Source organism: Roseibium sp. (genome assembly GCF_965276855.1).
In the GTDB taxonomy this organism is placed as follows: domain Bacteria; phylum Pseudomonadota; class Alphaproteobacteria; order Rhizobiales; family Stappiaceae; genus Roseibium.
Genome location: NZ_OZ255700.1, coordinates 2,216,569 through 2,447,254, shown reverse-complemented (window position 1 = coordinate 2,447,254; position 230,686 = coordinate 2,216,569). Strand labels below are relative to the sequence as shown.

The 230,686-nt window shown below is 55.5% G+C and carries 203 protein-coding genes, 1 tRNA gene, 1 other RNA gene and 1 pseudogene (1 of these 206 cut by a window edge); 129 read left to right on the top strand and 77 right to left on the bottom strand.

The annotated features are described in order from the left end of the window. The 6 genes from ACQY4Z_RS11180 to ACQY4Z_RS11155 all read left to right on the top strand — a co-directional run. Positions 1-613 carry the 3' portion of an extracellular solute-binding protein gene (locus ACQY4Z_RS11180; protein ID WP_306147964.1) on the top strand. The gene continues 488 nt to the left of window position 1, outside the view, so only the last 613 of its 1,101 coding nucleotides appear in the window; its start codon lies beyond the left edge, outside the window; it ends in the stop codon at positions 611-613. Positions 614-685: 72 nt separating this feature from the next. After that, complete coding sequence (locus ACQY4Z_RS11175; protein ID WP_428529237.1) at positions 686-2,323, top strand: ABC transporter permease; 1,638 nt, start codon at positions 686-688, stop codon at positions 2,321-2,323. A gap of 5 nt (positions 2,324-2,328) precedes the next feature. Then, the gene (locus tag ACQY4Z_RS11170; protein WP_209172030.1) at positions 2,329-3,183 is read left to right on the top strand and encodes an ABC transporter permease; all 855 of its coding nucleotides are present in this window, start codon (positions 2,329-2,331) and stop codon (positions 3,181-3,183) included. 256 nt (positions 3,184-3,439) lie between these two features. Beyond that, complete coding sequence (locus tag ACQY4Z_RS11165) at positions 3,440-4,669, top strand: M24 family metallopeptidase (RefSeq protein ID WP_428529234.1); 1,230 nt, start codon at positions 3,440-3,442, stop codon at positions 4,667-4,669. 155 nt (positions 4,670-4,824) lie between these two features. Then, positions 4,825-5,457, top strand: coding sequence for a glutathione S-transferase family protein (locus ACQY4Z_RS11160; protein ID WP_428529232.1), 633 nt, complete (start codon positions 4,825-4,827; stop codon positions 5,455-5,457). 165 nt (positions 5,458-5,622) lie between these two features. Continuing rightward, positions 5,623-6,465 carry a fumarylacetoacetate hydrolase family protein gene (locus ACQY4Z_RS11155; RefSeq protein WP_428529230.1) on the top strand — a complete coding sequence of 281 codons (843 nt, stop codon included), beginning with the start codon at positions 5,623-5,625 and terminating at the stop codon, positions 6,463-6,465. A 652-nt stretch (positions 6,466-7,117) separates the two neighbouring features. Here ACQY4Z_RS11155 and ACQY4Z_RS11150 read toward each other — a convergent pair. Next, positions 7,118-8,473, bottom strand: a complete 1,356-nt coding sequence (locus ACQY4Z_RS11150; protein WP_428529228.1) for an oligosaccharide flippase family protein — start codon at positions 8,471-8,473, stop codon at positions 7,118-7,120. 303 nt (positions 8,474-8,776) lie between these two features. On the opposite strand from ACQY4Z_RS11150, the gene ACQY4Z_RS11145 reads away from it, so the two are divergent. After that, positions 8,777-9,601: an ATP-grasp fold amidoligase family protein gene (locus ACQY4Z_RS11145; RefSeq protein WP_428529226.1), complete on the top strand. Its 825-nt coding sequence runs from the start codon at positions 8,777-8,779 to the stop codon at positions 9,599-9,601. A gap of 124 nt (positions 9,602-9,725) precedes the next feature. Here ACQY4Z_RS11145 and ACQY4Z_RS11140 read toward each other — a convergent pair whose 3' ends face one another. Then, on the bottom strand, positions 9,726-11,069 hold the full coding sequence (locus ACQY4Z_RS11140) for a hypothetical protein (RefSeq protein WP_428529224.1): 1,344 nt from the start codon (positions 11,067-11,069) through the stop codon (positions 9,726-9,728). A gap of 199 nt (positions 11,070-11,268) precedes the next feature. Between ACQY4Z_RS11140 and ACQY4Z_RS11135 the strand changes: the two genes are divergently transcribed. Both ACQY4Z_RS11135 and ACQY4Z_RS11130 read left to right on the top strand, forming a co-directional pair. Beyond that, on the top strand, positions 11,269-12,342 hold the full coding sequence (locus ACQY4Z_RS11135) for a glycosyltransferase family 4 protein (RefSeq protein ID WP_428529222.1): 1,074 nt from the start codon (positions 11,269-11,271) through the stop codon (positions 12,340-12,342). Between the two features lie 79 nt (positions 12,343-12,421). Then, positions 12,422-13,684: a glycosyltransferase gene (locus ACQY4Z_RS11130; RefSeq protein ID WP_428529220.1), complete on the top strand. Its 1,263-nt coding sequence runs from the start codon at positions 12,422-12,424 to the stop codon at positions 13,682-13,684. Positions 13,685-13,829: 145 nt separating this feature from the next. On the opposite strand, the gene ACQY4Z_RS11125 is transcribed toward ACQY4Z_RS11130, so the two are convergent. The 6 genes and pseudogenes from ACQY4Z_RS11125 to ACQY4Z_RS11100 all read right to left on the bottom strand — a co-directional run bounded on the left by ACQY4Z_RS11125 (position 13,830) and on the right by ACQY4Z_RS11100 (position 23,092). Next, positions 13,830-14,879 (bottom strand): acyltransferase family protein, encoded by a 1,050-nt coding sequence (locus ACQY4Z_RS11125; RefSeq protein ID WP_428529218.1) that lies wholly within the window; start codon positions 14,877-14,879, stop codon positions 13,830-13,832. Positions 14,880-15,140: 261 nt separating this feature from the next. Further along, a complete protein-coding gene (locus tag ACQY4Z_RS11120; protein WP_428529216.1) occupies positions 15,141-17,372 on the bottom strand; it encodes an ATP-grasp fold amidoligase family protein in 2,232 nt (743 codons plus the stop codon). Between the two features lie 23 nt (positions 17,373-17,395). Continuing rightward, a complete protein-coding gene (locus tag ACQY4Z_RS11115) occupies positions 17,396-19,564 on the bottom strand; it encodes a GumC family protein (RefSeq protein WP_428529214.1) in 2,169 nt (722 codons plus the stop codon). Positions 19,565-19,774: 210 nt separating this feature from the next. Beyond that, complete coding sequence (locus ACQY4Z_RS11110; protein ID WP_428529212.1) at positions 19,775-20,914, bottom strand: glycosyltransferase; 1,140 nt, start codon at positions 20,912-20,914, stop codon at positions 19,775-19,777. 1,031 nt (positions 20,915-21,945) lie between these two features. Beyond that, positions 21,946-22,457 (bottom strand): annotated as a pseudogene (locus ACQY4Z_RS11105) (integrase core domain-containing protein). Positions 22,458-22,738: 281 nt separating this feature from the next. Then, complete coding sequence (locus ACQY4Z_RS11100) at positions 22,739-23,092, bottom strand: hypothetical protein (protein ID WP_428529210.1); 354 nt, start codon at positions 23,090-23,092, stop codon at positions 22,739-22,741. Here ACQY4Z_RS11100 and ACQY4Z_RS11095 point away from each other — a divergent pair. From ACQY4Z_RS11095 to ACQY4Z_RS11025, 15 genes are read left to right on the top strand one after another with little or no spacing between them, the layout of a single operon-like run. After that, the gene (locus tag ACQY4Z_RS11095; protein WP_428529208.1) at positions 23,091-24,092 is read left to right on the top strand and encodes a Gfo/Idh/MocA family protein; all 1,002 of its coding nucleotides are present in this window, start codon (positions 23,091-23,093) and stop codon (positions 24,090-24,092) included. The two genes, ACQY4Z_RS11100 and ACQY4Z_RS11095, sit on opposite strands and share 2 nt — an antisense overlap. Before the next feature lie 3 nt (positions 24,093-24,095). After that, complete coding sequence (locus tag ACQY4Z_RS11090; RefSeq protein WP_428529206.1) at positions 24,096-25,670, top strand: acyl CoA:acetate/3-ketoacid CoA transferase; 1,575 nt, start codon at positions 24,096-24,098, stop codon at positions 25,668-25,670. Further along, positions 25,667-26,434: an enoyl-CoA hydratase/isomerase family protein gene (locus tag ACQY4Z_RS11085; protein ID WP_428529204.1), complete on the top strand. Its 768-nt coding sequence runs from the start codon at positions 25,667-25,669 to the stop codon at positions 26,432-26,434. The genes ACQY4Z_RS11090 and ACQY4Z_RS11085 overlap by 4 nt, the downstream gene beginning before the upstream one ends. Before the next feature lie 2 nt (positions 26,435-26,436). Continuing rightward, complete coding sequence (locus tag ACQY4Z_RS11080) at positions 26,437-27,969, top strand: aldehyde dehydrogenase family protein (RefSeq protein ID WP_428529202.1); 1,533 nt, start codon at positions 26,437-26,439, stop codon at positions 27,967-27,969. A 42-nt stretch (positions 27,970-28,011) separates the two neighbouring features. Further along, positions 28,012-29,259, top strand: coding sequence for an ABC transporter substrate-binding protein (locus tag ACQY4Z_RS11075; protein ID WP_428529200.1), 1,248 nt, complete (start codon positions 28,012-28,014; stop codon positions 29,257-29,259). 55 nt (positions 29,260-29,314) lie between these two features. Then, entirely contained in the window at positions 29,315-30,220 is a 906-nt protein-coding gene (locus ACQY4Z_RS11070) for a carbohydrate ABC transporter permease (RefSeq protein WP_306147360.1), read from the top strand. Next, positions 30,220-31,092 (top strand): carbohydrate ABC transporter permease, encoded by an 873-nt coding sequence (locus ACQY4Z_RS11065; protein ID WP_428529527.1) that lies wholly within the window; start codon positions 30,220-30,222, stop codon positions 31,090-31,092. Before ACQY4Z_RS11070 ends, ACQY4Z_RS11065 begins: the two co-directional genes overlap by 1 nt. Positions 31,093-31,096: 4 nt before the next feature. After that, positions 31,097-32,206: an ABC transporter ATP-binding protein gene (locus ACQY4Z_RS11060; protein ID WP_428529198.1), complete on the top strand. Its 1,110-nt coding sequence runs from the start codon at positions 31,097-31,099 to the stop codon at positions 32,204-32,206. A gap of 3 nt (positions 32,207-32,209) precedes the next feature. Then, positions 32,210-33,694 (top strand): GMC oxidoreductase, encoded by a 1,485-nt coding sequence (locus ACQY4Z_RS11055; protein WP_428529196.1) that lies wholly within the window; start codon positions 32,210-32,212, stop codon positions 33,692-33,694. After that, the gene (locus ACQY4Z_RS11050; RefSeq protein WP_428529194.1) at positions 33,691-34,452 is read left to right on the top strand and encodes a 3-ketoacyl-ACP reductase; all 762 of its coding nucleotides are present in this window, start codon (positions 33,691-33,693) and stop codon (positions 34,450-34,452) included. The genes ACQY4Z_RS11055 and ACQY4Z_RS11050 overlap by 4 nt, the downstream gene beginning before the upstream one ends. Positions 34,453-34,461: 9 nt before the next feature. Beyond that, complete coding sequence (locus ACQY4Z_RS11045; RefSeq protein ID WP_428529192.1) at positions 34,462-36,054, top strand: GMC family oxidoreductase; 1,593 nt, start codon at positions 34,462-34,464, stop codon at positions 36,052-36,054. Further along, positions 36,051-36,365 (top strand): Dabb family protein, encoded by a 315-nt coding sequence (locus tag ACQY4Z_RS11040; RefSeq protein WP_428529190.1) that lies wholly within the window; start codon positions 36,051-36,053, stop codon positions 36,363-36,365. The genes ACQY4Z_RS11045 and ACQY4Z_RS11040 overlap by 4 nt, the downstream gene beginning before the upstream one ends. Positions 36,366-36,394: 29 nt before the next feature. Continuing rightward, the gene (locus ACQY4Z_RS11035; protein WP_428529188.1) at positions 36,395-37,558 is read left to right on the top strand and encodes a dihydrodipicolinate synthase family protein; all 1,164 of its coding nucleotides are present in this window, start codon (positions 36,395-36,397) and stop codon (positions 37,556-37,558) included. A 16-nt stretch (positions 37,559-37,574) separates the two neighbouring features. Then, the gene (locus ACQY4Z_RS11030) at positions 37,575-38,588 is read left to right on the top strand and encodes a LacI family DNA-binding transcriptional regulator (RefSeq protein WP_428529186.1); all 1,014 of its coding nucleotides are present in this window, start codon (positions 37,575-37,577) and stop codon (positions 38,586-38,588) included. A 44-nt stretch (positions 38,589-38,632) separates the two neighbouring features. Beyond that, positions 38,633-39,211 (top strand): HAD family hydrolase, encoded by a 579-nt coding sequence (locus tag ACQY4Z_RS11025; RefSeq protein WP_428529184.1) that lies wholly within the window; start codon positions 38,633-38,635, stop codon positions 39,209-39,211. A 693-nt stretch (positions 39,212-39,904) separates the two neighbouring features. On the opposite strand, the gene ACQY4Z_RS11020 is transcribed toward ACQY4Z_RS11025, so the two are convergent. The 8 genes from ACQY4Z_RS11020 to ACQY4Z_RS10985 all read right to left on the bottom strand — a co-directional run bounded on the left by ACQY4Z_RS11020 (position 39,905) and on the right by ACQY4Z_RS10985 (position 49,249). After that, entirely contained in the window at positions 39,905-40,897 is a 993-nt protein-coding gene (locus ACQY4Z_RS11020; protein WP_428529182.1) for a hypothetical protein, read from the bottom strand. Beyond that, complete coding sequence (locus ACQY4Z_RS11015) at positions 40,894-43,365, bottom strand: hypothetical protein (RefSeq protein WP_428529181.1); 2,472 nt, start codon at positions 43,363-43,365, stop codon at positions 40,894-40,896. The genes ACQY4Z_RS11020 and ACQY4Z_RS11015 overlap by 4 nt, the downstream gene beginning before the upstream one ends. A gap of 291 nt (positions 43,366-43,656) precedes the next feature. Further along, positions 43,657-44,637 (bottom strand): restriction endonuclease, encoded by a 981-nt coding sequence (locus ACQY4Z_RS11010; RefSeq protein WP_428529180.1) that lies wholly within the window; start codon positions 44,635-44,637, stop codon positions 43,657-43,659. Positions 44,638-44,646: 9 nt separating this feature from the next. After that, positions 44,647-45,846 (bottom strand): restriction endonuclease, encoded by a 1,200-nt coding sequence (locus tag ACQY4Z_RS11005; protein ID WP_428529179.1) that lies wholly within the window; start codon positions 45,844-45,846, stop codon positions 44,647-44,649. 132 nt (positions 45,847-45,978) lie between these two features. Continuing rightward, positions 45,979-47,565 carry a hypothetical protein gene (locus ACQY4Z_RS11000; protein WP_428529177.1) on the bottom strand — a complete coding sequence of 529 codons (1,587 nt, stop codon included), beginning with the start codon at positions 47,563-47,565 and terminating at the stop codon, positions 45,979-45,981. A 26-nt stretch (positions 47,566-47,591) separates the two neighbouring features. Then, positions 47,592-48,041, bottom strand: coding sequence for a DpnI domain-containing protein (locus tag ACQY4Z_RS10995; protein WP_428529175.1), 450 nt, complete (start codon positions 48,039-48,041; stop codon positions 47,592-47,594). Between the two features lie 17 nt (positions 48,042-48,058). After that, a complete protein-coding gene (locus tag ACQY4Z_RS10990) occupies positions 48,059-48,955 on the bottom strand; it encodes a site-specific integrase (protein ID WP_428529174.1) in 897 nt (298 codons plus the stop codon). A 217-nt stretch (positions 48,956-49,172) separates the two neighbouring features. Beyond that, positions 49,173-49,249, bottom strand: a tRNA-Arg gene (locus tag ACQY4Z_RS10985). A gap of 216 nt (positions 49,250-49,465) precedes the next feature. Here ACQY4Z_RS10985 and ACQY4Z_RS10980 point away from each other — a divergent pair. Then, a complete protein-coding gene (locus tag ACQY4Z_RS10980) occupies positions 49,466-51,019 on the top strand; it encodes a cryptochrome/photolyase family protein (RefSeq protein ID WP_428529172.1) in 1,554 nt (517 codons plus the stop codon). 360 nt (positions 51,020-51,379) lie between these two features. Here the strand turns inward: ACQY4Z_RS10980 and ACQY4Z_RS10975 are convergent, their stop codons facing one another. Continuing rightward, entirely contained in the window at positions 51,380-51,796 is a 417-nt protein-coding gene (locus tag ACQY4Z_RS10975; RefSeq protein WP_428529170.1) for a septal ring lytic transglycosylase RlpA family protein, read from the bottom strand. Between the two features lie 325 nt (positions 51,797-52,121). Here ACQY4Z_RS10975 and ACQY4Z_RS10970 point away from each other — a divergent pair, with 325 nt between their 5' ends. After that, positions 52,122-54,194: an EAL domain-containing protein gene (locus ACQY4Z_RS10970; protein WP_428529168.1), complete on the top strand. Its 2,073-nt coding sequence runs from the start codon at positions 52,122-52,124 to the stop codon at positions 54,192-54,194. Positions 54,195-54,258: 64 nt separating this feature from the next. Here ACQY4Z_RS10970 and gyrB read toward each other — a convergent pair whose 3' ends face one another. From gyrB to mutM, 8 genes are all read right to left on the bottom strand, one after another. After that, positions 54,259-56,712: a DNA topoisomerase (ATP-hydrolyzing) subunit B gene (gyrB, locus tag ACQY4Z_RS10965; RefSeq protein WP_428529166.1), complete on the bottom strand. Its 2,454-nt coding sequence runs from the start codon at positions 56,710-56,712 to the stop codon at positions 54,259-54,261. 122 nt (positions 56,713-56,834) lie between these two features. Next, positions 56,835-57,992 carry a DNA replication/repair protein RecF gene (gene recF / locus ACQY4Z_RS10960; protein WP_428529164.1) on the bottom strand — a complete coding sequence of 386 codons (1,158 nt, stop codon included), beginning with the start codon at positions 57,990-57,992 and terminating at the stop codon, positions 56,835-56,837. A gap of 21 nt (positions 57,993-58,013) precedes the next feature. Then, positions 58,014-59,132 carry a DNA polymerase III subunit beta gene (gene dnaN, locus ACQY4Z_RS10955; RefSeq protein ID WP_133949345.1) on the bottom strand — a complete coding sequence of 373 codons (1,119 nt, stop codon included), beginning with the start codon at positions 59,130-59,132 and terminating at the stop codon, positions 58,014-58,016. A gap of 170 nt (positions 59,133-59,302) precedes the next feature. Then, entirely contained in the window at positions 59,303-60,781 is a 1,479-nt protein-coding gene (dnaA, locus tag ACQY4Z_RS10950; protein ID WP_428529161.1) for a chromosomal replication initiator protein DnaA, read from the bottom strand. 156 nt (positions 60,782-60,937) lie between these two features. Further along, on the bottom strand, positions 60,938-61,366 hold the full coding sequence (locus ACQY4Z_RS10945) for a rhodanese-like domain-containing protein (protein WP_428529525.1): 429 nt from the start codon (positions 61,364-61,366) through the stop codon (positions 60,938-60,940). A gap of 657 nt (positions 61,367-62,023) precedes the next feature. Then, entirely contained in the window at positions 62,024-62,290 is a 267-nt protein-coding gene (gene rpsT, locus ACQY4Z_RS10940; protein WP_040451298.1) for a 30S ribosomal protein S20, read from the bottom strand. 176 nt (positions 62,291-62,466) lie between these two features. Next, positions 62,467-63,240, bottom strand: coding sequence for an enoyl-CoA hydratase (locus ACQY4Z_RS10935; RefSeq protein ID WP_008193734.1), 774 nt, complete (start codon positions 63,238-63,240; stop codon positions 62,467-62,469). A gap of 100 nt (positions 63,241-63,340) precedes the next feature. Further along, the gene (gene mutM, locus ACQY4Z_RS10930) at positions 63,341-64,234 is read right to left on the bottom strand and encodes a bifunctional DNA-formamidopyrimidine glycosylase/DNA-(apurinic or apyrimidinic site) lyase (protein WP_428529158.1); all 894 of its coding nucleotides are present in this window, start codon (positions 64,232-64,234) and stop codon (positions 63,341-63,343) included. Positions 64,235-64,419: 185 nt separating this feature from the next. On the opposite strand from mutM, the gene ubiE reads away from it, so the two are divergent. From ubiE to ACQY4Z_RS10915, 3 genes are all read left to right on the top strand, one after another. Beyond that, positions 64,420-65,169, top strand: a complete 750-nt coding sequence (gene ubiE / locus ACQY4Z_RS10925; protein WP_428529523.1) for a bifunctional demethylmenaquinone methyltransferase/2-methoxy-6-polyprenyl-1,4-benzoquinol methylase UbiE — start codon at positions 64,420-64,422, stop codon at positions 65,167-65,169. Between the two features lie 3 nt (positions 65,170-65,172). Beyond that, a complete protein-coding gene (gene ubiB, locus ACQY4Z_RS10920; protein WP_428529156.1) occupies positions 65,173-66,756 on the top strand; it encodes a 2-polyprenylphenol 6-hydroxylase in 1,584 nt (527 codons plus the stop codon). Positions 66,757-66,856: 100 nt separating this feature from the next. Continuing rightward, complete coding sequence (locus ACQY4Z_RS10915) at positions 66,857-67,933, top strand: alcohol dehydrogenase family protein (RefSeq protein WP_428529154.1); 1,077 nt, start codon at positions 66,857-66,859, stop codon at positions 67,931-67,933. Positions 67,934-67,987: 54 nt separating this feature from the next. On the opposite strand, the gene ACQY4Z_RS10910 is transcribed toward ACQY4Z_RS10915, so the two are convergent. After that, positions 67,988-68,605 carry a GntR family transcriptional regulator gene (locus tag ACQY4Z_RS10910; RefSeq protein WP_428529152.1) on the bottom strand — a complete coding sequence of 206 codons (618 nt, stop codon included), beginning with the start codon at positions 68,603-68,605 and terminating at the stop codon, positions 67,988-67,990. A 96-nt stretch (positions 68,606-68,701) separates the two neighbouring features. Between ACQY4Z_RS10910 and ACQY4Z_RS10905 the strand changes: the two genes are divergently transcribed. Further along, entirely contained in the window at positions 68,702-69,172 is a 471-nt protein-coding gene (locus ACQY4Z_RS10905; RefSeq protein WP_428529150.1) for an OsmC family protein, read from the top strand. 3 nt (positions 69,173-69,175) lie between these two features. On the opposite strand, the gene ACQY4Z_RS10900 is transcribed toward ACQY4Z_RS10905, so the two are convergent. From ACQY4Z_RS10900 to ACQY4Z_RS10890, 3 genes are read right to left on the bottom strand one after another with little or no spacing between them, the layout of a single operon-like run. Continuing rightward, a complete protein-coding gene (locus ACQY4Z_RS10900) occupies positions 69,176-69,799 on the bottom strand; it encodes an alpha-ketoglutarate-dependent dioxygenase AlkB family protein (protein WP_428529148.1) in 624 nt (207 codons plus the stop codon). Between the two features lie 23 nt (positions 69,800-69,822). Next, the gene (locus ACQY4Z_RS10895) at positions 69,823-70,635 is read right to left on the bottom strand and encodes a glycine-rich domain-containing protein (RefSeq protein WP_428529146.1); all 813 of its coding nucleotides are present in this window, start codon (positions 70,633-70,635) and stop codon (positions 69,823-69,825) included. Between the two features lie 11 nt (positions 70,636-70,646). Next, positions 70,647-70,868 (bottom strand): hypothetical protein, encoded by a 222-nt coding sequence (locus ACQY4Z_RS10890; protein WP_428529144.1) that lies wholly within the window; start codon positions 70,866-70,868, stop codon positions 70,647-70,649. Between the two features lie 356 nt (positions 70,869-71,224). Here ACQY4Z_RS10890 and dnaK point away from each other — a divergent pair, with 356 nt between their 5' ends. From dnaK to pnp, 30 genes are all read left to right on the top strand, one after another. After that, on the top strand, positions 71,225-73,147 hold the full coding sequence (dnaK, locus tag ACQY4Z_RS10885; RefSeq protein WP_428529142.1) for a molecular chaperone DnaK: 1,923 nt from the start codon (positions 71,225-71,227) through the stop codon (positions 73,145-73,147). Between the two features lie 158 nt (positions 73,148-73,305). Then, complete coding sequence (gene dnaJ, locus ACQY4Z_RS10880; protein ID WP_428529140.1) at positions 73,306-74,436, top strand: molecular chaperone DnaJ; 1,131 nt, start codon at positions 73,306-73,308, stop codon at positions 74,434-74,436. Between the two features lie 76 nt (positions 74,437-74,512). Then, on the top strand, positions 74,513-75,172 hold the full coding sequence (locus ACQY4Z_RS10875; RefSeq protein WP_428529138.1) for a class I SAM-dependent methyltransferase: 660 nt from the start codon (positions 74,513-74,515) through the stop codon (positions 75,170-75,172). A 50-nt stretch (positions 75,173-75,222) separates the two neighbouring features. After that, positions 75,223-75,798 (top strand): NADPH-dependent FMN reductase, encoded by a 576-nt coding sequence (locus tag ACQY4Z_RS10870; RefSeq protein ID WP_428529136.1) that lies wholly within the window; start codon positions 75,223-75,225, stop codon positions 75,796-75,798. A gap of 98 nt (positions 75,799-75,896) precedes the next feature. Beyond that, positions 75,897-76,457: an ATP-dependent protease subunit HslV gene (gene hslV, locus ACQY4Z_RS10865; RefSeq protein WP_055672334.1), complete on the top strand. Its 561-nt coding sequence runs from the start codon at positions 75,897-75,899 to the stop codon at positions 76,455-76,457. Between the two features lie 167 nt (positions 76,458-76,624). Further along, on the top strand, positions 76,625-77,734 hold the full coding sequence (locus ACQY4Z_RS10860) for a hypothetical protein (RefSeq protein ID WP_428529134.1): 1,110 nt from the start codon (positions 76,625-76,627) through the stop codon (positions 77,732-77,734). Between the two features lie 41 nt (positions 77,735-77,775). Next, positions 77,776-79,080: an ATP-dependent protease ATPase subunit HslU gene (hslU, locus tag ACQY4Z_RS10855; RefSeq protein WP_428529132.1), complete on the top strand. Its 1,305-nt coding sequence runs from the start codon at positions 77,776-77,778 to the stop codon at positions 79,078-79,080. 69 nt (positions 79,081-79,149) lie between these two features. After that, a complete protein-coding gene (locus tag ACQY4Z_RS10850; RefSeq protein WP_428529521.1) occupies positions 79,150-79,644 on the top strand; it encodes a universal stress protein in 495 nt (164 codons plus the stop codon). A 161-nt stretch (positions 79,645-79,805) separates the two neighbouring features. Next, a complete protein-coding gene (locus ACQY4Z_RS10845; RefSeq protein ID WP_008194306.1) occupies positions 79,806-80,363 on the top strand; it encodes a NifU family protein in 558 nt (185 codons plus the stop codon). A 152-nt stretch (positions 80,364-80,515) separates the two neighbouring features. Next, positions 80,516-81,193, top strand: a complete 678-nt coding sequence (gene tsaB / locus ACQY4Z_RS10840; RefSeq protein WP_428529130.1) for a tRNA (adenosine(37)-N6)-threonylcarbamoyltransferase complex dimerization subunit type 1 TsaB — start codon at positions 80,516-80,518, stop codon at positions 81,191-81,193. After that, positions 81,190-81,678: a ribosomal protein S18-alanine N-acetyltransferase gene (rimI, locus tag ACQY4Z_RS10835; RefSeq protein WP_428529128.1), complete on the top strand. Its 489-nt coding sequence runs from the start codon at positions 81,190-81,192 to the stop codon at positions 81,676-81,678. The genes tsaB and rimI overlap by 4 nt, the downstream gene beginning before the upstream one ends. A gap of 43 nt (positions 81,679-81,721) precedes the next feature. Then, positions 81,722-82,171: a Fur family transcriptional regulator gene (locus tag ACQY4Z_RS10830; protein WP_428529519.1), complete on the top strand. Its 450-nt coding sequence runs from the start codon at positions 81,722-81,724 to the stop codon at positions 82,169-82,171. Further along, positions 82,164-83,030 (top strand): lysophospholipid acyltransferase family protein, encoded by an 867-nt coding sequence (locus tag ACQY4Z_RS10825; protein WP_428529126.1) that lies wholly within the window; start codon positions 82,164-82,166, stop codon positions 83,028-83,030. Before ACQY4Z_RS10830 ends, ACQY4Z_RS10825 begins: the two co-directional genes overlap by 8 nt. Positions 83,031-83,155: 125 nt before the next feature. Beyond that, entirely contained in the window at positions 83,156-84,616 is a 1,461-nt protein-coding gene (gene miaB / locus ACQY4Z_RS10820; RefSeq protein WP_428529124.1) for a tRNA (N6-isopentenyl adenosine(37)-C2)-methylthiotransferase MiaB, read from the top strand. Between the two features lie 74 nt (positions 84,617-84,690). After that, complete coding sequence (locus ACQY4Z_RS10815; protein ID WP_428529517.1) at positions 84,691-85,749, top strand: PhoH family protein; 1,059 nt, start codon at positions 84,691-84,693, stop codon at positions 85,747-85,749. 10 nt (positions 85,750-85,759) lie between these two features. Next, a complete protein-coding gene (ybeY, locus tag ACQY4Z_RS10810) occupies positions 85,760-86,281 on the top strand; it encodes an rRNA maturation RNase YbeY (RefSeq protein ID WP_428529122.1) in 522 nt (173 codons plus the stop codon). A gap of 48 nt (positions 86,282-86,329) precedes the next feature. After that, positions 86,330-87,511, top strand: coding sequence for a hemolysin family protein (locus ACQY4Z_RS10805; RefSeq protein ID WP_428529120.1), 1,182 nt, complete (start codon positions 86,330-86,332; stop codon positions 87,509-87,511). 257 nt (positions 87,512-87,768) lie between these two features. After that, on the top strand, positions 87,769-89,259 hold the full coding sequence (lnt, locus tag ACQY4Z_RS10800) for an apolipoprotein N-acyltransferase (protein WP_428529515.1): 1,491 nt from the start codon (positions 87,769-87,771) through the stop codon (positions 89,257-89,259). A 193-nt stretch (positions 89,260-89,452) separates the two neighbouring features. Then, on the top strand, positions 89,453-89,857 hold the full coding sequence (locus tag ACQY4Z_RS10795) for a helix-turn-helix domain-containing protein (protein ID WP_094073420.1): 405 nt from the start codon (positions 89,453-89,455) through the stop codon (positions 89,855-89,857). A 111-nt stretch (positions 89,858-89,968) separates the two neighbouring features. Then, positions 89,969-91,141: a methionine adenosyltransferase gene (gene metK / locus ACQY4Z_RS10790; RefSeq protein WP_428529118.1), complete on the top strand. Its 1,173-nt coding sequence runs from the start codon at positions 89,969-89,971 to the stop codon at positions 91,139-91,141. A 73-nt stretch (positions 91,142-91,214) separates the two neighbouring features. Beyond that, positions 91,215-91,901, top strand: coding sequence for a tRNA (guanine(46)-N(7))-methyltransferase TrmB (gene trmB / locus ACQY4Z_RS10785; RefSeq protein WP_428529116.1), 687 nt, complete (start codon positions 91,215-91,217; stop codon positions 91,899-91,901). A 298-nt stretch (positions 91,902-92,199) separates the two neighbouring features. Then, positions 92,200-92,796, top strand: coding sequence for a ribosome maturation factor RimP (gene rimP, locus ACQY4Z_RS10780; RefSeq protein WP_428529114.1), 597 nt, complete (start codon positions 92,200-92,202; stop codon positions 92,794-92,796). Between the two features lie 65 nt (positions 92,797-92,861). Further along, positions 92,862-94,514, top strand: a complete 1,653-nt coding sequence (nusA, locus tag ACQY4Z_RS10775) for a transcription termination factor NusA (RefSeq protein WP_428529112.1) — start codon at positions 92,862-92,864, stop codon at positions 94,512-94,514. A gap of 147 nt (positions 94,515-94,661) precedes the next feature. Then, on the top strand, positions 94,662-95,297 hold the full coding sequence (locus ACQY4Z_RS10770; protein WP_428529110.1) for an RNA-binding protein: 636 nt from the start codon (positions 94,662-94,664) through the stop codon (positions 95,295-95,297). 29 nt (positions 95,298-95,326) lie between these two features. Next, the gene (gene infB, locus ACQY4Z_RS10765) at positions 95,327-98,086 is read left to right on the top strand and encodes a translation initiation factor IF-2 (protein ID WP_428529108.1); all 2,760 of its coding nucleotides are present in this window, start codon (positions 95,327-95,329) and stop codon (positions 98,084-98,086) included. 98 nt (positions 98,087-98,184) lie between these two features. Beyond that, complete coding sequence (gene rbfA, locus ACQY4Z_RS10760) at positions 98,185-98,595, top strand: 30S ribosome-binding factor RbfA (protein WP_428529106.1); 411 nt, start codon at positions 98,185-98,187, stop codon at positions 98,593-98,595. Between the two features lie 85 nt (positions 98,596-98,680). Continuing rightward, positions 98,681-99,625 (top strand): tRNA pseudouridine(55) synthase TruB, encoded by a 945-nt coding sequence (truB, locus tag ACQY4Z_RS10755; RefSeq protein WP_428529104.1) that lies wholly within the window; start codon positions 98,681-98,683, stop codon positions 99,623-99,625. 88 nt (positions 99,626-99,713) lie between these two features. Continuing rightward, positions 99,714-101,108, top strand: a complete 1,395-nt coding sequence (locus tag ACQY4Z_RS10750; protein WP_428529102.1) for a flavin monoamine oxidase family protein — start codon at positions 99,714-99,716, stop codon at positions 101,106-101,108. Between the two features lie 258 nt (positions 101,109-101,366). Beyond that, complete coding sequence (gene rpsO, locus ACQY4Z_RS10745; RefSeq protein WP_420412523.1) at positions 101,367-101,636, top strand: 30S ribosomal protein S15; 270 nt, start codon at positions 101,367-101,369, stop codon at positions 101,634-101,636. A 313-nt stretch (positions 101,637-101,949) separates the two neighbouring features. Then, positions 101,950-104,073: a polyribonucleotide nucleotidyltransferase gene (pnp, locus tag ACQY4Z_RS10740; protein WP_428529099.1), complete on the top strand. Its 2,124-nt coding sequence runs from the start codon at positions 101,950-101,952 to the stop codon at positions 104,071-104,073. 94 nt (positions 104,074-104,167) lie between these two features. Here the strand turns inward: pnp and ACQY4Z_RS10735 are convergent, their stop codons facing one another. Further along, positions 104,168-106,921, bottom strand: a complete 2,754-nt coding sequence (locus ACQY4Z_RS10735; protein WP_428529097.1) for an EAL domain-containing protein — start codon at positions 106,919-106,921, stop codon at positions 104,168-104,170. Then, the gene (locus ACQY4Z_RS10730) at positions 106,918-107,976 is read right to left on the bottom strand and encodes a substrate-binding domain-containing protein (protein WP_428529095.1); all 1,059 of its coding nucleotides are present in this window, start codon (positions 107,974-107,976) and stop codon (positions 106,918-106,920) included. Before ACQY4Z_RS10730 ends, ACQY4Z_RS10735 begins: the two co-directional genes overlap by 4 nt. Positions 107,977-108,411: 435 nt before the next feature. On the opposite strand from ACQY4Z_RS10730, the gene dapB reads away from it, so the two are divergent. Beyond that, the gene (gene dapB / locus ACQY4Z_RS10725; RefSeq protein WP_428529093.1) at positions 108,412-109,224 is read left to right on the top strand and encodes a 4-hydroxy-tetrahydrodipicolinate reductase; all 813 of its coding nucleotides are present in this window, start codon (positions 108,412-108,414) and stop codon (positions 109,222-109,224) included. Positions 109,225-109,257: 33 nt separating this feature from the next. Continuing rightward, a complete protein-coding gene (locus ACQY4Z_RS10720) occupies positions 109,258-109,878 on the top strand; it encodes a 2,3-bisphosphoglycerate-dependent phosphoglycerate mutase (protein WP_428529091.1) in 621 nt (206 codons plus the stop codon). A gap of 49 nt (positions 109,879-109,927) precedes the next feature. Here ACQY4Z_RS10720 and ACQY4Z_RS10715 read toward each other — a convergent pair whose 3' ends face one another. The 3 genes from ACQY4Z_RS10715 to ACQY4Z_RS10705 are packed head-to-tail and all read right to left on the bottom strand — an operon-like array spanning position 109,928 to position 112,620. Continuing rightward, entirely contained in the window at positions 109,928-110,929 is a 1,002-nt protein-coding gene (locus tag ACQY4Z_RS10715; protein WP_428529089.1) for an adenosine kinase, read from the bottom strand. Positions 110,930-110,967: 38 nt separating this feature from the next. Beyond that, a complete protein-coding gene (locus tag ACQY4Z_RS10710; protein WP_209172097.1) occupies positions 110,968-111,858 on the bottom strand; it encodes a prephenate dehydratase in 891 nt (296 codons plus the stop codon). A gap of 27 nt (positions 111,859-111,885) precedes the next feature. Next, positions 111,886-112,620: a 3-deoxy-manno-octulosonate cytidylyltransferase gene (locus tag ACQY4Z_RS10705; RefSeq protein WP_428529087.1), complete on the bottom strand. Its 735-nt coding sequence runs from the start codon at positions 112,618-112,620 to the stop codon at positions 111,886-111,888. Positions 112,621-112,820: 200 nt separating this feature from the next. On the opposite strand from ACQY4Z_RS10705, the gene ACQY4Z_RS10700 reads away from it, so the two are divergent. The 8 genes from ACQY4Z_RS10700 to ACQY4Z_RS10665 all read left to right on the top strand — a co-directional run bounded on the left by ACQY4Z_RS10700 (position 112,821) and on the right by ACQY4Z_RS10665 (position 123,625). Next, positions 112,821-113,372 carry a c-type cytochrome gene (locus ACQY4Z_RS10700; protein WP_428529085.1) on the top strand — a complete coding sequence of 184 codons (552 nt, stop codon included), beginning with the start codon at positions 112,821-112,823 and terminating at the stop codon, positions 113,370-113,372. Positions 113,373-113,618: 246 nt separating this feature from the next. Continuing rightward, positions 113,619-114,959 carry a diguanylate cyclase domain-containing protein gene (locus ACQY4Z_RS10695; RefSeq protein WP_428529083.1) on the top strand — a complete coding sequence of 447 codons (1,341 nt, stop codon included), beginning with the start codon at positions 113,619-113,621 and terminating at the stop codon, positions 114,957-114,959. Positions 114,960-115,061: 102 nt separating this feature from the next. After that, a complete protein-coding gene (locus ACQY4Z_RS10690; protein WP_428529081.1) occupies positions 115,062-116,942 on the top strand; it encodes an extracellular solute-binding protein in 1,881 nt (626 codons plus the stop codon). Next, positions 116,939-118,831, top strand: a complete 1,893-nt coding sequence (locus ACQY4Z_RS10685; RefSeq protein ID WP_428529079.1) for an extracellular solute-binding protein — start codon at positions 116,939-116,941, stop codon at positions 118,829-118,831. Before ACQY4Z_RS10690 ends, ACQY4Z_RS10685 begins: the two co-directional genes overlap by 4 nt. 64 nt (positions 118,832-118,895) lie before the next feature. Continuing rightward, positions 118,896-120,017: a microcin C ABC transporter permease YejB gene (locus tag ACQY4Z_RS10680; protein WP_209172103.1), complete on the top strand. Its 1,122-nt coding sequence runs from the start codon at positions 118,896-118,898 to the stop codon at positions 120,015-120,017. A 94-nt stretch (positions 120,018-120,111) separates the two neighbouring features. After that, positions 120,112-121,206, top strand: coding sequence for an ABC transporter permease (locus ACQY4Z_RS10675; protein WP_428529513.1), 1,095 nt, complete (start codon positions 120,112-120,114; stop codon positions 121,204-121,206). Positions 121,207-121,216: 10 nt separating this feature from the next. Further along, entirely contained in the window at positions 121,217-122,848 is a 1,632-nt protein-coding gene (locus tag ACQY4Z_RS10670) for an ABC transporter ATP-binding protein (RefSeq protein WP_428529077.1), read from the top strand. 27 nt (positions 122,849-122,875) lie between these two features. Next, positions 122,876-123,625 (top strand): VOC family protein, encoded by a 750-nt coding sequence (locus tag ACQY4Z_RS10665; RefSeq protein WP_428529075.1) that lies wholly within the window; start codon positions 122,876-122,878, stop codon positions 123,623-123,625. 29 nt (positions 123,626-123,654) lie between these two features. Here the strand turns inward: ACQY4Z_RS10665 and ACQY4Z_RS10660 are convergent, their stop codons facing one another. From ACQY4Z_RS10660 to ACQY4Z_RS10640, 5 genes are all read right to left on the bottom strand, one after another. Further along, complete coding sequence (locus ACQY4Z_RS10660; RefSeq protein WP_428529073.1) at positions 123,655-124,281, bottom strand: hypothetical protein; 627 nt, start codon at positions 124,279-124,281, stop codon at positions 123,655-123,657. Between the two features lie 79 nt (positions 124,282-124,360). Then, complete coding sequence (locus ACQY4Z_RS10655) at positions 124,361-125,575, bottom strand: lytic murein transglycosylase (protein ID WP_428529071.1); 1,215 nt, start codon at positions 125,573-125,575, stop codon at positions 124,361-124,363. 64 nt (positions 125,576-125,639) lie between these two features. Continuing rightward, positions 125,640-126,218, bottom strand: a complete 579-nt coding sequence (locus ACQY4Z_RS10650; RefSeq protein ID WP_428529069.1) for a histidine phosphatase family protein — start codon at positions 126,216-126,218, stop codon at positions 125,640-125,642. After that, positions 126,215-127,162 (bottom strand): NAD(+) diphosphatase, encoded by a 948-nt coding sequence (nudC, locus tag ACQY4Z_RS10645; protein ID WP_428529068.1) that lies wholly within the window; start codon positions 127,160-127,162, stop codon positions 126,215-126,217. Before nudC ends, ACQY4Z_RS10650 begins: the two co-directional genes overlap by 4 nt. A 42-nt stretch (positions 127,163-127,204) precedes the next feature. Continuing rightward, a complete protein-coding gene (locus ACQY4Z_RS10640) occupies positions 127,205-127,630 on the bottom strand; it encodes an HIT domain-containing protein (protein WP_428529066.1) in 426 nt (141 codons plus the stop codon). A 288-nt stretch (positions 127,631-127,918) separates the two neighbouring features. Here ACQY4Z_RS10640 and ffs point away from each other — a divergent pair. The 5 genes from ffs (at position 127,919) to ACQY4Z_RS10615 (ending at position 131,831) form a co-directional block, all read left to right on the top strand. Further along, an RNA gene (ffs, locus tag ACQY4Z_RS10635) (signal recognition particle sRNA small type) lies at positions 127,919-128,016 on the top strand. A 151-nt stretch (positions 128,017-128,167) separates the two neighbouring features. After that, the gene (locus tag ACQY4Z_RS10630; protein ID WP_428529064.1) at positions 128,168-130,105 is read left to right on the top strand and encodes a DNA polymerase III subunit gamma/tau; all 1,938 of its coding nucleotides are present in this window, start codon (positions 128,168-128,170) and stop codon (positions 130,103-130,105) included. A 114-nt stretch (positions 130,106-130,219) separates the two neighbouring features. Then, on the top strand, positions 130,220-130,540 hold the full coding sequence (locus tag ACQY4Z_RS10625) for a YbaB/EbfC family nucleoid-associated protein (protein WP_133949239.1): 321 nt from the start codon (positions 130,220-130,222) through the stop codon (positions 130,538-130,540). A gap of 193 nt (positions 130,541-130,733) precedes the next feature. Further along, a complete protein-coding gene (gene recR, locus ACQY4Z_RS10620) occupies positions 130,734-131,342 on the top strand; it encodes a recombination mediator RecR (RefSeq protein ID WP_055672427.1) in 609 nt (202 codons plus the stop codon). Between the two features lie 21 nt (positions 131,343-131,363). Next, positions 131,364-131,831, top strand: a complete 468-nt coding sequence (locus ACQY4Z_RS10615; RefSeq protein ID WP_428529062.1) for a hypothetical protein — start codon at positions 131,364-131,366, stop codon at positions 131,829-131,831. Positions 131,832-131,840: 9 nt separating this feature from the next. On the opposite strand, the gene ACQY4Z_RS10610 is transcribed toward ACQY4Z_RS10615, so the two are convergent. Next, positions 131,841-132,587 (bottom strand): class I SAM-dependent methyltransferase, encoded by a 747-nt coding sequence (locus tag ACQY4Z_RS10610; protein ID WP_428529060.1) that lies wholly within the window; start codon positions 132,585-132,587, stop codon positions 131,841-131,843. Between the two features lie 105 nt (positions 132,588-132,692). On the opposite strand from ACQY4Z_RS10610, the gene ACQY4Z_RS10605 reads away from it, so the two are divergent. The 9 genes from ACQY4Z_RS10605 to ACQY4Z_RS10565 all read left to right on the top strand — a co-directional run bounded on the left by ACQY4Z_RS10605 (position 132,693) and on the right by ACQY4Z_RS10565 (position 140,539). Further along, positions 132,693-133,307: a GNAT family N-acetyltransferase gene (locus tag ACQY4Z_RS10605; protein ID WP_428529058.1), complete on the top strand. Its 615-nt coding sequence runs from the start codon at positions 132,693-132,695 to the stop codon at positions 133,305-133,307. 79 nt (positions 133,308-133,386) lie between these two features. Next, the gene (locus ACQY4Z_RS10600) at positions 133,387-134,055 is read left to right on the top strand and encodes a sulfate transporter family protein (protein ID WP_428529056.1); all 669 of its coding nucleotides are present in this window, start codon (positions 133,387-133,389) and stop codon (positions 134,053-134,055) included. 28 nt (positions 134,056-134,083) lie between these two features. After that, positions 134,084-135,001: a glutaminase gene (locus ACQY4Z_RS10595; RefSeq protein ID WP_428529054.1), complete on the top strand. Its 918-nt coding sequence runs from the start codon at positions 134,084-134,086 to the stop codon at positions 134,999-135,001. A 304-nt stretch (positions 135,002-135,305) separates the two neighbouring features. Then, positions 135,306-135,704, top strand: coding sequence for a succinate dehydrogenase, cytochrome b556 subunit (sdhC, locus tag ACQY4Z_RS10590; RefSeq protein ID WP_428529052.1), 399 nt, complete (start codon positions 135,306-135,308; stop codon positions 135,702-135,704). Between the two features lie 10 nt (positions 135,705-135,714). Beyond that, a complete protein-coding gene (sdhD, locus tag ACQY4Z_RS10585; RefSeq protein WP_008195546.1) occupies positions 135,715-136,098 on the top strand; it encodes a succinate dehydrogenase, hydrophobic membrane anchor protein in 384 nt (127 codons plus the stop codon). A 5-nt stretch (positions 136,099-136,103) separates the two neighbouring features. Further along, the gene (gene sdhA / locus ACQY4Z_RS10580) at positions 136,104-137,930 is read left to right on the top strand and encodes a succinate dehydrogenase flavoprotein subunit (protein WP_209178870.1); all 1,827 of its coding nucleotides are present in this window, start codon (positions 136,104-136,106) and stop codon (positions 137,928-137,930) included. 20 nt (positions 137,931-137,950) lie between these two features. Next, positions 137,951-138,841, top strand: coding sequence for an FkbM family methyltransferase (locus tag ACQY4Z_RS10575; protein ID WP_428529049.1), 891 nt, complete (start codon positions 137,951-137,953; stop codon positions 138,839-138,841). Further along, positions 138,838-139,683 (top strand): FkbM family methyltransferase, encoded by an 846-nt coding sequence (locus ACQY4Z_RS10570; protein WP_428529047.1) that lies wholly within the window; start codon positions 138,838-138,840, stop codon positions 139,681-139,683. The genes ACQY4Z_RS10575 and ACQY4Z_RS10570 overlap by 4 nt, the downstream gene beginning before the upstream one ends. A 73-nt stretch (positions 139,684-139,756) precedes the next feature. Further along, positions 139,757-140,539, top strand: coding sequence for a succinate dehydrogenase iron-sulfur subunit (locus tag ACQY4Z_RS10565; protein ID WP_133949223.1), 783 nt, complete (start codon positions 139,757-139,759; stop codon positions 140,537-140,539). A gap of 181 nt (positions 140,540-140,720) precedes the next feature. Here the strand turns inward: ACQY4Z_RS10565 and ACQY4Z_RS10560 are convergent, their stop codons facing one another. Continuing rightward, a complete protein-coding gene (locus ACQY4Z_RS10560) occupies positions 140,721-141,704 on the bottom strand; it encodes a hypothetical protein (protein ID WP_428529045.1) in 984 nt (327 codons plus the stop codon). A 702-nt stretch (positions 141,705-142,406) separates the two neighbouring features. Between ACQY4Z_RS10560 and ACQY4Z_RS10555 the strand changes: the two genes are divergently transcribed. Further along, on the top strand, positions 142,407-142,919 hold the full coding sequence (locus ACQY4Z_RS10555; RefSeq protein ID WP_008193018.1) for an Hcp family type VI secretion system effector: 513 nt from the start codon (positions 142,407-142,409) through the stop codon (positions 142,917-142,919). 148 nt (positions 142,920-143,067) lie between these two features. Here the strand turns inward: ACQY4Z_RS10555 and ACQY4Z_RS10550 are convergent, their stop codons facing one another. From ACQY4Z_RS10550 to ACQY4Z_RS10525, 6 genes are all read right to left on the bottom strand, one after another. Further along, positions 143,068-143,304 (bottom strand): hypothetical protein, encoded by a 237-nt coding sequence (locus ACQY4Z_RS10550; protein WP_428529043.1) that lies wholly within the window; start codon positions 143,302-143,304, stop codon positions 143,068-143,070. A gap of 79 nt (positions 143,305-143,383) precedes the next feature. Next, positions 143,384-144,691, bottom strand: coding sequence for an ATP-binding protein (locus ACQY4Z_RS10545; protein ID WP_428529041.1), 1,308 nt, complete (start codon positions 144,689-144,691; stop codon positions 143,384-143,386). Beyond that, positions 144,675-145,358, bottom strand: coding sequence for a response regulator transcription factor (locus ACQY4Z_RS10540; protein ID WP_306148045.1), 684 nt, complete (start codon positions 145,356-145,358; stop codon positions 144,675-144,677). The genes ACQY4Z_RS10545 and ACQY4Z_RS10540 overlap by 17 nt, the downstream gene beginning before the upstream one ends. Positions 145,359-145,446: 88 nt before the next feature. Next, positions 145,447-145,788 carry a PepSY domain-containing protein gene (locus ACQY4Z_RS10535; protein WP_422019663.1) on the bottom strand — a complete coding sequence of 114 codons (342 nt, stop codon included), beginning with the start codon at positions 145,786-145,788 and terminating at the stop codon, positions 145,447-145,449. 142 nt (positions 145,789-145,930) lie between these two features. Continuing rightward, complete coding sequence (locus ACQY4Z_RS10530; protein WP_428529038.1) at positions 145,931-146,908, bottom strand: DUF808 domain-containing protein; 978 nt, start codon at positions 146,906-146,908, stop codon at positions 145,931-145,933. A 96-nt stretch (positions 146,909-147,004) separates the two neighbouring features. Continuing rightward, complete coding sequence (locus tag ACQY4Z_RS10525) at positions 147,005-148,129, bottom strand: flavin monoamine oxidase family protein (RefSeq protein WP_428529036.1); 1,125 nt, start codon at positions 148,127-148,129, stop codon at positions 147,005-147,007. A 264-nt stretch (positions 148,130-148,393) separates the two neighbouring features. Between ACQY4Z_RS10525 and ACQY4Z_RS10520 the strand changes: the two genes are divergently transcribed. Then, positions 148,394-148,594, top strand: coding sequence for a hypothetical protein (locus ACQY4Z_RS10520; protein WP_428529034.1), 201 nt, complete (start codon positions 148,394-148,396; stop codon positions 148,592-148,594). Positions 148,595-148,688: 94 nt separating this feature from the next. Here ACQY4Z_RS10520 and ACQY4Z_RS10515 read toward each other — a convergent pair whose 3' ends face one another. The 5 genes from ACQY4Z_RS10515 to ACQY4Z_RS10495 all read right to left on the bottom strand — a co-directional run bounded on the left by ACQY4Z_RS10515 (position 148,689) and on the right by ACQY4Z_RS10495 (position 154,537). Next, the gene (locus ACQY4Z_RS10515) at positions 148,689-149,201 is read right to left on the bottom strand and encodes a hypothetical protein (RefSeq protein WP_428529032.1); all 513 of its coding nucleotides are present in this window, start codon (positions 149,199-149,201) and stop codon (positions 148,689-148,691) included. 239 nt (positions 149,202-149,440) lie between these two features. Beyond that, positions 149,441-150,931, bottom strand: coding sequence for an APC family permease (locus tag ACQY4Z_RS10510; RefSeq protein ID WP_428529030.1), 1,491 nt, complete (start codon positions 150,929-150,931; stop codon positions 149,441-149,443). 4 nt (positions 150,932-150,935) lie between these two features. Further along, positions 150,936-152,318 (bottom strand): glutamate decarboxylase, encoded by a 1,383-nt coding sequence (locus ACQY4Z_RS10505; RefSeq protein ID WP_428529510.1) that lies wholly within the window; start codon positions 152,316-152,318, stop codon positions 150,936-150,938. A 243-nt stretch (positions 152,319-152,561) separates the two neighbouring features. Continuing rightward, the gene (locus tag ACQY4Z_RS10500) at positions 152,562-153,347 is read right to left on the bottom strand and encodes a methyltransferase domain-containing protein (RefSeq protein WP_428529028.1); all 786 of its coding nucleotides are present in this window, start codon (positions 153,345-153,347) and stop codon (positions 152,562-152,564) included. Next, positions 153,344-154,537 (bottom strand): S-adenosylhomocysteine hydrolase, encoded by a 1,194-nt coding sequence (locus ACQY4Z_RS10495; protein ID WP_428529026.1) that lies wholly within the window; start codon positions 154,535-154,537, stop codon positions 153,344-153,346. Before ACQY4Z_RS10495 ends, ACQY4Z_RS10500 begins: the two co-directional genes overlap by 4 nt. Before the next feature lie 530 nt (positions 154,538-155,067). On the opposite strand from ACQY4Z_RS10495, the gene creD reads away from it, so the two are divergent. Together creD and msrA are read left to right on the top strand one after the other, a co-directional pair. Next, entirely contained in the window at positions 155,068-156,486 is a 1,419-nt protein-coding gene (gene creD, locus ACQY4Z_RS10490) for a cell envelope integrity protein CreD (RefSeq protein WP_428529024.1), read from the top strand. Between the two features lie 178 nt (positions 156,487-156,664). After that, positions 156,665-157,309, top strand: coding sequence for a peptide-methionine (S)-S-oxide reductase MsrA (gene msrA, locus ACQY4Z_RS10485; protein ID WP_428529022.1), 645 nt, complete (start codon positions 156,665-156,667; stop codon positions 157,307-157,309). Positions 157,310-157,343: 34 nt separating this feature from the next. Here the strand turns inward: msrA and recQ are convergent, their stop codons facing one another. From recQ to ACQY4Z_RS10470, 3 genes are all read right to left on the bottom strand, one after another. Then, a complete protein-coding gene (gene recQ / locus ACQY4Z_RS10480; RefSeq protein ID WP_428529020.1) occupies positions 157,344-159,233 on the bottom strand; it encodes a DNA helicase RecQ in 1,890 nt (629 codons plus the stop codon). A gap of 98 nt (positions 159,234-159,331) precedes the next feature. Then, complete coding sequence (locus tag ACQY4Z_RS10475; protein ID WP_133949191.1) at positions 159,332-160,231, bottom strand: 1-acyl-sn-glycerol-3-phosphate acyltransferase; 900 nt, start codon at positions 160,229-160,231, stop codon at positions 159,332-159,334. Positions 160,232-160,347: 116 nt separating this feature from the next. Then, entirely contained in the window at positions 160,348-160,725 is a 378-nt protein-coding gene (locus tag ACQY4Z_RS10470; RefSeq protein WP_428529018.1) for an MAPEG family protein, read from the bottom strand. A 126-nt stretch (positions 160,726-160,851) separates the two neighbouring features. On the opposite strand from ACQY4Z_RS10470, the gene ACQY4Z_RS10465 reads away from it, so the two are divergent. The 12 genes from ACQY4Z_RS10465 (at position 160,852) to lpdA (ending at position 175,056) form a co-directional block, all read left to right on the top strand. Then, positions 160,852-161,226, top strand: coding sequence for a carboxymuconolactone decarboxylase family protein (locus ACQY4Z_RS10465; RefSeq protein WP_428529016.1), 375 nt, complete (start codon positions 160,852-160,854; stop codon positions 161,224-161,226). 133 nt (positions 161,227-161,359) lie between these two features. Beyond that, positions 161,360-161,815 (top strand): low molecular weight phosphatase family protein, encoded by a 456-nt coding sequence (locus ACQY4Z_RS10460; protein WP_428529014.1) that lies wholly within the window; start codon positions 161,360-161,362, stop codon positions 161,813-161,815. 99 nt (positions 161,816-161,914) lie between these two features. Further along, positions 161,915-162,448: a protease inhibitor Inh/omp19 family protein gene (locus ACQY4Z_RS10455; RefSeq protein WP_008196881.1), complete on the top strand. Its 534-nt coding sequence runs from the start codon at positions 161,915-161,917 to the stop codon at positions 162,446-162,448. Between the two features lie 112 nt (positions 162,449-162,560). Then, positions 162,561-163,307, top strand: a complete 747-nt coding sequence (locus ACQY4Z_RS10450; protein WP_428529012.1) for a DUF7662 domain-containing protein — start codon at positions 162,561-162,563, stop codon at positions 163,305-163,307. Positions 163,308-163,619: 312 nt separating this feature from the next. Continuing rightward, positions 163,620-164,777, top strand: a complete 1,158-nt coding sequence (gene zapE, locus ACQY4Z_RS10445; protein ID WP_428529508.1) for a cell division protein ZapE — start codon at positions 163,620-163,622, stop codon at positions 164,775-164,777. 173 nt (positions 164,778-164,950) lie between these two features. After that, positions 164,951-165,913: a malate dehydrogenase gene (gene mdh / locus ACQY4Z_RS10440; RefSeq protein ID WP_428529010.1), complete on the top strand. Its 963-nt coding sequence runs from the start codon at positions 164,951-164,953 to the stop codon at positions 165,911-165,913. A gap of 71 nt (positions 165,914-165,984) precedes the next feature. Next, positions 165,985-167,184 (top strand): ADP-forming succinate--CoA ligase subunit beta, encoded by a 1,200-nt coding sequence (gene sucC / locus ACQY4Z_RS10435; RefSeq protein WP_428529008.1) that lies wholly within the window; start codon positions 165,985-165,987, stop codon positions 167,182-167,184. Next, positions 167,185-168,093, top strand: coding sequence for a succinate--CoA ligase subunit alpha (sucD, locus tag ACQY4Z_RS10430; protein WP_209172144.1), 909 nt, complete (start codon positions 167,185-167,187; stop codon positions 168,091-168,093). A gap of 220 nt (positions 168,094-168,313) precedes the next feature. Then, a complete protein-coding gene (locus ACQY4Z_RS10425; protein ID WP_428529006.1) occupies positions 168,314-171,301 on the top strand; it encodes a 2-oxoglutarate dehydrogenase E1 component in 2,988 nt (995 codons plus the stop codon). Positions 171,302-171,364: 63 nt separating this feature from the next. Then, positions 171,365-172,891, top strand: coding sequence for a 2-oxoglutarate dehydrogenase complex dihydrolipoyllysine-residue succinyltransferase (odhB, locus tag ACQY4Z_RS10420; protein ID WP_428529004.1), 1,527 nt, complete (start codon positions 171,365-171,367; stop codon positions 172,889-172,891). A gap of 40 nt (positions 172,892-172,931) precedes the next feature. Next, on the top strand, positions 172,932-173,546 hold the full coding sequence (locus ACQY4Z_RS10415) for a LysE family translocator (protein WP_008188814.1): 615 nt from the start codon (positions 172,932-172,934) through the stop codon (positions 173,544-173,546). A 106-nt stretch (positions 173,547-173,652) separates the two neighbouring features. After that, positions 173,653-175,056 carry a dihydrolipoyl dehydrogenase gene (gene lpdA / locus ACQY4Z_RS10410; protein ID WP_428529002.1) on the top strand — a complete coding sequence of 468 codons (1,404 nt, stop codon included), beginning with the start codon at positions 173,653-173,655 and terminating at the stop codon, positions 175,054-175,056. Positions 175,057-175,131: 75 nt separating this feature from the next. Here lpdA and ACQY4Z_RS10405 read toward each other — a convergent pair whose 3' ends face one another. Then, on the bottom strand, positions 175,132-175,701 hold the full coding sequence (locus ACQY4Z_RS10405) for an NADPH-dependent FMN reductase (RefSeq protein ID WP_428529000.1): 570 nt from the start codon (positions 175,699-175,701) through the stop codon (positions 175,132-175,134). Between the two features lie 119 nt (positions 175,702-175,820). On the opposite strand from ACQY4Z_RS10405, the gene ACQY4Z_RS10400 reads away from it, so the two are divergent. After that, complete coding sequence (locus tag ACQY4Z_RS10400; protein ID WP_428528998.1) at positions 175,821-176,702, top strand: LysR family transcriptional regulator; 882 nt, start codon at positions 175,821-175,823, stop codon at positions 176,700-176,702. Between the two features lie 77 nt (positions 176,703-176,779). Next, complete coding sequence (locus tag ACQY4Z_RS10395) at positions 176,780-177,733, top strand: tyrosine recombinase XerC (RefSeq protein ID WP_428528996.1); 954 nt, start codon at positions 176,780-176,782, stop codon at positions 177,731-177,733. A gap of 7 nt (positions 177,734-177,740) precedes the next feature. Here the strand turns inward: ACQY4Z_RS10395 and ACQY4Z_RS10390 are convergent, their stop codons facing one another. After that, positions 177,741-178,247 (bottom strand): GNAT family N-acetyltransferase, encoded by a 507-nt coding sequence (locus ACQY4Z_RS10390; RefSeq protein WP_428528994.1) that lies wholly within the window; start codon positions 178,245-178,247, stop codon positions 177,741-177,743. On the opposite strand from ACQY4Z_RS10390, the gene ACQY4Z_RS10385 reads away from it, so the two are divergent. Both ACQY4Z_RS10385 and ACQY4Z_RS10380 read left to right on the top strand, forming a co-directional pair. Continuing rightward, the gene (locus ACQY4Z_RS10385) at positions 178,246-178,824 is read left to right on the top strand and encodes a hypothetical protein (RefSeq protein WP_428528992.1); all 579 of its coding nucleotides are present in this window, start codon (positions 178,246-178,248) and stop codon (positions 178,822-178,824) included. The two genes, ACQY4Z_RS10390 and ACQY4Z_RS10385, sit on opposite strands and share 2 nt — an antisense overlap. A 114-nt stretch (positions 178,825-178,938) precedes the next feature. Then, complete coding sequence (locus ACQY4Z_RS10380) at positions 178,939-179,172, top strand: hypothetical protein (protein WP_306148074.1); 234 nt, start codon at positions 178,939-178,941, stop codon at positions 179,170-179,172. Between the two features lie 57 nt (positions 179,173-179,229). Here ACQY4Z_RS10380 and ACQY4Z_RS10375 read toward each other — a convergent pair whose 3' ends face one another. Next, positions 179,230-179,898 (bottom strand): cation transporter, encoded by a 669-nt coding sequence (locus tag ACQY4Z_RS10375; RefSeq protein WP_428528990.1) that lies wholly within the window; start codon positions 179,896-179,898, stop codon positions 179,230-179,232. A gap of 74 nt (positions 179,899-179,972) precedes the next feature. On the opposite strand from ACQY4Z_RS10375, the gene ACQY4Z_RS10370 reads away from it, so the two are divergent. After that, a complete protein-coding gene (locus ACQY4Z_RS10370; RefSeq protein WP_428528988.1) occupies positions 179,973-180,395 on the top strand; it encodes a MerR family transcriptional regulator in 423 nt (140 codons plus the stop codon). A gap of 11 nt (positions 180,396-180,406) precedes the next feature. Here ACQY4Z_RS10370 and ACQY4Z_RS10365 read toward each other — a convergent pair whose 3' ends face one another. From ACQY4Z_RS10365 to ACQY4Z_RS10340, 6 genes are all read right to left on the bottom strand, one after another. After that, positions 180,407-181,297, bottom strand: coding sequence for a DUF5996 family protein (locus tag ACQY4Z_RS10365; RefSeq protein WP_428528986.1), 891 nt, complete (start codon positions 181,295-181,297; stop codon positions 180,407-180,409). A gap of 100 nt (positions 181,298-181,397) precedes the next feature. Further along, positions 181,398-182,042: an NADPH-dependent FMN reductase gene (locus ACQY4Z_RS10360; RefSeq protein WP_428528984.1), complete on the bottom strand. Its 645-nt coding sequence runs from the start codon at positions 182,040-182,042 to the stop codon at positions 181,398-181,400. 87 nt (positions 182,043-182,129) lie between these two features. Next, positions 182,130-183,014 carry a haloalkane dehalogenase gene (locus ACQY4Z_RS10355; RefSeq protein WP_428528982.1) on the bottom strand — a complete coding sequence of 295 codons (885 nt, stop codon included), beginning with the start codon at positions 183,012-183,014 and terminating at the stop codon, positions 182,130-182,132. 8 nt (positions 183,015-183,022) lie between these two features. Beyond that, a complete protein-coding gene (locus ACQY4Z_RS10350) occupies positions 183,023-183,514 on the bottom strand; it encodes a winged helix-turn-helix transcriptional regulator (RefSeq protein ID WP_428528980.1) in 492 nt (163 codons plus the stop codon). Next, positions 183,511-184,293: an enoyl-CoA hydratase/isomerase family protein gene (locus ACQY4Z_RS10345; protein WP_428528978.1), complete on the bottom strand. Its 783-nt coding sequence runs from the start codon at positions 184,291-184,293 to the stop codon at positions 183,511-183,513. Before ACQY4Z_RS10345 ends, ACQY4Z_RS10350 begins: the two co-directional genes overlap by 4 nt. 17 nt (positions 184,294-184,310) lie before the next feature. Continuing rightward, positions 184,311-185,306: an NAD(P)H-dependent flavin oxidoreductase gene (locus tag ACQY4Z_RS10340; protein WP_428528976.1), complete on the bottom strand. Its 996-nt coding sequence runs from the start codon at positions 185,304-185,306 to the stop codon at positions 184,311-184,313. A gap of 234 nt (positions 185,307-185,540) precedes the next feature. Between ACQY4Z_RS10340 and ACQY4Z_RS10335 the strand changes: the two genes are divergently transcribed. Beyond that, complete coding sequence (locus tag ACQY4Z_RS10335; RefSeq protein WP_428528974.1) at positions 185,541-186,689, top strand: pyridoxal phosphate-dependent decarboxylase family protein; 1,149 nt, start codon at positions 185,541-185,543, stop codon at positions 186,687-186,689. A gap of 77 nt (positions 186,690-186,766) precedes the next feature. Here ACQY4Z_RS10335 and ACQY4Z_RS10330 read toward each other — a convergent pair whose 3' ends face one another. Both ACQY4Z_RS10330 and fsa read right to left on the bottom strand, forming a co-directional pair. Continuing rightward, positions 186,767-188,620 (bottom strand): dihydroxy-acid dehydratase, encoded by a 1,854-nt coding sequence (locus ACQY4Z_RS10330; protein WP_428528972.1) that lies wholly within the window; start codon positions 188,618-188,620, stop codon positions 186,767-186,769. Positions 188,621-188,934: 314 nt separating this feature from the next. Then, positions 188,935-189,588: a fructose-6-phosphate aldolase gene (gene fsa, locus ACQY4Z_RS10325; protein ID WP_428528970.1), complete on the bottom strand. Its 654-nt coding sequence runs from the start codon at positions 189,586-189,588 to the stop codon at positions 188,935-188,937. A 272-nt stretch (positions 189,589-189,860) separates the two neighbouring features. Between fsa and ACQY4Z_RS10320 the strand changes: the two genes are divergently transcribed. The 6 genes from ACQY4Z_RS10320 to ACQY4Z_RS10295 all read left to right on the top strand — a co-directional run bounded on the left by ACQY4Z_RS10320 (position 189,861) and on the right by ACQY4Z_RS10295 (position 197,421). Continuing rightward, on the top strand, positions 189,861-192,056 hold the full coding sequence (locus tag ACQY4Z_RS10320; RefSeq protein ID WP_428528968.1) for a primosomal protein N': 2,196 nt from the start codon (positions 189,861-189,863) through the stop codon (positions 192,054-192,056). Positions 192,057-192,452: 396 nt separating this feature from the next. Beyond that, on the top strand, positions 192,453-193,013 hold the full coding sequence (locus tag ACQY4Z_RS10315) for a F0F1 ATP synthase subunit delta (protein ID WP_428528966.1): 561 nt from the start codon (positions 192,453-192,455) through the stop codon (positions 193,011-193,013). Further along, a complete protein-coding gene (atpA, locus tag ACQY4Z_RS10310; protein WP_133949140.1) occupies positions 193,013-194,542 on the top strand; it encodes a F0F1 ATP synthase subunit alpha in 1,530 nt (509 codons plus the stop codon). The genes ACQY4Z_RS10315 and atpA overlap by 1 nt, the downstream gene beginning before the upstream one ends. A gap of 33 nt (positions 194,543-194,575) precedes the next feature. After that, positions 194,576-195,460 carry a F0F1 ATP synthase subunit gamma gene (locus ACQY4Z_RS10305; RefSeq protein WP_209172164.1) on the top strand — a complete coding sequence of 295 codons (885 nt, stop codon included), beginning with the start codon at positions 194,576-194,578 and terminating at the stop codon, positions 195,458-195,460. A gap of 25 nt (positions 195,461-195,485) precedes the next feature. After that, positions 195,486-196,910 (top strand): F0F1 ATP synthase subunit beta, encoded by a 1,425-nt coding sequence (gene atpD / locus ACQY4Z_RS10300; protein WP_428528963.1) that lies wholly within the window; start codon positions 195,486-195,488, stop codon positions 196,908-196,910. A gap of 103 nt (positions 196,911-197,013) precedes the next feature. Further along, complete coding sequence (locus ACQY4Z_RS10295; RefSeq protein WP_428528961.1) at positions 197,014-197,421, top strand: F0F1 ATP synthase subunit epsilon; 408 nt, start codon at positions 197,014-197,016, stop codon at positions 197,419-197,421. Positions 197,422-197,517: 96 nt separating this feature from the next. Here the strand turns inward: ACQY4Z_RS10295 and ACQY4Z_RS10290 are convergent, their stop codons facing one another. From ACQY4Z_RS10290 to ACQY4Z_RS10260, 7 genes are all read right to left on the bottom strand, one after another. After that, positions 197,518-200,139 carry a PAS-domain containing protein gene (locus tag ACQY4Z_RS10290; protein ID WP_428528959.1) on the bottom strand — a complete coding sequence of 874 codons (2,622 nt, stop codon included), beginning with the start codon at positions 200,137-200,139 and terminating at the stop codon, positions 197,518-197,520. 329 nt (positions 200,140-200,468) lie between these two features. Then, on the bottom strand, positions 200,469-200,675 hold the full coding sequence (locus tag ACQY4Z_RS10285) for a hypothetical protein (protein WP_133949130.1): 207 nt from the start codon (positions 200,673-200,675) through the stop codon (positions 200,469-200,471). 289 nt (positions 200,676-200,964) lie between these two features. Further along, positions 200,965-202,584 carry an NTP transferase domain-containing protein gene (locus ACQY4Z_RS10280; RefSeq protein WP_428528957.1) on the bottom strand — a complete coding sequence of 540 codons (1,620 nt, stop codon included), beginning with the start codon at positions 202,582-202,584 and terminating at the stop codon, positions 200,965-200,967. A 13-nt stretch (positions 202,585-202,597) separates the two neighbouring features. After that, positions 202,598-203,293, bottom strand: a complete 696-nt coding sequence (locus ACQY4Z_RS10275; protein WP_428528955.1) for an XdhC family protein — start codon at positions 203,291-203,293, stop codon at positions 202,598-202,600. Position 203,294: 1 nt separating this feature from the next. Continuing rightward, entirely contained in the window at positions 203,295-203,924 is a 630-nt protein-coding gene (locus ACQY4Z_RS10270) for a LysE family translocator (protein ID WP_428528953.1), read from the bottom strand. Between the two features lie 13 nt (positions 203,925-203,937). Next, entirely contained in the window at positions 203,938-204,273 is a 336-nt protein-coding gene (locus tag ACQY4Z_RS10265; RefSeq protein ID WP_428528951.1) for an XdhC family protein, read from the bottom strand. A 128-nt stretch (positions 204,274-204,401) separates the two neighbouring features. Continuing rightward, positions 204,402-206,012, bottom strand: coding sequence for a phosphoenolpyruvate carboxykinase (locus tag ACQY4Z_RS10260; RefSeq protein ID WP_428528949.1), 1,611 nt, complete (start codon positions 206,010-206,012; stop codon positions 204,402-204,404). Positions 206,013-206,115: 103 nt separating this feature from the next. Here ACQY4Z_RS10260 and ACQY4Z_RS10255 point away from each other — a divergent pair, with 103 nt between their 5' ends. From ACQY4Z_RS10255 to ACQY4Z_RS10175, 17 genes are all read left to right on the top strand, one after another. Then, a complete protein-coding gene (locus tag ACQY4Z_RS10255; protein ID WP_428528947.1) occupies positions 206,116-206,286 on the top strand; it encodes a hypothetical protein in 171 nt (56 codons plus the stop codon). Between the two features lie 466 nt (positions 206,287-206,752). After that, positions 206,753-207,451: a response regulator transcription factor gene (locus ACQY4Z_RS10250; protein ID WP_133949114.1), complete on the top strand. Its 699-nt coding sequence runs from the start codon at positions 206,753-206,755 to the stop codon at positions 207,449-207,451. A gap of 32 nt (positions 207,452-207,483) precedes the next feature. Continuing rightward, positions 207,484-209,307 carry a stimulus-sensing domain-containing protein gene (locus tag ACQY4Z_RS10245; RefSeq protein ID WP_428528945.1) on the top strand — a complete coding sequence of 608 codons (1,824 nt, stop codon included), beginning with the start codon at positions 207,484-207,486 and terminating at the stop codon, positions 209,305-209,307. Then, positions 209,304-209,771 carry an HPr kinase/phosphorylase gene (locus tag ACQY4Z_RS10240; RefSeq protein ID WP_428528943.1) on the top strand — a complete coding sequence of 156 codons (468 nt, stop codon included), beginning with the start codon at positions 209,304-209,306 and terminating at the stop codon, positions 209,769-209,771. The genes ACQY4Z_RS10245 and ACQY4Z_RS10240 overlap by 4 nt, the downstream gene beginning before the upstream one ends. 120 nt (positions 209,772-209,891) lie before the next feature. Next, positions 209,892-210,296, top strand: a complete 405-nt coding sequence (locus ACQY4Z_RS10235; protein WP_008193884.1) for a PTS sugar transporter subunit IIA — start codon at positions 209,892-209,894, stop codon at positions 210,294-210,296. A 21-nt stretch (positions 210,297-210,317) separates the two neighbouring features. Then, positions 210,318-210,587 carry an HPr family phosphocarrier protein gene (locus ACQY4Z_RS10230; protein ID WP_209178923.1) on the top strand — a complete coding sequence of 90 codons (270 nt, stop codon included), beginning with the start codon at positions 210,318-210,320 and terminating at the stop codon, positions 210,585-210,587. Between the two features lie 70 nt (positions 210,588-210,657). Further along, positions 210,658-211,932: a class I SAM-dependent methyltransferase gene (locus ACQY4Z_RS10225; RefSeq protein ID WP_428528940.1), complete on the top strand. Its 1,275-nt coding sequence runs from the start codon at positions 210,658-210,660 to the stop codon at positions 211,930-211,932. A 265-nt stretch (positions 211,933-212,197) separates the two neighbouring features. After that, complete coding sequence (gene ahcY / locus ACQY4Z_RS10220; protein WP_133949107.1) at positions 212,198-213,586, top strand: adenosylhomocysteinase; 1,389 nt, start codon at positions 212,198-212,200, stop codon at positions 213,584-213,586. Positions 213,587-213,836: 250 nt separating this feature from the next. Beyond that, entirely contained in the window at positions 213,837-216,350 is a 2,514-nt protein-coding gene (locus ACQY4Z_RS10215; RefSeq protein ID WP_428528938.1) for a PAS-domain containing protein, read from the top strand. Between the two features lie 13 nt (positions 216,351-216,363). Further along, positions 216,364-217,890 (top strand): tRNA (adenosine(37)-N6)-threonylcarbamoyltransferase complex ATPase subunit type 1 TsaE, encoded by a 1,527-nt coding sequence (gene tsaE, locus ACQY4Z_RS10210; protein WP_428528936.1) that lies wholly within the window; start codon positions 216,364-216,366, stop codon positions 217,888-217,890. Positions 217,891-217,929: 39 nt separating this feature from the next. Further along, entirely contained in the window at positions 217,930-218,670 is a 741-nt protein-coding gene (locus ACQY4Z_RS10205; RefSeq protein ID WP_428528934.1) for a nucleotidyltransferase family protein, read from the top strand. A gap of 3 nt (positions 218,671-218,673) precedes the next feature. Continuing rightward, positions 218,674-221,814, top strand: coding sequence for a double-strand break repair protein AddB (addB, locus tag ACQY4Z_RS10200; protein ID WP_428528932.1), 3,141 nt, complete (start codon positions 218,674-218,676; stop codon positions 221,812-221,814). After that, positions 221,811-225,326: a double-strand break repair helicase AddA gene (gene addA, locus ACQY4Z_RS10195; protein WP_428528930.1), complete on the top strand. Its 3,516-nt coding sequence runs from the start codon at positions 221,811-221,813 to the stop codon at positions 225,324-225,326. Before addB ends, addA begins: the two co-directional genes overlap by 4 nt. An 85-nt stretch (positions 225,327-225,411) precedes the next feature. After that, complete coding sequence (gene trxA, locus ACQY4Z_RS10190) at positions 225,412-225,732, top strand: thioredoxin (protein WP_008194002.1); 321 nt, start codon at positions 225,412-225,414, stop codon at positions 225,730-225,732. 151 nt (positions 225,733-225,883) lie between these two features. After that, positions 225,884-226,519 (top strand): nucleotide exchange factor GrpE, encoded by a 636-nt coding sequence (gene grpE, locus ACQY4Z_RS10185; protein ID WP_428528928.1) that lies wholly within the window; start codon positions 225,884-225,886, stop codon positions 226,517-226,519. A gap of 75 nt (positions 226,520-226,594) precedes the next feature. Further along, complete coding sequence (locus ACQY4Z_RS10180; protein ID WP_428528926.1) at positions 226,595-227,206, top strand: trimeric intracellular cation channel family protein; 612 nt, start codon at positions 226,595-226,597, stop codon at positions 227,204-227,206. An 89-nt stretch (positions 227,207-227,295) separates the two neighbouring features. Continuing rightward, the gene (locus ACQY4Z_RS10175) at positions 227,296-227,670 is read left to right on the top strand and encodes a VOC family protein (RefSeq protein ID WP_428528924.1); all 375 of its coding nucleotides are present in this window, start codon (positions 227,296-227,298) and stop codon (positions 227,668-227,670) included. Positions 227,671-227,961: 291 nt separating this feature from the next. On the opposite strand, the gene ACQY4Z_RS10170 is transcribed toward ACQY4Z_RS10175, so the two are convergent. The 4 genes from ACQY4Z_RS10170 to sppA form a co-directional block, all read right to left on the bottom strand. Continuing rightward, positions 227,962-228,870, bottom strand: a complete 909-nt coding sequence (locus ACQY4Z_RS10170) for an ornithine cyclodeaminase (RefSeq protein ID WP_428528922.1) — start codon at positions 228,868-228,870, stop codon at positions 227,962-227,964. Positions 228,871-228,880: 10 nt separating this feature from the next. Further along, positions 228,881-229,246 (bottom strand): DUF1049 domain-containing protein, encoded by a 366-nt coding sequence (locus ACQY4Z_RS10165; protein WP_409685707.1) that lies wholly within the window; start codon positions 229,244-229,246, stop codon positions 228,881-228,883. Between the two features lie 62 nt (positions 229,247-229,308). Next, positions 229,309-229,608 carry an integration host factor subunit beta gene (locus tag ACQY4Z_RS10160; protein WP_008191762.1) on the bottom strand — a complete coding sequence of 100 codons (300 nt, stop codon included), beginning with the start codon at positions 229,606-229,608 and terminating at the stop codon, positions 229,309-229,311. A gap of 15 nt (positions 229,609-229,623) precedes the next feature. Then, complete coding sequence (gene sppA, locus ACQY4Z_RS10155; protein ID WP_428528919.1) at positions 229,624-230,610, bottom strand: signal peptide peptidase SppA; 987 nt, start codon at positions 230,608-230,610, stop codon at positions 229,624-229,626. Between the last annotated feature and the right edge of the window lie 76 nt (positions 230,611-230,686).

Below are 230,686 nucleotides of genomic sequence, written 5' to 3'. Positions count from 1 at the left end.
AGCTTTCCCGGGCAAGCGGTCGCTCGAAAAGCGCCCGATCAACAACATGGAGTGGGCACTCCTGTGTGACGGTGTTGCCAAGGAAGACGTCTATGACGTTCTGGAGACAGAAGAAGGTCAGGACCGTGCATTCGCCAAGCTTGATTCCATCAAGGACAACGTTGTCTGGTGGTCTGCTGGTGCGGAAACCCCGCAGCTTCTGGCTGACAGCGAAGTCGTCATCGGTTCTACCTACAACGGCCGTCTCTTTGCTCTGATCGAAGAGCAGAAGCAGCCGGTGAAAATGCTCTGGGACGCTCAGGTGTTCGACCTTGACGGTTGGATCATCCCGACCGGTCTGTCTGAAGAGCGCCTGGCGCGTGTCAAGGACTTCGTCAAGTTCGCGACCGATACGCAGCGTCTCGCCGACCAGGCAAAATACATCTCCTACGGCCCGGCACGTAAGTCGTCCGCACCGCTGGTTGGTCAGCACGCATCGCTGGGTATCGACATGGCTCCGCACATGCCGACCGATCCGGAAAACGCCAAAAACACCTTCCTCTATAACTATGAGTGGTGGGCGGATTACCGCGATGACCTGGACGCAAAGTTCCAGGCCTGGCTCGCACAATAATTGGCCTTTTGAGGCCTGCGGACGGGGTACGCCCCGTCCGTTCTTCTTTTCTTTTCACGGAAGTCAGTTTGCATGAGCGATACCACCTCTGACCAGGTGTTGACGACGCAAGACGGAAAACCGTTAAAAGCCGCGCTTGCGCGCGCGCTTCGGCGGGAAAAGCTGCGGTCATTTCTATTGATCGCGCCCCTCTTGATCTTTGTCCTGATCACCTTCGTCGCGCCGATCATCGATATGTTGTTCCGGTCTGTCGAAAACGAGATCGTTTCCGAGACACTGCCGCGGACAGTGGTCGCGCTGGAGGAGTGGGATGAGGCATCGGGACAAGCACCCGGCGAAGACGTCTACAATGCGCTCCTGTACGATCTGATTATTGCCGTAGAAAACAAGCGTCATACGCAGCTTGGAACCCGCCTCAACTATGAACAGACGGGTCTTTCGTCCATGTTCAGGCGGACTGGACGGCGGGTCGACGATTTCGGAGAAGTTTACGCCGATCAGCTGATCGACCTGAATGCAGCCTGGAAAGAGCCAGTGACTTGGGCGACCATGTTTGGAACGCCTGAGTGGATTTCGGCGCAAGAAACCTGGGCAGCAAATCCATCTGGCCCGGAACCGGCTTTTGTGGTGTCGGATGCTGCCCGCAATGCCTTGCCGGTAACGGCCGATCTGTACGGCGCATTCGCCCGCTTCATCCAGACGGAAGACAGCGACAGCCCGATGGAGGAAGATCCCTGGGTCCCTGTCTATAAGGCGCTGTATCAGGACCTGATCGCAAACCCGGACGCCGCATCTGCGTTTTCCGGAGAAACGGCGACACTCGTTGGCCAAGCCGCAGCTGCCGCGCCAAACTTTGAAACAGTCAGCATCAAAGAGTTGTTTATCGACGCAGATGATGACTGGGGCAGTGCTGAAAATTGGGCCGTCATCAAGACATTTGCCCCCAAATTTACATCCGGCTATTTCCTGTCTGCGGCTGATGCGCAGTTGACACCAACCGGTGTTGAGTTGAAGCCGGAAGATGAACGGATTTACCTCTATCTGTTCTATCGCACGTTGCTGCTTTCGATCATGATTACGGTGTCGTGCCTGCTATTGGGGTATCCGATCGCGTTCTTGCTGGCAGCCTTGCCACTCAGGTACTCCAACCTGCTTCTAATTCTGGTCTTGTTGCCGTTCTGGACATCGCTTCTCGTTCGGACGTCCGCCTGGAAAGTGCTTCTACAGCAGCAAGGGGTGATCAACGATTTCCTTGTCTGGATAGGGATAATAGGAGACGCAAACAGATTGGTGATGATCAACAACCAGACGGGCACAATCATCGCCATGACGCATATCCTGCTGCCCTTTATGATCCTGCCGCTTTATTCGGTGATGAAGACGATTTCGCCATCCTATGTGCGCGCGGCCAAGAGCCTTGGTGCGAATGACTGGACTGCTTTCTGGCGGGTCTATTTCCCGCAATCGATCCCAGGCATCGGAGCTGGCGCGATTCTCGTGTTCATTCTGTCGATCGGTTACTACATCACGCCAGAATTGGTCGGCGGCACATCCGGTATCTTCATCTCCAACCGGATTGCGTTCCACATTTCCAGTTCGTTAAACTGGGGTCTTGCCGCAGCACTCGGCACTTTGCTGCTCGTCGCGGTGCTGCTCCTCTTTATGGTCTATGATCGTATCGTAGGCATCGACAACGTGAAGCTGGGGTGACGAATATGAGCGCTTTACCTCCATACGCCTCCCCGCTTCAAAGGACTTGGCATTACAGCTTCCGGGTCATCTGCGGATTGATTTTCTTCTTCCTGATCTTTCCGATCATGGTGATCGTGCCGTTAAGCTTCAACGCACAGGACTTTTTCACGTTCACACCAGAGATGCTGGCTCTTGATCCGGCCGGGTATTCGTTGAAGCACTACCACGACTTCTTCACCAACCCGGACTGGCAGCAGGCCCTGCGCAACTCGGTGATGATTGCTCCGGCCGCAACAATCCTTGCAACGTTCCTGGGGACGCTTGCAGCGATCGGTCTGTCTCAAAGTCATGTACCGTACAAGTCGGCAATTATGGCGGTCCTTATCTCGCCGATGATCGTGCCGTTGATCATCTCGGCTGCAGGCATGTACTTCTTCTATTCCCGGATTGGTCTGCAAGGCACCTATTGGGGGGTCGTTCTGGCACACGCGGCTCTTGGCACCCCGTTTGTGATCATCACGGTGACGGCAACGCTGGTCGGGTTCGATAAAAGCCTCGTCCGCGCAGCTGCGAGCATGGGAGCAGATCCGGTTACGACCTTCTTCAAGGTTCAGATGCCGCTCATCATTCCAGGTGTCGTGTCTGGAGCCTTGTTTGCGTTCATCACGTCCTTTGATGAAGTGGTGGTGGTCTTGTTTCTCGGATCTGCCAGCCAGCAGACTTTGCCCTGGCAAATGTTCACCGGTTTGCGCGAACAGATCTCACCAACGATTTTGGCGGTCGCTTCCCTCATGGTGGCGATTTCAATTGCGCTACTGACAGTTCTGGAACTGTTGCGGCGCCGGTCGGAACGCTTGAGAGGCCTAACGCCGGGATAAGAGACCTTGCGCCATCTGTCCGGATTTGCGCAGAACGTGACGGTTTTGAACATGACATGCGCACGCTTGCGCAGTAGGAAATAACCGAGCTGTTTCTAAAAGACCGGTGGCGGAACGCCAGTCACCGGGTGGACGGAAAACCGTCCCGGCAGCAAGACAATTTGGGTTTGGGCCTGGCGGGCCGGCTTCTTTTCAGAAGCCGGCCCGTTTTCTTTTTTCAAGGGCTCTTTTTGGTGGTGACGCACAGGAGGACGCTATGAGCGACGACATGATCCGGATTTACGAAATGAACAATGGCGAAAAGGCATTTTCGCCTTTCTCACCGCAGGAGATGGACCGCAGGCAGGCTCAGCTCAGGACCTTGATGGCAGACCGGGGGATCGACGCCTGTCTGTTCACCTCGTATCACAACATCTGTTACTACTCGGGCTTCCTGTATTGCTACTTCGGCCGGAAATACGGGTTCCTGGTTACTCAGGACAAGGCAACCACGATTGCAGCCGGGATCGACGGTGGCCAGCCATGGCGCCGGACCCATGGTGACACCGTGATTTACACAGACTGGCGCCGGGACAATTATTTCTACGCCATCCAGTCGTTGCTTGGCTTGCCCAATGCCTCTGTGAAGCGTGTTGGCATCGAGTTCGATCACGTGTCTCTGGACCTGATGAAGCAGCTGGAAGCGGCCTTGCCCGGGATCGAGCTGGTGGACATTGCAGCGGACGCGATGACCCAACGGACGATCAAGAGCGCGGAAGAGCATGTCTTGATCCGGGAGGGGGCCCGCATCTGCGACGTCGGCGGAGCGGCGCTCGTTGATGCCGTTCAAGCGGGCGTTACCGAGCACGAGGTCGCGATCGCATCCACCAATGCCATGATCCGCGAAATCGCAAAATCCTTCCCGTTTGTCGAGCTGATGGATACGTGGACATGGTTCCAGTCCGGTATCAACACGGACGGCGCACATAACCCCGTGACCAACAAGGTGGTGGAGGCCGGCGACATCTTGAGCCTGAACTGCTTCCCGATGATTTTTGGCTACTACACGGCGTTGGAGCGCACGCTGTTCTGCGAGCATGCTTCCGATGACCATTTGAAGTTTTGGGAAGTGAACTGTCACGTCCACCGTGAAGGCCTGAAGCTCATCAAGCCGGGTGCGCGCTGCCGTGACATCGCGGCGGAGCTGAATGACATCTACCGCAGCCACGACCTTCTGAAGTATCGCAGTTTTGGATATGGCCACTCATTTGGGGTGTTGAGCCACTACTATGGCCGTGAGGCTTCGGTTGAATTGCGGGAAGACGTCGATACCGTCCTGGAACCCGGAATGGTTGTCTCCATGGAGCCAATGATCATGATTCCGGAAGGCGAAACGGGTGCGGGTGGATATCGTGAGCATGACATCCTGATCGTGACGGAAGATGGTGCGGAGAACATCACCGGCTTCCCGTTTGGTCCGGAGCACAACATCATCCCGAAACGATAGTTGCGGTAGCCGCTGGGACAACGTGGGTTCCGGCGGCGGCCATGCAGGACGAATTGTGCTGCAATTCGAATTTTGAAGCCATTGGCTCAACGCGCATGACCGGGCATTATCCAGCCGCAACAAAAAGCGACATCCAGTTTGGGAGACAGTTGAAAATGATCAAGATTCATGGCCGCAAGACATCGGCCAACGTGCAGCCCGTGATCTGGTGTCTGGACGAGCTGGGTGTCGACTACGAACGCCTTGATGTCGGGGGACCGTTCGGTGGCACGGATACTCCAGAGTTCCTGGGGATGAATCCGCTCGGTCTTGTTCCGGTTCTGGAAGAAGATGGTCAGGCAATCTCGGAAGCCGTGACCATCCTTCGCTATCTGATGCGCCGCTTTGGCGGGCATCCAAGCGACCCGATGGCGGCCGCACAGATCGAAAAATGGGCGGACATGTCCCGTCAGCACATCTATGTGCCGTTGATCCCAACGATTTTCATCCAGAAGGTCCGGGTGACTGCAGAAGATCGCAACGGGGCTGCTGTTGCTCAGGCAGAAGCTGCCCTGAAGCAGTCGATGAGCATTTTCGAGGCTAATATCAAAGGCCCGTATTTTGGTGGTGATGCACTCAATCTCGTCGATTACCAGGTGGGCGGTCTTCTGTACCGGTATTATGAGCTGGATTTCGATCGCGCGGATCTGCCGAAGCTTCGGGCCTATTATGACCGGCTGTGCGAGCGGAAAGCCTATCAGGACAACATCATGATCGATTTTTCTGCAATGAAAGTTCCAGGCGCCTGAGCGGTCCGGAATGCGAAAGTCTACGAAGGCTTCAGGGAAACCTGGAGCCTTTTTTGTATATCGAATGAAGACCCTTTTCGGCACTATGGCACTTTCCGGGCCGGCGTGAACATGCAATCACTTGGGCAATACCAAACAGGCTGTTGCGGGACGGGAGATTCAGCAATGAAGTTGTTGCGGCATGGGGCACCAGGTGCCGAAAAACCGGGACTTTTGGACAAGGACGGCAAAATCCGCGATCTGACGGGCATTGTACCAGATATCGCGGGTGCGGTTTTGTCAGATGCCGGTCTGTCGGCCCTCCGCGGCATTGACGTAGAGAAGCTTCCGGAAATCACACCCGGAACGCGTCTCGGTCCCTGTGTTGCCGGAACAGGCAAGTTCATCTGCATCGGTCTGAATTATGCAGACCATGCGGAGGAAGCCGGCATGGATGTGCCGCCCGAACCGATTATTTTCATGAAGGCAACAAGTGCGATTTGTGGTCCGAATGATCCGACACTATTGCCGCGCGGCAGCGAAAAGACGGACTGGGAAGCTGAACTGGCTGTCGTGATCGGAAAGACCGCGAAATACGTCAATGACGCAGATGCTATGGATTATGTTGCCGGGTATGCGGTGGCCAACGACATATCGGAGCGCAGCTATCAGATTGAGCGGGCAGGCCAGTGGACCAAAGGCAAGTCCTGCGACAATTTTGGCCCGGTTGGCCCGTGGCTGATCACGCGGGACGAGGTCGCTGACCCGCAAGACCTGGACATGTGGCTGACAGTGAATGGCGAAAAAGTTCAGGACGGCTCGACCCGGACGATGGTCTATTCCGTCGCTTACCTGGTTTCCTATCTCAGCCGGTTCATGACGCTGCATCCGGGCGACATCATCTCTACCGGGACCCCTCCAGGTGTCGGCATGGGCATGAAGCCGCCGCGCTATCTGAAAGCCGGGGATGTCGTGGAGCTCGGCATTGAGGGCCTCGGCTCCCAGCGACAGGAAGTTGTGGCGGAGTAGGCAGCGCTAAATCAAATTTTCCAACCCATCAGCTCTATATCGTTCAATTTGAATTCTGTCTTTTACTTGTGAGTCAAACGCGTTTATTTTACATGTTACCTATAACTCCACTAGGCTTGGGTAGAGGGCACATAATATTATTTCGGGAAAATATTCGAGCTAACATTTTACGGTGATTTGGAAACCCGCAGACTTTAATAAGGGTATGGAAAGATTTGAATTAACAGAGAAAGCCGTGAAATCTTCATATTAACGTATGGTATGGAGCTGGTTGATTCCCTTCCATTAATCCGCTGAAAGTCGATTGCTAAGGAAAATAGAGTATCAAGCGACCAACAGTGGTGACACAAGTAGATAGTCATTCTTTTAATTTCTGATTTTCTGAAAATGAACAAAAACACGTGTGAAATATTTGTGAGGATAGTAAAAATCAAATAATATATAAGAAATTGATGGAAAAACTTGATCCGATAAGTGGTGGTGTGTACTCTATCTCACGTAAACGTAATTGGATTGAAAAACTTATTAGGTGATGGCGTCTTGATGGGAGTAACGGGATTCAGTCAATCTGCTGGGTCGAGCCAAATCAGCCCCTCCTCGTCAAATTGGTACGATCATTGGTAATTAATGTGCAGAATAGAGTTCATGATAATCATGAGGGGCCCAAGAATACACCGAGAACCTGGCTTAAAGACTGTCGCAGATTCATTGGTGCTCGGCGGATGATAATTGTCCGAATGTGTCGTCTTTCTCGAGAAGAAACGATGTTGAGCATCCTTACGACCAACAAATAAATCACAGCGCCGCCAAAGATAGCCAGCACGAGCCCCCCGTTACTCGGGAAGTTTTCCGTGATGACCCACGCGTACAAAATAGTAGGTATCGGTGCAGCTAAAGTCTTCGCGAAAGTGGTCCATGGAATCGATGGACCGCCGACCTTGACAACAATTGCTGCAGAAGCGAGAAAAACCAACACTTCCAGTGCAGCCCTGACTCCCGCTGCAGCTAGTACCCCCCCTGAAGGAACTGCTAACAACAGGATTAAAAGGCTTGAGAACATAGTCACAATCGACAACCATAGCAGTGCCCTACCGTGACCACAGCCTGCCAGATATGCCCATGGAATGACCGACAAAGCTGCCGGCCCCGCTCCGAGCATTAAAATAATACTCGATCCAACAGCCGGTTCAAAGTTATCTCCAAAAACTAAGGGCATGAGAACGGGTGATATTGCGGCACCGCCGAATGAGATCGGCAAGGCAAACAAAGCCATGTAGCTGAACGCCGCTCTATATAAAACAGATCGTTTCTGACTTCCCATACCAGAGAAACCGACAACTAAAACCGGGGAAGCCTGAAACGCTAGTTGGCAGACCAATCCCATAAACATGCTGGCAATTGCGAAATACCCAGTTTCAGAAAATGTCCAGAAAATACCCAAGATCACCAACTCGACCCGAGACAATGCGAGGGCTTCTATACTGTCTGAGATCCAAAGCTGATGGGCATAGCTTTTTTCTCGCCGCGTCAGTTTAGAAAATCTTGCAGACCAGTCTACGTAAGAGAAAAGGGCGAGGATCGCTGGAAGGTTACGAGCGACCATGCCGACCAAGGCACCTACAGCACCAAACATAAGGCAGCCCATCATGACTATAGGTAGGCATAACAGTGACCCGGTTACTGTAACCATCGAGGCTTTTTTGAAGTGCTCCCGGGCACGTGCGGCTGCCAACATTATTGATGTTAAGTGATTTGAGATGAGTAGGAGCGCAGCGAGTGACCAGATTTCGACTGAAAACTCGACTAAGTTCTTGAAAGTGATTGCAAGCACGCCTGCAACTACAATCACTATGGCGATTCCTAACAGGCTTCGCCGTAACGCAGCCGCAACAAGTTTTTTTGACTGATCCGTCATCAACGCGCCAGAAAATTTCAGCACAACCTGCGGCATACCACGATCACCAACGGTTGCTAGTGAAAGCGCTAACCACATGATTAAGGCAATCATCCCTGCTCCGTCAGGACCCAAAGTGCGAGCAGTAAAGGTGGTAACAAGAAGACTTGCAATCAAAGAAACTGTCGTGGCGAATAAACTAAACGCAGTTGCCGAAACCAGTTGTTTCAGTTCATTACTCCCTTGCTGTACGGTTGCTTCTATGCTCTGTTGTAAGGGTTAAAACACATTCAATTTGATTTTGGCGATCTTCGGTCGGTACCTATGGGTTCTAAAACCTCTTTTGTCATTCCGCATCATAAACGTCGAACCCTGTTTGGTTATTTGCAACGTACCTTGTGGCACCTGGCTCGAGGAATGTCTGACAAAGCTTGCGTTTCTTTGCAGTATTATTCAACTTTTGGACGTTGGCCAGATTTCGAAAAGCCAAACCGCTTTTCAGAAAAGGTACAGGTGCGTAAGTTGTATGACCGGAATCCGTTGTATCCGATTTTGTCGGATAAGGCGGCGGTCAAAGATTACATAATGGAAAAACAAGGACCAAGTTACATAATTCCGACATATTGGCTGGGAAAAAATCTTCAGGAAGTTCACTGGGAGCGCATTCCACTTCCCGCTGTCGTCAAACCAACACATGCAAGCGCCAAGGGGCGTTTTATTTTTGGTGAAGAAGATATTGAGCACCTTCTCGACAATGATCCGTCTGAATCGTGGATTGGACTAAATCATTTTGATGTAGGTCGAGAATGGGCATATAGCCAAATCGAAGGTCAAATAATTATCGAAAAAATGCTCTTGATCGACCAAGAAATCCCCTGGGACTACCGTTTCTATGTGTTCGATGGGAAGGTGAAGTTGGTCGAAATTGACATGCGTTTGGATGGGCTGGCCTATCATTGCTATTATTCGCCTGATTGGAATCGCCTATCAGTAAGTAGTGAAGATGAGCAATCAAGAGCTTATCCTTATGATGTACCTAGGCCAGCGCGGTATGAGGAGATGTGCCAATTAGCGGAAAGTCTCGTCGAGGAGATCGACTTCGCACGTGTTGATCTCTATACAAATGATGAGTGGATCCATGTTGGAGAAATTACCCTATATCCGGCTGCCGGCTACGAGGTGTTCGACCCAGGTGACTTCGATGTACAGCTCGGCAGTTTTTGGAACCAGCGGCTATACTGACATAGCTCAAAATTGTTCAGAAATTTACATTCGCGTTTGCTTCACACTCCATCAAACATGGTTAATGGCGTAAAATCCGTCGACATCTCGGGTGTAACTAAAACGGGCCCTCAAATGTGGTCAATCAGCGCATCAAAGACGAATACCCGCCTCGACCCGACGCCTTTTCAGCATCTTTGCGCGCCTGAACTACGGGCATGGTAAACATTGTACTGAACATATAGCCAAAGAAAACTAGGCACGTGGACAAACCGTAACTTTGGATAGTGATCGCATATACGTTGAACAACACAATCAACGTCAGGCGTATAGGGTCGTTACAAACGCGAATAGAGGCAAACAGCATGATGATAATCAAGATCGCTGGATAGCCAAGCATAACGAACGTCGTTAGATAAAAATTGTCCAAGGCACCGCGAAACTCCTCAAGCGCCGTGTAATCCATCGGGTAAGCAAAACATCCCACACCACAGCCGATAAACAGACCGGCCGGAAAGTTATCTTTCAAATAAATGAAAGGTTGTAGCCAAGTATTGTTAATCCTATCGAGCATGCTCGCAAATTGGGTGGGTACATCCATCGGTTCGACGCCAGCAAAAAGAAAAATGAGCATTGCAGGCACCAAAAGGGTCAAAAAAGACAGACGTGCCATGAGCTTCTGCAAATCAATTCGGCGTTTTTTATCCCGGAACAATGAAAAGAGGATATATAGGGCCAAATATATGCCAAGTACGCCGAGGGCAGTTTTGCTAGTGGATATGGTGACGGCGTACCACGCAAGAGACGCAAACATAATATTGCTCACGATGCTTAAATATGGAGATATTAGAGCGAAAAGGAAAACAGTCACGAATGCGGCGGCTGTGCTGTCATTAGAAAACCCGCTGGGCCGGATCTCTCCACCTGTCCACCAAGTGCGCGACAGGTCCTTTTCTATGCCGAAGGCAGTTACCGTTTCTGTCAGCCAAGGATAGGCGACATGTGGTGCCAGTATAAGCCCGGTGCACGACAGTATGAATAGCGAGGTCAACACGAGGCGTACACGCGAATTTTCAGTGAAGGAATTCTGGAGAAAGCAAAAGCCGACAAAAATCGGCATAAACATCTTTGTCGATGAAAAAAAGCTTTGAAGGTTATCGTTCATGAAAACGACGCTCACGCCCACAGAAAACAAGAACGAAACAACTACAAAAAGGCCTAGAAAGTTTCTTCTAAGAATTTGGAGCCAAATAAAGATGAAAAAAGCCAGGATTGCCAAGCCATCAGGTGTAAATGCTAATACGCCTAATCCCGATTTGGAGAGATAAAATCTGATTGGGCCCGAAAAACCGTCGCGAACTATGAATGCAATAAAAGCAATTGTGCTGAACACATGCGCATAATCCACATGCTGAAAGTTAGTTATAGGGCCGTGTTTTAAGTTTTGGCTAGACTGAAAACCACAGTCACGCATGGTTGTTACGCTCACATATGGACATCATGCTGGTTTAGTTAGAATGATATTAAGATAACATTGATATGATTGTGTTAATTTTTAAGAGTACCTATACATATGTCAAAATTCTACTGGGGATGAATATTTTGACAAATTCAATATAGACTGTTGCGCCCTTCGCTCTCGTCATCCAAAACAACCTCAGTTATTTTGTGAAGAAACATCTGGTTTCATGCTGAATTTCATTAACGGACGTTTTCTGAGCCAAAACACCAGCGGCGTACAGCGATTTGCTCGCCAAATAATAAGCGCTTTGGACGAATATCTGCGGACTGTTCCTGATCCCGATGAGTGGGTGTTATTGGTGCCCCGCTCTGCCACTCCTGAGTTGCCGTTGTCAACTATCCGGTCGGAAACCGTTGGACAGCTTGCCGGTCATTTTTGGGAGCAAACAGAGTTGCTCTGGGCATCGCGCAGCGGAAAACTTGTCAACCTGTGCAATAGTGGTCCGATACTTCATCCGAAAAGCCTAACTGTAATCCACGATGCAATGGTTTTTCGGACACCGGAGAATTATTCCAAAATGTATCGCAGCACTCATAGAACGCTTCAGTATTTCCTCAAAAAACGCAGCCAAATTGCAACTGTTTCTCATTTTTCGGCGCGCGAATTGTCATCGGTTTTGGGCCTGAATGATGTGCCAGTCCTTTACAATGGCTGTGACCATCTCAACCGAGAAGAGCCTGAGATACATATACTATCTAAGCATGGATTGCACACCGGTTCCTATCTGCTGTTCATAGGTTCGCCGTCTCCGAACAAAAACCTCTCTAACGCGATTGAAGCTATACAAATGTTGGGTGATAAAGCCCTAACTCTTGTCATCGTTGGCTCCTCAAGAGGCGATGTTTTTCAGGCCCTAACTCCCGTCAGACGGATCGCTGACCCAGCGCAGGTCGTATTCACAGGCCGCTTGTCTGATGCTGAGATCGTGGCCCTGTTACAAAACGCCAGAGCACTTCTTTTCCCAAGCCTTTATGAAGGCTTTGGGATCCCCCCATTGGAGGCTATGACGGTAGGGTGTCCAGTTCTGGCGTCGGATATTGAGCCAGTCCGAGAGGTGTGCGCGGACGCTGCGGCCTACTTTGATCCAAAAGACCCCACATCCATCACAAGAACGATCAAACGCCATATTTACTCACCTGAAAGGCTTGATAAGCTTAGTTATGTTGGGCGACTTCGTGCCAATCGATTTTCATGGTCTGCTAGTGCAGAAAAGTTGTGTGATCTGGTCTTAAAGCTGTAGCGTTTCATTTGTCGAACCTGCGATATATCCAAGTAAATATCTTTAGGTTCGGATTTGTCGGACTTGTAAAGGATCTCTTTTGAAAATTTGCATCGCATCGCAAACATTCGCACCACAATACGAAGGCGGCGCAGAAATATCTGCTCGCATGGGTGCTATGGCGCTCGGAACTTCTCACGAGGTATGCCTGTTGGCCCTGGGCTCCCAGAAAGATCCTTCGGCAACTCCGGGTGAGTCACGGACAAATGATGGGTTACGCTTGGTGCGCATAGCTTGGAGTAATTTCTATTTGCCAACAGCGCGTAAGCCATCCGTATCTGCTCTTGGTCGCGGTGCCTGGCATATGCGCGCGGCTACCGGTTGTGTTGACAAAGAGCAGTTGGCCAACTTCTTGAAGCGAGAAGAGTTTGACATTTTGTATGTCCAAAATGCGATTTACTTTCTGCCAGATTTGCTGGCGATTGCCCAAGATCTTGACCTACCTGTATGCTTGCATCTGCGCGATTATGCGATGCTGTGCCCTAGGACGAGCATGTTTCGCGACGGGGCAAATTGCACACGGCCATGCCAGAGCTGTTCGTTGCTCACTTATCGCGCGCGCCGAAGTGTTGGCGATGGACGAAATTTGACCGCAATTGCGATAAGCGATTTTGTTCGCCAACGCTATCTCAAACACGGCTTGCTTCAGAACGCAAAATGGCACGTGCTTCACAACACCAATACCAGTCAAAAAAAATTTTTTAAATCCCTTGAAAAGCGGTGCGGGTCCGAATCGCAACGCTTTACTTTCGGATATTTGGGGGGGCTGGTAAAGGAAAAGGGTGTCGAAGATCTAATCAATGCATTTCGGGCGATTTATAAGAAAAAAGAGGCTAGACTGGTGATCGCCGGGCGCGGCGCACAAAAGTATGAAACGTATCTCCGCTCCCTAGTAGGCGACGCTCCTATAGAGTTCTTGGGCTACGTTAACCCGGATATAGTTTATGGCTCTGCCGATGTAATTGTTGTGCCATCGCGCTGGCATGAGCCGCAATCGCGTGTTGCAATTGAAAGTGCTGTGTACGGCATACCAGTTATTGCCGCCAAAACTGGGGGCTTGCCAGAGGTTGTTTCAGAAAACCATACAGGATGGTGTTACGATCCCAATCAACCCGGAAAGCTTGAAGAACTCATGGCGCGGGCTTTAACATTTGGTCAAACGGAGTGGTGGAGTCAACGAGACATTAATTTCAGCGGCATAAAAGGCTATAGGGGCACTGCTGAAGAAACAGAGTACTATGCAAATCTGGAAAAAATTCTAGTTTCCTCCCATGAAACGTTTCGACATCGGTCCTCGACTTGACAATAGATTTTCTACCCCAACTGCCGCCATTTTGATACGCAAAACGGCGTGTCTAATGCGCATTACCTAACGACATTCTTCTTTATCGGCAATCTTAGAGCAATAGGCCTCTGCGGAGTGAAGAGCCGGCTGCGCTAGAATATTTCTAATTTTTGCCTGTAAGCGGAATTGTCGAAGTAGCTCTTGCTTGCTTCAGATAGGTACCGTTAAGGTAAGCCCATTTAGGCCGCTTGAATAGGAACCAGCCCACATTTGTTTTACGGATCATCCAGAACAGAACCATTGGTGCTGATACAGCAACAATATTGACAATCAAAGATATTGTACCGGTATCCAACATGCCAAATCGCAACAAGATTTCCCGGGTCACGGCCATAGGGAAGAAGAACGAGAGATAGATTACGATGGAATTCTCTCCAAAAACGCGCAGATAGTCTAGTGTGCCAACTTTAACGATCAACGCACTGGTTAGTATGATAGCTCCAGCTCCGGCTGCCCCAAGAGCCAAGGACAAAAATGGCAATGTTGACAAGCCGTTGAAAACCAAAATCGCATTGACAAGCCCCCACGTAACGAGCAATCCAATGCTCAAAAATACGCGTTCGCGAGCCCAATCCGCCAAAGCAAATATGTGTGGAGCAAAGACAAAGCCAGCATAGAAATAGACGAAGCGCGATGCAAACGAATCGATCAGAAGCCAGCCAGTGTGTATGGGCGCGATCTGTAGAAGTGCGGCCGCGCCCAAGACAAGTTGCCAAGGGATCTTCCAATCATGTGCAAGCTTGCTGACTACAAAGAAGATCGGAAGCATGTATATGAACCACAGCATCGAAAATGGATCGACAAAGCTCATCAAGTAGAATTCGACAGTACCCATAAAGCCCATTTCATTGGTAAAGCTGGGCATCTTGATGATGAATTGTATGGATAGCCATAGAACGTAGAAATAGGCGAAATGCACAACTTTTCGGTCGATATAGAGTTTCCAGTCTCGATCAATCACACTTGCTAAGAACAGTCCTGAGATCAGAAAGAAGTCCGGCATTCGGAAGGGAGCACAAAACTCAATTATCGCGTGCATCCAGCCGAAGTCGCCGCGGTTCGCTTCAACCCCAGTGACTGAATGCAGCATTACAACTAAAACGATACAGATACCCTTAGCGGTATCGACCCAATCCACACGTTTATTATTCAAGTTCTAGGCCTTTTCTTAAAGAGCGCCTACGTCTTAGCAGAGATCGCTCGATTTTGATGCAATATATTCGCCGCAATTTTTAAAGATGTTAAAATATGGTTAAGTCGCGACACAATTTCGTGAATGCTCGTTTTTAGAATAAACAAAGATCTAATGTTTTGATCTTTTTGATAAGACAAGCTCAACGAACTTTTCGGAGTGGCCTAGCGTGCCTCACTTAAGAGCATTAATGAGCTCAAAATCTTGAGGGTAATATTGCATTCAGAACGTATTGAACGGCTTCCAGTGTGACCCTAGCCAATGATCGGCTGAACGGGGCCGAAACACTCCGAAGCCGGAGCCGGGGCAAAAGGTCATTTCGCCAAATCTTGGCCCATCAGGTAGATCGTATAAATCTACGCGAACAAATTCAAAACCCATCGAGAGTTTTTTGGCGGCCGTAATCATTTCAATGAGATGCTGTGGCGGTGGAAGAAATACTTCTTCTTTTGCAAAACGGAATTTAAAGTCCAACTTTTCCCACTTTGTATCAAAAAAGGAACGCCTATTTTCCTCACACCGTCCGACAACAGCTTCGATACATACTATTTTCTGGTGAAAGCAGAAGAACTTGTAATCGATGGGGACGGAAAGCTCGTCGTTTGAACTTTGGACCCCCAAAAAAGGTTCAATCATCAATTCCGGTTCAATGTGATTGTACCACTCTTCCGAAAGCCGTCTCTCCCATCGTTCACCCAGCCAAGTAGGACATGAATGCTTTGCGCGTTCGAAATCATCCGGCCCAAAAACGAAAATATTCCGATTTGAAGCATTGTTTAGCTTTATAACAAAAGGATAAGGCAATTCAGGGCATCGGTCCAAGTCCGTTCCGTGCCATAAAGTCGGAGTTACCCAATCCGGCCCCAGAACTTTGCTCGCATGCCCTTTAGCTTTGATTTTGTCGCTTAATACAACAAACCTTGGGTCGTGGTCCGTTTCTCGCCAGCTGAGTTTACGGGCAATCAGTTTCTCATTAAAAGTTGTGGGCCGGTTCAAATTCGCAAAACGGCGATGGAATTTAAAATACTGTATGTGAGTTGCCAATCTTGGGGGGGCCGTGGAAACTATCTGCTTATAGATATATTTAATTGGTGAAAAGAACTCGTTTGCCGCGTGATGAAATGTGTTTGCCGGAGAAAAATCCAGTTGGTGAAATCTTTTTGTTTTTGAAACTTCAGTATACAGAACGTAACACGAATACAATGCCAGCAGACCCGAAGAGATCACGCCAGCAAGGCCGGCGCCTGTCATCCCGAAGTTTGACGTGAATACCACCAAGGCCAAAACCGTGACCGCTAATCCTGCTAGCTTTATCAGGGCATTTTGTTTGTCCTTTCGGAGACTGTTTAAGCCGAGGTAGGTGAGACTGGCATGCGACCGAACGATTGCAGCAATAATCAAAAGTGCAAATACGAATTGATGATCCTTTACCTCTCGAATTTCCATCGCATTAATCAAAACCAGTCCTGCTCCAAAAACGGCAAATCCGAGTCCCAAACCGACGATAGTAAGTTTTGCGTATTGTTTCGACATCACGTCTCGCCATTTTCCTAGCGAACCACTCTGATAGGACTTAAAGAGAGATGGCGCAGCGATTTGCACAACAGCGGTGGAAATCAGTGTGTGCAGGGCCGTCGCCAACGAAAGATAAAATGTGTAGACACCTGTAGCCGACAATCCGAGGAAAAACAAAACCACATAGCGATCACCGTAAACCGACGCTGCGGTACATATCTCGCTGACAAATATCAGCCAACATTTCCTCAGCCGTAGCCCCGCCCATCTGAACTTGAAAGGGGCCAGCGCTATGTCGCGTAAGGGCCACTCTTTCAGGAAAAACAAAAGCAAAATAAATGTTGCGGGATAGGCACAGAGCCAAGCTATCAAAACTACTTCTATTGTTCGCAAAGCGGGAAATAGTAAACCAAGGCCGATTGCAAAGGGTACCCACCCAGCCGAACGTATAAAGAATAGTGCGTTTGCTTGTAATACCATGCCGCGACCGACGAGCGGCACCTGAATGTCGGCTGAAACGGTCTCCAGCCAGATAATTAGGACGACCAATCCGATAAGTGGTGGAACGGGCACAAATTCGCCGACCATCAACGCTGCCACTACAGCCGATGCCACTGCCAGACAGATCACACTCAAAGCTAGACGTGTTTTTATCAAGACACCAGCAGAAAGGCGCGACAGGCTCGCCACATCTCTGATAACGAAATAGTTTAAGCCAAAGCCTAGCAAAGCAGGGGCTGCGGTAACGAGAGCCTGGACTAATCCGTAGGTACCTGTTGCTTCCAATCCAATCTGCTTAATGATGTAAACTGAAAGCAAAAAACGCAGCACAAGACTCGAAGAACGCATCAAGACATTCGAGGCCGCGGCAAGGTCAGACACTTCGAGACTTTGCTGAGCATTTCTTAATTTGCCGAGAAATGTGCTGGGTTGTTCCATGTACTGAAACCGGTATACGTGATTTATTCGCTCATCTTAAGAGTGTGAATGAAGGGCAATCCAAGCTCATCAAGAGACGACCTCGCTGATGCGATTTCTTTTTTTCCCTCACCAGTAGCAATCATTATCGTTGGTGGCTTCATGGCAGTGAGTTCATATGTCAATACGGCCCTATTAGCTTGACCAATCACTATGAGAATCAAATCAAAATCGACGATACTATCAGACAAGAAGCGAAGCAGCCCAGAATTGTGATCGATATACCGCCGACCAAGCGTTGGCTCACTTGTTCCAATAGGCATGAAAAAAATGTCCTCAAAGCCGAGAACTTCAATCAGAGCTTGGTCATCAATTTTTTGTCCATCAACGAGGTTGGTGAATCCCGGACGATCAAGCAAATCAAACGTGACGCTCAAAGCGGCTTTTTCAAAATCTGCATCTATCAACAAGACACTGCGTCCACGGCTTGTTGCCTCATTGGCTAATTCCATTAACTTGTCTGGAAGTTCGGTTCGTCCGCTTGCTGCTGTCACAATGATGATGGAGCCCTGTTCCGAAAACCAATCTACATGGCGGACAAGGTGATCATAGTGATCAAGGTCGATTTCCGGAGGGGGGCGTGTTGCGCCCGTCGCACGACCTGAATTCAGACGTTCTTGGAGCCTGATACGAGCAGGCGTATTTTGGTTGCTTGTTGGGCTACGAATTAGCTGATCCGGAGACGCGTCGAATGGCGCGCTAGACTGCCCAAACAAGGGTTCACGTGTCGACGCCGGTGGGTTAGGAGGCGCTTCAATTCCAGTGTAATCCTCGGGCCACTGGAGGATTCGTGTTAGAAACCTAGGGGTTAGTGCCGGTCCGAGCAAAAGAAAAACCCCCAAGATGGTGCCGCTGGAAAAGGCGCCTGCCAAAGCTATCAACGAACGTTTAGGCCCCGATTTCTTGAGAGGCGCCTGAGCTCTCGTAAGTATTATAGGATTCTCGTAGGCCGCGACCTCCTGTTCGGAAAGTTGCCGTGTCCGAAGAAGAAATGATTCGTATACTACAGCGTCACTTTCGTATTTACGTTCAAGTTCGCGTAGGCGTACCATCTTCTTTTCTTCATCATTTAAAGTTGATTTCAGTCTTTGCGCCGATTCTTGCAGGATGAGAAGTTGTTTTTTGAGTTTGTTGACTTTGCTACGATTGGCATCGATGAAATTGAGAACTTGGCTATCAAGCTGTTGGGCTAGTGCATTTGTGCGGGTTCGTGCTTCGCGCAATGTTGGATGTCGTTCACTGAAAGATGCAGCTAGAACGTTTTGCTCCTCAATACTTTCCAAATAGCGTGTCCGGAGCACAACGATCGATGGGCTGAGAACATCATCGGGGAGCGAGCGAAGAAAAGTGGGGTTAGACCTTGCGCGTTCCAACTCGATCTGCTGGGCTTCACTATCCGCAATCAGTGCCGACAGATTACCAATCTCAGTATTGGTCTCGCTGATTTGTTGCAAAATGTCTGTCTGACCTTCGACCGTTGTAATGTTATTTGCAGCCTTAAAGTTCTGGATCGCCCGATCTCCCTCTTCGACGATCTGTTTCAGTTGGTCCAACTGCAGCGCAAGTTCCCCGCTTGTCTTTCGCATAATCCCCGCGTTCATCTCGGTGCGAACCTGAAGATAGGACGCAGAAATTTTGTTCGATAGGGAGGCAGAACGATCAGGCGACTTGGATTCAATGGTCACATTAACAATGAAACTGTCCCGTGTCCTACTCACTGTCAAAGCCTTGAGGAGTAGATCGTATGCAAGTTTCGTGCGGCGTTCGCGGTCATCAAGCCACGGTGTCCCCCCGCCAAACTCAGGATCGTCGAAGAGTTTCTCCGCTTCAATAACTGGGGACAAGACTTTCCATGATGTAATAATATGAAGCTGGTTCTCAACACGTTCATCTACGGCTTGCCCAGTCTGGTTGGCCAAATCAGATTCCAACACCCGCGATCCTTCCGGATCGGTTAAGATTTGCGTAGTGGCTGAGTAATAGTTTGGTATTAGTTGTGCAACTAAATACGCCAGAATTGCAAAAACGAAACTCGATGTTAGTAATACTTTAAAATTGCATGCGACAAGATCAATTAGGTATTTTGCGTCAAATAGATTCGAGAATTTGTTATTATATGGCTCTCTTTGGTCAATAATATTTTGCGTATGCATGATATAGTGTCCAAGGAATTCGACATTCCGAAATTCTTAGCTGAGTAACTTAGATATACAAGATTAACCTAGTGTCTAAATTTTAACATAAGGTAATCTTGGCCCGTTAATTCATGTATTTGATTGTATGTCATGGTTCATGAATCCTGGCGCAAACAGGTCCAGGTCAAACACCGTTGTTGTGCTACTGAAGGTTCGACGGCAGTATTGCTAGGAAGCCTTTTCGTTTGACAAACACTCAGTAAAAATGTCCTTGATTTTCTGACTAACCACCTTGTTCGTCATATGATTACGGATATGGCGATAGGCGCGCTCCCGCAATTCTTCTCGCAAGGCCAGATCGTCAAGAAGGCGTTCTATCTGGGCTACCAAGCTGGGCACACTGCCCGGTTTCGCAAGTAAGGCCGTCTGCTCATGTATTGCAACATCTGTTACGCCCGTCGGCAAATCGCTCGATACAACCGGCGTTTTACAAATCATCGCCTCAAGCTGGGAGATGCCAAAAGCTTCTGTAATTTCAGTTGAAGGAAATACAAAAATGTCTATACAAGAAAGTACTTTAAGCTTGTCTTCATGAGTGACACTGCCGATCAGGTGAATTCGCGCATCTAGACCTTCCGCCGAAATTAGGGTTCGGATTTCTTCTCGCATTGCTCCGTCACCTGCAATTACCGCATGTAGATCCGGAATTTGCTTCACCGCTTTGATAAGCGGAACAATGCCCTTGTACCGCGCAAGTCGACCTATAAAGCCTACCACCTGCGCCTCTCCACAAATCTCTTTTCTCCAAAGTTTGCCAGCCATACGCACGCCGTCGTCAATCTTGTAATTGTCTGGGTCAATGCTCAACGGTACGATTGAAACGTTCTGTACTTTAGGCAAATCCTTTGAAATATGTAGATTTTTCTTTGAAGTTACGATCGTTCTGTCCGCCTTGCGTAGAAGCGAGTGGATGAAAGGCATGGACAACCATCTCAAAAATTTCCGACCATGAATATCCATATGATGCGTAACGATCAAAGGTGGCGTTTTGGTGAAAGTGAAGCGCCATACTAGTTGAGCACTGGCTAGGGGGTTAGGGGAATGAAAGTGGATAATGTCGTACTGGTTCAAATCAATCCCCGAGAAAAGAGACAGGCAGATCGGTTGACCCTTGAGGTTGAAAAGTACAGGCTTTCGGATGATCCGGACGTTATTTATTGTTTCTTCTGAGCTATTTTTATTGTGTGCATATGCTAAGACAGTTACCGAGTGCTCCGCAGCCAGTGTTTCGCATACATTTTTGGTATTTTCTTCAATCCCGCCTTTAAACGGGAAGTAATATTTCCCAATTACTAAAATATTTGCCACAACTTAGTCCGGATCTATAGTGTGAATAAGCGAAATCGACAAGCAGACACTGAAGTGTCATGTTAAAAATTGCTCATCGGATCACCAGTAGCACAAACATTTTTGTTGTAAAGAAACTATTGATAGCGAAGTCTGAAACCTTCGAGCTTTTACTGGAAGCAAAGTATCAGTGACAAAGCTTATTACAAACCCAAGTTTAGCGCAATGAACGTGCCTGCTGCGAAGTTGAAATATATGCTCGCCGAATCGATGCCGCCTCAAGCAATTTACAACAAGTCTACTGACGCCTGACGTGGAGTGCCGTGCATTGCGTGATATTGTGAACGGACTTCGACTGAACGGTTGCCGTGCGTGCCGTTTTACGGCTTTTGAGCGCTGAGCGTTCCAACACCGAAAATACGTTTAGGGTGACGAGCGCTTGCAGCAAAGCCTGTGGGAGTTGGCGAACGAACTCTTATGGTTTGGCGCTCGCCGCCTCGACATCCTGCTGGTCAAGAAGGGATCTGAAGTGAATCAAAAGAAGCTCTTCCAGATCTATCCGAAAGCAAGTTTTGCAATAAGGAGGAGACGACCGCTTAAGCGAATTTCTGCACTCGTCGGCAAATTCGGGTTTACGAGAGAGCCGCTCGCAGCGGACCCAAGACGGCGTTTCTGATGCTCCGCCGGACGGCCAGCGATTCCGCGTCTTGCGAATTGTTGCCAAGTTTCTTGCAACGATTGTTGACCGGGCATTGTCTGGCGTGGCGATGACGGCGAATCTTGCATTGATATCAAGCAGCGCGGTAAGTTTGATATGATTGTCTCTGACAATGTAACGGTAATGACCTCACATGCCGAATTGGCCTGGTGTCAGGACGCCGGTATTGAATGGCACCACATCGTACCGGGATTACCCGTGCAGACCGTTATATTAAAAAACATCAACGAGCGCTATCGGGGCGAGTATTTTAATGTAAATCTTTTTCCCAACCTGTATGATCTGAGACCCGATACTCTTTCATTTCTGCGTGGAATCTAGTAGTTTTCTTGCCTTATACAATCCGTGATTGCAATGTTATTTTCAACGCGAATTTATAGGGCATTAGATTGGCCAAAGATGTATGGAGTCTGTTTCGGTTGTAGTCGTTATTCCATGCTTTGGTATTTGATCTGGCCTCGGCGAACACCGAAAACAGCGTTTCATTTAGGCATTCATCCTGAAACTACCGTTGAAACTTTCGACGAAGCCGTTCTGCATCGGCTTGACGGGTTGGATATAATGCCAGTCGACACCGGTCGCCTGACACCATTTGAGAACGGCCATGCTGGTCAGTTCGGTTCCGTTATAAGACATCTCAGTACTGGGCTTGCCACGTAGACGAATGAGAGCATCGAGTTTACCTGCGACCCGCAAGCAAGAGAACGACGTATCAGCCGCCAGCGCTGGGCACTCGCGGCTGTAATCGTCAACCACATCCAGAACTCGAAAGCGGCGGCCGTCCGTGAAAGCAACCGACACGAAATCCAGGCTCCACCGCTTGTCTGGTCTGATTGGCAACACCATCGCCATTTGGTGCCTAATGCCCGCTTCCGGCCACCACGTTTGTTGACTTAAAGTTACTCTTCCCGATACAAGCGTCTTAGCTTCTGCTGGTTCATTCTGTTGCCGTGGCGTTCCAGCATCAGGTGAATACCCATGTAGCCAAGGTGCTGGCGCGCTCCTTAATCGCTTCGCGCAGATCGGCGTCATCAGGTCGAAGACTTCGATACCGAACACTTGACCGGTCAATTGCCAAGACTGTAACACCCGACGCTGGCTCACGCCGCGCGCTCCGCACGGATGAGTTACTGCTTCCCGTTTTTTGAAGCAACATCCTTCAGCATGGCGTTGTCGAGCATTTTCTCAGCCAAAAGCTTCTTGAGTCTCGCGTTCTCGGCTTCAAACACCTTAAGCTTGTGAGCATCCGATACATCCATGCCGCCAAACTTGGCCTTATACTTGTCGAAGGTGGCTGCAAAAATCGGCCCTCTCCAGATTGAAACGGTGTCTACACTGAGCTGGAGGAGATCCGTGATCTCAGGTCGCTCATCACGCCCGGGGTTGCCTCTGCGAAAGATAGCTTGACAAATTGGAACGTTCCAGTTTTGATAGCATAAAATTGGAACGTTCCAAATAATCGTCTCTTGGGAGGAATTCATGCGGTGGGGACTGATAGGCGCGAGCCGTATTGCGTCCAGTTTTGTCATCGATGCCATCCGCGTTCAGGACGGGGCGGACATTCAGTCTGTCCTCAGTTCAGATGTTGAGCGGGGCAAAGCGTTTGCCGGTGAGCATCAGATCCCGGACAGCTACACAGACCTGGACGTTCTGCTTTCCGATGACAGCGTTGATGCGGTTTACATTTCAACGACCAATGAAAAACATCACGCGCAGGCTCTGGCCGCGATTGCAGCGGGCAAACACGTGCTCTGTGAAAAACCGCTTGCAATGACGCTTGCCGAGGCCGTCGTGATGGTAAAGGCGGCCGCAGAAAAAGGTGTGACGTTTGCGACCAATCACCATTTGCGCAATGCAGGGTCTCACCTTGCGATCCGGGACCTCATTGTTTCAGGCCGGATCGGCAAAGTCTTGAGTTCAAGGGTGTTCCACGCTGTGCACTTGCCGGAGCATTTGCGCGGGTGGCGGATCAATGACGCGTCCGCCGGCGGTGGTGTCATACCGGATATCACGGTCCACGATGCGGACACGGTCCGCTTTCATCTCTCCGAAGATCCGGTGGATGTCGTTGCGAAATCCGGAACGTCTGGCATGGGCGAAGGTGTTGAGGACAGCGTGATGTCGGTCTGGTCCATGCCTTCAGGCGCCATGGTTCAGACACACGAGAGTTTTACGCACGGGTTCGCCGGGACAGGAATTGAATTTCACGGGACCGAAGGGTCGATCTTCGCCCGCAACGTCATGACCCAGCAGCCGATCGGTTCGATCAGGTTGGTAACAGCGGACGGTGAGGCCGAAGTCCCGTTCGAGACGCACAATCTTTATCACCGTGCCCTCGGTCTTTTTGTTGCTGCTGCGGCGGGCAATGGAAAGCCGTCTGCAGATGGTGTTGATGGGGTGAAATCCCTAGCTGTTGCGCTTGCGGTTCGCACAGCGGCGCAAACGGGTGAAACGACCCCTGTCGATTACGGAGGGTTCTAAGCGATGACCTCCAAACTCGTTTCCATGGACGAAGCTGCCGGCCGCATTCAGGACAGTGCAATCATAACGGTTTCCTCGTCTTCGGGTCTTGGTTGTCCTGACAAGATCCTGGAAGCCATTGGGGAGCGCTTCGAAAAGGAAGGTCACCCGCGGAACCTGACCACGATCCACCCGATTGCGGCAGGCGATATGTACGGTATCAAGGGAATTGATCACATCGCAAAGGATGGTCTGCTCTCCACCATCATCGCCGGATCCTATCCCTCCGGTCCATCTTCCCTGCCCATGCCGGACATATGGCAGATGCTCGTCGACAACCGGGTCGCTGCCTACAATGTCCCGTCCGGGATCCTGTTTGACATGCACCGCGACGTGGCAGCACGCCGTCCGGGTGTCATGACAAAAGTAGGCCTGGACACCTTTGTCGATCCGATCCGGCAAGGTTGTGCCATGAACGATGTTGCAGCCGGCAAGCCGATCGTCTCCCGGATCGAACTCGGCGGTGAAACGTGGCTGCACTTCCCAAACATCATTCCAGACGTTGCGATTATTCGGGCAACGACGGCCGATGAACGCGGCAACCTGACATATGAACATGAAGGTGCGTATCTTGGAGGCCTGGAGCAGGCAATTGCGGTGCGCAACCATGGCGGTTTGGTGATCGCACAGGTCAAGCGGATCACCGCGTCCGGTTCTCTGCGCCCGCATGACGTTCGAGTGCCCGGTCATTTGGTTGATCTGATCGTTGTCGATCCAGATCAGCGACAAACCACGGAAACCGACTACGACCCGGCGATTTCCGGAGAAATCATGCGCCCCTGGTCGAGTTTTTCCCTGGCTGAACACGGGATCGAAAAAGTCGTGGCCCGGCGCGCGGCCATGGAACTGAGCAAAGGCCAGACCGCCAATCTCGGTTTCGGCGTATCTGCGATGGTACCCCGTGTCTTGCTGGAAGCTGGGCAGGAACAGGCCGTCACATGGGCGATTGAGCAAGGCGCCACAGGCGGAATGCCGCTCACCGGGTTTGCGTTTGGCTGCGCTTCAAACGCGGATGCTTATATGCCGTCGCCACAGCAGTTCACCTATTTCCAGGGCGGCGGATTTGACGTCTCGTTCCTGTCTTTTCTAGAGATCGATCCGGACGGCAATGTCAACGTCTCCAAGCTCGGCAAAAAGCCTTACCTGACAGCTGGATGCGGTGGCTTCGTGGATATCACGGCCAATGCAAGAAAGATCGTGTTTTCCGGTTTGTTTGAGGCCGGGGCGGACCTCGAGCTGACCGATGATGCGCTGACCGTCAGGGCGCCCGGCAAGTTCACCAAGATGGTGGATGAAGTTGAGCATGTTACCTTTTCCGGCCGCCGCGCCCGCGAGCTCGGTCAGGACGTCCTCTATGTGACAGAACGTTGTGTGATCCAGCTAACGGACAGCGGGCTGATGGCAACAGAAGTCATGCCCGGCATCGATGCCCAGCGAGATATCGTCGATGCGTCCAAGGGGCGGGTTCGTCTCGCGAACACGCTGACGGAAATGCCGAAGACGCTTCTTCGCCAGGAAGCCATGGAGCTGCATCTGTGAGCGGGTTGCATCTCATAAGGCACGGCACGATCGCCGAGTTGCGCCTGGACAATCCGGCAAAGCTCAATGCCTTTACGGTTGAAATGCTCGAAGCTGTTGAGCCTGCTTGCGCGGAAATAGAGCGGGACCCGGCACTCCGCGCGCTTGTGATCACGGCGGAAGATAGCAAGGCCTTTTGTGCCGGCGCGGACATCATGGCCTGGTCGCAACTTGAACCTTGGGAATTTGCCCGCAACTGGGTGCGCTATGGCCACCGGATTTTTGACCGGGTTGCCGGCCTTTCCAAGCCGACGATTGCGGCCCTGAATGGTCACGCCTTTGGTGGTGGCCTTGAGTTTGCCGCGACGGCTGACATCCGGGTCATAGCGCCACGTGCGACGCTGGCGCTGCCGGAAGCTGCTGTTGGGATTGTTCCCGGATGGTCCGGGACACAACGGATGATCCGGCTCCTTGGGGAGCCTCTTGTAAAGGAAATGGCCCTATTCGGCCGCCGAATTTCGGCTGAACGTGCCTATGCCGCCGGATTTGCTGCCGAGATTTCTGAAGATCCAAAACAGAAAGCCTTCGAAATTGCCGAGGCCTTGTCGGCCAAATCACCGTGCTCCATCGAAGTTGCCAAATACATGATCCATGCGGCGGTCGGTGAAGACCGCGACGCCATGATTGAAGCTCTGGGTGCTGGCATGATGGGCCCGACAGCTGACCGCACAGAGGGCGTGACGGCCTTTCGCGAAAAACGCAAACCAAATTTTCCTGGAATTTGACCATGAGTGAATTGAACGTTGTCGCCATCTCAGAAGCGAAGCTGCCGCTAGATCCCTTTGTTGCGCGGCATCTCATCGCGGGTTCATGGCGGGATAGTTGCAGCGGTGAAACATTTGAGCGGACCTCTCCATCCCATGGAGCACTGGTAACACGAGCCGCCAAGGGCAATGCTCAAGACGTGGATGCAGCACTCCAAGCTGCGCGCGCTGCGTTCGATGACAACGCTTGGCGGAGCACAAGTGGCAAGGACCGCGCAACTCTGCTTCTCAAGGTGGCGGATCTGATCGATCGCGACCGCGAGAAAATTGCATTGCTTGAAACGTTGGAATCCGGAAAGCCGATCAGCCAGGCCCGGGCAGAGATTGAAGGCGCTGCAGACATCTGGCGTTATGCAGCATCTCTCGCACGAAACATTCATGGCGAAAGCCACAACTCTCTGGGCGATGACTTTCTTGGTCTGGTCCTGAAAGAGCCGATCGGGGTGGTGTCGATCATTACACCCTGGAATTTCCCCTTTCTCATTGTGTCTCAAAAACTCCCGTTTGCTCTTGCAGCGGGATGCACGGTCGTCATCAAGCCCTCAGAAATGACGCCTGCGACAACTGTTGTTCTTGGCGAACTGCTGATCGAGGCTGGTTGCCCGGCCGGAGTTGTCAACATTGTGCTCGGTTATGGGGATCCTGTCGGGATCGCAATGACGACTGACAAACGGGTCGACATGGTCACGTTTACGGGATCCACAGCAGTTGGAAAAGGGATCGTGAAAGCAGCTTCGGGAACCTTGAAGAAGGTATCCCTTGAGCTTGGCGGGAAAAATCCGCAAGTCATCTTCCCGGACGCAGACCTTGATAGCGCGGTCGATGCGGTTGCATTCGGGGTTTATTTCAATGCCGGAGAATGCTGCAATTCCGGCTCCAGAATTATTGTGCACGAAGACATCGTCGAAGAGTTCATCGCGCGGACAGTTTCCCTGTCGAAAGATGTGCCTTTCGGTGATCCGTTGGACCCGTCAACCAAGGTCGGGGCGATCATCACCCCCGATCACCAACAAAAAATCGACGCGTATGTTCAGCAAGCTGGTCAGGACGGAGCGGACATCCGTCTGGGCGGCGGCCCGCTTCAGGTGCCCGGATTGAGCGGCCAGTTCTACAAACCCACGGTCATTTCCAACGTAAAGGCCGAAATGCCGATCGCGCGGGAAGAAGTTTTCGGCCCGGTTCTTTCGGTTCTCACATTTAAAACGCTGGATGAAGCCATCGCATTGGTCAATGATGCAGACTATGGCCTGTCTGCAGGTGTTTGGAGTGAAAATGTCCACACCTGTCTTGAGTTCGCGCGCAAGGCGCAGGCCGGTACTGTTTGGACAAACACGTGGATGGACGGGTTTGCCGAACTGCCCTTCGGCGGTGTCAAGGAAAGCGGACAAGGCCGCGAATTGGGGAAGTATGGAGTGGAGGAATTCCTGGAGGCAAAAACCGTGACGATGCGGATCGGCCGCACGCGGGCGCCTTGGGTTGAAACACGAACCAAATAGGTTCGGGTCTGGAAGGGTTTTACGCACTTAGGGAGGAAATCTATGCGTAAGTTCACAACTATGATGACAGCTGCGGCGGCCCTGCTTGCTGCCGGAACAGCGGTCAAAGCTGAAGATGTTGAAGTCCTGCACTGGTGGACATCTGGCGGCGAGGCAGCAGCGCTGAATGTCCTGAAGGAAGACCTCGAAGGCCAGGGCATCGGCTGGCAGGACATGCCGGTTGCTGGCGGCGGCGGGACGCAGGCGATGACCGTCCTGCGCGCGCGGGTTACCTCCGGAAACCCGCCGACTGCCGTGCAAATGCTCGGCTTCGACATTCTTGACTGGGCAAACGAGGGGGCACTCGCCGATCTCAACATTCAAGCCGGCCTGGAAGGCTGGGATGATGTTGTGCCGGAAGCCCTTCAGGCCTTCGCCAAGCATGATGGCAAGTGGGTCTCTGCCCCGGTCAATGTCCACTCAACGAACTGGGTCTGGGCAAACAAGGCTGTTCTCGATGAGCTTGGCATTGCTGTGCCGACCACATGGGACGAATTCGTAGCTGCACTTGAAAAAGTCAAAGCTGCTGGAAAAACGCCGATCGCCCATGGTGGCCAGGCATGGCAGGACGCCACAGTCTTTGATGCCGTTGCCATGTCGACTGGCGGCCCTGATTTCTACAAAGCTGCTTTCATCGATCTTGATGAGGAGGCACTCGGCTCCGACACGATGAAGGAAGCCTTTGACCGCATGGCTGTGATCCGCTCGCATGTGGATGACAATTTCTCCGGCCGTGACTGGAACCTTGCAACAGCGATGGTCATCAATGGCGACGCCGCCTTTCAGATGATGGGCGACTGGGCAAAGGGTGAATTCCTGAACGCCGGCAAGACACCGGATGAGGATTTCCTCTGCTTCCGGTTCCCTGGCACCCAGGACCAAGTGACCTTTAACGCGGATCAGTTCGCTATGTTCGCCCAAGGTCCGGAAGTTGGCAAGGAACAGGCGGCGCTTGCAACGGCGATCCTGTCTCCAGCATTCCAGTCCGCCTTCAACGTGGTCAAAGGGTCTGTGCCGGCTCGCACAGACGTATCTGATGAAGCGTTTGATGCATGCGGCAAGAAGGGTATGGCGGATCTGAAGAAGGCTGCTGGAAGTGGCAATCTTTATGGCTCCATGGCGCATGGCCATGCAAACCCGGCTTCGATCAAGAACGCGATGTACGACGTCATCACCGCGCATTTCAACGGCGAGTATGACAGCGCCACTGCGGTCGATGAGCTGGTGACGGCAGTTCAGATCAACAAGTAAACCCCAAAAGAGAACGGCGGCTGCCGCCGTTCTCCCAACCCACCGGGGATAAACCATGTCCATCTCGGAAACGGCGAGCCCGCGCGGTTCTGTTGTTGACAGACTGCGTGACGCCTTACCTAAACTCGTGCTCAGTCCGACGGTCGCCATCGTTGCGATCTTCGTCTACGGCTTCATTTTTTTCACGCTCTACCTGTCTTTTACAGATAGCCGCATTTTGCCTTCCTTCGGCTGGGTCGGCTGGCAAAACTACGAAAACCTGTTCAAGATCCGGGCCTGGGACATTGCCGTTTCCAATCTGGTGGTGTTCGGCGTCTTATACATCGCCATTTGCTGTGCGCTTGGGCTGCTTTTGGCGATCTTGCTGGATCAGCGGATCCGCGCGGAAGGCTTTATCCGGACCATTTATCTGTATCCGATGGCGCTGAGCTTCATCGTGACCGGGGTTGCCTGGAAGTGGTTCCTCGATCCTGGCATTGGTGTAGAAGCCGTTGTGCGTGGATGGGGCTGGGAAACCTTTACATTCAACTGGATCAAAGACCGGGAAATGGCGATCTATACGATTGTTATCGCAGCGGTCTGGCAGACGTCCGGTTTTGTCATGGCTATGTTCCTGGCCGGGCTGCGCGGTATTGACAGCGAAATGATGAAAGCGGCCCAGATCGATGGAGCGTCGACCTTCGCGCTTTACCGGCGGATTGTCATCCCGCAATTGCGCCCGGCGTTCATGTCCGCCTTCGTGGTGCTCGCCCATATGGCAATCAAGTCCTATGACCTTGTAATCGCCCTGACTGGCGGGGGACCGGGCACGGCCACCGAATTGCCCGCGACCTTCATGTATTCCTACACGTTTTCCCGGAACCAGATGGGCATCGGTGCGGCTTCGGCTGTGATCATGCTCATGACCATTGCGGCAATCATCGTGCCGTATCTCTGGTCGGAATTGAGGGAGAAGAAATGATGTCTGCGACGACAAAATCATCATCCCTCACAGCTGGCCGCATCATCCTGTATGCCCTGCTGGCGGTATTCTGCATCTACTACCTGTTGCCACTCTATGTAATGGTGGTGAACTCGTTGAAACCCCTGTCCGAAATCACGGCAGGTGGCATGATGGCGTTGCCAAGTGACTGGACAATCGCTCCGTGGGCCAGTGCCTGGTCGAGCGCCCAGGTTGGCGTCGAAGCCACCGGTCTGCGTCCCTACTTCATCAACTCGATCATCATGGTTGTGCCGGCTGTTGCCCTTTCGACTCTGGTCGGAGCGCTGAACGGGTACGTGCTGACGAAATGGACGTTCCCCGGAGCAACCATTCTCTTCGGTCTGCTTTTGTTCGGATGTTTCATTCCCTTCCAGATGGTGCTCATTCCGATGGCCCGGATGCTGGGCCTGATGGGGCTAGCAGGCTCTTTGCCGGGCCTGATCTTCGTCCACTTCGTCTACGGCATCGGGTTTTCGACCCTTTACTTCCGCAACTACTACGCAGCTTTCCCGACCGAGTTGGTCCGAGCTGCACAGATCGATGGCGCGGGATTCTTCCGGATTTTCTGGCGCATTTTGCTGCCGTCTTCTGGTCCGATCGCGGTTGTCTGCATCATCTGGCAATTCACCAACATCTGGAACGACTTCCTGTTCGGCGCCTCCTTCTCGGACTTCAACAGTCAGCCCATGACGGTGGCGCTCAACAACCTGGTGCAATCGTCCACCGGGGTGAAGGAATACAACGTCCACTTTGCAGGCGCGATCATGGCCGCACTGCCAACGTTGCTCGTTTACATCGTCGCTGGCCGCTATTTCGTCCGCGGCCTGATGGCTGGCTCAGTAAAAGGATAAGACCATGGGCTTTCTAGACATCAATCAGGCGACCAAATCCTATGGCGCCCTTCAGGTTCTGCACGAAACCAACATTTCCATCGAGGAAGGCGAGTTTCTTGTTCTAGTCGGTCCATCCGGGTGCGGAAAATCCACCTTGCTGAACATGATCGCGGGTTTGGAAGACATCACGTCTGGCGAGATTGCCATTCGGAACCGCAGCATGAACGGGGTGAAACCGGCGGACCGGAACATCGCAATGGTGTTCCAGTCTTACGCGCTCTATCCGAACATGACGGTCAAAGGGAACATTTCCTTCGGCATGGAGATGCATGGCATCGAAAAGTCTGAACGGGAGAAGCGGATCGCGCAGGTGGCAGAGCTTTTGCAGATCAGTCACCTGCTCGACCGGAAGCCCGGTCAGCTTTCCGGCGGTCAGCGCCAGCGTGTTGCCATGGGCCGGGCGCTTGTGCGCGAGCCAGATGTCTTCCTATTTGACGAGCCGCTGTCCAACCTGGATGCCAAGTTGCGCGTCGACATGCGCACGGAAATCAAGAAGCTGCACCAAAAGCTTGGCACAACGATCGTCTATGTGACCCACGACCAGATCGAGGCGCTCACATTGTCGACCAGAATTGCCGTGATGTTCGGCGGTTATGTCCAGCAACTCGGGACACCAAAGGAAATCTATGACAACCCGGCAAACATGTTTGTTGCCGGTTTCATGGGGTCTCCATCCATGAACCTTTTCCCGGCCAAGGTTGTCACTGTCGAGGGCCGGCCGGCGGCGGAAATTGCCCTGGCCAACGGACAAACCGCGGCTGTTCCTTTTGCAAACGACAAGCTGGCGGGAAGTGTCGGCCGGGATATCGTCCTCGGCATCCGGCCAGAAGCCATTACCGACAAAGATGGCGCGGACCGGAATTCAAAGGCTGTTCATACTGTGGAAGCTCCGGTCGAAGTCACGGAACCAGCTGGTTCGGACACTTTTGTCGTGACCCAGATTGGCGGCAAGGACGTGACCGGTCGTTTCCGTGCGGATGTCTCCGTCAATGCGGGTGACGTGTTTCCGTTTGCCTTCAACATGGAAAAGGCGGTCGCATTCGACCCGCAGACAGAAGATCGGATTGCCTGAGCAATGAGCGCTTCACCGGACATTGTGATTGTCGGCAGCGGTATGGGTGGCGCGAGCCTTGCCGCCGGCCTTGCGCCGTCCGGTGCGCGGATCACGATCCTGGAGCGCGGGCATCAAATTCCGGACACGGCACCTGCAAGAGACCCTTGGCGCATCTACACCAACAGTGCTTTCCGGTCGGACGAAACCTGGCTCGACGGCGATGGAACGGAATTCGAACCGGGCAACTACTACAATATTGGTGGCAATTCAAAGCTCTACGGTGCGGTGCTGATCCGCTATCGCGCCGAGGATTTTGACGCCATGGAGCATGAGGACGGTGTTTCGCCAGCCTGGCCGATCCGGTACGCCGATCTGGCACCCTGGTACGAGAAGGCGGAGAGGCTCTACAAGGTTCGCGGGGATGTGTCGTCTGATGCAAGCGAACCGGCGCATGAGGGCGCATATCCGTTCCCGCCTGTTCCAGATGAGCCAGCCATAAAGGTCGCCCGGCAGCGCCTTGAGAATGCCGGTGTCCATCCGTTTTCCCTGCCGTTGGGCGTCGACATTGACCGCTGGTTAGAGGCGGGACAGACCGGATGGGATGGTTATCCGGATCAGCGCTGCGGCAAGATGGACGCCGAAACCTGCGGACTTTCCGAGGCCTTGGCGTATGACAATGTCGATCTGGTTTCCGGTGCCGAGGTTATGCATCTCATGACCGATGCAAAAACCAAAAGGATAAAGTCGCTCACCTATCGCAAGGACGGTGAGGAGACCACGTTAAGGCCCAAAATGGTGGCGGTATGCGCTGGCGCTGTCCAAACGGCGGCGTTGCTGCTGCGTTCCAACGTAGCCAACGGTTCTGACTACGTTGGCCGCTGTTTCATGAACCACAATGCCACAGCGGTTATCGCGATCGATCCTACCTTCCGGAACGATTCCGTCTACCAGAAAACCTTCGGGATCAACGACTGGTATCTGTCGGATGGAAACGGCGGCAAGCCGCTCGGCAATGTGCAGCTCTTGGGCCGGGTCACGCCAGATATTCTGAAAATCCAAGTACCGCAATTGCCGAAATTTGCCGCCAGCTGGATTTCCCGTCACGCGCTCGATCTTTACCTGATTTCAGAAGACCTTCCCGATCCGGATAGCCGCGTCGTGCTCAAAGATGGACAAATTCAGCTGTGCTGGCGGCGTTCCAACATGGCGGCCCACACGAAGCTGGTCAGCAAGACCAAAGAGACATTGCGCAAGGCAGGCTTTCCGGTGGTGTTGTCCAGGCTGTTTGATGGGCGGGTTCCGTCACACCAATGTGGAACCGTGCGTATGGGAAGTGATCCCAAGACGTCCGTTCTCGATCCGGATTGCCGGTCCTGGGACCATCCGAACCTGTTTGTGACCGATGCCGCCGCGCTGCCAACTTCAGCAGCTGTCAATCCAGCTCTGACCGTCGCCGCACTTGCCCTTCGAACGGCTGACACGATCCGCAAGGAGCTGGCGGCATGACCAAAGTTGCACTGGTTACAGGTGGGCAGCGCGGGATTGGGCTTGGCATCTCCAAGGCCCTTGCGCAATCTGGTTACAAGGTCGCCATCGTTGCTCAGGTGGGGTTGGATGACGCTGAAGTCCAAGTCGCCCTGTCAGCTCTTGGTGACAGCGCCGACTACTATTCCCACGACCTTCAGGATATCCAGGGTCACGCATCGGTCCTCGATCGGATCGAAAAGGATCTCGGCCCGGTCACCACTTTGGTCTCCAATGCCGGGGTGCCTGCCAAGATCCGCGGCGACATGCTAGAGTTGAGCTCCGACAGCTACGATTTCGTCATGGGGGTCAATCTGCGCGGTGCGTTTTTCCTGGCGCAGGACGTGGCACGGCGCATGATATCGCGCCCTGATGAGGGCACTTACCGTTCCATGATCTTCGTGACCTCGGTGAGCGCAACAATGGTGTCGGTCGAACGCGCCGAGTACTGCCTGTCCAAGGCCGGGGCCGCGATGATGGCGCAGTTGTTTGCGGTCCGGCTGGCACCCCATGGCATCGGGGTCTTCGACATCCGGCCGGGCATCATAGAAACGCCAATGACCTCCGGCGTGAAAGACAAATACACCGCCCGAATCGAGGGCGGGCTGGTCCCCGCTGCCCGCTGGGGCCAACCCTCCGACATCGCCGAAACCGTATTGCCGCTGGTCGAGGGGCAGATGGCTTTTGCGACCGGCTCAACACTTGCCGTCGATGGCGGCCTGTCAATTTCCCGTCTTTGAGAGACTGATATGAACCAGGGCTTTGATTTCATCATCATTGGAGGCGGCAGTGCGGGTTCCGTCGTTGCGGCCCGCTTGACCGAGAATCCGGATATACAGGTTCTGCTTCTGGAGGCGGGCGGGCGTGACTGGCACCCGTTCTACCATCTGCCGGCCGGCTTTGCGAAAATGACCAAGGGGATCGGCTCCTGGGGCTGGCACACGGTGCCGCAAAGACACATGCAGAACCGTGTTTTCCGCTATACCCAGGCCAAGGTCATCGGTGGCGGATCGGCCATTAACGCGCAGATTTACACACGTGGTAATGCGCTTGACTATGATGAATGGCGGCAGCTCGGCTGCGAGGGCTGGGGTTATGAAGATGTCCTTCCCTACTTTAGGAAAGCCGAAGATAACGACACGTATGACAACAGGTATCACGGTCAGGGTGGTCCGCTCGGCGTGTCCAAACCCTGCGCCCCGCTGCCGATTTGTGAAGCCTACTTTGAAGCAGCTGCGGCGCTTGGAATCCCAAAGAATGAAGATGTCACAGGCGAAAAGCAGGATGGCGTTGCCTATTACCAACTGACCCAGCGCAATGCCCGCCGGTCGTCCGCCGCGATGGCCTATCTGGCACCGAACAGGAGCCGGCCGAACCTGCATGTCAGAACCGGTGCCAATGTTCGCCGGATCATTGTCGAGAACGGCAGGGCCGTCGGTCTGGAACTGGTTGATGGCGAACAGCTCACGGCGACTTCCGAAGTCATTCTTTCCTCCGGTGCCATCGGATCGCCGCGGCTATTGCAATTGTCCGGGATCGGCCCGGGGGACGATCTCAAGGCCCTTGGTATTGATGTGAAGCTGGATCAGCCGAATGTCGGGACCAACCTGCAGGACCATCTCGATCTCTATTGCATCAGTGAAGTCAGCGGGCCGCACACCTACGACCGGTTTGCAAAGCCGCATCTATCGGTTCTGGCCGGTCTGCAATACCTTTTGACGAAGCGCGGGCCGGTCTCGTCCAGCCTCTTTGAAACCGGGGGCTTCTGGTATGCCGATCCCGAAGCGAGGTCGCCCGATCTGCAGTTTCATCTGGGGCTCGGCACGGGGATTGAATCTGGTGTCGCGGCCATGCCAGACGGCGGGGTGACGCTGAACTCCTGCTATCTCCGGCCGCGGTCGCGCGGATCGGTTCGGTTGAAAAGCGCCGATCCTGCGGCCGAACCGCTCATCGACCCGAACTATCTTGAGGATCCGCGTGATCGTGAGATGTCGATCCGCGGTCTGAAGCTTACCCAGGAAATCATGGCCCAGGCGCCACTCAAGCCGTTCATCAAGGCGCAGCGGCTGCCCGGACCGGATCTGAAAACAGATGACGAGTACTTCCAGTTCATTTGCGAACATTCCAAGACGTCGCATCACCCGGCGGGAACCTGCCGGATGGGTGTCGATGATGGTGCTGTCGTAGATCCGCGGCTCCGCTTCAACGGGATCGACGGCCTGCGTGTCGTCGATGCGTCCATCATGCCGAATGTCATTTCGTCCAATACCAATGCCGCGGCCATCATGATCGGTGAAAAAGCCTCCGACATGATCCGCGAAGACCACGGGGCTTCCTCATGATCCGCCATATCGTCCTGATCAAATTCCAACCCGGGGTCTCCGAGGAGACAATCACGGCTTTCTTCCAGGAGCTGCGGGAGATCGAAGCCCAGGTGCCGGGCATCCTCGACATCAAGTCGGGGCGCAGCGAAAGCCCTGAAAAGATCGAACGCGGCTACATGCACGGCTTCGTGGTCGACTTTCAAGATTGGGATGCCCTTCAGAGTTATCAGAACCACCCGGACCACAAGGCGCTCGGGGCAAAGCTCGTCGCGAACGCCGTTGGCGGTCTCGACGGCATCCTTGTGCTCGACATTCCCGTGTCCGCCTGAGTGCTCGGCGCTACCGTCTGGAGACCGTCATGCTGACCCTGCCAACTTACAACAACACCCTTGAGCCCTACGTGCTCACCGGCGAACCCTTGGTGCCACGCGCCCCGAGTGTTCCCCTGACACGAACAGCATTTGCCGCGGCTCATGTTGTTTCCGATCCGCTGGCTGAGCGTGATCCCTGGGACGGTGCGCCAGCGGTTGATTGGGAAAACACGCTTCAGTTCCGTCACTGGCTTTGGGACCAGGGTCTTGGTCTCGCCGAAGCCATGGATACCGCCCAGCGGGGCATGGGAGTGGATTGGCCGACGGCCAGTGAGCTGATCGAGCGGACTATGGTGGAAGCCAAGGCGCATCCCCTAAAGCCACGTGTGGCGTGTGGGGCCGGAACGGATCAGAAGGACTTAGATGACTTAAAGACCGCGTCCGACATCATCGCTGCCTATTCTGAGCAGATGGAGGCCATCGAGGCGGCTGGCGGCCAGGTGATCCTGATGGCCTCTAAGGCGTTTCCGGCCATGGGTGCCCAGGCGGCAGACTATGAAATGGTATATGGCACCTTGCTGGAGCAAGCGGCCGAGCCGGTTGTCCTGCACTGGCTGGGCGACATGTTCGATCCGGCTCTCAAGGGTTATTGGGGATCAACGGATGTCGAGGTGGCGTCCGATGCTGTGCTTCGGATCATCAACGGCCATCAGGACAAGGTCGACGGCATCAAGATCTCGCTTTTGGACAAGGCGCATGAGGAGCGGTTCCGCGCACGTCTTCCGGACGGCGTCCGGCTCTATACCGGAGATGATTTCAATTATGCGGATCTGATTGAAGGCGACGGCACGCGGTATTCTCATGCGCTGTTGGGGGCCTTCGCGGCGATCGCACCGGCTGCCAGCCAGGCGCTCGAGGCGCTTGCGAAAGATGACCATGAAACCTATCACGGTCTTTTTGCGCCAACCGTTCCGCTCAGTCGGGAGATCTTCAAAGCACCGACGCGGTTCTACAAGGCGGGTGTTGCCTTCCTTGCCTGGCTGAATGATGCGCAGAGCCACTTCATCATGCCCGGCGGGTTTCAGTCCTCTCGGGAAATCATTCATTACGCCGAAGTTTTCCGGCTTGCAGATCAAGCCCGGGTATTGTCAAAGCCAGATGTTGCGGTCGAGCGGATGAAGCTTCTCCTGAAGTTGCATGGCATAGGATGACCAGGGCCGGGAGAGAATGAAGAAAAGACCAACCATACTGGATGTCGCCAAGCAGGCGCGGGTGTCCAAGTCGACCGTGTCGCTGGTGCTTCAAAACTCCCAATCGGTCAAGGCAGCCACGCGCGACGAAGTCAACAAGGCCATCCAGGAACTGGGATACGTCTATAACCGGTCCGCCGCCGGGCTTCGAGGGGCGCCGTCCGGCTTGATCGGCCTGATCATCAACGACTTGCGAAATCCGTTCTTTACCGAGTTTGCGGCCAGCGCTCAGATGGAATTTGCCCGGAAAGGATATTCAACGGTGATTGCGAACACCGATGAGGATCCGGAAATTCAGGCGCAGGTGATAGATTCGATGATTGAACATGGGGTCTCGGCGTTTGTCATTTCCCCCACGTACGAGGAAGACTCTTGTGCGTTCGACCGGATCCAGCGTGCCGGCATCCCGACCATGCAGGTCTTGCGACAAATTGATCTGCGAACCGATTTGTTTCCCTTCGCATCGCACGACTACACAGCTGGCGGCGTCTTGGCCACAGAGCATCTCCTGAACTTGGGCTCTGAAAGGATTGCATTTGTCGGCGGTATCAAGGACCGGCCGATTACGATGGAGCGAATGAGCGGTTACTATCAGGTCATGGTCTCCCGCGGATTGCCTGTCACGGCCTTTTACGAAAGACCCTCCAGGACCTATGGCCGGGAGATTGCACGGCGCATTGCCGCCGACCACTCACGAATTGATGCGGTGATCTGCTTCAGTGACCTGGTCGCGCTCGGTATGTTGTCGGGGTTTGCGGAAGCGGGTGTCCGTGTGGGCGAAGACGTTCGCTTGATAGGCTTTGATGATATTGAGGAAAGTTCCTTATCCTTTCCCCGCTTGAGTTCTGTCCGCTGCGATACCCAGGCGTTTGGCACAAAGGCGGCGGAAGCCATGCTTTCTTGGGTAGTCGAGGGCAAGCGGCCGCCGGATACCCAGCGCTTTGGTGTTGAGTTGATAACACGCCAGTCGAGCCTGGGGCTAAACGCTTGATGTCACCTACAGACCCAAAGAGACTCTCTGACAAGGCGCCTTTTTTGCAGGACCTGATAGCGGGTGCCGAAGCACTGATATTCGATTTCGACGGCACCTTGGTCGCGAGCCCGGAGCTTTATGCCGCAGGTTGGCGGCAGGCCTTTTCAAAAGCCGGATATTCCTTGGAGCCGGGCTGGTATCATCGGCGCGCCGGGCTGTCAGAGCAGGTACTGCTGGATGAATTCTCGCAGCAATTCGGGGCGGCTTTTAATCGCCGCCAAGTGACCGACGACATGCGGCAGGGCGTGATTGACCGGCTTCATATGTTGCGGGAAATCAGTCAGGTGGCCGCCATCGCACGGCAGAATGCCGGCGCAAAACCAATGGCCGTGGCCTCCAGCGGACCGCAGGCAATCGTTGTTCCGTCCCTGAGAACGGTGAACTTGCTATCCTGTTTTGATGCGATCGTCACGATAGAAGACGTCGCGCAGGCGAAACCGGCACCAGACCTTTTTTTGAAAGCAGCGTACGTTTTGGGAGTGGAGCCCGAAAACTGTCTTGTTTTTGAAGACAGTCCTCAGGGCATTCTCGCTGCCGAGAACGCCGGAATGCGGTGTCTTGATATCAGCCAGTTGGTATGATTGTTGTCAGAAAATGCTGAGCTGCTCTGCTCCTCAAAAACGCACTGTTTCAAACAGGAGTTTTCCGCGTCAGGCTCCCGGTTGGTTTAAATAGCGAGCCCGGTGTGGCGTTATGATATTCGGGCAAGCTATTCGGTCTTAGCTTAAACAAATGGACGACCAAATCGTCATACTTACAAAAAGTCTATGTACACAGTCACGCAGCATAGACCGATGAACAAGTTTTTCCGGAGCGCTTATAGATACACCCGCGCGGCACACCTACGGTCAGCGCATTTATCAAAAACGTATCAGCTTAAATTTGGCGCACCCGAGAGGATTCGAACCTCTGGCCTCTGCCTTCGGAGGGCAGCGCTCTATCCAAAACGCCTTATCAGGCTAGATACAAAAAACTGAATGAATTCAGCTGCTTTTAGCAGTCTATGATTTTTTGCATCGCTTCGCAACGGGGTTAAAACAGCAGAAAAAGTGTGACCGTTGTGACCATAGTGTGACCAGAACAGAGATGATCGCTGGAATGGACAGCCAACAGCCGTGCTTGAATCACAGAGTTTCTTCTGTTCATTTATAGAAGGGCGGGGGATGATGCATACCGGGGGTACGGGTGACTGTGTATGACCCCTACACATTTTTTCTGCTAAGACACTGTCCATTCCACAAATTAAAATTAGGAAACTGGTTCGCTCAATTTATCTAACACCTCAAGCAGTAGTCGATGATCTCATTGAAGCTTACCTCTTCGGCCGACAGTTTGGCTTCAAGACTGTTTAAACAGGTGATGCTGGGTTGCCCGTTGGCTGCAGCAATTGAAATAGAATAATCGGGGTGGATTGACGCACCAATTCTGGTGAGCTCACGACCAGCTTGATCTAAAATATCATCTCTCAGAATGAGTTGGTTTCGCCTGAAGCGGATTAGTCTGTGACAATCAAAGAAATCTGATCTCTCAGGTGATCCGCGATCTCGACCGTTCCATCCCGTATCTCTCGTAGCTCGGAACAAAGCCTTCTCTCTTTGCTGTTCCCAAACACTCATATCGAAAAGCATCGCCCCATCTGCGTGAGCGGAACTTACTTGAGATTGAAGTGTTGCTGTTGACAGATCGTGCTTATCAAGAGCAGCGAGGATTCTGTTTTGCGCTGAAAGCATACGCTCTATTGGTTTCGGAAGAACGAAGCGCATCACCCGGCTTTGGTCGATTATTCGGATTTCTCTGCTTCCGGTTGCCCCATTTGGATTCGAAGGATTTTCAATGTCCTTTGGCACCCACTGCAAGAGCGCTCCGAAGGCAGTTATCATTCCTGTTGACGGGAAAAAGACAAGGCGTATTGGAGACCCTTCGCCGTCGTCTTGTACAAAACAGTAAGACGTTCCAAATCGGATCAGGGTTCTAGCAACCGTTTCTACCAGGTCGCGTATTTTGTCATCCAGTTTATGTGCGGTATGTCGGTCGCTTGTGCTGTTCAACAGTCGCTCTGTCAGAGCTGAATCGTTTGATTTGACCTCGAAACATTTGTTGTTTGAACTTTGCCTCAAATTGAATAGCTGAGAGAAATCTTCGTCAAACATCCTGCGATAAAAGCCCGGCTGCTCTCGTTTTTTTCCAACTACTAGCCTGTCGAGTATGCTTGGTTGCGTTTCCCATCTGGTTTGATGGAGTTCCGGACCTCTTCTAATCACCTTCATGTCGAAGTCTCGCCTTCACTCAACCGGCGGACAAGATCCGTGATCTGGAAATCAATCTCAAAGTCAATCGGTCCGATTTGTGGAACAACCCATTTTGCAAAAAACAAATGCGATGCATCACAGGATGATTTGAGGAATTCTCTTACTATTTTGTCGGGGTGCGGAATACCTGTTCCCATGCTTAGGCGGTCTCCATAGCCATCCTGCCTAGCGCGCTGCTCGAAGGAGATCCTCCATGAGGTTCTGATCAGTGCTCGTGGTGCAGCACCAGCCCTGAAACTAAAGGGATTGGAAAGGTGTAGTAATCCGATAAGGTATTTTTCTTTTTCAGAACTGAGCTGTAAGTGGCTTTCAAATTGACTAAGTGCGCTTTCCGTCAGATTCTCGTTTTTGTGGTACGCACCGTAAAGGATGGCAAAACCCAGAACAGATGCTAAGTCATTGATAACTCCAGATATAAGCTGAAGGCGGTACTCATCGTTCACGTTTAGCGAAGGATCAGAAAACTTCGTCGCTGTTGCCAAGGACGCCAGCTTAATAAACATTGGAAGTACATTGTCCAATTTGCTCTGCTTGTTTTGCTCAAGGGCCTTGATACAGGCATCAGAGAGCTCGAAGTAGATCTGTCCAAAGTGGTCCGGGATTTGGTCATCGTGTTTCGATTTAAAGACGTGTTCGACAACGCTTTGGCTACCGAGCATGGAGATCGCTTCTTCACGCGCTAAGGCGAGTTGCTCTAACATAACCTCGATGTTTATTTTCGGCAGCTGGTACGGTGGTTCCGGGTAGGATTGGTAATCATTGTATCGGTTCAAGAGATCAGAGATATCCTCGAACCAACGCTGCAATTTCCAAAGACTATGCAAATTTGCAAGAATGACCTGTGTCGCGGCCAGCGGTAGTCTCATTTTGGTCAACTTGCTTGCAAATTCTGGTACGTCATCCGCACAAAAGTTGACTATCTGTGGCAGCACTTGATCATAGTGGAGAAGTAGCTTTCTAACTGCCAATTGTTGCACGTATTTCGGCTTGGATAATCGCCTTCCCTCTATCTCTTCTTCAAAGCGAATTTGTTTGGCAATGAATGCGAATTCCATCTGAATAAATGGAGGTAATTGTTGAAGTGATTTTTCGCTCCAATCATCCGTTGTGAAAAAAAGAGCCAACTGTTTTTCGAAAGTTAGCATTTGTTTTAGTGTCTCCAGACATAAGTAGCTGCCCTGGGCAGTCCACGTGTCTGATACATATAAGACGCTGTTAGACGTCGTTTCATCGGCAGCGATTTTTGACAGAAATGACTTATCGATGATCTCTTTCTGTTTGTTCAGTTCATCTATGCCAACGCTAAACTGGAAACACTCTGCATACGTTGGTATCCTGTTGGAAAAACGGCCTAATAGTTTATTTGCAAGTTCAAAATTGCCGATTTCAAAAGCAAGTTCGATGTGCCCCATCAGCTGATCGGTCATGTGGCTTTCAAACCACTGGTGATCAGGTTTCTCACTCCTAAGAATCTGTTGACTGCTCGACTCAAGGGCAATCGTGGTCAACGTGTCATCGCTGAAGAGCCATTCCTTATATGAGTGTCGTTTTGGAAACCAATAGCTATCCTGACTAATGTTGTTCTTCCGCTGCAGGTAATGGACTAGCAAGCCGGTATAGTCGTTAGTCAATGCAGTCAGATTGTGTTCCAACCCCTCTCTGTTCTCTCGAACGCGCTTGTCAATGTAAGTGAGTTGTTCAAGAGCCTGCCGTGCTCCTTGCGAGTGGTGATACGATATTGAAGCAGATCTTTTTTGATCAATTGCGCCTCCAATATGACGGGCTATCTTTGGTATCAGCTCGCTTCGAACTAGGTGATTTAAATCGAAAAAATTGAACAGTCTTTGGCCCAACGGGAACAAAGCTAATGCGCTTACCAGTGTAAGAGTTGTGCCCACAGAATATACAAACATACCGGGTTCATAGCCGGAAAACGGCAGAGCAGTTGCTGCTAAGCAAAACATAGCAGACTGTACAATTACTCTAGAATAGACACTTCCAACTTGTTCGTTGGTGAGCATATGGATTATATCCCTGCGAAGCTTTGTGTAGCCTGCGCTTAGAATGATGCCGATCGTAGCGAAGTAGATTGAGAAAATTGCTGTCAGCAACTGCGCATACAATCTGAGTTGCTCAACAAAATATTTTTTGTCGCCAGAGCTAAGTGGCGGAAGCCATTGGTATTTTGACTTGATGTAGGTTTCTGCGGAGGTCAGTGCCCATATCGAAATCGCTACCCAAACCAAGCTTTTTGCGCTTACCCATGCAAACGATCCTAAAATCTGCGCTTTAGCTCGCACTTTGTTTGAAGCGGTGTTCCTCTGATATACAAAGCGCTCGAGAAAAAATTTCAAGCGGGCTATCTTCGAGCGGAGTTTCCAAAACCAAGGCTTCGAAACAATCCAGACTGTCACAATATCTTTCAATGAATGCACCCTAAAACGAAGGAATTGGTTAGCTATACGTCGATTCTCGCGTCGATTGCGATGACTTAGAAAACAATTTAAAATAAACAACAACCTAGGAGGCTTTTAGAACAGCTCACATTGCCAACGGTTGGGGTCTCAATTGGGGTGCAACAAGCGGGATTAAAATGCCCTATCGTTCTTCGCTAGCAACAAAGCAGAGATGGGCGAAGACCCTTGGTCTGTGAACATTCAGTGTTGAGCTCGAGATGATCTGAAGAGGGGCTGGCGAACAAGACAACATACTTGGTGTTATGGTCGGGCTAAGAAAGAAGGCCAAGTTTGTGGCTCCTGATTGTATACTAGTCGTACGACTTCCCTTTCGCGGCCCACCCTTAGAGCTTTTTGTAGATTCGATACGCTGCTCACGATCGCGTCACTTCGGATCGTGTGTCGCCAGTTTATTGAATCACCTTTTCGGAGCTGCCAATTCAACAGGTGTGTGAGAGCCGTATGGCCAAAGACAATTTCTTCATCATCCGCTACGACAAAATGTATTTCAATGTGCGTCTCACTGTGAGTTTGCTGCTCTGAGAGGTCCCAAGTGGTAAAGAGAGCAGAGACTTCAGGTTCTAGTTCGTCTACCGGCTGCCCTCCTGTTTTCATAAAACCGACTTCTTCAATGAAAAGCTGCCACTCGCTTATTTTACACCCATCTTTAGACTGTCCTTCGGATATTAGTTTTTGTTTTTTGCAACGAAACCGAATCCCGGCTCCCGGTTCCAACGCGTACGCCACATCACCTGCGAGTATGCCGAGAAGGTTTTCTTTAATTGCATCCTGAAAGTTAATGTTAAAGTTGGATTTTGCCTTGCATAGGTGCCGAGCTTCGAAAAGAACCCAAACGCTCTGATACTTCCAGGCAAAGAGTAGCGGCAATTTGAGTAGTTGTGCGTATGCATATAAACGTCTGAGGTAGTCTGGTTTGAACGAGAGTTGTGGCTTCGCTTTCGACTTAACTTCGATTAGTACAGGGCTCGCGTGCTCAAACTGGACCAGTAGGTCGGGCACTTGAAAATGGTCACGAGAACTCCTTGGAGCTTGGTGCTGATCAAGTTTGTGCACTAGGTGGGTTTTGCCCAGCCAGCTACAGATGGCGGTAAACTCGTCTTCCAGTGGTAACCCTTTATCGAGCCGTCTGACCTTATTTGCGATCTCTTCTGGATCCTCATCCCAACCAAGTTCAGAAAGAACCTCCTGGATTAACCTGTCACTGTCGTCAATTTGTGTCATAGGAGGCTCCTAGAAATCGTGACGAAGTAGCTCCTGCAGAGAAGCGATAGTGTTGAAACCATGCTTTTTCAGGACCTCTACGATGTCCTTGCCAACCAAAAAAATGATTGGGTGCTGGTCGGAACGAACTTCCTGATAGGCCTGCTTTGCAATGACTGAGGTCGTGACCAGAACGCCAAACTCACGGTGCCGAATTCGCGAGATCAATCGAGCCACGTCCTTCACTCCTACGGTTGTTGGAGTTTCTCCGTTGATCGGTGGTCTGTAACACTTCGCCTCAAGTGCAAACTCTGCATAGACTGGATCGCTCGCAAGCCCCAGCTGGTATCTGCCAATAGCATCTCGCCCCCCATCGCTTGATTGCTGAGTTATCTGATCGATCAAAACCCGCTGGTCATGCATCTGGAAGACCCTCGCGGCAAAGAACTCGAATAGCCTCGGAGACTTTCGGAAATGCTCGTAGATCGTTGCCAGAATATCCTGGCCATTTTTGTCTGCTGGAGTCTGATCCGCCGTGGATCGGATGTTGGTGGTCGTTGGAGATAGGAGCGGTTTCGTCTTTCCGTAATTGGACCACTGCTGCCAGGCTAATGGGACGTCACCCATTTGGCTTTGCGCCGGAGATGCTAGCCGGTCGATCCATCTACGAGAAATGGTTGCACAGTCCAGTACCGTAAATGTGGCTTGGTAATTCTGAAAGCGCTCTCCACCTGAGGTTCTCCAGACAGCGACCAGATCAGAGTTGGCTGTTAAACCAGGGTAACCAGGAACAGCTAGGCCTTTGAACTGAACAGACCTGCTGCTCCTCTGTGTTGGGAATTTCTGAAAAACGAAGAATGGAGGGGTGGATTGTCGTTCACCACTGTTGCCGTGCAGATTAGCAAAGACCCGTCTGAGAAGCTGGTTGCCACCACGTGTCGTATCATGAAGTTCGTGGCCTGGCGTTTTGTTGTCGCCAAAGTATGAGAATTTTCCTGTGCTTGGATCGAGAATGTCCGGCCAATCTGCATCCGCACCGCTGGTATAAAGAACGACGTATTTCTCTTCGCCTCTCTTTCCAGCAGCCCGAAACCCGCCTTGGTTTCCTACGCCTGGAAGAAGCCTCGAAATAGGGTCGTCTGAAACGTTTCCCTTTGCCTGGCCTTCATAAACGGCATCAACGATGAGATCTGAGGCAGCTAGCTCGTCAAAAGGGATAATTCGGACCATGATGCGCCTCTAAATTATTCTTTATCAAATCAATTATTTAACGCCTCTGAGGGCTGGTTTTCCTGTGAATTGCGTGTTGCCTGTCAAGGTTGAAGAAGGGCTCTCGGTGGCCATTTATTTGATTCCTAGGCCCTATCCAGCGAACCATTCTCGGGTGTGACCCCATTCTTCGCCTTTGTAATTGAGGAAATCAGTACGCCTTTGGATAAACGCCCGGTATTCCGGCTGATGGATCAGATTGCTGTAAACGTCCGAAACATCCGATGCCCCGAACGTATGGTTTACCCAGTCCTCATAGGAAGTGATCTCGTAGTGCCAAATCGGGTCTGTCTTTGTGGTGATGGATCGCCCAATTCGGTTTGTGCAGGCTTCGGACATAACGTTTGCCAGTAGGTTTTCGTTGCCAGACCTCACGATAAAGCTGTCATGAACCGGTAGGGCAAGTTGTCCATGTTCCATCATCCCAAGCATAACAGTCTCGGCAATATCTGAATCAATCCGTTGAATTTCGATACCAATTCCTGAGTTGAAGTGTCTAGCGATTGGGTCATGTTTGGCCCTTAGGGCCTCCTTGAGATCAGCGAAGGTCATTCCCGGTGGAAGCTCGTCTTGCCTCGGAGCCCGCATGCGGTTGTTCTGCGCGTTGATTACCTGCAGGAAAGTCTTTTTCAATAGGTCCCGATACTCAGACGGAACACCTTCGATCTCATAAGAATCCTCCGGTGCATCTAAGCCTTCCATGGCATAAAGGATTGCTGGTTGCATGCTCGAGTAGTCAACTTCTGAGACTGGGTGCCAATTGATCGTTATGTACTTGCGGTAGTCACTTTTTATTTGTTGCCACCACCCTCCATAGAATCGGCCACCATTCTGAAAAGACCCATTGTTGAAGACACGGTACAGGGTTCTTTGTTTTGCTAGATTATAAACGGAACTGAGGCTGGATCTCTCACCAGGTAGATTTTCTTCAGCACGATTGGTGAGTGCCTGAGATAGCTCATTGTCAGGGATGCTAAGGTCAATCCAATGATCCGTAAGGTAGGAGTTTATCGTAACCAAATTGGCTGTCATCTGAGCAAGGTCAGGATGATCCGGAGTAGAGACTAGGTTTCGATTTTCATCCCTCATTCTGATGATAGGCACAGGGGTATTCTTGAATAGATTTAGAAACCCTATTGAATTGATATTGTTGAATAAATTAGTGTTCCCAGTAGTACCCGGAGAAAGACATTCACCGATTGTATCTTCCCTGGTTTCTGGTGTGGAGAGAGCCAGCAGTAAGCTTTTCTGAGCGCGACATCGGGTGACATATCCTCCGGCTGAACCTTCACCGGAGTGATTATAATTTCCCCCACGAAACTCAATGAACCCATTGTCATTCAAAAAATCAAAACATCTCCTAAGAGCTCTCGATCCAACTTTATTCGGATTGTAAGGGGAGACAGAATAAGAACTATTCCTTCGACTAAGGAGGCAATAGGCATCAGGATTCAATCTGTGAACCATTATGAGATTTGATAGGATAAAGGAAAAAGCATTCGAATGATTTCTGATATTTGTCACATTAGCCGTGAGGTTCGCTTCTGTCAGAACTCTCAGTACTAAGCCTTCAATCAAAGGGGAGAAAGCTTCTGAGAGCTGTAGGGATAAATCTGCCCACATGCCAAAGTGTATGTCATTGGCAGTCTCTGCCGTTATCGACTGATTTGCATTAGTCATTGAAATTCCAAGATTATTTATAAGTGTTAAAACAAATTGACGAAGCGATCAGATATTCCGCTGAGATTTATATAGTAGCCTTGCCAGCCTGCTCTTCGAGCTTTGGGACCGAGTGGTTTTCGTGGAACAAACATATCACGGGTTTGTAGATCTGACGGTAGATAGAATGCATTCACCCTTGTTCTGGTTTTATTGGTTTGAACAACGAAAAGAGGGAAAAAGATTCCTGCTTCCATCCGTTCACTTTGTGGTCCCCATGCTGCACCGAGGATTGTCTTTGGCAGGATATGCGGTGTTTCCGTAGTTCGTGATTTCACCTGTGCCAGATAGCCACAAAAGTCACATATGATGTCTGCACATTTGAAGTTTGGAGGAAGTCTTTTTAGTGTTTTGTTTCGTTTGCATGAGGGGCAATCAATTGCGAGCCGAATTTGTTCCTCGCCAAAGGTCCCCAGCTTTTGTTTGTCCGTGGCCACGCTTAACCCTAGCTTTGCTAAATGCTTTTTGGAAATTTCATCTGAATGGAATCAATTCTTGCGTGAGCATATCGCATAAGCATTTTCGTGTCCCTGTGACCCGAGATTGAAGCCACCTCAGGCACCGTCAGCCTCATCTCGAAAAATCTTGAGATTGCCTCATGTCTAAGGTCATGGAAGTGAAGGTCTTCGATGTCCGTTGGCTTCAGCATCCGTTCCCAAGCCATCCGAAGAGCATTTGCCGTGATAGGAAAGACCTTCGTTGTCTTTTTGTTGCTGACTGAAGGGCTGACTTGTCTCCAAATGTCCTGCAACAGCGCAACAGCTGTGGGTGTCAGGGGGATGGTGCGTGAATAGCCATTCTTTGACTCTAGGATGGTTACTGAGCGCCGTTTGAGGTCCACTTGATCCCAGTGTAGCCCAAGAATCTCACCCCGCCTCATGGCCGTTTCTATGGCGAATATGACGATCCATTCAATGTACGGGCTTTGTCGTGTTCTGGCTGCTTCTAGGAGCTTTTCCCGTTCTCCATCTCGAAGGCGGCGCTCTCGTCTATTGTCCCGTGCCTTCAGCCTCAAGCCTTCAACCGGGTTCTCCTTGATCGGTATGCCCCACTCGGTTCTGGCTACATTGAACATGTGACAAATCGGATTGAGCTGACGTTTCAATGTCGCACTGGAAATAGTTTTCAGCCTTCGGTTCCTATATCCAGCAAAGTCAGTCACCGTTAAGCTGCACAGGGTTTTCTGACAGATCGGATCTCTGAGAAAGGCATCCAGGACAATCGTTTCGTCTCGTGATCCTTTCTTGCCGGGAGTGATCTCCGTTTTGTATCGAACAACCAAATCTGCCAACAGATGTTTTTGTTTGGTTTGTGTTGGCAGTAAGTCGCCTCGATCTGCTTGGACCTCCATCAACCTTGACCATTCCTGAGCGTCCCTCAGTTGGTGGAATGTCTTTGAAATAGGTCTGTGACCCTTCCTCCGAATTTGAACCTGATACTTACCTCTGTGCTTCCGAATTGTGGACATGATGAAACCCGCTGTGACCATAGTGTGACCAGCAGCTTGTCCAATCGGAATTTTGTATCTGGGGTCGAGCTAATTTGACAATTAAATCAGCTACTTAAGATGGCGCACCCGAGAGGATTCGAACCTCTGGCCTCTGCCTTCGGAGGGCAGCGCTCTATCCAGCTGAGCTACGGGTGCTTGTCAGGCGCGCGTTTACCGCGCGGCGGATAGAAGGTCCTGATACAAGAGACCGCGAAAAGAGGCAACGGCTTTTTGATAAAAAGCAACAGCTTCATCCCGTGCTCCAAGCCCAAAGCTGTCAGCGTCCCTTTGCGCAGAAAAGCCTGCCCAAGGTGATAGGCTCAAGCGTTTGCTGCGTATGGTAGGGACCATCAACGAGCGACGTGAGACCACATGAGCGCCAAGGCATGCCGCAATCTTATCTTGATCCTCGGAGATCAGCTTTCCGCCGACATCTCAAGTCTGCGTCAGGCGAACCCGGAGGCGGACGTCATTCTCATGGCAGAGGTGATGGCCGAGGCCACTTATGTGCCGCATCACAAGAAGAAAATCGTTTTTCTGTTTTCCGCCATGCGCCACTTCGCGCAGGAGCTGCGGGATGCCGGTTGGACTGTCGAATACGTACAGTTGGATGACACGGACAATTCCGGGTCCTTTGAAGGAGAGGTGCGGCGGGCAGTCAGACGGCTTGCGCCGGAACGTGTCGTGGTCACAGAACCCGGGGAATGGCGCGTTCTTAAGAATATGAGGCAGTGGCAAGACGTTCTGGGGCTGCCGGTTGAGATCAATACAGATAGCCGGTTTTTCTGCGATGCCAGTACCTTTCGCGGCTGGGCGGACGGTCGCAAGCAGCTGCGCATGGAGAATTTCTATCGCGAGATGCGCAAGTCAACCGGGCTGCTGATGGATGGGGACAAACCCGTCGGAGGCAAGTGGAATTATGATGCGGAAAACAGAAAACCCGCCAAGCAAGAACTCTTCATGCCGGCGCCTCTGCGGTTTGAGCCGGATGCGATAACCCAAGAGGTCTTAGATCTGGTCGAATATCGGTTTGAGAACCACAACGGCCATCTGGAACCTTTCTGGTTTGCAGTTACCCGCGCACAGGCCGAAGAGGCGTTTGAACATTTTCTAAAGGTAGCCCTTGAGAACTTTGGGACTTACCAGGACGCCATGTTACTGGGCGAAAAGTTTCTGTATCACGCAGTCATCTCGGCCTACCTGAATGCCGGACTTCTCAGCCCGAAAACTGTCTGCGGGAAAGTCCAGGAGGCGTATTATGCTGGCAAATGCCCTTTGAATGCAGCTGAAGGCTTCATTCGCCAAATCCTTGGGTGGCGTGAGTATGTTCGCGGTATCTATTGGCTGAAGATGCCGGGCTATGCGCGCGAAAACGCGTTGAAAGGAAAGCGTCCATTACCAGCATTTTATTGGACAGGAGAAACGTCCATGAAATGTGTTCAAGAGGCGGTCGGGCAGACCCTGGAAGAAGCATATGCCCATCATATTCAAAGGCTGATGGTGACTGGCAATTTCGCGCTTCTGGCAGGTGTTGATCCAGTCGAGGTCCACGAATGGTATCTGGCCGTTTACGCAGACGCATATGAGTGGGTCGAACTGCCAAACACGCTCGGCATGAGCCAGTTTGCAGACGGCGGATTGCTCGCCTCAAAGCCCTATATTTCCAGCGGCAATTACATAAACAAGATGTCGAATTATTGCGAAACCTGCGACTACAATGTGCGGAAAAAGACCGGGGAAGGGGCGTGTCCGTTCAACGCGCTTTACTGGGACTTCCTTGATCGGCACGCAGACGAGCTGGGAACCAACCCGCGGCTTGTCCAGCCTTATGCGACCTGGCGGCGGATGTCGGATGAGACGAAGCAGGAATACTTGGGCAGTGCGAAGGCTTTTCTTGAAAAGCTTGATGCTGGCGAAATTGTGTAATCAGTAAAAATAGCATGGTGAATATTTATTAATCACCTTTGTGTCGTGCAGGGAGTATTTGACGCCTATCTTCCGGGACCAAAAAAAACGCGCAGCCATTAAAGACTGCGCGAAAAAAGTTACTGTGCACGTGGCCCCATCGACCACGGGCGCAACTCTAGCGGCATACTGGGGTATTGTCATTACCGTAAAATATTTTATTTTTTGATTTACCGAGATGCGACTGATCGTTATTCATTCTTGATTGTGATGGATGGCGCGTGAATATCTAAAATAGATATTTATTTTAGAGACTTATGGCTTGCGAAAAACGTGAATGGAACGTCATTAGAATGGCCAGTCTGCGTCTTATTCGCGTTTCTATTGGCAGTTATTCGGAGTGTTTTTTCCAGCTAAAGGTGTAGCGCTGGTCACTTTCACGTTTGCAATCCCCTGTTGTACGAAACCGAGCTTTTGAGCGGCCGCCTGCGTCACGTCGATGATCCGGCTTTTTACAAAAGGGCCCCGGTCGTTGATGCGAACCACAACCGATTTGCCGTTTTTCAGATTGGTGACCGTTGCGAGCGTGCCGAAAGGCAGGCTTGGATGCGCAGCTGCCAGCTTGTTTGGGTCCGCCTGCTCTCCGTTGGCGGTGGTTCCCCGCAGATTGTACCAAGAGGCCTTGCCGCATTGAACAAACGCTTCCTCTGCCTTTGCCGGAGCAGCCCAAGCGATACTGCTGAGGACTAGCGTTGCAAAAACGGAATTCCGCACTTTGAGCGAGGTTGGTTTTGGCATGAACTGATCCCGTACTATCAACAGGCGGATCTGTGCCGCCGCGTTTCGACATGAGCGGCCCTCTTAACGCTAAGGCATGATGAAACTGTGGCAAATACTACATCGGCACTCAATTGAGTAAAATTTTAATAAAAATATATATCAAAATAGTAAAATCAAATTAACTATATTAATACGAAGTCCTGTGGGTAACGAAAGTGCGAGAAAATCCCCCGGATACTTATGCTAGGTAAGGCTATCGAATCTGACGCCTTAGTATTTCAGTTTCCGCGTCCTCAGTTGTTTGTTTGAGAGGGATGATCTGGTGCAGATCAGACAAGGATTAATGCGTGCTTCGAACATGGAGGTCACGGCCTCAGAGAAGCTCGACGAGACGACGCTTTACGCTGATCTACTGGAAGTGATGCCGGTCCCTGCCGCTTATGTCGGCTTGGATGGTCATATAATTCTACAAAATAGCCAGTTGCTGGACCTTTGCGAGACCGCGGCAGATCCAGGTCCTTATCAGTATTTAACTGATATGATGACAACTGATGGATGGGGCCGGGTTCAAGTCGCGCTGTCCACCTCTTTGAGTGGAGTGCCGATCCAGTCCAACGGCACACTGGAATTTCGCTGCGGAACCGTGCTCTGCCGCAAGATCCTCTGCACATCTTTCGTCTCTTTCGTAAACAACCAACCGGCAGTGCTCATTCAATTCGAGCAGGACATCGCGGATGAGCGTGAAAAGCCAGACAATCTGAAAGCTGTGAAGGCTTCATTGGCGGGTTTGGAGGCGCAGGGTTCTCTCCCCAATGGCGTTGCATTGAAGCATTTCCCAGACGAGGTGCTGATCTTTGATGCCGTGGATCCAGCTGAGGTGCGTGCTGCGCGGATACTGGAGACAATTGGTGGCAGCTATAACGCAGAAGACCTTGCCGCTCAGCTGAGCGAGTGTTCGGTTGACGTCGTTCAGACGCTCTACATTCCGCAAAACGGGCCCATGCCGGGTACCGATGCGGACAGAAAGATGTGCGAAATCAGGCTGGTTCCTCTGCCAGCCGATGTCGGCGGTGATGATGCCGGCATGATGGCAATCATTCGCAGGAATGTGGATTGCCCCCATGAAATCGCTGAGAACCGCAGGCTGGCCTATCAGGATCCGCTTACAAGTCTGGCAAACCGGCGGGCGTTTACAAGGGCGCTGGATACCGAGCTACAACGACTGGCGCGTGATGAAAGCAGCGGCTTGGCTGTGTTCTACATCGATCTTGATGAATTTAAGAAGGTCAACGATCTCGGCGGGCATGACGCCGGTGACGATATGCTGCAAAGGGTTGCGTCAAGTCTGGCTCTAACCCTGGGCGAGTTCGGCACGGCTGCCCGAATTGGTGGAGACGAATTCGCCGGCATGCTCCCTGCGGTCAATAAAGAGGCCGCGATGGCCGTTGCCGGGGAAATACTGGACGCTTTTGCAAGGATCCGGCTTGAGGTGTCTGATCGGGTTTTCACAATCGGTGGATCGGTCGGCGTAGCGTATGCAGCGGATTGGTTTGCGGTTGAAGGTTGTGATGGTGCCGCGCTTCTTGGATTGGCGGACCGGGCGTGTCTGCGCGGCAAGCGTTTCGGGGGGCATTCGGTCCAGGTACACACGGTGCGGCCGCAAGACTGGCCTTCGGTTGGACAAGGCGTCGGCGTTTTGCCGGAGCCAGGCAGTTTTCAGGCCGGCGAACTGGCACTCTATTCCATGCCGATTATCTGCTTGAGCCGGAACAAGAAGTGCGGCGCCGAGATATTATTGCGTCTTCAGGGTGATCGGTCGCAAGGCTTGTCATCAAAGGCCTGGATCAGCGCGGCGGAACGGTCGGGCTTTATTGCCCAGGTCGACAGTTGGACCTTGGACAAGGTTTTGGACGCAGCAGAGCGCTCCGTAAACCGCACCACGCTGACGATGAATGTGTCGGCTGATTCAGCACGGGATGCGGGGTTCCGGGACAGCTTGTATCAACGGCTTTCGGTCAACCCGCTGCTCGCCTCCCGCCTGTGCCTTGAGATCGCGGAGAAGGATTTTCTGCGCGAACCGGCGGATATCTCCTACTTCATCAAGTTTGTATCCGATCTGGGGTGTCAGACCGCGATTGATGATTTTGCCGGTCACTGGCCGGTGCTGTCCCGGTTAACGGGATTGCGGGTCGACTGGGTCAAACTGGCGGCAGGGGTCGCGCAAGAGGCGCTGGACGATTCGGCAAAAGCGGGCCTGCTAAAGGCTTTGGTCGGTGCGGCCCGGGAACTCGGGCTGAAGACAATTGCAAAGCACGTCGAGACCAAAGCTGAAGCAGACTTGCTGCGCATGTTGGATATCGAAGCGGCTCAGGGTTTTTACTTTGGCCGTCCGGAGCTGTGGCCGGAAGCCGGTTAACGATTGCGATGAGAATACGTAAAAAAAGCGGCCTGGGCCGCTTTTTTGATGTCCGAAGTGTAGATCAGATGTCCAGGTTGGCAACGGCCAGCGCGTTGTCCTGGATGAACTCCCTGCGCGGGTCGACCTCATCGCCCATCAGCTTGGTGAAGATATCGTCAGCATCGTCTGCCTCACGCACCTTGACCTGCAGGAGCGAACGTACATTCGGGTCCAGCGTTGTTTCCCAGAGCTGATCCGGGTTCATCTCTCCAAGACCCTTGTACCGCTGCAGAGAAATGCCTTTTTGCCCGAAGGCAAAAACGTGCTGCAGGAGCGCGCGGGGCCCCCGGATCTCTGTCGGAACATCCTTGCGCTGCAAGACTGCGGCCTTGCCATACACCTCGTTGAGATGGTCGGCATGGGCTGCAAGCCGGCGGGCATCCGCCGAGCCCAGCAAAGCTGCATCAATCGTCGCAACTTCCTGAACGCCCCGGACGGTGCGGGTGAACACCAGGCTGCCATCGTCGCGGGCTTCTCCGGTCCAGCCGCGCTCAAACTCATCGGCAAGGATGTCCATCCGACGGGCGATGTAGGCTGCAGCTTCTTCAGCCTTGCCTTGATCTTCCAGAATTTCGGTGTTGAGAGCGCCCGCAATAGCGGCCTGTTCGACCACATCACGGTTGTAGCGTGAGTGCAGGCCATCAAAGATGTCAGAGATGGCCCGTGCGGTCTCAACGACCTGCCGCAAATCCTGACCAGTGCGAACCTCGCCGTTTGCAAGCTTCAACGAGGTGTCGTCCGATCCTTGCGCAATCAGATAGTTCTCGAGCGCTTCCTGGTCTTTCAGATATTGCTCCGACTGGCCGCGTTTCACCTTATAGAGCGGCGGCTGGGCAATGTAGACATAGCCGTTCTCGATCAGCTCCGGCATCTGACGGAAGAAGAAGGTCAACAGCAGGGTCCGGATGTGCGCGCCGTCCACGTCAGCATCGGTCATGATGATGATCTTGTGATAGCGCAGCTTCTCGATATTGAATTCTTCCTTGCCGATCCCGGTGCCAAGAGCGGTGATCAATGTGCCGATCTCGTTGGACGAGAGCATCTTGTCGAAGCGGGCCCGCTCCACGTTCAAGATTTTTCCGCGCAAAGGCAAAACCGCCTGATTTTCCCGGTGCCGACCCTGTTTGGCCGAGCCGCCCGCGGAATCACCCTCCACCAGGAAGAGCTCAGCCTTGGACGCGTCGCGTTCCTGGCAGTCTGCAAGTTTCCCGGGCAAAGACGCGACATCCAGTGCGCCCTTGCGCCGTGTGAGTTCACGGGCTTTTCGCGCAGCTTCACGGGCAGACGCTGCTTCAACTACCTTGGAGACAATGGTCTTCGCGGGTGCCGGATTTTCTTCCAGCCATTCGCTCAAGGTTTGGGAGATCAGGTTTTCAACGACCGGCCGGACTTCAGATGAAACCAGCTTGTCTTTGGTCTGCGACGAGAACTTCGGATCCGGGACCTTGACCGAAAGGACGCAGGTCAGGCCCTCGCGGCAGTCATCACCGGACAGCGAGACCTTTTCCTTTTTCATCAGGCCGGTCGCTTCGGCGTAGCCGGTGACCTGACGGGTCAAAGCGCCGCGGAAGCCTGCCAAGTGTGTACCGCCATCCCGCTGCGGGATGTTGTTGGTGAAACACAAAACCTGTTCGTGGTAGCTGTCGTTCCACCACATGGCGGCCTCGACCGTGATGCCGTCCTTTTCCGCCCGCACCGCGATCGGTGTTTCGATGAGCGGATGTTTGGCCCTGTCCAGGTAGCGCACAAAGGCTTCCAGGCCGCCTTCGTAAAACAGTTCTTCAACCACATCTTCCACGCCGCGCTTGTCGGTGAGGATAATGCGGGCACCGGAGTTCAAAAAAGCGAGTTCCCGGAGGCGGTGCTCCAAAGTTGCAAAATCAAACTCTGTTTTGGTGAAAGTCTCTGGGGACGGCAGAAAGGTGACTTCCGTGCCTTTTTTTCCATTGGCTGGTCCGACAACTTCAAGCGGGCCCACGGCATCGCCATGGGCAAATGTCATGAAGTGTTCCTGGTCATTCCGCCAGATGCGCAGATCCAGTTTTGTGGACAGCGCGTTCACCACGGAGACGCCCACGCCATGCAAGCCACCGGAGACCTTGTAGGAATTCTGGTCGAACTTACCGCCGGCGTGCAGCTGGGTCATGATGACCTCGGCCGCTGATACGCCCTCTTCAGGGTGAAGGTCGGTCGGAATGCCGCGGCCGTTGTCAGAAACCGTTACCGACCCATCCGGGTTCAATGTCACGGTGACGTGGTCTGCATGTCCTGCCAGGGCTTCATCGATCGCGTTGTCGACAACCTCGTAGACCATGTGGTGCAGGCCGGAACCGTCGTCGGTGTCGCCGATATACATGCCGGGGCGTTTGCGGACCGCGTCCAGACCCTTCAGAACCTTGATGGAATCGGCGCCATACTCGGCACCATTTTCTGCTTCGGGAGTGGCGCCAGGCTCGGGCGTAGACATATCGCTCATGCGAATCATTCACCAATCGGTTTTTGTTTCTTGGCCACGTTATACGGTGTTCCAACCGGCGTTCAACTGCACGCTGGCTGCAGGCCCGTTCAGGGCGGGAATATAGTGGAAAACCATAAGATTCAGGCGGATTTATGGGCTTCGGTTCCGCGGATTAGGCGGGCTTCGTTGTTGCCCACTTCAAACACTTCGGAATGAACCGGCAAAGCATCGAAGAGGGAGGCATCGGTGCCGGTCATGAACACCTGGCCGCCAAGTGCATCAAGGCGTTCAAAAAGTGCTGCGCGGCGGTCCGGATCAAGATGGGCTGCCACTTCATCGAGCAGCAAAACCGGCGTCATTCCGGACACCTTTGCCGTGAGTTCAGCGTGCGCCAAAACAAGCCCAATCAGGAGTGCTTTTTGTTCTCCGGTAGAGGACTGGGCTGCCGGCATGTCCTTGGCGGCATGGCGGACTTTCAGGTCACTCAAATGCGGTCCGGTCAGAGTGCGCCCGGCCGCGCGGTCCCTATGGCGTCCCTGTTCGAGAAGGTACCGGTAATGATCTTCCTGATCAGAAGCGGTCATACCGATCGTCTCGGCTTCGAACGTGCCCTCAAGGGAGAGACTTGCTTGCGGAAAGGTCGTGTTTTCGATGGGTTGCCCGTCAATCATCTGCTTGAGCAGCCCAACGGTTTCCTGACGGGCGAAGGAGACGGCCGTTCCGAGGCTTGCGACTTGAAGTTCGAGGGCGCTCAGGTAAGCGTCCGACCCACCCTGGTCCAGCAGCTTGTTGCGCTGCCGCAGGGCGTTTTCAAAGTCGCTCACACGGCGTCCATGGGCGGGGTCGATCGCAAGGGTGAGGCGGTCGAGAAACCGGCGCCGGTCGGATCCAGGACCTGTAAACAGTCCATCCATTGACGGAACCAGCCAAAGAACCCGCATGTAGTCGAGCAGGCTCTCCGAGGAGCGCATGTCCTGACCATCGATCCGCACCTTGCGCCCGGGAATGCCAGAAGTTGCGCCGGTCCCAAGACTTGTCTCCATATCATCAAGGTGGATCTTGGCAGAGACACTCCAGGTCCCATCGCCGCCAACGCGGGCAATATCCGTCAAAGCCGCCCGGCGCAATCCTCGCCCGGCCGTCAGAAAGGAAATTGCTTCCAGGATATTTGTTTTGCCAGCGCCATTTGCGCCGACAAAGGCCACCATGCCAGCCGACAAGCCGATGCCCATGGTGGCATAATTTCGGAAGCCGGTCAGGGTTAGACGGGTCAGCCGTGCCGACCGGGGTGCAGTCATGACCGGTTTCCGTTGGCGCGATTAGACCCGCATCGGCATCAGAACAAACAAACAGTCGTCGACTGTATTGTCCTGAATGAGGGTCGGGGATCCGGAATCTGCCAGACGGAACAGGGCTGTGTCGCTGCTGAGCTGGTTTGCAATGTCGAGCAGGTAGCGAGAGTTAAAGCCGATTTCCAACGGATCTGAGTCGTACTCCACGGCCAGCTCTTCCGTTGCGCTGCCAGAATCCGGGTTGTTGACGGTTAAAACCATACGTCCATCGCCAAGTGCCAACTTCACAGCACGTCCGCGCTCGGATGAGATTGTTGAGACGCGATCAACCGCTTCTTTGAATTCATCGCGGTCAACGCGCATTTCCTTGTCATTCCCTTGCGGGATCACACGGCCATAATCCGGGAAGGTGCCGTCGATGAGTTTCGATGTCAGAACAACCGTATCTGTTGTGATGCGGATCTTGGTGTCCGACAACTCAATTTGTACGTCCGCTTCCGGATTTTCCAAGAGCTTCTGGATTTCGCCGACTGTCTTGCGCGGCACAATAATGCCTGGCATGCCGGAGGAGCCGGAGGGTGCGGCGACCTCTGCCTGCGCCAGACGGTGGCCGTCGGTGGCAACAGCTCGGAATTGCTGGCCGTTGGCAGCGTCGACAGTGTGCAGATAGATCCCGTTCAGATAGTACCGGGTTTCCTCGGTGGAAATCGCAAACTGCGTGGTATCGATCAGTTTGCGGATGTCCGACGCGCTCAATGTGAAGCCGTGGCTGAAATCACCAGCGGTCAGATCCGGGAAATCGGTTTCCGGCAGCATCTGCAGGGTGAATTTCGAACGGCCGGCGCGGATTTCCAGTGTGGTGTCGTCTCCGGTTGTTTCCAGAACAACCTGGGACCCTTCCGGCAGTTTTCTGACAATGTCATAGAACATGTGCGCAGGAACTGTCGTGGCACCTGGCATTTCGATCATGGCCGGCACGGTTTCGACAATTTCAAGGTCCAGGTCAGTGGCCTTCAGGTTCAAGGCCCCACCATCGGCGCGCAGCAAAACGTTGGACAGGATCGGGATAGTATTCCGGCGTTCGACCACCCGGTGCACATGGGTCAAGGACTTGAGGAGGTCGGTCCGCTCGAGGGTCGCTTTCATACGCTGCATCCGTACTCGTGAAACACCAGACAGAACGTCCGGTCGACTGAATTCTTATGGGCTCCGGTGAGGGAGCGGGGGAAAGACACTGCCCTCAACCGGCTCCAAAAGCAAGGGGGCGCTCGCTTGGAACGCCCCCCTTTTTTGGCTGAAAAGACAGTCTATTCGTCTTAGGCGTCCAGCATGCGCTTCAGGAGTTCAATCTCCTGCGCGAGCGCATAGTCGGCACGGGCCATTTCTTCAATCTTGCGTACCGCGTGCAAAACTGTCGTGTGATCCCGATTTCCAAAACGACGGCCGATTTCCGGCAGCGAGCGCGGTGTCATGACCTTTGCCAGGTACATCGCGATCTGACGCGGGCGTACGATGGTACGCGTGCGGCGCGCCGACAGCAAATCTGCCTTGGTCACATTGTAGTGCTTGGAGACCACGCGCTGAATGTCTTCGATCTTTACCCGGCGCGGTTCGCTGGAGCGAACCAGGTCGCGCAAGGTCATCTCCGCCATTTCTTGCGTGATCGGCTGGTTGGTCAGCTGATTGTGCGCGATCAGACGGTTCAATGCGCCTTCAAGATCACGGCCAGATGAGGCGACATGCCGCGCAATGTAGTCGAGCACGGAGTCCGGCACATCAAATTGCGGGTAGGATTTGTGGGCCGCTTCAACGCGGGAAACCAGGATGTTCCGGCGCAGAGCGAAATCCGGTTCCTGGATGCCAACAACGAGGCCGCCGGACAGTCGTGACCGGACGCGGTCGTCCAGCGTGTCGAGATCAGATGGAGCCCGATCCGCAGCAACAATCACCTGACGAGCGCCGTCGATCAAGGCGTTGAGTGTGTGGCAGAATTCCTGCTGAACCTGCTTGCCATGAAGGAACTGCATGTCATCGATCAGGAGGAGATCAATGGTGCGCAGGTTGTCTTTAAAGGCAAGGGCGGACTGCGATTTCAGCGCTGCGACGAACTTGTACATGAAGTGCTCTGCCGTTAGGTAGAGCACTTTACGTCCGCTGTTGCGCACTTTCGCTGCAACGGCCTGCATCAGATGGGTTTTGCCCAGTCCCACGGACGCATGCAGGTAGAGCGGGTTGAACGTTACCGCTCCGCCAGCCGCGACTTGACGAGCAGCGGCCAGAGCAAGGTTGTTGGAATCGCCCTCAACGAACGTCTCGAAAGTATATTTCGGATCAAGCGCTGCGCCCTGCAATACATCACGGGCGCTGTCAGATGCGCTGTCACCCCGGCCAACGGCGGCTGTTGCCGCTTGCGCGCGGGTCACATGCGTCGCATCGCCAATGGTTTCCGAGCGTGTGTCGATGGCTGCGTTCTGCACACCAGCTGCCCCTGCCGGCAGGCTCGGCTGAACAGCCGTCACCTGACGTGGCCGAATGGCGCCACGAACAGTCAATTCGATCCGATGGACGTTGTCGCATTCGCGCTGCCAAAGCCCCATCAGACGTTCATTGTAGTTATTTTGGATCCACTGCTTGAGGAACCGGGTTGGAACGGACAACCGCACAGTGCCGTCCTGATGTTCCTCCAGATCAACCCGGGCGAACCAGCTGGTGAACACGTCGTCCCCCAGTTCCGCACGGAGTTGCTTTTTGACCCGCGTCCATTGTTCGGAGCCGCCTGCCTCCTGAACCTGCATGTTATCTGCCTCCTGTACTGGGAAGAACAGTCCGCCACAGCCGTTCTTCGTTCTAACGCCTTGCCGCTTTAGCAGCTTATGTGCCCCGTTTTTGGGGCGATTTTATTACAATCCGGGCACAGCCCGGTTATCTCCCCTGATCGCCAGGGGAATTTCTTAACCCTGTACCCAAGGCAATCCGGCGGCCTTCCAACCAGATTGCGTCCCGCGGTGGGCATGTGCATCAAGCCCGCCTTCGAAACCTTCAGATACATTGTAGCAATTTGTGTAGCCGGCTTGGGTCATTGCCTGGGCAGCCGCTTGACTGCGCGCGCCGGAGCGGCACAGAAAATAGATTGGCGTCTCCGGGTCAAGTTCTTTTTTGCTCAGGCGGTCAGAAAGGTCCTGAACGAACTCCAAATTAGGGCCGCTGGGTGGGAAGCTCTGCCATTCGACAAAAACCGTTTCCTTGCCCAATGCGCGCAGGTCCGGCACACCAACAAACGTCCACTCAGCTTGCGTGCGCACATCGACAAGGACAGCTTTCGGATCCTCGGATAGAGCCGTGAATGCTGCTTGAACGTCGATATTTCCCGCATACCCCATTTCGCTAAACACAATGTCCCCTTTCAAAGGCCATTTGGCCATTGAATTATAGTTTAATCAGTAGAATGAGAGCTAAATTAGGTTCAGAGCGTACCTAAAAATGACGTGTACTGAATACAGTAATGTATTCATTTTCAGCCCGACTGGGTAAGTGCTTAGCGATGTGGAATTTTGACTTTTTCATTGTTAGATCCAAGCACTGTTTTTCGTGTCGCGCCGGTCTTTTCTCTGCCAGCACTGAGACAATATACAGCCAGCCCTTTTGGTTCAACAGCCGTTGCGAAGGAATATCGGTTCCGGCCCCGTGTGAACCCAAAATGCAACATTGGGGGTGATCTGTGGGTGAGGCTGCAAACGCTTTTCACTGCAATAACTTTTTGCCATTTTCGCCCCCAGATAAGGCGGGTTTGGACTTTTTTAAAAAAAATTTCGGAACTGATACCTTGACTCGTATCGAATCCGGTTTGAACTGGTTTTGAATAGCCTACATATCTCTAAGACACTGAAAAATATTGGTATTCGTTGCTATAGAGAAGTTAAGCATTTTTTACAATCTCTCCGAGTGCCAAGGCTGATTTTGGCAATCCACAAAATTGCGCGGCTAAAAAAACCCGGCGCGATGGCCGGGTTTTTTTCATTGTCCAATTTTGGACGAATTTATGCGCTCAGAGCCTTGATCCGAGCATTAAGGCGGGAAACCTTCCGCGACGCCGTATTGGCGTGCATGGTGCCTTTGGAGGCAGCGCGCATGATTTCCGGCTGTGCTGCTTTGAAGGCATCGTTTGCGGCAGCCTGGTCGCCAGAAGCGATTGCTTCTTCAACCTTGCGCAGATAGGTGCGCACCCGGCTCCGACGAGCTTTGTTCGTGGCCGTCCGGCGGGCAATCTTGCGGGCCGCCTTCTTGGCCGATGGTGTGTTGGCCATGGGCTCAATCCTGATCGGTATATTGGGACTTTTGTCCGGTGACGATCGGGACTTGAGCGCATGAGCGATAGAACCCGATCAAAAAACAACGGCGGCAGAAATCCGCCACCGATTGGGCGCTGCTTATAATCCTGACTTGGGCCGCCGTCAACGGCTTTGTCGCTGGTGAACCAAGATTATTTGTTGTTGAACTGCGGCGAGCGTTTCTCAGTGAAGGCCGACATACCTTCTTTCTGGTCTTCCAGGGCAAACATGGCTTGAAAAACACGGCGTTCGAAGCGAACCCCTTCGGACAGAGTTGTTTCATAAGACCGGTCGACACTCTCTTTTGCCATCATAACTACCGGCAACGAGAAGTCTGCGATCTTTTCTGCGGCTTTCAAAGCTTCTTCTAGGAGGTCATTGGCTGGCACAATGCGGCTGACAAGGCCGCTGCGCTCGGCTTCTTCCGCATCCATCATCCGCCCGGTCAGCACCATATCCATGGCTTTAGACTTACCGACAAACCGGGTAAGACGCTGGGTGCCGCCTGCGCCCGGGATAACGCCTAGGGTGATTTCCGGCTGGCCAAACTTTGCTGTGTCAGCCGCGATGATGAAATCGCAGAGCATAGCAAGCTCGCAGCCCCCGCCGAGGGCGTAGCCAGCAACTGCGGCGATGATTGGCTTGCGGTTCTGTGACACCCGGTCAAACGGGGTGATCAGGTCGGTCTGATAAGCGGTCGAGAAGGTGTGCGGCTGCATTTCCTTGATATCGGCGCCAGCTGCAAATGCCTTCTCCGATCCCGTGATCACCACACAGCCGATTTTCTCATCTGCGTCGTATGTATCCAGCGCGGAGCCGAGCTCTGCGATCAACTCTGAATTGAGTGCATTCAGTGCTTTTGGCCGATCGAGAGTGATCAACCCAACCTTGCCGCGTTTTTCAACCCGGATGTTCTTGTATCCCATCGTGTCTGCTCCCCGTGGCAGGATATCTCGATTGCGTGCGCCATGGGTAGCCGACCGGGCCTGTGTCTGGCAAGGCATCGCTGCCGTTTCAGATGGAGTTCTATCTTTGGCAAATAGGGCAATAGAATGTTGACCTGTTCGACTGGACGATACGGCGAACAGTCCCGGTGCAGTTGGGTGTCCGGCAATGCGCACCCTCTTGGTCATAGACGGCAAAAGAGTGCTGGAAGTATCCGAGCGTGCCGTCCGCTTGTGTGTGGTCCCGCAAAGAAGACCCTCCAGCTAAGATGGCATCTTCAAGCGTTTGGCGGATGTTTTGGGCAAGGATGCCTGCTTTCTTCGTCGGCATGCCTGCCTTTGTTACCAGCGTGCTCGCCATTCGTTTGGGACTGAGCCCGCTACGCCAGAGCGCCTCACATACATATATGTTCCCAAGGCCGGCGATCAGCTTCTGGTTCAGGAGCGCGGCCTTCAACGGGGATTTACGGCCTGCAAAAAGACGCGCCAGGACCTCACCGCTCAGTGCATTCCCGAGTGGCTCCAGCCCAAGTTCCCGAAAATATGGATGCGCGGACAGGTCTGTGCGTGGAACAAGGCCCATGAAGCCAAAGCGGCGCGGGTCATTGTAGATGATGCGCGCGCTGCCGTCGTTCGGAAGGCTTAAATGGAAGACAACATGGTCATGTTTCGGATCCTTGTTCCGCTCGTGCGCAAACGCCCCGGGTGTTGACTGATCAATGTCGTTTTCGATGCGGAATGACCCCGACATGCCCAAATGCATGATCAAGACATCACCGCTATCCGTGTCCGCCAGCAGATACTTGGACCTTCGGGACAGGGCTGTGACAGTCCGGCCGGTCAGTCTCTCCACGAAATCGTCGGGAAATGGAAACCGCAAGTCCGGCCGGTTCTGATCGACCTTGGTCAGGAGTGCTCCTTCGAATGTCGGCGCCAATCCACGTTTGACCGTTTCCACTTCGGGCAATTCAGGCATTTATTCTCTGGTCTCCGGTAAGGCAGCGCGATATAGGCCTGCGGCATATGGTGTTTTCGTGGCCGGCAAACATAGCGCTCTGAAGGCGCTTGTACTATGGTCCGGCCAAATTTTGGAAATGAATGACGCTTGGAGCCGCGCAGATGACGCAACAGGCTAATAGCCAGACCCGCACACCGGAAGATATGCCGACCAGTTTCGGCTTTACAAAGGTCGGCGCGGGGCAAAAGCAGGCCCTTGTAGACGACGTCTTCCACAAGGTCGCATCCCGCTATGACCTGATGAATGATCTGATGTCCGGCGGTCTGCACCGGGTTTGGAAGGACGCCATGGTCTCCTATCTGGCCCCGCCAAAGTCCAGTGCATCCGGCTGGCGTCTTCTGGACGTCGCGGGTGGCACAGGTGACATCTCGACCCGGGTGGTTGAGAAGTCTCACCGGTCTGCGAAGGCCGTTGTCTGCGACATCAACAATTCCATGCTCAATGTTGGCCGTGACCGGGCCGAAAAAGCAGGTCTCTCCGATCTGATCACGTTCTCGCAGGGCAACGCTGAAGACCTGCCCTTCCCGGACAAAAGTTTCGATGCCTATACGATCGCTTTCGGTATCCGGAATGTGCCGGACATTCCCAAGGCACTGCGTGAAGCGCATCGGGTCTTGAAGCGTGGTGGCCGCTTCATGTGTCTTGAGTTCTCGGAGGTCGACGTTCCCGGACTGGATAAGGTCTACGACGCGTTTTCCTTCAATGCGATCCCGGCCATGGGAAAATGGGTGACCGGCGACGGTGAACCGTATCAGTATTTGGTGGAATCGATCCGAAAGTTTCCGAGCCAGGAACGCTTTGCCGAAATGATCCGTGAGGCCGGTTTTGCGCGGGTCACATATCGCAACTATTCCGGCGGGATCGCCGCATTGCATTCTGGTTGGAAACTCTGATCCATGGCATTTGCGGTGATGCCTTTCTTCCGCCTTGTGCGGGCTGGTTACGTCATGGCACGCGAAGGCGTGTTCGGTCTTGCGCATTTGCCCGACCTGCCGGCGGGGCCTCGGCTTGCGATCGGTATGGCGCGGCTGCTGGAGCGCCGGGCGGTCAAAGACAAAAGTGCAGAACTGCGTCTTTCAGATGCAATGAACCGTCTCGGCCCATCCTATGTGAAACTTGGTCAGTTTCTGGCAACACGCGAAGATGTTGTTGGCAAAGAGGCAGCAAAGGATCTCGCGGCGCTTCAGGACCAGCTGGCCCCGTTTGATCACAAGGAAGCGCGGGCAGCGGTCGCCGAACAACTGGACCAGCCGATTGAAGATGTCTTCGTGGAGTTTGGCGAGGCAGTCGCTGCAGCCTCGATCGCACAAGTCCATCCCGCGATCGTTCGCGATAAAGACGGTACCGAGCGCAAGGTTGCGGTGAAGGTTCTCCGGCCCGGTGTGCAACGCCGGTTCCAGCGTGATCTTGAAAGCTACTATCTGGTCGCCCGGTTGGTTGAGCGCTTTCATGCGCCGTCCCGCAGGCTCCGGCCGGTTGCTGTTGTTGACACTCTTGCGCAATCCGTCGCGATGGAAATGGATTTCCGCCTGGAGGCCGCGGGCCTCTCGGAAATGGCGGAGAACACCGTGCAGGATCCAGGGTTCCGCGTGCCGCAAGTCGATTGGATCCGGACTGCCAAGGGCGTCCTAACGATGGAATGGATCGACGGCCGCAAGATGTCGGACGTTGAAGGTCTCACAGAAGATGGGCAGGATCTGGAAGCACTCGGTGCAGCAGTCATCCAAAGTTTCCTGCGCCACACACTGCGGGACGGCTACTTTCATGCAGACATGCACCAGGGCAACCTATTCGTTGAGCCGGATGGCACCTTGGTCGCGGTCGATTTCGGAATTACGGGACGCTTGAGCAAGCGCGAGCGGAGGTTTTTGGCCGAAATCCTGTTTGGGTTCATTACACGTAACTACAAGCGGGTCGCGGAAGTCCACTTTGAAGCAGGCTACGTGCCCGCTGATCAGGATGTCGATCTGTTTGCGCAGGCCATACGGGCGATTGGCGAGCCGATCCATGGTCACGATGCGAGTGAAATCTCTATGGCCCGGTTGCTGACGCAACTGTTTGAAGTGACCGAACTGTTCGAGATGCGCACACAGACACAATTGATCATGTTGCAGAAGACCATGGTCGTTGTGGAAGGGGTTGCCCGTTCTCTCAACCCGCGGCTCGATATGTGGCGGACCGCGGAGCCGGTGGTTGGCACCTGGATTAAGGAGCATCTTGGACCTGTTGGCAAGGTGCGGGATGCGGGGGATGCGCTGTCGGCGCTGGCCCGGATCGCAACGGATATGCCGCTGTTTGCCGACCGGATTGGCCGCATGTCGGAAGAAATTGAAAAGATGACGACACAAGGCCTGCGGTTCAGCGAAGAAACAGCCGAATCCATCGGAAAAGCCGAAGCCCGGCATACGCGGTCTGGCCGCATCGCTCTGTGGGTGATCGCACTTGCGCTGAGCGCGATTGCTGTTGACGCTCTCATTTAAATTCGGTGCGTGTTCATGAGATGAAACACCCGTATTGTTGACGAGGTAGAAAGATCATTCTACCCATGCAGTGTTGTTTTGTTATCTGCATGGAGATCCGATGCCCGATTTACCGAACCGCATGAGTGGCATGGTGCTCACTGCCCATGGGGGGCTTGAGTGTTTGCAATGGCGGGAGGATCTTGTCGTGCCGGTCCCGGAGCCGGGACAGGTCTTGATCAGGGTCAGGGCGGCGGCCGTTAACAACACGGACATCAACACCCGGATCGGCTGGTATTCAAAGAGCGTCCGAGGCGATACTGCTGCGACCGCGTCGGAGGGATCTAGCGGGGCTACGAATACAGATGGTGGCTGGTCGGGAGCGCTGAACTTTCCTTTGGTGCAAGGCGCGGATTGCTGTGGGCAGGTCGTTGCCGTTGGTGAAGGCGTGGATACTGGTCGCATTGGAGAGCGTGTCTTAGTTCGGCCAATGCAGGTGCCCAAGAAACCTGAGCATGCGCATCTCCCGCTGGTGACCTTCGGCTCTGAATTCGACGGTGGGTTTGCTGACTATGCCGTTGCGAATTCTGAAGACGCGCTGGCAGTCTCCTCAAAGCTCAGCGATATGGAACTGGCGTCCTTTCCCTGCGCGTATTCAACAGCGGAAGGAATGATTCAAAAGAGTTCCCTCGGTGCGGAGCGTGTCCTCATTACCGGAGCTTCGGGCGGAGTTGGTTCGGCTGCAATTCAGCTGGCCAAGCGCCGGGGCGCCCATGTCACGGCCGTCACGACCCCGGAAAAGTCCGAAGCCTTGAAAGAGATGGGGGCGGACGAAACCCTTGGCCGCGAGGATGCATTGCCTGAGGGGGCATATGACGTTGTCCTTGACCTTGTTGGAGGGCCGAACTTTCCGAATTTGCTTCAGTGTCTGAGAAATGGTGGCCGGTATGCAGTTGCTGGGGCTATCGCAGGTCCGATTGTTGAGTTGGACTTGCGGACGCTCTATCTCAAAGACTTGGCATTTTTTGGCTGCACCAGACAGGATCCGAAAGTGTTTGAAGACCTGATTGGATATATTGAGCGCGGTGAAATCCGGCCCATGATCTCAAAAACGTTTCCGCTGAAAGACATGGTCGCGGCTCAAGAAGCGTTTTTGTCTAAGAGATATGCTGGAAAGATCGGACTTCTGGTCAGTTGATACTTGTTTCTTGGGCTCCGGCTCACGTCACCCTGTGATACTAAAACCGGTTTGTCACGGTATGGCGCCCAGTAATGTCCTGCCCGCAGCTTCGATGTGAAGCTTCAAAACACGGGTGGCTTTGTCTCGATCTCGCATATGGCACGCGTCCACAATGCCTTGGTGGTCTTTAAGCCATTGAGCGGTCTGGTCTGGCAGGATGCCATATCCTGAAATATGGATGCGGCAGGTTTGGCGAAGCTGGTCGATCATTCCGATCTGGCGGGCTTTTCCGGAAGGCAAATAAAGTGCCTTGTGAAAGGCCCAGTCTCCATCTGACCAGTTTGCGGTTTCGGCATCGATGGATGAATGACGGAAAGCTGCGGAAATCCGCTCCAGGTCTGTGTCCCTGATCTGATCAATCGCTTCCGCAAGACAATTGCATTCCAGAAGAATTCTGATGTCATAGATTTCCCGGATTTCGTCACGTGTCAGCGAGATCACACGGGCTCTGCGGTTTGGGACAAGATCGATCAGGCCGCGGGCGGCCAGAAGCTGAAGGGCGTCCCGGATGGGAATACGGCTCACCTTGAACCGCTTAGCAATCTCCCCTTGTTTCAACTCCGCGCCGGGCTTGAAACGCCCTGCGATGATATCTGCATGCAAGCTGTCAGCGATGTGTTCTGCGGACATCGTTCCCCCGAAAAAGGCCGTCTGATGACTGAGTAAGGCACTTGACAAAGCCGTGCAATTTCAAAATGTATAAATGTATACATTTTGTGAGGACGCATGACCAAAACCCATGAATATGTCTCCAACATCGTTTGGACGGGAAATCGCGGGCAGGGCACACAAACCTACAAAGGCTATGATCGAACCTGGGAAATCCGAACATCCGGAAAGCCGCCTGTGCAATGTTCGAATGATCCGGTCTTGGGAGGCGATCCGTCTCTGCACAACCCTGAAGATCTTTTGCTTTCCGCCCTCTCCAGTTGCCACATGTTGTGGTATCTGCATCTGGCCAGCAATGCAGGGATTGCTGTCATGGGTTATGAAGATACGCCGCTTGCCGTGGGCGAAACCGAGAGGGGCGGCGCTGGGAGTTTCTTGAGCGCGACGCTAAGGCCGAAAATTACAGTACTGGAGGGCACAGATCTGACGGCCGCGGATGCCATCCACGGTGAGATCCATAAAGTGTGCTTCATTGCGCGCTCGGTGAATTTTCCGGTGCGTTTTGAGGCGAGTTACAAAACAGATTGAGACCTATGGCGCGGTTACCCGCCGGAGGGTCAGGTTGATCCGACCGCCGTTTTTCAAGAGTTTGGACGTGCCGCCGAGGATTCGGTCAATGCCGTGAAAGGCGAGGCGTGCATCTCCGCCAAGCACCACCACATCACCGGAACTCAGCCGAAAGGATTTGGTCGGATCCTTGCGGTTGGTCCCGCCGACGCGGAATGTCGCGGTGTCCCCAAGCGACACAGAGACAACAGGTGCATCAAACATGGCTTCGTCCCTGTCTTGATGCAGGCCCATCCGGGCGCTGGGTTCATAGAAGTTGATGAGACAGGCTTCCGGTTCGGGAGCGTCGGGAGCCACCACTTTCCAGAGTTCTAACAGATGCGCCGGAATGGCAGGCCACATTTGTCCGGACACTGGATGATTTGGCTGATAGCGGTAGCCGTTAATGTCGGACACCCAGCCAAGCGGACCGCAATTGCTCATTTTAACGGAAAACGGCTTGCCGGTTTTCGGCATGACGGGCAGAAAGAGCGGCGCTGTGGCAACGACCTCCCGAACGTCGGCAAGAAGAGCTTCCTGTGCCGTTTTGCCAAAATATTCCGGCAGATATTTGAGGCCGGTCAGGCCGTTGATAGCGATGGTCTGCATGGGTGTAGATATAGATCAAAACCTCAGTCACCGCATCCGCCGCACCCAGAAGCACCGCCACCACCGCCATCAGACCCGCAACCACCAGAACCGCAGCCGGATTCTTTGGTCGATTTCTTCAGCAATGCAATCAGGACCAGCGCCACTGCAACAATCCCGAAAAAAAACCAGAGCGTATGCTGTGTAACCCAGTGCCACACCATGTTGCGAAGCTGTTCCAACAAGGTGTCGCCCACCGGTGTGCCGTGTGCGAGGGCCAAACCGGTGCCTGCGAAAAGCGCAAACAGCACCGCAGCGCCCCCCTGAAGAGATGCAGGAACACGTCGCAAACGGTGGCCAGCGGTTTTGACTGTCGAAAGCCAGTCCGGTTTACGGAGAACCCAGAAATCCTGTTTATTGATCCGAAGAAAATGCAGTGCCTTGCCAAATCGGACATGTGCAGGTGGCCAGATGTCGGGCGGCGGTTCCCCAAATTCCTGGCGATAGAGAGCGAGCGTCTCCTCATAGGCCCTACGAAATGTTAGAGCCTGGTCCGCACCGCCTTTGGTCGGGATGTGATGCAGCGCTGCTCCCAGGGCTTCTTTGAAGGGGCCCCAATAATGACGCGTGTAGGTCAGATGAAGGTGCCAAGCCTGATCGACTTCATCGCTGGGCGTGACCATCCCGGCCTTCATCTGACTGAGATAGGCAAACCGCTGATATTCAAAAATAACACGCGCTGCGAAACTTCTGGTCCATCCATTGTCCCGGGCCAGACGGTGGGAAAACGGGAACGTTGCCTCAACATCATCCGGGTGGCATTTCGATATCCGTTGCCAGAGGTCGGGATTGCGCATAGTGCTGTTTCCTAATCGGCTCCTCCAGATCCGCCGGAGCTATCAGACGAACCCGCGTTTTCATTGTGGGTGACCTCGAATAATCGAGTGCCCGGTAGTCTTGTGCCCTTGGTATTGCCTCGATAATTCCGTGTATTTTTAGATTTTCCCGGTGAGAGCAGCTTCAGCATAAAAATACCAAATGCCGCGAACATACTGATGACAATGATTAAGCGAACAATTTCGTCGTCCATTTTTCTTTCTCTAAAAACAGCAATGAATATGAATACCGATTGCCTTTGGGATTATTTGGTTTGAACTCATTGAGTGCGGGATAGCAAGACATGTCGAAAAACCTATTTATCTTCGGGATCTGCTAAGCCCGGTAACCTTCTGGGAAGAAATATCGCCGACATATCCCAAAGCCTGCAAAAGCCTGTGAAAAGGTCTCTTGCAGGCAAAGTTTCATCCACCTATATAGCGGTCAAGCGTCGCGCCAAATCCTGGGCAGTTGCCCCGGCGCGGCATCCGGGAAGATCCCGGAAACCCAAAGAGGAGCCGGTTTGACGCCTTTAAGGGTCTCATCGGTTTGCTAGAAAGAGAGGCAAAAATGGCAAAGGTCATTGGTATCGACCTCGGCACGACGAACTCGTGCGTCGCTGTCATGGACGGCAAAGATTCCAAAGTTATTGAAAACGCAGAAGGCGCCCGCACCACCCCATCCATGGTGGCGTTCTCGGACGACGGTGAGCGTCTTGTTGGCCAGCCGGCAAAACGTCAGGCGGTCACAAACCCGACAAACACCCTTTTCGCAGTCAAGCGCCTGATTGGCCGCCGGTTCGATGATCCGACCGTCGCGAAGGATCAGAAGCTGGTTCCCTTCGACATCGTCAAGGCCGACAACGGCGATGCGTGGGTAGAAGCCAACGGCGAGAAGTACTCCCCGTCCCAGGTTTCTGCATTCATTCTGCAGAAAATGAAGGAAACCGCTGAGAGCTATCTCGGTGAGAAGGTCGAGCAGGCGGTCATCACCGTTCCGGCCTACTTCAACGACGCTCAGCGTCAGGCAACCAAGGATGCCGGCAAGATTGCCGGTCTTGAAGTCCTGCGGATCATCAACGAGCCGACAGCTGCCGCACTGGCCTACGGTCTCGACAAGAACGATGGCAAGACCATAGCGGTTTATGACCTTGGTGGCGGTACGTTCGACGTGTCCATCCTGGAAATCGGCGACGGCGTCTTCGAAGTGAAGTCCACCAACGGCGACACCTTCCTCGGTGGTGAAGACTTCGACATGGTTCTTGTCGATTATCTGGCTGCCGAGTTTAAAAAAGAACAGGGCATTGACCTGAAGAACGACAAGCTGGCTCTGCAGCGTCTGAAAGAAGCTGCCGAAAAAGCGAAGATCGAACTATCGTCCTCGTCTCAGACCGAAATCAACCTGCCGTTCATCACTGCAGATGCGTCCGGTCCGAAGCACCTGACCTTGAAGTTGACCCGTGCGAAATTCGAAGCGCTGGTTGAAGATCTCGTCAAGCGCACCGTCAAGCCGATGGAAGCCGCATTGAAAGATGCAGGCCTGGCCGCTGGTGAAATCGACGAAGTTGTTCTGGTCGGCGGCATGACCCGTATGCCGAAGGTGCAGGAAACCGTTCACAAGTTCTTCGGCAAAGAGCCGCACAAGGGTGTGAACCCGGACGAAGTGGTCGCCATGGGTGCTGCCATCCAGGCCGGCGTTCTGCAGGGCGACGTCAAAGACGTTCTTCTGCTCGACGTTACTCCGCTGTCTCTTGGTATTGAAACCCTTGGCGGTGTCTTCACACGTCTGATCGATCGCAACACGACGATCCCGACGAAGAAGAGCCAAGTGTTCTCAACCGCCGAGGACAATCAGACGGCTGTGACCATCCGCGTCTTCCAGGGCGAGCGTGAAATGGCCGCGGACAACAAGGTCCTTGGTCAGTTCGACCTGGTCGGATTGCCGCCGGCACCGCGTGGCGTTCCGCAGATCGAAGTGACCTTCGACATTGATGCGAACGGCATCGTCAACGTATCCGCGAAAGATAAGGGTACGGGCAAAGAGCAGCAGATCCGCATTCAGGCATCTGGTGGTTTGTCCGACTCTGACATCGATCAGATGGTCAAGGACGCGGAAGCGCATGCGGACGAAGACAAGAAGCGCAAAGAGCTTGTCGAAGCCAAGAACCAGGGCGAGTCGCTCGTTCATTCGACTGAGAAGTCCTTGGCCGACTATGGCGACAAGGTTTCCGAAGAAGACAAGTCCGCGATCGAAAGCGCTCTTGGCGATCTGAAGTCCGCGCTTGAAGGCGAAGACCTTGAAGACATCAAGGCCAAGACACAGGCTCTGGCCGAGGCGTCCATGAAGCTTGGCGAAGCCATGTATCAGCAAGCCCAGGCCGATGCCGAGGCGAATGCTGAAGGCGGTGACGCTGATGCCGAGAAGGCTGACGATGATGTCGTTGATGCGGATTTTGAAGAAGTCAAAGACGACGACGACAAGAAGTCTGCATAACTTAAAACCTGTGCAGCCAGCCGTTTATCGGCTGGCTGCTTTATTTCCGGCGCCGGTTGCGCAGTTGCCTGACTTAAGGCACATGCGCCCTGCGCCTTTGCCGTGATGGCGCTGAGTGATAATGGCAGCCACCGGCAGGACAAGACCGAGAGATCTTGATGTCGAAACGTGATTTCTATGAAGTTCTGGGAGTTGCACGTGATGCGGACGAAAAGGCGCTCAAAAGCGCTTACCGCAAGATGGCGATGCAGTTCCACCCAGACCGCAATCCAGGGGATGCGGAAGCTGAAGCGAAATTCAAGGAAGTCAATGAGGCCTACGACACGCTGAAAGACGGCCAGAAACGCGCAGCTTACGACCGGTTCGGCCATGCAGCCTTTGAAAACGGCGGGTTTGGCGGTGGTGGCGGTGCCGGCGCCCATGACTTCTCTTCGACAATGTCGGACATCTTCGAAGAATTCTTCGGAATGGGCGGTGGTGGCCGGAGATCCGGTGGCCGCGAGCGCGGCGCAGACCTGCGCTACAATCTGGATGTTACTCTCGAAGATGCGTTTACCGGCAAGACCGTCGAGATCGAAGTCCCAACAAGCATCACCTGTGACATCTGTTCAGGCTCTGGCGCGAAACCGGGCACAAGTCCGACGACCTGCCGGACTTGCGGCGGCGCGGGCCGTGTGCGGGCTGCGCAGGGCTTCTTCACGTTGGAGCGCACATGTCCGAGCTGTCAGGGCAAAGGACAGGTGATTTCTGATCCGTGTACTGGGTGTGGCGGCTCGGGCCGCAAAACTCAGGAACGGACCCTTTCCGTCAATATTCCGGCCGGGATCGAAGACGGCACAAGGATCCGTCTTGCGGGTGAAGGCGAAGCCGGTGTGCGCGGTGGCCCATCCGGCGATCTTTATATTTTCTTGTCCATCCGTCCGCATGACCTGTTCCAGCGCGACGGGGCAGACCTTTATTGCCGCGTTCCGATTTCCATGTCCACGGCAACCCTCGGCGGTCAATTCGATGTGCCAACGGTCGACGGTTCAACGAGCCGTGTGAAAGTGCCGGAAGGAACACAGACCGGAAAACAGTTCCGCCTTCGAGGCAAGGGCATGCCGGTCATGCGGTCCAGCCAGCACGGTGATATGTACATTCAGGTCACCGTTGAAACACCGACCAATTTGACCAAACGCCAGCGGGAACTTCTCGCGGAGTTTGAGAAGGAATCCTCGGGCGAAAACCACCCGGCATCGGCTGGCTTTTTCTCCAAGGTCAAGGATTTTATCGACAATTTAAGCACATAGCCGCCGCGCCCCGCTTCTGGTAACGCTGACCGAACACGCCTATATGTAAATTCCATGACAGGTGTGAGGGTGGATTTTGAAGCGGATCGGGATCAAGCGGGAAGCCATTCGGGGCAAACTTGAAAAAGCGGATGCGGTCCGCATGAAAGTTATGGATGAGGTCAAGTTCATCCGCTCCTGGGCGCAAAACCCGCTTCGCACGGGGGCTGTTGCGCCCTCCGGACCCGAACTTGCTTCGAAAATGGTCTCTTTCTTGATCCCGCGGCCGCATTCAAAAATCGTTGAGCTCGGCCCGGGAACAGGTGTGGTGACAAAAGCACTCTTCGACGCTGGGTTTTCGAACCGCGATATGAACCTCATTGAATACAGCACGGACTTTTGTGAACACCTTGGCGGACGGTATCCAGGCTTGCCCGTCCTGCAAGGTGACGCTTATGCCTTGAGGCAAACCCTTTCCAAACCGGGTGGCTTTTTGCACGAAGCGGCAGAAGCCAATCATGTTCTCGACGGTATCGTGTCGTCTTTGCCGCTGCTCAACAGGCCGGACGTTCACCGCCGAGCGTTCGTTGAAGAAGCCCTTCAGCTTTTGAAGCCCGGTGCGCCGCTGATTCAGTTTTCCTACGGTCTGGCAGCCCCTGTGAAGCCACTCACACGGAGTGTTTCGGTCTACAGTTCGGAATGGATCTGGAAGAACTTGCCTCCGGCCCGCGTTTGGGTTTACCGGAAGGCGAACTGACCGTAGCTTAAAGCTTCCCTAGCAGATTGAATGTCTTTGGAGAGGGCTTCATGCGAAACCCAAAAATTCTCGTATTGTCCGGTTCCGCACGCGCTGGATCCTACAACAGCCAGCTTGCGGCTCTTGCTGCCAAGAAGCTGGCGATTCTGGACGCGAAAGTGACGCGTATCTCGCTGAAAGACTATCCATTGCCCATCTATGACGGGGATCTTGAAGAGGTGGATGGTGTTCCGGAGAACGCGGAAACACTAAAGAAGCTGTTTGCGGAGCATGACGGCGTTTTTATCGCTTGCCCAGAGTATAATGCAGGTATTACGCCGCTACTAAAAAACGCGCTCGATTGGATCAGCCGGGTCAAAGGGCCAGGAGATGCCTATCGCGGCAAGGTCTTCGCTGTGGGCGCGGCATCACCTGGCGGCTTTGGGGGCATGCGTGGCCTGATCGGCATGCGAACGATCCTCGAGGTCGGGCTGGGCGCAATGGTCTTGCCGCAGATGGTTTCCGTCGCAAAGGCAAGCGCGTCCTTCAATGAGCGCGGGGATCTCACCGATGAGCGGGCATCCGCCAATCTCGACAAGATGGTCGATGCACTTTTGCGCGCGACCCGGATAGAGCTATCTCACTGAAATAGGCGAGTGAAAGCAGTCTCCTCGCTCTGGTCGCTTTTCAAACTGTGGCGGGATGCTTACATACAGCGCCGCACCAAAGACGTTATGAGGATTAGATGAGCGAATCGCGTGAGCCGGCCGTTTGGCACGGCACCACCATCATGATGGTCCGCAAGGGCGGCAAAGTGGTTATCGCGGGCGATGGTCAGGTATCGCTGGGACAAACTGTTATCAAGCACACGGCCCGCAAGGTCCGCCCGCTTGCGAAAGGTGAGGTGATTGCCGGATTTGCAGGGGCAACGGCCGATGCCTTCACCTTGTTTGAGCGTTTGGAATCCAAACTTGAACAGTATCCGGGCCAGTTGATGCGGGCCTGTGTCGAACTGGCCAAGGATTGGCGGACAGACCGGTATCTGCGCAAGCTGGAAGCCATGATGCTGGTTGCAGACAAGAACACATCCCTTGTGCTGACCGGGACAGGCGACGTCTTGGAGCCGGAAGGCGGGATCATGGGAATCGGCTCTGGTGGCAACTATGCGCTTGCAGCTGGACGTGCCTTGGCTGACACAGATTTCGACGCGGAGACGATCGCTCGCAAGGCGATGGCCGTGGCCGCTGAAATCTGCGTCTACACCAACGAGAGCATCACGGTCGAAGTCCTCGAAACCGCCGAATAAGCAGGTCTTCCAGGCTCCCCGAACGATCCAGATCAATGCAAGGCACAAGCAATCAGGCGAAATCGAAAAACTGATTGCTGTGCTTCCGCATTGCTTGCACGACCGGCGGGCGGAAGCTTGGGAAATTCGGATTGATAGACTTCTTTGCATGCCGGACGGAGGATCTCTTGAGCGAGGCGAGCCAAAAATTGAACAACAAAGAGAGCCCGCTGGATTCAGCGCGGTTGGCGGCCGCCGTCTCCGAGGGCATTTTGACTGAGGACCAGGCTGAGCGGCTCACCGATTTCTGGACCCGCCGCGGCGTTACCAGTCCATTGGCTGAAACATTGCCGCACGCGGACATCGAAGAAGTGCGGTTCGTGCGCGGCTTCCATGACATTTTTATCAGTCTTGGGATCGGGATACTGATGGTCGGGCTGGTGTATGGTTTGCAGAATCTGTTGCCGGCTTGGGCAATCTCCGCAGTTGGCGCTGTGTCCATTTGGGGGCTGGCGGAAGTTTTCTCCCGCCGAATGCGATTGGCTCTGCCGTCTTTCCTGCTCAGCCTTGCATTCACCCCCTTTTTCTTCATGGCCTGTTTCGGGCTGGTCGTTGATCAGGACCTGACGGGTTTGAGTCTCGGTGGCTGGCGGCAAAACTATGAAACTTGGCTGGTAATCCCCACCTCGTTGGTCGCCCTAGCAGGCGCGGTGCTGTTTTACCTCCGCTTCAAGGTTCCGGTTGGGATTGCAGGGATCACCGGCGGATGCCTGTTCATCGTGGCCGTACTTGTCGAGATGGCGGCCCCCGGGCTGATCGACCGGTATCACGTTGGTTTCTTCCTGGCTCTCGGGCTCGTTACATTTGCCTTGGCGATGAGCTTTGATATCAAGGATCCAGCCCGCGTCACGCTGAATTCCGACAAGGCCTTTTGGCTTCATCTGATGGCCGCACCGTTTATCGTGCATTCGATCCTTGCCCTGGTCTCCAGCTACTCCGGCCAAGGTTCGGTCGGTTACTCGATTGCTGTCATTGCGCTCTTCATGATCCTCGCAATCGTGGCGCTGGTTGTTGACCGGCGGGCCCTTCTGGTCTCCGCAATGAGCTATCTTGGGTTTGCAATCGGGTATCTCATCCTGGAAGCTAATGTTTCGGAAGACGCCGCCTTTGCCGTAACCCTGTTGTTGCTGGGTGGTTTTATTCTGCTTATTGGCTCCGGCTGGAGCCTGTTGCGGCGCGTGCTTTTGGCGCCCTTTTCAGGTCAGCCCTTGCTGCGTTACCTTCCTGCGACCACATAACCGGCAATGACCATCTACTTCTGTGCGAGTGAAACCCCTGAATGACTGATTTTTCTCCGCGTGAAATTGTATCTGAACTCGATCGCTACATCGTTGGCCAGAAGGACGCCAAACGGGCGGTGGCAATTGCCCTGCGCAACCGCTGGCGCCGGCAGCAGCTTGAGGGTCAGATGCGCGAAGAGGTTCTGCCAAAGAACATTCTCATGATCGGCCCGACCGGTGTCGGCAAAACAGAGATCTCCCGGCGTTTGGCGAAACTGGCACGGGCTCCCTTTACCAAGGTTGAGGCCACCAAGTTCACCGAAGTTGGCTACGTGGGCCGGGACGTTGAGCAGATCGTCCGTGACCTTGTGGAAGCCGGTATCTCGCTTGTGCGCGAGGAAAAACGGGAATCCGTGAAAGCCAAGGCCCATGTGTTGGCGGAGGAGCGCGTACTGGACGCGCTTGTTGGTTCAAATGCCAGCCCGGCCACCCGGGAGAGCTTTCGCACCAAGCTCCGTGACGGTGAAATGGACGACAAGGAAATTGAGGTTGAAGTGCCGGCACAGGCACAAATGCCAAGCTTTGATTTGCCGGGCATGCCGGGGGCGAGCGTCGGTGTAATGAACGTCTCGGATCTGCTCGGCAAGGCGTTTGGCGGCCAAACGAAAACGAAGCGGACAAGTGTGCGCGATTCTCATCAGCTTTTGGTGAATGCGGAATCCGACAAGCTTCTGGATGAAGACAAGATCGTCGAGGAAGCCATCTCGCTTGTAGAGAATTCGGGCATCGTTTTTCTCGATGAGATCGACAAGATCTGCGCTCGGGAGGGCCGCGCCGGTGGGGATGTCTCCCGCGAGGGTGTTCAGCGCGATCTCCTGCCGCTCATCGAAGGCACGGTCGTGTCGACCAAACACGGCCCGGTGCGCACCGACCACATTCTGTTCATTGCGTCTGGCGCGTTCCATGTTGCAAAGCCCTCGGATCTTTTGCCGGAATTGCAGGGCCGCCTGCCGATCCGGGTTGAGTTGCGGGCACTGACCAAGGAAGATTTCCGGGCGATCCTGACCGAGCCTGAAGCGAGCTTGATCAAGCAATATGTTGCCCTGATGAAAACCGAGGGACTGACACTGTCCTTTGCCGAGGATTCCATTGAGGAAATCGCTTCAGTTGCGGTGGATCTGAACGGATCGGTTGAGAATATCGGGGCCCGGCGTTTGCAGACCGTCATGGAACGAATTCTGGATGAAATCTCCTTCACCGCACCGGACCGGTCGGGAGAAGAGGTCGAAATCACGGCAGAGTTCGTTCGCGAGAACATTGGCGATCTGGCGAAGAACGTCGATCTGTCCAAGTTTATTCTGTAATTCGGTCTGGCAGCGCGCGTGGCGAATTCGCCGCTTGCGGCTTGCCGGGACCAGTGGCAGCATGCGGTCATGGTAGCAATTCGAAAAAGTAACGAAGAAGGTCACCGCCGGAAATTTCTGGTGGTGGTCGATGACACCCCGGAATGTGATCGCGCAATTGTCTATGCAGCCAAGCGGGCGGCGCGCACCAGTGGTGTGGTCACATTGCTGTTCATCATCGCACGCGGAGACTTCCAGCATTGGCTGGGTGTCGAGGACATAATGCGTGCCGAAGCGCACCAGGAGGCAGAAGCCACCCTGGCAAAGGCTGCACAACGGGTGCGCTCGGTCGCCCGTACGGAACCGGAAACGGTTGTCCGTGAAGGCACTATGAGTGAGGAAATCCTCGAACTGATTGAAGCCGACGCCGACATTGCCATCTTGGTTTTGGCGGCGAGCACAAATGCGGATGGTCCCGGACCATTGGTTTCCTCGATTGCTGGAAAGTCCGCTGGAACCTTTCCAATCCCGGTGACGATTGTTCCGGGCAATCTGGATGATGATTCCATCGCGGCTCTGGCTTGATCCCCAGCGGCGAAAACCTATCTAGTTTTTAACAGTTCCAAACTGACGCAGGATCGGCTAGAAGATCCTATCGGTGTTTTGCGATGATGGAGAGGCCGCAAGCACGTTTGCCAAATTGGGCGCACAGGTGACACAGCGCGGACAGCGCAAGGACGGAAAACATGTTCATTCAAACCGAAGCCACACCGAATCCGGCAACCCTCAAGTTTCTTCCAGGCCGGGTTGTCCTGCCGGAAGGAACGTATGATTTCCGGTCCAAAGCCGATGCCGGCGCATCTCCGCTTGCGGAGAAGCTATTTGATGTGCCGGGCGTTGCAGCCGTTTTCTTTGGCCATGATTTTGTGACCGTAACCAAGGATGATACGGACTGGCAGCACATGAAGCCGGCAATTCTCGGGGTTATCATGGAGCAGTTTATGTCCGGCCAGCCGGTCATGAATGCTGGTGAAAGCGAAGACATCGAAGAAGGCGAGTTCTTTGAGGAAGGCGATCAGGAAACTGTCGCGACCATCAAAGAGCTGCTCGAAACCCGGGTGCGTCCTGCTGTCGCACAGGACGGCGGCGACATCACATTCAAGGGCTTCAAGGAAGGGATCGTCTACCTTTCCATGCGCGGTGCCTGTGCTGGATGCCCGTCTTCGACCGCAACGCTTCAGCACGGCATTCAGAATCTTTTGCGCCACTTTGTGCCGGAAGTTGAGGAAGTGCGTCCAATCTGAAGCGAATTTCCGCATTGTTTTATTGGCCCGGCCTGCTTGCCGGGCCTTTTTATTCCCGCTGGTATTTCTCTGTGGGTTTCAAGCCCCCCATTGGACCTAGATCCAAAGCCCGGCTCGACTCTGCGAAGCAGCCGGGGTAGTGGCAAGTTATCATGCGTGTTCTGGCAATCGATACAGCACTGGCCAATTGCGCTGCCGCCGTTCTTGACGATGGCACCTCCTCAGCATGTTTCGAAACCTGCGGCGAGGAAATCGGCCGCGGCCATGCGGAAAAGCTCATGGACATGATCGGAACAGTGATGGCTGAGAGCTCGACGGCCTTTTCCGATCTCGACCGCGTTGCCGTCACAGTCGGACCGGGAAGTTTCACCGGTCTTCGGGTCGGGTTGGCTGTTGCCCGCGGCTTCGGCCTGGTTCTGGAAAAGCCGGTCGTCGGTGTCACCACTTTGGCGGCGATCGCACGGTCCTGTGCGCCTGGCGACAACGGACCTCCGATCCTTGTGGCCCTCACCGGAAAAGGCGACGAAGTTTATTGTCAGCTCTTTTCTCACGATGGCGAACCACTTGACTTTGCCGGTGTCCAAACCCTGTCAGATCTTGCAAGGACACTGCCTGAGGACATAAGATTTGCCGGTTCGGCGGCAGACCGTGTTGACGATGCAGTGGGAGCGGAAAACACCCGTGTGGTTTCCAGGTGCGGGTATCCAGGAATACGGGCCGTCGCCGAGCTTGGTCTCATTACGGATCCGCGAGGGGCGTCTCCCTCCCCATTGTATTTGCGGCCGCCGGATGCGACGCCGCAGACGAAGGGAAGGATTGAACGGCAATGAGTTTTTGGTGGTTCTGGAGCCAGCCGCCGGTCGTTGAAGAGGCGCTGGACGAAGATCTGCTGAAGGTCGCCGAAATCCACGCAGCTTCATTCAAACATGCCTGGGACGTGGAAGAGCTTGCCCGTATGAAAGCGCAATCCGGAACGTCCATTCTGGTCGCGCGGCGGGCCAGCCCTTACGGAACGCAAGGGCCACTTGGCTTCTTGATCCTCAGAATAGTCGCGGATGAAGCGGAAGTCATCACGATCGCTGTACATCCGCGCCAGCGTGGTCGCGGCATTGGAAAGAAGCTGATGGAGGCCGGATTGTTCCGCCTCTATGGTGAGCGGTGCAAGAGCTTGTTTCTGGAAGTGGACTCGGCAAACGAAGCCGCCATTTTGCTCTACCGCTCCCTTGGATTCCGGGAAGTTGGCCAACGAAAAGGATACTACAGCGACAGTGGAGGAGACGGGACAGCGCTTGTCATGCGCGTCGATCTTGGTTAGAGCGCTTTGAGATCCAACCGGAAGCGGAAGGCAATTGGAGTTTATGACGGACGAGCGGACACCATCGCTGGCGGAACTTTGTGTCCAAAAAGGCATGCGCATGACCGAACAGCGCCGCGTGATTGCCTCCGTGATCGAGCAGGCCTCCGAGGAGCATCCGGACGTAGAGGAACTCTATCGCCGATCTGTTGCGATTGATCCAAAAATCTCCATCTCTACGGTCTATCGCACCGTAAAACTTTTTGAAGATGCTGGCATGGTTGAGCGCCATGATTTTCGAGATGGCCGTTCCCGTTATGAAACTGTGCCGGATGAGCATCATGACCATCTGATTGATCTGCGCAGCGGACAGGTGATTGAGTTCCGGAACGAGGAAATTGAGGCCTTGCAGGAATTCATTGCCAAGAAGCTGGGCTACAAGCTGGTGGATCACCGATTGGAACTTTATGGCGTTCCGATCGATCCGAAAAAAGGCGGGGACACGGATGGCTGAAATCAAGGCGGTTTTGACGATCCTCGTGTTAACGGTCGTCTCGCTGATCTTGATTCCACTGCAATGGGTTGCAGTGAAGCTAAATCTCCCAATTCAGAAACACCTTCCTTACCTCTGGCATAGGATTGCAACCGGCCTCGTTGGTATTCGCATTCACCAAGAAGGGCAGCCTGCGGCAGAGCGTCCTTTGTTGATTACCGCCAACCATGCTTCCTGGGTGGACATCACCGTTGTCGGTTCTTTGATGCCACTGTCCTTTATCGCCAAGTCGGAAGTTTCCGGCTGGCCGGTCTTTGGTCTCTTTGCAAAGCTTCAGAGAACGGTTTTCGTCAATCGGACACGGCGGTCGCAGACGGCAGAAGTCGCAGACACGATTGCAGGCCGTATGGCAGAGGGCGATGCCATGGTGCTCTTTGCGGAAGGGACATCCAATGACGGCAATTGCGTTTTGCCGTTCCGCTCGGCTCTCTTGGGGGCCGCAACGCGGGCGGCGGGGAATGATCAAGACACTACTGTTTGGGTCCAACCGTTGTCGATAGCGTATCAGGGCTTGTTCGGAATGCCGATGGGGCGTGTGCACCGTCCGCACGTCGCCTGGTACGGGGATATGGAGCTTGCGGGTCATCTTTGGGGCATCTTTAAGCATGGTGCTCTCGATGTTGCCGTCCAATGGGGAGAGCCTGTCCGGGTCGATCCTGCAACGGACCGGAAAGCTCTGACTCTGCAGTTGGAGCGGGAGGTGCGCGCCCTGACCATGGCTGCCTTGCGCCAAAAACCGGTCGAACGGTTCGATTCCGATGAAATCGATGCTCCTGAGTTCTTCTCAAATGAAGAAAAAACCGCTAAAGCTGGCGCCTGAATTGAGGTGCAGCCTGCCTTAGACGTGATTAAACGCGGGCAGACACAGGTGTGGGCTAGAGCCTCGCCCAAAAGCACGATCACCACGAGATATGCCGTCCGTCCCAAAGGGACCATGAGGAGCGAATGACGAGCCGCCCGGAAGTAGAACTGGACACCTCCGCAGCCGCGGAAACAAAGACCGTATCAGGTGACAATACGCGCAAGGTTTTTGTGCGCACCTACGGCTGCCAGATGAATGTCTATGACAGTGAGCGCATGACCGATGTGCTGGCACCACAGGGCTATTCCACGACAGAAGACATGGAAGAGGCCGATCTGGTCATTCTGAACACCTGCCACATCCGGGAAAAGGCCGCTGAAAAGGTCTATTCAGAGCTTGGGCGGATCCGCAAGGTCAAGGAAGAACGGGCGAAAGCCGGCAAGGACATGATGGTTGGTGTGGCCGGCTGTGTGGCACAGGCGGAAGGCGAGGAAATCTCTCGCCGGGCACCGATCGTCGACATGGTCGTTGGTCCGCAGAGCTACCATCAGCTGCCCTCGCTTTTGGACAAGGCGCGCCAAGGCCAGAAAGTTGTCGAAACAGAGTTCGACATCGACGCGAAGTTTGACCATTTGTCTGAGCGGGCTGAAAAGCCGATCATGAGACGCCCGCCGGCCGCATTCCTGACAGTTCAAGAAGGCTGCGACAAGTTCTGTACCTTCTGCGTCGTTCCTTATACCCGCGGTGCCGAAGTCTCCCGGTCCGTGGAACAGATCGTTACCGAAGCTCAGCGCATGGCAGCCTCTGGTGTGCGGGAGGTGACCCTGCTTGGCCAGAACGTCAATGCCTATCACGGCGAAGCTGCGGATGGGTCAACCTGGGGGTTGGGCAAGCTTTTGCGCCGCTTGTCGGAAATCGATGGGCTGGATCGGCTCCGCTACACGACCAGCCACCCGCGCGACATGGACGATGATCTGATTGAAGCACACCGGGAACTGAAGAGCCTGATGCCCTATCTTCATCTGCCGGTGCAGTCCGGGTCTGACAAGATCTTGAAGGCTATGAACCGCAAGCACACGCGGGATGAGTATTTCCGACTGATCGACCGGATTCGGGAAGCAGCGCCCGATATTGCCCTTTCCGGCGACTTCATTGTCGGTTTCCCGGGCGAAACGGATCAGGATTTTGAAGACACGATGGATCTGATCCGCCGTGTCGAATATGGCTCTGCCTTCTCGTTCAAATACAGCCAGCGCCCCGGCACACCTGGGGCGACCATGGAAGATCAGGTGCCGGAAGACGTCAAATCTGCGCGCCTGCAGGAACTCCAAGCGCTTCTGAGCGAGCAACAAAAAGCCTTCAATGCATCCCGTAAAGGGATGACCTGCGAGGTGCTTTTGGAAAAGAAGGGCCGAAACCCGGGACAGCTTGTTGGCAAGTCTCCGTGGTTACAGCCGGTCCAGCTGGATGCACCAGAGTCTATGATCGGCAGTGTACAAGCGGTGGAAATCGTTGAGATCGGAAGCAATTCGCTGTTCGGACGGCTGATTGCGGGGCAAGATGCTGCTGATGGATCCGGTGCCATACCGGCCCCGGCCGCCTAAGGAGACGTCATTTGACGCGCGACAGCCAATCTTCTTCCCGCAGGCTTGCTGATGAAGCCGCTTCGGCTTCCGACATGACCCACATCGTTCTCGCTTTTGAAGATAACCGTTTGATCGGCGATCTGTTTGGCCAGTTCGATCAGAACCTTGCCTTAATTGAGCAACGCCTCGGCGTGGACGCGATTGCCCGCGGCAATCAGGTGACGCTGAAGGGGTCGCAAGCCGGCTGTGCCCAAGCCCGGGCGGCTTTGGAAGCCCTTTATCAGCGCTTGTTGCAAGGACAGGAAATTCATCCAGGCGATGTCGATGGGGCCTTGCGCATGGCGGCGACCAACGAAGCCCAGCTTCCATTGCCGACACTTGAGCCGAAATCTCGGTTGGCGTTTGCACAAATCGCGACGCGCCGGAAAACCATCGTTGCGCGCACGCCAACACAGGATGCCTATATCCGGTCCATGGATCGGGCGGATCTGATTTTCGGTACCGGCCCGGCTGGAACTGGTAAGACGTTCCTCGCGGTTGCTTATGCGGCTGCGCTGTTGGAACGCGGTGATGTAGCGCGTTTGATCCTGTCCCGGCCTGCAGTTGAGGCCGGTGAGCGTCTGGGCTTCCTGCCTGGAGAAATGAAAGACAAGGTCGACCCGTATCTCCGGCCGATTTATGACGCGCTTTATGAAATGATGCCGGCTGAAAAAGTTGATCGCGGACTGCAATCCGGAATGATCGAGGTCGCGCCACTTGCGTTCATGCGCGGGCGTACTTTGTCTAACGCCGTTGTTTTGCTCGATGAAGCGCAGAACACGACGTCGATGCAAATGAAAATGTTTCTGACCCGGCTGGGCGAGGGATCAAAGATGATCGTGACCGGCGACCCGAGCCAGATCGACTTGCCCTCGGGCCAGAAATCCGGCTTGCGCGAAGCTCTGGGTCTGCTGACCGATATTCCTGCGGTTGCACATATCCGGTTCAACGAAACCGATGTTGTTCGCCATGAGTTGGTCGGCCGGATTGTTACGGCTTACGATAATGCTTCGCGCGAAGAAGCACAGGCACGTGAACGCCAGTTTGCGGCCCGCCAAGGCGAAAGCGAAGATCAGGATCGCCGGCCGCGCAGCAGCGCTGCCGCATCCTGAAGGGGCTTGTGTGACCGAAGCTGAACATGCGCCTGAAGAGGTTTTGATTGATATCGCCGTGGAGGCCGGTGACTGGCCGGATGAGGCCGCGTTGATCAAACTGGCGCAAACCGCGATAGCTGCTGGAATTAAAGGCGCGGATCTGGAAGTTCTGGAAGAAACCGAGGTGTCACTGCTCTTCACAAATGATGAAGGGATCCGCAAACTGAATCATCAGTGGCGGGACAAGGACAAACCGACCAATGTCTTGTCCTTTCCCGGCAGCGACCCCCATGAAGATGTGTTCGGCCCTCTACTCGGCGACATAGTTTTTGGCTATGAGACAGTGGCCAAAGAAGCAGAAGAACTGGGAATTGAATTTAACAATCACCTTACCCATCTCACTGTTCATGGATTGCTTCATCTTTTTGATTATGATCATCAAGAGAAAGACGAAGCTGAACTGATGGAAAGCTTGGAAACGGTCATATTGGCCGGTTTGGGTATTGATGATCCTTATGCTGGCCGGCCACTTGAAGCCGATGGCGATTAAAGGGACAGTAGGGGTATGGCCCGTTGCTTTAGGGTCTTGAAACGATAGATGATGAACGCAGTTGAACCAAACAGTTCCGGTGGCGAGGCGGATTCCGCCCAGCACGGAACGGCGCAGGACGGGGAAGACCCGCAACAGACCAGGCCGCAGAAACCTGCGGCATTCTTCTCCTCGCTCAAACGGCTTCTCCGCTTGGGGCGCGACACATCCAACTTGCGTGAAAATTTGGAAGATGAACTCGCCCGCGAAGGGGCGGGGGATACGGCATTTTCGCCTGAGGAGCGTATGCTCCTTGGGAACATCCTCCGTTTGCGTGAAAAGCGTGTTGACGATGTCATGATCCCAAGGGCTGACATAGAAGCGGTCGACCTAGGCACGAGCCTTAGCCGGGTTATGGAGCTGTTCCGAAACAGCGGGCACTCCCGCATGCCGGTTTACGAGGATACGCTCGACGATCCGCGCGGCATGGTTCACATCAAGGACCTGATGGCCTTCATAGCCGAACAAGGGGCAGGTTCGAGTGTAAACGGGTCAGATACGCTCGGCCAGTCCGGGGACACCGAACGCTTGACCATCGTGGCGCCAACACCTGGTCATAATTCCTCAGATCTCGATCTGTCGTCGGTCGATTTGTCGATTTCGCTCCGGGATGCAAACCTCATTCGGAACCTGCTTTTTGTTCCGCCTTCCATGCCGGCAACGGATCTGATGGCGAAAATGCAGGCTGGCCGGATCCAGATGGCGCTTGTGATTGACGAATATGGCGGTACGGACGGCCTGGTCTCGCTTGAAGATCTTGTCGAAGAAGTCGTGGGCGATATTGAGGATGAGCACGACGAGGACGAGGAAGCGATGCTTGCAGATGCCGGTGACGGTATCTGGGTCGCGGATCCGAGACTGCCTCTGGAGGATCTCGATGAGGCTTTGGGAACGCGCTTGAGCGACGGGGAAATCTCTGAAGATGTCGATACCCTCGGCGGGTTGCTCTATGTCACCATCGGCCGGGTGCCAGTGCGCGGCGAACTTGTGCTGGTGGATGATGTTCCAGGGTACGAGTTTGAAGTCGTGGATGCAGATCCGAGACGGATCAAACGGTTGAAGATCCGCCGGAGGCGCGGCGAGGTTCGCCCTCCGGAGGTCAGGCGCCGTTTGAAACGTCCTGAAACTGATCCGTCCGAGATCGATCAAGATGCGCCAGAAAACAATGAACAGCGGCCAATCGCGTCCTAACACTTGATTGCTCGGGACCCTGATGGACTAAGCTCGGTGACCCTCAGCAGGGTGTTCAGCCGCACCAAGGGTTGACCGGCCCGCTGCAAGCAGACAAATCTGCCCACGTTTTTGCAGCGAATCGGATCCGTATGAGCCCGCTTTTTCAGAAGCTTTCCGTTATTCCAAACACCTTTCTACTCGCCTGGGGATGGCCCCGGCGGTTACTCTGCTTCTTATGCGGTGCTGCCGCTGCGTTTGCATTACCGCCATACGGTTTGTTTCCAATTCTTTTTCTGGCCTGCCCCGGATTTGTTTGGCTCCTAGATGGGGCCTTGGAAACCAACCGAAGCAGCGTGTTCAAGCGGCTGCGCACCGGGTTTGCGCTCGGTTGGCTGTTTGGCTTCGGATACTACCTTTCAGGGCTTTGGTGGATCGGCTCGGCTTTTCTGGTGGATGCGGAGCAGTTCGCCTGGCTGATGCCGTTTGCCGTTGTCGCCATGCCGCTTGGCTTGGCTCTGTTCACCGGCCTTTCTGGTGCCATTGCTGCAGCATTTTGGGGGGACACCCGGGTGCGGGTTCTGCTCCTGGCTGCGGCTATGACGCTTGCTGACTGGCTCAAGGGAACGATCCTGACCGGATTTCCCTGGAATTCTTATGGCTATGCATTTTCTGAAAGTTTGACGCTTGCTCAATCCGCAAGTCTAGTCGGGATTTACGGTTTGACCTTCCTGGCGTGGAGCATCTTTGCAGCCCCGGCAGTGTTTGCAGACAGTCGGACGCTCCTGGCGCGTGCCTTTCCTTTTGCACTTGGAGTTGCTGTTCTTGTTCTGATGACCGGTTACGGTTCCTACCGTTTGGTGCCTGGCGGTTCTGAATATGAAGGTCTGGATATCCGGATCGTTCAGCCGTCAATCAACCAGCAGGACAAATGGCGGCCCGAGTTGCGGGAAGAAATTTTTCAAACCTATCTTGATCTGACGGAAGCCCCGCTTGGCGGGAATGCGCGTGTTGGAGTGCCGCAGCTGGTGGTCTGGCCAGAATCTGCGGTCCCGTTTTTACTAACGAGAGAGCCGGGTGCATTGCATCGGATTTCAGCGGCGCTCGGGCAAAGCAAAGAGCTGGCGGTCGGCGCTGTTAGGGCAGAGCCGGGCGAATCCGGCCCAGTCTATTTCAACAGCATCTACTTGATCGGAAATGATGGGACTGTGCGCGGGCTATACGACAAGGTGCGCCTCGTGCCGTTTGGCGAATATGTTCCGTTCCGGCCGTTGTTGGACAAAATGGGTATCAGCAATCTGGCGGGTCCCGGTGCAGGTTTTGAGGCTGGAGACGTGCGGCGTCCCTTGTCAGCAATGAACAAGTACCTGTTCTTGCCGCTGATTTGCTATGAGGCCATTTTCCCGTCGGAGACCGCCAGCTTGGAACCGAGGCCGGCATTTCTGCTCAATCTAACCAATGACGCGTGGTTTGGCCAAACGCCGGGTCCGTACCAGCATTTTGCGCAAGTTCGGTTACGCTCCATTGAAACGGGCCTGCCCACTATTCGCGCTGCCAACACCGGAATATCCGGCATGATAGATGGACTAGGGCGTGTGGTGGCTAAACTTCCGGTATTTGAGCGGGGCGTGATAGATGCTCGGCTACCTACGCGGGAATCAGAAACAATTTACCGTATATTTCAGGATATGCCGATACTAATCATTTCGATCATTATTGTAATTTTGGCCAGTATTCATCGTTACAACCCAAATTCCCGTCTAAATTGATATTTTTTGTTTGAGTTGAGTGAAAGAATTGTGATACAACCGTGACATAGCTGATTGAAAGCTAACGTAGGCGTAAGCGGGAAGTTGCGGGCAAGCTTTCTTCCTATTGGGTTTGTGGGAACCTGAATGGGGTTTGCGCTGGATAAAAATATCGGCTGCAAAAAAGCCGAATGACTTAGAAAGAATAACGCCAATGCCCAGTAAGAAATCACCTAATCCAATCGATATCCATGTTGGAAGCCGCGTGCGTTTGCGCCGCATGATGCTCGGAATGAGCCAAGAAAAACTTGGCGAAGCACTTGGCATCACTTTCCAGCAAATTCAGAAGTACGAAAAAGGTACCAATAGGATTGGCGCTAGCCGGTTGCAGCATATTGCAACGATTCTGAAAGTCCCGGTTTCCTTCTTTTTTGAAGACGCGCCTGGAACCCCGGAAGAAGCTGAAGGCTTTGGCGAAACGCAACCCACGTCTTACGTCGTGGATTTTCTCTCCTCGTCAGAAGGCCTGTCCCTCAACAAGGCATTTGTGCGCATAGAAGACCCGAAGGTTCGCCGCCGCATTGTTGATCTGGTCAGATCTCTCGCTGGCGATGAATAATAAAAACAACCATCTTCTTGACGTGGCCCCAAACTTCTTAGATTGATGGCACCTGAAGCGGCGATCGTGATCGCCGCTTCTTTGTATTCATTCCCAGAAGGACGATCGCCAATGGCACGTCAAAATTACCTGTTCACGTCTGAATCCGTCTCCGAAGGCCATCCAGACAAGGTTTGCGACCGCATTTCCGACGCGGTTGTAGATGCTTACCTTAGAGAAATGCCGGAAGCGCGCGTTGCTGCGGAAACGCTCGCGACGACCAACCGGATCGTGATTGCCGGCGAGACCCGCGGGCCCGCGACGATCACCAACGAATATATTGCGCATCTTGCCCGCATGGCCGTTAAAGACATTGGCTATGAGCAGGATGGCTTCCATTGGGAAAACTGCGATATCGCCGTGCACTTGCATGCCCAGTCCGCTCACATTGCTCAAGGCGTGGATGCTGGCGGCAACAAGGATGAGGGCGCGGGCGATCAGGGCATTATGTTCGGTTACGCGTGCCGCGAGACCGAAGAGCTGATGCCTGCTCCGATCCTTTTCTCGCACAAGATCCTTAAGACGCTGGCAGAAGCCCGCAAGTCCGGTAAAGAGCCGGTGCTTGGCCCGGATGCGAAAAGTCAGGTCACCGTCCGGTACGAAAACGGCAAACCGGTGGGTGTTACGTCCATCGTCCTGTCGACGCAGCATCTTGACCCTGCGCTCACCTCCTCCGATGTGAAAACAATCGTTGAGCCTTACATCCTGTCCTCCCTTCCGGACGGTTGGGTCACTGATGAAACTGTCTGGCACGTCAACCCGACGGGCGCGTTTGTCATTGGTGGTCCGGACGGCGATGCCGGTCTGACAGGCCGCAAGATCATCGTGGACACGTATGGCGGTGCCGCCCCTCATGGCGGCGGTGCGTTCTCAGGCAAGGACCCGACCAAGGTGGATCGGTCCGCCGCCTACGCTGCACGCTACCTTGCCAAGAACGTTGTTGCCGCTGATTTGGCAGACCGGTGTACGATTCAGTTGTCCTACGCGATTGGTGTTTCCGACCCTCTGTCGGTTTATGTCGATTTCCACGGCACTGGCCGGTGCGACGAAGCTAAACTGGAAACAGCGCTGCGGGACGTGATGGGCCTCAGTCCGCGCGGGATTCGTGAGCATCTCAAGTTGAACAATCCGATTTACGAGCGCACGGCAGCCTATGGCCACTTTGGCCGCCAACCTGATGCCGATGGCGGGTTTAGCTGGGAAAAAACAGACCTGGTTGACGAACTGCGCCCGCTTGCAGGATAAGCCGGACCCAGCAAGGTCCACTCACCAGATTGAAGATCGCCGGCCTTTGGGGCCGGCGATTTGGTTTGAAGCAATGAATGATCGATACGAAGGTTCTTTTTTTGGCCGCCGGAAAGGCAAGCCGCTCACCCCGCGCCGGGAAGCACTAATGGCAGATGTTCTGCCGGAGCTTTCTCTGGATCTTACAACGCCGCCGCCTGCCGACTTGAAGGACCTCTTCAAGGCAAAGGTAGCATCTGTCTGTTTGGAGGTGGGCTTCGGCGGTGGTGAGCATTTGTTGCACCGGGCCCGGACCAATCCGGAAACCGGGTTCATAGGCATTGAGCCGTTTGTTGGAAGCATGGCAAAAGCCGTTGCTGCCGTGACGGATGAAAACCTGAAAAATGTCCGACTTTATGACGATGATGCAGTCAATGTTTTGGATTGGGTGCCGGAAGCTTCGCTCGATCTCGCCTACCAGCTTTATCCTGACCCCTGGCCAAAGAAGCGTCACTGGAAACGACGCTTCATCAATGCGCAAAATCTCGACCGGTACGCCCGCGCGTTGAAGTCTGGATCTGAATTTCGGTTTGCCAGCGACATCGACACCTACATTGATTGGACACTGCGTCATTGCCGCGATCATGCGGCTTTTGAATGGACTGCGGAAACGGCGTCTGACTGGAAAACCCCATGGGAGGCGTGGCCCGGTACGCGGTACGAAGCAAAGGCGATCCGAGAGGGCCGTATCGGCCGGTATCTGACCTTCGTGAGGCGGTGAAGCCGGCAACGGTGCGTCGTTCGAAGGTGGGGTGATTTCTTGGCGCAGGCAGACTCTTTTCCGGCATTCGCCCCAACCCCCTTGCCTTTGAGGGGGGTTTGGCGTTATACAGCCGGTGTTTCATCTCAAACGGCTTATATGAGCTCTTGAGGGTGGGCCCGCCGGGGACCCGCTCTTTTTTGCTTAACTCCATGCCGGAAACAAAATGCGATCTTGCCGGGCAGAGCCTGAGTTCATCTCAGAGTTTGATGCCCAAATGAAGAAAAACTGCCCTGAATCGGCAGAATGGAGCCGGGTATTGAGCGACAACGAACCGAGAATTGTCACCGAGCAAGGGCTTGATGCCCGCGTTGCGGCAATTGTGGAGCCGGTTATCGAAGACCTCGGCTATCGGCTCGTGCGCACCAGGATCAGCGCGGCAAACGGTTGCACGCTGCAGATCATGGCCGAGCGTCCCGATGGCACAATGACCGTGGACGATTGCGAAACAATTAGCCGGGCAGTTTCACCTGCGCTGGACGTAGAGGATCCGATCAATCGGGCCTATCACCTTGAGGTGTCGTCTCCCGGCATTGATCGGCCGCTCGTACGTGCCGGTGATTTTGACCGCTGGGCCGGTCATGAAATGAAGGTCGAGATGGATGTCATGCAAGACGGCCGCAAGCGGTTCCGTGGAACTCTCCTCGGCGTTGAAGGCGCATCGGCCAAAATGCGTTTGCCGGATGCTCCGGAAGGCGAGACGGATACGGTCCTGCTTCCGATGGAAGATATTGGCGAAGCCAAACTGGTCTTGACAGATGACTTGATTACGGCAGCTCTTCAGGCGGAAAAAGCGGCCTTGGCCGCACGCGGCGAGAGCGCCGATGAGTTGACACAGGATAACACGCCGAACTGAGCCTGAGCTCGTTGGCACTTTGATAAACGCGCCCGACCCGACCCTTGGCGCAAGAGGAGTGGATTATGGCAATCAGCGCAAACCGGCTTGAACTGCTGCAAATTGCGGACGCAGTTGCCCGGGAAAAGTCGATCGACCGGATGATCGTCATCAACGCTATGGAAGATGCCATCCAGAAAGCGGCCCGCTCGCGTTATGGCTCCGAAACGGAAGTACGCGCAGAGATCAATCCCAAAACCGGCGATATCCGTTTGCAGCGTCTGCTCCAGGTCGTGGAAGCCGTTGAGAATGTCTCCACCGAGATATCCCTGGATGATGCCAAGGCGCGCAATCCGGAAGCCGGCTTGGGTGACTTCATCGCTGAACCGCTGCCGCCGTTGGATTTCGGCCGGATTGCCGCCCAGTCTGCAAAGCAGGTCATCGTCCAAAAGGTTCGTGAAGCCGAGCGCGATCGTCAGTACGACGAATTCAAGGATCGTGTCGGCGAAGTCATCAACGGTGTCGTGAAGCGGGCCGAATACGGCAACGTTATTGTCGATCTCGGCCGGGGCGAAGGTATCGTTCGCCGCGATGAGTTGATCCCGCGTGAAATCTTCCGTACGGGCGATCGCATCCGGGCCATCATTTACGATGTGCGCCGCGAACAGCGGGGTCCGCAGATTTTCCTGTCCCGGACCCATCCGCAGTTCATGGCAAAGCTGTTTGCCCAGGAAGTTCCGGAAATCTATGACGGTGTCATCGAGATCAAATCCGTTGCCCGTGACCCTGGATCGCGCGCAAAGATCGCTGTGATCTCGAAAGACAGCTCCATCGATCCAGTTGGTGCGTGTGTGGGTATGCGGGGGTCTCGTGTCCAGGCTGTTGTCGGTGAGCTGCAGGGCGAGAAGATCGACATTATTCCGTGGAATGACGAAGCCGCGACCTTTATCGTCAATGCGTTGCAACCGGCTGAAGTTGCCAAGGTTGTGCTTGATGAAGACGCCGAGCGTATTGAAGTTGTCGTCCCGGATGACCAACTGTCTCTTGCGATCGGGCGCCGCGGTCAAAATGTGCGTCTGGCATCCCAGCTGACCGGCTGGGCGATCGACATTATGACAGAACAGGAAGAATCCGAGCGTCGCAGCAAGGAGTTCCAGGAGCGGTCTCAACTGTTCATGGAAGCCCTGAATGTGGACGAAATGGTCGGTCAGTTGTTGGCGACCGAAGGCTTCACTTCTGTCGAAGAGGTTGCCTACGTCGAGATCGAAGAGATCTCCATGATCGAAGGCTTTGACGACGACACGGCAGTAGAAATTCAGGCACGTGCCCGTGATTACCTGAACGAGCTGGAGGCAAAGCTCGATGAAGAGCGCATCGAACTCGGCGTTTCGGACGAGTTGCGCTCGATTGATGGCCTGACAAGCGCTATGCTGGTGGCCCTTGGTAAAGACGACATCAAGTCGATGGAAGACCTTGCCGGTTGCGCGGCCGACGATCTGGTTGGCTGGACCGAGCGCAAGGATGGCGAGACCAAGCGCTATGATGGTGCGCTCTCCGCTTATGATGTTTCCCGCGCTGATGCGGAAAACATGGTAATGGCAGCCCGTTTGGCTGCCGGCTGGGTGACCGAAGAAGAACTCGCTGCCCAAATGGCAGATGAGGAAGCGGAAGCGGAAGAGATCGAAGCTGAAGAGGAAGCCGTTGAGGAAGCACCGACCGGTGTGATCCTGAACGGGTAAGTCCGAAAGCTGGATTTGCGAGGCCTTGGGCCTCAAAAGAGCGGCAGTGCCTTGGTGAATACCGCTCGAACAAGACTGAAAGTGATCAACGCTATTTGTGTCGCGGCTAGAACCGCTGGCGCACAGTTGATCGAGAGGAGTGGCAGCGTGCCAAGGAAGAATGAACCAACCGAACGGCAATGTGCCGTTACCCGGGAGGTTCAGCCCGTCAGCTCGCTGATCCGGTTTGTGCTTGATCCAGAGGGTCAGGTTGTTCCGGATCTGAAAAGGGTTCTGCCGGGGCGCGGTGTGTGGGTAACAGCGTCGAGCGATGTCGTTTCTGTTGCCGAGAAAGACCGGAAGAAGGTGTTCGGCCGGGGCTTCAAGACAGAAGTCAACGTCGAGCCCGGATTGGCCGAGCGTGTTGATGCGCTCATGGAAAAGAATGCGCTTCAAGCGCTTTCCATGACGCGCAAGGCCGGCGAGCTGATCACCGGTTATTCGAAAGTTGACGCAGCCTTGCGGCAGGACAACGTCGCAGGACTGATCCATGCCTCGGATGCTGCAGAAGACGGGGTACGGAAGCTGGCGGCAGTGGCTGCTGGTAGAAATGAAGTAGCAAACGGGTGTCAATTCGTCCGTTTGTTCAATTCGGACCAATTGGATTTGGCATTGGGCCGGTCAAATGTGATACATGCTGCACTGCTTGCGGGGCAGGCCAGCGAAAATTTCTTGGCACGGGTACGTGACTTGGAGCAATTTCGCGGCTATTCCGTCGCAGACGACGAAAAGAGCAACGCATAGCAGGGCGGTTGCGCAGGACTGAAGGCAATATGAGCGATACGAAGAATCCAGGCGACAAGACAATCAGCGTTGAGCGTGGCAAAACGCTTGGCCTCAAGAGCGGTGGTGGCGATTCAGGAACGGTTCGCCAGTCCTTCTCGCATGGCCGGTCGAAAGCCGTCGTCGTGGAGAAAAAGCGCAAGCGTGTCGTTTTGCCGGGTCAGGAGCCGAAACCTGAAGCTCCGGCACCGGTTACGCAACGCCTCGACACACCTTCTGAAGTGCCGCCGCGCAAGCCGGACGCACCTGCGGCCCGCCAGGGACGCAAGCCGGGTGGCGGGCAGCGGCAAAAAGGCAATGGCAATGTGTTGCGCACGCTGACCCCTGAAGAGGCTAAAGCCCGTCAGGCAGCGTTGCTGATGGCCAAGGAACGTGAGGTCGAAGAAGCCAAGCTTCGCGAGGAAGAGGCCAAACGTCGCGCCGCCGCTGAAGCTCAGCGCAAGCTGGAAGAAGAAGCGCGCGCCAAGGCAGAGGCGGAAGAGCGCCAAAAACGCGAAGCTGAAGAAGCGCAAGCAGCTGCCGAGCAGGCAAAGGTTGCGGAAACGCCGAAAGCTGAAAAAGCTCTGGCCGATGCGCCTGCTGCAAAGGCAGCACCGGCTGCCAAGGCCGCGCCGGAAGAGCGTCCGGTTCAACGCCGCGAAGTGCGCAAAGCGCCGGGCCGCGACGACAGCAAACCGCGCAATCTGAATGACATGGGCCGCCGCAAGGCACCGGAAGCTTCGGCCAGCGCGAAACCGGAGGAGCGTCCGGCTGCGAGTGCTGATGATCGCGGAGCGGCCAACAAAAACCTGCGTGCGGTCAAACGGCCCAAAGCGGCTCCGGCTCCGGCTCCTGCCCGTCCGAAGGGCGGTGATGACCGGCGTCGTTCGAAGCTGACGATTTCGGCTGCGACCGGCGGCCACGACGGTCAGCGCACTCGGTCACTTGCTTCCATGCGCCGCCGCCAGGAGAAGGCGAAACGCGGTCAGCAGCAAGTCGTTCGCGAAAAAGTCATGCGTGAAGTCACCCTTCCGGAAGCGATCACTATTCAGGAACTCGCCAACCGTATGTCGGAGCGGGCCGTTGACGTGATCAAGCTTCTGATGAAGCAGGGCCAGATGCTCAAGATCAACGATGTAATCGATGCCGACACGGCTGAACTCATCGCTGAAGAAATGGGCCATACGGTTAAACGCGTTTCTGAAGCGGATGTTGAAGAAGGTCTCTTCTCTTCGGATGATGACGAGGGCACCTTGCAGCCGCGTCCGCCGGTCGTGACCATCATGGGTCACGTTGATCACGGTAAGACGTCGCTTCTGGATGCGGTCCGTAAGGCCAAAGTGGCAACCGGTGAAGCAGGTGGTATTACCCAGCACATCGGTGCCTATCAGGTCGAACAGGACGGCAACAAGATCACCTTCATCGATACTCCGGGCCACGCGGCGTTCAGCCAGATGCGTGCCCGCGGTGCGAAGTCGACTGACATTGTGATCCTGGTGGTCGCCGCCGATGATGGCGTGATGCCGCAGACCAAGGAAGCGATCGCGCACGCCAAGGCCGCGGATGTTCCGATCATCATCGCCATAAACAAGATGGACAAGCCGGATGCCGATCCGAACCGGGTTCGTACCGAGCTTCTAAGTGAAGAAATCGTTACGGAATCTATGGGCGGCGACGTCATTGACGTTGAGGTCTCGGCCAAATCCGGTCAGAACCTCGACAAGCTTCTGGAAATGATCCTGTTGCAGTCCGAAGTTCTCGAACTTCAGGCCAACCCGGACCGGACCGCAGAAGGCATCGTCATCGAAGCACAGCTTGACCGTGGCCGTGGTCCGGTTGCGACTGTCCTTGTGCAGAAGGGTACTCTCAAGCCGGGCGACATTTTGGTTGCCGGGTCCGAGTGGGGCCGTGTTCGTGCAATGCTTGATGAAAACGGCAAACAGGTGAAGGAAGCAGGCCCGGCGAAGCCGGTTGAAGTCCTCGGCTTCCAGGGAACACCGGCTGCCGGTGACATGGTCGCAGTGGTTGAAAACGAAGCTCGTGCCCGTGAGATCACCGACTACCGTCAGCGCCAGATCCGCGAAAAGGCATCTGTCGTTGCATCCGGTTCACGTGGCTCTCTCGAGCAGATGATGAACCGTCTGCAGGAAACTGGTCGCAAGGAGTTCCCGCTGGTTCTCAAGGCCGACGTGCAGGGGTCCGCGGAAGCCATCGCACATGCGTTGAACGAACTTGGGACCGACGAAGTTGGTGCACGCATCCTGTTGTCCGGCGTGGGCGGCATCACGGAAAGCGACATCACGCTGGCTGCCGCTTCCAAGGCGCCAATCCTTGGCTTCAACGTGCGTGCCAACAAGCAGGCCCGTGAAGCGGCTCAGCGCGACGGCATCGAGATCCGCTACTACAATGTGATCTATGATCTCGTTGACGACATCAAGGCAGCCATGTCCGGTCTTCTGTCTCCAGAGCGCCGCGAGACCTTCCTTGGCAATGCGGAGATCAAAGAGATCTTCCACATCTCCAAGGTCGGCAAGGTAGCAGGCTGTCTGGTTACCGAAGGTGTTGTGGAGCGCGGTGCGCAAGTCCGCCTCATCCGCGACGACGTGGTTATCCACGAAGGCGAGCTGGGCACACTCAAGCGCTTCAAGGACGAGGTCAAGTCTGTCGAATCCGGTCAGGAATGCGGCATGAACTTCACCAAGTACCAGGACATGCGTCCAGGCGACGTGATCGAGTGTTTCCGGGTGGAGCACATCAAGCGCTCGCTCTGATCGCCGGTTAAAGATTGGCAGAGATGCGCGCCGGCGGGACCTGAAGGTCACGCCGGCGCCCTTGCATTTGGAGCCTGGACGGCTCGTTAGGATTTGAAATGGCGAAACATTCTGGGCAGGACAGTCAGGGACCATCGCAGCGCCAGTTGAAGGTGGGCGAAACGGTGCGCAAAGAATTGTCCGATATTCTGACCCGCGGGCGTATGTCTGATCCGGATCTGGATGGTGTCATCATCACCATTCCCGAAGTGCGGATGACGCCGGATCTGCGTCTGGCAACATGTCTCGTCATGCCCTTGGGCGGTGTGAATGCTGAAAAGGTCGAAAAGGCACTTAATCGCAGCGCCAAATACCTGCGTGGTCAGGTGTCGCGCCGGCTGACGATGAAATACATGCCGGACTTGCGCTTTGTGCTCGACACCCGGTTTGATGATGACGACCGGATCGAAACTCTGCTGCATTCACCGGAAGTTGCCCGGGATTTGGATGGCCCACAGGAAGATCAGTGAATTGCTCAGAAAGCCCATGGGGTGTCACTTTCGGTAGTGGTGTCTCTGAGAGGGTGGACAGGCGCGTTACGAACAAGAAGAAAAAATGGCCCGCAAACAGCAATTCAAAAGAAAAAAGAACACGATCAATGGTTGGCTGGTGCTGGATAAGCCCTATGGCATCACCTCCAACGAAGCTCTCGGCAAGATCAAGCGGATCTTTTCACCGCAAAAGGTCGGTCATGCCGGAACTCTTGATCCACGGGCATCTGGCCTGTTGCCGGTCGCCTTCGGCGAAGCAACGAAGACTGTTCCATTTGTGATGGATGGGCGCAAGGTCTACCGGTTCGAGGTGACCTGGGGCTCAGAAACCAACACCGACGACACCGAAGGCGAGGTCGTTGCGACGTCGGATGTGCGTCCGGATGCTGACGCGATCAAAGCCGTACTCCCGGAATTCATCGGCGAAATCATGCAGGTTCCGCCGAAGTTTTCCGCGATCAAGGTCGCAGGCGAGCGGGCCTATGATCTCGCCCGTGACGGTGAAGAGGTCGAATTGGAAGCACGGCCGATTGATATGCACCGGCTGGACCTCGCAGAATGTCCGGATGAAAACCGCGCCGTTTTTGAAGCGGAGTGCGGTAAAGGCACCTATGTGCGGGCGCTGGCTCGGGACATCGGCCGGCGTCTTGGCACACGCGGCCATGTGACAGAACTGCGCCGTTTGCTGGTGGGGCCATTCGGCGAAGAGGATCTGATCGAGCTCGACGAAATCCTTCAGATGGCAGAAGAGCTTGAAGAAGGTGCGGGTGTCGATGACCTGGTCGAAGAATTTGTCTTGCCGGTACGGGAGGCGATGGATGAGTTGGTCGAAGTCACTGTCTCGGATGATGATGCCGCCAAGATCAAAAAGGGCATGGCTGTGCTCCTGCGTGGCCGGGACGCCCCGCTGAACTGTGATGTCGCCTTTGCCAGCCACGCGAGCGTTCCCGTCGCCATCGGCGCGATTGAGAAGGGCCGTTTTCAGCCGAGCCGGGTGTTTCATCTCTGAATCTAAACTTGCGATCCCTACCTGACGTTTTGAGCCAGCCGTGGCATGATCCCCAGATCCAATCGGCAACGACTGGGCAGGGGGCATTATGAAGCGTGGGCGGAAGGTCTTTTCTGACAATGGTGGACGGGCAACGCGGCGCCATATCCTGAAAACAGGCGCTGTCGTTGCACTGTCTGCGCCCTTTTTGAGTGCAAGTGCTGCGACAGCCCAGAATGACGACTTCGATGTCATTGTGATTGGGGCGGGCATCGCAGGTCTTGCCGCTGCCCGGCGCCTCAAGGACCTTGGATACGCGGTTGTTGTCCTGGAGGCGGCGTCTGCCATCGGTGGGCGGATCCGGACAGACTGGTCTTTGGGTGCGCCATTTGAGGTCGGTGCCGGCTGGATCCACAGGCCCGACGGAAACCCGGTTTCAAAATTGGCAGGTGCGATCGCCGCGCCGACGTACGTGACCTCAGACGAAAGCTATCAGGTCTTTGCCCAAGATGGCGCTGCTGTTTCGAGATCCACGATCAACTCCAAATATCGTGACCTGATGCGCCTCTACAAGCGCGTTGACGACACCTTTGACAATGATCAGCCGCTGTCTGAGGCGATCCGCCGTGTCTCCAAGGATAGCCTGAAGGATCCGGTGCTGCGGTGGATGATGAGTGCCTACACAGAGTTCTCGACCGGTGGTCCGATTGAAAAACTGTCCGCCTACTATTTCGACGAGGACGATGAATATGACGGGGCGGATGTGATTCTGACCAGGGGGTATGACCAGATCCCGAAGAGCCTTGCGGACGGTCTGGATATTCGTTTGGACACGGTTGTCGAATCGATTGAATACGAAGAAGGCGATGGCGCAGCGGTCTACACGTCAAAGGGAACATTCGAATCCTATTTCGTGATCTGTACCGTGCCCCTTGGAGTTCTCAAGAAAGGAACGATCGCGTTTGACCCGCCCCTTCCCAAAGCGCATCAGAAAAGCATCAACGAAATTGGCTTTGGGAGTGTCACCAAACTGGCGCTGAAGTTTGAGCAGCCATTTTGGCCCGAAGATGTACAGTATATCGGGTACATGAGCGAACCAAAGGGGCGCTGGAACTATTTTCTCAATTACCGCACCTTCAGCCCTGAAAACATTCTGCTGGGGGTGAGCGTTGGTGATTATCCGTTCGTTGCCGAGGCAATGAGCGATCCCGATATGATCGCAGATTGCATGGGTGCGCTCCGGGAAATGTTCGGCGAAGGCATTCCCGAACCCATCAATCATCTGGCAACCCGCTGGTCAGAGGACCCGCATACGTACGGCGCGTATTCCTATTCGGCCGTCGGAAACACGCCAGCCGATTTTGACCGTTTTGCAACGCCCGTTGCCAACACCATCCTGTTTGCCGGTGAGCACACGACCTTCGATTTTCATGCCACGACCCACGGCGCATACCTGACCGGACTCGCAGCTGCAAACCTGATCGAAGACGAATTGGCGGAATAGCAAGCGGACCGACCGGGCCACCCGCGAGCTCAACGACCGCACCAGGCTGGAGAATGGGCGACCCGACATGAGAATCTTCTGGATTTTCTCGAGGTTTTCCGCCATATTCCGCCGCCATTGGGCATTGAGGCTCAATTCGTCCTTTAAGAACCTTTGCTGACCGACATCTCGGCTCTGGCGATTTCAGGATCAGGCCGGTCTTCCGGCAGTTCAACGCGCCCGGTCAACGGGCCATTTCTCTTCGAAAGGACAAGAGCGATGTCGATCACTGCAGAGCGCAAAGCTGAGCTCATGAAAGAATTCGCCACCAAAGAAGGCGACACCGGTTCTCCGGAAGTCCAGGTTGCGATCCTCACCGAGCGTATCAACAACCTGACCGAACACTTCAAAGAGCATGGCAAGGACAACCACTCCCGCCGCGGTCTTTTGAAGATGGTTGCCTCACGCCGGTCCCTTCTGGACTACACGCGTGGCAAAAGCGAAGAGCGTTACAAGTCGCTGATCGAGCGTCTTGGCATTCGCCGCTAAGGCTTGTTTCAGACTTGATCAACGCGGTGGGCTTGCCTGCCGCGTTTTTCTTTTTACCAAAGGGCTTTTTGTTGAGTTCCTAAGGCCTTTGAGTGTTTCCCTTTTGGCAGCAAACGCTCTATAGAAACCTCGTGACATGTCATGGGGCAGGATTGCCAGCGTCTTTTCGATTTCATTGAAAAGATACTTGCCGTCTTGCCCATGACCTGTCCGCCGGTAACCGGCCCATCCGGGGCCGACCGGGAATGTGTTTGCCCCAGATGGATCGCTGAGGAATAGCGACGGGGTAAACAGTCTATGTTAAGGACAGATGATGTTTGATATTCATCGTGTAGAAGTTGACTGGGGCGGACGTCCGCTCATTCTTGAAACGGGTAAGGTTGCCCGTCAGGCTGATGGGTCCGTTATGGCGACCTACGGCGAAACCAAGGTCCTTGCGACCGTTGTATCCGCAAAGGAACCGAAGCCGGGCCAGGATTTCTTCCCGCTCACCGTAAACTACCAGGAAAAGGCATTCGCCGCCGGTAAGATCCCGGGTGGCTACTTCAAGCGCGAAGGCCGTCCGTCTGAGCACGAGACCCTGACATCCCGCTTGATCGACCGCCCGATCCGTCCGCTGTTTGCTGACGGTTACAAGAACGACACCCAGGTCGTGATCACCGTGCTGTCGCATGACATGGAAAATGCACCGGACATCCTGGCGATGGTTGCAGCTTCTGCTGCCTTGACCCTTTCTGGCGTTCCGTTCATGGGCCCGATTGGCGGCGCACGCGTTGGTTATATCAACGGCGAATATGTTCTGAACCCGCTGGTCGACGACATGCCGGAATCCGCTCTGGATCTGGTTGTCGCAGGGACCTCCGATGCGGTTCTGATGGTTGAGTCCGAAGCCAAGGAACTTGACGAAGAGACCATGCTCGGCGCCGTCATGTTCGGCCACAAGGGCTTCCAGACTGTCATCGACGCGATCATCAAGCTGGCTGAAGCTGGTGCGAAAGAGCCGCGCGAATTTACAGCGGCCGACCATTCCGAACTGTTTGGCAAGGTCAAGGCAATCGCGGCTGACGATCTCGCTGCAGCTTACAAGATCACAGCAAAAACCGAGCGCAAGAACGCGGTTGATGCGGCCAAGGCAAAGGTTGTCGAAGCCCTGATCACCAACGCTGCCGAAGGCGAAGCTGTTGAAGGCAACGTTCTCGGCGAACAGTTCAAGAAGCTGGAAGCTGAAATCGTTCGCGGGGGCATCCTGGACACCGGCACCCGTATCGACGGCCGTGACCTGTCTACCGTCCGCCAGATTTCGTCTGAAGTCGGCATCCTGCCGCGTGCACACGGGTCTTCTCTCTTCACCCGCGGTGAAACACAGGGCCTCGTTGTTGCGACCCTCGGCACCGGCGAAGATGAGCAGTTCATCGATCTTCTGGAAGGCACCGTGAAGTCCCACTTCATGCTGCACTACAACTTCCCGCCATATTCTGTTGGTGAAACCGGCCGCATGGGCTCCCCGGGACGCCGCGAAATCGGTCATGGCAAGCTGGCGTGGCGCGCAATCAACCCGATGCTTCCGGCGCATCATGAGTTCCCGTACACCCTGCGGGTTGTCTCCGAGATCACCGAATCCAACGGATCGTCCTCAATGGCAACCGTTTGCGGCACCTCCCTGTCGCTGATGGATGCAGGCGTTCCGCTGAAGTCACCGGTTGCCGGTATCGCCATGGGTCTGATCAAGGAAGGCGATCGTTTCGCAGTCCTGTCCGACATCCTGGGTGATGAAGATCACCTCGGTGACATGGACTTCAAGGTGGCTGGTTCTGCGAACGGCATCACCGCGCTGCAGATGGACATCAAGATCGACGGTATCACCGAAGAGATCATGAAGGTCGCTCTGGAGCAGGCCAAGGGCGGCCGGATCCATATCCTCGGCGAAATGGCAAATGCCATCACCGAAGCACGCTCCGAGCTTGGTGAGCATGCCCCGCGCATCGAAATGATGAAAATTCCGGTCGATAAGATCCGTGAAGTCATCGGTTCGGGCGGCAAGGTCATCCGTGAAATCGTTGAAAAGACCGGCGCAAAGGTCAACATCGAAGACGACGGCACCGTTAAGATCGCTTCGTCCGATGGCAAGGCCATCAAGGCAGCGGTCAACTGGATCAACTCCATCGCGGCTGAGCCGGAAGTTGGCGTGATCTACGAAGGCACTGTTGTGAAGTGCGTTGACTTCGGCGCATTCGTCAACTTCTTCGGCGCGAAAGACGGCCTGGTTCACATCTCCCAGCTGGCTCCGAAGAAAGTCGGCAAGGTTACCGATGTGGTCAAGGAAGGCGACAAGGTCTGGGTCAAGCTCATGGGCTTTGATGAGCGCGGCAAAGTCCGCCTGTCCATGAAGGTTGTTGACCAGGAAACCGGTCAGGAAATCCCGAAAGACGCCGAATAAGCTTCAAAAACTTCTTTGATAGAAAACGCAGGTGCCAGTCGGTACCTGCGTTTTTTTGCGCCCCAAGCGGACAAGTCTACGTGTTGACGTGGGTCTAACTGACCTTCAACTGCAGTTCGTTCTTAAACGGTTCTTCAGCCAGGAATTGGAAAAATTCCTCTCTCGGCATTGGTTTGCCGAAGTAAAAGCCCTGAATCAGACGGCACCCCATGCGCATCAAAACGGTGTTCTGTTTGCGGGTCTCTACGCCCTCACAGACCACACCGATCGACAACGCATTTGCCATGGTCACAATTGCATTGACCAGCGCCTGGTCGTTTATGTCGGTCTCAATATCCTTAATGAAGGAGCGGTCGATTTTGAGGGTGTCGATCGGCAGTCGCTTGAGATAGCTCAAGGACGAGTATCCAGTCCCGAAATCATCAAGTGACAGTTTGATGCCCAGGGTCTTGATAGCCATCATGATGGCAACCGGATCGATTTGGCTGTCATCAAACATAACGCTCTCAGTGATCTCCAGTGTCAGCTGGTCAGGCCGCATTCCCGCGTTGTCGACAGTGGATTTCACGAGGTCAACAAAGCCGTCTTCCCGGCATTGGCGGGGCGATATGTTTACCCCGATACTCTGAAGATTGTGTCCGCGCGCCCGGCAATCCGAAAAGAATGCGCAGGCCTTTTTCAGAACAAGCTTTCCAAGAGGGACAATCAAGCCCGTTTCTTCAGCTACGGGAATGAACTCTCCCGGCGACACAAAGCCGAGTTCAGGATCGGTCCATCGTGCGAGGGCTTCGCAACCAGACACAGTACCAGTGGCGCAGTTGATAATCGGTTGGATATAGATCTCAATCGCGTCATTCTCGATGGCTTTTCGAAGAGCGGATTCGAGCAACAGTGCCCGCGTCATTCGATCATTCGTTTGCTTTGAGAAGAACCGGAAAGCATTGCCGCCATCGGTCTTCGTTTGGCGCATGGCGGATTCGGCCTGTTTCAAAAGCGCGATATCTGTAAAGCCGTCCAGCGGAAATACAGAAATGCCGATACTGGCTGTCAAAACCACATCCTGCCCGTTGCCGACATCAATTCTTTTGGAAACAGCGCCTAAAATTCTCTGGGCGACCCCTTCTGTCTCCCAGTCATCTTCGGTGTCAGTCAGGAGCACGGCAAACTCATCACCGCCAAGGCGTGATACGGTATTGCTGGGGTCAACGGTTTCCCGAATACGATTTCCAACCTCACGCAGGATCGGATCGCCGAGATCATGGCCATGGAGGTCATTCACTGTCTTGAATCTGTCTAAATCGACAACGAGTACCGCGCCGGCCTTTTCTGTCCTTTCTCCGTGGACAAGACTTTGGCGCAGCCGGTCCAGAAAGAGATTACGGTTCGGAAGACCGGTGAGCGCATCATAGTTCGCATGCTGCTCTATGAGCCGTTCCTGTTCCTTGCGCTCCGTGATGTCTGTGATCGTGCTGTGAATAGCGGTGACGCCGTTCCAAGTCGTCATACGAACATGTTGCTCGAGCCAAACCGTGTCTCCGGACTTTGACCGTCCGAACACTTCATACACAGCAGGCGCCAATCCGCCCTCTTGCCGAACCCTTCGGTAGGTTCGCAGGCGCTCATGTTCTTGGGGAGCATAGATATCCCATATCGAGTGACCAATCAGTCTGTCCGCATCACCTGGTTCGTATCCCAGGATTTTGAGCAACGCATCATTGACGTAAAGGATCTTTGCATCGGAATGGATCACAATCCCTTGCAGCGATCCATCGATAAGGTCGCGAAACTGGGCATTGGTCTTTTGAACGGCGTCAAAAGCGCTGTCAAAAAGTGCGCCCAGACGGTTGTATTCCGCAATCCGGCCGGGTTCGAACGTTGCATCCGACCCTTTCCCAACCCGTCCGCCAGCATAACTCACAAGAGCGTTCAGATTTGCGGCGGTAAACTGATTGATCAGGAACACGGCTGAAAACGATGCAATTCCGATGTAGAGGAGAAACGGAAAGAAGATATCCGCATATGTGGTTTCTATGTTTTCGACGATGTCGCTTTTGGATTGCGTGATAATCTTTATCGGGTCTGTACCAATTTCGCCCAGGAGAACAGCGCTGGATGTCAGTGTGCCGTCATGAAGGCGGAATGCCCGCCCGCCGAGCTCATCAAGCGTGTTCGAGAGTTCTTCATTATTGGCAAACTTGCCGTAAGAGGCCAGCGAAGCGGTCCCGGAGATGATCGCAATATCTCCTGTGCCTAGGACACTTGAGAGGTTGTCGAGAAGCGCGTAAGCGTCGTTGATAAGGGTTCCACCGATAAGCCGGGCAATGACACGACCGGTTTCAGGATCCACCACTGGTATGGAGATAACCGTGAGGTTCGTTGCGGGTTCGGTGCTGTCGTCGCTGTAGAAGCGCCAAACATCTGGTGGCATCGTTCTCAGAGTTTGTCCCGGTAGCACGGAGCCGACGTTAACAAGGGCGAGACTGGAGTTCAGCCATCCCATCTGTCGTTCATGATCGAGTATAAGCACGTCAGGGACGACAGCCGATGCATTTTGGCCGACGACCTCCATGATCCGCGCAGCTTTCCCGGCATCGTAATCAATGACTGACTGAATGAAATCATCATTCAGGGCAATCGTACGCAGCTGGCTTTCGATGTCCTTCAAATAGGACTCGAATACCAAAGTCGTGAGCGACTGTTCGCGCTTTGCGTTGCGTTCAGCTTCCAACTCAGCGACGGACAAACTACCAAGGTAAGTGATGCCAAAAAGCGCAACAGCAGTTGCCATGAGGCCGACCACAAACAGACCCCCGACCAACCAGCTGAACTTCACACCTTTTGTCTTCATTTTGAGTACCGGAAGGCCCGCGCCTTCAGTTCTTGAATATCGTCAGCGGAGTGATCTTTGGTGACAAGCGCAAACTCACCGGAGAACACCACTGGGATCTGGTCACTGTTTCCTGTCTGGTCCAACACGATCGCCTCTGCCATGGCGACACCGTTGTCATCGTTCATCCGCATTACTGTGACATCCAGCTTTCCTTCAAGAATGGCATCCAGTTCGGCGGCGCCTCCACCCCATCCGTTGGTCATGACGGTCCTCTCGTTGCCGCTTGCTGCGATGGCGTCCATGACCCCGAGAGCGATGTCAGTTGAGCACGCATAGATGAACGATAGGTTTTGATGTTCTTGAAGAATGCTTTCTGTCGCCTGCCGCGATTTTTCCCGGTCATACCCAACGTAGTAGGAGGCCTTGAGGTTCATGGCTTCCGGATCTGAATAAGCCTGCAAGAAAGTGTTGCCCCGTGCCCGGCTGACGTATCCGCGAGGCCCGAACAGAATTGCGAAGTTCTGTTTTTGGCCGAGCTTGGTCTTGTAGTAGTCGATGAGAAGCTGGGTACCGGCCACATGATCGAAACCGACGTAAAGAAAGGGCTGCCGTTCTCTCCAAACTTTCAGTGGCGTCGTAATGTTTTGAAGGATAACTTTAGGTCTTCCTCGGGCAATGAGACGTTGAACGATCGGCTTGTGGCGTAGAACGTCCAGAGTGAAAACCAGATAATCCGGATTGCTCGCCAGAGCCTGCGTGATCAACGCTGCCTGGCCGCCCGCATCCGATGAGGATCCGGAAAAATAAGATTCGATCCTGTGAGGGAGGCCAATATCGTCCATCCGCGCTTCAAACGACGCGAGACTGCGGCGCCAGTAATCTGAAACCTGGCTGCCGGGATAAATGATTGCGACTTTAACCGGATTGACTTCAGTTTGCAGCGCGATCGCCGGCGCCGAGACGCGCTGCGCAAAGCCTTCTGCAACAGACCGTTGTTTTTTATTCAGCGCGGTAAATTCGGTGAGCGACCAGAATTCGTCCAAGCTCGTGTCTTGAGCTGGAGCTGCCTTCATATATGCAAGGCTCAGAACTACAGAGACTGCCAAAGACTTAAGTAACGACCTTCGGATGGCTTTGCGCAAAATTTTGAATTGGCTCATAACGAAACCACTCGACAGAAATACTGAGCCGAAACAATTGGCATTCATTGTGATTGTGGTTTGATATGATGCAATCAAAATAGCCGCTTTTTGTTGTTGTGTCTGATCACTTTATCGAAACGCTATTAAAAGAGGTCAAACAAATACTTAATTAAACGAATTATTGTTTGTTTTTATCATGGCAATTTAGGTGATTTTGGAGTCGATCGGTTAATTACGGTTTGGCTCTGTTTTCGTCTCCAATTATGGACCAGACATCGCAACTCCTGTGTTTGTTGCGCTTGCATCAGACATTTGCCTGCAGTTACGAACCTGCTATACCGCTGCCATCTTTGAAGGGAACAAGGTATGGGTTCAATGCGCTTGGTCGTGGTTGGTGCAGGTGGCCGGATGGGGCGGGCCTTGACCCGGGCCGTCACAGATGCTGCGGGAGCAGACGTGGTTGCGGCCATTGAGCAAGAAGGATCGCCATTCCTAGGTCAGGATGTTGGGGAGCTTGCCAGCGTCGGCGCTTTGAATGTCCCTGTAACCGACGATCCGTTGTCTGCATTTGCGAAAGCCGACGGGGTCTTGGATTTTACAGCGCCGAAAGCGAGCATTTGGTTTGCTGAGTTGGCGGCCCAGGCGCGGATCGTTCATGTGATCGGAACGACTGGTTGGACACCGGACGAGGAAACACCTCTTCGCGCCGCCGCAAGGCACGCACGGATTATCAAATCCGGCAACATGAGCCTTGGCGTGAACTTGCTGGCGAGCCTTGTGCGCAAGGCGGCAGCGGCATTGGACACAGACTTTGATATCGAAGTTCTGGAGATGCACCACAAGCACAAGGTCGATGCGCCTTCCGGTACGGCTTTGCTTCTCGGCGAAGCGGCCGCGGAAGGCCGCGGCATCGATCTTCAGACACACTCTGTTCGCAGCCGCGACGGCATTATGGATCCGCGCAGGACAGGCGATATTGGTTTTGCGACCCTTCGGGGCGGATCGGTCATCGGAGAGCACTCCGTGATTCTCGCCGGTGAAGGGGAGCGGATCGAGCTGACGCACCGAGCTGAAGACCGGCAGCTGTTTGCACGCGGGGCGGTCAAGGCGGCTCTGTGGGGCTTCGACCAAAAACCCGGATTTTACTCCATGGCCGACGTGCTCGGCCTGGACACCTGATCAACTCAAGATGATCCACGCAAGGAGATCGGCATGGAACGCCTGCTAGTGCTCGTCCGCCACGGACAGAGCGAATGGAACCTTAAAAACCTGTTCACAGGTTGGAAAGACCCGGGCCTGACCGACCAGGGCGTTGCCGAAGCGCATAAGGCGGGCGAGCAGCTTCGGGATCTGAAACTGAATTTCGACCTGGCCTTTACGTCGGTGTTGTCCCGTGCCCAAAAAACGCTCGGGATTATTCTCGATGAGCTTGACCAAACCGGCCTTGAAACTTTCAAGGATCAGGCTCTGAACGAGCGTGACTATGGCGATTTGACCGGTATGAACAAAGATGAGGCCCGGGAAAAGTTCGGCGAGGAACAGGTTCACATCTGGCGCCGGTCTTATGACATTCCTCCCCCAGGCGGCGAGAGCCTCAAAATGACCGCTGAACGTGTTCTGCCGTACTACAAAGCCGAGATATTGCCGCGCGTCCTGTCTGGCAAGCGCACGATCGTTGCAGCCCACGGCAATTCGCTGCGGTCGCTCATCATGGAATTGGAAGGGCTGAGCCCGGAAGAAATCCTCAAACGGGAACTCGGGACCGGAACGCCGATTATCTATCGCCTTGATGAGGACGGAAAAGTCATCAGCGTCCAGGATCTGGCCGCCTGAGAACTACAAAACTTACGAGAAAAGGCGGCCGGTAGGCCGCCCTTTTTGCTTAGACTTCAAACCCGCTTTGCGCAACGAGGTTTTTCAGCGGCCGTTCCGGACGGGCGCCGACATGCTTGATGACACTGGACGCGCAAATGCAGCCGAGTTCAGCTGCGTTGGTGAGCGAGTAATCTTTAGCAAGGCCAAACAGGAAGCCGGAGGCAAAGAGATCGCCGGCGCCGGTCAGATCAACGACATTGTCAACCTGCTGGGCCGGAACCTTGACGATCTCCTCAGATGTGATGATCATCGCGCCTTCCTTGCCAAGTGTCAGAGCGGTCATGGCACCGCTCTGGCGGGCTGCAGAGACCGCTGTATCCAGGTCGCCGGTCTGATAGAGCGCCTTGATTTCATGCTCATTGGCGAACATCAGGTCAACAACACCGTCTGACAGCAGGCCTTTAAATTCATCCCGGTAGCGGTCGACACAGAAGGAGTCAGACAGGGTTATTGCAACCTTGCGGTCATGTTTGTGTGCGATTTCGGCAGCGGCAAGAAACGCCTTTTTCGCTTCTTCCGGATCCCACAAATAACCTTCCATGTAGGTGACTGCGGAAGCGGCCACAACATCTTCATCAACGTCTACCGGGCTGAATTCCGTGCATGCACCGAGATAGGTGTTCATTGTGCGCTCGCCGTCCGGCGTGATCAGAATCATTGACCGTGCGGTGGGCTTCCATTCACGAAGGCGGGGAGTGTTGAAGTAGACACCGGTGCCGTTCATGTCGTGATAGTAGCTGTCACCGAGCTCGTCTTCGGCCACCTTGCCGAAATAAGCCGGACGGCCTCCGAGAGACGCAATTCCAGCCGCCGTGTTGCCTGCGCTGCCGCCGGAGATGCGGACCGTTTGGCCCATCTTGTTGAACAGGGCCACAGCTTCATCTGTCTCGATGAGCCGCATGGACCCTTTGACCAGGCCCTCCTGGAGAAGAAAGTCTTCCTCGACATGGGCAAATACATCACAAATAGCATTGCCGATGCACAGGGCATCAAAACGAATTTCGGTCATTGGGTCCTCTAAGGGTCCTGAAAGAATGGGCGTCGCCCTTAAGATTGCGGATTGGGTCTTAAGGCCCGGTTAGCTTCCGGTTCACGAATTTTGTCGCGGAACGGGCTTGCCCGGTAAACTCCAACGATTTTCAGCTCCGCGCAGAAGAAAGCGAGCTCTTCCAAGGCCAGCGCAACATGCGGATCGTTGGGGTGCCCTTCGATGTCGGCGTAGAACATGGACGCGAAGAACTGTCCCTCCAACTGGTAGGATTCCAGCTTGGTCATGTTCACATTGTTCGTCGCAAAGCCGCCGAGTGCCTTGTACAGAGCAGCCGGCACGTTGCGGACCCGGAAAATGAAGGTGCTGATCACCGGTTGGCCGTTGTGGGCTGCCTCCATCTTGTCGCGGGACAGGATCACAAACCGCGTGGTGTTGTGTGCCTCGTCTTCCACGTCCTCACGCAGGATGTCGAGACCGTAGATATCGGCGGCCATCCGTGGGGCGAGTGCTGCATGGGTGGGATCGCCCAGCTCCGCAATCTGACGAGCCGAGCCAGCGGTGTCAGCGCCAACAACGGCGTTCAAACCCAGTTCCCGAATGATGTTCCGGCATTGCCCAAGCGCATGGACGTGGCTTTGTACCGTTGTAAGGTTTTCAACCTTGGTCCCTTTTGGAGCCATCAACTGGAACCTAATCGGCATGAAGTACTCGCCGATGATGTGCAAATTGGAGCCAGGCAGAAGATGGTGAATGTCCGCGACACGGCCCGCGACCGAGTTCTCGATCGGGATCATTGCCAAATCGGCTTTACCATCCGCCATTGCCGAAAAACAGTCTTCAAACGTCGCGCAGGGAATGGCTTCATAATCGGGATAAACGTCACGGCAGGCCATATGGGAATTGGCGCCGGTTTCGCCCTGGAAGACGATTTTTTTCGCATTGCTCATTGATGTGTCCAGCTTTGGTGCGGCGTTTTATAAGGATTGATAGGCTGTTCGAGCCCGTTCTAGATCTTCAGGTGTGTTCACGTCCATAGGAGCCGAGGCGATCTCCGATACATCAATGCGCATACCGGCCTCGAGCGCGCGCAATTGTTCCAGTTTCTCGCGCTTTTCTAGTGGGGACGGCGACAGCGACACAAAACGCGCCAGTGCGGCACGGCGATAGGCATAGATGCCGATGTGCTGATATAGCGGCCCATCGCCGTCAGGTGCCGTTGCACGGGTAAAATATAGTGCACGGTGATGGCCATGCCCATTTGGTGTTGTGACTGCTTTGACGAAGTTCGGGTCGTCGCGGAACCGTTCATCCCGGATTTCGGTCATGATGGTGCCAATGTCTACCCCTGGGACCGAAAGGGGCGCGAAGGCGGCTCGAATCGCTTCAGGCTCAATCAGAGGTACATCGCCCTGAACATTCAAAACAGTGTCGTACTGCTGGTCGGGGTCCAAGGTCTGCGCAGCTTCAAAGATGCGGTCCGAACCAGATTCATGATCGTCCCGGGTCATGACTGCGGTTCCACCATGATCCCGGACCGCCTCTGCGATACTCGTGTCGTCAGTCGCAACGGCGACGGGTCCGATATCTGCGTTGAGGGCCTGCTCCAGAACACGCACAATCATTGGTTTCCCGCAAATATCCGCCAGTGGCTTCCGAGGCAGACGTGTTGCGGCCAACCGGGCCGGAACAATAACGATGGCAGAGCTCAATCCAGTCTCCTTTGGCGCGATTTTGAGCCGGAAAACTGTGATTTTCCGGGGGCGCGTCCGAATGTCGTACACGTTGCCCTTTTAAAGCTATGGACAGCGAGGTCAAAAAATTTGTAGGTTCCGGCAAAATTCGAGGAGCTGATAGGGTTCGTGACCTCAAGTTACGGGCTCGGACGCGTATGAGCTTGGAGCCGGAGAGAATGGATTCCTTCACGCTGAACAAGGCCGCAGGTGCGGTTCTTATGGTGCTTATTCTGACCATGGGTCTGGGAATTGTGTCTGACATAATTTTCAAGCCGACGATCCCGGGCAAGCCGGGTTATGAAATCGTCGTCGCATCTGCTGAAGATTCAACGTCAGTGGTTACTCCGGAGCCGGATGTTGTGCCGATTGGCGAGTTGCTCATGGCTGCTGCTGCCAGCGATGGTGAGAAAGCTGCCAAGAAATGTGCAGCCTGTCATACGTTTGAACAGGGCGGCGCGAACAAGGTCGGTCCGAACCTTTGGGAGATCGTTGGGCGGAAGCCAGGTGGCCTGGATGGCGTCAACTACTCCAGCGCAATGGTTGCCTATGGCGAGGAAAATCCGGAGTGGACCTACGAGGGTCTCTACAACTTCCTGGCATCCCCGAAGAACTACATTTCTGGAACGTCCATGGGCTTCGCAGGTATCCGCAAGTCTGAAGAACGGGCTGACCTGATTGCCTACATGCGCGAACAGGCTGCTACGCCGCAGCCGCTGCCTGGAGAGTAATACCGGGTAACAACTGCTGAGATGCAGAAATATTTTTAGAAAGCCGGGCCTGTGTCCGGCTTTTTTATTGGTATTTGAAGAAAATTAATGTTTGTGACGTTACGTAGTTTCTGAGTCATATTGTCAGGAACGACAATCCGACTGGATTGGACAAGCATGAACGCGGTGCGTCAATTCTTTGTACATGGGAATGGAGCCTGGGTTGCTTCGCTCACAGCGGTGATCTGCTTTATTGCAGGAATCGCAGTGACGGCGCACGTGGGATACACGGTGCGCAGTGAAATCATGTCGCAAAACAAGCGCGAAGCCGTCGCCAGTCTTTCGGAAGTCCGCGCCAAGCTGGAAGGGGAATTCGGCCGGACTGTTGCCTACGGTATTGGACTGCGCGCCAACGTCGTTGAATCTGCAAATGAGCCTTTTGATGCCCGTAGATATGATGCCGTTGCGGCCGATTTGATTGATGGCAACCCGGTGATCAGGTCGATAGGGCTTGCTCCGGACAACATTCTCCAGGCGGTCTACCCCCTCCAGCCCAACCAGTCGGCCATCGGGTTGAACTACCGGACGAATGCGAGCCAATGGCCGGCAATCAAAAAGGCCATGCTCTCACGTGAAATTGTGATTGCGGGACCCTTGGAACTGGTTCAGGGCGGTCGGGCACTTTTGGTCCGAATACCGGTTTTTCCGCCATCGCAGCCCGGGCAACCCATGGCAGAGCGACCATATTGGGGTGTGCTGTCTCTTGTGGTCGATCAGGCCGGCTTGATGCAAGCTGCCGGTATTGTGGACATGGTCAAGCAACTTCGGATCGGCATCATCGACAAGGCCGCTTCCACGCCAGAACAAGCGCATATATTCGGCAGTTTTGGCCTGATGGATATTGACAGCGTAAGTCTTCCTTTGAACCTGCCCGGTGGTTTGAAATGGGAAGTACTGGGCTATCCAGAAAACGGTTGGAACAGCAACGAACGCAGCATCTGGATCACCCAGCTCGTCGGAAGTCTGATCTCGCTCCTTTTCGGCGCCATGGCGTTCCTGCTGATCAGTGAGGTTTACAAGGTTCGCTCAATGGCCTTGCACGACCCGCTGACCGGGCTGGCTAACAGGCGGCTCCTGGAAGACCGGATGCTCCAATTGGCGGTCATGTCTGAGCGGACGGGGGCCGGCTTTGAAATTTTTTATGTCGACCTTGATGCCTTCAAGCCCGTTAACGACAGCTACGGCCATGCGGCCGGTGATCAGTTGCTGGTCGAAATTGGACACCGCCTGCAGCAGCAAACACGGCAGACAGATACGGTTGCCCGTGTGGGGGGTGATGAGTTCATCGTTTTGACTCCTGGAAACATGCGCCGCCTGGAACGGGAAGCTTTCCTGGAGCGCTTGGGGGAACGTCTTTCTGAGGTATTTGAGTTTTCAGGTGTACGCATTGGTGTGAGTGCCAGTATCGGCAGTGCAAGCTTTCCAAGCGATGCAGGCACCATTGACGATCTGCTCAGAGTTGCCGACAGCCGGATGTACAGCCAAAAGACCAAGGGGCGGAAAAAACCGGAAACCGTCTCCGGCAACGAACTTCCGCAAACCGGTTAAATTTCTGTCATGTCACGCTTAATGGGTGGTTTTTTGGCCACCGCTCCCTAAACTGTTTCCATACCGCGAACTGCGGCCCGGACAACAGCAACGGAGCAAGTGATGCGAGCCGCTTGGCGTGCAAACGAAAAACCAGCGGTGACGGCAATACTGACAGGAGTTTTGTTGCTGGTCGCTGCAATCGCCAATCCCGCAGTGGCGCAAGATCCTCAGTGGAAACATGCTGCGGCTTTGAATGGCACGCCGAAATATGGCCCTGACGCCGAACATTTTGACTATGTAAACCCTGATGCGCCGAAAGGCGGCACAGTGCGCCTCGCAGCCCGCGGTGGGTTCGACACGTTCAACTTCCTGCCGCCCAAAGGCCAACCTGCGCCGGGGATCCTGAACATTTACGAAAGCCTGATGGAACCGTCACTCGATGAAGACGACATCAGTGCGCAGTACGGTGTTCTGGCAGATGGCGTCAGATATCCGGACGACTATTCTTGGGTCGAATACCGAATGAACCCGAACGCCAGATGGCATGACGGGCAGCCGGTGACGGCCGAAGATGTCATCTGGTCGTTTGAGAAATCAATCGAACTCAATCCGCAACGGAAGTTTTACTACAAGAACGTCACCGATGCCGAAATCGTTGACGGCAATATCGTTCGGTTCACGTTCGACACATCCGGCAACCGGGAACTTCCCAAGATCATGGGACAGCTCACGATTCTGCCAAAGCATTGGTGGGAAGGAACCAATGACAAGGGCGAGCCTCGGGATCTCTCCAAGAGCTCGCTGGAGCCGCCCCTGGGATCCGGTCAATACCGGATCAAGGATTTTTCGGCCAACCGGCAAGTGATCTACGAACGGGTCGACGATTATTGGGGTGGGGATTTGCCGATCCGGGCCGGAACAGGAAACTTTGACGAGATCCGGTACGTCATCTTTCTGGACGATGCGGTTCAGTTCGAAGGCTTCAAAGGTGATCAATACGATTTTCATACCGAACGCAGCTCTAGCCAATGGGCAAAGCGGTATGATTTTCCAGCACTCCGCGACGGGCGGGTCGTGCGAGAGATCTTTCCCGACCGATCCACCGGCGTGATGCAGGGATACTTCCTGAACCTCAGAAGAGACAAGTTCAAGAACCCCGATGTGCGCCAAGCGTTGAACTACGCCTATGATTTTGAAACGACCAACGAGATCATCTCTGCCAACCTTTTGAAACGCGTAAACTCCTATTTCTCCGGCACAGAACTGGCCTCTTCCGGTTTGCCGACCGGAAAGGAACTGGAAATTCTTGAAGAAGTTCGCGATCAGGTGCCGCCGGAAATCTTTACCGAAGAATTCAAGAACCCGGTCGGCGGTTCCCCGCAAAACGTCCGGGCGAATTTGCGTGAGGCCGTCAAGCTTCTGCGCGGTGCCGGTTACAAACTCGAAGGGCGCCAGATGGTCGACGAGGCAACCGGTGAGCAGCTCACAATCGAGTTCCTTTACCGCGATAAGGCCAGTGAGCGTTCTCTACTTCCCTACGCAAAAAATCTGGAGAGCATCGGCATCAACGCTGTCTTGCGGCTTGTGGATACGTCCCAGTTCATCAATCGGGTACGAGCGCGCGACTTCGATGCGACGACCTTGGCGATCGGGCAGTCCCTGTCACCGGGGAACGAGCAACGGGAGTATTGGGGGTCTGTTTCTGCCGACAATGCGAGCTCGGCCAACTACGGAGGCATCAAAAACCCGGCCATCGATCACCTGATCGACAAGGTGATCTTCGCAGAAGATCGTGAGACCCTTGTTGCTGCGACCCACGCCCTGGACCGTGTCCTGTTATGGAACCACTACGTGGTGCCGCAGTTCTACGTCGATGAGACCCGGACAGCGCGTTGGGACCGGTTCTCTCACCCTGAAAACATGCCGGAATACAGCACCGGGTTCCCGGAGATCTGGTGGTATGACGAAGAAAAGGCAGCAAAAACCGGAGCAGTACAATGACGAACCGTCAGGGGCCGGACCGACGGCAGGTCTTGAAGCTCTCCGCAGCAACGGCACTTGCGGCTGCATCCGGACCGCTTCTCTCACGCGCAGCATATGCAGCCGGTGAGAGCACAGGTGCGCGTCATGGCCTTTCGGTGTTTGGCGACCTGAAATATGGGCCGGACTTCACGCACTTTGACTACGTAAACCCGGACGCGCCAAAAGGCGGAACGTTCAATTTTCAAGCGCCGTACTGGTCCTTCAATCAGAATGTTCTGACTTACAACACCTTCAATTCTTTCATTTTGAAAGGGGATGCACCGCCGCGGATGGAGCTGTGTTTCGACACTCTCATGGTCAGGGCCTATGATGAACCGGATGCGGTTTATGGGCTCGTCGCAGAAAGTGTTGAGGTCTCCGAAGACGGCAACCGCTTCATCTTTAATTTGCGGGCTGAAGCAAAGTTTCATGATGGCTCAAAGCTGACAGCCGAAGACGTTGCCTTCTCCATGCTGCTTCTCAAAGAGCACGGCCATCCGAACATCAGTCAGCCGATGCGGGTTCTGACCGATGCGGAAGTTCTCGACGACCATCGCGTTGCTCTGCAGTTTGACGGCACACAGTCCCGCAATTATCCGCTCGGTGTCGCCGCCGGTTACCCGATCTTTTCAAAACGCTACTACACGGCCTATGACTTTGAGCAGAGTACGCTGACCCCGCCGCTGTCGTCGGGCCCTTATAAGGTTGGCAAACACGCTGTCGGGCGTTTTGTCGAATACCATAAGGTCGATGACTATTGGGCCAATGACCTTCCCGTGCTGCGCGGACAGAAAAACTTCCAGATCGTGCGAGTGGAGTTCTTCCGAGAGCGCCAGGTTGCTTTTGAGGCCTTTAAAAAAGGAACCGTCCGCTACCGCGAGGAATTTTCGTCAAAGAACTGGGCGACCGAATACAATTTCCCGGCGGTCGAAGATGGCAGGGTGGTGACAAAGGTCTTTCCGGACGGCCGTCCCTCCGGCGCGCAAGGTTGGTTTCTCAACACGCGCCGCGAAAAGTTCAAGGACCCGCGTGTGCGCGAAGCCCTTGGCTACGCGTTTGACTTCGAATGGTCCAACAAGAACCTCTTTTACGATCTTTATCAAAGAACGCAGTCGTACTTCGAAAACTCGGAGATGAAGGCCGAAGGCGTGCCCCAGGGCGCGGAGCTGGCTTTGTTGGAGCCTTACCGGGATCAGCTGCCGGAAGCTGTCTTTGGGGAGCCCGTGACGCCGCCGGTCAGCGATGGGTCGGGTTTTGACCGTGGACTGCTGCGCCGGGCCAATGAGCTTTTGCGGGAGGCAGGATATACGCGCGACGGATCAAACCTTGTCGGACCAGATGGCAAACCGTTCACCATTGAATTTTTGAACAACACAACGGCGTTTGAACGGATCGTCAATCCATTCATCAAGAACCTGAAGCGGCTTGGGGTTGACGCAACTTTCCGGGTCGTGGACGGAGCCCAGTATCAGGCCCGCTTGAACGAGTTCGACTTCGACATAGCCAGCCGCCGGTTTGCCTTCAGTGCCACATTGTCTGATCCGATTCGGGAGTACTGGACCACCCGCTCAGCCAGTGTGCCGGGAAGCAGTAATCTTGCCGGCATTTCCGATCCCGTGATTGATGCCTTGACCGACAAAGTCCTGGCTGCGCAGTCCAAGGAGGAAATGGTCACCGCAGCCCGAGCAATCGACCGTGTCTTGCGTGCCGGTTACTATTGGATCCCGCAATGGTACAAGAACACCCACTCGGTTGCCATCTGGGACATGTTCGGTTTTCCGCCGGAACCGCCAAAGTATTTCTTCCCCGTGGAAGATCTTTGGTGGATAGATCCGGAAAAAGCCAAAATCATCGAAGATGCCGGTTAGAAAATAACAGACACTCTCTGAGCTCGGTTTTCGAGCTGAGATGCAAAGGGATAAAAAGACCCCTATGGGCGCTTATATTCTCCGCCGTTTGTTGCTCATGATCCCGACCCTTGTCGGGATCATGGCAATCAATTTTTTCATCATCCAGTTTGCACCCGGTGGTCCGGTTGAACGCGTCATTGCGCAGATCTCTGGCACGGATGTCGATGCGACATCGCGCATCAGCGGTGGCGGCAGCGATATGGGAAACATCGGCAATGAATCGTCCGGCGCAAGCGCAGGCGGTGGCGACAGTGTGACGTCCAAGTATCGCGGCGCTCAGGGGCTGGATCCGGAATTCATTAAGGAGCTGGAAGCGCAATTCGGCTTCGACAAGCCGCCGCTGGAACGGTTCTTGAACATGCTCTGGAATTATGCGCGGTTTGATTTCGGCGAGAGTTACTTCCGGGACATTCGCATCCTCGACCTGATCGCCGAAAAACTGCCCGTGTCGATCTCGCTCGGTCTGTGGATGACGCTGATTTCCTATGCGGTCTCGATCCCGCTTGGCATCCGCAAGGCAGTCAGCGACGGCTCGCGCTTTGATGTTTGGACCTCCGGGGTGATTGTGGTCGCCTATGCAATCCCCGGGTTCTTGTTTGCTGTCCTCTTGATCGTCCTCTTCGCCGGTGGGTCCTTCTGGGACATCTTCCCGCTGAGGGGATTGGTGTCCGACAATTGGGAGAGCCTGTCCTGGCCGGAACGGATCCTTGATTATTTCTGGCACCTGGCCTTGCCACTGACAGCCATGGTTCTGTCGGCTTTTGCGACAACGACGCTGCTCACCAAAAATTCCTTCCTGGATGAGATCCGCAAGCAATATGTGATTACCGCGCGCGCAAAAGGGTTGACGGAAAGCCAGGTTCTTTACGGCCATGTGTTCCGGAACGCGATGCTGATCGTGGTTGCTGGTTTCCCCGGCGCTTTCATCTCGTCCTTCTTTGCCGGTTCCCTGTTGATCGAGACGATCTTCTCGTTGGATGGTCTCGGGCTGCTCGGTTTTGAATCCATCATCAATCGCGATTACGCGGTGGTCTTTGCAACGCTGTACATTTTCTCGCTGATGGGTCTTCTGGTGAACCTCATCTCTGACCTCACCTACACCTGGATCGATCCACGGATCGATTTTGAAAGCCGGGAGGTGTGAGGCAATGGACAGTCGTCTGAACAAGGACCTCGAAAACGCCGGCTACGATGTGTTGAACCCGCTGACGGAGGAAACGGCACCACCGCCCAAAAAGATGAGGCTATCGCCGATCAACCAGCGGCGCCTCGCCAACTTCAAGGCCAATCGCCGGGGTTACTGGTCGCTCTGGATTTTTCTGGTACTGTTTGTGCTCGCCATGGGCGCCGAGTTCCTGACCAACGACCGGCCAATCCTCGTCTCCTACAACGGCGAGATACTGGCGCCGGTCTTTGTCGATTACCCGGAAGAAAAGTTTGGCGGCTTTCTGGCGATAACCGACTATCGGGATCCGTTCATCCAGGAAGAGATCGAGGCGAACGGCTGGATGCTCTGGCCGCCGGTGCGGTACTCCTACCGGACTGTGAACCATGAAATCCCAGTGCCGGCTCCGGCACCGCCATCGTGGATGCTGGATAAGGAAGAGCGCTGTCAGCGCTACCCGCTGGGTGCGGACGATCCAAACTGCGTCATGGGCAACTGGAACTGGCTCGGCACGGATGATCAAGGCCGCGATGTCCTCGCCCGTCTTGTCTACGGCTTCCGCATCTCGGTCCTGTTTGGTCTTGCCCTGACACTGGCATCCTCGGTGATCGGCATCGCGGCCGGAGCCGTGCAGGGCTATTATGGCGGCTGGGTGGACCTTATCTTCCAGCGCTTTATTGAGATCTGGACGGCCATTCCGACGCTGTATCTCATCCTGATTGTGTCCTCGGTTCTCATTCCGGGGTTCTGGACACTCTTCACAATCCTGCTCGCTTTCTCCTGGGTTGCACTGGTGGGCGTCGTGCGCGCAGAGTTTCTGCGTGGTCGGAACTTTGAATACATCTCGGCGGCGCGCGCGCTGGGCGTGTCCAACGGCGTGATTATGTGGCGGCACCTGTTGCCGAATGCGATGGTGGCCACTCTGACCTTCATGCCCTTCATCCTGAACGGATCCATCTCGACGTTGACGGCGCTGGACTTCCTCGGCTTTGGTCTGCCGCCAGGGTCTGCATCGCTTGGCGAACTGCTCGCGCAGGGCAAGAACAATCTTCAGGCGCCGTGGCTTGGCATCACCGGGTTCTCGGTGATCTCGTTGATGCTGAGTTTGTTGATTTTCATTGGCGAAGCCGTGCGCGATGCGTTCGATCCGCGCAAGAGCCTGGCATAGAGAGGCAGAGATGACCAAAGACACGCTCGTCTCCATTCAGGATCTCTCGGTTGCCTTCACGCAAGGCGGCAGGGAAACACTTGCAGTCGACCGGATTTCCTTTGACATCAACAAGGGGGAAACCGTTGCGCTGGTTGGCGAAAGTGGGTCCGGAAAATCGGTCTCGGCTTTGTCGGTTCTGAAACTACTGCCGTACCCGGCTGCCACTCACCCGACCGGCAAAATTCTCAAGGATGGCGTTGACCTCCTGCAGGCAAATCCGAATGAAATGCGCAAGGTGCGCGGCAACGAGATCTCGATGATCTTTCAGGAGCCGATGACCTCGCTCAACCCCCTGCATACGGTCGAGCGTCAGATCTCCGAAATTTTGAAAGTACATCGGGGCATGAGCGACACCCTGTCCCGCGCGCGGGTTCTGGAGCTTATGAATCAGGTCGGCATCCGGGATCCGGAATCCCGCCTTGGGTCTTATCCGCACCAGCTTTCTGGCGGGCAGCGGCAGCGTGTCATGATCGCGATGGCGCTTGCGAACGAACCGGACCTTTTGATCGCTGACGAACCGACAACCGCGCTCGACGTGACCGTGCAAGCGCAGATCCTGGAACTTTTGAAGGATCTGCAGCGCCAGCAGGGCATGGCCATGCTGTTCATCACCCATGACCTCGGCATCGTGCGCAAGTTTGCGGACCGGGTCTGCGTTATGACCGGCGGAAAGATCGTTGAGCAGGGCCCCGTCGCCGAGATTTTCGACAATCCGCAACACGATTACACCAAGCATCTTCTGGCCGCAGAGCCGAAGGGCAACCCGCCGGAAACGGACAAGACCAAGCCGATCGTCGTGCAGGCTGACGACCTGAAGGTCTGGTTCCCGATCAAGCGCGGGTTCTTGCGCCGGACCGTTGACCATGTAAAGGCCGTTGACGGCATTGATGTTACCGTACGCGAGGGACAAACGCTCGGGATCGTGGGCGAGAGTGGGTCAGGTAAGACCACACTTGGGCTTGCGATCTTGAGAATGATTTCCTCCACCGGCCGCATCGCCTTCAATGGTCAGGACATTCAGGAAAACTCCTGGAAGGAAATGCGGCCTTTGCGCCGCGACATGCAGATCGTGTTTCAGGACCCTTTTGGGGCGCTCTCCCCGCGTATGTCTGTTGCAGACATTGTTGGAGAGGGTCTTCAGGTGCACTTCCCGGGCATCTCTTCAGAAGAGCGGGACCGTAAAGTTGCTGGCGCGTTGGAAGAGGTTGGCCTTGATGCCTCCACGCGTCACCGCTACCCGCATGAGTTCTCAGGTGGTCAGCGCCAGCGCATCTCAATTGCCCGGGCAATGGTGCTAGAGCCAAAGTTTGTTATGCTGGACGAACCGACGTCAGCACTGGATATGAGTGTTCAGGCGCAGGTGGTCGATCTCTTGCGGGACCTGCAAAAGGCGCATGGATTGGCATACCTCTTCATATCTCATGACTTGAAAGTGGTGCGGGCCCTCGCCAACGAAGTTGTCGTCATGCGGCAGGGCAAGGTGGTGGAATCCGGCCCGGCTGAAAAGATCTTCGACGCGCCGGAAACCGATTACACAAAAGCGCTTATGGCAGCAGCATTCCGGCTGGAGACGGCACCGGAAGGTGTCGTCAGTGTCTGATCTTTTGACACCGCTTTGGTCAGTGGGATGACCACGCGCATCGCCGCTATTGAATTGAACGTCGCTGATCCGGCGAGACTGGCAGGTTTTTATTGCCGGACTTTGGGTATGATCCGATCTGACCGGGATGGCCATGTTGCTGTTGGTTATGGGGCCGATGGTGCTGTTCTTCTGCTGAAACAATCAAACGGCTCAGACCGATATCGGCACGAACGCTCCGACCGCTACTGGAAAATCGGGGTGACATTGCCGGACCTTGACTGCGCACATGCCGTTTTGGCCGCACAAGGCGTTTCCGCATCTGCACCGCATCAATTCCGTGATGTCGGCTATCTAAGCCATCTTGAAGATCCGGAAGGCCATATCATCGAGTTGCTTCAGCACACTTTTGAGGGTGTCCCGAAAACAGAAACGGGGGATTTGGAACGCCCGCTCGGCGGCGGTGCGGAGATTGGGTTGGTCACGCTTCGGTCCAGCGACATTGAGGCAGACCTTGCGCAGTGTGAGGAAGAGTTTGGCCTACGTTACCTGGTCCGCGAACAGCTGCCGGAACTCGGATTCGATCTCTATTTTCTGGGAAAACAGAACGAGACAGCGCCGGACCCAAATCCGGATGCGCTGATCAACCGTCCGTGGATCTACCAGCGCCATCATACCGTGCTTGAATTTCAGCACATCCGAAATAGCGTCGACGTCCAGTGGCCGATGCCCGCGCAAAAGGGATACGCTGGTATCAAAGTGGAAGGCGATGGCTCTCCAGATCAAGGCTTTGTCTAAAAGACAGACACCCTTTCGAAGGGCAGTTCTCAAACCGCGTCCGGACAGCGCTCCAGACCGTTTTCCCCGCCGATCTCCGCCATCTGCTCTTCCAGATCGAAATTGCGAACGAGAGTTATAAACCCGCCCAATTCCGCAGCCTTCAAGAAGGTGCTGACACGGATTTCAGAGGGCTTTTCATCGGCCAGAAGACAGCCAGTCACACCGATACTCAAGCTGCCCTCAACTTTCTCCCGGTCGCTTTTGGACATAGAGGCCATGTGCTTTTGAAAACTGCGGAAGAACGGCACGTTTTCCTCCGGAATCTGATAGATTTCCAGGCGATAACCTGTCTGCAGTTCCTGCGATAATTCAGCCTTGTCCGCCTTGGATTCTGTTTCCTCAAAGGCAAGCTTTTCTTCCATCAAGACAGTGCCATCTGCCTTGCGTTTGATCGTCAGGGCCATGGTCGCCCCATCTTCGGGAATACGGATTGCATCCGGGTATTTAACCGCCAGCCGCAAGGCACCCGGGTCCGTTTCCAGCATGTCGAATTGGCTGAGCTTTGCAAGGGTTGCCAGAGGAACGTGGCCACACGCCGACATCAAACTGCCAAGCAGGAGGACTAGAACCAGCTTGGCAATTCCCGATAGAGCGGGCGTTTTGTGAGCAAACATCAGTATCTCCCGAAAAATCGGGATGATGATTATCGCAAAACAATAAGAAATAAAATCGAAAAATTAATTTAGGTGCGAATTACCCTACCCAGCAGGTCGCAAAGAAACCATTCTTCTCCTGATCTTTACCGATGGAGCGGCGGGTCTTGAAACCGATGAGACCATCGGCACCGCCGACGTCATGCCCATCGCCTTCAAGGCGCAATTGAAGATTGCGCACAGCACCTCGGGTGGTGTCCTTCATTGGTTTCCAATCGCCCACAAAGCTCTTGTTCGAGCCATACCGGTCTGCAAGGTGACCGACGAACAGCGCGTAGGTGTCGCTCTCGTTGTATTCCTTGATAACATAGAAGTTTTCAGTGGCAATGAAAGCCGGACCATAGCGGCCGGCCGGCAGCAAGATGTTACCCGGTTGGTTGATCTCGTGATTTGGGAACGGACGTCCACTGACCCGTGTGACGCCTTCAGCTACAAATCTTGAGATCGGTTGCCGGTTGTCCGGTCCTTCGCGGGTGCAGGAGACCGTATTCGGCAAGCGGACCTCATAGCCCCAGTCCCGGCCGCTTACCCAGCCATGTTTGGCCAGGTAGTTTGCGATTGACGCCATTGTATCCACTTCCGACGTCCAGATGTTTCGCCGTCCATCGCCGTCAAAGTCGACGGCATATTTCAGATACGATGAAGGCAAAAACTGGGGTTGTCCCATGGCGCCACCCCAGGAACTGCGCAAGGTTTTTCTGGAAACGTCGCCGGTTTGCAGGATTTGCAAGGCAGCAATCAATTCGCCTTTGAAGAAATCAGCCCGCTGACCCATGAAGGCCCGGGTTGCCAGAACACGAACGGCATCATGTGGGATCTTGGCGCCGCCATAGCCAGATTCTCTGGCCCAGATCGCAAGTATGATCCGTTTCGGAACACCATAACGCGCTTCTATTTTTTGAAGAGTTGACGCGTGCTTTTGCATAAGCCGGCGGCCGCCGGGCACGAGTGCATTGAACTGATTGTCGCGGAAATAGCGCGCAGGCGAGCGGAACTCAGCCTGGAAATTGACCTTGGGAGGAGCACCCTTGCCGCCCGGACCAACGAGGCCCGGCAGCGATGTATCTGGTGTCAGGCCCCTCAGTTCCCTGTCCAAGGTTGCTTGTGAGACGCCCGCTTGTCTTGCCGCTGGGGCAACGGCCGAAGCCATGAACTGACGGAATTGCTGGTCGTACTGGCCGGCGAGTGCCAGACCTGATGGTAAGATTGAAAGGCTGAGGGCGAGCGTGGCAAGGCGCAGCGCTTTGGCAAACACGGCTTAGTCTCCATACATCGGGAGTACAGAGACTATCACGAAGACAAGCGTCAACCGACAGCTGTTAGAGTTCTGTCCAAGCCAAACTTGAGCCAGACTGCGATGTCAGCCAGTCCTTATCAAACCGGTACCAGCTGCCGCCACGCTTCTGATCATGTGCCCGTGAGATAGGTGCGCCCATTAGGTGGCACATCAACAGCGTGCCGACCGCGCCATGTCCGGTGAAGAGAACAGGATCTTCCTCTTTCACTGAGCGCAGAACGGCTCGGATGCCAGTGACAATGCGCATTTGTGCGTCAATCGCCCGCTCCCAGCCGCGGATGGATTCGTCTGGGTTGGCAAAAAACTGATCTGCGGTCCGCTCAAATTCTCCCCGGGCCAGATAACCAGTCGCGGACCGGTCATTTTCGTGAAGCGCCTTCAAGACCAGAGGCTTCAGCTCGAGGTGTCCTCCGACGATTTCGGCGGTTTCGACGGCCTTGACCTCGCCGCTGGAGACAATGCGCTGAAAGTCTTTGGCAAATGGCAGATCCGCGGCGAGGGCAGCGCGGTCGCGGCCAATTTCGGACAGCCGCCACTCCTGAATAGGGACATCCGGATCGATTTCGACTTCCGGATGGGTCAGATAAACACACCAAGTCATAAGGATGTCTCCTCTAGCCAGCCGGTAATGAGTTCATATGCGATGGAAATGGACGGCGGGATCATGTGCCCCTCCGGATGGGTGCCCTCAATCATTTGGCGGACCTCGTCGCGGCTGCACCACTTGCAGGCCTCGAGTTCGTCATCTTCGATGACAATGTCTGTCGACAACGCATCACCGATGCAGCCGAGCATCAAATTGGCCGGAAAAGGCCAGGGTTGGTTGGAAATCAAACGGACTTCTCCTACCTCAATGCAGGATTCTTCCAGCGTTTCCCGCCGCACAGCCTGTTCGATCGTTTCTCCCGGCTCCATAAACCCAGCAAGTGTCGTGTAGATCCCTTCCGGCAACCGGGGCGGGCGCCCCAACAGGGCCCGGTCTCCGTCTGTGATCAGCATGATGACGCAGGGATCTGTGCGCGGAAAATGATGGGCTCCGCAAGCGGGGCAATCGCGGCGGTATCCCCCTTCGCTCATGACCGTTTTTTCACCGCATTGCGAGCAATGCCGATGCGTTCGGTGCCAGTGGATCAGGGCGCGGGCTTGCGCCAACGCGCCGAGTTCTTCTGGAGGGAATGTCCGTTGGATGGCCAGCTGCCGTAGATCCTGCAGATGCAGGCTTGGCATCTCCGCCAATTCTTCATCCTGTTGGGCGAGTGTCGTCGCAAAAACGGCTCGGCCTGTTTCAGGCCGCAATCCCAAGAAGACCATTTCTTCGCGCGACGCTTTTAAGGTCAAAGCATCTTTGAGCGTGTGTCCGAACTGCGGAGGGGGCCCAGCCGGAAAGACCAGCGTCCGCGGCGTCGACAAAATAATTTCAGTATCCGGTCTATCCAGGAGCCCGCTTAAGTAGGCGCGGTCGCCGCGACGCGTTGACTGGCGGTCGAGTGTGTTCCCGAGAAAACTCATTTCCATCGCTGGCAAGTCGGCATCAGGCGCACGCATCAAGTAATCCTTGGAATTGGGAAAGTTTTGTAAGGGGCCGGGTCAGTCGAAATCGGTTTCCGCTGCAAAACTGTCCCGCAGGCGGTTTATCAAGTGTTCATCCGCAGCGTCTTCGTAAGGTTTGGGGGAAACTACCCCCCAAATCGGCCCGGGCCAAGCCGCGTCATCTCGGAAGCGGGCAATGACGTGAACATGGAGTTGAGAGACCTGGTTACCGAGAGCGCCAACGTTCAGTTTCTCGCATTCACTTGCCGAGCGCAAAACTCGGCTGGCCAGCGCAATTTCCCGCATCAGCTGAAGCTGGTCATATTCTTCCAAATCGATGATCTCAACCAGATCCGGCTTGCGCGGCACCAACAGCAGCCACGGATAATTGGCGTCCTTCATCAGCCGAACAGTTGATAACGGCAAATCCAGAACTGGGAGACTGTCTCCTTCAAGGCGCGGATTGAGATCGAAAAAGGTCATAAGGTCAAACCGATACAGATAAAGGCCATCGGGGCGCGAAGAGACTGAATTAGAATTTGTTATCTCACCATACGTCCAGTGCAGATGCGAAAGAAACCTCTTTTCACGCGGGAGCCACATGGCGCTACAAAAATCATAGCTGGCGATATTTCCCTCAAATGTCAATCTTGGATGGCGTCACAAGATAATGAGGTGGAGTGTCTGCGAACTGCTGGCACTTTTCCGGCGAAGAAAAACCCGGATTTGCCTCTTGCCAACCACCCCATGAGTCCTGATATAACGCGCTCGGGAGGTTGGTGGTGGACGAGCCACTCGCCAACCGGGTCAGGTCCGGAAGGAAGCAGCCCTAACGAGCCTCGGCACGGGTCGCCGTGCCAGCCTCCCACCCTTCAGTGTAAGGATAATCATAAGGCACCGCTAGATTTCCGCGGTGCTTTTTTGATTTTCGGGCCGCTCCCGGGAAGTGCCTGTTGGCCATTCCAAGAAAACCGATAAAACCCTGTCCACCTTTTGAAAAAAATCGGTATGGTGCGGCTCATGGATGACACTGGCTTTCCGCAAGACGAAACTGAGACCGGCCTTGGGCTGACCGGCGGGACAGGAACAGCGCCCGGGGCGGCCGAGGGCGGCGCTTACCGTGTATTGGCGCGCAAATACCGCCCGAAAACCTTTGAAGATTTGGTGGGGCAGGAGCCCATGGTTCAAACGCTTGAAAATGCGTTTGATACCGGCCGGATCGCGCAAGCCTGGATGCTAACCGGTGTGCGCGGGGTTGGCAAAACCACGACCGCCCGCATTCTCGCCCGAGGCCTCAACTATGAGGTCCCTGGCGAAGCGGACAAGCCGACCGTGAAACTCACGCAGGAAGGCACGCACTGCAAGGCCATCATGGAAGGCCGCCATGTCGATGTGATCGAGATGGACGCTGCCTCACACACCGGCATTAATGACATTCGCGAGATCATCGATGCAGCCCGCTACCGTCCGGCAACGGCGCGGTACAAGGTTTACATTATCGATGAGGTGCACATGCTCTCCAACGCGGCCTTCAACGGGCTATTGAAGACGCTGGAAGAGCCGCCCGAGCATGTGAAGTTCATTTTTGCGACGACAGAAATCCGGAAAGTCCCGATCACGGTCCTGTCGCGCTGTCAGCGCTTTGACTTGCGCCGGATCGACCAATCCAAGCTGATTGGCTTGCTGCGGCGGATCTCCGATGCCGAGGGCATTCAGATCTCCGATGAGGCCCTGATGCTGATCGCACGGGCAGGGGAGGGTTCGGCGCGCGATTCGCTGTCCCTGCTCGATCAAGCGATGGCCCATGGCTCCGGCGCTATCGAAGCTGACGATTTGCGCCAGATGCTCGGACTTGCGGACCGCGCGCGGGTGATTGATCTCTTCGGCCACCTTATGGCCGGCCGGATCGAGGACGCACTAGCCGAGCTGCAGGCGCAATATGAAATTGGTGCGGATCCGGCGATCATTCTGACAGATCTTGCCGATTTCACACACCTCGTGACACGTATGAAGGTCGCGCCGAAATCGGCTGACGAGGCCTCGGTGACGGAAGCTGAGCGCGCTCGAGGCCAAGAGTTTGCCGAGAAGATCTCAGTCCGGCTTCTGTCACGCGTTTGGCAGATCCTGCTAAAAGGCGTTCAGGAAGTTCAGGCCGCCTCCAAGCCATTGGCCGCGGCCGACATGGTGCTGGTGCGCCTTGCCTATGCGGCAGATCTGCCGGATCCGGGCGAACTGATGGCGCAGATCCAGAATGGCCAGATGCCGGCATCCGGCGGGGCGCCGGCAGGTGCTTCTGGCGGTGGTGCAGCTCCGTCCGGAGGCGGTGGACAGGCAATGGCTGTTGGCGCGCGGGCGATGCCACAAGGCACCCCACAAGGTGGCCCGGTCATGCAGGCGTCTGGTCGACCGCAGCTCTCTGCCATCCAGGGTGGGATACCGCAAACAGCGCCTGCACAACAGAAAACGCCGCAGAGTGCACCGGACCCGGAGCCCGCTCAGCCGCAATCTGCTTACAATCTAAAAAATCTGCATGACTGTGTCGCCTTGGCCTCGGAAAAGCGCGACATTCCAATGAAGGTGGCGATCCAGCGCCAGATGCGGCTTGTGAAATTCGAGCCGGGCAAGATCGAGATCCAGCCGACAGATGATGCGCCTGCCGATATTGCCGGCGAATTCGGCCGCAAGCTGACCGAATGGACCGGCCAGCGCTGGTTTGTCGTTGTGTCCCGGACGCAGGGCCGTCCCACGATTCACGAAGAGCAGGAAGCCAACCAACTGCAGCTTCTGTCAGATGCCAAGTCCCATCCGACTGTCGCAGCGCTTTTGGCCCAGTTTCCAGGCGCCAAGGTGATCGATGTGAAAGTGCAGGCGTCGGAAGAAGATGAAGCCGCCATGGCCGACCCTCTGGTCAACGATCCCTTGCTGAATGAAGCGCTGGGCAACGACGACGAAGACTAGCCGATTGCCTTTCCAAGCGGCATGCTTGCGCCTTACTGATTGTTCTTCTAAACGCAGACCCCAAATAGTGAGAAACGGCGGTGACCGCCGGCCAGGTTTTCAAGGAGAGACCCGATGGACTTCCTCAAGATGATGAAGCAAGCCAAGGAAATGCAGGAGCAGATGGGCTCTTTGCAAGGACAGATCGAGGACATCGAAGCGGAAGGTTCCTCCGGAGCTGGCCTGGTCACCGTGCGCCTCAATGGCAAAGGCGAGCTCAAAAGCCTCACAATCGACCCGTCTCTGATGAAAGAAGGCGAGGGTGAGATCCTCGAAGATCTGATCATTGCTGCGCACACTGACGGCCGGGTGAAGATCGATCAGGCAATTCAGGAAAAGACCCAGGAAATGATGGGCGGCCTCGGCCTTCCGGCCGGCATGAAATTGCCGTTCTAAGGTTTTTGAGAATGGGCCTAGCGCCGCGCTCTTGCCTATTCCGTCATCCCCGGGCCTGACCCGAGGATCCATGCCGTTATCTCTCCGCGCACACCTGAATTGCGGATAAGTCACGGAATGGATTGCCGGATCAGGTCCGGCAATGACGACGGTGGGTGTCGCCTCGATTTCAATAACATCGGATCGGAAAAACATGGCGCAGAAGCAGGTTGCGGGACCGGAAATTGAGCGGTTGATCCAGTTGCTGGCAAAGCTGCCGGGGTTGGGTCCGCGGTCGGCCCGCCGGGCCGCTTTGCACCTCATCAAGAAAAAGGACCAGTTGCTCGTCCCGTTGTCCGAGGCCATGGGCATTGCCGTGCGCGACATCGGCATCTGTTCGGTTTGCGGCACGGTCGACACGTCCGATCCTTGTACGATTTGTTCGGATGACAAGCGGGACCCGAGTGTTTTGGTGGTCGTTGAAGACGTATCTGATCTCTGGGCGCTGGAACGCGCAGGTGCCGTCAATGCCCGCTATCATGTGCTCGGCGGAACACTATCCCCGCTGGATGGCGTTGGCCCGGATGATCTGAACCTTGCCTCCCTGATCGACCGCTGTGGCGCGCCGGAAATCCAGGAAGTCATTCTTGCGATCAGCGCGACCGTCGAAGGCCAGACAACCGCCCATTACATCATGGACCAGCTCGGCCATCTGGATGTTCATGTCACCAAGCTGGCCCACGGCGTACCCGTCGGCGGTGAGCTCGATTATTTGGATGAGGGCACGCTCGCCCAAGCGCTGAAGGCCAGGACACGATTCTAGTTAAAATCAAAGATGGTTGGTATGGGTTTGAAGTGTAAATTTGGAGCGCCTCACTTTGGTTGGTTGCCAATTCAAATTACTATTGACGACTTTCAGCTTCAGACGAACATTTCCTGCATTCCTGAAAACTCCATAGACGTACTTATATCGACGATGTTGGGCGCTATGGATGGCGTGAAGGCAGAGGTGCAATTAAATGTAGAGTCTTCATTATATTATATTCAGTTTGCGCCACTTGAAGATGCTAAATATCTTCTACTTGTTGAGTATTCTGAAAGAGGCAGCTCTTCTACAATTGAGCGTGAATTACTATTAGAGGCGGCTGGGGATGAAAGCGAAATCATACTGCCGTTTTGGCGTGCATGTAGGCAGTTCGAGAGCATGACATACGAAGATGCGCATTGGCCAAGATGTAGCAATGATATGCTTACAGCTTTGAACGAGCGGATTAAGTCGAAATCCTCAGCCTGTTCAAAAATAACCCATTAAGTTCAAGTGCTACTGCTCAAACCGAAACAACCGGCAATAGCCGCCATTCGGGATCGAGAACAATTCCTCCGCCGCTGAAAAACCCGCTGCGCGACCGGCTGTAAGCCAGCCGTGTGCGGTCTCCGGAAAATCACAAGTCTCGATATGGGTCATCAGGCGTTCGAACTGTTCATCGGTGAGCGGCGGCGACCAATGCTCTCGGAATTGCTGTCTGTTTTGCCGGTTGAAGATTTCGAGGGATATGCCCTCCGGCAAGACAGGTTCGAAGGAGAAAAACACACCGTTGGAGCTCAGCGCAGAGCGGATGGCTGAGAAAACCTGCGTCTTTTCTTCACTGCTCTGGAAATGATGCAAACACAGCCCGCACCAGATCACGTCATATGAGCCCGGGTTTTCAGAGAGCGCGGTGAGTATATCCATCTGCTCCAGCCGTGCGTCAAAGGGCGCGTCTTCCATGTTTTTTGCGGCGATTGCCAGTGCCTGCGGCGACAAGTCAACACCGAGATAGTATTTGACGGCGGTTTTTCGAAGAGCACGGGACATGACATCCGCATCTCCGCAGGCAAGATCCAGAAACCGGAAGCCACCGGAAAACCGCGTCGTCATTTCTTGAACCAGGATCTCTGAAACTTCCTGATGAAAGAGTAGATTATTGTCGACCAACGTCCGGTAAATCTGCCAGTCGGTTTCGAAAATGGTTGCCGGATCCAGGTCTGTTGCGACAGGTGTTGCAGTTGGATTGTGCGCGTTGATCATTGGCGGAAAATCAATCTATGAGAGTTTTGTAAGAATTTGCATCCTCGGATATATTTTACGCAGGAGGAACGAAAGCAGCCTTGATCACCATATGAGAACTGAGGAATGATGACACGAACGCAGGTATCCCCGCTTGTTGCTCAAGGATTGTTGCTCATGTTCCCGAACGCAGCGTTGCAAGCATCGGCGCCAATCATGACCCGCAGGCTGTGTCTGAGGGCGCCGAAGCTTGAGGATGCGTTCGACATCGATCCGATCTACAATGATTTTGACGTCGCCCGCTGGATCAATGTCCCTCATCCGTGTCCGACCGGATTTGCCCTTGAGCGGTTTCAGCGGTTTCTGACCTTTCCGCCGCACGAACGCTGTTTCATCCTTTCGAAAAAATCAGACAAAAAACAAAAAGCCATTGGCCTCATTCTGGCGAACTGGGCGGATGGCGAAAAATCGCCGATCATCGGCTTCTTTCTGGCATCGAGATTTCACGGCAAGGGGTTCATGGGCGAAGCGCTGGATGCGGCCCTCAAGGAATTGTTTCAGCTGACCGGCGCCGAAGAGATTCGAGCATCTTTTTATGACGGCAACATCGCCTCGGACGTTCTGCTGAAGAAGAAGGGGTTTATGCCGGTTGGAACCAGTATGGACTTCAATCGCGCTACCGGTAAGACAGAGCAGCAGACGGATCTCATTCTTCCCCGAGCTGTTTTTGAGGCTAGGTGATCCTTTTCTGTGGCCACTTGCGCAGGGTCAGAACGGCACTTATGTCGAGGCGGTCGATCACAAACCCTTGAAGGCAAGAATGTTCCAGTCCGCCAGCCGTGCCATGTCCCAGGTGTTCGAGCGCCCGTTTCGCGCTGTTTTCTGGAAAATGCTTGGCTTTACGCTCGCCGTTCTCGTGGTCATTTGGATTGCGTTGCAAGGGTTGGTCGCCGGGTTCGTCGCGCTGCCCTATCCTTGGCTGGAAACGGCTCTGTCTGTTCTGACCGGCATCGGGGCTATTTTCGCGCTTGGGTTTCTGATTGCCCCGATTTCCGCGCTGTTTGCCGGTCTGTTTCAGGACGAGATCGCGGATATCGTGGAGGCACGAGATTATCCCGGAGACCGACCCGGCGAGGCTCTGCCGCTTTCCAAGTCAATCCCTCAGACGATCAAGTTCACTGGTGTTGTGATCCTTGGCAACCTCTTCGCGCTCGTGTTGCTTTTGGTGCCGGGGGTTAATCTCGTGGCGTTTTTCCTGGTGAATGGGTATCTGCTCGGCCGTGAGTTTTTCGAGTTCGCAGCCATGCGCTTCATGCCACCGGCGGAGGCGCGGGCGTTCAGAAAGGCGCGCGGGGGCACGGTCTTTTTGGGCGGGTTGGTCATTGCCGGGCTGTTGGCTGTTCCGATCCTGAACCTGGTGACACCGATCTTCGCCACCCTGTTCATGATGCATCTTTACAAGCGGCTTGCATCCAAGGCTGCGATCTGACCTAGTCTGCCCTCAAAACGAGGGCAACATGCAAGACCTGCTGACCACCATCGCGGACGCGGCGCTCAAGTCGGAAGACAAGGGACAGGTTGCGACCTACATCCCCGAGCTTGCCAAGATCGATCCCAACCAATTCGGAATATCGATTGCGCTGACCAACGGTGATGTTTTTTCCGCTGGCGATGCGCATGTCCCGTTTTCCATCCAGTCGGTGTCCAAGGTTTTCGCCCTGGCCCTTGCTCTTGGCCGGGTGGGGGATCAGCTCTGGCACCGGGTCGGACGTGAGCCGTCAGGTCTCTCCTTCAACTCTATTCTGCTCTTGGAGAAAGAGGAGGGTATCCCACGTAATCCGTTTATCAATGCCGGTGCGCTGGTTGCGACCGACACCTATCTTGCCGGGTCGTCCCCGCGAGAAGCTCTCGGCGAGTTGGTGCGCTTCATTCGTGCGGCAACGGATGACGACAGCATTCATATCAATGAGAGTGTCGCCCGCTCAGAACTTGCCACTGGGCATCGAAACTTTTCGCTCGCGCATTATCTGGCGTCATTCGGCAATCTGAGCGCATCGGTCGACAAGGTTTTGGGGACCTATTGCCACCAATGCGCTGTCGAAATGACATGCACGCAGCTCGCGCTTGCCGGCCGGTTTCTGCTAGAAGCGCCAGATATGCCTAAGCTGGTGTCGAGCGAACGGCGGCGGCGGATCAATGCGTTGATGATGACCTGCGGTCACTATGACGGATCGGGTGACTTTGCGTTCCGTGTGGGGCTGCCGGGAAAGAGTGGCGTTGGCGGCGGCATTTTGGTGATCGCTCCGGGGCGGGCGTCGATTGCGGTGTGGTCGCCGGGACTAAACAAATACGGCAACTCCAAGCTCGGGACGGAAGCAATGGAACGGATCGCGTATGAGACCGGTTGGTCCGTGTTCGGCGCGCCACAAGCTTGATCACGGAAGATGCAATGACGCAAACGGAAGGCGTTCCTTGCAGTGAGTCGTTTCTTGCTCTGACTGAAAAAATACTTCCCTGTCTGCGTCTCAAACGGTGCATATGCGCGGCAAACCGGCGCAATTTCCGCTTTTTTGGCAGCCCCCTATCCGATTAAACCGATTCATAAGTCGTTTTTCGCGATATAGACCTATAGGATATTTTGACGTACGGCGGCGTTGGCGTTAGAACCCCTCTAGACAACGCCTTGAAATGCTTACGTTTGCGTAAACGTAAGAATGCGTCGCACGGGAGAGGAAATCCATGTCGAACGCCGATTTGCGGGGCAACCGCCCGCTGTCGCCCCATCTTCAGATTTATAAACCCATTCTGACGATGGTCATGTCGATCTTGCACCGCATCACCGGAGCGGCGCTGTATTTCGGCACCATTCTTCTGGCCTGGTGGCTGATCGCCGCTGCTGCGGGCCCTGCCTATTTTGATTTCGTCAACGCGATCTACGGTTCAATCATCGGCCGGCTGATCCTGTTCGGCTTCACCTGGGCCCTGGTCCACCACATGCTTGGCGGTATCCGCCACTTCATCTGGGATATGGGTGCCGGGTTTGAAAAAGGCGCACGCGAGTGGCTTGCCAAGGCGACGATCATCGGTTCCGTTTCCCTGACGCTGATCCTTTGGATCATCGGCTACGCAGTTCGCTAAGGAGACCGTCATGAGCGATATGCGCACGCCCCTCGGCAAAGTTCTCGGCCTCGGTTCTGCCAAGGACGGTACTGATCATTTCTGGAAACAACGCCTGACTGCAGTTGCAAACGTGTTTCTGATCTCCTTCTTCGTGATCCTGGTGATTTCGATGCAAGGATCCTCGCACGGCGATGTTGTCGAGACCCTGCAGAACCCGCTGGTCTCCATCATCCTTTTGCTGGTGATCCTGTCCGGCGTCTATCACATGAAGCTCGGGATGCAGGTCATCATCGAGGATTACATTCACGGCGAAGCCCTGAAGTTCCTAACAGTAATGGCCAACACATTCTTCTGTGTCTTCATCGGTTTCGGCTGCATCTTTGCAGTGCTTAAGATTGGCTTTGGAGGTTAACCCGTATGGCCAAGACCTACGAATTTGTCGACCACACATATGACGTGGTTGTTGTTGGCGCCGGTGGTGCTGGCTTGCGCGCAACGCTTGGCATGGCCGAGCAGGGACTGCGCACCGCTTGCATCACCAAGGTGTTTCCGACCCGCTCGCACACCGTGGCTGCCCAGGGCGGCATCGCCGCATCCCTGACTAACATGACGCCGGACTGCTGGGAATGGCACATGTACGACACGGTCAAGGGCTCCGACTGGCTCGGGGACACCGACGCCATGGAGTATCTCGCCCGTGAAGCGCCGAAGGCGGTTTATGAGCTGGAACACTACGGCGTGCCATTCTCCCGGACCGAAGACGGCCGCATCTATCAGCGCCCGTTTGGCGGTCACATGCAGAACTACGGCGAAGGTCCTCCAGTACAGCGCACCTGCGCGGCTGCTGACCGGACCGGTCACGCGATCCTGCACACGCTCTACGGCCAGTCCCTGCGCCACAACGCGGAATTCTACATCGAGTATTTCGCACTTGACCTGATCATGTCTGAAGATGGCGTGTGCCAGGGCGTGATTGCTTGGAACCTTGACGATGGCACCATCCACCGCTTTGCGGCGAAGATGGTTGTGTTGGCGACCGGCGGATATGGCCGATCCTATTTCTCTGCCACCTCCGCGCACACCTGTACCGGTGATGGCGGCGGCATGGTGGCCCGCGCAGGCCTGCCGCTTCAGGATATGGAATTCGTCCAGTTCCACCCGACCGGGATCTATGGCTCCGGCTGCCTGATCACGGAAGGGGCCCGCGGCGAAGGCGGCTATCTGGTCAACTCCGAAGGTGAGCGCTTCATGGAGCGCTATGCACCGTCCGCGAAAGATCTGGCATCGCGGGATGTTGTGTCCCGCTGCATGACCATGGAGATCCGCGAAGGCCGCGGCGTCGGCAAGAACAAGGATCACATCTTCCTGCATCTGGATCACCTGGATCCGGCGATTCTCGCCGAGCGTCTCCCGGGGATCTCGGAAAGCGCGAAGATCTTTGCCGGTGTTGATGTCACCAAGGAGCCGATCCCGGTTATCCCGACGGTGCACTACAACATGGGCGGCATTCCGACCAACTATTGGGGCGAAGTGCTCAACGCCAACTCCGATCATCCGGACCGGATCCAGCCGGGCCTGATGGCTGTCGGCGAAGCCGGTTGTGCGTCTGTTCATGGCGCCAACCGCCTTGGCTCCAACTCCCTGATTGACTTGGTTGTCTTTGGCCGCGCGGCCGCGATCAAGGCCGGTGAGGTTGTTGATCCGAAGGAAGCCGTTCCATCGCCGAATGAAGCGTCTTGTGAGCGGATCATGGATCGTTTCGACAAGCTCCGAAACGCCAGTGGTTCCACACCAACAGCCGAGCTGCGCGACCAGATGCAGCGTGCCATGCAGGAAGATGCGGCCGTTTTCCGGACGCAGGAAACGCTGGCGCAGGGCTGCAAGCGGCTCGATGACATCTGGAAGGGCATGAGCGATCTGAAGGTTTCTGACCGCTCCATGATCTGGAACTCCGATCTGGTGGAAACGCTAGAGCTGGAGAACCTGATGGCGAACGCGATCACCACCGTTTACGGCGCTGAGGCCCGGAAAGAGTCCCGCGGTGCGCATGCCCGCGAAGACTACAAGGACGGTGACTTTGCCGGCCGGAACGACGCGGATTGGCGCAAGCACACACTGGCGTGGGTCAACGAGGCCGGTGACGTCAAGCTGGACTACCGTCCGGTTGTGACCGAGCCTCTGACGCCGTTCCAGAACGGCGGCATTGATCCGAAGAAGATCGCGCCGAAAGCGCGCGTCTACTGATCGGAACGAAGTTGGCTCCAATGGCGGCAATCCTGGATACAAGCAGTCCATTCGGCACTTACCGTGCCGGCTGGCTTGCCAAAGCTGCTTGGCGAGCAGCCGATGCACATCGGCTGCCCGACTGGCTGCGCTACAAGATCCGCCATTTTGTCGCCGGCCGGTTTCCAGGTCCCTACGACACAAGCGCTGAGGGTCTGACATTCCGGATCTATCCTGGTGTCAACCGGGACGACTGGAAGATCGTTGCCAAGGACCGGCTGTCGGAGAAGGCCGAGCGCAAGATGCTGGCACAACACTTCAACAAGGACGCTGTTTTTGTCGATTTGGGTGCAAACATCGGAACTCATACGCTCTCCGCAGCAGAACTCTGCGGCCGGGTAATTGCGGTGGAAGCCAATCCGGATATCGCGGCAAAGCTGGCCTACAACGTTGAACTGAACAAGCTCGACAATGTCTCAGTCATGTCAGTTGCCGCTGGTCCTGAAGAAGGCACGTTCGATCTGGTGATTTGCCCGTCCAATTTGAACCTGTCGACATTGTCAGAAGGCCTTGCGCCATCGCTGAAAAAGTCTGAATGGACGACCACGTCGATCCGGGTCAGTCCGCTGGCGGTAATCCTTCAGGAGGCCGGTGTGGACAAGGTGGACGTCCTGAAACTGGATGTCGAAGGTTATGAAGATCAGGCGATCCTGCCATATTTCCGGACGCAGCCACGGCACAACTGGCCGCGCGTGGTGATGATCGAAGTCGATCATCAGCCGGAGTGGAAAGAGGATTGCCTCGCAGAAATGACGGCGATCGGGTACCGGGAAATCGGAACGACCGGTGCCAATATCATGCTGGAATTGACTGAAGTGCCGGCTGAAAGCGATCAGCCTCCGGCATCCGGAATAAAGGAGTTCGCCGAATGAAGAGGGACGCAATGGTGCTCGACACCAGCAGCCCGTTCGGCACCTATCCGCCGATCGGCTTGGTCCGGACGGCATGGCGGCTGGCAAGTCAGGCCAGGCTGCCGAAAGGCTTGCGCAGATATGTGCGCCTGTTTCTGGGCAAGATCTTCACAGGTCCCTACGATTTGGAAGCCGATGGCCTGAAATTCCGGGTGTACCCCTCCGACAATTACGATGACCGCAAGGTTCTGATCAAAGGCCGGTTGCCTGAGGTGGAGGAACACAAGCTTATCAAGCCTTTTCTGTCCGATGATGCGGTGTTTGTCGATGTCGGCGCGAATATCGGGGTCTACACGGTCTTTGCCGCCCATCATGGGGCCCGTGTGATTGCGCTGGAGCCCAACGCCCATTCGGTCGACAAGCTGCAGTGTAACATTGACGCCAACGGGCTCCAGAACGTCACCATTGTGCCGACCGCTGCCGGTCCGCGCGAAGATGTGCTTGAGCTTTATTCGGAAACTTCCAATCGCGGTTTTGGCACGCTCGACAAGCGGGTCACCAACGGCGAATGGGGTGGAGACTGGGCACCCTCGACCGTGAAGATGCGTCCGCTGACGACCATCGTTGATGAAGCGGGCGTGAAGAAAATAGACGTTTTGAAAATCGATGTGGAAGGTTTTGAAGACCGGGTTCTTCTGCCCTTCCTGCGTCACGCGGAAAAGAGCCTTTGGCCGCGCGTGATCCTGCTTGAAACCAATTGTCGGCCCTACTGGTCCGAGGATTGCCTGACGGAACTGGCAAACCGGTCCTACAAGGTCACCGGCCGAACGAACGACAACATGATCTTTGAGTTGGCCGCCTGAGCGGTGAATTCAAGAAATTGGCCCGACAGCCTTATCTGGCGCGAACAAGGGCCCAACGCGGAGCATTGAAAAGATGGTTCAGCTGACGCTACCCCGGAACTCACAAGTGACGGACGGCAAGGTTTGGGACAAGCCGGAAGGGGCAACCAACCTGACCGAATACCGGATCTACCGCTGGAACCCGGATGAGGGCAAAAACCCGCGCGTGGACACTTACTTCGTCGATCGTGACGACTGCGGTCCGATGGTGCTGGATGGTCTCATCTACATCAAGAACAAGATCGACCCGACCCTGACGTTCCGCCGGTCCTGCCGCGAAGGAATTTGTGGCTCCTGCGCGATGAACATCGACGGCACCAACACCCTGGCCTGCACCAAGGGCATGGAAGAGATCGCCGGCGATGTGGTCAAGATCTATCCGCTGCCGCACATGCCGGTGGTCAAGGATCTGGTTCCGGACATGACCCGGTTTTATGCCCAGCACCGCTCCATTGAGCCGTGGCTGAAAACGGTGACCCCGGCTCCGGAAAAGGAATGGCGCCAGTCCCATGAGGACCGTCAGAAGCTGGACGGCCTTTACGAGTGCATTCTCTGCGCCTGCTGCTCCACCTCCTGCCCGAGCTACTGGTGGAACGGCGACCGCTACCTCGGTCCGGCTATCTTGTTGCAGGCTTACCGCTGGCTGATCGACAGCCGGGACGAAGCAACCGGCGAGCGTCTCGATAACCTCGAAGACCCGTTCCGCCTCTACCGGTGCCACACCATCATGAACTGCTCCCAGGCCTGCCCGAAAGGTCTGAACCCGGCGAAAGCCATCGCCGAAATCAAGAAGATGATGGTCGAACGCCGCGTCTAACTTTGTCGAAGCGTTTGCTTCGGGAATCGAAAATAGGAAAACCGCTCCGGAGGAATTCGGGGCGGTTTTTTGATTGCACCTTACAATCTCTCCATCGTCATCCTCGCTATGAGCGGGGATTCAGTGTTCGCCCCGGTGAAATGGAAGATGAAAACAAATCGAGCTTATATGTACGACGGCGCTATCGTTTGCCGTTGGGAATAAGCTCCATGAATTTGGCAATACCTTCGGTGGGAACTTCGGCTGGAGCCTGCTTCCTCAACCCAAGTGCTTTTGCGAGAGAGAGGAGATCGCCTTTCCTGCCACCCAGCTGATGGCTAACCGCTTTCCAATCTCCTCTAAGAAACCCAGATAAGCACTCCCATCCTGGCGTAGCAGAACTCAGAAAACATCCCATGTAGGGTAGTGGAACCGGGTAAATCAGAGAAGCTTCCGCTGCCCGAATGCCAAAGGACTCCCCTTCGGCAGTCCTAACTGAGATTTGCGTTTGCCGGACCGGGAGGGTTCCAATCTGCTTGTTGGACGTCCGGTCAGAACTGGATACATGAATGACAGACTTTTCGGGGCGTGCGGGTATGCTGAGCAGGCAACGCCCCTTCGCTGTCTCATCGGAGTCTTTAGGCGAGTAATTCCTGAATGGTTTGTCGAAAATCTGGAGGTCAGTGTTTTCATCAGCAGAAGAAATCTGCAGGTCTTCGCATATCTGTTTTGGAACGAGTTGAAAAAATCTAATCTTGTCACTTGCTCGGAAACCGCCGGCAAAAAAGCTCTGCAGTCCAAACTCCCTAACAAGTGTTAGCGCGGGGTAATAATTCTCGAAGACTAAATTCTGCTTTGTTGGATCGAAAGAAATAACCACTTGGTCGTTGTGGGCATTAATCTCAGATTCCAAAATAGCCCGGTTGACAATTTCCTGAATAAAGACACCTGCGCCAAAAGTGTAAAAGGCAATAGGTACAAGTAGATACGATCGAGATCTACTTCTAGATATAACCTCAATGACAGTTCCCATCATACCGATATTGATCAGCGCTGCCGACCAGTAAGCCGCACCGAAAAACATGAGGAAAACGCCGGTCGGGGGAAAGGCCTGAAGCAGGAATAACGCAACTGTTGCATAAAAAAAGGCAAACGAAATTGGTGGGTTTCTTAGCATCGTGAACAATCTAGGATTGCGTTGCTTAATGTCAGGTTAGCTGTATGAACCGACTGCTTCGCCAGCCGTTCAAATGGCTTCAATCCGAGCAATGCGATCGCGGAAATCAGAAAATAAGGCTTGAGCGCAGGATCAGTTTTTCCGGGAACGTTCGCTCAGGAATATTGAATAACATAACGGGACCTTCATTCGAGCAAGCAATTGACGATTTATGGCAAAGCGCCATTCCACACGCGCCTCGGTCCTCCCTGAATGGATCCTGGATAGGTAGGACGATGGGGTGTTGACTCCGATACGGCATCATCACGGAGCTGATGCAACCGAACTCAGCCCGCTTGGCTTTCCAAACTGCGCAGTTTTCGTACACCCCGCCCCGTGTTAGAGGCTTCATGAAACGGAAACAGCCCTCAATTCGACGGGCCAAATCCGGAACCGGGATCATCTTGCGCGCATTTTGTGATTCTCATCACACGGCCTGTGTGCACGTTCCTGCGCGCCCGTCGGGAGAGTGTGCAGAAATCTGCACAGTTGGTAAAATCGTTAACCCCGGCCCGAATCGGTAATCACCATATAAAACAGTGAGATAAGGAAACTTCCCGAAACTGGCACACCCGTTGCAAAGTTGTTGGCATCGGCACCGAACGGAAATCATACGGCGCCCCAGACTTCGAAAGTTACAGACCAACCGCTTTAAGAGCAGGAGACGGAAAAATGGCAAACGTTGCATACATGACCATCAGCGGGTCCACCCAAGGTGAAATCACCTCCGATGCTACAACGGCAGACTCTATCGGCAACAACTGGCAGGAAGGCCATGAGGGTGAATCCCTGGTCTACAAGTTCGAGAGCAACGCAATTGTTCCGCGTGACCCGAACTCCGGCACCGCCATCGGCACCCGCCGCCACCAGCCGACCACCATCATCAAGCCGTTGGACAAGGCGTCTCCGTTGATGTGGCAGGCATTGGCCACCGGTGAATCATTGGAGATCACCATCAATTTCTGGCGCACGTCCACTTCTGGCGTTCAGGAGCACTACTACACGATCAAGTACACCGACGCCGTTCTGGTTGAAGGCAAGACCATCTTGCCGGACGTGTTCGATGATGCGAACGCATCCCGCGGCGATCAGGAACAGTGGTCCTTCACGTACCGCAAGGCCGAGTGGACCCACGAGAAGGCCGGTACGTCCGCGTCCGACGACTGGCGCGCTCCGGTCACCTGATCGGCCTTTGGCCTTTAGCGAAAACCCCGGTCACTTTGGCCGGGGTTTCTGTTTGTCTATGCTCTTAAAACACAAAGGGCGCGAGGATACCGGCCGAACCGGATACCTGCGCCCTTTAGGATACTTCAATTGGCTTGCCCCGCTCCCCTTACGCGGCCGTTTGAGCATCTGATGGCATATCGATGTCCTGCGGCTCGGATTGTTCAGCCTGTTTCTGTGCCATGGCCAGGAAAGGGGCTGCGATCAAGGCCAGTCCATAGGCGGCCAGCGCAAACATTGCCAAAAATGCGATCACGGTGAAGCCAAGGCCGGCCATCACGCAGCCAACCAGAACAACAATCGCGCCGGCAAAGGTGGCAGAAGTTTTTTCAATAATGGATTTCATTTTACGTATCTCCAGTTCGTCCTGTCGTTTCGATAAACTGGATATGGAGACCCGGTTTTACGTTCCGCTCCGCCGGACTTTACATTTTTGTAAAGTTAAGCGCGACGCGTAACCCCGAGGGCTTGTTTGAAGATAGTTCCAGCTTGGCGTTGTGCCGGTCGGCGACCGCCCGCACCAGCGCAAGGCCAAGGCCTGTGCCCTCGCTTTCCCTGGCAGCCTCCAGACGCACCATAGGCTTGATGATCTCGTCAAAGAGATTGGGGTTAACGCCTGGTCCATTGTCCGATACGCCGATTTCCGAACCACATGCGAACAAGGTGATGTCTGGACCACCATGGACCAAGGCGTTCTGAATAAGGTTCGCAAGCGCCTGGATCAGCATGCTCCTGTCTGCCAGAACGCTTCCACCGGATATTGCCGAATGGACAAGCGATTTGCCCGAGTCCTCAACGACCGGGCCATAAATCTCCGCGACTTCGTCAATGAGGGCGTTCAGATCGACTTGTTCGAAGCCTTCCGTTCCGTGGGCCGCCTCGATCCGGGCAACCCGCATGATGGTGTCAAAGATGCCGGAAAGCCGTTCGGCTTCCTCCAGCGCTGCCCCGCGCTCCTCGCCGGCCGGCAGGCTTTCAAGTTGGGCACGAAGGCGAGCAAGGGGCGTGCGCAGGTCATGCGCGATACTGGCGCTGAGATTGCGGGTCTGGGCGACAAGGCGCTCCAGCTCTTGTGCGGTTCGGTCGATTTGCCCGGCAAGATCATCGAGATCATCACTGGAGCTGGCAACACCGATGCGGGCTTCAAGATCTCCCGTCGCCAACCGGTCCAGAACCCCGGTGATCCGGGCAAGCCGCCGCTGAACAAGGAAACCGGCGCCGAGCCCGATGACGAGCACCAGAACGAGCACCACCCCGGCAGTGCTCCAAAGCGCGTTGCCCAGGAGCTCCAGGGCGTCTTCGCTGGCATCAAGCGGAACAGCGATCAGAACCGCTTCCCCTTCCTTGTCCAGTGAAATCAGGACCCGCCAGTCTTCCGCGCGCCGGAAGTCCCGTTTGAGACTAACCGTGCCGCCACCTGTGCGCACGACCTTCTCAAATTCCTTCGGCAAGTCACCGATTTCGGAAAGCGGGCGGATGATGACGGAGAACGTATCTGTTTCGGTGTCGTCGGCCTCGACTGTCGCCGCCAACCCTTCAAGGGCCGTATCGACGCGGTTGAGAACGGCTTCCCGGCCAAAGGTCAGTGCCAAAAGAATGGCAACCGCCATGCCGACGGCAAAAATGGCAGTTAACAGCAACGATAGCCGCAAGGTGGAGGAGCGGAGCAGCCATCGGACGCTGCGTGTCAGCGTGGCTCTAACTGTGTCGAGTACCTTACTTGCCGAAGACATAACCCTCGCCCCGTCTGGTGCGGATCAGCTCATCATCAAACGGTTTGTCGATCTTGGAGCGCAGCCGGCTGATATGGGTTTCCACGACCGAAGTCGTCGGATCAAAGCTCATGTCCCAGACCTGCTCCAAAAGCATGGTGCGGGTCACGAGGCGGCCGGGGCGCCTCATGAAATATTCCAGCAGCTTGAATTCCTTGGCCATCAGGTCGATCGCCTGTCCCTGGCGTTCGCAGCGGCGGGCCAAAAGGTCCAGACTGAGATCTCCATAGCGCAGGGTCGTGGGTTCGGCAGTGCTGGTCCCGCTACTGTCCCGTCGGCGGCCAAGAGCATTCACGCGGGCCGAAAGCTCGGCAAAAGCAAAGGGTTTGGTGAGATAATCATCACCGCCAGCGTCAAAACCCTCCACCCGTGCGTCCACTTCCCCAAGGGCGGTCAGGAACAGCGCTGGGGTGGTGTCTTCGGAGGCGCGCAAAGATTTCAACACGGAGAGACCGTCGAGACCGGATACCATCCGGTCGAGGATCAAAACGTCATAATCCTGGCCCATGGCAGCAAGAAGCGCTTCCTTGCCATCGGTGAAATGGTCGACCACGTGGCCTTCTTCGCGCAGGCCGCCCGCCACCCACGGCCCGAGTTGCCGGTCATCTTCCAAAAGCAGTATCCGCATTGCAAATCCTTACCCCGTTGGATGGCGTCAAAACAGGAAAAAGGCCGCCATCCCAGGCAGCCTGTTCCCTACCACGTTCTGTCACCGATTACCCGGCGCGTTTGTTGTCGCCTTTCTTGTAATCATCATCGTCGTCGTGATCATCGTCCTGTTCGATCTCCAGGACCGTGCCAGACGCCGCGTCGATTTCGACTTCCATTTCAACACCGTCGGCCGTGACGATTTCGATCTCAAAGATTTCTTTGCCGTCTTCGCGCTCAAATTCGGTTTCCTGAACAGTTCCCGGAACCTCTTTCAGAGCGATTTCGATGGCTTGCGCTTCGCTCAAGGCAGTTGGTGATGTTGCCGTTTGTGCAGCGACTGCGCCAACTGCGCCTGTTGCCAGAACCATACCTGCGACAACCGTGCCTGCGATGATTTTCATGTTCATTATGCGTCTCCATCTTTGTGTGTGAAAGGCTCCCTGCCTTCCGATGAAACAAAGATGGGACAGCCAGTTTGCAGGCCTCTTGAGCGAAGTTTACATTTGTGTAAGGCGCAGAAATTTCCGATTTTTTATATGCTTACGCGGCTCAATGCCCGCTGGCTTCTTCTTTCTTGCCCTTCACCATATGCCAGGCCGGTTCGATGACCTTCGTGACGATAGGAATCAGGATCAGTCCGAGGATCAGCCCGAAAATGCCGTCCATGGTTGCTGTCGCGAACCAACCGAGGAAACCTTCCGCGGTACCGATGGTGTGGGCCACACCGTGCGCAATGTCGTGAATGGTGTTGTAGAGGCCTTTGACGCCGAGTTCTTTCAAACCGTGAATCACAATGGAACCACCAACCCAGAGCATGGCTGCCGTTCCGACCGTCATAAGAAATTTCATGACGCCGGGCATTGCTTTTACGATGCCAATACCAATTGCGCGGGTCACACCGAACCGCCCCTCGCTGGACAAGTGCAGTCCAAAGTCATCTGCCTTCACGATCAGCGCAACCGAGCCATAGACCATGACCGTGATGCCGATCGCGACCACCGCCAGTGTGGAGGCCTCCATCCAGATATTGCTGTCCGGGATTTCGGACAGCGCAATGGTCATGATTTCGGCGGACAGAATGAAGTCTGTCTTGATTGCTCCGGAGACCTTCTGTTCTTCCAGATGGGTTGGATCCTGCACCAGGTCTTTAGGTTGGTCCGCGTCGTGATGGCCGGGAACAAAGAGGTGATAGACCTTCTCCGCCCCCTCGAAACACAGATAGGCTCCGCCGAGCATCAACAAGGGTGTGATGATGCCGGGCAAAAACGTGTTGAGCAGGAGGCCCACAGGCAGCAGAAAGATCAGCTTGTTCTTCAGCGACCCTTTGGCAATGCGCCAGACAATCGGCAACTCGCGGGCCGGGGAAAACCCGGCAACATATTTCGGCGTCACCGCTGCATCGTCAATGACAGCCCCGGCCGCCTTGGACCCAGCCTTGGCCGCTTGACCAATCACGTCATCCACGGACGCTGCGGCCACCTTGGCAATCGCTGCCACATCGTCTAGTAGGGCGAGAAGACCGCTCATGGCCGCTCCTGAATCATTTTTCCTGTCAGTTGCGCTGACCATACAGCCTTTTTGCGACAGGGAAAATTTTGCTGCCCGTTCAATGGCGGGTGGCCATCAAGCCTGATTTGATCCTGTACTATTTTGTGCAGTGACTTTTTGAGCCCACGCAACGGCGCGTTCCGCCGATTCCAGGGCTCCTTCAAGAAAACCACCGTTTTCCGGCGCGGTTTCCGTACCCGACAAAAACAGCCGGTCATGCCAGGATTCCACAATCGGCAAGGGTCCGTACTGCGGGTGGCTCGAAAGAATCTCCTGATCTCGATTCGTGGCCACCAACGGGTCTGCTGCCCAGATTTTCAAGAAGACCTTTACCGGCCGCCCAGCTTCGGGCCCAAAGAGCTCTTTCAACTGCAAGAGTGCCCGGGACACAAACGCCTCGCGGTCTGTCGTGTTCTGAACTTCCTGTGGGGCGACGAAGCCGAACAACGCTGCCTCCCCCTGAGGGTCTTCTTCTGCCGAGGCGTCGTGGATTTCGACCAAGGGGCCGACATGGCTGATGGCATCGCCGGAAAAGCCATGTGTGCGCCAGAAGGGTCGATCATAAACAGCAACAAGTTTTGCATGTCCGGCCATCCAGGTTGGAACAGCAGACATGTCCTGTTTCGTTTCGGCGACAAGATCCGGCAAAAAGGCGATACGTGCAGCGGCCAATCGCGGAGGTAAGGCAAGAATGATTTGCCGGCAGGAAACGCGGAAGGGACCTTCAGGTGTCTTTCCCGACACTGTCAGGCCAGAGGTGTCCTGTTCAATTGCGGTGACGGCGTGCTGATAGGCAATTGTGCCGTCAGGAAGCCGTGCAGCCAAGCCGTCTGTAATGCGTGTCAGACCGCCAGGTATCCGTAAAGCATCCCCCATCGTTGCAAAAGCGAGATCGCGGCGGATGCTGCCTGTCTGATCCTGGAATATGAGGTTCCCGGCTGAGTGCTGACGCATCAGGGGTAAATCCAGTTGCTCCGCCAACTGAAGCATTCTTTGATTATGCGGCCAGATCCATGCGGGGCCGAGATCATAGCGCAGATCAGGAGACGAGGGTCCGGGCAGGGACCGGATGCGTCCACCAGCCGTCTTGCTTGCTTCAAACACCCTTGCGTCGACGCCCAAGTTCGAAAGCAGAGCTGCCGTGGCCAATCCGCAGAGACCTGCCCCGATGATAGCAATGTCTGTCGAGTGTTCGGACATCAGCGGCACCTATTGTGCGAGTATTATGAAATGCCCACAGGCAAACCACTCGCGTTCAACGTCAATATGGATCGCGTGATTGTTCAATCCAGTCTTTGTCAGATCTTCACATGGGAAAAGAGCTCGCAATATGGCGTAGTTAATAATTTGCGCCCAGAGCAGAAACAATTTGCCTAAAGCCCTTAGCGCCAATTTTGGGAATTGTCCCTAGGGTGCCTTTAACGCCACACAGTTGGCGATGGTACTGCAGGGGAAAGAGTGGTCATGTCTCAAACAGCGTCACAGTTTGAAACACTTGGAAATGCGTCTCATACGGAATTCGGTAAACCTCAAGGCCGGGCGGTTGAAAGCCGCTTTTATCCGATCATGGGAAAGAACGTCAGCATACAGGCGATCGTCGAAGGGGCTCTGCTGGCTCAGATCGAACTGGACCCCATCCCGGAATACGGCATCTTCGCTGACTAGTTCAGTTGATCTGACATTTTGTTGGTCTGATTGAAAAAAAGAAACCGCTCCGAAGGTGTCGCAGCGGTTTTCTTTTTAAGGCGTATCAGAAAGCTTAGGCTTGTTTTTGACGCTCAATGACATCAAGAACACCGACCAACACGACGGCATAAAGCACGTGGCCGATAAGGGCGACCCAGGTGATGCCGGTGAAGTTCAGGAAGAACGGCAAACCGGCGATTGCCGTGATACCGCCAATAGCAAAGACCCAAAGACCAACGCCGTAGATCGCGGCTGGCAAGAGCCAATGCGTGTCGCCGACAACACGTTGCCAGATCGGTGCGAAAACGTACATCCAGCCGATCGGATAGCCGACAAGACCCACCAAATAGAAGTGAACAAAATACCCGGCAAAGGCGTTGCTGGGCAGGCCGAGACTTGCCAGAAGGCTTTGTGCCAAGCCGTGAGGTGAAAGATTTGCAAAACCCAATCCCGGGCTGATGACTTGCCCCCAAAGATCAAAAGCAATGGTGGCGAAAAAGCCTGATATGAACATCAGGCCTACGGTGCTGACCGAAACAGCCGGTGCGGCCGCGGTCAGGTGTCTATCTGCTGTTAGTGTCGTCATGATTTCTGCGCTCCCAAATCCGATTGCGATAGACCACATGTGGGAGCCGGATCGTTGGCATTGAAATCAAGGTGTGCCACGCTTCCGTGACCTGATTTCCCTCAAAATATCAATGTGTCTTATGTGAGGCCGCTCCACGGCAGCCCGGATTTCCAAGGTGTGCATCACCTGCCATGACAGGTGCGTGAGCAGCCGTGAAGCTGCTTAGACCTTCAAATGACGCTACCGGCCCATAATCGTCAGGTTTGTTTGTCTGTTTTGGCCTGATCTTGGACCCAGGACGGGCGCTTCAAAGCGTGGATCAGGATCGGCAGGCCAATGAAAACAACAAACCCTGCCGTTACCACACCGACATAGGTCGCCGGGCTGCCCACTGGGAGCTGGGTTGGCGGGAAGAACGAGGTGACAAACGCAAAGGCCACTCCGGCAAAGCCGATCCCGGCCACAGCGATCAATCCGCCGAGGCCGCCGGGCACTTTGTAACTTCGCTCTGCGTCCGGCCGCGTTAGCCGCAAGCGAACCGCGGCCGCGTACATCATCATATACATCACCAAGTATAGCGTGATCGTCATTGCCGACAGCAGAAAGAAGGCGACGGAGACATTTTTCAAGACAAAGTAGAGCAGTGCCAAAACAGTGACGATGCCACCTTGAATGAGCAGAATCGTTACCTGCACTCCGTTCCTGTTGGTCCGCGCAAGGAAAGGCGGCAACTCGCCGTCACGGGCGGTTCGGAGAAGACCGCGGCTTGGGCCGGTGATCCAAGACATCACTCCTGCAAGCGCGCCAAGAGCGATCAACAGGGCAAGGATAGGCACCAGCCAGCCGAGGCTGAATTCTTTAAGCGCGATCTGCAAGGCCTGCATCGGACCTTGGTCGAGGGCAATCTCATTTGCGGGAACAATGGATGCAAGCGCCAGCGAGCCCAAGAGGAACAGTGCAACGATGATCACGACAGACAGGAGTATGGCTTTCGGGAAGTCCCGCGCCGGGTTCTTGAGTTCGTTGGCGTGAACGGCATGAACCTCAACACCGGCAAACAGGAGCACAATGCCTCCGAGAAAAGCCAGGGATGACAGGCCGGTGATATGAGGAAAGAACCTCAAATGGGCATCGCCGCCGGTCACCGACGTGCTGTCCAGAAAGGCCATCGTTTGCCCATCCGCAATCCAGGCCGCACCGAGAGCGATGATCAGAAGTCCAGGGATCACGGTCCCGAGTAGAAACCCGGCCGAGGTGAACCGCGCCGCAGCGCTGGTTCCGGTCAGGGCAACTAAGGTTGCAAACCAATAGGCCGCGATGATGACCGACCCGGTATAGATGCCATCATCGGCAAGCTCTGGCCGCCCGATGACATAGGCAAGGGACGCCGCTGCGAAAGCAAGTACGGTCGGGTACCAGACCACGTTCTGGATCCATTGCAGCCAGATGGCGACAAAACCCGCCCGGGCGCCAAACGGGGCTTTCACCCAATCGTAGATCCCGCCGGTTGAATGGGCGAACATGCCGCCCAGTTCGGCAGCGACCAAAGCGGCTGGTATCAGGAAAATGAATGCGGCGAAGCCGATGTAGAACAGCAGCGTCGTACCTTCAACGGCCATCAATGGCAGGCCGCGCAGGCTGACCACGGCAGCGACTGTCATCATGGCAAGGCCGAGAACGGTGATTTTTCCGGTCGCTGAGCTGTCCTTGGTCGGGCGCTCCGTGGCAGCCTGAGCGGGATCTGACATCGGTCTATCGTCCGTGGTGGAAGGAGGCTTTGGCTTCCCGGTTGCTCATCGGATTCCGATCGAGAAATTCGATAGTCCGGCTCATATCCTCAATCAACAGTTCCATAAGATCGCGGCCGATCCCATGGCGAACCATGACCCGCTGAACAATGAGATCATGCCGGTTTTCTGGAAGCGGATAAGAGGCAATTTGCCAACCGCGCATGCGCAACCGCTCCGACACGTCGTAGAGTGTGTAGCCGCGGTCGGCGCTGTTCTTCAGGGAATAACAAACAGCCGGCAGACCACCATCGCCATTGTAGAGCATGTCGAAATGCCCGGTCTTTTCCAGCTCAGCGGCCAAATACTGAGCTGTGTCGGCACAGGCGCCTTGTACTTCGGTATACCCTTTCCGGCCAAGGCGCAGGAACTGGTAGTATTGCGCCACGATCTCGCCAGCGGGCCGCGAAAAGTTGAGCGCAAATGTTGGCACCTGGCCGCCCAGATAGTCGACGTTGAAAATCAGTTCTTCCGGCAAGTCTTCCGGTTCTCGCCAAATGGCCCAGCCGACGCCGAGCGGGGACAAGCCATATTTGTGGCCGGATGCATTGATTGATTTCACGCGCGGCAAACGGAAATCCCAAACAACATCTTCGTGCAGGAACGGTGCAATGAACCCGCCAGAGGCTGCATCTACATGGATCGGGATATCAAGGCCGCGTTCAGCTTCGATCCGGTCGAGTTCTTTCGAGATTTCTTCGACTGGCTCATAAACGCCGGTAAAGGTCACGCCCAGGGTTGGCACAACGCCGATGGTGTTTTCATCAACTGCCTCAGCCACTTGTGCAGCAGTCATGCAAAGCTCGCCGTCAAGGATCGGGAGTTCCCGCAATTCGACATCGAAGTAACGCGCAAATTTGTGCCAGCAGATTTGTACCGGCCCACAGATCAAGTTGGGTTTGTCGGCCGGTTTGCCGGCGGCTTCCTGGCGCTTGCGCCATTTCCACTTGAGAGCAAGGCCGCCTAGCATCGCCGCTTCAGAGGACCCGGTCGTTGAACATCCAAGCGTCGTTTTTGCATCCGGGGCGTTCCACAGATCGGCAAGAATGTGGACGCAGCGGTGCTCGATCTCGGCGGTCTGCGGGTACTCGTCCTGGTCGATCATATTCTTGTCGACGCAGTCCTGCATGAGCTGCTGGGCTTGTGGGGGCACATAGGTTGTGCAGAAGGTCGCCAGGTTTTGGCGAGAATTGCCATCAAGAAGCAATTCGTCGTGGATCAGATTGTAAACCGTATCGGGGAGCGAAGAGTTCTCCGGCATTCGGAACTTCGGCAACGGCTGTTCGGACAAATCGCGGGCATAAAGGTCAAAAACGTCGTCCCGCCGGCCGGGTTTGGATTGATGCAATGCCACTGGAAACCTCCCTGTGAATACAGGCGTGTGATGGATGCCCCATACGACCATAGAATTCAGATCATGTGCAATGCCTACCCTGGGCAGTGCATGCTGTCCTGTGACCCGCGTCACAAGTGTGCCATTCAGCGGTAGCCGCCGCGAAATGTACATCGATACAAAATAGAAAACGCCCCGGGCAGCTTCCCGGGGCGCTTGAATGAGCAGAGGAATTTCTCGGTTAGCAGCTAGCCTGGGTCAGCCTTTGGCCTTGCAGACCAACAGGGTGCTGTTGCACCAGCCACGCAGGCCCGGCAAGCGACCAAGGGTCCGGGTCAATCCGATTTCCGCCGGTTTCAGTGGACCCCACTCGAAGGTCTTGGAACGCAGGTGATGGAAGAGTTTTCCATGCCGGTTTTGTTCCTTGTACCAGGGGCTGAACATGGGGGTGTAAGGCAGAACGCTGAGGTAACCGATGCCATGGACTTCTTCGATATCGGCGGCCTTGTCGACGATATTCATCCATTCTTTCAGTGTGAAGCGGACATGGTGCTCCGGATAGTGCAGGTGGCCGAATTTCAGCCGGTCGAGCCGGTAGAGTTGCGGTACGACCGCAAGCACCAGACCACCCGGTGCGACCACTTCGCAGCATTGGCGCATGGTCGATTCAATCGCCTCGGCTTTCCCCGGAAGATGCTCCAATACATCCAGCAGGGTAATGACATCCGGGCGCCAGGGCAGGTCTTCCTTGTGCTCGGACAGCTTCGTGGCATCGAGCACGATGTCCGGTTGGAAAGCGGCTTCGTAGTCGGCGCCGCAATATTCAAACTCCAGCCCAGTTGCGGCCAGATATTCCTTGGAGATCGAAGTCGAGCAGCCGATATCCAGGATCTTTGGTGTGTCCGTGCGGCCTTTGGCCCAGGATTTGATTTTCCGCGAAACCGTATCGAATTTCACGGTCCCGTAGAGATTTTGCTTTGAGTTCGACAGCTTCTTCACAAGGTACTGTGAGTGTACTGTCATCTCATTGGTTGTATCGGTCATAGCTGGTCCCTCTGCTCAATCCACAGCTGTGTACACAACGCCTCGCTGGCTGGCGTGATGCGATGAATTCCCGGCTCGTACGGATAAAAGGTAATGTCCGACATCAGGACGATCAGTTCGCCCAGAATGAGTTCGACGATCTCATCGGCGACGCTGCCAGATCCCGGAATGAAGTTTGCTGGATAGCCGTCGTTGACGAGGCAAATCTGACGCTCGCCGTGGCCATTGTCGTTCTGGAAATGGAAGGCCCGGATCGATGGATGAATATCGGCGCTTGGCGCGGTTTGCAGATAGTCGACATCAATCTCGATGCGCCGGGAGCTGGCGCTTGCAACCATACAGCCGCTGCGCAATTGGCGAAGCACCGGTTCCGTGATCGACAATCTGCCAGCGGCACCGACAATCAGATCGCACTTGTCCAATTCCCTTGGTGACATGTGTGCCTGAAGACCGGAGAGGCGCGCTTCTGCCACCTTGAGCGGGTCGGTGTCGATTACCATCGGAATGACATCAAGGCGGCGGAACGCATGGGCAACACCGGAGCCGATCCATCCCGCTCCAAAAACGGCCGCGTGCCGTCCCGCAAGGGAGTTGCCTAGATCCCTGGACAGGCCGTCCAGGCAACGTACGATGGTTTCACCACACCGTTTGGCTTCCAGCCGCTTCAGTTCGCTGTCGGCGCAATGCAGCACTGGTACTTTCAAGTTGAGCTGTTCAGCCCGCCACACACCTTGTTTGGTGATCTCGACGACGCCCTCAACAAGGTCCAACTGATCGGCAAAACGTTCATGAAGCAGTTCAACGACATATCCGCCAACTTCCTGGATCACCAGTTTCTGGCCAGATGAGCGGCACTGCAGAAAACTTTTCTGGATGGCCGCAGCAAGCACTTCTTTGAAATCGTCCTCGGTCTTCGGGCAATGGACGATAGAGCCGTAACGCGATTGCCATTTCGTGCGTGTCGCATCGCTGCCGGAGGAATATGGAATACCGATGATGGCATCGAAATCCATGATCCCAGCCAAGGCATCAATCATCCGCATGGTGTCGTCGAACAGATGCGCGACCAGCATGAAGCGATGCGATTCTGCCTGGCACAGGTCGAGGCGTTCGACCAGCGCCGGAAGGTAATTCGCCCGGCGCATATAATCAGCGCTGGCGCCAAGAGCCATGTTGTTTAACGGTGTCATTCACAACGTGTCCTTTGTTAACGAATTATTAAGAACCGCCCATCCAGAAAAGCACAAGCAGGGGTTGCCAAAAATCTTGGTATAAACCGGATTCATGGTTAAGCCGCTCTCGCGATAAATCGATTGCTCTGAGTTGTTATCCTGAATAGTACACTGAAAATCCGAGCGAATTCTCAGTTGGGTTCAATCCGTTGCCAACAGTGGATCCACAGCTTGTTCACAACAGATCTTGTGAGGAGTGATCGCCAATCCCGGGGTTTGATTTCCGAAACAGGTAAAAAGTATTCAAGTTTTAAGTAATATTTACAAGGACAAATATGCAGCAAAAAAGTGTTTTGCCGAGGCCTGTTTTCCATGCAAACCGGCGCAGTGAGCGAAAATGCACGGGCGATACTGCCTAAATTTACAGGTAAGTGGCATATTCAAGCCATATTTCTTCCGCTGAAATTCCATCTGTTGTTCGTATTCTGTGCCGATTGTGAATGTTTGATTGCGGTCGTGGGCAACCCTTTGGCAGAGGATTGCAGAAAATGGCGAACACAACATCGGCACCAACCGCAGACGACGAAAACGGATCTCCCCAGAACCGACAGTCACCGAAACTACCAGCAGTTCCGAAATCGCCCGCGGTCAAGGTTTTCCTGATCGGCTTCCTGACCGTTCTTCTTCTCATACCAACGACGTTTGTTTGGTTGCTCGTGGAAGAGCGTGCCGACCGCGCCAAGGGCGTGGCGGCGGATATCGCGCGGTCCTGGGGTGGGACGCAGTCGATCAATGGTCCTTATCTGGCCATTCCTTTCACGGAGACCGTTGTTTCCGGAGAAGGCGAGAAGCGGCAGCGGACCGTCCATCATCGAACAGTGGTCTTGTTTCCTGAACGTCTGGAACTGAACGGTGATATCGGTGTGGAAGAGCGCCGCAAGTCCATCTACTCTTTACCGGTCTATAGCGGTCAGATGTCCATGGAAGGCCGGTTTGCCGTGCCGCCCTCCGGCCTCTTCGAACCGAAAGACGGCGGTACGATCGAGATCGCAACAGACAAGGCCATGGTTGTCGTTGGCATATCGGATGTCCGCGCGCTCCGAAGCGAAGTCGCGATCCGGCTCAACACGGCAAAAACGGTGCAGTTTGAGCCAGGCCTTGGTGTGCTGGCCAAGCATGGTGGGTCCGGTATCAATGCTCCGATCTCAGCTGATATCTGGCAAAGAGGCTTTTCCTTTGATCTGGCCATGCACCTGAACGGCTCATCAGCCCTTTTTGCAGCACCGGCCGGGCAGACGACGCTGGTCACGCTCCAGTCCGATTGGCCGCATCCAGGGTTTACAGGAGCTTTCCTGCCTGAACAGCGTTCAATCACGGAAAGTGGGTTTACCGCAAACTGGACCATCCCTTATCTGGCCCGGGGCATTCCCAAGACGATGGAGATCGACAGTTTGCCGCTGTCCGGCAAACTGATGGGTGTGAAGTTTGTCGAGCCGGTGAACTTCTATCAGACGATTTCGAGGTCATTGAAATATGCCATCGGTTTCATCAGCCTGACCTTTCTGGCAGTTTTCGTTTTGGAGATGCGATCGGGCTGGCAATTTCACTGGATTCAATATGGGTTGGTTGGTTGTGCGCTAATCATCTTCTACGTGATGCTGTTGGCCTTCTCTGAGCATATTGGTTACGGGCCGGCCTACCTGGTCGCTGCAGGTTCGGCGACGCTGTTGAACGCCATCTACGTTGGGACCTCGCTGAAAAGCCGAATTGCAGGATTTGTTATCGCAGCTGTCCTGACCGGTATCTTTGCGACCCTTTATGCTTTGATGCGGGAACAGGACTACGCCTTGCTGATCGGATCTGTGATCGCATTTGCAGCTCTTGCCGTGACCATGTTCGTAACGCAGAGGATCGACTGGTCGGGGCTGGACGCACCGCGCCCGCAAGCACGCAGACAAACTGCCTAGCAAGAAAAACGCAGTGCCTGTCAGGTGAAGTGGCTACCCACCTGGCAGGGAAATTTGGGGGTCTTGAAAGACCTCGGGTCACACGTCCCTCACGGGCTTGTGCGGGAATGACACTGGAGTTGAGTTGCCTCCAGCTGCAGATGCGTTAGCTCTGATACCTACATACGGAGGATTTCTCATGAAGCGTCTTGCCCCGCTTGCCCTTGCAATTCTTATGACCGGCGCCGCCTATACGGTTCCGGCGAACGCCGAGACGGCGGTGTTTGCCGGCGGGTGTTTCTGGTGTGTGGAATCAGATCTGGAACAGCTTCCGGGCGTGCGCGATGTGGTGTCAGGCTATGGCGGTGGAACCACACAAAACCCGACTTACAAGAACTACGAACGTGGCGGCCACCGCGAAGTTGTTCAGGTTGATTTTGACGAGACCAAGATTAGCTATGGCGAGCTCTTGGCGATTTTTCTGAGAACGGTTGATGTGACCGACAGCGGCGGGCAGTTTTGTGACCGGGGTTTCGGGTATTCGACTGCCATCCATCCTTTGAACGACGCGCAGGAAAAAGCGGCCAAACAGGAAATCGCAAAAGCGGAAAAGGCGCTGGGCCGCAAAGTGGTTACCCCGATTGAAGACGCTGCGATCTTCTGGCCGGCCGAGGACTATCACCAGGGCTATTACAAGAGCAGTCAACGAACCTTGACCCGGTTCGGCTATGTAACCCGTGCCGATGCCTACAAAGGCTACCGAAAGGCCTGTGGCCGGGATGCGCGTGTAAAGCAAGTGTGGGGTTCGGAAGCCTTCAAGGGGCTCCCGCAAGCCGGATCCTGATCAAACCACGATCTGCTCAAACTTTGAGGCTGGCTTAAACGCCGGCCTCGAAGGCCTCCACCAGATCCAGAACTGCTTCGCCATACTTGTCCAGTTTTGATTGGCCAATGCCGGAGACCGATAGAAGGCTGTCGGGCGTGACCGGGCGCGCCGCAGCGATCCCGGCAAGAGTGGCGTCGGGAAACACCACATAAGGCGGCACGCTCTGATCCCGGGCTATTTGGGTGCGCAACCGGCGGAGCCGATCAAACAGCAACCGGTCTTCCTGGTCCAGCTCATCCGCCAGAGAGGCAGCTCGCGATGTCCGGGTGTTCTTGAGGCCAGAGGCGCTGCGGTCCTTGCGCAGACGAATCCTCTCTTCGCCCCGCAGAACCGGCCGCGCCTTTTCGGTCAAGACCAATGCGCCGTATTGCGCGTGGTCAACGTCCACATATCCGGCAGCAACGATCTGCCGTGTGATCGACTGCCATGTTTTGAGCGGGTGATCCTGGCCGATGCCGAACACGGAGAGGCTGTCGTGGCCGAAGCGGACGGACTTCTCGCTGGTCTTGCCCATTAAAACATCGATCACATGTCCAGTGCCGAAGCGCTGGCCGGTCCGGTAGATCGCCGACATGAGTTTTTGAGCAGGTTCCGTGCCATCCCATGTTTCCACGGGCGATAGACAGGTGTCGCAGTTTCCGCAAGGTTCTGGATAGGTCTCGCCGAAATGGGCGAGCAAGGCCTGGCGTCGGCAGCCCGCCGTTTCGCAAATCCCGAGGAGTGCGTTGAGCTTGGCATTTTCCGCGCGTTTGACCTCGTCCGGGGCATCGCCCTCCGCGATCATTCGCCGGCGTTGCACGAGATCCGCCATACCATACGCCATGAAGGCTTCCGACGGAGCACCATCCCGTCCGGCGCGGCCTGTCTCCTGATAATAGGCTTCGACAGATGAAGGCAGGTCCAAGTGGGCGACGTAGCGCACATCCGGCTTGTCGATCCCCATGCCGAAGGCCACCGTTGCCACCAGGCAAAGATCCTCCTCCAGCAAAAACGCATCCTGATTGGCGGCCCGCTGCTCTGCAGGCAAACCCGCATGATAGGGCAGTGCACGAATGCCCTTGGCATTTAGCCACTCGGCAATGTCCTCGACCTTCGCCCGGGAGAGGCAATAGACGATGCCGCATTCGCCCTTGTGCTTCTTCAGGAAATCCAGAAGCTGCTGGCGCTGGTTGGTCCGTTCAACGATCTCATAACGGATGTTGGGTCGGTCGAAACTGGTCGAAAAAACTTCCGCCTCATCCAGCTTCAGCCGTGCCTGAATGTCTTTCTGGGTGTGCGGATCGGCTGTTGCTGTGAGTGCTACCCGGGGCACGCCCGGATAGCGTTCCGCCAGGGTGGAGAGGCTTAAATATTCAGGGCGGAAATCGTGGCCCCATTGGCTCACGCAATGCGCCTCGTCAATGGCAAAGAGCGCAATGTCGAGCGTATCAAGGAGCTTGCGAAAGCTCTCACTGCTGAGCCGTTCCGGCGTAACGTACAAGAGATCAATTTGTCCACGTTGCAGTTCCAGACGTAAATCTGCTTGTTCGCCAGGCGTTAGCGTGGAGTTCATGGCTGCTGCGTTGACACCGGCGGCTGTCAACGCGCCGACCTGGTCCTTCATCAGCGCAATGAGCGGGGAGACAACGATCCCGACACCGCGGCGGCAAAGCGCCGGGATTTGATAGCACAGCGATTTGCCGGCTCCTGTCGGAAACAGTACGACCGCGTCCCGGCCATCGACAAGCGACTGGATAACCGCCTGTTGCTTTCCCCGGAAATCACTGAAGCCGAAGATTTTCTGCAGCACAGCCAAAGGGCGCGCCTCGCCGGTCACCGGCGGTGCAAGCGTGGCCTGAATCGTATTGGGTTCCTCTGCGGCGGGCGCAGGTGAAGCGGACATGTTCGAATGATTCTCCTGAACTCATCGCACCATGTCTTATTCGCCGCTTCAGGGCAATTGCCCTGCCTGTGGATGACCGGGCGTTGACTGCGGAAAACCTAAAATTCCGCGTCCGGGTCACTCGCCAGGGTTTCTGCGCAATGGATGCGCATTTGCTCGGTCAGCTCTGTCAGGTCGCCGTCCAGCCGTTCCGGGCGGATCGGCTTGCCGAAGTGCACCCGGAACTCGGCGTTTTTTTTGTTCAACAGTTCGTTGAAAACGGTCATGTCGCGCAGTTCTGTCGAGACCCGCGCCAGGAAATAAAACAGCCCGGAATTCCGCCCGCCCATATGCATGGGAATGATCGGCGCCTTGTTCTTGCGCGCAAGAGCCAACGCAGACGTCATCCATGGGCGCTCGGTCAGCTTGCCCTCATGCCAATAGGCAAGACGTCCGGAGGGGAACAGGACAACGACGCGCTCCTTGGAGAAGGCGGATGACGCAATTTTAAGCGTTTCCTTCGACTTTTCACGGCTTTTGAAGTCTGCCCGCCACTCAACCGGAATGATCATGTCCGCAAGCTGCGGATTGATGCGGATCGCGTCCCGATTGGCGAAGATTGCCAGGTCTTCACGCCGCTCCTTGATGGCATCGAACAACACAACACCATCGGCAATACCTGTGGGGTGGTTCGAGACCAGGACGACTGGACCGTCCGTTGGAACGCGGTCCAAGCCGAGGGTCGTGACGTTCAATTGCAACAAATCGCTGAGGTGCCGGAAAACGTCCACCGCGCTCATGTGATCGATGGTGTTGGCCATTTCGACGGCTGACCGATAGCGCAGGATTTTGAAGGCAAAGGGACGAATGAGGGGCCACCACGGGCTCGCCATCACCTGTTTGCCGCGTTCTGCGATCAGCACATCCACTATATGAGGATCGGCGGGAAGGCGCGTTGCCACCGTTTCATTTTCATGACGGGTGGGAAGCGTGGTGGTCGTCTGGTCTGTCGTCCGCACTCTTTAACCCCTGCCGGTTTCGATGCTCGATCCACACTGCCATGGTTAGCGAAAGCAGTCCGGCCATGCAAATGTTCAAAATAGAATTGGGTTTTTAAATGTCAGGCTGTTGCGTTTTAGCTCCACACGGGGCTTGTGAATATTGCGACGCAGGTCAGGAAGCCTGCGGTCCAGGCCAGTGAGCGTGGGTTTGATCGATCCGTCCAGTAGCAGAACACATAGATCACCCGCAGCATCACAAATAGGACAGCCAGCTGGTTGATCCAGTAGTCGGACCCGCCTTGACCCATTCCGACGATGACAGAGATGGCAAAAAGAGGAAAAGCCTCAAAGCCGTTGGCTTGGGCTGCTTGTGCCCGTGCCCGGAACCCCTCGCGCCAATAGTCAGGATCGCGCGGATTGGCGTTATCAAAGTCCTTGTTCAGTTTTGCCGGAAATGCCGAAAGGATCGGCAGAATGGCAGCGGCAAGGATGCACCAAATGGCAAGCGGCACAGTTGTCTCCATGACATCAGGAGTGGGGTACGCCTTCATTCGCATGCAAATTGAGTGATATCAACGTCAAACGGGATCGTGCGTCATTAAGTATCTGTCCGGAAGAAAAGAAACGGAGGCGTGAACATGTCCGTCAGCGATTGGCAGTCTTTTATCTTACAGACCGACAAGAGAATGGCAGATCTTCGAAGTGGCATCCCCGGTGTCACCAAAGGGTTTCACGACGTTGCTCGCTCGGCCATCAGTCCGGGTGCTTTGGATTCGAAGACCAAAGAATTGATTGCTCTTGCGATTGGAATTGCGGCGCGCTGCGACGGTTGCCTTGCCTACCACTCCAAGGCGGCCGCAAAATATGGTGCAAGCCGGGACGAGATCATGGAAACGATCGGTGTCGCGGTTTATATGGGCGGCGGCCCGTCGATAATCTATGGAGCTGAAGCGCTGGCGGCATTCGATGCTTTTTCCGGACACGGGGCGTCCGAGGCCCAAGACCCTAAGTAGTATTCAGAAGATTGGCTGTTTATCCGCTCAGAATTTTGGGCACGGCCTTAAACTGTCATAATAGGGTCTGAACCTTTGGCTATGGCTTCCGCGAAATTGGGAAACATGCCCCTGCGTCGCAAGAGGATCCCCTGTGCCAAAAACCACCGTGTTGTTTGTGTGCCCCGACAACAGTTTGCTCGGGCCGATGGCCGAGGCCTGCCTCAATGCCAGAGGCAGCGGCCTCATGAGGGCTTTCTCTGCAGGCCTTAAGCCTGCGGCGCAGATCAGCAAGAATGTCAGCCGCCTTTTGTCGGAACATGGCGTGAGCGCGCAAGGCCTTTCTCCGAAATCCATTGATGTGTTTTTGATGCCATATGCGATCGTGCCGGATCGGATCATTTATCTGAGCGACGTAAAGGCGATCCTTCAACCGTCGTCCTGGAAGGGGACAACATCAAGCCATTGGTGGAGTGTGACGGATGGCGGCGCCTTGAGCGATGATCTTGCAGCTTGTTCTGCTTACCTTAAACGTATCCGGCAAGCGATTGACGGCCTGATTGATCCGTCCGTCCCATCGGAACTTTCCACCAGCAACAAGGTTGCCTGACGGAAATTTGTAGAGTTTCCGCGGGAGCCTTTGGATTTTCGCCAAATTGTAGGCTAAGAGTGGCGGCATATTGGGACGTCATTCAGGGACTGATTCGTTATGAAGCGTGCGGCAAACTTGGGTTTGGTTGTGGGGTTGGTGATTCTCGCTGCGGGATGCCAGAGGCTTTCCGGCGGACCGAATTATGCTGCACCGCTGCCCGCCACGCCGACGACGCCGGTCAACTCCGGTGCTTTGCAGCCGCTTGACCCTGCAGTCCCGGGAACTGAAACCGCGACAGCCGGGCTTGATGGAACCGCACCCACAACCGACGGTGCCGTGGCAGCCGTGACACCTCCTGCAAACGCTCAACAAGTGGGCCGTACCGACCTCCTCGGCGGCTGGAAACTGGCCTCTGGCGCCGACAATTGCATGGCATTCATGACCTTGACGACCTGGTCTGGTGGCTACCGTGCAAATACTAGAGGTTGTGCGACGCCGGTGCTGACCGGAATTTCCGCATGGGATCTGAATGGCAATCAGGTGGTCTTGAAGGATGGGAGCGGGCAAACTGTTGCGCAGCTCTACTCAAGCCAATCCGGGCGGTTTGACGGCCAGACGGCAACTGGAGTGCCGGTCTCTCTTTACCGTTAACAGCCCTCGGTATTTTTTCTGGACAATGCTCGTAATGCGTGTATTTTTGCGTGGTCAACTAAGGACTGTGCAAATGTCAAAATATGAACCGTTGCGGGAGCACTTGGCCAGAATGGACGACGTGGTGTGGGCCGCGAAGCTGGACGAGGTCGAGGAGATCATCGGATCAAACCTGCCGCGCAGCGCCAGAGAGCATCGCACCTGGTGGGCCAATTCCGGCGGTAGTCTGGTGCATCAAAATGCTTGGCTGGATGCTGGATGGCGTGTCGAGCGGACGGACCTGAACCGGGACGTCATCATTTTCCGGCGCCTCCGGATCGGGGGAACCAACATCGCGGCCCAGAGCCAACGCGCGCAAAAGGATGTTCGAAACCCTCAGCGCGTTGCCGAAAAGCGGTTGACCCGGGAAATGGCTTCCTTGCGGCAGCCGGCGACCGTGACCCTGCGGACCGAGTGGACGACACTTGGTGACGTTCAAAAGACACCCTGTTCAAATTCAACGATCCCGAGGGATGCGGGCGTTGTCCGTTTCGCCGCCATGGATGGGGAAGAGGTCAGGACAGTGATCATTGCAACGCAATCGATCCACAAACTCTACCGCGCTCTTCGTTTGGAGATGAAGGGCATGTCCGGGTCTGATGAAGATTTGCCGGCACTCAAACTCATCAACAAGTCCGGCTTTGACCCGAAGCAGCCCATTGAATGCGATGTTGTGAAATCTGGAAATGCTTGGCTGCTCACCGATGGGCGTGGCCGCAAAGCCAAAATGGATGACAAGACAGAATGTCATCTCGTGGCGCAACTCCTTTACGTGCAAGAGCTTCAATCCGGCCGGACGAGCAAGCTTTTGCAGGTTTGACGGGGCCGCCGCACCCTGATCATGTCCTCCAAAATTTCTCAGGGTGGTCCTCTCCAGCGCCCGCTGGAGAGGATTTTTTGTTTCTCTCTCAAGTCGTTGGCTGACGAATGCCAGAGATCGGGAGTTTTAATTGATTTAAAGGCAAAACTCACTTCGCGTGGTTCCAACTGGCAGTCCCGCAAACATGTCATGTCAGAAGAGCCGTAACGCTTTTTGATAGCTTGCATCTGCGACGTTTTGACAGTATCCCCGCCCCCAAAAGGTCACGCCTTACCCTCCATGGACTTGCAGGATGGAGCTCAGCACTTGAAGCTGGAATTGCCGGTCAACCGCGCCTTGGGCGCCCGCTACGATGCGCTTGTCGCATCCGGTGATATTTCTGAAGACCCGGTTCAGCGCGAGGCAGTCCGGCATCTTGATCTTCTCAACACCCGTCTTGGCGAGACACGACTGGCTTCTAAGAAGAGCTCGCTTGGCTGGCTGTTTGCCAAGAAAAAGAACCAGCTCTGGGCCTCCGTTCAGGGGCTATATATGTGGGGCGGAGTCGGTCGGGGCAAAACCATGCTGATGGACCTCTTCTATGAGGTCACCGTGATCCGGCGCAAACGGCGTGTGCATTTTCATGAATTCATGGCCGATGTGCATGAACGGATCCATGCGCACCGGCAGGCGCACAAGCGGGGCGAAGTCAAGGGTGACGATCCGATCCCGCCCGTGGCGGCGCAAATCGCCGAAGAGACCCGGCTGCTTCTCTTCGATGAATTTTCCGTCACCGACATCGCCGATGCGATGATCCTGGGGCGACTGTTCACCCAGCTGTTCGAGTTGGGGGTGATCGTTGTCGCCACCTCGAATGTGGACCCGGATCTTCTCTACAAGGACGGTTTGAACCGGCAGCTTTTCACGCCGTTTATCGGACTGTTGAAGTCCAAGGTCAGCGTGTTGCACCTGGATTCACCGACCGATTACCGGCTTGAAAAACTTGCAGGATCTCCCGTCTATTTGACGCCGCTTGGGGATGAGGCGCGCGCTCAGATGGACGATCTCTGGCAACGTCTGACTCACGGTATGCCGACGCACAAGGAAGAGCTCGAAAATAAGGGCCGGAAGATCCCCGTTCCCTGCACGGCAGCCGGTGCGGCACGGTTTACATTCGACGATTTGTGTATGCAGCCGCTTGGGGCAAGTGATTATCTGCGTATTGCGCATGCCTACAGCACGCTTTTTCTGGACGATGTGCCGGTGCTGTCGAAAGCCCGGCGCAATGAAGCCAAGCGATTTATCACACTTATTGATACGCTTTACGATAACGGCATCAAACTGATCATCTCCGCTGCGGCTGAACCGGCCGATCTTTACGTGTCGACAGACGGAACGGAGGCCTTTGAATTCGACCGGACGGCCTCGCGGCTGATCGAGATGCGTTCAGAAGCCTATCTGGCGGGTGAACGGCGGGAAAGACACGCATAGGTATGCATTCCCTATAGGGGAGGAATGTGTGCGGGAATAAATGAAAAAATTTGGTTTTGCTGGCGCAATATACTTCTGGCGAGGTTGCGCGGGCGGAACAAAGGGAGTAGTGCCATCGTCAGTCATCGGCGGATGGCATGGAGTTCCATCTTACGTAAAGGGAAACTTTCGATATGGCGCGGAACAAGATTGCCTTGATCGGCTCGGGTCAGATTGGCGGCACGCTCGCTCACCTGGCAGGCTTGAAGGAACTGGGGGACATCGTTCTCTTCGACATCGCGGAAGGCATGCCGCAAGGCAAGGCTCTCGATCTAGCAGAGTCCTCTCCGGTCGACGGCTTTGATGCCAAGCTGGCAGGAACCAACACCTACGAAGCCATCGAAGGCTCCGACGTTGTCATCGTTACCGCAGGCGTGCCGCGCAAGCCGGGTATGAGCCGCGACGATCTTCTGGAAATTAACCTGAAGGTCATGGAGCAGGTCGGCGCAGGTATTGCCAAATACGCTCCGAACGCGTTTGTCATCTGCATCACCAACCCGCTCGACGCAATGGTCTGGGCTCTGCAGAAATTCTCCGGCCTGCCGAAAAACAAAGTCGTTGGCATGGCTGGCGTTCTGGACAGCGCCCGCTTCCGTTACTTCCTGGCTGACGAGTTCAATGTTTCCGTTGAAGACGTTACCGCATTCGTCCTTGGCGGCCACGGCGACACCATGGTGCCGCTGACCCGTTATTCTACTGTTGCAGGCATCCCGCTCACCGATCTGGTGAAAATGGGCTGGTGCACAGCTGAGCGTCTCGAAGAAATCGTTCAGCGCACCCGTGACGGCGGCGCAGAGATCGTTGGTCTCCTGAAAACCGGTTCGGCTTTCTACGCACCGGCAGCATCCGCGATCCAGATGGCCGAAAGCTACCTGAAGGACAAGAAACGCGTTCTGCCATGTGCAGCTGCCCTCGACGGTCAGTATGGCCTCAAAGATACCTATGTCGGTGTTCCGGTTGTGATCGGCGCAGAGGGTGTTGAGCGCATCATTGAAATCGACCTGCAGGGCGACGAAAAAGCGGGCTTTGAAAAGTCGGTCGCGTCTGTCGATGGCCTGGTTGAGGCCTGCAAAAAGATCCAGCCGGCGCTCGCATAAGATCAGCGCCTGCCGACGAGTTTTAGCGGCCGCCCCGTGTTGGGGCGGTCCTCCGACAACGGGGGAAACACATGAACATTCATGAATACCAGGCCAAGGCCGTGCTGAAGGAATTCGGTGCACCAGTGGCCGAGGGCGTTGCGATCTTTTCTGCCGATGAAGCAGAAGCCGCTGCCAAAAGCCTGCCGGGCCCGCTTTGGGTCGTCAAATCCCAGATCCACGCTGGTGGCCGTGGCAAGGGCAAGTTCAAGGAATTGGATGCAGATGCCAAGGGCGGTGTCCGCCTCGCCTTTTCTTTGGATGAAGTTAAAGCGCATGCAGCAGAAATGCTTGGCAACACGCTGGTGACAGCCCAGACCGGGGAAGCTGGCAAGGTTGTCAACCGTCTCTACATCGAAGATGGCGCGGACATTGAGCGTGAGCTTTACCTCTCCATCCTTGTTGACCGCACCGTCGGCCGTCCGGCATTCGTTGTGTCCACCGAAGGCGGTATGGACATTGAAGCTGTCGCCGAAGACACCCCGGAAAAGATCATCACGCTTCCGATTGATCCGGACACGGGTGTCACTGAGGCGGATGCTGCCAAGCTTTGCGATGCTCTCGAATTGACCGGCGCGGCTCGCGAAGACGGCTTCAAGCTCTTCCCGATCCTGCACAAGGCGTTTGTCGAAAAAGACATGGCACTGCTGGAAGTTAACCCGCTGATCGTCATGAAAGACGGCCACCTGCGCGTTCTCGATGCCAAAGTGTCCTTCGACGGCAACGCCCTGTTCCGCCACGACGACATCATGGCCCTCCGCGATGAGACCGAAGAAGACGCCAAGGAAATTGAAGCGTCCAAATACGATCTCGCATACGTTGCTCTCGACGGTGACATTGGCTGCATGGTCAACGGCGCCGGCCTTGCCATGGCAACCATGGATATCATCAAGCTCTACGGTGCAGAGCCTGCCAACTTCCTCGATGTTGGTGGTGGTGCAACCAAGGAGAAGGTGACGGCTGCATTCAAGATCATCACCTCTGATCCGAACGTCAAAGGTATCCTTGTCAACATCTTCGGCGGCATCATGCGCTGCGACATCATCGCGGAGGGCGTTCTGGCTGCTGTCACTGAAGTCGGTCTTCAGGTGCCTCTCGTTGTGCGCCTTGAAGGTACGAACGTTGAACTCGGCAAAAAGATCATTTCCGAAAGCGGAATGAATGTGATCGCTGCTGACGATCTCGACGACGCCGCCCAGAAAATCGTGAAAGCCGTTAAGGGGGGCGCGTAAATGTCGATCCTCGTCAATAAAGACACGAAAGTTATCGTTCAGGGCCTGACCGGCAAGACCGGCACGTTCCACACAGAACAGGCTCTTGAGTACTACGGCACCAAGATGGTGGCCGGTGTGCACCCGAAAAAGGGTGGTGAAAAATGGTCTGCCGGCGTCGAAGGCGCCGCAGAGCTGCCGATCTTTGCTTCCGTAGGTGAGGCAAAGGAAGCAACCGGTGCTGACGCCTCCGTGATCTACGTTCCACCGGCTGGCGCGGGCGCCGCGATCATCGAAGCGATCGATGCGGAAGTCCCATTCATCGTCTGCATCACCGAAGGCATTCCGGTTGCCGACATGGTCAAGGTCAAGGCGAAGCTGGAGAAATCCAAGTCCCGTCTTCTCGGCCCGAACTGCCCGGGTATCCTGACCCCTGAAGAGTGCAAGATCGGCATCATGCCGGGCTCCATCTTCAAGAAGGGTTCCGTGGGTGTTGTATCGCGCTCCGGCACACTTACCTACGAGGCGGTCTTCCAGACCTCTAACGCAGGCCTCGGCCAGACAACGGCTGTCGGCATCGGCGGAGACCCGGTCAAAGGCACCGAATTCATCGACGTCCTGGAAATGTTCCTGGCCGACGACGAAACACAGTCGATCATTATGATCGGTGAAATCGGTGGTTCTGCGGAAGAAGAAGCGGCTCAGTTCCTGAAGGACGAAGCCAAGAAAGGCCGCAAGAAGCCGATGGCTGGCTTCATTGCGGGCCGCACGGCGCCTCCGGGCCGCACCATGGGTCACGCAGGTGCTGTGATCTCCGGTGGTAAAGGCGGCGCTGAAGACAAGATCGCTGCGATGGAAGAGGCCGGTATCAAGGTGTCTCCGTCCCCGGCGAAGCTCGGTGAAACACTTCTCGAAGTGTTGAAGGGCTAAATACAAAAGAAAATCCACTGCGGATTACGGAAACTGTTTACGTTTCCTGCTGCATGGTGAAAGGATAGGTTACGGCGCGGCAACGTGCCGTGACCTTTGGGTAAACACCCAATATTTCGAGGGGCCGGTGGTGCGCATCGGTCTTTGTAGGGAACCGGCCGCGGGCCAGTTTTTTGGCTCGCCAAAGAATAAGGGCGGAGAAGCCCTCCGCTGAGTGAACATGGCACGGCAGGAAGCGAACAACGTATTCGCACTGACGTCGTTGCTTTACGGCGCCAACGCAGCCTATATCGAAGACCTCTACGCCAGCTATAAGACTGATCCCAATTCGGTTGATCCGGAGTGGCGGGATTTCTTCGCGGCATTCCAGGATGAAAAAGACGCGGTTTTGAAAGAAGCCCGCGGCGCGCCCTGGAAACGGAAAGACTGGCCGCTGCAAGCCAGTGGCGACCTCGTCAACGCGTTTGACGGCAATTGGGCGCCAATCGAGCAGAAGCTCGAAACCAAGCTCAAGCAGAAAGCGGATACGACCGGCACACCAATGTCGGATGCCGAAGTTCATCAGGCAACACGCGACTCCGTCCGTGCGCTGATGATGATCCGGGCATACCGCATGCGCGGTCACTTGCACGCAGATCTCGATCCGCTGCAACTTGCGACGCCCGGGGATCACGAAGAGCTGCACCCCTCATCCTACGGCTTCACCGAAGCCGATTGGGACCGCAGGATCTTCATCGACCATGTTCTGGGGCTGGAATACGCCACCATCCGCGAGATGCTGGACATCCTGAAGCGGACCTATTGCTCGACGCTGGGCGTTGAGTTCATGCATATTTCTGATCCGGCGGCAAAGTCGTGGTTGCAGGAGCGCATTGAGGGTCCGGACAAGCAAGTTGCTTTCACCTCTGAAGGCAAGAAGGCGATTCTCAACAAACTTGTTGAAGCTGAAGGTTTCGAAAAGTTTCTGGACGTCAAATACACCGGCACCAAACGTTTCGGCCTCGATGGCGGTGAAGCACTGATCCCGGCGCTTGAACAGATCATCAAGCGCGGCGGTCAGATGGGCCTCAAGGACATCGTACTGGGGATGGCCCACCGCGGACGCCTCAACGTGCTGACCCAGGTGATGGGCAAACCGCACCGCGCCGTGTTCCACGAGTTCAAGGGCGGCTCTTACGCGCCGGACGACGTGGAAGGGTCGGGTGATGTGAAATATCACCTTGGCGCATCTTCGGATCGCGACTTTGATGGCAACAACGTCCACTTGTCATTGACAGCCAACCCGTCTCATCTCGAGATCGTGAACCCGGTCGTTCTTGGTAAGGCGCGGGCGAAGCAGGATCAGCTGGCGGCGAAGGAAGACGGCACGTTTGTTGAAACAACAGAAGTCGAACGCAGCACCGTTCTGCCGCTTCTGCTTCACGGTGATGCGGCCTTTGCCGGTCAGGGTGTGGTTGCCGAGTGTTTCGGCCTGTCCGCACTGCGTGGTCACCGCACGGGCGGTTCGATCCATGTGATCATCAACAACCAGATCGGCTTTACGACGAACCCGCGTTTCTCGCGTTCTTCGCCGTATCCGTCCGATATGGCGAAGGTGATCGAGGCACCGATCTTCCACGTGAATGCGGATGATCCGGAAGCCGTTGTTTTTGCAGCCAAGATTGCAATCGAATATCGGCAGACTTTCGGCCGGCCGGTTGTGATCGACATGATCTGCTATCGCCGCTTTGGCCACAACGAAGGCGACGAACCGGCGTTCACGCAGCCGATCATGTACCGCAAGATCCGCAAACATCAGACAACCTTGCAGCTGTATTCCGACCGGCTGATCAAGGAAGGTGTGATGAGCCAGGAAGACGTCGACCGCATGAAAGCGGCTTGGCGTACGCATCTGGACACTGAGTTTGACTCCGGTCAGGCCTTCAAGCCCAACAAGGCCGACTGGCTCGACGGCAAATGGGCCGGACTAAAACGGGCGGATGACGAAGAAGATCCGCGCCGTGGTGAAACCGGTGTTGCGATCGATGAGCTGAAAGACATCGGCCGCAAACTGACCAAAATCCCGGACGACTTCAACGCGCACCGCACGATCGCACGGTTCATGAACAATCGTGAGCGGATGATCGAGACGGGTGAGGGCATCGATTGGGCAACCGCGGAAGCATTGGCATTTGCGACCTTGCTCAAGGAAGGCCATCCAATTCGTTTGTCTGGTCAGGATTGTGAGCGCGGCACGTTCTCGCAACGGCATTCCGTGCTCTATGATCAGGAGAACGAAAACCGCTACATTCCGCTGAACCATGTCGGGGAAGGCCAGCAGCGCTACGAGGTCATCAACTCGATGCTCTCCGAAGAAGCGGTGCTCGGTTTTGAATACGGCTACTCGCTCGCTGAACCGCGTGCCCTCACTTTGTGGGAAGCACAGTTTGGTGACTTCGCCAACGGTGCGCAGGTCCTGTTCGATCAGTTCATCTCGTCTGGTGAGCGCAAATGGCTGCGTATGTCGGGTTTGGTCTGCCTGTTGCCTCATGGCTACGAAGGTCAGGGGCCTGAGCACTCATCGGCGCGGCTTGAGCGGTTCTTACAGCTGTGTGCGGAAGACAACATGCAGGTGGCGAACTGTTCGACACCGGCGAACTACTTCCACATCCTGCGCCGTCAGCTGTGCCGCGATATTCGTAAGCCGCTGATCCTTATGACGCCGAAATCGCTTCTGCGTCACAAGAAAGCGGTGTCGAAGATCGAGGAACTTGGGCCGGACAGCACCTTCCACCGTTTGCTGTGGGACGATGCGGAATCCAACCCGGCGGCAGAAACCAAGCTGGTGTCTGACGACAAGATCAAACGTGTCGTGATGTGTTCCGGTAAGGTTTACTACGATCTTTACGAAGAACGCGAAAAGCGTGGCATCGATGATGTCTACTTGATCCGTGTCGAGCAGCTCTATCCGTTCCCGAAAAAGGCTCTGATGATGGAGCTGGCCCGTTTCCCGCAAGCGGAAATGATCTGGTGCCAGGAAGAACCCAAGAACATGGGCAGCTGGTTCTTCGTCGAGCCTTACATCGAGTGGGTTCTGGAACAGATCGATGCCAAGCACAAGCGCCCGCGTTATGCAGGCCGTGCCGCAATGGCGTCCACGGCTACGGGTTTGATGTCCGCGCATTTGGCCCAGCTGCAGGCATTCCTCGAAGAGGCACTCGGAAACTGATCACGAAGGGGGCGGTGGCCCCCTTCATCGAAATTGGCCTGGGAAATTTAAGAGAAGGCAACCATGGCAACCGAAATTCGCGTCCCAACGCTTGGGGAATCCGTATCTGAGGCAACCATTGCTCAGTGGTTCAAGAAACCGGGCGACGCCATCAATCAGGATGAGCCGCTGGTCGAGCTGGAGACGGACAAGGTAACCGTTGAAGTTCCAGCACCGGCATCCGGCACACTGGAATCCATCGTGGTCAAGGAAGGCGACACCGTTGAGGTTGGCGCTCTGCTTGGTCAAATCGCAGAAGGTGCAGGCGCTGCAGCTGCCGCACCGGCGGCTTCCGCGCCGGCTCCTGCCAAGACAGAAGCTCCGGCGGCCAAAGCTGAGCTCGTTGACGTTGTCACCCCAAGCGCGGGCGAGAGCGTGACCGAAGCTGAAGTTGGCGAATGGAGCGTCAAGGTTGGCGATACCGTCAAGGCGGACGACACGCTTGTCGAACTGGAAACCGACAAGGCCGCTCAGGAAGTTCCAGCTCCAGTCGCAGGCACCGTTGTCAAGATCGCGGCTGAAACCGGCGCAACCGTCGAGCCGGGCGTTCTGCTCTGTCAGATCGATCCGTCCGGTGCGGGCGCTGCCGCCGCCGCGCCGGCTGCAGCAAGTGCTCCGGCTCCGGCAGCTGCCGCTCCAGCACAGAGCACTGGCACCTCCATGCCGCCGGCCCCGTCTGCTGCCAAGATGATGGCGGAAAACAATCTCTCTGGTGATCAGGTTGCCGGCTCTGGCAAACGCGGTCAGGTCCTGAAGGGCGACGTCATCAACGCCATCGCCTCCGGCGCGACATCGGCCTCTGCTCCGGCGCCGGCAGCTGTTGCCCGTGGCCCGGTTGCAGCCGAAGACGAAGTCCGCGAAGAGCGCGTGCGCATGACCAAGCTGCGCCAGACCATCGCGCGCCGCCTGAAGGACGCCCAAAACACCGCAGCCATGCTGACCACCTACAACGAGGTGGACATGGGCCCGGTCATGGAACTGCGCAAGCAGTACAAGGATCTGTTTGAGAAGAAACACGGCGTGAAGCTCGGCTTCATGGGCTTCTTCACAAAAGCTGTAACCCATGCGCTGAAAGAGATCCCGGCTGTGAATGCCGAGATCGATGGCACGGACATCATCTACAAGAACTTTGCCCACATCGGCGTTGCCGTCGGCACGGACAAGGGCCTCGTAGTTCCGGTTGTCCGGGATGCGGACCAGATGTCAATTGCCGAGATCGAACAGGAAATCGGCAACCTCGGCCGCAAGGCGCGGGACGGCAAGCTCGGCATGGCCGATATGACCGGCGGCACCTTCACCATCTCCAACGGCGGTGTCTACGGTTCGCTGATGTCTTCGCCGATCCTGAATGCGCCGCAGTCCGGTATTCTGGGCATGCACAAGATCCAGGAGCGCCCGATGGCGGTGAACGGTCAAGTGGTGATCCGCCCGATGATGTATCTGGCGCTGTCCTATGACCACCGGATTGTCGACGGCAAAGAAGCCGTGACCTTCCTGGTGCGCGTCAAGGAAAGCCTGGAAGATCCGCAGCGTCTGGTTCTGGATCTCTGATCCGGACCAGTCTTCCTGTCACGCTCAAAGGAGCCGGACAATGAGCCTGGAGTTTTTGATCACTGCTTTGATCGTGGTGCTGGTCCCTGGAACCGGGGTCGTCTACACGGTGGCGGTCGGTCTGGGCAAAGGCCGGCAGGCGGCAATCGCTGCCGCCTTCGGCTGCACGCTGGGTATTATTCCGGCAATCCTGGCGTCTGTCATTGGACTGGCCGCGCTGATGCACACCAGCGCGCTGGTCTTTACGGCGGTCAAATACGCTGGCGTGGCGTACCTGCTTTATCTTGCCTGGCAAACGCTGAAAGACAGCGGTCCGCTGGAGTTGAAGGCGGACAAGTCCAACCGTAAAAGCATGATCGCAACGGTTCGCACAGGGTTTTTAATCAACATCTTGAACCCGAAGCTAACCGTGTTTTTCCTGGCCTTCCTGCCGCAGTTTGTCAGCCCGCAAGCAGCCAATCCAACTCTGGATATGGCTTTGCTTGGCGGTGTGTTCATGGCGATGACCTTCGCGGTGTTCATCGTCTACGGCATGTTTGCGGCACTCGTCGGGGAGAAGGTGCTGCGCAGCGATACGGTCATGCTTTGGATGCGCCGCGCTGTTGCGACAGCCTTTGCAGGTTTCGGCTTGCGCCTTGCGCTTGCAGAGCAGTGATGAGGTCTTTGAAAGACCTTCGAATTTCATTCTCCGGTTTCTGTTCTGACAACCGGTTTTAAAAGTGTCCGTAAGGGATAGAGAGAAAGAGGCTAAGGCGACCCAAATGTCCCAATATGATCTTGTCGTCATTGGAACCGGCCCGGGCGGCTATGTTTGCGCAATCAAGGCGGCTCAGCTCGGCCTGAAGACAGCCGTTGTCGAAAAAGAAGCGACCCTTGGCGGTACCTGCCTAAACATCGGTTGTATCCCGTCCAAGGCGCTGCTGCATGCATCAGAGATGTTCCATGAAGCGGGCCACGGGTTCGAGAAGCTCGGCATCAAGGTTGCCAAGCCGAAGCTCGATCTGCCGGGCATGATGAAACACAAGAGCGACGTTGTTGATGCAAATGTCAGCGGCATTTCTTTCCTAATGAAGAAAAACAAGATCGACGTCCACACAGGAATGGGCAAGATCTTGGGTGCCGGCAAAGTCGAAGTCACCGACAACGACGGCAAGGCATCGGTTATCGAAACGAAGAATATCGTGATTGCCACTGGCTCCGATGTGATGCCGCTGCCGGGTGTGGAAATCGACGAGAAGCAGATAGTCTCCTCCACCGGTGCGCTGGACCTTGAAAAAGTTCCGGGCAAGATGATTGTTGTCGGCGGCGGTGTAATCGGGCTGGAACTCGGGTCCGTCTGGAACCGCCTCGGCGCTGAAGTCACCGTTGTCGAATTCATGCCGAAAATCCTTGGGCCCATGGATGGCGACATTTCCAAGAACTTCCAGCGGATCTTGAAAAAACAAGGCATGGCGTTCAAGCTGTCTTCCAAGGTCACGGGCGTTGAGAAGAAGGGCAAAGGCCTTGCGGTTTCCGTTGAGCCCGCAGCTGGCGGCGATGCGGAAGTTCTTGAAGCCGATATCGTCCTGGTTGCCATTGGCCGCCGCGCGTACACGGAAGGTCTTGGTCTTGATCAGGCCGGCGTTGTTGTCGATGACCGTGGCCGGGTTCAGATCGACAATCATTACAAGACCAATGTCGACGGCATCTACGCAATCGGCGATGTGGTCGTCGGACCGATGCTCGCGCACAAGGCCGAGGATGAAGGTGTTGCGGTTGCCGAGATCCTCGCAGGCCAGGCTGGCCATGTGAACTACGACGTCATTCCGGGTGTTGTTTACACCCAGCCGGAAGTCGCCTCTGTCGGCAAGACGGAAGAGGAGTTGAAGGCGGCTGGTGTTGAGTACAAGACCGGCAAGTTCAACTTTACGGCCAATGGCCGCGCGCGAGCCATGAACGCGACCGACGGCTTTGCCAAGGTTCTGTCCGACGCAAAAACCGATCAGGTGCTCGGTGTGCACATCGTCGGCTTTGGTGCCGGTGAAATGATCCACGAAGCCTGCGTTGTCATGGAATTCGGCGGGTCCGCGGAAGACCTCGGCCGTACGTGTCATGCGCACCCGACCATGTCGGAAGCCGTCAAGGAAGCCGCCATGGGGGCATTCGCCAAGCCGATCCATTCCTAAGAGGTCTGGAAAGTTTGAAATCAAAAAGCCCGGGCAAGCGCCCGGGTTTTTTTTAAGGTTTTGTCTTGACGATGTTTAGGCGGCGCGCTTGGCGCCTTGCGCAGCAGATACCAGATCCGACAGGATTTCGCGCAAGGAGTGCTCCAGGTTCTCATCGGCCAGTTTACCCGCTTCAGTGTCGAACTTCTCGGTGAACGGCCCGATCGAGAGGCTGCCCCGAATGTCGGCTCCAAAGAAGCCCGCCGACCCGACCGCTGATTTCAGGACGCTGGCAGCACCGCCCGGCCCCATGGACGCGGACAAAGCAACTTGCGGCTTGTCCTGAAAGACCTTCATGTTGATGCGGGAGGCCCAGTCGAACACGTTCTTGAAGGCGGCGGTATATGTGCCGTTGTGTTCGGCGTAAGAAACAATCAGAGCATCTGCAGCACCGATCTTTTCATGGAACTGTTTGGCTTCTTCTGGAATGCCGCCCTCGGTTTCCCGGTCAATGCTATAAATCGGCATCTCGTAGTCGTTCAGATCGATGATCTCGATCTCCGCATTTGGATCCAGATCAGAGGTGATGATGTTGCTTGCGGCTTGAACCACCTGCTTGTTGATGGATTGGCGGCTGTTTGTTGCTGCGAATGCTAGGATTTTCATGGCTCAACCTCTTTGGTGATGTCCCACTGTCATCGTGTTGAACCCAATCTAGTATGTTGTATATTTGCTTTGAAGATATCGAGATCCGCATCTAATGCGCGAAAATGTGACATAAGATCATGCAGCACTGGACCGAGATTCGAACAGCCGCGCGTGTTGCGCGTTTGGGGACCGTAAGCGCTGCCGCCGAATCGCTCGGCGTTCACCGGGCGACCATCAACCGCCACGTCGACACTCTAGAGGCAGCGCTTGGTGGCAAACTGTTTCAGCGCCATGCAAAGGGCTTTACGCCAACCGATCTCGGGCGCGAACTGCTTCGCATTGCCGATACCGCTGACGAGCAGTTCGAGGAATTACATCGCAAGGCGCAAGGGCAGGGAGATGCGCTGAGGGGCGACTTCATCGTGACGTCCATCGCGACCTATGCGCCAACACTGATGCCGATCTTACGGGCCTTTGGCGACAAGCACCCGGGCCTTACCATCCGGTTCATGGTTAGCGACAGCCTCCTGCGCTTGGAGTATGGCGAGGCCCATGTCGCGTTTCGTGCAGGCGGCCGGCCGGAAAACCCGGACAATGTGGTTCGGGAGTTTGAACGAATTGAAATCGGTCTGTTCGCCCATCAAATCTACATTGACCGGTATGGCCTGCCCAACGGGGCAACTGACTTCCCAAAGCACCGGTTCGCCGGAACCGTGGATCCGAACACGAGGGCAGGGTTCCAGCGTTGGCTGCACGAAAATGTCCCGGCTGAGTGTATTGCATTCCGTTCCAACTCGATGGGCACACTGGCGGAAGCTGTTCTCTGCGGTAATGGAATTGGGTTTCTGCCACGTTTGGCCGCTCTTGAACGCGGGGACCTGGTCGAAATTGTTCCCCCGGATCCGGATTGGCTCTCGATGATGTGGATGGTCACCCATGTCGATCTGCACCGCTCGGCGAAAGTGCAGGCGTTTTTGAAGGAGTTGGAACATCTGCGGCGGACCGGCGATTGGTTCTAAAGGATATTCTTCAACTAAGCCGGGCAGCCCGCTGCCGGATTAACGAAACGATCGGGAGTTTTCACTAGTCTGGGTACATGTCTCACAGTGCATCCGATTCTCTGCTTGTCACGGCCAAACCGGATCTGAATGACCGGATCGCCAAGTGGCTGGACCATTTGTCAGACGAGCGGCGCTTGTCCGACAAGACTTTGATCGCTTATGAGCGCGATCTCCGCCAGTTCTTGCGATTTCTGACAGATCATTTGGGTGGTGCGCCGGGCACTAAAGATATTGCTGACTTGCGTCCGGCAGATTTTCGCGGATTTTTGGCACAGCGCCGCCGCAACAAGGTCCAAAGCCGCTCGCTGGCACGCGGCCTGGCTGGCATCCGCTCGTTCCTGAAATTCCTGGAACGCCGGGGGGAGATCAACGCAGCCGCCTCGGATGCCGTCCGGCCACCACGTCAATCGCGTTCCTTGCCCAAACCGGTGTCTGCAAAGGATGCCATCGACATCACCAGCGGTGATCTCGCGATGGAAACAGAGGCTTGGGTGGAGGCGCGCAATGCAGCTGTTCTGACGCTGTTGTATGGATGCGGACTGCGTATTTCCGAAGCACTGTCACTGACCGGCAAGATGGCCCCGCAGCCAGGTACGAAGTCTATGCGAATTGTCGGCAAGGGCCGTAAAGAGCGGATCGTGCCAATCCTGCCGGCTGTGTGTGAGGCGGTGGCTCACTACATAAAGCTCTGCCCTTATGCGATCTCACCAGACGGTACGTTGTTTCTCGGGGCGCGCGGCGGTCCGCTCAATCCGCGGATGATCCAGTTGTCCATGGCCAAACTGCGCGGCGCACTTGGTCTTCCTGAATCCGCCACACCTCACGCCCTTCGGCATTCGTTCGCGACCCATCTTCTCGCAGGTGGGGGAGATTTACGGACCATTCAGGAACTGCTCGGTCACGCGAGCCTGGCGTCCACCCAGATCTATACCGAGATCGACAGCGCTCATTTGCTGGCGGCCTATGACAAGGCGCATCCGCGGCGGTGATCCCGTGCTATTCCGTTGGTTGAGGCAAACGATAAACATTGCGGGACTTGCCATCCGGAAACGCTTCGCGAGCTATGATCTCTCCACCAAGTTTTGCAACCAATTTCCGGGCCGCGAAATTGTCGTCGTCCATGTGCGTTTCCACAAGGGGCCAACCATAGCCGAGGTAGGCATGCCGGATTGCAGCATGTGAGGCTTCGATGGCCACGCCTTGACCTCGTGCCTTAGGCAAAAGCCACCAAGTGAGTTCTCGGCGGGGCCAGCCTTCCGGCCAGACAAAACCGCATCCGCCAAAAGCTGATCCACCCTCACGGGGTGCAATCATCCAAATGCCGTAATCGCGCAAGAGCCAATGCCCAAGATGACTGGCCAAGACCCGCCAGATTTGGTCGGCGCGCAGAGGACCGCCGTAAAAGCTGGAAGCTTTTCGGTCAAAAAAGAACTCTTGGTAGACAGGCAGATCGTCGGCAGACGGTGGCCGCAATAAAAAACGCGGGCTTTTAAGACTGTGCATGGCATTCCACTTGATTGGCAGGCCAGACCCGGCATCATGGAGTGGGGCGAAACGGAATGACTGGAAACGTTTCGGACAAGGCCGTTGTGATAAACACCGTCTTGCACTGAAGCAAGCGCAACGCATCATGGAGCGGAGGAGCAGGATGCAAGGAACGCTTTTAGCCGTCGCTTTCGTGGCCGGATTGGCGGTCTTATCTTTGCCTGCACAGGCACAAACGGGATCAGGAACCGAAAGAATTTACTGTCCGATTCCGGAGGACGGTGTGTGGGTCAATCCGGACGCGGCTCCCAAGGAAATCAGCCGGGTTGAGGTAGAAAGCCGATGCGAAAATGAACAGGTATTTGTTCGCGCTCGGGCGTTTACCTCCTGTATCCCCCGTGACTGCAAGTGGGGATGGACCAAGGGGGAACTCCGCTCCGATGGTGCCGTGCGGGTCCTGTTGATCGGGTTTTTGAGTAGTAAGGATATGACTTTAAAAGCCTTTGGGGATTTGCTCGACGTCCGTGTTGTCAATATCCTGAATGACTTGTCTGAGCCAAACGAAACAAAAGTTTACAATCTCCGCCGCAAATAGTTTGGATCTTAACTCTGGCATAAACAGCTGGAAGGTTTTTCTTGGTCATCACTTCGATCTGAGTTACGCTAGGTTACGTAAAGGGATTGCACGAGCAAACAGAGGGAACAGACTATGCGTCTATTAACTACTGGTATCGCGGCCCTTGCGGTCAGCACTTTCGCACTTGCCCCGGCCCATGCCTGCTCTTGGGGCAAGACCGCAAAAGCGAAAGACATGACCGTTGCCGAAACGACTGTGGCACCTGAGATCGACACCGATATCTCGATCGCTACAAATGACCTCAGCGATCAAGTCCTTCAGGAAATGACAGTTCCGGAAGCTGAGACTGAGGAACCAGCGGAATAAACGACAGCACTCAATGCTCCAAAGCACCCGCTGCCATGGCAGCGGGTTTTTTTATGGTTAGCGGACAACACCGTCAGGTGCATTGCCATGTTCGTGGTCCGAGCCGGTCTCAATGTCCGTGTGCCTGTACTCTGCAACCGCCTGTTTGAGGATTTGCACCGCGGAATTGATGAAGAGGCTCGCCATCAGCCCGGCGACGATGAGATCCGGCCAACCGGTCGCCGTTCCCCAGACCCCAAGCGCCGCCAGCATGACTGCGACGTTGCCGATCGCATCGTTGCGGGAGCAGAGCCAGACTGAGCGGACATTTGCATCACCATCCTTGTAGCGTACCAGGACCAGAACACTGATCAGGTTTACAGCCAGGGCCAGGAACCCAATGGCCCCCATGATTTCAGCTTTTGGAGTTCCAAGGACAAGAAACTGATAAGCGGTCGATCCGCCGACCCAAAGGCCCATCAGCAACAAACTTCCCCCCTTGAACAGGGCAGCGATCGCGCGGGTCTTCAAGGACGCCCCGATGACGGCCAGCGAAATCCCATAGGTGATCGCATCACCGAAAAAGTCGAGCGCATCGGCCTGTAGCGCCTGAGACCGCGCCGCATGTCCGGCGGCCATCTCCACGACAAACATGGTGGCATTCAGGGCGATCACCAACCACAGCCGCCGTTTGTAATCCTGGGACACCCCGTCGAATTTTGCGTTCGATCCGCAACATCCGGCCATTGAACTGAACTCCTTGATTTTTATCTCTTGGTTCTGTGTAATCCCTATAGCGGCTAGAGGTTCAAGAGGGTTTTATGGATTTTTCAATTGGAGAACTGTCAAAGGCGACAGGCGTGAAGGTTCCGACAATCCGCTACTACGAAAAAGAAGGGCTCATCGAGGCCCCGATACGCACAGAGGGCAATCAGCGACGCTACCAGGAGCGGGATCTCGACCGGCTTCGGTTCTTAAAACACTGCCGGGATCTTGGTTTGCCGATGGAGGCCATCCGGGAACTGATTGACCTCAGCCTGCATCCGGACCAGCCTTGCAGCAACGCAAACCGAATTGCGGCTGAGCAACTCCAAGCCATCCGCGCGCGCATTGCGCATTTGAAAAAACTGGAAAAGGAACTAGCCCGGATCAGCGGAAGCTGCACCGGCGAGCACCCGGCCGCCGATTGCAACATTTTGAAAGCCTTCGGCGATCATGATCTGTGTTTGTCAGATCACAAGTGATCGCGAAGAAATCAGCTGTGCTGATGGGTGAGATCCTCAACAGGCCAATCGGCCTTGACTGCCGCACCGTCATAGACACTGTTGAGGAATGACAGGATCGCCGCTGCCGGATCGGCGGCCGCGCGGGCATCCTCATATTTCAGGATCGCCAGTGCACCACCGTTCTTTTCAGCCCAGAAGGCGTCAGCTGGTTGCAGGTTAATCTGGTTCATGCCCTGCGGTTCCGGATAGGCATAGCCATAAAACGCGGCTTCGGGAAAGCTATCATCTCCGGGCCAGAACCCGATTGAAATCACCTCGTGGGAGTAGGCCTCGCGATCGGACTGTGTGCCGCCTTCCAAAGGATGTGCCCGCCCGGAGAACCGGGTTACGACCAGGTCGAAGGAATGCCAGTAGAGCTGAACCGGTGTCTGTTTGCCGACAAATCCCGAGCGGTAAGTTTCAAAGACGCTGGAGATCGAGCAGAGCACGCGCCAGAAATTGGAAACGGCCTTTCGGTCGTAAGCGCGCGGCGCGGTGTCCTCCGGAAAGGGCACCTTAGATTTGTTGTCGTAGGGAACGGCAACGATCTTCACTGAGATGCCCAGCTGCTCAAGCCGGGAGAAAAGCGCTTCATAAAATTCAGCAACAGTGAGACCTGGAGCTGAAAACCATGCGCTTTCGCCATCGTTCCGGCTGATGGTCACTGTGTGATCAAGCATGTCATAGAGAATTTCAAAGCCGCTGGTGCCATATGGAATGCGCCCGGTGGTCAGGCCGCGCACATGCGGATAGAGCGTCACATGCCACCAGTGATTCAGTTTCGGATGGACCTTCAGGCGGATCTTTCCGATCATCTGCAAGAAGAGATGCAGCGTATCCTTCGTTTCCGACCAGTCCAGATAGGGAAGTGCGGGCAGCATGCCGATCTCCTGAAATTAACTTAGGTAATGGTGTTGGAAGCCCTTCCTAACCGCCATATAGGCGCGTGACGCGCCAAGCCCAGCCGGTTCCACCTGAAAATCAGGGCGCGTTGCGCTGCGACGGATCCCTATCAAACGCCTCTGTTGCTATCGCCTGCTGGCGTTGGCGATTCGCGGCCTCCGCCCACCAGGTCAGCTGGCGAAGGGTGCGGCCAATGTACCCGTCCCATTGGTCGGCATCGACACCTTCAAGGTAGCGGCCTTTTTCATCAAATACATCCTGCGCTTTCGGCACATGGATCATGGCGGAAACCGGAAGACAGCCGAGCTCGCTCAAATAGGTGCGCATGTTGACGGCCGCCCGAGCGCCGCCCCATTGACCCGCGGAATACGTCGCGATTGCGCTCGGCTTGAAAGAAAAACTGGAACTACCGAAATGATTGAGAAGATCCGCAAGCGCCGGGCTCATGGAATGATTGTATTCCGGCGAGACCATCACATAGCCGTCCGCGTCCTTGATCTTGTCCGACAGGGCTTCAAGCGCTTCGGGCGCCCGCCCGGCCGCATAGGCGAAATGGGGCTTGAACACCGATTGAGGCGCGAGGTTAAGCGGATCAATGATCTCGACGTCGATCCCGGCCCGCTCAAGATGCGCCCCGCAGGCTTCGGCCACCCGCTCACCAAGCCGCGCTGGCCTTGGCGGCGTGCTCTGTCGCACTGACCCCAGAAAAACCAATATTTTCATGGTCTACCCCAAACTGATCCAGGAGAGTCGAAGAATGCGGGATACTCGCAACCGTGAACAGGAAATTGTTGGATCTTCGATGTAAGGCTACGAGCCAACAGCATCTTCAAGCCAACCCGCGACAGCGCGGCCAATTTCTGCACCACTGTCTTCCTGGATGAAGTGGCTTCCCTTGACAGTCACCTCTTGCTGGTTTTTCCAGGTCCGGCAGAAGTCGCGTGGGGCACCGATCAGGATTGCGCCGGGATCTGCATTGATGAACAGTTTGGGCAAATCATTCTCCGCCATCCAGGCTGCATAGTTCGAAGCGATTTGGGAAACGTCTGCCGGCTCGCCGCCTATCGGGATTTGGCGTGGCCATGTCAGGGTCGGCCAGCGGTCGTCCCGGTTTTGAAACGGCCGCCGGTATTCGGCTTGTTCGTCGGCGCTCAAGTCGCGCAGGATCGAGCCGGGCAGAACACGGTCGACGAAAAGATTGCGCTCGAGAATCAGCTCTTCACCTTTTTCGGATCGAAATCCTTGAAAGATCGGCGCCGCGTCCGGATTGAACTCAGACCAATCCGCCAGCGGCTTCACGATGCCTTCCATGTAGGCGATGCCCGCAACCGCATCCCGGTGCCTGTTCGCCCAGTCGAAGCCGAGCGCAGAGCCCCAGTCGTGAATAACGAAAATGGCGTTCTTGTCGACACCGACGGCTGCCAGAAACCCTTCCAGAAAACGCCGGTGGGTCTGGAAAGTGTAGGTGTCTGGTCCTGGGTTCGGCAGTTTGGCGCTGTCGCCCATGCCGATCAGATCCGGCGCAATGCAGCGCCCGAGATGTTCGCATGCCGGGATTACGTCCCGCCACAGAACGGAGGAAGTCGGATTGCCATGGAGAAAGACAATCGGCCGCCCTTGCCCGCGCTCCACATAGGCCATGTCATGGCCTTCGACGCTGATCTTTTTCTTTGCAGCTGCCCAGTCGGATGTCATGCGGTTTCCTACCTCTTGTTTGCCCAGCGGGCCGTCAGGACGCGGGTATAGTCGCTCGCGCCGGGGCCCGGCACGGGTGTGACCTCCCGGGGCCCAAGCGGCCGCCCGTCCTGGGCCGTCACCGCCATGTCGCGGACCGGCAGACCGGTTGCCCGTTCTGTGAGCGTCATGCGCGGTCCCCGGCCGTTGGGGGTCCATTTCTCCCCCCAATGCAGCAAGGCAACGAGGACCGGATAAAGGTCCAGTCCCTTGTCCGTCAGCCGGTATTCATGGGACCGGCCATCCTCCGGCAAGGGGCGCTTCTCCACGATGCCCGCTTCGCTCAAGGTCTTGAGGCGGGCCGCCAGCACGCTCGACGAAATTCCGAGGTGCGACTGCATGGCATCAAAGGTGCGCATGCCGTTGAAGAGATTGCGCAGGACGAGCAGCGTGCGCCATTCGCCAACAATGTTCAGCGCCTGGCCAATGCCGCAGTCGTCTTCAATCGGAGCGCGGCTCATTTGCCCTTGTACTCTGGTGTTTTCTTGGCAAGGAACGAGGCGATCCCATGCGCGCCGTCATGGGTTTTCATCATGGCGGCAATCGACCGGCTTTCCTTGTCGAGCTGGGTTTCCAGCCCTTCGGAATACGCGGTTTGTAGAAGGCGTTTGACGCCGCCATAGGCCTTAGTCGGTCCCTTGGCAAAGTCGGCGGCGAGCTTGCGCGCTTCTGCCATCAAATCATCCGGGGCGACCACACGTGTCACCAGCCCCCACTCGCAGGCTTCCTTGGCGGTCAGAACCCGGTTGGTCAGCATCAGCTCCTTCGCCCGCAGCAAACCAATGTGCTTGGCAAGGTAATAGGACGACGACCCGTCGGGTGTCAGCGCGGAGGCCGTGTAGGCGGAGACGAACTTGGCCTTTTCGGAGGCCAGAATGATATCGCCGGAAATCGCGATGGAAAATCCGCCGCCACCGGCCGAACCGTTCACCGCCGTGATCACCGGTGCGTCCATATGCGAGAACCTGGAAAGGGCCGCATGTAGGATTGTCGCCATGCGGGTGACATGATCGGCCTTGTCCTCTGCGTAATCAAATTCCTGCAAGTCGCCGCCCGCGTTGAACATACGGCCGGATCCGGTGAGGATGACCGCGCGCGCACCCTCTGCCTCGCACCGGCAAGCCGCATCGAAGAGTTCATCCGACATGCGGGCACTCAGCGCATTGGCGTTGTCTGGCCGGTTCATGGTGATCTCGACAACGCCGTTTTCGTGGCTCCAGAGGATCGTTTGATAGTCCATCTCTTTCTCCCTGACGCTTATTCAGCTGCGACGGCAACGCTGCCCACCATGCCTTCCAGCCGCTGGCGGATGAGGGCATCGGCTTCACTCATGATCCGGTCGATCAGCTCCTTGCAGGTCGGAATGTCATCTATCAGACCGGCCACCATCCCGCAGGACCAGGCTCCGGCATCCATGTCGCCGTCCATCATGATCTTCGGATAGACGCCCGCGACTTCCTCGATGATGTCCTCGAATTTCAGATCGTCGCCGAGGCTCTTTTCCTTCTCCAGCAAACGCTCCACTGCGGCATTGTTGAGGACGCGTTCCGTGTTGCGCAGCGGGCGCATGACCAGACGGGTGTCGAGTTCGGAGGCGGCCACAATCGCGTCCTTGACCCTTTGATGCACCGGCGCTTCCTTCGTGGCGATGAAGCGCGTGCCCATGTTCATGCCTTCCGCACCCATGGCGAGCGAGGCGACAAGACTGCGGGCATCGGCCATGCCGCCGGAGGACACAAAGGGGATTTCCAGCTCATCTGCGGCGCGCGGCAAAAGGATCATGTTCGGAATGTCGTCTTCGCCCGGGTGGCCGCCGCACTCAAAGCCATCCACCGAGACCGCATCACAGCCAATGGACTGGGCTTTCAGGGAATGCCGTACGGAGGTGCATTTGTGGATCACCTTGATGCCCGCGTCTTTCAGGTAGGGCATCACCTGTTGCGGATTGCGGCCAGCGGTTTCCACCACCTTGACCCCGCCTTGAATGATCGCCTTCACATAGCCTGGATAGTCAGGTGCGTTCACCGTCGGCAAAAAGGTCAGGTTCACCGCAAACGGCTTGTCGGTGAGATCCCGGCATTTGGCGATCTCGTTGGCAAGGGCTTCCGGTGTCTTTTGAGTTAGACCCGTGATCGTTCCAAGCCCGCCAGCATTTGAAACAGCCGCCGCGAGCTCTGCAAAACCGACATAGTGCATGCCGCCCTGAATGATCGGATGTTCAATGCCAAAGAGCTCGGTAATCCGCGTTTTCATGAAAGGGTCCTCCGTTGTCCATGCCATATTTCGCAGGCGACCGGCTCCCTCCGGCGTTCTGGAAATAGCTTTCATAATCGAAGCTATCTCTGTTTTTGCCAGGGCGCAATTAGTCATTCCGGACGAGAAGCGACGAACCTGCCATCAGTTCTCTGATGTGCCATACTGCGAAAAGGCAATTTCGTTGTTTGGCGGTCTGCCGTTTCGAAACAGATCCGGGAGTGCGATTGAGAAATGGCTGACGTGTCCGATTTGACCGATCAATTGCCGGCCAAAGGACTTGGCGATGAGGAAGCGTTTTCAGTGCTGGCCGAGCAAGTGCGAACGCGGTCCGCAGACCTGGGTGCACCGGACGCCTTTGCCCATATGGATCCAGCTCCGGCGGGAATCGCTGCACGCCTTGTTGGTTTGAATGCGGAATACAATCAAAACCTTCTTCATCCGGATCTCAGCCCGTTCGCGATAGAAGCCGAAGCCCGGGTCATTGCTTGGCTTGCACCTTATTTCGGCATGACCACAGGCCACATGTGTTGTGGTTCGACCCTTTCCAATCTGGCGGCGCTTTGGTGCGCGCGAGAGCATGGAGCAACACGGGTAATTGCTTCTGCCGATGCCCATGTATCCGTGCCAAAATGTGCGCAGATATTGGGTCTTCCCTTCGAATCGGTACCCGTCGCCGAAAATGGCCGGATGACAATCGACGCGCTGCGCGAGCTTTCCAGAGCAGTGCTTGTCCTGACCGCCGGAACCACCGGGCGCGGCGTGATAGATGAGTTGGACATTGCCAAACTCAAGGTTGGCAGTGCCGCCCATCCAATGTGGGTCCATGTGGATGCGGCGTGGGGCGGCCCGCTGCGTTTGACCACATATGCGGATCGGTTGTCGGGCATCGAGCGTGCTGACAGTATTGCCGTTTCAGCGCACAAGTGGCTGTTTCAACCAAAGGACTCTGCGCTGGTCTTTTTTGCTGACCCGACTGCCCAGGAGGCAATCGCTTTCGGCAGTTCTTATTTGGTAACTCCAAATATCGGTATTCAGGGCTCCCGGAGCGCTGCCGGTATCGCGCTTCTTGGAACGCTGCTTGCTTGGGGGCAGGAGGGGTTGGCAAAGCGGATAGAGACCGGCATGGCGCAGTCCGAAGAGCTGGCCAGACGGCTGCAGGAGGATCGCCGCACGGAATTGAAGCAATTCCCTGAAACCGGAGTAGTGAATTGGCGGCCGCTGCTGCGCGACACTGAGACGATGATTTCCGAACTTGGTCCGGTTGCATCACGCACCGCCATAAAGGGGGAACCTTGGGTCCGGCAAGTCGCAGCCAACATGCATGCAGATATTGATGCTGTTTGGGCACGGATCTCCAGATTTCTCGGACCGTCGGATTGAAGCGTGGATCCCAAAAAAACGCCCCGGCCTGATCTGGCCGGGGCGTTCTATTGTTTTCGACGCTGATGCTAGAGCGTTTAGGCGCTCCGGTGGCGGTTGCGCGGTTCAAAACCGGATTTCTCAGCCAGGCGTGGATCGCGCACCCAGACTTCCCGGTTCGGATGCAGGCCCCCGCCTCGGACGGCCGGAACTGCTGTATGACGGGCCCGGTGCAGAAGACGGGTGTCCGCGATACCGCAGTTCGGATGAATGCCGCCGTTGTCTGCAACAGCCTTGTCCCAGACGGCCTTGCGCGCTGCGAGCGTCGCCGCATCGTCCAGCGCCGGGCAATTCAGGGTGTTGGTGTTGAGGTCAACGATGATTTCATCCCCGTCCTCGACAAAGGCAATCGGACCGCCAAGGGCAGCTTCCGGCCCCACGTGGCCAATCACCAGACCGACCGAGCCGCCGGAGAAGCGGGCGTCTGTCATTAGGGCGATCACGATGCCGCGCTCCCGGCACAGCGTCGTGATGCGGGATGTCGGATCAAGCATCTCCGGCATGCCCGGACCGCCACTTGGACCGTCATAGCGGACGATGACCATGTCATGGTCCTGGAAGCTGTCCGGCGCTTCGTCAAGTGCCTGGATGAGACCGGCTTCGCGTTCGAACACACGCGCACGGCCCTTGAAAAGATTGTCTTCCAGACCGCCTTCAACGCCGGCAAGCTTCAGGATGGCCGAGAAATCCGGAGACAGGTTGCCGCCGAGCATGCGAAGGCCGCCCGTCGGCTTGAACGGCTCGGCAACGGAATGAATCACGTCGCCGTCGGGCGCAGCGGCGTTGAGGTCCGCGACTTGTTCGGCCAGCGTGCGGCCCGTGCAGGTCATCATGTCGCCATTCAGAAGCCCGGCATCCAGCAGTTCCTTGACGATCACCTGAACCCCGCCGACACGGTCGATGTCGAGCATGGAGTATTTGCCGTACGGCCGGGCGTTGGTCAGAACCGGGACCACATGCTGGGAGAGGTGATTGAACTCTTCCGGCGTCATTACATCGCGCCAGAAGTGCTCATAGCCTGCTGCGCGGGCGATCTCCGGTACGTGCAATACAACGTTGGTGGATCCGCCGATAGCCATGGCGACGATGATCGCATTCCGCAGCGAATCGCGTTTGACGATGTCGCGCGGCTTCAGGCCCTTTTCCATCATGTCGGCGAGATAGGAAACGAGCTGTTGCGGGAATTCTTCGAGGCGGCGCGGATCGTCGGATGGTGGGGCAACCATATGCAGCGGCTGCAGGCCGACAACACCAATGAAGGTCTGCATGGTATTGTAGGTGAACATGCCGCCGCAGCTGCCAATGCCCGGACATGCGTTACAGGCGATGCGGTCACGTACGGCTTTGTCTGGGTGTCCGGCCACCTGATAAGCGCTGACAATATCCAGCATCTCGCCGGTTTCCGGATCCTTGCCCGGGCGGATTGTGCCATCGGACATGATGATCGCCGGTTCATTACGCTCAAGAACTGCGGCCATAGTGCCGACCGGTGGCTTGTCACAGGCGACGACGGCGATCGTGCCAGCCAGACCGGAGGCTTCAAGGTGCTCGCACAAACCGTCGTTGGTGACTTCGCGGCCGATGAGCGAATAGCGCATTTCGCGTGTGCCGTTGCGGATGCCATCGGACGTTGCGATCGTGTATTCCGGCTGGACAAGCCGGTATTTCAGCTGGCCCTCACCACTGCCGATGCGCGATTTTAGGTGCTCATGAATGGCATCGACCTTGCGCGCCACGCCCAGATAGCACTGGCTGTCGCCTTTCGTGCCAACCACGCCGACTGACGGTTCATGGATGAGATCGGGGTCGGTGCCCAATTCCCGCGCCACGCCAATGGTTTGCGCGGACCGGCCGGGGTGGCGGTCAATCAAGACGATTCTCGAACCCGTCATTGTGTGTTTCCTATCCTTCAGCGCTTCAACCCGCGCTCTTGCTGTCTGTTTTCAAATCCACGAATACCCTGAGCTTTTCCGTCTGTCACCGGCTTCTGGCCACTTGGGTTCGGGATTTGCCTGAATGGCTGGGTTGTCCGGCCGTCAATTGCCGGAACCGCGGCTCAAAATAGAAAAATGAAGAGCCGAGTGCCACCGCTTTTTGATCGTCGGCTTAGCAACACAAAAGTAAGGCCCCGGATGAACCGGAGCCTCTGATCTTGTTTCTCAAGCGAACCGGAATGCAGTGCGTGCTGCACCGAAGCAGAATGACCTTACAGAATGCTCTGACCGGTCTTCGCCCAGTCGCTCAAAAACGCATCAAGGCCCTTGTCGGTCAGCGGGTGCTTGACCAGGGACTTCAGCGTTGCCGGCGGAACGGTGACCACATCAGCGCCGATGATCGCAGAGTCCTTGACGTGATTGGATGTGCGGATGGACGCAGCGAGGATCTCGGTGTCAAAGCCATAGTTGTCATAAATGACGCGGATTTCGCGGATCAGTTCCATACCATCAAGATTGATGTCGTCGAGGCGGCCAATGAACGGCGAAATGTAGGTCGCGCCGGCCTTTGCTGCGAGCAGGGCCTGGTTGGCCGAGAAGCACAGAGTGACGTTGGTCTTCGTGCCTTCGCTTGTCAGCTGCTTACAGGCTTTCAGGCCGTCAAATGTCAGCGGCAGCTTGATAACCACGTTGTCTGCGATCGCACGCAGGACATGGGCTTCCTTGATCATGGTGTCGAAGTCCGTGGCAGCAACTTCGGCTGAGACGTCACCGTTGGTGATCTTGCAGATCTCGGCAATCACGTCTTTGAAATCCTTGCCGGATTTGGCAATCAGAGACGGGTTTGTGGTGACGCCGTCCAAGAGGCCAGTGGCTTCAAGTTCCTGGATCTCCGCGGTATCCGCGGTGTCGACGAAAAACTTCATGAATGATTTCTCCCAATGGCGCTTGCGAATGCGCCTCTGCGGCCTGCCTCCGTCGGCAAGCGAACGAATGAATGGTCAGCCGCGCTCTCTTTAGCCTAGGATGCTGTCCAACAGAAGCCCTGATTCTCTGGTGAAAGCCTTTTTGCGGTACGTACCTCAGAAATTATTCCGCTTGAATGAAACTGGGATCCGGGCGATCTCCGCTAACAGAGTTCCAGGGCCTGTTCGGGTGTCCGGACAATAAAATGCAAAGCCAAAACGTGTGATTCGCCGTGCTGTTTAACGATTTGGAGCCCAAAGACACGATTGCCAGCGTGCTGGTGCCTGTCGCTGTGCCGGTTGCCTACACCTATAAGGTTCCAGCTGGACAATCGGTTGTGCCTGGCACAATCGTCCGGGTGCCGTTGGGAACGCGCGAGGTCATCGGTGCGGTCTGGGACGGTGAGCCGGATGCGGCGATCAATCCCAACAAACTCAAATCGATTTCCCACGTTTACGACACCACGCCGCCGCTCGACAAAGATCTCCGCCGGTTTGTTGACTGGGTGGCCGGTTGGACGCTTGGCGCGCCGGGCATGGTTGTGCGCATGGTGCTACGGTCTGAAGAGGCACTCGAACCGGAAGCCCCGGTCCCGGGTGTCCGGCGGATCGAAGGCGCAGAGCCAGAACGGATGACACCTGCCCGCCGCCGTGTTCTCGAAACGATGGAAGACGGATTTGCCTGGACAAAAAGCGGCCTCGCACACGCGGCCGGCGTCAGCACATCCGTCATTGACGGGCTGGTGCAACAAGAGGTGCTGGAGATTGTCTCCATGCCGGCGGCACCCCCACCGCCACGTCCACAGATCGACTATGCACAAAAGGATCTGACACCGGCCCAGCAAGCCGCCGCAGAAACGCTCACAGAGAGTTTCGACAAGAGTGCTGCAGTAACCTTGATTGATGGAGTGACCGGGTCGGGCAAGACCGAGGTCTATTTCGAAGCGATCGCGGAAGCCTTGCGGCGGGACAAGCAGGCGCTGGTGTTGTTGCCGGAAATTGCGCTGACAGAACAGTTCCTGCGCCGGTTTGAGCAACGATTCGGTGTTTACCCGGCCGAATGGCACTCTGAAATTACACCGAAGAACCGGGCGAGGGTTTGGCGCGGCGTGGCTTCTGGCGACGTCCGTGTGGTGATCGGTGCACGCTCCTCTCTCTTTCTGCCATTCAAGGAACTCGGGCTGATAATCGTCGACGAAGAGCATGACGCTGCCTTCAAGCAGGATGACCGTGTGCCCTATAGCGCACGGGACATGGCCGTCGTGCGCGGGCATATTTCACGCTTCCCGGTAGTCCTTGCTTCCGCGACACCGTCGATCGAGAGCCGGGTCAATGCTGAGCAGGGCCGGTATGGTCTGATCGAATTGCCTGACCGGGCTTCCGGCGCTGCACTTCCCGATCTATCGGCCATTGATATGCGCCTGGACGGACCGGAACAGGGGCGTTGGCTGGCACCGGGTTTGGTGGGCGCAATCAAGGAGACTTACGCCAACGGGGATCAGGCGCTGTTGTTCCTGAACCGGCGCGGGTATGCCCCTCTGACATTATGCCGCACCTGCGGTCACAGGTTCCAATGCCCGCATTGCAGCACGTGGCTGGTTGAGCACAGGTTTCAAAAGAAACTGGTTTGTCACCAGTGCGGACATAACGAACGCGTGCCGGAAAGCTGCCCGTCATGCCAAAGCACCAATACGCTGGTTGCCTGCGGCCCTGGTGTAGAGCGGATTGCAGAAGAAGTGAGCGATCTCTTCCCGCAGGCGCGGACGTTGGTTCTGTCGTCTGATCTGCCTGGCGGGCCTGAGCGATTGAAGCGGGAAATGAAAGTCGTCGAAGAGGGCGGCGCTGATATCATCATCGGAACGCAGTTGGTCGCCAAAGGCCACAATTTCCCAAAACTAAAGCTGGTTGGCGTGGTTGATGCAGATCTCGGCCTTGCGCATGGCGATCCGCGTGCCGCCGAAAAGACCTTCCAACTGCTTGCCCAGGTCACGGGCCGAGCGGGCCGCGTCACCGGCGGCGGCAAAGGCTTTTTGCAGACCTATAGCGCAGACCATCCCGTCATCAAGGCGCTGCTCTCAAACGATAAGCACGCGTTTTACCAGGCGGAGATCGAAGCGCGCCGTGCCGCTGGGCTGCCGCCATTTGGCCGGTTGGCAGCTGTTGTGATCTCAGGGCCCGACAAGAATTTTGCAGAAGGTTTTGCCCGACAGCTTGCACGGGTGGCGCCTCCGGATCAGGCCGTTACGCTGCTCGGACCAGCAGAAGCTGCGCTGGCCATGGTTCGGGGGCGCTACCGCTTTCGCCTTCTGGCAATGGCGCCGAAACAATATGACCTGCAGTCTTATATAAGGGGCTGGCTTTCAAACGGCCCGAAGCCGACGAAGGGTCTTCGTGTTCAGATCGATATTGATCCGCAGCACTTTCTGTAGCGCTGCCGCATAGGCCAAAACGGATGGGCTTCGGTGGTGCAAACGGGTTCCAGTGGCTCAGCCGTTGCAGGATGTGTTGGTCTTTCGTGGTAGAACCGCAAGTCTTGGAACTGCAGACACGGATTCAAAAACGGCCACCGTCTAAAGGTTTATACGGCTCGTGACGCATTGATCCGCAAGGCTTTTTGTCGCGGTTGGGTAAAAAACACCAATGAATCGGCAAGAACAGGGTTCCCGCGGCGTTGCACACTGGGAAACCCTGTGCTAATTGAGGCGCGGCTTTGGGGGAACGGTTTAACCGTCATACCTTCTGACCTTGAAATCATTCATTTTTTCAATGTCTTGCGGACGCTAGCTGTTTTGCGGACATGAAAAACGTCAGAGAGCACGGACCTGGTGACTGACAACGTATCTCTCGTATCCGGCGTGGCACAGCGTTATGCGTCCGCCCTTCTCGACCTTGCTGAAGGCGACGGCGTAACGGCTGACGTGGAACGGGATCTGACCGCTTTTGAAAGCATGCTTTCCGAAAGCGAAGATCTCGTCCGTCTTGTGAAAAGCCCGGCATTTAGTGCTGAAGAGCAGCTCGCAGCGCTCACAGCACTTCTCGACAAGGCTGGCATTAAAGGCCTGGCCGCAAATTTCGTGAAGCTGGCAGCCCGTAACCGGCGCCTCTTCGTCCTTCCTGACATGATCAAGTCTTTCCGCGCCCTGCTTGCAGAAAAGCGCGGCGAAGAAACAGCTGAAGTGGTGTCTGCCGCTGCTCTGTCCGACGAACATGTCGCTGCCCTGAAAGAAGCGCTCTCTGCTTCCACGGGCAAATCTGTAAACATCGCAGCTAAGGTTGATCCTGCCCTGATCGGCGGCCTTGTGGTCAAAGTCGGGTCCCGCATGATCGATACGTCGCTGCGTACCAAGCTCAATTCACTCAAGTTCGCGATGAAAGAGGTCGGCTGATGGATATTCGGGCCGCGGAAATCTCCGCAATCCTCAAGGACCAGATCAAGAGCTTTGGCCAGGAAGCCGAAGTTTCTGAAGTTGGTCAGGTGCTCTCCGTCGGTGACGGTATCGCCCGTGTTTATGGTCTGGACAAAGTTCAGGCTGGTGAGATGGTCGAATTCCCGGGTGGTATCAAGGGTATGGCCCTGAACCTGGAATCCGACAACGTCGGTGTCGTTATCTTCGGTTCTGACCGTGACATTAAAGAAGGCGACACCGTTAAGCGGACCGGCGCCATCGTGGAAGTTCCGGTTGGTAAAGGTCTTCTTGGCCGCGTTGTCGATCCTCTCGGCAACCCGATTGATGGCAAAGGCCCGATCGAAGCTACTGAAAAGCGCCGTGTGGACGTTAAAGCGCCGGGCATCCTGCCGCGTAAGTCCGTGCACGAGCCTATGTCTACTGGCCTGAAAGCCATTGACGCCCTGATCCCGGTTGGCCGTGGTCAGCGCGAGCTCGTCATTGGTGACCGTCAGACCGGTAAGACCGCGATCATCCTTGACACATTCCTCAACCAGAAGCCGCTTCATGCCGGCGACGACGAAGATGCAAAACTGTACTGCATCTACGTTGCGGTTGGTCAGAAGCGTTCTACCGTTGCCCAGTTCGTCAAGACACTGGAAGACAACGGCGCTCTGGAATACTCCATCGTTATCGCCGCGACCGCATCCGAAGCTGCCCCGCTGCAGTTCCTGGCGCCGTTTGCCGGTTGTGCAATGGGTGAGTTCTTCCGCGACAACGGCATGCACGCCGTGATCGGTTACGACGATCTGACCAAGCAGGCTGTTGCTTACCGCCAGATGTCTTTGCTTCTGCGCCGCCCGCCGGGACGTGAAGCGTTCCCGGGTGACGTTTTCTACCTGCACTCCCGTCTGCTGGAGCGTGCTGCGAAGTTGAACGAAGACCACGGCAAGGGCTCTTTGACCGCACTTCCGGTCATTGAAACCCAAGGCAACGACGTGTCCGCGTTTATTCCGACCAACGTGATTTCGATCACCGACGGTCAGATCTTCCTGGAAACGGACTTGTTCTACCAGGGTATCCGCCCGGCTGTTAACGTTGGTCTGTCGGTTTCCCGCGTGGGGTCATCCGCTCAGATCAAGGCGATGAAGCAGGTTGCTGGCCCGATTAAGGGTGAGTTGGCTCAGTACCGTGAAATGGCTGCGTTCGCGCAGTTCGGCTCCGACCTTGACGCCACCACTCAGCGCCTGTTGAACCGCGGTGCACGTTTGACCGAACTTCTGAAGCAGCCGCAATTCTCGCCGCTGAAGACTGAAGAGCAGGTCGCCGTGATCTATGCTGGCGTGAACGGATACCTCGACAACCATCCGGTTGATCGTGTGAAGGAATTCGAAGAAGGCCTGCTTCTGTTCCTGCGTGGTGAGCATAAAGAACTGCTCGACGCGATCTGGGAAAAGAAAGCCCTCGACGACGACCTCACTGGCAAGCTGAAAGCTGCGCTTGACGCGTTCGCTAAGAACTTCGCCTAAGACCACACGCCGGGATAAGGAGCAGGGGCGGCCATGCCGAGCCTGAAGGACTTACGAAACCGCATCGCTTCCGTGAAGGCGACGCAGAAAATCACCAAGGCCATGCAGATGGTGGCCGCGGCGAAACTGCGTCGTGCCCAGGAAGCTGCGGAGGCCGCGCGTCCCTATGCGGAACGCATGGAGAGCGTGCTGGCCAACCTCGCCGTGGCTTTCGAAGGCCGCGACGACGCTCCGAAGCTGATGTCCGGTACGGGCAATGACCAGGTTCATCTCCTGGTCGTTGCAACGGCCGAACGCGGTTTGTGCGGGGGCTTCAACACGAACATCGCTAAACTGGCACGCGAAAAGGCCAAAAGCCTGATCGGCCAAGGCAAGACGGTCAAGATCCTGTGTGTTGGCAAAAAAGGGTTCGACGCGATCAAACGCGACCTTGGCCAGCACGTGATCGAGACCATCGAGCTGCGCGGCGTCAAAAACGTCGGTTTTTCCAATGCGGATGAAATCGGGCGCAAGGTTCTCTCCATGTATGAAAATGGAGAGTTTGACGTTTGCACATTGTTCTATGCGACCTTCCAATCCGTTATCGCTCAGGTTCCGACTGCCCAGCAGTTGATCCCGGCCCATTTTGAGGCAAGCGAAGGCACGGACGAAGGTGGTGCAAGCGCGGTCTATGAGTATGAGCCGGATGAGGCTGAGATCCTTGCTGATCTTCTGCCGCGGAACATCTCCATCCAGGTTTTCCGGGCGCTTCTGGAAAACGCTGCATCTGAGCAGGGCGCTCGTATGTCCGCAATGGACAACGCGACGCGCAACGCCGGCGACATGATCGACAAGCTGACGATCAACTACAACCGCCAGCGCCAGGCTCAGATTACGACCGAATTGATTGAAATTATCTCAGGCGCTGAAGCGCTGTAACGGGATCGAGACGAGGATTAGGGATATGGCTGACAAAAAAGTCGGACGGGTCACCCAGGTCATCGGCGCCGTTGTCGACGTCAAGTTCGATGACCATCTGCCGTTGATCCTGAACGCTCTTGAAGCGGACAACCAGGGCAACCGCTTGGTGCTCGAAGTCGCTCAGCACCTGGGCGAGAACACAGTACGTACCATCGCGATGGACTCCACCGAGGGTCTGGTCCGCGGTCAGGAAGTTGTCGACACCGGTTCTGCCATCATGGTTCCGGTTGGTGACGGCACGCTCGGCCGCATCATGAACGTGATTGGCGAACCGGTAGACGACGCTGGCGAAATCAAGCACGAAGCGAAGCGTGGCATTCACCAGGAAGCCCCGGAATTCATCGAGCAGTCCACCGAAGCTGAAATCCTTGTGACGGGCATTAAGGTCGTTGACCTTCTCGCACCTTACGCGAAGGGCGGTAAAATCGGTCTGTTCGGCGGCGCCGGCGTTGGCAAAACCGTTCTCATCATGGAACTGATCAACAACATCGCTAAGGCGCACGGCGGTTACTCCGTATTCGCTGGTGTTGGTGAACGCACCCGTGAGGGTAACGATCTTTACTGGGAAATGATCGAATCCAACGTGAACAAGGAAGGCGGCGGAGAAGGCTCCAAAGCGGCCCTCGTTTACGGTCAGATGAACGAGCCTCCCGGAGCGCGTGCCCGTGTTGCTTTGACTGGTCTGACAGTCGCCGAGCACTTCCGTGATGAAGGTCAGGACGTTCTGTTCTTCGTGGACAACATCTTCCGCTTCACCCAGGCTGGTTCTGAGGTGTCTGCGCTTCTCGGTCGTATCCCGTCTGCTGTGGGTTACCAGCCGACACTTGCCACCGACATGGGCGGCATGCAGGAGCGGATCACCACCACGAACAAGGGCTCGATCACCTCGGTTCAGGCCGTTTACGTTCCTGCCGATGACTTGACCGACCCGGCACCGGCTTCGACCTTTGCTCACTTGGATGCGACCACGGTTCTGAACCGCGCCATCGCTGAAAAAGGCATCTACCCGGCTGTGGATCCGCTGGATTCCTCATCTCGCATGCTGGATGCCCGTATCATTGGTGAAGAGCACTACGAAACAGCCCGTGCTGTTCAGGGTACTCTGCAGCGCTACAAGGCTCTTCAGGACATCATCGCCATCCTCGGCATGGACGAACTGTCTGAAGAAGATAAGCTCACCGTGGCACGTGCCCGTAAGATCGAGCGCTTCCTGTCGCAGCCGTTCTTCGTGGCTGAGGTCTTCACCGGTTCTCCGGGCAAGCTGGTTGCTCTGGAAGACACCATCAAGGGCTTCAAAGGCCTTGTTGACGGTGAATACGACCATCTGCCGGAAGCTGCTTTCTACATGGTTGGTTCCATCGAGGAAGCCATCGAGAAAGCTCAAAAGCTGGCTGCAGAAGCCGCTTAAGGCATTGGATCGGACGCCGGAAAACGGCGTCCGGTTTTCTCTTGTTTGATGGTCCGGCCTTCTGCCTGCCATCTGAACCGATGACTGACAAGGAAGACGCCAAATGGCTGAACTTTTCCAGTTTGAGTTGGTCTCGCCGGAGCGCCAGCTCCTGTCCGAACAGGTTGCCGAGGTCGTTGTACCGGGCACCGAAGGCGAGTTTGGCGTTCTGAAGAACCACAGCCCGTTCATGTCCACCATCAAGCCGGGCATCCTGAAAGTCCGCACAGATGCTGGATCCTGGGATGAGTATTTCGTGCGCGGCGGGTTTGCTGACATTGCTCCAGGTGGTCTGACCATCTTGGCCGAACAGGCGATCCCGGTGTCTGAAATCAGCGAAGACCAACTGGCTCAGGCGATAAAGAACGCCGAAGAGGATGTTGCTGACGCGAAAGACGACGACACCAAGCAGAAGGCAGAAATGACCCTGTCTCAGCTGAAGGACGTCGCAGAAGCTCTCAAGGCTGCCTAATCAGCTTACGCTCAGAAACGTATTTTTAAAAACGCGGTCCGGATTGGATCGCGTTTTTTGCTTTTTTCTTGAGAAGAAACTTTTGCGAAGTTTCGTTCAGGCCGCACCGCCACGGATAACCTTATGGGCGCGCCCAGCTTCGTAGAACCGGAAGCCATTCCGCCCATTCTGCTTGACTTCATAGAGCGCGATGTCGGCTTTTTTCTGAAGGGATTCGATCGATGCGGCGTCTGCACCAATATAAGAAATCCCGAGGCTGATCCCGATCGAAACATTATGGGCAAAGACATCAAAGGGCTCATTGAGTGCTGCTACCAGCCGCTCCGCGATTTCGGTCACCCAGGGCTCGCCTGGCCCTCCACCTTGAAGGATGATCGCAAATTCGTCCCCGCCAATTCGCGCAACAAGGTCGGTTGCACGTACGCACTCTTTGAACCTCTGCGCAACCTGACAGAGCAGCTCGTCCCCGACATCGTGGCCGTAGGTGTCGTTGACGGGTTTGAAGCGATCTAGATCCAGCAATAACAGATGTCCGCCCGTTCCTTGCATCTGGGCATCGAGCAGGGCTTCTTGAAGGCGTGCCGTGAAGAGCGCGCGATTGGCGAGACCCGTCAGGTCATCGTGGTGGGCCGCGTGGGTAATGCGCGCTGCGGCTTCTTCGCGCAAAGTGATGTCTTCGTGAGTCCCGATCCATCCGCCGTCCGGCAATGGGGCATGGACCACTCCGATCACCTTGCCGTCGGGATGTGTGAATTTAGAACGGACGACTTCGCCGCGGGACAGTTTTTCATAGAGCGATTTATAGTGTTCTTCGACGTCGCCATCGAAATCACCGCGGTCTTTTTCTGCCTGAAGCAAATCAATAAGGCTGACACCTTCGCGCACCTCGCCATAGGGCTTCCGGAAGATGTCCAGGTATTGCTGGTTCCACAAGATGAGCTTGCCGTCCTTGTCGAATACGCTCACGCCCTGGCGCATGTTGCCGAGGACGGCTTCGAGCTCCGCCAACCGGTCTCGTGCCAGACGTTCGCTTTCGGCCAGCGTTTTTTCCATTTCTTTGCGATCAGTCACGTCAAAGAAATTGAAAATGGAACCGCCCGCCGGCAACGGAGTGTAGCGAACTTCGAGGTATCGCCCATCAGCGTTCTGACGCTCGTAGCTGTAGGCTTTGGAGGGAGAGTTTAGCCTGAACTTCTCCAGAGCAAGTTTCTCCGGGTCTCCGGGCCCATAATCACCTCTTTCGGCTGAAAACTTGAGGTAATCTAGAATATGCAATTTCTGCCGTAACATATCGGCGGGATAACCGAGCAGTTTGCCGAATTCGTCATTGTAAGATGCGAGCTGGAAGTTGTCGCTGTAGTGCGCCACACCGCCCGGGAAATTGTCGAAAATGCCTTGGAGCGTATTCGCCTGGCGTTTGGTTTCCGTGATGTCGGTCAGTGAAACGACGACCCCATCAAGGGCGTAATCGCCGCCTTGTGCAATGGGTCTTGCATTGACACGCAACCATCGCGACGCCGCTTTTCCACTGTGTTTGAGTTCAGCCGTGGCATCGCAGACGAGGAGCGGATCTTTTGCCGCAAGTTCGAGCGTATTAACCTCTTGGTGTGTAACCCCGAGGTCGCAAATAACAGCGACTGTGAGATCTTTGACGTTTCGGCCGACGAGACGCTCGGTCGTAGAATCAAGCAGTTTCGCGCCTGCCGGATTGCAGGACTGTATGATGCCGGCCCGGGTCAGCACCAAGACACCTTCACTGAGCGTCTCAAGCGTCGTCCGGTGTGCGGCTTCGGATTCGCGGACCGCTTGTTCAACTTGTTTCCGCTCAGTTACGTCCTGAAATGCGCCAACAAGCTTGATGGTTTCGCCGTCCTTTTCGATTGGGCGGCCTACAGCGCGAACCCATATTTGGCGACCTTTGGCGGTTACCAGGGGCAGTTCAGCATCCCAGCCGCGACCTTGCTCAATACCACGCGCAACCGCCTTGGTGATTGTCCCCCGGGCTTCTGGCGCATAGAAGTCAATGGCTGTTTCGACGTTCGGGACATAGTCATCAGATACGTCATGGATCTCGTGGGTCTTCCGCGTCCATGTCAGCTTTTGAGAGTTCATGCACAACTCCCAGCCGCCAACGCCCGATACGGCGGCTATTTCCTCAAGCAGCCGGCCTTTGCCCACGGCCTCTTCATGTTCCGCTTCTGCACGCGCGAGCGCTGCTTCTTTTTCTACATTTGCCTGATGAGATTTCAGAAGCCCCTCGACCACCCGGCCCATACGTCGTAGCTGATCCAATTGCTGCCGGGCCGGCTTGCGTGGTCTTTGGTCGATGACACAGAGAGTGCCGAGCCTGTTTTTTCCATCCAGACTTAGAGGACAACCGGCATAGAAACGGATATTCGGCTCGCCCATGACCAACGGATTGTTGCAGAACCTTTCATCGCTCAGCGTATCTGGAACGACAAACAGATCATCAGCTGAAAGGGCATGTTGGCAGATGGAAACTTCTCTCGCAGTGCCTTCGATATCAACGCCGCAGGCGGCTTTGAACCATTGAACCCGTTCATCTACCAGAGAAATCAATGCGATGGGGCAATCGAAGATGGCTGCAACGGCTTCCACCACCGCATCATATTCCGGCAAACGCTCAGAGCCCACGATCTGCAGTGCGTGCAGCGCGTCCAGGCGTTCCTTCTCATTTTCAACCAGGTGTATACCCATCCTGCCCGTCGTCTAGGTTGCTTTGCAACAAATCTAGTACGGGAAAAAGTACCGGTCGGTTAAAAACAAAGTCTTAACTGGCCACAATAATTGAATAAAAAATATCTAAAAATGAAACAACAAAAGCTTTGAGGTAGCAGTAAATAGGGGGAGAAGAACGCAGGGTAAATTAAATGAATAGGTAAAATATACGGAAATTGGAGCGTATTGGCGCGAAGGTTGGTCGTCAAAAGTGCTAGGGGCGCCGACAAAAAACCCGGCCTGGGGCCGGGTTTGAGGCGCGTGGATGATCCACGGAGAACTGCTTTTATTTACAAGCAGCTGTAGTTTTAAGCCGCGCGACGGAAGGACAAGCTCATGCCACCACCAGAACGGTTGCGGCGACGCTCTTCCGGTGGGATGTAAACGATGGAGCGGTGGTCGTCACAGTAAGACACGCCCGGCTCGACCCGGTTGGAGCACGGAAAGGTGTAATTTCCAGCGTCGCCTTCTGCCCATTTACAGCAGCCCGGGCGCGGGAGAGACAAGTCAGCCATGACAGTTTCCTTTATTCTATACGCACACAACAAAAGCGCTCGAGCATCCTCCTCAAGTGAGGATCCGAACAGCCTTTGAAATAAATCGGATTTAGCAGACGCCCGGGACATTTTTCATGGCCCACCTCTGCAAGCAGAGAGCCCTTCAGCAAGCGCATCGAGTACATAGGTCGGATGTCACAAAATTGCAATAGAATAGCAGGCATGTCGGCCTTGCATTTCCTGCATAGCCGGTTAAGCCTAGTTTACCTTTGCTCAGAAAGCTTAACAACTTCCGTTGTTTAGCGCTTTATTGCTGGTCATCTGGCGGGAGCTGCCCACCGGCTGCAAACAGTGCTTGGGGTGTGTCCAAGTCGAGCCGGGCCGCATCACCAAGCTCGACTTCCGCTACGAAGCCTGGATTCTCAGCAATAACATGGCGAGCGCCAATGTCACCGGTCAAGGATTTGAGCGCGTCGAAAAATCGCTGGTCCCAGAGTACCGGATTGCCGCGTTTCCCGTCCGCAGTCGCTGCGACAATCAGGTTGCTGGAGCTTTCCCGATAGGCCCCAATGAGGCGGTTCAAGGCCTCCGGCGTAATGCGCGGCATGTCTCCGAGAAGGATAATGACGGCTTCCGGCTCCGTTTTTAGAGCATTCATACCAGCGCGTATCGAGCCTGCCATACCATCCGCATAATCGGGATTATACGTGATCGTCAAATCAAGATCATCCACCTCGGCTTCGACCCGCTCAGCAAGATGACCAGTGACCAGAACGGTTTCGATCAAATCAACACCGCAAGCCGTTTCTGCAGCGTGACGTATCAACGACTTGCCATCCAGTTGCGCCAGCAGCTTGTTCGGTTCACCCATGCGGGAGGATTTACCGGCGCCCAGAATGATCGCTGCGATCTTCGGCTTCGACCTGGGGGGCTTTGGGGCTCTTGGTTGCGGCCGTGTTCCGATCTCCATCAAGAGGCCTCCAACGCCCATGCCGGTGATGTCGTGGGTTGAAACTTCCAATCCGGCGAGCAGGCGATCAAGGATCCAGTCAAAGCCGTTTTCCTTTGGGCTGCGGGCGCACCCAGGTGCGCCGATCACAGGCGTTGCGTTGAAATCGCCCAGCATGAGAAGGTTGCCCGGGTCCACCGGCATGCCGAGGTGTCGAACGTCGCCGCCAGCTCTTTCCAACGCTGCAGGAAGAACATCTTCCCGGTCAACAACAGCGGACGCACCGAACAGGATCAGCAAGTCCACGCAGCTGGTATTCATTTGGGAGATGGCAGCAGAAACAGCCTCTTCGGTATGGTCGACGCGCAATTCAGCCGCGATATGACTGCCGCTTGCCCGAAGCCGGTCTTCGAGTATCCGGCGGGTCTTATCCATCGTGGAAGGTTTCAAATGGGGCAAGGATGTTGCGATCAAGCCGACCTTATGGGCAGAAAACGGCGCGACGCGGACCGCGCCTTTGATCGCTCTTTCGGCCTTGCCGATTAAATTATCCGATACCGCAAAGGGTATGATTTTGGCTGTTGCGACCATCCGGCCCGGCGTGACCCGAGTATGATTTGCGAGCGTTGCAAAGGTAATCGCCGGATCTATTCTATTGGCATCTGTGACCGCGGCCTCATCAATAACCAGAACACCGTCGGTGTCTGAAAACAGGTTCATCCGGCCCGTAAACGGCGCGTCCGTGTACAGGCCGGCACCTTTGGCAGCGCCTCCTAGTCGGGCTGCCGCTGCGTCTTCGTCCAGGTCTCCGGCTTCAAGGCGCGCAACAACAATCGTCTCCAAGCCGGCCTCGCTCAAAAGAGCGCAGTCGGTTTTTGTTAAGCGATGCCCTTTCTTGAGGATGAGGCCAGGCAGTTTGGTCGAGTGGGCGAGCACACATCCCTCAGCTTCCATCGGCGCAACGGGGCCAAACTTCATTCCAGGCCCCTCTTCATTGCGTAACCCCATCGGGTTTTCGTAAGGCCTTGATCACGGAGGCGAGGACTGCAACTGCAATTTCTTGAGGGGAGGCTGCACCAATGTCGAGACCGATTGGCGCTTCCATCCGGCTCATTACATCCTCTGACAAGCCCGCTTCCCGAAACCGCTCCAGGCGCTTGCCATGGGTCTTTTTGCTGCCTAGAGCACCCACATAGAAGCACCCGGTCTTGAGCGCTTCCATGAGTGGGTAATCATCAATCTTGGGGTCATGGGTGAGCGCCGCGACGGCGGTGTAAGGGTCAAATGGCTGGGCTTTCAGAACATCTTCCGGCCACTCAGCCAACAAGCTGGACCCAGGAAACCGGTCTTCTGTCGCAAAGGCCGTGCGTGGATCAATCACGCTGACATTGAGGCCTGCAATTTCAGCCATGGGAACCAGTGCCTGGCTGATGTGTACGGCGCCGATGAGGACAAGTCGGGGTGAGGGCACAGAGACAGTCAGAAAGGCCTCGCCGGCATCGGTTTTGACAAGGCCGGATTTGCCGGACAGGAAGCGCTTGTCGAATTCTTCAGCCAGAGGGTCGTCACGGTAGGCAATGTCCCTCTTGATCAACCGTTGGCTGCCAGCGGTCATATCTGTGACCAGAATAGCGGCTCGGCGGGCAGCCCGTTCTGTGTTCAGTTGGCTGAGAAGTGAGAGTTCCATGTTAACTGCGATCCGTTGCCAGCTTCAGGCCAAGCCCAACAAGCAGTGAGCCGCCGGCCCACCTGGTGATTGCCTGCATTCTGGATTGACGCGTGAAACGCTTTTTGACTTCTGATGCAAAGAGCACGGTGACGATATCAGCGGACGTGAACGCAAAATTGACGATCGTCCCGAGAATGAGGAACTGTGCCCAGACCGGAAGGGCCGCTTCCGGGCTAACGAACTGTGGCAGAAACGCAATGAAAAAGACGGCGACCTTCGGATTGAGGACTTCTACGAGGAAGCTGTCCACCATGGCCCGCCGTCCGCTTTTCTGCGGCAAATCCGGCATTGCACCGCTTTCCGCCCGTGCGCGGATCATCTGAACGCCGAGAAAAATCAGATAGGCGCCGCCAATGATTTTCAGCGCGAAGTAAAGACTCGGAACGACAGAAAAGATCGCGGAGAGCCCGAGAGCCGCTGCAAAGACATGCACGTAACAACCCATGTGAATGCCGAGAGCTGCAAGAAAGCCGGCGCGACGTCCCCGCGCGATCGTTTGAGCGGCGGTGTAAAGCAGGGCAGGGCCTGGCATGTAAGCAAAAAGGGCAGTCGCGGCGAAAAAGGCCAATAACGTCTCAATAGGTGGCATAGACAATACTCAATCAGTTAACCGGCTCTACATAAACGCGAATGCGGCCGCCACAAGACAGACCAACCCGCCAAGCTGTTTCATCGGCAACGCCAAATTCAAGCATCGCTGGTTTACCTGTCTCGATCACATCAAAGGCTTCCGCAACGACGGCGCCTTCGACGCAGCCACCAGACACCGAGCCTTCAAAATTTCCATCGGCATCAATCACCAAATGCGACCCTGTTGGACGGGGCGCGGATCCCCAGGTCTCAACGACCGTTGCCAAGGCGACCGAGCGGCCGGCTTCTTTCCAGGTTTGGGTGGTTGCCAAAATGTCGGGAGCGGAGCGGCTGTTGCCATCCTGCATGGTTCAATCTCCTTGGATCCATTCGTAAATATAGCGGGTCCGCAAACGGATGAAAGAAGAAGCTGCCAAAGAAAAAGCACCTGCCAGTTGGCAGGTGCTCCTCAATTGGTCCACTTGTCAGCGGATGATTATTCTGCAGCAAGCCTGACAGATGGGGCTGCGCTGCGAACAGAGTTGTCGACATGCGGTTCGAAGGTCTCAAAGTTGTTTACGAACATGTCGACCAGTTTTGCAGCTTGTGCGTCATAAGCCTCTTTGTCGGACCAAGTGTCGCGCGGCGTCAGGATCTCGGTATCGACACCGGCAACTTCAACAGGAACTTCGAAGCCGAAGTTTGCATCTGTCCGGAATTCTGCGTTCGAAAGATCACCGGAGAGTGCAGCCTGCAAAAGGGTTCGGGTCGCCTTGATCGGCATCCGGTGGCCGACACCATGCGCGCCGCCGGTCCAGCCGGTGTTCACCAGCCAGCAATCAACATTGTGCTTGGCGATCAGATCCTTGAGAAGATTTCCGTATTCGGACGGATGGCGCGGCAAGAACGGCGCACCGAAACAGGTTGAGAACGTCGCTTGCGGCTCGGTCACACCCTTTTCGGTGCCCGCCACCTTCGCCGTGTAACCGGATAGGAAGTGATACATTGCCTGGGCCGGGGTGAGCCGAGCGATTGGAGGCATGACGCCAAATGCATCTGCCGTCAGCATGATGATCGTCTTCGGGACCGGCGCACAGCCAGTGTCGCTGGCATTGGAAATGAAGTGGATCGGGTAGGCGGCACGGGTGTTTTCTGTTTTCGAACCATCGTCGAAATCCGGAACCCGATCTGCGTCCAGCACAACATTCTCCAGAACCGTGCCGAACCGCTGAGTGGTGGAATAGATTTCCGGCTCTGCCTCCGCGGACAGTTTGATGGTCTTTGCGTAGCAGCCACCTTCAAAGTTGAAGACGCCGTTTTCGCTCCAGCCGTGCTCGTCATCGCCGATCAGAGTGCGTGACGGGTCAGCGGACAAGGTTGTTTTGCCGGTGCCGGACAGGCCGAAGAAGACGGCTGTATCGCCGCTGTCACCCACGTTTGCCGAGCAGTGCATCGGCATGATGCCTTTTTCCGGAAGCAGGTGATTAAGAACGGTAAATACCGACTTCTTCATTTCACCGGCATAGGATGTGCCGCCGATTAGAACGATCTTGCGTGTCAGATCAACGGCAATCACGGTCTGGCTGCGACAGCCGTGGCGGGCCGGGTCGGCCGTAAAACTCGGCAAATCGACAATCGTCATTTCCGGCGCAAAATCTGCGAGGTCGCTGCGCTCCGGGCGCAGCAGCAGATTGCGGATGAAAAGAGAATGCCATGCGTATTCTGTGTAGACGCGGACCGGCAGGCGGTGGTCGGAATCTGCTCCGCCGTAAAGGTCCTGTGCAAAAAGCTCCATTCCTTCAGCATGTGCCAGGAAATCACTCATCAGGAGATCAAATTGCTCCCGGGACATTTGCGCATTGTTGTCCCACCAGACGGCATCCTTGGTCTGGTCATCGACAACCACAAACTTGTCCTTCGGCGAGCGGCCGGTGTGTACGCCGGTTTCTGCGACCAGAGCGCCGCCAGCGGCCAGCTGGCTTTCACCTCGGTTCAGGGAATACTCATAAAGCGCAGGTTCGCTCTGGTTCCAATAGAGCGCTTTCAGTCCTTTGAAGCCGAACGTTTCGCTGCCAATGGCTGAATTCCTATCGCCTACTTCCTGCATGATCCCGAGATCCTTGTTGTGGGAGCTATTTGTTAGCGGCCGGGCAGTGTTAACAAATACTGAACCCGATCTTAAGGGCTGCGAACCTAGTGGATGCGCAGAAATGCAGCAAGGCGGCCAAAGGGCTATGTGTTTGTTTAATCGATTAAAATACGCGAATAAATACCGCTTAATTAATTTGGGCGGCAAACAAAAAAACGAAACTTTCGAATTCTTCGACTTGTCTGCTGAGGCGAAAGTATATGCGGCTGAAGCGCGCTTTTTCGGTCTGTGACGTGATTGAGCCGAAAGGGGGCGATCTCATTCTCGCCTTATTTGAGAACGCTGCGGCAGAGCATAGAGATCGGAAGCGCACGCAAAATTCGTTTTAAGCGGTGTGTTGCCGCCTATCAGTTTGTTCCCGCAGCGGCAGGCGGGGTAGTAAGAGATCCCGATCGCAGAACAGTAGTAACCGATGAATTTGGCAGCATTTGAGTTTGGAGCTCGGACAACAGCTGAATGTGTTTCGGCGTATTGTTGCAAGCTTTCGGAATTGGGCTTGTAACGCTGCGCTATCCCCGCCATCTGGAGCACAGTTTTGGCGCCTTAGAAGGCTTGCAGTGGCTTTGCGCACCTCGTTCTGCAGATTGTAAATGGCCCGATCGCCTTAATTTTTGCGCATTTAGCAGGCCAAAGGCTTTGTGTTACTCTTTGATCGACGCGTGCCGTCGGTGCGTTTCCGGAAGTGGACGAAGACAAATATGCCAACGATTGCCCTGGTTGATGACGACCGCAATATCCTGACCTCCGTATCAATTGCATTGGAGGCGGAAGGATATCGGGTCCAGAGCTACACGGATGGAACCTCCGCGCTTGACGGCCTGCAAAGCGATCCGCCCGAACTGGCGATCTTCGATATCAAGATGCCGCGAATGGATGGCATGGAATTGCTGCGCCGGTTGCGCCAGACATCTGATCTCCCGGTCATTTTTCTGACGTCCAAAGACGATGAAATCGATGAGCTGTTCGGTCTCAAGATGGGCGCCGACGACTTCATCCGGAAGCCGTTCTCCCAGCGTTTGCTGGTTGAGCGTGTCCGCGCGGTGTTGCGCCGTGCCCAACCGCGCGATGCATCTGCACCAAGGGATGATGCAGACAAGTTGCTGGAGCGCGGGCAACTGGTCATGGATCAGGAGCGGCATACCTGCACCTGGAACAACAAGCCAGTTACGTTGACCGTCACCGAGTTCCTTATTCTATCCGCCCTGGCCCAGCGTCCAGGGGTCGTCAAAAGCCGGAATGCGTTGATGGATGCGGCCTACGATGATCAGGTCTATGTTGACGACCGCACCATCGACAGTCACATCAAACGTCTGCGCAAGAAGTTCAAAGTGGTTGACGACGATTTCGACATGATCGAAACCCTTTATGGTGTTGGGTACCGGTTCAGAGAGGTTTGAGCTGGAGGCCACAGACCTGAAGGTGGGCCTGAATGGCGGTGGAAAGCGAACATCTGGACGACCTGCAGATCTCTGAACCGGAAGGCGGTTCGGAGCGCTCCAAGCTGCGCCGTTTGAGCAAGAAGCGCGTTCGCCGTCGGCTCTTGAACCGTGTGGGCCGGGTCTTCGGGACATACGTGCTGTCTTCCCTGACGCGCCGGATTATTGCGATCAATCTGGTTGGGCTTATCGCTCTCGTGATCGGGATCCTCTACCTCAATCAGTTCCGTGCCGGTCTCATTGATGCACGGGTGCAGAGCCTCCTCACGCAAGGGGAGATCATTGCCGGTGCAATTGCGGCATCGGCGACCGTCGATACTGGAACGATTACGGTCGATCCGGAACGTTTGTTGCAGCTTCAGGCAGGTGAGAGCATCACGCCGACGGCTGGTGATGACCTTGAAAGCCTCGACTTTCCAATCAATCCTGAACGTGTCGGCCCTGTTCTTCGCCGGCTGATATCTCCGACAAAAACCCGTGCGCGGATCTACGATCCGGAGGGGATTCTTATCCTGGACTCCCGGCACCTTTATTCCAGTGCGCAGATTTTGCGCTTTGATCTTCCGCCGCCCAATGTCGAGGAAGAAGGCTTTTGGGACACACTCTGGCAGTGGAGCAAACGCTGGATGCAGCAGGGCGACCTGCCGATCTATCAGGAGGTTGGTGCAGGCGACGGCCGCGCTTATCCTGAAGTGGAGGCGGCCCTTGCAGGATCTCCGGCCAGTGTGACCCGGATATCCCAGCGTGGTGAACTGATTGTCTCCGTGGCGGTTCCGATCCAGCGGTTTCGTGCCGTGCTAGGCACTTTGCTCTTGTCAACGCAGGGCGGTGATATTGATGCCATTGTTCGGGCCGAGCGCATCGCGATCATCCGTGTTTTCTTGTTTGCTGCAACGGTCACGATCCTTTTGTCGATCCTTCTGGCCGGGACCATTGCAGGACCTGTGCGCCGTCTTGCAGCCGCAGCGGATCGCGTGAGGACCGGATCAACGACGTCGCGTGAAGAAATCCCGGAGTTCTCAGACCGGCAGGACGAGATTGGTCACCTGGCGCGTTCGTTCCGGGAAATGACCAACGCGCTCTATGACAAGATTGATGCGATCGAGCGTTTTGCAGCTGACGTTGCACATGAACTCAAAAACCCGCTGACTTCTCTCAGAAGCGCGGTAGAGACCTTGCCGCTTGCCAGAAACGAGGACTCGCGCAATCGCTTGATGGAAGTCATCCAGCATGACGTCCGCCGTCTTGACCGGTTGATCAGTGACATCTCCGATGCGTCCCGTCTGGATGCGGAACTTGCCCGGACACAATCGGAAACCATCGACCTTGCCGAACTTCTTCGGAACATGGCGGATGCAGCCAATGAGCGGTCCGACAAGGGGGACCCGCGAGTTAAACTGACCGTTGCCGACGCGCCCGGCACCAAACCTTACGAAGTCCAGGGCCATGACATTCGGCTCGGTCAGGTGATCAGCAATCTTCTCGATAATGCCCGTTCGTTTTCACCCAAAAAGGGCTCCGTCCGGGTGGATCTTGGTCGCGATGCCCGGGAAATCAAGATTACTGTGGACGATGATGGTCCCGGGATCCGGGCTGAAAACACTGAGCGGATTTTCGAGCGGTTTTATACCGACAGGCCGGACGGCGAAGGCTTTGGCAACAACTCCGGTCTTGGTCTTTCCATCTCAAGGCAGATCATAAATGCACACGGCGGGTCGATTTCTGCGACCAACCGTATTGAAGTTGGAAAAGACGGGAAGGACCGGATAGCGGGCGCCCGCTTTACGATCATCTTGCCCGTGGGCCGCAAGAAGTGACGGCCGATAACATCCACGCAAACTGCATTGTTGTCGGAACCAAGGGAATCCTGATCCGCGGAGACTCGGGAAGTGGCAAGTCTGCTTTGAGTGATACCCTTCTCGAAGCGGCGCACTTGCGCGGACAATACGCGGTGCTCGTTGCAGATGATCGCGTGCTCTTGAGCGCGGATACCGGGCGATTGCTTGCGGAGCCGCCGGAGGCGCTCCAAGGCCTTATGGAAGTACGCGGCGCCGGTATCGTCAGAGCAGAATTTTTGCCCCATGCGCAAGTTCACCTGATTGTTGATTTGTGTCAGTGGGAAGCGTTGGAACGCCTCCCGGAGGAGCCTTGCAAAAAGGAAACCGTTTTGGGCGTAGCGTGCCCGCTCCTTCGTTGCCCCGAAGACGATGCTTTTTCGAGTATACGATTGATCCGCTGGGCCTTCAGGCATCTCTACCCAAACAGCCCTGACTATTTTTGAGGCGGACCTTTCCTTTTTTGCTTGCAACTGGCGATACGGTTGCCGAGAGTGCAGCAGGCTGGTAAACGCCCGGCTCTCAAATGAGCTGAAGCAAATCTCGATGATCGGGTTTTTATACGTATGATTGGACTTGTCCTCGTCACTCACGGGCGCCTCGCCGAGGAATTCAAGGCAGCACTGGAACATGTTGTTGGCCCACAGGAGCAGGTCGAGACCATCTCCATTGGCCCGGATGACGATATGGAACAGCGCCGGCAGGACATTTTGGCGGCGGTCGATGCCGCAAATACAGGCAAAGGTGTGGTTCTTCTGACAGACATGTTCGGTGGCACACCGTCCAACCTTGCTATCTCGGTTATGGACAGCAAGTCCGTTGAAGTCGTTGCAGGTGTAAACCTGCCGATGCTAATCAAATTGGCCAGCGTTCGTGCTGATCGCGAGCTTCCGCAGGCTGTTGACGAGGCGCGGCAGGCCGGACAAAAATATATCTCCGTCGCGAGCCAGGTGCTGTCGGGACAGAATTAACAAGAACAGGACGCGAAAAGCGTGTTGGAAAAAGACCTGACGATTGTAAACCGGCGCGGCTTGCACGCCCGGGCATCGGCAAAATTGGTAAAGCTGGTTGAGACCTTTGACGCCGACGTGGAAGTTTCAAGAGATGGCCAGACAGTGGGCGGCACCTCGATCATGGGGCTCATGATGTTGGCTGCCAGCCCTGGCTGCTGCATCAAGGTCCGCACGAGCGGCGCGCAAGCTGAACCCGCGCTGGAGGCCATCACGGATTTGGTCGAAAGCGGCTTCGGGGAAGAAGACTGACGGTCTCGACACACCGCAAGGTTTGACCATTGGGTTGGAGGGCAAGTTGGACGCGGTTGTGGATCGGAATATGCAGGTAACGAAAGACCTGCTGGCCCATGTTCATGATGCTTTGGGGGCCGATTTTTCTTTTGAGCTTCCAGATGGAACGGTTATTCCGGTAAATGGCCAGGAGAGCGAACTCCGCCTATTCATTTCCGACACCGCGATCCCCGCGTTTTTGCGGCGTCCCAGTTTGAAGACGATTCTTGAGCTTTATGCGCGCGGCGAAGTCGAGCCGCGCGGCGGTTCGTTGTTTGATTTTGCTGACAAGCGTCCATCCATCAAATCGAAGGTACTTTTGAAGCGTTTGAACAAGCGCCTTGTCGTCGGATCAGCGTTGAAGTTGTTCTTTGCACCGCGCGCGTCCGGCACACAACAGGCGCAGCTGGATGGCGGCAACACGGCTCAGCAATCCGGGAGCGGTCAGACCGACATTGCCTTTCACTACAATGTCTCCAATGAGTTCTATCGGCTCTTTCTGGATCCGGAGATGCTCTACACCTGCGCATATTTTAAGTCATGGGACACAGATCTTGCGACCGCACAGAAAGACAAGCTGGAGATGATCTGCCGGAAGCTGCGCCTGAAGCCGGGGGACCGAATGCTCGACATCGGGTGCGGCTGGGGGGCTCTGATTTGTTACGCGGCCGAGCATTATGGTGTGACGGCAACAGGCGTGACTTTGTCGGAAGAACAGGCCGTTCTCGCCCGCGAGCGGATCAAGGCCAAGGGCCTGGAAGGTAATGTTTCTGTCGAGCTTAAGGACTTCCGTGAGATGGAGGGCGAGTTCGACAAGATTTCCTCAATAGGGATGTTTGAGCATGTCGGCCTGGATCATCACGAGGAATACTATCAGGCCGTTCATCGTCTTCTGCGACCGCGTGGGATCTATCTCCACCATGCGATCACGCGTCGGGGCAAAAAGAGCCTCAAGAACTTCCGGCGCAAGCGTGCGGAGTATAAGGCGCTCGTCAGATACATTTTTCCTGGCGGCGAGGTTGACCACATCGGATGGACCCTTACCAATCTGGAATCCTACGGTTTTGAAGTGCACGACGTCGAAGGTTGGCGGGAGCACTATGCACGCACAACCCGACTGTGGGCTGAGAACCTGATGCGCGCCAAAGAGGCAGCCATTACTGAAGTGGGGGAAGAAAAATATCGCTTGTGGCTGGCTTATTTGACGGGTGTCTCCCTTGGCTTCCAGCGCGGCACGATCAACATCTTCCAGACTGTGTCGACCAAACGCACAAAGGGCCCGTCGTCTATGCCGCCGACACGTGAAGATCTTTACCGGAGCTAGACGGTATTGGCGATTTGGAGCTCAGCCGAACCCATGTCTCGAAGCCCCATCCTAACGATGACTTAATCATATAAAGAATTCTTTATATCTTTATTGCATGACATGCGGTGCGGGGGTATAACCCCGGCAATGGATTGTGGCGTTGCTCGCAATCCGGCCACTTGCCGCGCAGCAGTCAATCGACTGGATCTGTTTTCCGACAGAACGCGGCGCAAAATCGAGTTGGCCCGGCAACAGAGGCTGGCGCAAACAGCAGGAAACTTTCATGGCTGATTACATCGTCAAGGATATCGGACTCGCAGACTGGGGCCGCACCGAAATCGAAATCGCGGAACACGAAATGCCGGGCCTGATGGCGTGCCGGGAAGAGTTCGGTGAGAGCAAGCCGCTTAAAGGTGCCCGGATTGCTGGCTCCTTGCACATGACCATTCAGACAGCGGTTCTGATTGAAACGCTGGTCGCGCTGGGCGCGGAGGTCCGTTGGGCGTCCTGCAACATCTACTCCACCCAGGATCAGGCCGCCGCCGCCATTGCCGCATCCGGCGTGCCGGTTTTCGCCGTCAAAGGCGAGACCCTAGAGGAGTACTGGGACTACGCCGACAAGATCTTCGATTTCGAAGACGGCGCCAACATGATCCTTGACGATGGTGGCGACGCCACTCTTTACATCTTGCTCGGCGCCCGCGTTGAGGCAGGTGAAACGGATTTGATCGAAAATCCGAAGTCCGAAGAAGAGGAAGCTCTCTTCGCGCAGATCAAGAAGCGCGCAGCGGCCAATCCGGGTTGGTTCACCAAGCAGCGCGACATGCTGCAGGGCGTCACGGAAGAAACCACCACTGGTGTTCTGCGCCTTTATGAAATGCAGAAAAACGGCAAGCTGCCGTTCCCGGCGATCAACGTCAATGATAGCGTCACCAAGTCCAAGTTCGACAACCGCTATGGCTGCCGCGAATCTCTGGTAGATGGCATTCGCCGCGGCACCGACGTTATGATGTCCGGCAAGGTCGCTGTTGTGTGCGGCTATGGAGATGTCGGCAAGGGCTCGGCGCAATCTCTCGCAGGCGCTGGCGCCCGGGTCATCGTTACAGAGATCGACCCGATCTGCGCACTTCAGGCATCCATGGACGGCTTCGAAGTCAAGACCATGGAACAGGTTCTGCCGGAAGGCGACATTTATGTCACCGCGACCGGCAACAAGGACATCATCACCTTCGACCACATGCGTGGCATGAAGGACATGGCGATCGTCTGTAACATCGGTCACTTCGACAATGAAATTCAGGTTGCCGCTCTGAAAAACACCAAACTGCGTCCGGTCAAGGACCAGGTCGACATGTACGAGTTCCCGGATGGCAAGCGAATGATCCTGTTGTCTCAGGGGCGTCTGGTAAACCTCGGCAATGCGACAGGGCACCCGAGCTTCGTTATGTCTGCAAGCTTCACCAACCAGGTGCTGGCGCAGATCGAACTCTTCACCAAGGGCGATCAGTACAAGAACGAAGTTTATGTGCTTCCGAAGCACCTCGATGAAAAGGTTGCCCGTCTGCACCTGGCAAAGCTTGGTGTGACGTTAACCGAATTGAGTGACGACCAAGCGGATTATCTGGGGATTAACAAGTCCGGTCCGTTCAAGTCGGAACACTACAAATACTGATTTCTGCGCTTCTCCATACTAGATATGGTGAAGGCTTTGATTCGGCATTGTGAACAAAAAAATGCAGGACCCTTCAATTTGAAGGGTCCTGTTAACTTTTCAGCAAGGGACTCTTCTGCGCGATTCTCAAAAAGGTTATGGTTTTAGCGAATCAGAGGCCAGAAGGCGGATGTCTTTGATTTGCTCCCAATAATCGGGGGCTGCATCCCGTTGGAATTAGCGGGCGAAGGCGGTGTAAGGGGATCTTGGAATGCCGGAAGGCAGCGGAAACGGCGTGCGAGGCCGCACGACGTGGCAGGATTGGAGTCTTAAAACGATCAAACTCGGCAGTGTGTCGGGATTGGCGATGGCTCTGTCTGGCAGCCCTGCTGCGGCCGCAGATTTTCTGTCCGGTACACTTGCGGCAATCAATCCCGACACAATGGTCATGTTGGGCGCCCTTGGCGGCATGTGTGCCTTTGCAGTCACTGCTGCTGTTACGTTGGTGCGCCACCGCGCCCAATCCGCCCAATTGACAGAGGCGCTTGAACAGGAAAAGCGCGATCTCAAGTTCCGCGTCGACCGCCTTGAAGCCATGCTGAATACAGATGAACAGCGCGTCATCGTCTGGACGGGCAATGGCGCGATGCCACAGATCTGGGGCATTCTTCCGGAAAAGTCTGGTGTTCCGCGTCCTCCGGCTCAGCTGCTGGCTTTCGGCAGTTGGCTGACGGCAAAATGCGCAGGCGATCTTGAGCGTCATCTGGACCTTCTGTTCCGCACAGGCGAAACGTTCAACACTACACTCAAGACCCGCACTGGCAGTTACGTGGAAGCGCTGGGCCGCACGACGGGTGGTGCGGTGGTATTACGGCTCCGGGATCTCACGGGTGAACGCCAGGCGCAGGCCGAACTTCAAACCCGCAACGCAAAGATTTCTGGTGAGTTGCACATGTTGCACGCGCTCCTCGACGCCATGCCGGCCCCTGCTTGGCAACGGGATGCCGAGGGCAACGTAATCTGGGCAAACGACGCTTATGCAGAAGCTGTCGAGATGCCTGATGCACAAGCGGCCGTCAAAGAAGGGGCGACCTTCCTCGATGCCGCGGCGCGCACTGCAATGGCCGTTCAGCGAAACGAAGATGGCTGCTTTAGCGCACGCATTCCAATTGTGGCTTCCGGTCAGCGCCGGGTGTTCGAAATCACCGATGTCAACGCGAATGTCGGCGGTGCCGGGATTGCCGTGGACATCAGCGAACTGGAACAGGCGCAAAAAGAACTGGGCCGTGCAGAAGAGTTTCATGGCCGGACGCTCGATCAATTGGCTGCAGCCGTTGCCATTTATAGCGGCGACAGGAAGCTACAGTTCTATAATGCTGCCTTCCGTCAGCTTTGGGACCTTGATCCGGCCTTTCTGGAAAGCCACCCGGAAGATGGCGCGGTCCTCGACGCTTTGCGGGCTGCCCGGAAACTGCCCGAACAGGCGGATTACCGCGGCTGGCGCAACAAGATGCTGGAGGGCTATCAGTCGCTCGAAGCACGTGAGAGCTGGTGGCATTTGCCGGACGGTCGCACCCTACGGGTGATCGCAAACCCGCATCCGCAAGGTGGTGTGACCTATATTTATGAGAACGTCACTGAGCAGCTGGATCTTGAAAGCCGTTATAACGCCCTGACGCGTGTTCAGGGTGAAACGCTGGACAATTTGTCCGAAGCCGTCGCGGTGTTCGGGTCTGATGGCAAATTGCGGCTCTGGAACCCGGCTTTTGGCCGGATTTGGGACCTCGAAGAAGAGCAGCTGTCCAGGTTCCCACATGTCAATGAAGTGGTCAGTTCGTGCGCTCTGAACGATCATGAGGCGACAGCTTGGGAGCAACTTGCGAGCAACGTCACCGGCCTTCTCGACAATAGAACCCAGAATGTCAGCCGGCTTGAGCGCCACAATGGCGCTGTGCTGGACTATGCAACGGTGCCGCTGCCGGATGGCGGGACCTTGGTCACCTTCGTTGATGTGACCGACAGCGTGAATGTCGAGCGGGCTCTTCTTGAAAAGAATGACGCCCTCGAGCAGGCCGATCAGATCAAGAACGCTTTCATCCAGCACGTGTCCTACGAGCTGCGGTCGCCTTTGACCAACATTATCGGGTTCGCCCAGCTTCTGGCTGATCCGAAGTTTGGGGACCTCAGCGAAAAGCAAGGCGAATACGCCGATTACATCCAATCTTCGTCTTCGGCCCTTCTGGCCATCATCAACGACATTTTGGACCTTGCCACGCTTGACGCCGGGATCATGGAGCTGGATCTGGGCGAAGTGGATCTCGCCAGCACCGTTGAAGCTGCGGTCGAAGGGCTCAAAGACCGGATTGCCGAAGCTCGCATAAATCTCAGGACCCAGGTCCCCGATAACATTGGCAACATGATCGCGGACGAAAAACGCCTGCGTCAGGTCTTGTTCAATCTCATTTCGAATGCCGTGCGCTATTCCGAGCCCGACGGCATTGTCGACATCAGCTGCGACCGGGATGACGACAAGGTGACCTTTGTTGTTCAGGATCACGGTCTCGGTATCCCTGCGGAAATACTGACACAGGTCTTTAACCGTTTTGTCGGTCATGACACTGGGGCCCGCCGTCAGGGCGCAGGCCTTGGTCTTGCCATCGTCAAGAGCTTTGTCGAGCTGCACGGGGGAACCGTCGATATCGACAGCATCGTTGGCAAAGGCACGACTGTGACCTGCGTCTTCCCAGCGCATCCGGATCTGGCTGATCAGGCTGCGGCCGAATAAGGTTTGCGTCCACATGGCGTCTCACCAGCTGCGCGATCTCCCCACACCCTTCTTTTCCCTACTGCTGATAGACGAAAGCGAAACGCGTCAACTCGCCGAAGACCTCGGCGCCATCCTGAAACCAGGAGACCTGTTGTGTCTTTCCGGGGATCTCGGAGCTGGTAAATCCACCTTCAGTCGTGCGCTGATCCGAAATATCGCCGGCGATCCCGATTTGGAAGTTCCGAGTCCAACCTTCACATTGGTTCAGCCTTACGATTTGCCAAGGCTTCCACTTGCCCATTTCGATCTGTATCGGCTGGAAGAGCCGGAAGAACTTGAGGAGCTGGGCCTGGAAGAAATCCTGGAGGACAGTGCCGCTCTGATTGAGTGGCCGGAGATGGCGGAAGACCTCTTGCCCAAGTCAGCGCTTTGGCTTCAGTTCCGCCATGTGGGGGATGAGGACACCCGCCAGGTTGAGTTCTACTCCGAGGATCCGGAATGGGAAAACCGGATTACCGCGACACTTGAGGTTCGCGCGTTCTTGAAGGCCGCGCTGAACATAGGGCAGATCAAACGGCAGCATCTGGCTGGCGATGCGTCTCTTCGTACGTTTGAGAAAATCGAGGCCGGTGACGAGCATCTAGTTCTCATGCGATGGCCCTTCTCTGATGCAACACTGCCCGTGGATATTCGGTCCTACATGGACAAGGTGCACCTTGCGAAGGACTGCCGTGCGGTTGCTGCAATTGGCGGCGAACTGCGCAAGAGTGGCCTCCGCGCACCGGCCATAAAGAAAACGGATTTCGACAAGGGGCTGATCCTGTCTGAGTTTCTCGGCAGCGAAACGATCGTCGTTGACGGCAAGCCTGTCGCGGAGCGGTACTTCGCCGCCGTCGATGTCCTTGCGGCCATGCATGCCCGGAAGTTTCCGGAAACAGTGGATCTGGACACGGGTGAAACCTACCAGGTTTCGGCGTACTCCGCTGACGCACTGGTCTCTGAAGCGAATCTCTTGCTGGACTGGTATCTGCCAGAGAAAACCGGAACTGAAGCGAGCGATCAAACCAGAGCGGAATTTGAGGCGCTTTGGCGAGGTTTGCTGGATGGAATATCAGAGGCCCAAAGCGGTTGGGTCCTTAGAGACTTTCACTCTCCGAACCTGCTTTGGCAGGTCGGGGCATCAGGCACTGATCGCATTGGCCTGATTGATTTTCAGGACACGTTGATCGGACCAGTCGCTTATGATGTTGCTTCCTTGCTGTTGGACGCGCGAACGGACATCAACCCTGAACTGGAAAATGCCCTTTTTGATGCTTATCTCCAAAAGCGGAAGGGGCTTGGCCAAGAAGTCGATCTGGAGGCGTTCAAACAGGCTTATGTCGTTATGGGGGCGCAGAGGATTTCCAAGATCCTCGGCATCTTCGTCCGCCTTGCAAGGCGGGACAATAAGCCTGCTTATCTTGAGCACTTGCCAAGGATGGAAGGGTACCTCGACCGGGTGATGACGGCACCCATATTGTTCGATTTAAAAGATTGGTATCAAAGACATATTGGATGATACTGACCGGACGCTGAAGAGCTGATTAGACAACCGAGTATGACGATGACAGACACGCGCTTTCGCCCAACCAATGCCATGATCCTGGCCGCCGGCCTTGGCAAGCGGATGCGCCCGCTAACTGCAACCACACCTAAACCGCTCATTGAGGTAAATGGTCAAGCTCTGGTCGATCATGGAATGGACCGGCTGGCGGCTGCAGGCGTGAAAAAATGCGTGGTCAACGTTCATTACCTTGCTGACTTGGTTGAGGTTCATGTCCGGCGGCGGCAGGACATGGACATCGTAATTTCAGATGAGCGCGCCCAGCTTCTGGAAACCGGTGGAGGGATCAAGAATGCGCTGCCGCTGCTCGGAAGCGATCCTTTTTTCCAGCTGAATTCGGACACTTGCTACTGGGTTGAGGGCGTCAAGCCGAATCTCGAACACATGATCGATGCCTGGGACGACAGCCGCATGGACGCATTGCTACTGGTCGCTGAAACGGTGAAGGCTGTGGCTTATGCAGGGCGCGGCGATTTCGAAATGGCACGTGATGGCTCGCTCAGCCGAAGACCGGAAAAAGGTGTTACCCCATTTGCATATGCGGGTGCTGCGATCTTGCATCCCCGTTTGTTTGAAGACGCTCCGAATGGCCCATTCTCGATGAATGTCTTGTTCGACCGTGCAATCGAAAACGGCCGGTTGTTTGGTGTCCAGATGGAAGGTGTCTGGCTGCACATTGGGACGCCGGAAGCAATCCGGGCCGCCGAATATGCAGTCCGCGAAAGCGCTGCCTAAGAGATGCCGGACCAGCCCCGTCTTTTTACAGTCCCGCCCGCCGTATCCTTTCTTGAGACCTTTGTAGCCAAGCTTGTTGACGGGCAACTCGTTCCAGGGTTCCGGCCGCTCGATGATCCATTGCTGTTGTCGTCAGCGACGCTCTACCTCCCGACGCGCCGCGCCGCACGCCAGCTGCCAGACCTGTTCCAAAAGGCTTTTGACGGCAAGCCTGTGCTTCTGCCTATCATCCGGCCCGTCGGCGATGCCGACGAGGACATCCAATCTCTAAGTTCCGGCCCTGACCTCGAACCGCTGCCGCCGGCAATGCCGCTGATCGACCGGCATCTGGCCATGACCCGGTTGGTTATGGCCTGGAAAGGCGCATTGCGGCGCGAAGCTCTGGCTCTGCGGTCCGATGAGCCGCTTGGGCTTCCCGCTTCGACCGCCGATGCAGCATGGCTGGCAGGCGATCTCCTGACCCTGATGGATGAAGTGGAAACGGAAGAGGCGGACTGGAGCGAACTTGCCGGGCTGGTGCCGGACGATCATGCTCGCTATTGGCAGATCACGCTGGACTTTCTGCAGATTGTTCAAGAGGCCTGGCCGGCGCATTTGGCTGAACTCGGCAAGATGGACCCGAAGGCCCGCCGGTCCGCGCTGATCCGGCGCGAAGCCCAACGCATTTCCACGACGTTGCCGAAAGGCCCGGTCATCGTGGCAGGCGTAACCGGGTCAGTGCCGGCAACGGCTGAACTTCTGAAAGCCGTTGCCGGGTTGGAGCAGGGAGTGATTGTGCTGCCCGGGCTGGATCTGGACCTTGATGACCGGTCCTGGGAGGCGCTTGGCAAGCGGTTTGTACCCGGCACACGGCATGGAAGCGGGACAAAAACACCTCCGCCCTTGTCCTCTCATCCGCAGTATTCCCTGAAACAGCTGCTTGATCGGCTTGGTGTCACGCGGGCGGATGTTTGCGAGCTTGGTGAAGCTGATGATGTGCAGCGCCAACGTCAGAAACTGGTCTCGGAGGCATTGCGGCCAGCGGACACCTCCGACGGCTGGACAAGGTATCTGGATGCGACGCCGATCGAAGTCCGAGCCGCTGCACTCGGCAATGTCGGTCTCATGACAGCCCGCAACGAGGCAGACGAAGCACTGAGCCTGGCAATTGCCTTGCGGGAGGCAATCGAACTCGGCGAGGCCGCAGCATTGATCTCCCCTGACCGGATGCTCACCCGCCGCGTGGCGGCGGAGCTTGCGCGCTGGAACATCCAGGCTGACGACAGTGCCGGCCGGCCGCTCGATCAGACCGCACCCGCCATCCTGGCGATCCTGGCCGCAAAGCTTGCGCTCAATGGCTGTGAGCCGATTGATCTTCTGGCGCTTCTGAAACATCCGCTGGCGCGGCTCGGTCTGCCCATCAAGGACATCCGTGCGGCGGCTCGAGCCTTGGAGCGTGGGGTGATCCGCGGCGAGCGGCCTCGCCCTGGTACGAGTGGTTTGATCATGGCGGTAGAGGCCTGCAGAGCCGCGGCAGAGAATGCACACACGCCGCGCTGGAAGAAGGTGCACGAGGGCGATTGGGATGTGATCGCAGACCTTGCGGCACGCTTGCAGCAAGCTCTCACGCCGCTGGAAAACATGGCTGGAGATCGGGACCCGGTACCGGTGGAGCACCTCGTTCAGGCGCATGTTGATGTCATGCAGGCGATCTCAGCAGATGAGACAGGGGCCGCGGATGAACTTTATGCGGCCGAGGCTGGCGAGGCCCTGGCGGCGTTCTGGTCCGGGCTGTTGGAGGCCGAATCTAGCGGTCTGGCTGTTCCGCCGCACGAGTGGCCATCCGTTCTGTCGGCATTGATGTCGGGGGAAGCCGTGCGCCGGCGCTTGCCGGGGGATCCGCGGGTGCAAATCCTCGGGCCAATGGAAGCACGCCTGCAAGCATTCGATTTTGTCATTCTCGGCGGTCTCAACGAGGGCACGTGGCCGCAGCGTACCCGCAACGATCCCTGGCTCAATCGTCCAATGAAACGGGATATGGGGCTGGAACCCCCTGAGCGGCGCCTGGGAGCGGCCGCCCATGATTTTGCACAAGGGATGGGTGCCAAGCGGGTCCTTCTTTCCCGTGCCGCAAGGGCTGATGGGGCTCCAACCGTTGCATCAAGATGGCTTCAGCGTCTGACCACCTTGGCCGGACCGGAGATCGCAGCTGCGATGGAGGCGCGGGGCAACCGGTATTCGCAACTCGCAGCGCTTTTGGATCGCCAGGCGGGCGATGTGCGTCCCGCAGACCGGCCTGCCCCGAAACCTCCATTGGCAGCGCGGCCTAAAACGCTTTCGGTGACCGAAATCGAACGGCTTGTGCGGGATCCCTACGCGATCTTTGCCCGGCATTCGTTGGAGTTGCAGCCGGTTGATCCAATCGGCGGGGAACCGGGAGCCGCCGACAAAGGCAATCTCATTCACGATGCACTTGCAGAGTTTTTGTCGACCTGGACCGGACCGTTTGACGAAACGGCGGTGACGGCTTTGCTTGAGATCGGAGAAGAGCTGTTCGAACCGCTGGATGCGTTCCCGGCAATCCGGGCGCTCTGGTGGCCGCGGTTCCAGCGGATTGCTGAAGGGTTTGTCGCGTTTGAGGCCAAGAGATCTTTGCACGTCGAAAAACGGTTCCTGGAGATCGGCGGCGGTGTCGAGCTGAAACTGCCCGGTCTGGAGTTCCGCCTGCGCGGGCGCGCGGACCGCATCGACCTGATGAACTCCGGCTCTCTTTCCGTCATTGACTACAAGACTGGCCAGGTGCCGTCGCAAAAACAGGTGGATGCTTTGTTATCGCCACAGCTGCCACTGGAAGCTGCGATGATCCAGCGCGGTGGTTTCAAGGATGTGCCAGCTGGTGACCCGGTCGGTGAATTGCTTTACCTGCAGCTGAAAGGCGGGACTGACGCCGTGCTCGAAGTCGGCCGAAACCCGAAAGACGCGGCATTGGAAGAGCTCATCGAGGATGCCTGGCAGCGTCTCGAACAACTGATCGCCCATTATGCCAAGGAAGAGACCGGCTATCTCTCCCGGGCCCGCGTCATGCAGGGCCGTCAGATCGATGGTCCTTATGACCATCTGGCACGCGCGCAAGAATGGGCCCTTGGCGGGGAGGACCCGGCATGAGCGGCTTCCAGATCCCCGACCTCACGCGGCAGCGTCAAGACCTAGCATCGCGCCCCCGTGCGTCCGCCTGGGTGAGTGCAAACGCTGGGTCAGGGAAGACCTTTGTCCTGTCGCGCCGGGTTGTCCGGCTGCTGCTGGATGGCACCGATCCATCCCGCATCCTGGCGCTGACCTTCACTAAAGCTGCGGCCGCTGAAATGGCGACCCGCGTCTTCAAGATACTCGGCACCTGGGTGACGATGGACGATGCGGATCTTGCAAAAGAGCTCTTTGAGATTGAGGGACGTCATCCGGATGCCGCCCGGATCGCGATGGCCCGGCGTCTGTTTGCGCGCGCGCTCGAAACACCGGGCGGCCTTAAGATCCAGACCATCCATGGCTTTTGCGAAGCACTTCTCCATCAGTTCCCGCTCGAGGCCAATGTCGCCGGTCACTTCAACGTTCTGGATGACCGTATCGCCGCAGAGTTGATGGCGGAAGCGCGCGCCAGCGTCTTGCACAAGGCAGAGATGGAGCCGGAAAGTCCGTTCGGCCGGGCGCTTGCATCTGTTATCGATCTGATGAGCGATGGCGGTGCGCAAAAGGCTCTGGATGAACTCATTCAGAACCGCGATGCGTTCCGACGCTGGACGGTCGATGCGGGTGGTTTGGAACCAGCATTACAGGCCCTGGCGGGCGATCTTGAAATTGACCCGGCTCAGCAGCTATCCGATTTTGACCGCCGCTTTCGTGCCGAATGTCCCTTCGATCTGAACACTTGCCTCAGCTACGCAGAAGCGTTGAACACGGGCGCGAAAACGGATCAGGGCAAGGCAGAGGTGCTTGTTGCGGCGATCCGCCAGACCGATCCAGGCCTTTTCCGCGAGGCTTGGCTTCCGGTCTTCCTGACCGGCAAGCTGGACGCACGGAAATCGCTGGCGACCAAGAAAGTCACGGAAGCGTTTCCGGACATGGTCGATGCGCTGTTTGCTGAACAAGCCCGGCTTTTGGAGCTTCTGGATGGACGCCGAAAGGTCGTGACCTATGCGGGCACCGTCGCGCTTTTACGGCTGGCGGATGCTGTGATCACGTATTACGAACGGGCAAAGACGGCCAAAGGCTACCTGGATTTTGAGGATCTGGTGGTCAAGACGGCAACGTTGCTTGCCAAATCAGATGCGGCTCAGTGGGTGCAATACAAGCTCGATCAGGGCTTGGATCATATCCTCGTTGACGAGGCACAGGACACGAGCCCGCGCCAGTGGGAGGTGGTCAACGCTTTGGCCGCCGAGTTCTTCGTCGGTGACAGCGGGCGTGAAAAGGTTCGGACCCTCTTTGCGGTGGGGGACGAGAAACAGTCGATCTATTCCTTTCAAGGCGCTGTTCCGGCTTATTTCGACCAAATGCGCCGTGCCTTTTCCAAGCAGGCACAAAGCGCGGAGCAGGAGTTTCACTCCGTAAACCTTCAGCTCTCGTTCCGCTCGACACCGGATGTCTTGGGGGCGGTCGATGAGGTCTTCAAAGACGCCAGGGCTTATCAAGGGTTATCGCAAGAGGGCGTGGCCCCGGTTCATGAGGCGATCCGGCTGGACCCCGGGATCGTTGATCTTTGGCCGCTGGAGGCTGAGGCTGAGGTGAGCGAACCGGATGACTGGCGGTTGCCGGTCGATCATGTCGGCTCAGGCAGCCCGATGTTGAAGGTCGCCAAGCGGATCGCGGCAACCATCAAAGGCTGGATGCGGGACGGGACCGCAGAGCCGGGTGATGTCATGATCCTGGTCCGCAAGCGTGGTCCGTTCGTGGAGGCGCTGAACCGGGAGCTGAAAAATCTCAACATCCCTGCGGCCGGCTCAGACAGGCTGATCCTCACTGATCACATCGCTGTTCAGGATCTCGCAGCTCTCGGGCGTTTTCTTCTCTTGCCGGAAGACGATCTTTCTCTGGCGGCTGTTTTGAAAAGCCCGCTGTTCGGCCTGGACGATATGGATCTTCTGGAAGTCGCACGCGAAACAGATGAAAAAATCCGCCCCGGCACGCTCTGGCAGATGCTGGTTAAGCGATCTGAGGCCTCTACAAAATGGCAGGAGGTTCGCCGGCAGCTTGAGGATTGGCGGGCACGGGCGGATTTTGTTCCGCCCTATGAGTTCTATGCTCGACTGCTTGGGGCCGACGGAGGACGTCAGGCGTTCCGCCGCCGCCTAGGCGTTGAGGTTGATGATGTCCTCGATGAATTCCTAGCACTGACCATTGCTTATGAGCAGGCCGGAACGCCCGGCCTTGAGGGGTTTCTTGCCTGGATGGCGGCCGCCCCGACGGAGATCAAGCGCGAGTTGACGAACACCAAGGGCATGGTGCGCATCATGACGGTCCACGGCTCCAAGGGACTGGAAGCGCGGATTGTCATTCTGGTTGATCCAGGTGGCGCGCCGGTAAGTGCAATTCACGATCCAAGCTTCTTGCCGCGGCCGCGTCCCGGAAACGAGTTATCACCGCCTGCTCTTGTCTGGCTGCCTCCGAAAACGGATCGCATCAGCTGGCATGACGAAGCAGTAGAGACGCTCCGGAAGGGTCAGGAAGAAGAATACCGCCGACTTCTTTATGTCGCGCTCACACGTGCCGAAGACCGATTGGTTGTTTGCGGCTGGGAGCCGAAACGCGGCGCGCATGACGATTGCTGGTATTCACTTGTTTCCGCTGCCTTGAAACCACAAGCCAAAGAACTGCACGATGCCAATGGTGATGTTGTCGGGTGGCGTTGGCAAAAGGACCCCAATGCGAGTTCCGGCAGCGCACCGTCACCCGGTCATCCTCGAACGGATGCGAGTGTACCTGGTGACGACCTCACGCTGCCTGACTGGGCACACCAACCTGTCACACCTGTTTCCAGAAAAATCCGGCTTCAACCGTCAAAGGCGTTTGAAGATATGGAAGACAAGGACGGTATTGAACCGGTTCCGGCTGTGGCGCGCCTTGCAGCTGGACGCCAGCCGGACTCTTGGCCGTTGGAACGGGGCCGGTTGGTCCACAGGCTCTTGGAATTGCTGCCCGACTTGCCGGCAGTGTCCCGGATGGCGGCTGCGGAGGCATTTCTGAACCAGGCGCTGAAGCCCGTCTTCGCGCCTTTCAAAGACACTTTGCTGAAAGAGCTTGAGCAGGTCCTGAAAGAACCAGAGTTCCGGCCGGTGTTCTCAGAAAATGGCCGGGCGGAAGTGGCTCTGACCGGAACGATTCGTTCTGCAAATGGCACGGACGTTGAGGTGTCGGGGCAGATTGACCGCCTGATTGTGGACGGCAACGAAGTTGTGATTGTGGATTACAAGACCAATCTCAAACCGCCGGAGACACTCGATCAAGTGCCGTTGGAATATCGGGCGCAGCTCAGTGTTTACAAGGAGTTGCTGCGGCAGATCTATCCGGCAAAGACTGTCCGATGCCATCTGCTTTGGACTACAGGGCCATCGCTGATGGAGATTCCGGGCGAACTTCTTGATGAAACTTTTTCCGGATTGGCTCCAGAGGTCCGGCCTGCTTGACGCAGCCGCTTCGGCTACCTACGTTTCAACCAACTAACGTACCTAAACTGGGTATGTGTGAACCACTGAACCACGAGATGTTGTAATGGCTACCACCCAAGTCACCGATGCTTCCTTTGAAGCTGATGTTTTGAATTCCGACGAGCCGGTCGTTGTAGACTTTTGGGCCGAATGGTGTGGCCCGTGTAAGATGATTGCGCCGGCTTTGGAGGAAATCTCCGAAGAAATGAACGGTCAGGTCAAAATCACCAAGCTCAACATCGATGAAAACCAGGACATGGCCATGAAATATGGCGTCCGGTCCATCCCGATGTTGATCCTCTTCAAGGGCGGTGAGCCGATGGCCACTCAGGTTGGTGCTGCACCGAAAGGCAAACTTTCCGACTGGATCAAGAGCGCCCTTTAAGACCTTGAATTGCTGTGGTTGCCGCCGGGCGCTGCAGGCGAGCTTTGCAGAACGGCGGGTAAGGATGACGCTTATCCGCCGTTTCTCTTTGATTTTGCCGTCCCCGGACGTATAAGCAACGCCAGATGTGTCTGAGCCAAACGGAACACCAATGAGTGAAGAAAACAAATCCCCGGAAAATCAGCCGGACGGGCTGAATCCGGAAGCTGAAGCTGTCAATGAGGCCGCAGCGGCCGCTGAAGAGAGCGCGGTCGACCCGGTGGAAGCTCTTATGGCCGAAAACGCGGAGCTGAAGGATCGGGCCCTGCGCACCATGGCGGAAATGGAAAATCTCCGCCGCCGCACGGAAAAAGAAGTCAAGGACGCGCGCCAATATGCAGTATCTGGCTTTGCCCGTGACATGCTGACTGTTTCCGACAACCTCAGCCGTGCGCTGGAGGCCCTGCCGGAAGACGATCGCAAGAATGCAGATGCCGGCGTTGCCTCCCTCATCGAGGGCGTGGAGATGATCGAGCGGGATCTGTTGAACCAGCTTGAGAAAAATGGCGTGCGCAAGCTGGAGCCGGAAGGGCAGAAGTTCGATCCGAATTTCCACCAGGCCATGTTTGAGGTACCGAACACCGAGGTTCCGAACAACACCGTCGTTCAGGTCGTGCAGGCTGGTTATGTGATCGGCGAGCGCGTTCTGCGCCCGGCCATGGTGGGCGTCTCCAAAGGCGGCCCGAAAGAGGCTCCGAAAGCAGACGCCGGAGCAGAGCCCGGCGAAACGGTTGATAAAAGCGCCTGAAGCGCCCTAAGATCAATGGATTGAAGCAGGCCGCCCTTCCACACGGACCGGGCGGCTTTGTTTTTGGGGGCAGGAATGCTGTTGCAGTTGCTTGACTATCTGGGGGTTGCCGTGTTCGCCGTGACCGGGGGCATCGTTGCCTCCCGCAAGCAACTGGACTTCATAGCCTTTCTGTTTTTCGCAACGCTGACCGGCATTGGGGGCGGCACGCTCCGCGATCTTCTTCTGGGTGTGCCGGTCTTCTGGGTGGTCAACGAAGCCTACCTTGTCGTCTGCCTTGTTGTCAGCGTGTTTCTCTGGTTCTTCGCCCATTGGATCGAACGCTTCAACAAACCCTTGCGCTGGGCAGATGCTGTTGGCGTTTCAGCCTATTCCGTGATGGGCGCGGCAAAGGCCCTAAACGTTGGCGACACTTTGTTGGTTGCTGTTTTGATGGGCGTCTCAACCGCGACTTTCGGTGGTGTCTTGCGGGATACGCTTGCACAAGAACCCTCTTCGATCGTCAAATCGGAGATTTATGTCAGTGCCGCGTTTGCAGGTGCTGGCAGCTATGTTTTGCTGGCCCAGGTTGGTGTTGTTCCATGGGCGGCGGCAATTCTTGCAGGAAGCGTTGCGATGATTCTGCGAGGCGGCGCAATTCTCCATGGATGGAGCTTGCCGGGTTATGGCCATCGGCACCGGCCGTGACCATCACGCGGAGGCTTCGGGTCGCCATATGCAACTACAATCAAAAGCTGTTATGTCTTCTCCTCCGGTTGAGTAGTCAGGAGAGTGACATGTGGGAACACGGTCAGTTTTGGTGGAATGAACTGATGACCCGGGATGTTGAAAAGGCAAAAGTGTTTTATGGCAGCACGCTTGGATGGACCTTTTCTGAGATGCCCGTGGACGGAGGCGGTACCTATTGGGTTGCCAATCTCGGTGACAAACCGGCGGGCGGGATTTTCGAGATGAGAGGTCCGGATTTCGACGGACTGCCCGAACACTGGTTTTCTTACATCGCGGTCGATAACATCGATGAACGTCTTGAACTTGCAAAAGCCCACGGTGCCACGGTCACACGGCCGCCCTTCGATGTGCCGGGTATTGGCCGGATCGCATTGCTCAAAGATGCAGGCGGCGCCGCACAGGGCTGGATGACCCCTGCGTAGCGCGGCATTTTGAAAGCAAAAAAGCCGGCTCTCGTGGAACCGGCTTCGCGCCTTCATCTTAGAAAACAAGCCCGTAGGTTGTTGCGACGATCACGATCAAACCGATCGTGATTGCCGGTAGACTTGCTGAATAGGCAAGTGTCGTCAGCATGTCCTGCTCCTTTGCAAAACGACATTGTGCGACATCGGTGCCCATGCACATGCAGATGTGCGCGAGCGGCGGCTTTTTGTTCTTATGGACGCCCCCGGATAGCAAATGAAATGGGATGGCCGCCGTCTGAAATCCAGACGTCAGGCCTTCAAGAAAACGTGTGCAGCCAGAACGAAATCGGCGAGCCCAGTGTCTGGGCACGGAACGAAAAGTGTTCTTTGTCCATAATACCGCCGTCCGGCGCGTTCACCGCGCGCCAATTCTTCCAGACCAGCCGTCCATTCAAAGTCGGTTCGCGGCGCTGATTTCAGATTTGTGGTGAAGAGACGTGCTTCTTGCCAAAGCGTGTCCGTGAGGGGTGGATTGGCCATCAAAGCATCTACGTGGCATCCAGCCGGAGGATCGAACTTGGATAGATCCATCCAGTCATCAGATCCGGCCTCCGGTCCCGCCAGGCACACAATGTCTGCGCCCTCAAGCGCGCTGGAAGTGTCGTCTGTGACACCTGCCGAAACGTGAGAGAGCTGTGAAATCCCAGCGATCCTCCGACGGATCTCCTTGTCCGTTCCTGCAAAAAGGATCGAGGTGATGTTTCGGACAGCTGAATAGGCGGATATCAGGCGTGGCAGGCGCGGGTCGCTGCCAATCACGAGCAAACGGTGGGCATCTTCTCGCGAAAGATAAGCTGCAGCCAGCGCATGTAAACCGGCGTCGCGCCAGGTGGCGAGGCGAATCCCGTCCAAAAGTGCGATTGGTTGTCCGCCTTTGCCGGAAAACAACACGTAGAGACCGGAAGGGTCGCCGAATTGTTCTGGTAGTGCCAGCGATAAAGAACAACCGACGTAGCCGCGATCTATGTGTCCCTGTCCGGCAAAGTCGGACCACGCAGCCCGCACGGCCAAATGTCCAACCTGCATATCAGGGCGGGGAATGCTGGCCGTCAGTGGTGCGCTGACCTGAGCTGAGGACCGGTAACCTTGGCGCAGGATCTCAATTGCGTCCCGATCGCTCAGGCACAGGTCAATGGTGCTGCTGGAAATGATCCGCATTGGAAAGCGGTTATGCGGCGGTGCGGTTGCCCGGCCGCGGCAGGCTTGCGGCCGCAGAGCTGCCCTGTCCGTCTGTGGTCAGTTCGCGCAGCTGATCGGCTTCCTTGTGCCACTTGTCCGCTTCGCGGCGTTTAACACGGGCTTCCTTGCGCCAGCGGCCTTGCTTTGCCCAGGCCCCGATGCCACCGACGATAATGCCGCAGCCGAGGCTTGCAAAGATGATCCAGAACAGGGGGATGTCCGGGATGGTCAAGCGTGGATCCTGTGGATCGAACGGATTGAGGGCCAGGGAGACCGTATGCCGATTGGCAACGGATAAGGGAACGAGAACAACTGCAATGGCGAGCAAGATCAAGTTCTTGATAAAGCGGGTCAAAGCAGTCTCCCTGACGGTCTGAGCAAAACGCAATTGCGGCGATGAGGCAACCTTGAGAGGACTCAGTCGTCCCCGTGGTCGACACCATCGTTCAACCGTATACGCATTTCTTTGCCGGTTTTGAAGAACGGAACATGTTTTTCATCCACTTCCACCTTTTGGCCGGTTCGTGGATTACGCCCGATCCGGGCGGGGCGGTTTTTGACCGAAAAGGCCCCAAAACCTCTGAGTTCAACGCGGTCTCCGCGCATCAGCGCTTCAGTGATCTCATCAAGAATCGCATTGACGATGTTTTCGACATCCCGCTGATAGAGATGTGGATTTTGTTCGGCAATATGCTGAACAAGCTCTGATTTGATCATGAAGAGCCCCCTCGATTACGGTTTTTTGTCTGCCGCTACTGGAGCCTGCCAAACCGACACGAGCCCGTCAAGCATAAGGTCCCGAGAAATCAGCCCTTTAGCCTCATTTAGTGGCTCCAGGACAGCCAAACCGAAACCTTTGCCGACTTCCCGGGAGACCCGGGACGCAAATGGCAGTTCTTCGATGCTCTCTGTTGTTGTCCAGGTGATGACCGGAAGGTCTTTGGCAACACCTTTTTCCGTTTCGAGCCAGGATACCGCCGTTTCCTCACCGCCAATGGCGTCTACGAGCTTCTCCTGAAGGGCTCGTTGACCCAACAAAACACGGCCGTCGGCAAGTTCCAGGGCTTTCGATTTGTCCAGATCCCGGCGCTCAGCGAGAATGTCGACAAACCAATTGTAGGAATCGGTCACCATTGCCTGCAACATCGCTTTGGCTTCCGGTGTCGCAGGGGAATAGAAGTCAGGTTCGGCTTTGAGTGGCGCGCTTTTGATCGCTTCCATGGAAACGCCGACGGTTTCCAGCAGCTTTTCAAAGTTTCCGAACTGGAACAGCACACCGATCGAGCCGGTGATGGTGTTGTAACGGGCGACAATATGATCAGCAGACATTGCGATCAGGTACCCTGCGGAGGTCCCGATTGTCCGCATTTCGGCGACAACGGGCTTTTTCTCCGAGAGTTTGCGCAAGGCGTTGTAGATCGCTTCGCCGCCGGTTGTGCTGCCGCCGGGCGAATTGATCGAGACAATCACGCCCTTCACAGCGTCGGATTTACCGATCTTCTCCAGCATCTCCAGAGTTTTACGGTTTTCCAGGATCATGCCTTCGATGGGGATACGCGCAATGTGGGCAGACCGTTTCGACATGTTCGCAGCGCCTGCAAAATACGCCAGGCCGCCGATCAGAACCAAGGCGGCGACAAGAAACGTTGCGACCCGCCAGAATGTCACCTTCCGCCGCAAACGCCTGCGATCAACCAATGCATCGACATCCATCGCCATTGCGCGAAAAACTCCAAATTTATCATCACAATTCAAGTGCCTCGGACCCTAGGCCCGAGGCACCCAAATTGCAAAC

Excerpts from the sequence above, each read along its gene's own strand:
- ACQY4Z_RS11175 (WP_428529237.1), top strand. The coding sequence starts at position 686 with ATGAGCGATACCACCTCTGACCAGGTGTTGACGACGCAAGACGGAAAA.
- ACQY4Z_RS11170 (WP_209172030.1), top strand. The coding sequence starts at position 2,329 with ATGAGCGCTTTACCTCCATACGCCTCCCCGCTTCAAAGGACTTGGCAT.
- ACQY4Z_RS11165 (WP_428529234.1), top strand. The coding sequence starts at position 3,440 with ATGAGCGACGACATGATCCGGATTTACGAAATGAACAATGGCGAAAAG.
- ACQY4Z_RS11160 (WP_428529232.1), top strand. The coding sequence starts at position 4,825 with ATGATCAAGATTCATGGCCGCAAGACATCGGCCAACGTGCAGCCCGTG.
- ACQY4Z_RS11155 (WP_428529230.1), top strand. The coding sequence starts at position 5,623 with ATGAAGTTGTTGCGGCATGGGGCACCAGGTGCCGAAAAACCGGGACTT.
- ACQY4Z_RS11150 (WP_428529228.1), bottom strand. The coding sequence starts at position 8,473 with ATGATTGCCTTAATCATGTGGTTAGCGCTTTCACTAGCAACCGTTGGT.
- ACQY4Z_RS11145 (WP_428529226.1), top strand. The coding sequence starts at position 8,777 with ATGTCTGACAAAGCTTGCGTTTCTTTGCAGTATTATTCAACTTTTGGA.
- ACQY4Z_RS11135 (WP_428529222.1), top strand. The coding sequence starts at position 11,269 with ATGCTGAATTTCATTAACGGACGTTTTCTGAGCCAAAACACCAGCGGC.
- ACQY4Z_RS11120 (WP_428529216.1), bottom strand. The coding sequence starts at position 17,372 with ATGGAACAACCCAGCACATTTCTCGGCAAATTAAGAAATGCTCAGCAA.
- ACQY4Z_RS11115 (WP_428529214.1), bottom strand. The coding sequence starts at position 19,564 with ATGCATACGCAAAATATTATTGACCAAAGAGAGCCATATAATAACAAA.
- ACQY4Z_RS11095 (WP_428529208.1), top strand. The coding sequence starts at position 23,091 with ATGCGGTGGGGACTGATAGGCGCGAGCCGTATTGCGTCCAGTTTTGTC.
- ACQY4Z_RS11100 (WP_428529210.1), bottom strand. The coding sequence starts at position 23,092 with ATGAATTCCTCCCAAGAGACGATTATTTGGAACGTTCCAATTTTATGC.
- ACQY4Z_RS11090 (WP_428529206.1), top strand. The coding sequence starts at position 24,096 with ATGACCTCCAAACTCGTTTCCATGGACGAAGCTGCCGGCCGCATTCAG.
- ACQY4Z_RS11080 (WP_428529202.1), top strand. The coding sequence starts at position 26,437 with ATGAGTGAATTGAACGTTGTCGCCATCTCAGAAGCGAAGCTGCCGCTA.
- ACQY4Z_RS11075 (WP_428529200.1), top strand. The coding sequence starts at position 28,012 with ATGCGTAAGTTCACAACTATGATGACAGCTGCGGCGGCCCTGCTTGCT.
- ACQY4Z_RS11070 (WP_306147360.1), top strand. The coding sequence starts at position 29,315 with ATGTCCATCTCGGAAACGGCGAGCCCGCGCGGTTCTGTTGTTGACAGA.
- ACQY4Z_RS11065 (WP_428529527.1), top strand. The coding sequence starts at position 30,220 with ATGTCTGCGACGACAAAATCATCATCCCTCACAGCTGGCCGCATCATC.
- ACQY4Z_RS11060 (WP_428529198.1), top strand. The coding sequence starts at position 31,097 with ATGGGCTTTCTAGACATCAATCAGGCGACCAAATCCTATGGCGCCCTT.
- ACQY4Z_RS11055 (WP_428529196.1), top strand. The coding sequence starts at position 32,210 with ATGAGCGCTTCACCGGACATTGTGATTGTCGGCAGCGGTATGGGTGGC.
- ACQY4Z_RS11050 (WP_428529194.1), top strand. The coding sequence starts at position 33,691 with ATGACCAAAGTTGCACTGGTTACAGGTGGGCAGCGCGGGATTGGGCTT.
- ACQY4Z_RS11045 (WP_428529192.1), top strand. The coding sequence starts at position 34,462 with ATGAACCAGGGCTTTGATTTCATCATCATTGGAGGCGGCAGTGCGGGT.
- ACQY4Z_RS11040 (WP_428529190.1), top strand. The coding sequence starts at position 36,051 with ATGATCCGCCATATCGTCCTGATCAAATTCCAACCCGGGGTCTCCGAG.
- ACQY4Z_RS11035 (WP_428529188.1), top strand. The coding sequence starts at position 36,395 with ATGCTGACCCTGCCAACTTACAACAACACCCTTGAGCCCTACGTGCTC.
- ACQY4Z_RS11030 (WP_428529186.1), top strand. The coding sequence starts at position 37,575 with ATGAAGAAAAGACCAACCATACTGGATGTCGCCAAGCAGGCGCGGGTG.
- ACQY4Z_RS11020 (WP_428529182.1), bottom strand. The coding sequence starts at position 40,897 with ATGAAGGTGATTAGAAGAGGTCCGGAACTCCATCAAACCAGATGGGAA.
- ACQY4Z_RS11010 (WP_428529180.1), bottom strand. The coding sequence starts at position 44,637 with ATGACACAAATTGACGACAGTGACAGGTTAATCCAGGAGGTTCTTTCT.
- ACQY4Z_RS11005 (WP_428529179.1), bottom strand. The coding sequence starts at position 45,846 with ATGGTCCGAATTATCCCTTTTGACGAGCTAGCTGCCTCAGATCTCATC.
- ACQY4Z_RS11000 (WP_428529177.1), bottom strand. The coding sequence starts at position 47,565 with ATGACTAATGCAAATCAGTCGATAACGGCAGAGACTGCCAATGACATA.
- ACQY4Z_RS10990 (WP_428529174.1), bottom strand. The coding sequence starts at position 48,955 with ATGGAGGTCCAAGCAGATCGAGGCGACTTACTGCCAACACAAACCAAA.
- ACQY4Z_RS10980 (WP_428529172.1), top strand. The coding sequence starts at position 49,466 with ATGAGCGCCAAGGCATGCCGCAATCTTATCTTGATCCTCGGAGATCAG.
- ACQY4Z_RS10975 (WP_428529170.1), bottom strand. The coding sequence starts at position 51,796 with ATGCCAAAACCAACCTCGCTCAAAGTGCGGAATTCCGTTTTTGCAACG.
- ACQY4Z_RS10970 (WP_428529168.1), top strand. The coding sequence starts at position 52,122 with ATGCGTGCTTCGAACATGGAGGTCACGGCCTCAGAGAAGCTCGACGAG.
- gyrB (WP_428529166.1), bottom strand. The coding sequence starts at position 56,712 with ATGAGCGATATGTCTACGCCCGAGCCTGGCGCCACTCCCGAAGCAGAA.
- recF (WP_428529164.1), bottom strand. The coding sequence starts at position 57,992 with ATGACTGCACCCCGGTCGGCACGGCTGACCCGTCTAACCCTGACCGGC.
- dnaN (WP_133949345.1), bottom strand. The coding sequence starts at position 59,132 with ATGAAAGCGACCCTCGAGCGGACCGACCTCCTCAAGTCCTTGACCCAT.
- dnaA (WP_428529161.1), bottom strand. The coding sequence starts at position 60,781 with ATGCAGGTTCAGGAGGCAGGCGGCTCCGAACAATGGACGCGGGTCAAA.
- ACQY4Z_RS10945 (WP_428529525.1), bottom strand. The coding sequence starts at position 61,366 with ATGGGGTATGCGGGAAATATCGACGTTCAAGCAGCATTCACGGCTCTA.
- rpsT (WP_040451298.1), bottom strand. The coding sequence starts at position 62,290 with ATGGCCAACACACCATCGGCCAAGAAGGCGGCCCGCAAGATTGCCCGC.
- ACQY4Z_RS10935 (WP_008193734.1), bottom strand. The coding sequence starts at position 63,240 with ATGGGATACAAGAACATCCGGGTTGAAAAACGCGGCAAGGTTGGGTTG.
- mutM (WP_428529158.1), bottom strand. The coding sequence starts at position 64,234 with ATGCCTGAATTGCCCGAAGTGGAAACGGTCAAACGTGGATTGGCGCCG.
- ubiE (WP_428529523.1), top strand. The coding sequence starts at position 64,420 with ATGCCGACCAGTTTCGGCTTTACAAAGGTCGGCGCGGGGCAAAAGCAG.
- ubiB (WP_428529156.1), top strand. The coding sequence starts at position 65,173 with ATGGCATTTGCGGTGATGCCTTTCTTCCGCCTTGTGCGGGCTGGTTAC.
- ACQY4Z_RS10915 (WP_428529154.1), top strand. The coding sequence starts at position 66,857 with ATGCCCGATTTACCGAACCGCATGAGTGGCATGGTGCTCACTGCCCAT.
- ACQY4Z_RS10910 (WP_428529152.1), bottom strand. The coding sequence starts at position 68,605 with ATGTCCGCAGAACACATCGCTGACAGCTTGCATGCAGATATCATCGCA.
- ACQY4Z_RS10905 (WP_428529150.1), top strand. The coding sequence starts at position 68,702 with ATGACCAAAACCCATGAATATGTCTCCAACATCGTTTGGACGGGAAAT.
- ACQY4Z_RS10900 (WP_428529148.1), bottom strand. The coding sequence starts at position 69,799 with ATGCAGACCATCGCTATCAACGGCCTGACCGGCCTCAAATATCTGCCG.
- ACQY4Z_RS10895 (WP_428529146.1), bottom strand. The coding sequence starts at position 70,635 with ATGCGCAATCCCGACCTCTGGCAACGGATATCGAAATGCCACCCGGAT.
- ACQY4Z_RS10890 (WP_428529144.1), bottom strand. The coding sequence starts at position 70,868 with ATGGACGACGAAATTGTTCGCTTAATCATTGTCATCAGTATGTTCGCG.
- dnaK (WP_428529142.1), top strand. The coding sequence starts at position 71,225 with ATGGCAAAGGTCATTGGTATCGACCTCGGCACGACGAACTCGTGCGTC.
- dnaJ (WP_428529140.1), top strand. The coding sequence starts at position 73,306 with ATGTCGAAACGTGATTTCTATGAAGTTCTGGGAGTTGCACGTGATGCG.
- ACQY4Z_RS10870 (WP_428529136.1), top strand. The coding sequence starts at position 75,223 with ATGCGAAACCCAAAAATTCTCGTATTGTCCGGTTCCGCACGCGCTGGA.
- hslV (WP_055672334.1), top strand. The coding sequence starts at position 75,897 with ATGAGCGAATCGCGTGAGCCGGCCGTTTGGCACGGCACCACCATCATG.
- hslU (WP_428529132.1), top strand. The coding sequence starts at position 77,776 with ATGACTGATTTTTCTCCGCGTGAAATTGTATCTGAACTCGATCGCTAC.
- ACQY4Z_RS10850 (WP_428529521.1), top strand. The coding sequence starts at position 79,150 with ATGGTAGCAATTCGAAAAAGTAACGAAGAAGGTCACCGCCGGAAATTT.
- ACQY4Z_RS10845 (WP_008194306.1), top strand. The coding sequence starts at position 79,806 with ATGTTCATTCAAACCGAAGCCACACCGAATCCGGCAACCCTCAAGTTT.
- tsaB (WP_428529130.1), top strand. The coding sequence starts at position 80,516 with ATGCGTGTTCTGGCAATCGATACAGCACTGGCCAATTGCGCTGCCGCC.
- rimI (WP_428529128.1), top strand. The coding sequence starts at position 81,190 with ATGAGTTTTTGGTGGTTCTGGAGCCAGCCGCCGGTCGTTGAAGAGGCG.
- ACQY4Z_RS10830 (WP_428529519.1), top strand. The coding sequence starts at position 81,722 with ATGACGGACGAGCGGACACCATCGCTGGCGGAACTTTGTGTCCAAAAA.
- ACQY4Z_RS10825 (WP_428529126.1), top strand. The coding sequence starts at position 82,164 with ATGGCTGAAATCAAGGCGGTTTTGACGATCCTCGTGTTAACGGTCGTC.
- miaB (WP_428529124.1), top strand. The coding sequence starts at position 83,156 with ATGACGAGCCGCCCGGAAGTAGAACTGGACACCTCCGCAGCCGCGGAA.
- ACQY4Z_RS10815 (WP_428529517.1), top strand. The coding sequence starts at position 84,691 with ATGACCCACATCGTTCTCGCTTTTGAAGATAACCGTTTGATCGGCGAT.
- ACQY4Z_RS10805 (WP_428529120.1), top strand. The coding sequence starts at position 86,330 with ATGATGAACGCAGTTGAACCAAACAGTTCCGGTGGCGAGGCGGATTCC.
- ACQY4Z_RS10795 (WP_094073420.1), top strand. The coding sequence starts at position 89,453 with ATGCCCAGTAAGAAATCACCTAATCCAATCGATATCCATGTTGGAAGC.
- metK (WP_428529118.1), top strand. The coding sequence starts at position 89,969 with ATGGCACGTCAAAATTACCTGTTCACGTCTGAATCCGTCTCCGAAGGC.
- trmB (WP_428529116.1), top strand. The coding sequence starts at position 91,215 with ATGAATGATCGATACGAAGGTTCTTTTTTTGGCCGCCGGAAAGGCAAG.
- nusA (WP_428529112.1), top strand. The coding sequence starts at position 92,862 with ATGGCAATCAGCGCAAACCGGCTTGAACTGCTGCAAATTGCGGACGCA.
- infB (WP_428529108.1), top strand. The coding sequence starts at position 95,327 with ATGAGCGATACGAAGAATCCAGGCGACAAGACAATCAGCGTTGAGCGT.
- rbfA (WP_428529106.1), top strand. The coding sequence starts at position 98,185 with ATGGCGAAACATTCTGGGCAGGACAGTCAGGGACCATCGCAGCGCCAG.
- truB (WP_428529104.1), top strand. The coding sequence starts at position 98,681 with ATGGCCCGCAAACAGCAATTCAAAAGAAAAAAGAACACGATCAATGGT.
- ACQY4Z_RS10750 (WP_428529102.1), top strand. The coding sequence starts at position 99,714 with ATGAAGCGTGGGCGGAAGGTCTTTTCTGACAATGGTGGACGGGCAACG.
- rpsO (WP_420412523.1), top strand. The coding sequence starts at position 101,367 with ATGTCGATCACTGCAGAGCGCAAAGCTGAGCTCATGAAAGAATTCGCC.
- pnp (WP_428529099.1), top strand. The coding sequence starts at position 101,950 with ATGTTTGATATTCATCGTGTAGAAGTTGACTGGGGCGGACGTCCGCTC.
- ACQY4Z_RS10735 (WP_428529097.1), bottom strand. The coding sequence starts at position 106,921 with ATGAAGACAAAAGGTGTGAAGTTCAGCTGGTTGGTCGGGGGTCTGTTT.
- ACQY4Z_RS10730 (WP_428529095.1), bottom strand. The coding sequence starts at position 107,976 with ATGAAGGCAGCTCCAGCTCAAGACACGAGCTTGGACGAATTCTGGTCG.
- dapB (WP_428529093.1), top strand. The coding sequence starts at position 108,412 with ATGGGTTCAATGCGCTTGGTCGTGGTTGGTGCAGGTGGCCGGATGGGG.
- ACQY4Z_RS10720 (WP_428529091.1), top strand. The coding sequence starts at position 109,258 with ATGGAACGCCTGCTAGTGCTCGTCCGCCACGGACAGAGCGAATGGAAC.
- ACQY4Z_RS10715 (WP_428529089.1), bottom strand. The coding sequence starts at position 110,929 with ATGACCGAAATTCGTTTTGATGCCCTGTGCATCGGCAATGCTATTTGT.
- ACQY4Z_RS10710 (WP_209172097.1), bottom strand. The coding sequence starts at position 111,858 with ATGAGCAATGCGAAAAAAATCGTCTTCCAGGGCGAAACCGGCGCCAAT.
- ACQY4Z_RS10700 (WP_428529085.1), top strand. The coding sequence starts at position 112,821 with ATGGATTCCTTCACGCTGAACAAGGCCGCAGGTGCGGTTCTTATGGTG.
- ACQY4Z_RS10690 (WP_428529081.1), top strand. The coding sequence starts at position 115,062 with ATGCGAGCCGCTTGGCGTGCAAACGAAAAACCAGCGGTGACGGCAATA.
- ACQY4Z_RS10685 (WP_428529079.1), top strand. The coding sequence starts at position 116,939 with ATGACGAACCGTCAGGGGCCGGACCGACGGCAGGTCTTGAAGCTCTCC.
- ACQY4Z_RS10680 (WP_209172103.1), top strand. The coding sequence starts at position 118,896 with ATGGGCGCTTATATTCTCCGCCGTTTGTTGCTCATGATCCCGACCCTT.
- ACQY4Z_RS10675 (WP_428529513.1), top strand. The coding sequence starts at position 120,112 with ATGAGGCTATCGCCGATCAACCAGCGGCGCCTCGCCAACTTCAAGGCC.
- ACQY4Z_RS10670 (WP_428529077.1), top strand. The coding sequence starts at position 121,217 with ATGACCAAAGACACGCTCGTCTCCATTCAGGATCTCTCGGTTGCCTTC.
- ACQY4Z_RS10665 (WP_428529075.1), top strand. The coding sequence starts at position 122,876 with ATGACCACGCGCATCGCCGCTATTGAATTGAACGTCGCTGATCCGGCG.
- ACQY4Z_RS10660 (WP_428529073.1), bottom strand. The coding sequence starts at position 124,281 with ATGTTTGCTCACAAAACGCCCGCTCTATCGGGAATTGCCAAGCTGGTT.
- ACQY4Z_RS10650 (WP_428529069.1), bottom strand. The coding sequence starts at position 126,218 with ATGACTTGGTGTGTTTATCTGACCCATCCGGAAGTCGAAATCGATCCG.
- nudC (WP_428529068.1), bottom strand. The coding sequence starts at position 127,162 with ATGCGTGCGCCTGATGCCGACTTGCCAGCGATGGAAATGAGTTTTCTC.
- ACQY4Z_RS10640 (WP_428529066.1), bottom strand. The coding sequence starts at position 127,630 with ATGACCTTTTTCGATCTCAATCCGCGCCTTGAAGGAGACAGTCTCCCA.
- ACQY4Z_RS10630 (WP_428529064.1), top strand. The coding sequence starts at position 128,168 with ATGGATGACACTGGCTTTCCGCAAGACGAAACTGAGACCGGCCTTGGG.
- ACQY4Z_RS10625 (WP_133949239.1), top strand. The coding sequence starts at position 130,220 with ATGGACTTCCTCAAGATGATGAAGCAAGCCAAGGAAATGCAGGAGCAG.
- recR (WP_055672427.1), top strand. The coding sequence starts at position 130,734 with ATGGCGCAGAAGCAGGTTGCGGGACCGGAAATTGAGCGGTTGATCCAG.
- ACQY4Z_RS10615 (WP_428529062.1), top strand. The coding sequence starts at position 131,364 with ATGGGTTTGAAGTGTAAATTTGGAGCGCCTCACTTTGGTTGGTTGCCA.
- ACQY4Z_RS10610 (WP_428529060.1), bottom strand. The coding sequence starts at position 132,587 with ATGATCAACGCGCACAATCCAACTGCAACACCTGTCGCAACAGACCTG.
- ACQY4Z_RS10605 (WP_428529058.1), top strand. The coding sequence starts at position 132,693 with ATGATGACACGAACGCAGGTATCCCCGCTTGTTGCTCAAGGATTGTTG.
- ACQY4Z_RS10600 (WP_428529056.1), top strand. The coding sequence starts at position 133,387 with ATGTTCCAGTCCGCCAGCCGTGCCATGTCCCAGGTGTTCGAGCGCCCG.
- ACQY4Z_RS10595 (WP_428529054.1), top strand. The coding sequence starts at position 134,084 with ATGCAAGACCTGCTGACCACCATCGCGGACGCGGCGCTCAAGTCGGAA.
- sdhC (WP_428529052.1), top strand. The coding sequence starts at position 135,306 with ATGTCGAACGCCGATTTGCGGGGCAACCGCCCGCTGTCGCCCCATCTT.
- sdhD (WP_008195546.1), top strand. The coding sequence starts at position 135,715 with ATGAGCGATATGCGCACGCCCCTCGGCAAAGTTCTCGGCCTCGGTTCT.
- sdhA (WP_209178870.1), top strand. The coding sequence starts at position 136,104 with ATGGCCAAGACCTACGAATTTGTCGACCACACATATGACGTGGTTGTT.
- ACQY4Z_RS10575 (WP_428529049.1), top strand. The coding sequence starts at position 137,951 with ATGGCGGCAATCCTGGATACAAGCAGTCCATTCGGCACTTACCGTGCC.
- ACQY4Z_RS10570 (WP_428529047.1), top strand. The coding sequence starts at position 138,838 with ATGAAGAGGGACGCAATGGTGCTCGACACCAGCAGCCCGTTCGGCACC.
- ACQY4Z_RS10565 (WP_133949223.1), top strand. The coding sequence starts at position 139,757 with ATGGTTCAGCTGACGCTACCCCGGAACTCACAAGTGACGGACGGCAAG.
- ACQY4Z_RS10555 (WP_008193018.1), top strand. The coding sequence starts at position 142,407 with ATGGCAAACGTTGCATACATGACCATCAGCGGGTCCACCCAAGGTGAA.
- ACQY4Z_RS10550 (WP_428529043.1), bottom strand. The coding sequence starts at position 143,304 with ATGAAATCCATTATTGAAAAAACTTCTGCCACCTTTGCCGGCGCGATT.
- ACQY4Z_RS10545 (WP_428529041.1), bottom strand. The coding sequence starts at position 144,691 with ATGTCTTCGGCAAGTAAGGTACTCGACACAGTTAGAGCCACGCTGACA.
- ACQY4Z_RS10540 (WP_306148045.1), bottom strand. The coding sequence starts at position 145,358 with ATGCGGATACTGCTTTTGGAAGATGACCGGCAACTCGGGCCGTGGGTG.
- ACQY4Z_RS10535 (WP_422019663.1), bottom strand. The coding sequence starts at position 145,788 with ATGAACATGAAAATCATCGCAGGCACGGTTGTCGCAGGTATGGTTCTG.
- ACQY4Z_RS10530 (WP_428529038.1), bottom strand. The coding sequence starts at position 146,908 with ATGAGCGGTCTTCTCGCCCTACTAGACGATGTGGCAGCGATTGCCAAG.
- ACQY4Z_RS10525 (WP_428529036.1), bottom strand. The coding sequence starts at position 148,129 with ATGTCCGAACACTCGACAGACATTGCTATCATCGGGGCAGGTCTCTGC.
- ACQY4Z_RS10520 (WP_428529034.1), top strand. The coding sequence starts at position 148,394 with ATGTCTCAAACAGCGTCACAGTTTGAAACACTTGGAAATGCGTCTCAT.
- ACQY4Z_RS10515 (WP_428529032.1), bottom strand. The coding sequence starts at position 149,201 with ATGACGACACTAACAGCAGATAGACACCTGACCGCGGCCGCACCGGCT.
- ACQY4Z_RS10510 (WP_428529030.1), bottom strand. The coding sequence starts at position 150,931 with ATGTCAGATCCCGCTCAGGCTGCCACGGAGCGCCCGACCAAGGACAGC.
- ACQY4Z_RS10500 (WP_428529028.1), bottom strand. The coding sequence starts at position 153,347 with ATGACCGATACAACCAATGAGATGACAGTACACTCACAGTACCTTGTG.
- ACQY4Z_RS10495 (WP_428529026.1), bottom strand. The coding sequence starts at position 154,537 with ATGACACCGTTAAACAACATGGCTCTTGGCGCCAGCGCTGATTATATG.
- creD (WP_428529024.1), top strand. The coding sequence starts at position 155,068 with ATGGCGAACACAACATCGGCACCAACCGCAGACGACGAAAACGGATCT.
- msrA (WP_428529022.1), top strand. The coding sequence starts at position 156,665 with ATGAAGCGTCTTGCCCCGCTTGCCCTTGCAATTCTTATGACCGGCGCC.
- recQ (WP_428529020.1), bottom strand. The coding sequence starts at position 159,233 with ATGTCCGCTTCACCTGCGCCCGCCGCAGAGGAACCCAATACGATTCAG.
- ACQY4Z_RS10465 (WP_428529016.1), top strand. The coding sequence starts at position 160,852 with ATGTCCGTCAGCGATTGGCAGTCTTTTATCTTACAGACCGACAAGAGA.
- ACQY4Z_RS10455 (WP_008196881.1), top strand. The coding sequence starts at position 161,915 with ATGAAGCGTGCGGCAAACTTGGGTTTGGTTGTGGGGTTGGTGATTCTC.
- ACQY4Z_RS10450 (WP_428529012.1), top strand. The coding sequence starts at position 162,561 with ATGGACGACGTGGTGTGGGCCGCGAAGCTGGACGAGGTCGAGGAGATC.
- mdh (WP_428529010.1), top strand. The coding sequence starts at position 164,951 with ATGGCGCGGAACAAGATTGCCTTGATCGGCTCGGGTCAGATTGGCGGC.
- sucC (WP_428529008.1), top strand. The coding sequence starts at position 165,985 with ATGAACATTCATGAATACCAGGCCAAGGCCGTGCTGAAGGAATTCGGT.
- sucD (WP_209172144.1), top strand. The coding sequence starts at position 167,185 with ATGTCGATCCTCGTCAATAAAGACACGAAAGTTATCGTTCAGGGCCTG.
- ACQY4Z_RS10425 (WP_428529006.1), top strand. The coding sequence starts at position 168,314 with ATGGCACGGCAGGAAGCGAACAACGTATTCGCACTGACGTCGTTGCTT.
- odhB (WP_428529004.1), top strand. The coding sequence starts at position 171,365 with ATGGCAACCGAAATTCGCGTCCCAACGCTTGGGGAATCCGTATCTGAG.
- ACQY4Z_RS10415 (WP_008188814.1), top strand. The coding sequence starts at position 172,932 with ATGAGCCTGGAGTTTTTGATCACTGCTTTGATCGTGGTGCTGGTCCCT.
- lpdA (WP_428529002.1), top strand. The coding sequence starts at position 173,653 with ATGTCCCAATATGATCTTGTCGTCATTGGAACCGGCCCGGGCGGCTAT.
- ACQY4Z_RS10405 (WP_428529000.1), bottom strand. The coding sequence starts at position 175,701 with ATGAAAATCCTAGCATTCGCAGCAACAAACAGCCGCCAATCCATCAAC.
- ACQY4Z_RS10400 (WP_428528998.1), top strand. The coding sequence starts at position 175,821 with ATGCAGCACTGGACCGAGATTCGAACAGCCGCGCGTGTTGCGCGTTTG.
- ACQY4Z_RS10395 (WP_428528996.1), top strand. The coding sequence starts at position 176,780 with ATGTCTCACAGTGCATCCGATTCTCTGCTTGTCACGGCCAAACCGGAT.
- ACQY4Z_RS10385 (WP_428528992.1), top strand. The coding sequence starts at position 178,246 with ATGGCATTCCACTTGATTGGCAGGCCAGACCCGGCATCATGGAGTGGG.
- ACQY4Z_RS10390 (WP_428528994.1), bottom strand. The coding sequence starts at position 178,247 with ATGCACAGTCTTAAAAGCCCGCGTTTTTTATTGCGGCCACCGTCTGCC.
- ACQY4Z_RS10380 (WP_306148074.1), top strand. The coding sequence starts at position 178,939 with ATGCGTCTATTAACTACTGGTATCGCGGCCCTTGCGGTCAGCACTTTC.
- ACQY4Z_RS10375 (WP_428528990.1), bottom strand. The coding sequence starts at position 179,898 with ATGGCCGGATGTTGCGGATCGAACGCAAAATTCGACGGGGTGTCCCAG.
- ACQY4Z_RS10370 (WP_428528988.1), top strand. The coding sequence starts at position 179,973 with ATGGATTTTTCAATTGGAGAACTGTCAAAGGCGACAGGCGTGAAGGTT.
- ACQY4Z_RS10365 (WP_428528986.1), bottom strand. The coding sequence starts at position 181,297 with ATGCTGCCCGCACTTCCCTATCTGGACTGGTCGGAAACGAAGGATACG.
- ACQY4Z_RS10360 (WP_428528984.1), bottom strand. The coding sequence starts at position 182,042 with ATGAAAATATTGGTTTTTCTGGGGTCAGTGCGACAGAGCACGCCGCCA.
- ACQY4Z_RS10355 (WP_428528982.1), bottom strand. The coding sequence starts at position 183,014 with ATGACATCCGACTGGGCAGCTGCAAAGAAAAAGATCAGCGTCGAAGGC.
- ACQY4Z_RS10350 (WP_428528980.1), bottom strand. The coding sequence starts at position 183,514 with ATGAGCCGCGCTCCGATTGAAGACGACTGCGGCATTGGCCAGGCGCTG.
- ACQY4Z_RS10345 (WP_428528978.1), bottom strand. The coding sequence starts at position 184,293 with ATGGACTATCAAACGATCCTCTGGAGCCACGAAAACGGCGTTGTCGAG.
- ACQY4Z_RS10340 (WP_428528976.1), bottom strand. The coding sequence starts at position 185,306 with ATGAAAACGCGGATTACCGAGCTCTTTGGCATTGAACATCCGATCATT.
- ACQY4Z_RS10335 (WP_428528974.1), top strand. The coding sequence starts at position 185,541 with ATGGCTGACGTGTCCGATTTGACCGATCAATTGCCGGCCAAAGGACTT.
- ACQY4Z_RS10330 (WP_428528972.1), bottom strand. The coding sequence starts at position 188,620 with ATGACGGGTTCGAGAATCGTCTTGATTGACCGCCACCCCGGCCGGTCC.
- fsa (WP_428528970.1), bottom strand. The coding sequence starts at position 189,588 with ATGAAGTTTTTCGTCGACACCGCGGATACCGCGGAGATCCAGGAACTT.
- atpA (WP_133949140.1), top strand. The coding sequence starts at position 193,013 with ATGGATATTCGGGCCGCGGAAATCTCCGCAATCCTCAAGGACCAGATC.
- ACQY4Z_RS10305 (WP_209172164.1), top strand. The coding sequence starts at position 194,576 with ATGCCGAGCCTGAAGGACTTACGAAACCGCATCGCTTCCGTGAAGGCG.
- atpD (WP_428528963.1), top strand. The coding sequence starts at position 195,486 with ATGGCTGACAAAAAAGTCGGACGGGTCACCCAGGTCATCGGCGCCGTT.
- ACQY4Z_RS10295 (WP_428528961.1), top strand. The coding sequence starts at position 197,014 with ATGGCTGAACTTTTCCAGTTTGAGTTGGTCTCGCCGGAGCGCCAGCTC.
- ACQY4Z_RS10290 (WP_428528959.1), bottom strand. The coding sequence starts at position 200,139 with ATGGGTATACACCTGGTTGAAAATGAGAAGGAACGCCTGGACGCGCTG.
- ACQY4Z_RS10285 (WP_133949130.1), bottom strand. The coding sequence starts at position 200,675 with ATGGCTGACTTGTCTCTCCCGCGCCCGGGCTGCTGTAAATGGGCAGAA.
- ACQY4Z_RS10280 (WP_428528957.1), bottom strand. The coding sequence starts at position 202,584 with ATGAAGTTTGGCCCCGTTGCGCCGATGGAAGCTGAGGGATGTGTGCTC.
- ACQY4Z_RS10275 (WP_428528955.1), bottom strand. The coding sequence starts at position 203,293 with ATGGAACTCTCACTTCTCAGCCAACTGAACACAGAACGGGCTGCCCGC.
- ACQY4Z_RS10270 (WP_428528953.1), bottom strand. The coding sequence starts at position 203,924 with ATGCCACCTATTGAGACGTTATTGGCCTTTTTCGCCGCGACTGCCCTT.
- ACQY4Z_RS10265 (WP_428528951.1), bottom strand. The coding sequence starts at position 204,273 with ATGCAGGATGGCAACAGCCGCTCCGCTCCCGACATTTTGGCAACCACC.
- ACQY4Z_RS10260 (WP_428528949.1), bottom strand. The coding sequence starts at position 206,012 with ATGCAGGAAGTAGGCGATAGGAATTCAGCCATTGGCAGCGAAACGTTC.
- ACQY4Z_RS10255 (WP_428528947.1), top strand. The coding sequence starts at position 206,116 with ATGCAGCAAGGCGGCCAAAGGGCTATGTGTTTGTTTAATCGATTAAAA.
- ACQY4Z_RS10250 (WP_133949114.1), top strand. The coding sequence starts at position 206,753 with ATGCCAACGATTGCCCTGGTTGATGACGACCGCAATATCCTGACCTCC.
- ACQY4Z_RS10245 (WP_428528945.1), top strand. The coding sequence starts at position 207,484 with ATGGCGGTGGAAAGCGAACATCTGGACGACCTGCAGATCTCTGAACCG.
- ACQY4Z_RS10235 (WP_008193884.1), top strand. The coding sequence starts at position 209,892 with ATGATTGGACTTGTCCTCGTCACTCACGGGCGCCTCGCCGAGGAATTC.
- ACQY4Z_RS10225 (WP_428528940.1), top strand. The coding sequence starts at position 210,658 with ATGCAGGTAACGAAAGACCTGCTGGCCCATGTTCATGATGCTTTGGGG.
- ahcY (WP_133949107.1), top strand. The coding sequence starts at position 212,198 with ATGGCTGATTACATCGTCAAGGATATCGGACTCGCAGACTGGGGCCGC.
- ACQY4Z_RS10215 (WP_428528938.1), top strand. The coding sequence starts at position 213,837 with ATGCCGGAAGGCAGCGGAAACGGCGTGCGAGGCCGCACGACGTGGCAG.
- tsaE (WP_428528936.1), top strand. The coding sequence starts at position 216,364 with ATGGCGTCTCACCAGCTGCGCGATCTCCCCACACCCTTCTTTTCCCTA.
- ACQY4Z_RS10205 (WP_428528934.1), top strand. The coding sequence starts at position 217,930 with ATGACGATGACAGACACGCGCTTTCGCCCAACCAATGCCATGATCCTG.
- addB (WP_428528932.1), top strand. The coding sequence starts at position 218,674 with ATGCCGGACCAGCCCCGTCTTTTTACAGTCCCGCCCGCCGTATCCTTT.
- addA (WP_428528930.1), top strand. The coding sequence starts at position 221,811 with ATGAGCGGCTTCCAGATCCCCGACCTCACGCGGCAGCGTCAAGACCTA.
- trxA (WP_008194002.1), top strand. The coding sequence starts at position 225,412 with ATGGCTACCACCCAAGTCACCGATGCTTCCTTTGAAGCTGATGTTTTG.
- grpE (WP_428528928.1), top strand. The coding sequence starts at position 225,884 with ATGAGTGAAGAAAACAAATCCCCGGAAAATCAGCCGGACGGGCTGAAT.
- ACQY4Z_RS10180 (WP_428528926.1), top strand. The coding sequence starts at position 226,595 with ATGCTGTTGCAGTTGCTTGACTATCTGGGGGTTGCCGTGTTCGCCGTG.
- ACQY4Z_RS10175 (WP_428528924.1), top strand. The coding sequence starts at position 227,296 with ATGTGGGAACACGGTCAGTTTTGGTGGAATGAACTGATGACCCGGGAT.
- ACQY4Z_RS10170 (WP_428528922.1), bottom strand. The coding sequence starts at position 228,870 with ATGCGGATCATTTCCAGCAGCACCATTGACCTGTGCCTGAGCGATCGG.
- ACQY4Z_RS10160 (WP_008191762.1), bottom strand. The coding sequence starts at position 229,608 with ATGATCAAATCAGAGCTTGTTCAGCATATTGCCGAACAAAATCCACAT.
- sppA (WP_428528919.1), bottom strand. The coding sequence starts at position 230,610 with ATGGCGATGGATGTCGATGCATTGGTTGATCGCAGGCGTTTGCGGCGG.